Consider the following 207311-nt stretch of genomic DNA (forward strand, 5'->3'; position numbering starts at 1 on the left):
GCCGGCAGCTTGAAGTGCTCAATCTGGCTGGTCAGCTCTTTGGCAAGGTGGGTGACCTTGGTGGCCAAATCCGCCGAGTGCTGGGCGCCGGACTGCACCTCGGTCGCCAACGTAGCCATCTGGGCCACGCTGACATTGATACTGGAGATAAAGGTGCACTCATCTTCCATCTGCTGATTGGTGACACTGATCTGCTGGCTGATGCGGGCGCAGTTCTCGGCAATTAACCGAACGTTATCGCGCGAGAGGGTGATCTCGTTGACCACGCTATCCACCCGCCCCAGCTCGGTGGTCATCTCATTGACGGCGCGCTGACTGGTGCCCTGGATCTGGCTGATGATCGACGAGATCTCGCCGGTGGCATTACCGGTGCGCACCGCAAGCGAGCGCACCTCCTCGGCCACCACCGCAAAACCGCGCCCCTGCTCACCGGCGCGCGCCGCTTCAATCGCCGCATTTAAGGCCAGCAGGTTGGTCTGATCGGCGATACCGTGAATGGTCAGCGCCAGGGTAGAGATATTCTGGGACAACCCAGCCAGATCACTGATGGTGCCTGCCACATGGCGGATCCCCTCGGCCTGGGCACGAATGACCTGCTCGGCATTGATGATGGTGGTGTGGGTCTGACTGGCCTGCGCTTCCGATTCGCCGGTCAGTTGGCTGATCTGCAGCAACTCGTCACTGACCAGAGCGATCACCCGGTGCAGTTGCTCAATCACCTGCTCAATCTGCTGGGCGTGCTGCGCCTGCTCGCGGCTGCTACTGAGGTGCTGGGTCGAGGCCGCCATCATGGAGCCGGCCTGCGTATCGAGCGTATGGGCGCTGTTTTGTAAGGTGGTCACCAAACGCACCAGCTGATCGCGCATATTGCTGATGCGCCGGATCAGGGTGCCGATGGCATCCTGCCCCGGCTCTGGCAGGGTGAGGTCAAGATCACCGTTGGCAATGGCGGTCGCCGCTTGGCCTGCGCCCTGCAAGCGGCGCAGGGTCGGGCGATTAAGACGAATGGTAAACACCCCACCAATCAGGGCTGAGAGCAGCAACAAGCCATAGCAGAGGTTGGCGGTCTGATTGAGCGAGCTGAGCTGATTGGCCGCATAGGTCCGGCTCAGGGCCACTGTGCTGTCTACCCCGGCCCGGTGCGCCCGATAGATATCATAAAGCTGGCTGGCCACCTGATCGGCCTTCTGACGATCCCCCTGACGGATGGCCGGAATAAAGTCGCTATTGAGCAAACTCCAAAACCGCTGGGCCTGACTGTGCTGTTCACCGAGCAGACTGGCCTTGATGGGCGCATCGAGGGCGCTTTGCTGCCAGTGCCCGATGCGCATCTCATACTCTTTACTCAACCGCCCCAAATCGGCCAACAGTTGCCCCTGCTCGGCACTGTCACTTCGCAGCAGCTGATCAACAATCAGCTGTGATTCAATCAGATAGAGCGGAGGCGGCAGAATATCGGCCACCACATCCTTACCCTGCCCCATCCGATCCGCCGCCTGGCGCACCGAATAGAGTCCAAGCAAGGCAATGGTGGCCAGCAGGACAAAAATGGTTAAACCGAGCGCCTGACTAACGGCAAGGGAGCGCTGGCGAATGGCAGAGATCATGGGGCCTTCCTTGTGCAGCAATCATAGACAACAGGTCACAAAGCAAAGCGTAGTTGCCCAAGTGCCGGAACGGAAGTTGCTGATAAAAAACCCAATGATGGGCTAGGTGCTATGCCGCAGCAGGGCACTTGCAGATGATCCAGCTCAAAAAACGATAGATTTCTGACTGCTCAGTCACCATCAACACTCGCCCCGATCGCATCATCCGTTTACCATAGCCATACGGTGCCTATTAAGCAGTGATGGGTCACTGACCTGCTGGTTAATAGGAGCAATTTGGGGGCTGTAATCCACGGGCGGTAGCGTGTTTTTTACAAGTTACGCAGTGTGGAATGAATGAAGACCAACAAAAGCGAGTCATTCTCCCGCCTAGTAGTTACATATGGATATATACACTGGCTTACTAGATTCTCTGAAAACTTATCATGATAAGTGTTGGGCTTTAGCTTGTTTAGCACCAACCAAACTTTTTAGTCCAACACATGGGATTTTTTAAATCATTATGGCAACAAAAAATTTCTTCTTTGATTTCTATGAATGTGAAACAAACTCTTCACTCGCTAATGCGATACCACTGAACACAACTGATGTTTTTAGACAACTATTTGATCTATATCAAACAGGAAGAGCAGCAACTGTTAAAAACATTAAAAATCAGCTGGTAGAGCTTAGAGATATTCAAGCTACCAATTATGGATATAAAGGTGTTTTTGGAAAACATCGGAAAAATAATCTTCCACATGCAGCTATTGCAGGAGGTGCAGAAAGAGAGCTACCGCTGGCAGAAAATGAAAACTTATTAGAAAAGACCTATTTTGTTTACTACAGCGAGTACTCACTTCTTATTATTCAAAGAAATAGATTCTGTGTGAACTGGCAAGTTATTGGTGCATACCTTTCCCCAAACAATTACATAACCACACTAAACCCTATTATTGAACCTGCTAATTTAGCATGGCTTGCCAATGGGCATGTTCAAGTAAAATCAGCCCAAATAACAATTGCTCGTCCTAGAAACCCTGAATTACTTAGAAACATAGAGCATGACTTTAACAATTCAATAATAGCGGCATTAAACGGTACTCGTTCTGCAACAATGAACTTGGTTTTTAGAGGTGATGCTCGTTCTGATAATCCAGAGGAACGCTACTTAGACAATAGTTTTAAAAGAGCTTTGCGTGAGCTTCAAGCCACACTTGAAGTAAAAAAACTGAATTTAGTTACTGAACATCAGGAAACTAGAATAGAACACCCTATTGATTTAGTTTCAGATAGATTATCATACTATACTGCTGTAGAAATGAATGGTCGTTATCCTAATGCTCTAGAAATGTGGGGTAGCTTGGAAGCAGCTCGGCAAGCCAAAAACGATGAGTTAATAAATTTCTTTGGTCAGCCCAACAACCGATTGGCATAATATATGATTGATCATAAGGCTACGACAAAAGGGTTAAATGTAACATGTTTGGGCAACCTGTTTGTTTATCTTAGCACTTTATTCATCATGTATTTAACGTGGCCTATCATTAGTCAACTAAAAATGACCCATTTACAACCAATAGCGTCCACAATATCAACTTTTGCTGGAATACTTTTTGGTTTTTCTATGGGGTCTATAACGTTACTCACATCATCGTCTCATGTGTTGATTGAAAATACAAAAAAGACGGGATATTTAAAAAAACTAACGTCAAAACTACATTCTACAATGGGTTGGCTTTTGGCAGTTTGTATTGTTTTTCTCATTACAATGTTTATACCAGATTCATTGACATTTAAATATGATGACGCAGAATATTTATATGCTTGTATCTTTGCACAGTTTGGTGTTGGCATTCTTATTCTGGCATTTAAACACTTTTGTAGCACTTGGTGGGAATTTAAAAAGTTCTGCAACAACATTTGAATAATCTATTTTTAAATTACTTATGAATTCGTAACAGCAAAAATAACGGTGTTTAAAATAAAAAGGCGACCATCCGGTCGCCTTTTTATTTCTATCGCTTTCTAATCAGAAAATATTACCTTGCTGGTCGCTTGGCACCATTGCCTTTAGCCGCCGGCTTGCCACCTTGTGCTGCTGGTTTACCGGTACCAGCACGAGTCGGAGCTTTACCTTTATGAGCAGGCTTACCTTGCACGGCGGGCTTACCCTGAGCAGCACCCTGGCCGGTCGCTTTGCCGTGGGTGGCGGGCTTGCCTGATGCAGCCGGTTTGCCGCTGTCCTTCCCTACTTTGAGCTCGGTGCCCACCGGTTTGCCATTGCCCGGCTTGCTGCCGGGCTTGCCTTGGGCTGCACCCGCCCCTTTGCCTGCAGCTTTATTGCCAGCGCCATTAGCGCGTTGGTGGTTGATGTCACTGTGGCGAGTCAGCGCTGGCTTGGCGCCCTTGCCGGCTGCGAGAGCGGCGCGCTCGCCGCGGCCTTCGGCCGGCACCAGACACTCGGGGCCGTTGCCAATCAGGTGGCCCTTGCCCATGGCTTGCAGCGCTTCGCGGATGATCGGCCAACCGGCCGGATCGTGGTAGCGCAAAATAGCCTTGTGCAGACGGCGGCGGCGCTCGCCCTTGGCCACAAACACGTCTCCGCCGACCCGATGCACCTTGGAGAGCGGGTTTTTCTCGGTGTAATACATGGTGGTGGCGTTGGCGAGCGGCGACGGGTAGAAGTTTTGCACCTGATCGAGCTTAAAGCGGTTGGATTTAAGCCACAGCGCCAAATTCACCATGTCATCGTCGGTGGTGCCGGGGTGCGCCGCAATAAAGTAAGGGATCAGGTACTGCTCTTTGCCGGCTTCTTTCGAGAACTTGTCAAACAGCTCCTTGAACTTGTAATAGGTCCCCATGCCCGGCTTCATCATCATCGCCAGCGGCCCCTCTTCGGTGTGCTCGGGGGCGATTTTGAGATAGCCGCCAACGTGGTGTTTGGCCAGCTCGCGCACATAGCGCGGATCTTCCACCGCCAGGTCATAGCGCACGCCGGAGGCGATCAGGATCTTCTTGATGCCTTTGAGGTCGCGCGCCTTGCGATAGAGATTGATGGTCGGCGTGTGGTCGGTGTCCATGTGCGGGCAGATGGTTGGCCAGACGCACGAGGCGCGGCGGCAGGTCTGCTCGGCCTTGGGGTTCTTGCAGCGCAGTTTATACATGTTGGCGGTCGGGCCGCCGAGATCCGAGATGACGCCGGTAAAGCCCGGCACCTTATCCCGGATATCTTCAATTTCTTTTATGATCGACTCTTCCGAGCGGCTCTGGATGATACGCCCTTCGTGCTCGGTGATGGAGCAGAACGAGCAGCCGCCAAAGCAGCCGCGCATGATGTTGACCGAGGTCTTGATCATGTCGTAAGCGGGGATCTTCTCGTTGCCATAAACCGGGTGTGGCACCCGCTGATACGGCAGGCCAAATACCCCGTCCATCTCGTCGGTTTCGAGCGGGAAGGCGGGCGGGTTGACCCAGATGATGCGATCGCCGTGGGCCTGGGAGAGCGCCCGGGCGCAGCCGGGGTTGGTCTCGTGGTGCAAAATGCGCGAGGCGTGGGCATAGAGCACCTTGTCCTCTTTGACCCGCTCAAAGGCCGGCAACTTGACGTAGGTTTTCTCCCACGGTTTGGGCTTGGGCGGTTGCACCAGCACCGGCTTGGCCTGCTGAGCGGCAGGCGCATCGTCGCTGGCATCGTCCGAGCAGGGCGCCCCTTCCATATAGGGGTTGGGGATAGGATCGATGCGGCCAATCTGATCGAGCTTGCTCGAATCGACCCCACTCCAGCCCGGCAGCGGCTCGCGGCGGATCACGGCAGTGCCGCGAATATCCTGCATCGCGTCCATGGTTTCGCCTGCAGCGATGCGGTGCGCCACTTCAATGAGCGGACGCTCGGCGTTGCCGTAGATCAGGATATCGGCCTTGGCATCAAACAGGATGGAGCGGCGAATGGTCTCGGACCAGTAGTCATAGTGGGCGATGCGGCGCAGCGACGCCTCAATGCCGCCGATGACTACCGGCACCTCTTTGTACGCCTCTTTGCAGCGCTGGGTATAGACCAGCGTGGCGCGGTCGGGCCGTTTGCCAGCGACGTTACCGGGGGTGTAGGCATCGTCGTGGCGCAGCTTTTTATCCGAGGTGTAGCGGTTGATCATGGAGTCCATATTGCCCGCCGTCACCCCGAAAAACAGGTTGGGTTTGCCCAGACGCATAAAGTCATCCTTCGATGACCAGTCGGGCTGGGCGATGATACCGACCCGAAACCCTTGCGATTCGAGCATGCGGCCAATCACCGCCATACCAAAACTCGGGTGGTCCACATAGGCATCACCGGTCACCAGGATCACGTCACAGCTGTCCCAGCCGAGTTTGTCCATCTCTTTGCGCGACATGGGCAGGAAGGGCGCCGTGCCGTAGCACTCGGCCCAATAGCGGGGATAGGAGAAGATCGGGGTTACCGGTTGCATTTTGACCACCTGAACAATTCGGGTCGCGCATTATACCGGCTGGCACCGGCGGCGGCGATGGCTTTTTGTCCCCGCATATCACGCGGATTTGGCGGCGGTCTCGACCGTGTTTCGCACGAATTTGCTATTCGCACCGGGCGCGGCGACCCGGTGCGTTCGTCCCCATCAGCCCAGCGTGGCCAGATAGGCGCGCCAACCGCCGTGGGCGGTGATCTCCTCGGCCCCCTGCAAGGCGCAGGGCTCGCTGATAAAACCGCACACCCGCCGCCCGTCGGCCAGCTCGACCTTGCCGATACCGAGCGGCGCCGGAATGCCCGCCACAAACGAGCCAAAATGCGCGAGCGGCAGGCGCCAGATCTCCACCTCGATGCTGCGCCCCTCCCCGTGCTCATCGCGCACCAGCGCCGGCCTTAGCGGCGCGCCGCCGGCGATGCGATAGAAGCGATAACAAGGCGCCGTCACGGTCTGCTCCACCAGCACGGCGCCGCGCTCACGCAACTGGACATTGAGCGGCAAGCCGTCGAGGTGGGCGCCGCACACCAGCACATCGATACACTCCGAAGAGGCGTCAGGTTGCGGCAGATCGCGCGCCACAAACGGCAGACCGGTGGCGCCAAGGGGCAGCGCCTGCGCCCGTTGCCAACGCTCGCCGAGCGCCAGCAGGGCGTTATCGGCATAGCGCGGCGCAAACAGGGTGATGCCAAACGGTAACCCCGCCTTGGGGCCCTCGCCACGAAAACCGGCCGGCAGGGCGATGGCGCAGTAATCGAGCAGGTTCATAAAGTTGGTGTAATGGCCAAGGTTGCTGTTAAGGGCAATCGGCTCGGCCTCAAGCTCGGCAATGGTGTAGATGGTGCCGGTGGTGGGGGTGAGCACCAGTTCGACCTTGGCCAGCTCGGCATCGGCGCGGCGCTTGAGTGCCTGCAGCTGATAGAGAGCCTCGAACGAAGCCACCGCGCTGTGGCGCTCGGCGCCGCCGATGATGGTCTGGATCACCGGCAGGCAGCGGCTGGGGTCAGCCTTATAAAATGCCTTGATGGCGGCCAGCCGCTCGGCCACCCAGGGGCCTTCATAGAGCAATTTGGCCGCTTGCAAGAAGGGGGCAAAATCGATGGTGACCGCCACGCCGCCGAGCGCTTCGAGGGTCTGGCTCGCCTTGGCAAACAGCGCGGCCGCCGCGTCGTCACCAAAAAAGGCCAGCTGCTCGGCAGAGGGCACACCAAAGCGAAAACGGGCGCCCAATAAGGGGCCAGCTTGCGCCGGGCGGGCAAACGGGTCGGCCGGGTCAAACTCGGCAGCCACCGCCCAGACGCGGGCGGCATCGCTGGCGGTGAGGGCAAACAGGGTCACGCAATCGAGACTGCGGCAGGCAGGCACCACGCCGCTGCAGCTGATGCGACCGCGCGTGCCCTTGAGCCCCACCAGATTGTTAAAGGCAGCCGGCACCCGGCCCGAGCCTGCGGTGTCGGTGCCCAGCGAAAAACTTACCTGCCCGAGCGCCACCGCCACCGAGGAGCCGGCGCTGGAGCCGCCCGACACATAATCGGGGTTAAAGCTGTTGTGACACGCGCCATAAGGCGAGCGCACCCCGACCAATCCGGTGGCGAACTGATCGAGGTTGGTTTTGCCAAGGGGAATGGCGCCGGCGGCCAGCAGCTGCTCCACCACAAAGGCCGAGTGGTCGGGCTGATAGGCAAACTCGCGGCAGGCCGCCGTGGTCGGCAAGCCGGCCAGATCGATGTTGTCCTTGATGGCAAACGGAATGCCATAGAGCGGCATATCGGCCGGGCTGTGGCCATCGAGGCGCGCCAGCGCGGCGGTAAGCTGCTCATCAGAGATAAGGCTAATCCAGCTTTGGTGCCGATCGTCTCGCGCCTTGGCCAAACAATCGCGCAGCAACTCGCCCGGCGTCAGCTCACCGGCTTGATAGGCGCGATGAATCGCGCCAATGGTCATCTCTCTCATCCCTGTGTCTCCAATACCAGCAGACGCTGGCCGGCCCTGACTTGCTGGCCGGCGCCGCGCACAATCCCGACAACCCGGCCCGTGACCGGTGCCAGCACCTCAATTTCCATCTTCATCGATTCGATCACCATCAGAGGCTCGCCCTCGCGCACCTGTTGCCCTTCCACCACTTGCAGCTGCCAGACACTGCCCGAGACCAGGCTTTCGACGGCGCAGTGGTGATGAGGCAGCTCTTCTTCCTGCGCGGTTTCTTGCAGCACTTCATGGTCGGCGCTGAAGTTGGCTTGACCGCTCTCCTGCCAGCGCTGACGCTCGGCTTCAAAGGCGCGCTGCTGGCGCTCTTTGGCCGCCGTGATGGCCTCGCCGTGCTCACTGACCAGCTGGTTGTAATCGGCCAGCGAGAAGCGGGTCTCTTCGATGCGCAGCGGATAACGGCCACGGGGAAACTCGCGGCGGATACGCAGCAACTCGTCGGCATCGACCTCGTAAAACCGGATCTGATCGAAAAAGCGCAGCAGCCAGGGCTGGCTGAACTCGGCGGTGCGGCGATAGCGATTCCACATCTGCAACGTGCGACCCACAAACTGATAGCCCCCCGGCCCTTCCATGCCATAGACGCACAGATACGCGCCGCCGATGCCGACCGCGTTTTCCGGGGTCCAGGTGCGCGCCGGGTTGTACTTGGTGGTGACCAGACGGTGGCGCGGATCAATCGGGGTGGCGACCGGCGCACCGAGGTAGACATCCCCCAGCCCCATCACCAGATAGTGGGCGGAAAAGACAATCTCCCGCACCTGCTCAATGCTCTCGAGGCCATTGATGCGGCGGATAAATTCGATGTTGGAGGGGCACCAGGGCGCGTCTTTTCGCACCAGCTCGTCATATTTGCGGATCGCCAGCCGGGTGGCCTCGTCATCCCACGACAGAGGCAGATGAACGATGCGCGACGGGATGGTTATCTGGTCAATGTCGGTCAGCTCGCTTTCGGCCTGCTCAAGGCGCTCTAGCAAGGTGGCCAGCGGCAGGCGCAGGTTGTCGTAGTGGATCTGCAGCGAGCGAATGCCGGGGGTCAGCTCGAGCACGCCGCTAATGGCCGCTTGCTCCAGCCAGAGCATCAGGGCATGGGCGCGAAAACGCAGCCGGATATCGAGCACCTGAGGGCCATATTCCACCAGCAGATAATCATCACCGCTGGGGCGATACACCACCTGCTCGCCATAGCGCTCGGCAGGCAGGATTTTTAGCACCGGGGTGGCCGGGCGATGCACCGGCACCGACAGGGGCTGGGCTTGCAGCGACTCGAGCTCGGCCAATTTGGCGCGCTCGAGCCGCTCGGCATCGGCCAGCGAGACCGGCACAAAGCGTACCCGATCGCCGGCTTTAAGCTGCCCCATCTTCCACAGATCGGCCTTGATCAGGGTCGCCGGGCAGACAAAACCGCCCAGGCTCGGGCCATCGGGTCCCAGGATCACCGGCATGTCGCCGGTAAAATCGACGGTGCCGATGGCATAGGCGTTATCGTGCAGGTTTGAGGGGTGCAGACCGGCTTCACCGCCATCGCGGCGTGCCCAGCTCGGCTTGGGCCCAATCAGGCGCACGCCGGTGCGACTGGAGTTGTAGTGCACCTCGTAATCGCTGGCAAAGAGGGTATCGATATCCGCTTCGGTAAAGAAATCGGGCGCCCCGTGCGGGCCATAGATCACCCGCAACGTCCACTGCTGGCCAATGGTCGGGATCAACGCATCGGGCAGAGTCGCACTGGCGCTTGCACTGGATGCTGGCGGCAGATGCAGCACATCACCGGCTTGCAGCGCCCGCCCAGCATGGCCGCCAAACTGACCCAGGGTGAAGGTGGCGCGGCTGCCGAGATAGGTCGGGCAATCGATACCACCGGCCAGCAGCAGGTAGCTGCGGGCACCGGCGCCACTGACCTTTCCAAGGGTCAGGGTGGCGTTGGCGGGCACCATGACTACCTGCCAAAGCGGCAGCGGCTGACCGTCGAGACGCGCATCAATGGCAGCGCCGGTGATGACAATGTGACGGGCCACGTTAAAGCGCAGGGTAGGACCGGCCAGGGTGATCTCGAGTCCGGCGCACTCGGGGGCATTACCCAGCAGCCGGTTACCCAAGCGAAATGACCAGTCATCCATCGGCCCGGAGGGCGGCACACCGATGTGCCAGTAACCGGTGCGACCCGGTACATCCTGAATGGTGGTCTGGGTACCGCCACTCATCACATCGATGGTCTGCGGCTGATAGGCAAACTCATTGAGGCTGCGGGTCAACACCCGCCCCTCACGCACCAGTGAGCTTTGCAGCAGCGCCTGCAGATAGGCGCTGTTGGTCTCGATGCCGTAGACAGTGCTGCCTGCCAGCATGGCCGAGAGCTCGTCGAGGGCGGCGCTGCGCGATGCGCCCCAGCCGATCAGCTTGGCCAGCATGGGATCAAAGAAGGGGGGCACGTCGAGACCGGCATCAATCCAGTGATCGATGCGGCGCGCTTTGCGATCTTGCGCCACAAACTCGACCGCCGAGAGCAGACCGGCGCTCGGGCGAAACTGCTTGGCCGGATCTTCGGCATAGAGGCGCACCTGAATGGCGTGACCGCGCGCGGTCAACCCGGCTTGCAGCCCGGCCAGCGGGGCGAGCGTGCCGGCGCCAAGCTCAATCATCCAGCGCACCAGATCGATGCCATAAACCTGTTCGGTCACGCCGTGCTCAACCTGCAGCCGGGTGTTGACCTCAAGAAAATAGAAAGCGCCGCTGCTCTCGTCGTAGACATACTCCACGGTCCCGGCGCTGCGATAGCCAACCTGCCGCCCGAGGCGCACCGCAGTCTGTTGCAGCGCAAGGCGCACGTCGTCGGCCAGATGGGGCGCCGGGCACTCTTCAATCACCTTCTGGTTACGGCGCTGGGCCGAGCAGTCGCGCTCGCCGATGGCGATCACCTCCCCCTGCCCGTCCCCAAACAGCTGTACCTCGATATGGCGGGCCCGCTCGATAAATTTCTCCAAAAACAGGCCACCATTGCTGAAGTTGTTTTCAGACAGGCGCTTGACCGAGGCGTAAGCGGCGCGCAGCTCACCTTCATCGTGGCAGCGCTGCATCCCGATACCGCCGCCACCGGCGGTGCTCTTGAGCATCACCGGATAACCGATCTGCCCGGCCAGCACCACGGCTTGTTCCAGCGAGTCGAGCAGACCACTGCCCGGCAGCAGTGGCACGCCGGCGGCCTCGGCCAGCGCCCGCGCTTCGTGCTTGAGGCCAAAGGCCACCATCTGCTCAGGGGTGGGGCCCAGGAACACCAGACCGTGCGCCTCGCAGCGACGGGCAAAATCGGGGTTTTCACTGAGAAAGCCGTAGCCGGGGTGGATCGCCTCGGCGCCCGTCTGACGGGCGATGGCGAAGAGTTTGTCCTGATCCAGATAGGTGGCCGCCGCGGCCCCCTCGCCCAGCGACCAGGCTTCATCGGCTTCGAGCACATGACGGCTGTCGGCATCGGCTTCGCTGTAGACGGCGACGGATTGAACGCCCATCTCGCCCAGGGTGCGGATAATCCGGCAGGCGATGGCGCCACGGTTGGCAATCAGGACTTTACTGAACATCTTTGGGTCGTTGCGCATGGGTAAGACTCTGTTCATGCCAGACAGGAAATCCCTGCCTGTGTGCGGGTCGTCCCGCAAAAGGGTTCACGCCAGGCCGGTCGTCCGGGCCCGCGTCCGGTCTTACCGGTTCAATGCCAGACCAGCACCTCGACCGGGGTCGGGTTGTAGGCATTGCAGGGGTTGTTGAGCTGCGGGCAGTTGGAGATGAGCACAATCACGTCCATGTGCGCGGTCAGCTCCACGTATTTGCCCGGCGCGCTGATGCCGTCGGCAAAGCTGAGGCCGCCGTCGGCGGTAATCGGCACGTTCATAAAGAAGTTGATGTTGTGGGTGATGTCACGCTTGCTCATGGCAAATTCGGGATGCTCGCTCACCGCCAGCAACCAGCTGTCGCGGCAGGCGTGCATATGGTGCTTGCCAAGGTCATAGCGCACCTGATTGCTCTCGGTGGCACAGGCGCCGCCCAGCGTGTCATGGCGGCCACAGGTGTCAGCGACGATGGTCAGCATGGGGTTGCCTTCGTTACTCACCAGCTGGCTGCCGGTGGTCAGATAGACATTGCCCTGCTCGCGGATAGTATCGACGGCGCTGTAGCGCTCGGCCGGATTGGCGGCGCTGTAAAACAGGGTGTCGGCGGCCTGATTGCCCTCCAGATCGACAATGCGCAGGGTGTCACCGGCGCGCACCACCTTCATCCAGTAATCCCCGGCGGCGATGGTCTCGCGATAGGCCACATCGGCCGGATTGAGCAGACTTTCCTTGATCATGGGGCACTCCTCAGTGGCCAGCGCAGCAAACGTAACGGCGGGTGTTTTCAAAGCCGCGACCATTTTCCGGACGCGACAGGCGGCATGGGTCGTCCGCCGCGACCGGCTCGGCGCGATACAGGGCGTAGTGCACCGGTTTGCGCGGATAGTCAGTGGCCGGATTCATCGGGTGGGGACAGGTGTTAAACACCACCAGCGTCTCCATCTCAAAGCGCAGAGTGATGCGGCTGCCAGCCAGCGAGTGATGGGGCGCAAACTGCAGATTGCCCGCCTCGTCGGTAAACACCTTGCTAAACAGGTTGAGATTGGCGGCCAGATCGCGGGCGCCCAGCCCATATTTGGCCACCTCGACCAAAAAGCTGTCGTAGCCGTTTTGCTTCCACAAATTACGCTCGCGCTGGTAGTCACGCTCGCCCCAACGGGCTGCGACGGTCGCCTTGTTGGCAGTGCCCGCCACCGTGTCAATCCAGCCGGTATCGTCCTGCACGATCGAGCAGAAGATGCGACCCATGTCGGAGTAGAGGCAGTGCCCGGTGGTCAGCTTGAAGGTGTGCTGGCACTTGAGGGTATCGGGCGCGTTGTAGCGCTCAAGCAGGTTACGCGGGTTGTAAAACAACATGCCGACGTTGGCCCCCCCTTCCAGATCGGTCAGGCGCAGTTCAGTGCCAGCCGGCACCACCAGCGACCAGTGGCTGCCGCCGGGCAGCGTCTCTTCAAACAGCAATTCGTTCATGGTGTGACTCTCGGTGAGTTCTGGAGATAACCTGCTGCATCTGGGCCGACGCCGGGCGTCCTCCCTGCAGCGGGATGTCATAAGTGATGTGGGCGCCATAGCGCTGCGGCGCATGGGGATCGTGACGCGACTTGTCGAACACCCAGAGCCGGCTGCCAAGGGCAAAGCCCTCTTTGAGATCGTGCGTGACCATAAAAATGGTCAGCCCGTGCTGCAGCCAAAGCTCGTGAATCAATCCGTGCATGTCGCTGCGAATGCCCGGATCGAGCGCGCCGAACGGCTCGTCGAGCAGCAGGATGCGCGGGCGTTTCATCAGTGCCTGGGCAATCGCCAGTCGCTGCTGCATGCCGCCGGAGAGCTCGCTGGGATAGCGATGGCGGGCATGACCAAGGCCTACCCGCTCGAGCATAGCCTCGGCCCGCTCGCGCGCTGCGCGGCGCTCGGCACCCAACAACTTGCCCAACCAGCGCGACCCGGCCAGTTCATCGGCCAGCATCACGTTGCCAAGGGCGGTCAGATGGGGAAAGACCGAATACTTTTGGAACACGATGCCGCGCTGCTCGTCGGGCTCGCGAGAAATCGGCATGCCATCGAGTAGCAGCTCGCCACGGCTGGCCGCCTCGGTGCCCAGAATCAGTTTGAGAAAGGTGCTCTTGCCGCAACCCGACGCGCCCACCACGGTGATGAACTCGCCGGGATGAATGGCCACGTTGATACGCTCGAGCACGCAGACATCGCCGTACTCTTTCCAGAGGTTTTTGGCTTCAATAATCGGTTTCATCAGCCTTGTGCCTCCCCGTTACGGCCGAAATACCAGGGAAATGCCCGCCGCGCTGTCACCTTGAGCAGCCAGTCCATGACAAAGGCGAGCAGGGTGATCCAGACCACGTAGGGCAGGATGATCGACATGTCGAGGTAGCGGCGCACCAGGAAGATCCGGTAACCCAGCCCGTCAGTGGCGGCAATGGCCTCGGCGGCGATCAAAAACAGCCAGGCACTGCCCAGGGTCAGACGCACCGCTTCAAACAGGCGCGGTAACACCTGCGGCAGCATGACCCGCAGTATGATCTGCCAGCTCGAGCCGCCCAGCGTCTGCGCCTTGATCAATTGCTCCTCTGGCAGGCTCAGGGTTTTAAGCTGCAAATCGCGGATCAGGATGGGCGTGATGCCGATGACAATCAGCATCACCTTGGCCAGATCGCCGAGCCCGAAAGTGATAAAGAGGATCGGCAAAATGGCCATCGGCGGCACCAGCGACAGGGCGGTGACCAGCGGTGAGAGCGGCGCCCGAATCAAGGGAATGGCGCCGTTGGCCAGCCCCACCACCAGCGCAGTCAGGGCGCTGATGCCCACCCCCATCAGCAGCAGGCGCACGCTGGTGAGGGTGTCATTCCACAGCAGCAGCTCGCCGGTGCGACGACTGGGCTCAAACGCCATCCGCTTGATCGCATCGAGAATGGTCGGCAGGGAGGGCAGCAGCTTGTCGTTCGGGTTGATCTGCAGCCGCGCCTCCGATTGGATCAGATAGAGCAGCAACAGCACCACGAACGGCAGCAGCGCCAACAGCCAGCGACCGGTGCGCTCCGGCTGACGGTTGATTAAACGGGTCATCGCACTTCCTCTTCAGCCAGTTACAGCTTGTTGTCAGCCGCCATCTGCATATAGGCGGGGTCAAAACGCAGCTTGATGTTGTTGGCATCGCCATAGACGCCGCTTGGGGTCTCGACACCGACAAAACCGGCATTGGTGGCGCTGTCACCGAGCAGGCCGTGACGCAGGGAGAACTCGGCCACCTGGGCCATGGTCTCCTTGAGCTTGGGCGAGCGAGCCTGCGCCAGGGCATCGGCCGGTTTGGCAAAGAGGTAGGTGGCTTTAAGCTGGGCATCGTAGCCCGCCAGATCGGTGCCGGATGCCTTGGCCATGTAGGTACGGGCAGCCTGCGCCTCGGCACTGTCGCCCAACATCAGTTGCAGGGTTTCATACCAGGCGCCGGTCAGCGCCTTGCCAAGCTCGGGATGCGCCTTGAGCACGTCGCTCTTGACCACCATCAAATCGAGGATTTCACCGGGGATCTTGCTCGAATCAAACACCAGATGGCTGTCTGGCTGCGCGGCAATCTCGGAGAGCATGGGGTTCCAGGTCACGGTGGCGGTGACATCCGCCGTGGCATAGGCCGAGACAATATCGGCGTCGGAGGTATTGACCACCTTGACGTCTTTCTCGCTCATGCCGGCGGTTTCCAGCGCACGGGCCAGCAGATAGTGGGAGACACTCAGCTCAACCAGATTGACCGGTTGCCCCTTGATATCCGCCAGAGTGCTTTTGCCCTTGAGCACCACACCGTCGTTGCCGTTGGAGTAATCACCGATGATCAGCGCCGTGGAATCGACGCCACCGGCCGCCGGAATGGTCAGCGCATCCATGTTGGTCATCACGCAGCCATCAAAACCACCGGCGGTGTACTGGTTGATGGACTCGACATAGTCATTAACCTGCACCACATCGATGTCGATGCCGTACTTGTCGGCCCACTTTTTAATGATGCCGTGCGAGGCGGCATAGTCCCACGGCATCCAGCCGGCGTAGATGGTCCAGGCGATGCGAAAGCTATCCTTGGCAAACGCCGAGGGAGCGCCAAGCAGCAAGACGGGTAACAGGCTCAGACAGAGCCATTTGCGAAGCGAGGTACGAAAAGCGGATTGGTTCATGGTTCCCTCCCTGGGAGACGTGGTACAAGCACGGAGATCATGGCTGTGCGCCGCTGCTCTCCCGGGCTTTTGTCCCGCCGTGTAACCTTCAGGAAGGTCGGCCACTCTCGGACCAGTCACCCGGCATCGCCGGATCGGAACCCTAGTGACCCATTAACCAGATTGTGAGCACAGAAATCAGCGTGACAGTCACGCCATGATCACCACGTGCAATGTTGCAAGTAACACCGAAGGAAGCTTTGCAAGGGATGGGCCAGAATCCATTACGCAAGGAAAAGAGATAAATGAAATTCGATTGGCCCCTGAAATGGGGCAATGCGCCGGTTTTTTTGCTCTCATAACGGGGCACTGCACCACAACCAATCACAATCATGGTGCAGCGCCCGACATTTAGAGTGCGGGATCAGGGCTGCTCGCGCTCATCGGCTAGCTCGGTATCGACGGCGTCGCTGCGCTCACCGGCCACACCGGCGCGGCGCGCCACCAAGCCGTAAAGAGACGGCACCAGCAGCAGGGTGATCAGGGTTGCCAGTGTCAGGCCGAAGAAGACCACGGTCCCCACCGCCATGCGGCTCTCGTAGCCGGCGCCACGCGAGATCATCAGCGGCACCGCACCCATGATGGCGGTGAGCGAGGTCATCAGGATCGGCCGCAGCCGGCGCTGGGACGCCTCAATGATCGCCTCTTCATAGGCCAGACCACGGGCACGCAGCTGGTTGATAAACTCCACGATCAAAATGCCGTTTTTGGCCACGATACCGATGAGCAGAATCAGGCCGATCTGGCTGTAGATACTCATCTCCTGACCGGTAAGCCACAGACCGAGCAGGCCGCCGAAGATCCCAAGCGGCACCGTCACCATCACCACCGCCGGGGCAATCAGGCTTTCAAACTGGGCCACCAGCACCAGATAGACCACCAGCAGGGCCAGACCAAACACCATGCCCATCTCGCCCTGATTGTCGCGATAATCCTTCGACTCACCGCTGTAATCGACCGTCATGCCAAGAGGCAGATTGGCCTTGGCCCAGCCATCGAGAAAATCGAGCGCCTCTCCCAGACTGTGATCGGCCGCCGGGTCGGCGGTCAGGGTGATCGCCTTTTGCCGCTGGTAGTGGTTAAGACGCTGGGCGCTGGCTACCGTATCGACCTTGACCAGGGTGGCGAGGCTCACCATCTCGCCGCTGCTGGCTTTGAGATAGATCCGGCTCAGATCGCCCGGGCCGTTGAAATCACGCTGATCAGCGCGCAAGTACACGTCATACTCCTCGCCGCGATCCACATAGGTGGTCTTGCTGCTACCCCCAAGCAGGGTTTGCAGGCTCGAAGCGATGGTTGAGAGCGGAATGCCGAGTTGACCGGCACGCAGCCGGTCAACGCTGACCCGGATCTCCGGGGTCTTCTCGGCGTAATCGAGCTCGGGTGAGGTCATCAAGCCGCTTTGGCGGGCCGCCTGTTGCAACTTCTGGGCGGTGGCAAACAGGGTCGGATAGTCGCTGCCTTGCAGCACAAATTGCACGGCGGCGTCAGAGCCACGGCGAAAGCCAGGTTGGAAGGCGCGCACCGATACATCGGGGATTGAGCCAAGGCGACCGGTCAGGCTGCGGGTAAACTGGGTCGAGGTGATCGCGCGCGCGCCCCAGTCGGTGAGCTGAATAATGGCAAGACCGGTCTGATCGCCACCACGTCCGAATGCGGGGGTGCTGAAACTGACCGCCTGAACCACCCCTTTGCCAAGCATCGGCATCACCACCTGCTGCACCTGCTCCATGTTGCGCTTCATCCGCTCGATGCTGGTACCCTCGGCGCCGCGCACCATCACGTAAACCACGCCGCGATCTTCAGTCGGAGTCAGGCTGGTGGGAATGAGCTTAAACAGCGCGCCCATGGCGAGCAGCACCGACACAACAACCAATGGCGCCCAGCGCTGATGGTGCAAACTCCACGCCAGCGCGCTGCGATAGCGCAGCTCAAGCCAGCTCATGGCGCGGTCAAGCTGCGCCGTCAGCGGATTAACCCGGTCGCGCTGGCGCATCAGCCAGGAGCCCATGGCCGGTGTTAGGGTCAAGGCCACCAAGGATGAGAACAGCACCGCCAGTGAGAGCAGGATGGCAAACTCGGTAAACAGCCGCCCCACCATGCCATCCATAAAGGCGATCGGTACAAACACCATCACCAGCACGGCAGTGGTTGCCACCACCGCAAAACCCACCTCGCGGGTACCGTGCCAAGCCGCGAGCAACGGGGATTTTCCCTGCTGCAGATGGTGGTGAATATTCTCGACCACCACGATGGCATCATCGACCACCAGCCCGATGGCCAAAATCAGTGCCAGCAAGGTAATCAGGTTGATGGAAAAGCCGAGATACCAGGCGCCGATAAAGGCAGAGATCAGCGACACCGGCACAGTGATGGCCGGGATCAGGGTAGTGCGGCCCTGTCCAAGGAACAGATAGAGCACGACCACCACCAACGCGGCGCAGATGGCCAGCGTCTCATACACCTCATGGATGGCCTGCTTGATAAAGACAGTCGAGTCGTAATCGACCTCGAGCTTGGCACCCTCGGGCATAAAGCGCTGCATGTCGGTGAGCTTCTTCTCGATGCCCTCGGCCACCGCCAGCGGGTTGGCGGTTGATTGCGCCACGATGCCCAGCCCTAAACTCTCTTTACCGTTACGCTGATAGGCGCTGTCTTCGTTTTTGGCCCCCTCGTCTACCTCGGCAATGTCTCCGAGATAGATGGGGTGACCGTCCGCCCCGATACTTACCTGCAGGGCGCGAAAATCCTCAGGGGTGTGATAGAGGCGTTCGATTTGCACCGCCACCGTCATGCTGTTGTTGCGCACCTCGCCACCCGGCAGCTCGACGTTTTCACGGCTGAGGGCATTTTTCACGTCATCGACGCTGAGGCCACGCGCCGCCATCTCGGCCGCCTTGAGACGCACATACATCACTTTTTGCAGGTTGCCAGAGAGTTTTACCTCACTGACTCCATCCACCAGGCTTAAAGGGTCAACCAGCACCCGGTTGGCATAATCGGTCAGGGCGGTGCGATCCATCCGCTCGCTACTGAAGTTAAGCCAGATAGCCACATCGCCGTTGCCGCTGTCTTTGGTAACCAGCGGCTCGTCGGCATCATCGGGCAGTTTGGTGCGGGCGCGCGACAGGGCATCGCGCACGTCCGACACCCCCTCCACCATGTCCCAGCCGAGCTTGAACTCGACCGTGATCATCGAGCGCCCCTTGCGGGTCACCGAGTTGATGTTTTTGATGCCGCTGATGCCGGAGAGCTGATCTTCAATCGGCTTGGTGACCTGACTCTCCATCACCGAGGGCGATGCACCATCGTAGGTGGTGGTGATCGAGACCGACGGCGTCTGCACATCCGGCATCTCGCGCACGGTCAGCTTGGAAAAAGCCACCAGACCAAACACGCTGAGCAAACTGCACAGCACCACCGCCACCAGTGGGCGGCGAACCGAACTGTCAGAGAGCCACATCAGCCTTTCACCTCGGCCAGATCGCGCACCTGTGCGCCATCACGCAAATTGACCAGCCCTTCCACCACGATGCGATCGCCACGGCGCAAACCGGAGAGCACCCACACCTGCTCACCATGCTGCTCACCCAGCTCGACCGCAATGCGCTTGACCCGCCCCTCGTTGCCAAGCAGATAGACATAGCGCGCCTTACCGGCGTATTCGACCGCCTGGGTCGGGATCAGCGTCACCTCACGGGCTGGCAGCGCCAGCGAGACATCGAGCAACATGCCTGGGCGCAGACGACCATCGGCGTTATCGACCGTGACCCGCGCCTTGATGTTCTGGGTGCTGTCAGACACCCGGCTATCCAAGGCACTCACCACGCCGTGAAAGTGCTCACCCGGCCAGGCCGTGCTGCTGGCTTCGATATCCATGCCGTTTTGCAACAGCGCCAGATAACGCTCAGGAACCGCCAAATCGAGGCGCAAGTGACGCAGATCATCGAGGGTAAACAGGCTGGTGCCGCTGCTGACCAGCGCGCCGGCACTGGCATCAATCAGCCCCACGGTACCGGCAAACGGCGCGCGCAGGGTGCGCTGGCTCAGGGCGTAATCGGCTGCCTCAAGACGGGCCTTGGCCATGGCAACGGTCGCCTCCTGCCCTTCCCGATCGGACGCCGTCACCGCACCGCGCAGCGCGAGTTTTTGCATATCGCGCAGTTTGCGCTGCTCATTAGCGAGGTTTGCCGCCAGCTCTGCCCGCTCGGCCCGCTCCTTGTCGGCATCAAAGCGCACCAACTCGCTCCCCTCTGCCACCGTTTGTCCGGAACGAACCATGATGGACAGGATGCGCCCGGTCACCTCGGGGGCAATCACCACCGAGCGATGGGCAGCCAGTTTTCCGGAAAGCTGCAACCTGGGTTCGGCGCGCGCCTGCTCGACCAGTGCGGTGCGCACCGGAGTCTGCCGCTGTGGCGGTTGCTGGGTCTTCGCCGATTGGCCATACCACCAGAATCCTGCGGCGCCGGCCAACAGTACGAGAAGAGGAAACCAGAGTCGCAGCTTCATGAGATCACATCGTTAAATCGTGGAATGGAACAAAGGTTCACATTGTAGGGGCAAAGTATGCCCGAACTATGTAGAAGTGTGACAAAACGTGGCAGAGGCCTCATCTGCCGGCCTCCCCGCGTATGCGGTCTGGCTATGCCCGCTGGCTCACGCTACTCTGGCCCTCCTGATAGCGGGAGAGAACAAGGTGACAAGAAAAACCAAGCTGGGATTGGCGCTCGGCAGCGGCGCCGCGCGTGGTTGGGCCCACATCGGTATCTTGCGGGCATTACTGAGGATGGGGATCAAACCGGATCTGATAGCAGGCTGCTCAATCGGCAGCTTTGTCGGTGCAGCTTATGCTGCGGGCGAGCTCGACAAGCTGGAAGAGTGGGTGCGCGGTTTTACCCGCCTGCAGGTGGTGGGACTGCTCGATCCGGCGTTCTCCGGTGGTCTGTTTCGCGGTGACAAGGTGTTTGGCATGGCCGCCAACCATCTGGGCAATCCGGATGCCAGCGAACTGCCAATCCCGTTTGCCTGCGTAGCCACCGAGCTCGATACCGGCCGTGAGATCTGGTTACGCAAAGGGTCGCTGCGGCAGATTGTCCGGGCCTCGTGCGGCATGCCGGGTCTGTTGACACCCACACGGCACGATGATCGCTGGCTGGTCGATGGCGCGGTCGTCAATCCGGTGCCGGTATCGCTGGCCCGCGCTATGGGCGCCGAGGTGGTGATTGCTATCAATCTCAACGCCGACTCCCACCAGCCCTGGGCCGATGAGCCGGATGAGGTGCGCGGCATGGGGATGTTGGCCCAGTGGCTCGGCAAGGGGGGCGACAGCCCCGGCATGTGGAGCGTGATGAGCGGCAGCATCAACATCATGCAGGAACGTATCACCCGCGCCCGGATGGCCGGTGACCCGCCCGAGCTACAGATAGCGCCGCGCCTTGGCAACTTCTCCATTCTCGATTTTCATCGCGCCAGTGATGCCATTGACGAAGGGGAAGCCTGCGTCGAGCGTCAACGCCCACAGCTGGAAGAGGAGCTGCGGCGCCTCGGCGTGTTGGAATAACCGGCCGGATTGCCAGAGAGACAAACACAAAGAGCGCCGATTTGGCGCTCTTTGGTCATTCAGACGTAAAAAGAGAGCCGCTTAGAACAGCCCCAGCCCCTTGAGCATCACGATCAGGATCAGCAGCGGCGAGACGTAACGCAGCAGGAAAAACAGCGGACCGACAATGGCCAGCGGCAAGGTGCCGCCATTGGTCAACGCCTCTTCCAGCTTTTCGCGCCCCCACACCCAGCCAACAAACAGGCTGAGGCAGATACCACCCAACGGCAGCATGATGTTGGACGACAGATAGTCAAACAGATCGAAGAAGGTTTTGCCGGCAATCTTGAACTCGGCCAGCGAACTGTTGGAGAGGCCGCAGGTAGAGCCCACCAGACCGAGGACAACCAAAATGGTCACGGTGGCTTTCACCCGGCTCAAACCAAAGCGCTCGGAGACCACCGAGACCGGCACCTCCAGCAAGGAGAGCATGGCGCCGGTAGCAGCGATGGCCGACAGCACGAAGAACAGCACCATAAAAAAGTGGCCAAACGGAATGCTGGCAAACACCGCCGGAATGGTGATGAACAGCAGCGACGGCCCGGCGCTCGGCTCAAAACCAAAGGCGAACACCGCCGGGAAGATGGCGATACCTGCCAGCATCGAGACAAACAGGTCGGCGCACATCACGCGCAGCGCCGTGGCCGGGATGTTTTGATCAGCCCGGAAATAGCTGCCGTAGGTCATCATGCAGCCCATCCCGATGGAGAGCTTGAAGAACGCCAGTCCCATGGCGGTCAGCAGCACACCACCGGTTATCTTGGAAAAATCGGGCGAGAAGAGAAACGCCAGCCCCTCGCTGGCGCCCGGCAGTGTCAGACTGCGAATGCCGATAACCAGCAACAGGATAAACAGAAGCGGCATCAGCTTTTTGGTGATGGCTTCAATCCCGCGCGAAACGCCCAACAGCAAGATGCCGCCCATTAGGGCTAAGACCAGCCACTGCCAGAGCAGGCTCTGCAGGGGATTGCTTATCAACGCACCGAAGGCAGCACCGGTTACATTCGGATCGGTTGAAAGAATCGAACCATCCAGCGCCTTAAAGATGTAGGCAAAGACCCAGGCCGCGACCTCGGAATAAAAAGACATGATAAGAAACGCGGCTAACACGCCCATGACGGCAATCAGCCACCAGGGTTGTCCTTTGGGCGCCAGTTTCATCAGACCGCTGACGGCGTCTGATTTGGCCTTTCGGCCGAGGGTTATCTCAGCGATCATCACCGGCAGGCCCACCAGCAGGGTGGCAATCACGTATACCAGCAGAAAACTGGCACCGCCGTTTTCGCCTGTCAGATAGGGGAATTTCCATATATTGCCGAGACCGACGGCGGAACCGAGGGTGGCCGCCAGTACACCGAATGTGGAGGTGAAGCCGTCACGGGCTTGCGAAGAAGTTTGGCTCATCTTGACTCACTTTAGCTGCATCATGCATGGTCCCATTACAGGGCGCGCAGATTTTCTACGCTTCGCTTTGACATTGCAAAGGCCGGATGCCGAAAAGGTTAGACAAGCCAGAAAAAATCGATAAAAAATGCCGCTCGAAAGCGGCATTTTCAGGACTAAAGAGCTATCAGGCCTTGGCCAGATACTCCTCAGGGCCAATCTGACCGATCTCTGCCGACTTTTTGTCAGACAGCAGCCAGAGGGTGAACTGATGCAGTTCCGGGTGGTGCGCCAGGGCGACCAGGAAAGCACCGCCCACTTCACGATAGCCTAACTCGTAATTTTTGAGGGTTGTGGGAGGAACGCCCAGCAGTTCAGCAAACTTCGGACGGCTCAAGCCTACCGCTTCGCGGATTTGGCGGATCTTCTTCCCTACGGGAACGGTATTGAGACTCATAAGGTTCCATACTCCATGAGCGGTTAGACCGCTTTTATTTTTCGCGACGACTCGTATTCAAGTGTATACGTTGTTCCGGGACTCGTTGCTCGAGTCTCTCTTTATTGAACGCTTAAATAAGCGACAACCCTTCGAGGAAGAGGCATGTTAATGCCTCACCGGTTTCAGGTAAACACTCAGCGTGGTTTATTACCTGATTGAGGCTTGCGAGCAGGCAGATATAATTGCCAAATTAACCCTTTAGAGGAATATTTGATGCGTTTTCCCGGTGTTCTGTCCCGTTTACATTCCATAAACAACCCGGACAACCTCGCAGTTCAACTGCAGCAATGTGTAGCGATGCGCGCTGAAGCCATCCTGATCAATGAACATCCCTCGGTGGAAACGATTTCCCTACTGCAGACACGTGCGCCAACGCTGCCTCTTTATCAACTTGGCGACCAACAGGCTGACAAACTGTCGCTGCACACCCTTTCTCACAGCGATGTAGCCAGTGAACCGGGCATGGGATTGTGGGCACCAGAAACCGCCCTCCCCAATCTGGAAAGCTGGCTCAAGGCGGGTCATCAACATCTGATCGTTCCTGCTGCCGTGTTCCCGGTGGTGCGCTCACTCCTCAACATCTGGCCGCTGGACCCTCATCTGACCAGCCACTACCTGCGTGAGTTCTCCCCTCTGATAAGTGAGGCCAGCGAATCTGAGTTGACCGCGGTCTTCATGGCACGGGAAAACCAGGACTCACCCCGCTCCGACTGGGTTCAGCGCTATATGAAGCTGGAGCGCAAACTTTTTCGGGCCCATCTGGATCACTAATTTATTAATCAGTCAATGAGTTATGCCTGCGTCATGATCTGGCAAACAGAGCAAACGTGAGCTTGATCATGTTTCACAATAGGCATAAAGTGCGCTCCGTCATCCAAATGACATGGAATGCTCAGGTTAGATCTGCATTCCCATAACAAGGATGCCGGCCGGACTCCCCTCCAGGGCTGAGCCTGATGCTTGCATGAATCAACAAGTGAGATAACGACACCCTGTGCTATCTCCAAGAGGATTGAACAAAGATGAAAATGGCTCCTTCCATGATTGCCATTGCACTGGCAGCCATCACCGCAACTGCAGCGAATGCTTCTGACGATATCTACTTCGGTACTGGTGTCGGTGCAGCCCATTTCAACGGCCTGGACAACCAAGCAAAAGACGGTACTGAAGACGCAGCCGCCGCCAATGCCTTCGCTGGCTACAACTTCACCGACAACCTGGGCGCCGAATTCGGCTACCAATACGCTGGCCGCGGTAACACCGATGGCAAGCGTTACGAGAACCAGGGTGTCACCATGACTGGTATCGCTCGTATGCCGATCATGGGCGATGTCTCTGCCTTCGCTGAAGGTGGCGCTTACTGGGCTCACACCGATGGTTTCGGTGTTAGCGATACCAAGCTCTCCCCGCTGGCTGGCGTTGGCGTGACCTACAAGGTTAACGACGCGCTGGACCTGCAAGCCCGCTATCGTTACATGTGGGACGTCGCAGATCTGCACGGCACCACCAGCAACGGCGATGCACACTACAAGGCCAACCAGAGCGTCACCACTCTGGAAGCGGTATACCATCCGTTCCGCTCTTCCTACGTAGCCCCGACTGCGGCTCCGGTTGCTGAAGAAGCCCCGGCTCCGGTTGCTGCTCCGCAAATGGTTGAGAAGACCTTCGATCTGAGCTCCGACGTGCTGTTTGCCTTTGGCAAGTCCACTCTGAAGCCGGAAGGTCAACAAGCCCTGAACGGCCTGTACAAGGATCTGGTTGCTGCCAGCCCGAAAGATGGTAAGGCTGTCGTGATCGGTTATACCGACCGTATCGGTTCTGACAAGGCTAACCTGCGCCTGTCCGAAGCCCGTGCTCGCACCGTAGCTAACTACCTGGTCAGCAAGGGTCTGCCGGCTTCCAAGGTCTCCATCCAGGGTCGTGGCGAATCCAGCCCGGTCACTGGTACCCAGTGCAACGGCATCAAGGCCAAGGCCCAGCTGGTTGCCTGCCTGGCTCCGGATCGTCGCGTAGAGATCCGTGTGTCTGGCGTTCAGGACGTTCAACAGTAATCACTGTTTCAACTCCATAGAAAACGGGATGCGCAAGCATCCCGTTTTTTTATCTCCGGCAAATGCCACACCCTCTCTTCACTTGCAGCAAACTTGAACAATCTGACGACAGATCATACAGTAGGCTGTCCCAATCAGAGCCGCTCAATACCCCCCAAAAGGGTGAGATGCCGAGCGAGTAGCTCCAATCCAGTGCGACTCGGGATATATGATGCATGAGACCGCCTTGTCGGCTCGTGGGCAGCTCCTGGGCCCACCCATGATGCAACTGTGCAGTGCCGCACACGGCACGACAACGAGGAGAGATAAAGATGAATAAGAAAGTGGCACCATCCCTGATTGCCGTGGCTATTGCGGCCCTTGGCGCAACCGCGGCGCAGGCTGATGATTGGTATGGCGGTGTTGGCGCTGGCTGGTCCCAATTCCGTGATCTGTCCAAGGTTGATGGCAACGCAGACGAAAATGCAACAGCTGTCAGCCTGTTTGGCGGTTACAACTTTACTGAAAACTTTGGCGCTGAATTGGGTTACCTCTACGGTGGCCGTGCTGAAGCCGATGATCAAAGCTTCCGCTCCCAAGGTGCAACCCTGACCGGTATTGCCCGTCTGCCGATCAACGACATCTTCTCCGTCTTTGCTGAAGGTGGTGGCTATGGTTACCACGTCAACGGTAATGGCACCTCCGACAACGGGCTGGCCCCGCTGGCCGGTCTTGGTGTCACCGCCAAACTGACCGATCTGATTGATCTGCAAGCCCGCTATCGCTACATCTGGGATGTGGGCAATGAAGACAAGACCTTCAAGAGCGATCTGGGTGCTGCCACGCTGGAGCTGGTTTTCCACCCCTATCGTACTTCCTACGTCGCCCCAACTCCGGCACCGGCTGCACCGGAGCCTGCTCCCCAACCGCAAGTGGTCGACAAAGAGTTTTCTCTGAGCTCTGATGTGCTGTTTGCCTTTGGCAAGTCAACACTCAAACCGGAAGGGGTCAGCGCGCTCAATACCCTCTATCAGCAGATCTCTGATGCCCGTCCGACCGATGGCCAGGCCGTTGTTATCGGTTACACCGACTTTATCGGCTCCGACAAGGCTAACCAGCGCCTGTCTGAAGCCCGTGCCAAGACGGTTGCCGACTATCTGGTCAGCAAGGGCCTGCCAGCGTCCAAGGTCTCTATCGAAGGTCGTGGCGAAGCCAGCCCGGTCACCGGAACCACTTGCGTGAAGGTCAAGCCGAAGGCTAAGCAAATTGCCTGCTTGGCCCCGGATCGCCGTGTACAGGTTCACGTAACCGGTACTCAGCAAGTTCAAAACTGATCACTGCATCAGGTCAAAGCAAGGGAGCACCGCATGGTGCTCCCTTTGGTTTTAACCTTTAAGGTGCCGCGATCAGAACGAGGTTCGACGATAGCGACGGTACTCCGGCTGCCAGAAGTTGCCATCGATAGCAGCCTCAATCACCTCATCAGAGGTCTGTACCGCCTTACCCTGCAACATGGCCGTCTTGGCCACCCACTTGGCAATATGACGTGACACCTGCTGGATATCCGCCAGATCCGGCAGCAATGCAGTGCCGTTACCTTGCGCCAGTGGCGAACACTCTGCCAATGCCCGGCTGGCCGCCATCAGCATCGCTTCGGTCACCCGGCGCGCGCCGCTGGCGAGCACACCCAGGCCGATCCCCGGGAAAATATAGGAGTTGTTGCACTGGGCTATCGGATAGAGCGTGCCCTTGTGCTCAACCGGAGCAAACGGGCTGCCGGTTGCCACCAGTGCCTGGCCGTCGGTCCAGCGCAGAATATCGGCCGGAGTGGCTTCCACCCGCGAGGTGGGGTTGGAGAGCGGGAACACGATCGGACGCGGGCAGTGCTGATGCATGGTGCGGGTCACCGCCTCGGTAAACAGTCCTGGCTGACCGGAGACACCAATCAGGATATCCGGACGGGCGTGCTCCATCACTTCAAGCAGCGAGATATTGTCGCCTACCGGCCAGTCGGCTACCCGCTCCAGCGGCTGTGATAAGCGGCGCTGGAAATCAAGCTGGTTAGGGATCTTGTCGGTAATAAGACCAAAGCGATCCACCATAAAGACCCGTGCCCGCGCCTGCGCATCGCTCAAACCTTCGGCCTTCATCTGGGCCACAATCTGCTCGGCGATCCCGCACCCGGCACTGCCGGCGCCAAGGAAGGCAACCCGCTTCTCGGAGAGCTTGGCGCCAGACGCTTTACAGGCAGCAATCAGGCTACCCAGCGTCACGGCAGCCGTGCCCTGGATATCGTCGTTAAAACAGCAGAGCTCATCTTTATAGCGGTTGAGCAGCGGCATGGCATTGCCCTGGGCAAAGTCTTCAAACTGCAGCAGCACATCCGGCCAACGGCGTTTGACCGCCTGGATAAAGGCATCGACAAACTCGGCATACTCTTCACCGGTGATACGCGGGTTGTGCCAGCCCATATAGAAGGGGTCAGCGAGCAGTTGCTGGTTATTAGTGCCCACATCCAGCACCACCGGCAGGCAATATGCCGGTGAGATGCCACCGCAGGCGGTATACAGGGAGAGCTTACCGATCGGAATACCCATACCACCGATCCCTTGGTCACCCAGACCAAGGATCCGCTCCCCATCGGTTACGACGATCACCTTGACGTTCTGCTTGGTGGCGTTTTGCAGCAGATCATCGATCCGATCCCGGTCTGGATAGGAGATAAACAGACCACGAGCGCGGCGGTAGATGTTAGAGAACTCCTGGCAGGCCTGCCCCACGGTCGGGGTATAGATGATCGGCATGATCTCTTTGAGATGATTGCTGAGCAAACGATAAAACAACGTCTCGTTTGTATCTTGAATGTTACGCAAATAGATGTGCCGGTCCATGTCGTTACCAAACGCCTGATACTGGCGATAGGCACGCTCGGCTTGCTCATCGATGGTCTCGATATTGTGTGGCAGCAGCCCTTCAAGATTGAAGGAAGCACGCTCTTCTGCCGTGAAGGCACTGCCTTTGTTGAGTAGCGGCGTCTCCAGCAGAGCCGGGCCGGCATACGGAATATACAAAGGTCTCTTTTGATTATTGTCGTCGGTCATTATGTTCTACCTTGCTGTGTGATTGCCCGCTGATACTAGGGACTTCTGCGCTCGATTTCAAAAATTTAACAATCTGACGCAGTCATGCATGAAGCCGGCAGCTGCGCTATCATGGGCGCCTGCCTGATATGGAGGATGTATGAACAACCAAAAAGCGCAGATTAGCAGTGAAGAGCTGCTCACCATCGCCAACCGTATGATTCGCGAACACGAAGATTTCATTCATGGCATGCGTGCCGATGCCGTCGAGCAGCGTGGCGAGATCCTGATCTTCAAGGGCGAGTATTTTCTTGCCGATGACGGCACCCCAACCGGCAAGACCATGGCGGTGTTCAACATGTTCAAGCTGTTGGCCCAAGAACTCTCGGGCCGATATCAGCTCATCAAGTAGCCGCGCGCAGCGCCACGGCCTCATGGGGCGGTGGCGCCATCACCACGCAGTTGCGACCCAAGATTTTCGCCTGATAGAGTGCCTCATCCGCCCGGTTGAGCACCCCTTGCACGCTCTCCCCGGCATCGGCAATCACCACACCGATACTGACCGTCACATCAATGAGGGTATCGGCTGCCGGGCTTTTCACCTGACGCGCCTCCACTGACAATCGCAACCGCTCGGCCATCTGGCGCGCCTCTTCTCGATCACCACAGCGCGGCAGCACAATGGCAAACTCTTCACCGCCATAGCGACCCAGCTGATGATAGGACTCGAGTTGCTCGGCCAGCGTGGTGGCCACCGTGTGTAGCACCGCATCACCGGCCAGATGCCCGTAGGTGTCGTTAATCCGTTTGAAGCGATCCAGATCAAGCAGCAATACGGCAAATTGTTGGCCACGCTCGACCAACCCAAGGCGCACCGTCTCAAGCTGCTTCATCAGCAGTCGCCGGTTCATCATGCCGGTCAGCTCATCGGTAGTGGACTCGCGATAAAGGCGCAGCAGCATGTTGAGCTGACCGCACTGCACCCAGGCGGCTGCCAGGGTAAACAGCAGCATCAGCCAGAGCTGGGTCAATGTCTCCATACCAAGCAGCGGTTGCTCGAGCAAAAACCATCGACCAAACAACAACACCACAAAGATAAACAGCGACAGCCCAAGCCCCATCAGGAGCGGCACCGGGAATACCGCAAACAGACTGATCATCAGGTAGGGAAACACGCTGTATCCGGTCTGCAATCCTTCCACGTTGCCAAGATAGTTCATGCAGACCAGAGCAAAGATCAGCATCACTGACATCAGGTAAAAGAGCGCAAACCGCATGCGCAGCCGGCGATAGTGGATAAAAAACGAGAAGGGAACCAGCGGCGAGAGCGCCAGAAAAGTCGCCATGCGTGCCTTGAGCAAGAAGGCGTGCTGGCTGACATCCAGCGTCAGCCAATCGACCAGAGACCAGCCCGGAATACCGAGCAAAAGCAGCATCACCAGCCAGCGAAACCGCACAGTCATAAAGTCGATACGGGTGGTAGTAAAATCGTCCGAGTGCGCCGCTGCACTCCAGATTTCCGACAACTTCAACACGTCTTACTTCCCCTCCCGCTCAGAAGGCCCCATTCTACCCACGACGAACGTTACATTCATTTGCAACATGCCAAGGTTGTGCGCCATGTCCAGTTCATTGCCCGAAAGCCCGCCGCTTGCCCTCCCCTGTCTGACACACCAACAGGCGCATCTGATGGAGCAGCGACTACTGCAGCGCGCCATCACCAGCGGGCAAACGCAGTGGCAGATGTGGCGGCAACAGCAGGCCATCATTGTGACCCGCAAAGATGCCCACCTGGCTCACTTTGAGCAGGCCTGCCGCGTGCTCAACGCCGAAGGGTGGCCGGTCTTTGTACGCAACAGCGGCGGTACAGCCGTCCCGGCCGGCCCGGGTATTCTCAATCTCTCCCTGACGCTGCCCACCACAAGCGGCCTTGGCCCGGATGATTACTACCAACTGCTCGGCGCCCCGCTGCTTGCCTGCCTGAGACAACTTGGCCTTGAGGCAGGATATGGTCCGGTGCCCGGTTCATTTTGCGACGGTCGCTACAATCTGGTGGCGGCGGGTCGCAAGATCACCGGCACCGCCCAGCACTGGCGCGCAGCCGGAAGTACACAAGGTGGCGCCGTGCTAGCTCACGCCATGGTGATGGTGGCCGGAGACATGGAGCTCGGAACTCGACTCGCCAGCCGCTTTTATGAGCTAGCCGGCAGCGAGCTGCGCTTTGCGCCCAACACCTCCACCACCCTTGGTTCGCTGCTCGGCTGGCAGGGCAGTGACGATGAACAGGCCCTGCGCTTTGCCACCCTGCTGCAACCCTCTCTTACGTCACAGCAGGTCACGGACTAGGCCGTCTGGATCTCGCCCACCTCATCACGGCGCGCCGCAAAGAAGGCGCGGGTTTCGTCGATGATGACATGGCGCAGCCCAACCAGACCAATCAGGTTGGGAATCGCCATCAGACCGTTGACGATATCGGCCAGCAACCAGATGAGATCCAGATGCAGGAAAGCGCCTGCCGCCACCAGCACCAGATAGACAAGTCGATAGGGCAGGATGGCACGCACGCCAAACAGGTACTCGGTGCAGCGCTCACCGTAGTAGTTCCAGCCAAGGATGGTGGTAAAGGCGAAGAACAGCAGCCCAATGCTCACCAGATACTGGCCTATCTGCGGATTAAGCCCTTCGGAAAATGCCACACTGGTCATTGCTGCGCCGCTCAGATCACCGCTCCAGACACCGGTCACCACCAGTGTCAGGCCAGTCATGGTGCAGATGATGATGGTGTCAAAGAAGGTGCCAGTCATGGAGACCAGTCCTTGCTCCACACAGGAGTCGGTTCTGGCCGCTGCCGCTGCAATCGGCGCCGATCCCAAACCAGATTCGTTAGAGAAGACCCCACGCGCCACACCGGATTGAATGGCCAGCATCACCCCTGCCCCGACAAACCCGCCGGTAGCCGCATGACCAGTAAAGGCCGAGCTCACCACCAGCGCCACCGCCTGCGGCAGTTGTCCGGCATTGACCACCAGCACGGCCAGACAGGAGAGCACGTAGAAAATGGCCATAAAGGGGACCACCATGCTGGAGACCCGCGAGATGGACTGGATGCCACCCAACGTGACCATGGCCACGATCAGCGTCAGCACAGCGGCAGTCACTTCACGGGGCACCGAGAACGACAGGGTCATGGCATCACTGATAGCGTTAACTTGCGGGAAGGTGCCGATCCCAAAAAACGCCACCCCGATACCAAACAGGGCAAACAATTTAGCGAGCGGCTTCGAGCCAAGACCGCGCTCGAGATAGTACATAGGGCCACCGGCCATCTGACCATTGCTGTCAGTGACGCGATACTTCACCGCCAGCAGGCACTCGGCATACTTGGTGGTCATACCGAAAAAAGCGGCCATCCACATCCAGAACAAGGCGCCCGGACCACCGAGCTTGATGGCGGTGGCCACACCCACGATGTTGCCGGTGCCGATGGTGGCTGAGAGCGCCGTACACAGGGCGCCAAAGCTCGACACATCACCCTGCTTGCCTTCGCCCTGATCCCGGCCAAATACCAGCTTAAGAGCCAGCGGCAAACGCATGACCTGCAACAGTTGCAGACGCACAGTGAGATAGAGTCCGGTACCGACCAGCAGCACCAGCAAGGGGGGGCCCCAGATAAAATTATCGACGGCCAGCAAGGCCTGGTGAATTGATGACATGCATCCTCCTTAAAAAACAGCAACTTAAGGAGGAGAAGGATGATCTTCCCAATAGCGGGCACGAACACGCAGGGGTATTCGGAGCGGGCTTGCGCCCGGGTACAACCATCCTATCCCCTCTGTCCTTTTGCCTGAGAGTTTCCGGCTCCCTCGGGGGAACCTTGCTCCTTCGGCGCCCGATTTAACGGGTCTCTCCAGAGTATCGTCCAGTAGCAGTCCTCACCGGTTTCCCGGCACCTGAAAGATTCACTTCTTCGGTGGATGGTGACCCATCGCTCTCCTGCTACCTTCATCCGAACTATTTGGATTGGGCTGCATAATGGTACTCAAAAGGATGTGATCTGTCTCGCATCTTTGCGCCGCACGTCGCCATGCTCAGCCTTTGGACAGAATTCATCGCTTATTGTTTATTTCATAAGAGATTTCTCTTTCGTCTCGAATCGAAAATCTCAGCGATATAAACAGGCAAAATGATTGCACAAAACGTCGATGTGACAATAATCACGCTGCATAACTAAGCACTCATCACCTGCTTGGTTCGGGTCGCTCCTGACCCTTCGCCTGAACCGGCCGTCGCCGGTTCACTGTCACTGGACTGGGCTCCGGCCCCCTAAGGATGATCACACGACAATGAACGAGACCTCTCAGGCTCTGGATTACCGCCAACTGGTTGAACAACATGGCTCTCCCCTGCTGCTGCTCGATAAGAGCAAGGTGCGCCGGCAATACCGGGCACTGGCCGCTGCCCTGCCGGGCGTACGTCTGCACTATGCGCTTAAACCCCTGCCCCATGCGGCCGTGGTTGAAGCCCTGATGGAAGAGGGGGCCTGTTTCGATTTGGCCACCAACGGTGAAGTGGATCTGGTAAACAGCCTGGGCGTGCGTCCCGGTCGCTGCATCCATACCCATCCCATCAAGCGTGATGGCGATATTCGCCATGCCCTTGAATATGGTTGCACTGTGTTTGTCTATGACAATCCCTACGAGCTCGACAAGTTCCTGCCCTACAAGGATGAGGTGAAACTGCTGCTGCGCGTCAGCTTCCCCAATCCCGAGACCAAGGTCGATCTCTCCAAGAAGTTCGGTTGCACCCCGGAGCAGGCTCTGCCGCTGCTGCAATTGGCTCAGGCCAAGGGACTGAAGGTGATCGGCCTCTCCTTCCATGTCGGCTCTCAGGTGCCCAATGCCAAGCGCCACGTGCAAGCCATTGATGCCTGCCGCGACATCCTGGAGCAAGCCTGGGAGCTGGGGCTCAAACCCTGGATACTCGATATCGGCGGCGGCTTCCCGGTCGATTACGACGACGGCGAATTGGATATCGACAGCTTTTGCGCCCCTATTCGCGAGGCCCTCGACAAGCTGCCGGCCACGGTGCAGCGCATTGCCGAGCCGGGCCGCTTTATCAGCGCCCCGGCCATGACCTCGGTCGCCAGCGTCATGGGTAAAGCCCATCGCGCCGACAAGGTGTGGTACTACCTTGATGATGGTCTCTATGGCAGCTATAACGGCCAACTCTATGACCACGTCACCTATCCGGTCAGCACGCCTTATGCGGGCGGTGAGCTGCACCACAGCGTGCTGGCAGGCCCCACCTGTGACAGTGTGGATGTGATTCGTGACGATATCCTGCTGCCCGAGCTCGATATCGGTGAATTGGTGGTTGGCAAGGTCATGGGGGCCTACACCTGGGCCTCGGCCTCGACCTTCAACTTCTTCCCGAAGGCCAATATCCTGGTGGTCGATGAGTGCCAGCAAGAGCAAAAACTGGTGGCCGTTGCCTGATAGCGCGACCAGATGACAAGGGGAGCCAATGGCTCCCCTCACTTTTTCAATCTGCCTTTAAAACTGACTGATGAGCAACCAGCCGCTGTAGCCTGCAAATGCACAGAGCAGCAGCGCCCCTTCAACACGGTTGATGCGACCGGGACGGCCACGAAAGCCGTAACACATCACAAGTAGTGTCACCGTGAGCCCCATCAGCACACTCCAGTCACGTAAGAGTACCACTGGCTCGACGGCCAGCGGATGAATACCGGCGGCAATCCCCACCACGGCCAGCGTATTGAACAGGTTGGAGCCAAGCACATTACCCAGGGCCAGATCATGCTCGCGTTTTCGCACCGCGATGAGCGATGAGGCAAGCTCAGGCAGTGAGGTGCCGATGGCCACCACCGTCAGGCCAATAACCAGATCGCTGATCCCAAGCTGATGGGCCACGCTCACCGCGCCCCACACCAGCAGACGGGAAGCGCCAATCAGCAGCACCAGCCCAATCAGCAGCCATGTCAGCGCCCGCTTAAGACTCATCTCCTCACTGCTGATATCCTCAGCCACCTCTCTATCGAGGGCATCATGGCGCTCTTTGACCCCTTGGCGAATGGACCAGCCCATCAACACAGCAAACGCCCCCATCAGCAGCAAGGCATCCAACCGGTTGAGCTGCCCGTCGATCAGCACAGCGCCAGAGAGCAGGGTCACCAACAGCAATAGCGGAATCTCTTTGCGCACCACTTGCGAGGCGACCGCAATCGGGCTTATCAACGCTGTCAGTCCCAGGATCAAAGCGATATTGGTGATGTTGGAGCCATAGGCATTACCCAGCGCCAAACCGGGATTACCTTGCATGGCAGCCAGTGCCGAGACCACCATCTCCGGCGCCGAGGTGCCAAAACCGATGATCACCATACCGATCAACAAAGGCGGCATCCCCGCATAACGCGCGGTGGCCGCCGCCCCATCGACAAACTTATCGGCGCTCCAGAGCAGAAGCAGCAAACCGGCCAGCATAGCCAGCACAGGCAGGATCATGGTGTGCCTCCCGGGATGAAAAAGGCCTGCACATCGGCAGGCCGTCAGGGCGGGCAGTGTATACCGGTCAATGCTGAATTTACAGCAAGGCGAGCAGGCTCTCGGCGTCAGACACCTCGAACTTGCCGGGCGCTTCGACACGCAATGTCGTCACCACCCCATTGTCGGCGATCAGGGAAAATCGCTGGGAGCGCAGCCCACCAAACGCCCAGGTCTCTTTCGCCAGCCCCAGCTTGCTGACAAAACTCCCATCGCCGTCGGCCAGCATGGTGATGGCATCGGCATTCTGGTCGCGCTGCCAGGCGCGCATCACGTAAGCATCGTTGACCGACAGGCAATACACGCTCGCCCCTTTCTCCATAAAGCGATCTGCCAGCGTGACATAACCTGGCATATGCGCCTGGGAGCAGGTGGGGGTGAACGCGCCCGGCACGGCAAACAGCACCACTTTTTTCCCGGCAAACAGCTCATCACTGCTGCGCATTTGCTTGCCTTCGGCGGTGACAAAGGTGAACTCGTGGTATGGCAGCGACTCTCCAAGTGCGATCATAAAGCGGGCTCCTTAACGAAAAGACAAGGGGGCGCCACGAGCGATCAGCTGCTCGAGGGCAATCAGGGAATCGGGGGTAAATTCGCCGGCGCGGGCGCGTATCTCGGCGAGCGTCATCTCTTCGACGGCGGCCACCTCTTCGGCTTGCAAAACTAGCGGGCCATCATGAATGCAGTGATAGAGTGCGCCCCATACGCGGTAGAGTTCGCACTCGGAGTGAAAGGTCCCAAAGCCGTTGAGGGACGCCTGCTCGACACCGAGCTCTTCGGCCAGTTCGCGGCGGGCGCTTTCGTCATACTCTTCACCCGATGTGACCACTCCGCCACAACAGACATCGAGCATACCGGGACAGAAATCTTTGGTCAGGGTGCGGCGCTGGACCACGATCCGGCCACTGCTGCGCTGCACCAGGATATAGGTGGCACGATGCAACAGATTGCCCCGCCGCACTTCACTGCGCGGGGCAACCCGAACCACTTGGTCATCAGCATCGACCACATCGACCCATTCCATCACACCACTCCGCTGGTTTCGTCAAAGGGGTCAGTATAAAGGTCGATGCGGCAAACACCACTCCCCGATCAATGGGCCAGTATTTGTGACAGGAACGCGCGGGTACGCTCGGACTGGGGCGAGGTGAAGAACGCATTGGGCTCGTTCTCCTCCACAATCTGACCACGGTCCATAAAGATGACCCGATCCGCCACTTCCTTGGCAAAGCCCATTTCATGTGTCACGCAGAGCATGGTCATCCCCTCACGGGCCAGCTCAACCATGACATCGAGCACTTCACGCACCATCTCCGGGTCAAGCGCCGAGGTCGGTTCATCAAACAGCATCACATCAGGGTTCATGCACAAGCTACGGGCAATCGCGACCCGCTGCTGCTGACCACCGGAGAGCTGCCCCGGATACTTGAGCGCCTGATCGGGAATGCGCACCCGCTCGAGGTACTTCATGGCAATCGCCTCGGCCTCTTTGCGCGGACGTTGCTGAACCCAGATCGGAGCCAGGCAGCAGTTCTCCAGCACGGTGAGGTGCGGGAACAGATTGAAATGCTGGAACACCATGCCGACGCTACGGCGCACCTGCTCAATCTGCTTGAGATCCGAGGTCAGCGGCGTGCCCTTGACCACGATGTCACCACGCTGATGCTCTTCCAGTCGGTTGATACAGCGGATCATGGTCGACTTGCCGGAGCCGGAGGGACCGCAGATAACGATCTTCTCGCCCTTGTTGACCGTGAGGTTGATATTGCGCAGCACATGGAACTCGCCGTACCACTTGTTGACGTCTTTCAGTTCCACTACAACCTGATTTGCATCCATGTAAATCCGCTCCTAACGCTTATGCCCGGTATGCAGCTTGCCTTCCAGATAGATGGAGTAGCGCGACATGCCGAAACAGAAAATCCAGAACACCAGGCCGGCAAACAGATAGGCCTCGGTAGAGAATCCCAGCCAGGCCGGGTCAGCCAGTGCCACCTTAGTGATGGCCAGCAGGTCGAACAGACCAATGATGAGCACCAGGCTGGTATCCTTGAACAAAGAGATAAAGGTGTTGACGATCGAGGGGATCGAAATCTTGAGCGCCTGCGGCAGCACGATCAACGCCATCGATTTCCAGTAACTGAAACCGAGCGCCGCACCGGCCTCATATTGCCCCTTGGGCACCGCCTGCAGACCACCACGCACCACTTCTGCCATGTAGGCCGATTGGAACAGGATGATCCCGATCACCGCCCGCAGCAGCTTGTCTATTTCAACGCCCGAGGTGACAAACAGCGGCAGCATCACCGACGCCATGAACAGCACAGTGATAAGCGGCACCGCCCGCCAGAACTCGATATAGACCACCGAGAAGCTGGAGATGATCGGCATCTTGGAGCGGCGCCCGAGCGCCAGCAGGATGCCAAACGGCAGCGCAAACACCATGCCGGTCAGCGCCAGGGTCAGGGTCAGCATCAAGCCGCCCCACAGGTTGGTCGGCACCACTTCCAGTCCCAGCCCACCGTGCAGCAGCACAAAGGCGATCGGCGGGAACACAAACAGCGCAAACGCCCCCACCCACCCCTTGCGTGGAGTGCGCGGCAGAACCAGCCACAAGATCACAATAGCCAGCACTGCAAACACCAGATTGATGCGCCAATAGAGCGCTTCCGGGTAAAAGCCGTACATAAACTGGTTGAAGCGATAGCCAATAAAGGCCCAGCAGGCGCCATCCGCGCTACACGCGGCGCGGGTTTCCCCATGCCAGGTGGCGGAAATCAGCGTCCAGTTAATGACATGCCACAATGGCGGCACCAGCAGATAGAGCAGTGCCAGCGTCAGCAGGCTACTCCACCAGTTGGGAAACAGCCGGGTTCTCAGCCAACCGACCACACCGTGACGGCTGACGGGCGGCGGCAGCGCCGCCTGCATCTCGAAAGTTGCCATGGATACTCCTTATCGCTCCACCAGCGCCATCTTGCGGTTGTAGACATTCATCAGAATCGAGGTGGTGATACTGATGGTCAGGTACACCGCCATGGTCATGGCAATCACTTCCACGGCTTGCCCGGTCTGGTTGAGCGTGGTGCCCATAAAGACCGAGACCAGATCCGGGTAACCGATCGCCGTTGCCAGCGACGAGTTCTTGGTCAGGTTGAGATACTGACTGGTCAGCGGCGGCACAATGACGCGCATCGCCTGCGGAATGGTGACCAGTCGCAAGGTTTGCAGCGACGACAAGCCCAGCGCCTCGGCCGCTTCGGTCTGACCACGATGAATGGCCAGAATACCGGCACGCACGGTTTCGGCAATGAACGCCGCCGTATAGATAGTCAGCGCCACAAGCAAGGCCGCCAGCTCAGGCAGAACAGTGACGCCACCACGGAAGTTAAAGCCCTTGAGCTCAGGGATACTCCAGGTCAGCGGCATCCCGGTCAGTAGCGCCACCACACCGGGCAGTAGCACGATCAGGGCGATGCAGCTGACAAACAGCGGGAACGGCTTACCGGTCAGCGCCTGACGACGCCGAGCCCAGCGGGCCAGCCCCCAGCACAGTGCCAACGCCACCAGCAAGGCGATCCCCACCCAGCCGGCCCCCTCTTCCCACACCGGACTGGGCAGGTAGAGACCACGCACGTTGAGGAATAGCCAGTCTCCCAGCGATACGCTCTGGCGCGGCTGCGGCAGGGCGCGCAGCACCGAGAAGTACCAGAAGAAAATCTGCAGCAGCAGCGGGATATTACGAAACGTCTCGATATAGATGGCCGCCAACTTCGAGATCAGCCAGTGCTGCGACAAGCGCATGATACCGATGATAAAACCCAGCGTCGTGGCCAGCACAATCCCGAGAATGGAGACCAGCAGGGTATTGAGCAGACCGACCACAAAGGTGCGGCCGAAGGTATCGGTCTCACTATAGGGGATCAGGGTCTGCAGGATGCCGAAACCGGCCGTGTTGTGTAAAAACGCGAAGCCAGTGGTGATCCCGCGCGCTTCCATGTTGGAGAAGGCGTTGTGGATGATGTAAACAAAAAAGGCAACCACCCCCGCTACCGCCAGCAGCTGGAAGAACAGCGCCCGCCAGCGGGCATCGTTCCACCAGTGAACGGCAGAGTGGGAGGACGTGGTTCTTGAGGTCATTGAACCGACTCCGATAATCCGATAGCTATCAAATGATGACCGGGGAGCAAGCTCCCCGGTTCACACATCGCATCAGCGAATGGGCGGGGCGTACATGAAACCACCCTTGTTCCAAAGGGCGTTGATGCCACGCTCGATCTTGAGCGGAGAGCCGCTACCGACGTTGCGATCAAACACTTCGCCGTAGCTGCCTACCTGCTTGACGATGTTGTAGGCCCACTTGTCGTCCAGACCCAGCACGTTACCCTTGGGCTCTTCGAGACCCAGCAGGCGGCGCACATCCGGATTGTCTGACTTGAGCATGCTATCGACGTTAGCGGTGGTGAGGCCGGCTTCTTCGGCGTTGATCATGGCGAACATGGACCAGCGAACAATCTTGAACCACTGATCATCACCCTGACGCACCACCGGACCCAGCGGCTCCTTGGAGATGACTTCCGGCAGAACGACGGCATCATCCGGCTTGGAGAGCTTGATCTTCAGTGCATAGAGCTGGGATTGGTCAGAGGTCAGCACGTCGCAACGGCCGGACTCGAAGCCCTTAACGGTCTGGTCAGAGGTGTCGAACACCACCGGGGTATACTTCATGCCGCCATTGGCACGGAAGTAGTCAGCGACGTTCAGTTCGGTGGTGGTACCGGACTGGATACAGATGGCTGCGCCATCGAGCTCCTTGGCACTCTTCACACCCAGAGACTTGTTCACCAGGAAACCCTGGCCATCGTAGTAGTTGGTACCGGCAAAGGTCAGACCCAGCGAGGCATCACGGGTCAGCGTCCAGGTGGTATTACGGGAGAGGATATCTACTTCACCCGATTGCAGGGCGGTGAAACGCTCCTTGGCGGTCAGAGAGACATACTTGACCTTGGCAGCATCGCCGAACACGGCAGCGGCCACTGCGCGACAGACGTCTACATCCATGCCTTGCCAGACACCCTTGGCATCCGGGTTGGAGAAGCCCGGCAGGCCATCACTGACGCCACACTGAACGAACCCTTTCTTCTTGACGGCATCCAGCGTGCTGTCTGCAGCCATGGCCTTGTTGGCGCCAACCAAAGCCAACAGCGCCAGAACACCTACATTCCACATCCTTGTCATGTCATATTTCCCCAAAATAGTAGACGAAAATACTAACAGAACGACTTATGTCGCGCATTTGCACCATAACGAGGGGGTAAAAACCTGTCAATCGGTGCAAAATAGCACAACAACAGTGCAGCAGGAGAAAATCCTGCAACCAAAGGAAAGTGTAGTTGCACTTTTAGGAAATATGCCAATTTGACTCTAAGCTCACTAACTTAGCACAGAAAAGCACCATGATTTTTTTTTGTAACAAGTGCTCACTGCACCATGATGGTGCGAAAAATCGTCCTACTTTCTAGACTCTTGTCCAGATATTTAAGTGTAAGCCGCGTCAGATGGCGCCAGGGCACTGATTGAGCACTGCCGAATAAAGTAGGAACGATTGATGCTTGTTTATGCTCATTGCCAGGTTGTTCAGGCAGATTGTGATAGGGCTCGCGAATATGGGAATAATGAACATGAATGAAAATACCTGTTCATACTCCTGTCATGTGAGTCCTGTATAGTATGAGTCACCATGAACAAGCGGGAGGAACAGATGAAAGTTTTTAAACGCTTCTCGGCAATTCAAATCGCCCGTTATGTGAAAAGTTTTCACCGGGGCGCCTTTATGGTGGAGTCTGTAGGTGAGTTTCGTTTCGCCAATGGACTGGTGACCATCGAGAGCCAGCCTAGCCATCTGAAAACCCTGGCAGGTCAGGTGAACCAGCTGCTGCGCAGCCTGCGTTGTGATGAGTCGCTCTACGCCTGATGCCCTGATCCTGACGATAGCAGTGACTTGCCATCGCGCCTTGCTGTGACCCACCCCATCGGGCCATTTCCCCTTCTCAACCGCGCAAGCACACTCACGTCAGACAAAAGAAACGGCGGCCACTTGGGCCGCCGCGTTCATTTCTGACTGGCTATTACAGGATATCCAGCAGTTCCACTTCAAACACCAGCGCACTATACGGCGGGATGGAGCCAGCGCCACGGGCACCGTAGGCCAGATCCTGCGGAATGTAGAGCTTCCACTTGGAGCCAACCGGCATCAGCTGCAGCGCTTCAACCCAGCCCTTGATAACACCAGTCACCGGGAATTCGGCCGGTTGACCACGGCTGACAGAGCTGTCGAACACGCGGCCGTCGGTAAAGGTACCGTGGTAGTGAACGCGAACAGATTGACCTGCAACCGGCGTGGCGCCGTTACCGGCAGTGATCACTTCGTACTGCAGACCGGAATCGGTCACGCTCACGCCATCACGCTTGGCATTATCAGCCAGGAAGGCTTCGCCATCGGCTGCAGCCGCCTTGGCAACGGCCTCCTGCTCGGCTTGCATACGCTCGGTGATCACCTGGAAGGCATCGTTGATGTCATCGCGGCTAACGGCGAATTCGACACCGTTGAGGGCATCGGCCAGACCTTGCTGCAGGGCAGCGATATCCAGACCACTGAACGCCTGCTGTGCCAGCTGGTCACCCATGTTGCGACCAACGCCGTAGCTGGCCTTCTGTTCAATCGATTCGTATTGGGACATGTGTCTCTCGCTTGTCTCGCGCGGATAAATGAGCCGGGATGATACCAAATACCGTGGGCCCTGTCGTGCTACCCCAACCGTTGCCGTACAGCGGCCACCTTGTCGTGATCGGTCACGTTGACCCGACCATCGTCAGATGCGCCCATAGCGACACCGCTGGTCATGGCACTGCCGCGCCACCCCATGCCGGACATATGCACTTCACTGACCCCGATTGCCGCGACAATATGAGCCACATTACCGGCATTAACGCCAGCGCCGGGCATCAGGCTGGCACGATCTGCTAACTGCTCGCGCATCAGCACCAGGGTCTCAAGCCCCTGCTCGGCGGATGCAGCCTGTCCCGAGCTTAAAATCCGCTCACAACCGGCGGCCACGATGGTCTCCAGATCGGCGCGCCAGTCACTGGAGAGATCAATGGCGCGGTGAAAGGTGACGCCAAGAGGACCGGCCGCCACCATCAGGCGCTCAAGCGCAGCCTTGGGTACTCTGCCGTGCTCATCGAGCAGCCCCACCACCACCCCGTGCAAACCGGCCGCGCGGGCAGCAGCAATATCGAGCGCCATCAGCTCCAGCTCATCAGGCGAAAAACAGAAATCCCCGGCACGCGGGCGGATCATGGCGTAAACCGGAATACGTGCCATCCGCACCGCCTGCTGCATCAACCCAACTGACGGGGTCAAGCCGCCAAGCGCCAGTGCGCTGCACAGTTCAATACGATCAGCACCGGCATCCTGGGCAATCAACAGGGACTCCAGATTGTCGATACAAATTTCCAAGGTGGTCATGACAGTGAATCCTTCCCATTCATGGCAAGAGTGAGCAAGGCGGCGCCGCGAACGCCGGCATCGGCTCCGTGACGCGCGCCGCGTATGGCGGGCAGGGTCACGCCCGGCAGCAGATGACCGGGCAAGCGGCGTGGTAGCTCGTGATACAGCGGTTCAAAGCGGGCCAGCCCGCCCCCCAGCACCACCACATGGGGATCTAAGGTGGAAACCGCTGCGGCCAGCATGGCGGCCAGCACCTCCAGCCAGCGATCAATACACGCTTGTGCCCTGGGCTCTTTATCCTGATAGCGGGCCACGATCTGCTCGCCGCTCAACCGCTCACCGCCAAGATGCTGGTAAAGACGGGTTAGCCCCGAGCCAGAGGCCAAGGTCTCGCTACAGGCCAAACGACCGCAGCCACAACGCAGCATCGGCAAATCGGGGTATTTAAGCAGCAAGGTCACCGGCAGCGGCACATGACCTATTTCACCCGCCACCCCATTGGCGCCGCGATGCAGCGCGCCGCGACAGCAGACGGCACCACCGATACCGGTACCAATGGTGACACCAAAGGCACAGCTGGCGCCATCGGCCGCGCCGCCGTGCAATTCGGACCAGAGGAAGCAGTTGGCGTCATTATCGACCACGACCGGGCGCGTTAGTCGCTCTGTCAGATCCTGCGTCAGCAAACGCCCGTGAATGGCCGGCAGATTCGCGGCCACCACGCGCCCGGCCTCAGTGACAATGCCCGGGAAACCGAGCCCGAGCGAGCCACGCTGCCCAAAGCGCGTATCGGCGTCATTAACCAGTCGCGCCAACAGAGTGAGCAAGGCGTCGTAATCATTGGCCGGTGTCGGCAGTTGCTGGCGCTCACACGGCTGCCAGTCGGTATCATAGGCAGTAAAGAGCAGCTTGGTGCCGCCCAGGTCTACGCCATAGTGCATGGCTTATCCTTGGTGTCAGGTTATCACCGGCCCATTTTAGGCAAGGCAAGACGCCAAACCTTGATGGCCGGCGAAAAATCAGAGCGCACGCGCCAGTAAAAACTGCTGGCAGTCGCGGCCAAGGGAGTGCAGGGTACGCCGCTCACCCGCCGGCCGAAAGCCCTGCTTAAAATAGAATGCCGCCCCAACCCGGTTGCCATGCAGCAGCCAGAGCCGGGCCTCTTGGCAACCGGCGCGGCGCATCTGTTGGGAAACGGCCAGCCACAGCCGTTGTCCCAGCCCCTGTCGCCAGTGATCCGGATGCAGATAGAAGGCGCGCAGCCAGGCGATGTTATCTTCGCATTGCCAGTAAAGTAGTCCGACCGGCACGTCATCGAGGCAGACCAGCAGCGGGCGCTGGTCGCTTTGGGCAATGCGCGTCTGCCACACCTCGAGATGCTGCTGCTCGCTCATCTGTTCGAGCAGATCATCCCCGAGCACCGAGCCATAGGCGGCCAGCCAACTGGCGCGTTGCAAGGCAACCATGGCGGTCGCATCAGCAGCCTGGGAAAAACGCAAGGTTACAGACGGCACTGGGGATGCCTGCCTTGGGTGCGCGCTGCCTGATAGAGCGATTCAACCTGGGTCAGCTCGGCCTGCAAGGCCGCAATGCGCTGCTGGTCGCTCGGGTGAGTCGAAAGCAGTACCGGCGGTTTGTTGCCACCACTGCTGGCGCTCATGCGCTGCCACAGCGTCACCGCTTCTGCCGGGTTGAAACCGGCACGTGCCATCAACTCCAAACCAAGCTGATCGGCCTCGCTCTCTTGCGCGCGGCCATAGGGAAGCAGCACCCCGACCTGTACACCCAAACCCAACGCAGCCATGGTGGTACTGCCATACTCGCTCTGGCCCAAGGTGGCGTCAGCGGCGGCCATGCCAATGCCGGCCAGTTGGGTGCGGGAGAGGCGCTCGTTGGTGTGCTGCGCCAATACGTGGGTGATTTCGTGGCCGATAACGGTGGCCAGTTGGTCCTGATTATTGGCCACCTTGAGCAGACCGGTATAGACCCCAATCTTGCCGCCTGGCAGAGCGAAGGCGTTGATCTCTTTGGAATCAAACACCACCACCTCCCAGCTGTGAATGCCGTAACTGGCCGGAATCTCGGCCGTCACCGCCTTGGCCACGCACTGCACATAATGGTTAACCTTGGCATCCTTGCTGATTTTTTCCTGCTGCTTCATCTGGGTGAAGGATTGAGCCCCGAGCTGGCTCATCTGTTGCGGGGAGTAAAGCAACATCTGGCTGCGCCCGGTGGGCGACTCGGCACAACCGGCCAGCACAGCGCTTAACAGCAGCGGCAGGGCAATGCGACGAAACATGGGGACGATCCTTTTTTACGACGACTCGTTATATTGTCAAAAAAGGGTCAGGAGTGTGCAAGTTATCAAAACAACAAAACGCAAAACGGGCCCCGCAGGACCCGTCATGAGGCCATCACACTCAGTTAAGACCGAGTTTCTTCAGGTCGTTATCAATCACCTTGCCCGGCAGCGGGATGTAACCATCTTTGGCTACGATACTCTGACCGGTTTTGGAGAGGATCAGCTTGATAAACTCCTGCTCCATCGGCGACAGCGGCTTGTTCGGGTGCTTGTTGACATAAACGTAGAGGAAGCGCGACAGCGGATACTTGCCCGCCAGGGCGTTTTGCTCAGAGGCCTCCACGAAGGTTTTGCCATCTTTGGAGAGCGGCACGGCGCGCACGCCAGAGGTCACATAACCAATCCCGGAATAACCGATACCGTTAAGCGACGAGGAGACCGACTGCACCACAGAGGCAGAGCCCGGCTGCTCGTTCACACCGCTTCTGAAGTCACCCTTACACAGGGCGTGCTCCTTGAAATAACCATACGTACCCGATACCGAGTTGCGACCATACAGCTGGATGTCCTTGCCTGCCCAGTTGCCAGTCAGCCCCACATCCGCCCAACGCGCAGCCTGCTTGGCGCTACCGCACTTGAGGGTGCTCGAGAAGATGGCATCGACCTGCTCCATGGTCAGCCCCTTGACGGGGTTGTCCTTGTTGACGAACACAGCGAGCGCATCAACGGCTACCGGAATGCCGGTCGGCTTGTAGCCGTAGCGCTTCTCGAACGCTTCGATTTCGCCAGCCTTCATCTCGCGGCTCATCGGGCCAAACTGGGCTACCCCTTCGGTCAGCGCCGTCGGCGCCGTGGACGAACCGGCCGCCTGGATTTGCACGTTCACGTTCGGATACATGCGCTTAAACTCTTCAGCCCACAGAGTCATCATGTTGGCCAGGGTATCAGAGCCCACCGACGAGAGGTTGCCGGAGATACCGCTCACCGGCTGGTAATCCTTAAGGGAGGCATCCACGCCGGCCGCGATGCTAGCCGTGGAAAAAAGGGTTGCCAGACTAAGACCGACCACGCCTGCCAAGGTGTTGAGTTTCATCCAATCGCTCCAAAAGTCAGAAGGTACAGCTCAAAGGTGGCGCCAGGTTCTGGTGGGCCTGCGACAAAAATAGGCAACCAATATGACACTCATATGACATTCTGAACGCATGTGACAAAAAATGCCCCGACAGTGCGGGGCATTCAAAACGGAACAGACATCAGGCACTTTTGCGATGATTTCCGACCAGCAACTGCGCCGGGATCACGAAGCTAAAGCGGCTACCTTTACCAACCCGGCTCTCGATATCGAGATGCGAGTCGTGGTGGCTCAAGGCGTGCTTGACGATGGCCAACCCCAAACCAGAGCCACCGGTCTGGCGCGAGCGAGCCCGATCCACCCGATAGAAGCGCTCGGTCAGCCGTGACAGATGCTCTGGCGCAATGCCATCGCCCTCATCGCTGACGGAAAACAGCGCGCTTTGTCCCTGCTTGCGCCACTCCACCGTGATGCCACGTCCGGCCGGGGTGTAGTGCACTGCGTTGTAGACCAGATTCGACACGGCGCTACGCAGCAGATCCGGGTCGCCATAGATGTTCAGGCCCGGCTGGATAACAAACTCGATACGGTGCTGCTTATCGCCGGAGAGCGCATGAGCCTCCTGTTCGAGGATGGCCAGCATGGCGGGCATATCTACCACTCGGGTGAGATCCACATCGCTGGCTGCTTCGATACGCGACAAGGTGAGCAGCTGGTTAACCAGATTGTCCATGCGCACCGCCTGCTCGAACATCACCTTGTGCACCTTGCCCCAGGTGGCCGGAGTCGGCGGCTCCTCAATCATTTCGAGATAGCCTTTGAGCACTGTAAGCGGCGTGCGCAGCTCATGAGAGACGTTGGCGACGAAGTGCTTACGGGTCTTTTCAAGACTGCGCAGCCGGGTCACGTCCCGCGCAACCAGGATCACCTGCTCAAGGGCGTAGGGCATGATCCGAAACTCCAGCAACTTGTCCTCGTTGACCGGTGAGGGCAGCTCGAGCGGATCTTCGTAATCCCCTTTGCCAAGGTAAGCCGTAAACGCCGGCGCCCGAATGAGGTTACCGATATGCTGGCCGGCATCTTCAGGCCAGCGAAAACCGAGCATCTTCTCGGCCAGCCGGTTACACCAGAGAATGGAGCCATCTTCCCGATAGACCACGGCCGCATCGGGTAGCGCCTCGGCCCCTTCCCGAAAGCGGCGAATAAGGCTTGCCAGCTCGCGGCGACGAGAGCGTTGCCGCTGCTGCAAACGGTAAATACCGTTGAAGATATCTTCCCAGCTGCCGGTGCCGGTCGGCGGCACCAGACTGCGGTCGTGCCACAGCCAGTAGGCCAACCTGCGCTGCTGGCGATAGTGCCAGCCGATATGCAGCACCGCCGCCACCAGCAAGGCAGCCGCCGGGTGGTCAAGCAGCCAGCCCAGCAGGGCGAACGGGGCATAAAAGCCGGCGATTCTCCACGACTGCTGGCGCCAACTGTAAGGTCGCAACATGATGTGTCCTACAAGCGGGTGGAAAAGCGGTAACCGGCGCCTCTCACTGTCTGGATCAGACGGTCATGTCCCGTCTCTTCGATAGCCTTGCGCAGACGGCGGATATGCACATCCACGGTGCGGTCTTCCACATAGACGTTGGTACCCCACACATTGTTGAGCAGCTGTTCACGACTGTAAACCCGCTCCGGGTGGGTCATGAAAAAGTGCAACAGCTTGAATTCGGTAGGCCCCATGTCGAGGGCGCGCTCCTCGACACTGACCCGGTGCGACAGGGGATCAAGGCGCAGCCCCTGCACTTCAATGGCCTCTTCGATCGAGGTGGGCGATACCCGGCGCATCACTGCATGCAGGCGCGCAGTCAACTCTTTGGGGGAAAATGGCTTGGTGATGTAGTCGTCGGCACCGGCTTCGAGGCCGCGCACCTTATCCTCTTCCTCGCCACGGGCAGTGAGCATCACCACCGGGATCTGGCGAGTCACTTCATCGAGTTTCAGTTGCTTGATGAACTGGATACCGCTGCCGCCTGGCAACATCCAGTCCAGCACGATCAGCTCAGGGTAGGGCTCTTTCACCTTGGCCAGACCATCCTCAAAATCCTGGGCTTCGATGGCTTCATACCCCTTCTGCTCGAGCACAAAGCAGAGCATCTCGCGGATTGGGGCCTCATCCTCGACCACCAGAATTCGCTTTGCCATTTCGCTTAACTCCCGTATGAAGAAATGTGCGCCAATTATTGGAACTTTCTGTGACACTTTTATGACTTTACGCCGCAGCGCCGACGCGAGCCAGCGGACGGTTGCATTTGTGGCAACGGACGGTCACTCTATTTGCCCCGAATGGTTGGAACCCCAGCATGTCACGCTTCGTCCTTATCACCGGCTGCTCCAGCGGCATCGGCCTTGCCGCAGCCCACGGTCTTCGTCAGCACGGTTTTTCCGTTATTGCCTCCACCCGCAGCGAAGAGGACGCAGCCCGGCTACGCCGTGAGGGGTTTACGGCCATTCGTCTCGATCTCGCTGATCCAGCCAGCATTGATGCCGGCGTGGCTGAAGCTCTGTTTCTCGCAGGCGGCCGGCTGTATGGCCTGTTTAACAATGGCGCCTACGGCCAGCCGGGGGCGCTCGAAGATCTGCCAACCGAGGCGCTGCGCGAACAACTCGAAACCAACCTGATTGGCTGGCACCATCTGATCCGGCAGGTGCTGCCGGGCATGCTGGCCGCCGGTGAAGGGCGCATCATCCAGAACAGCTCAATTCTCGGGCTGGTTGCCATGCGTTTTCGCGGCGCTTACAACACCAGCAAATTCGCCATCGAAGGCTACAGCGATACTCTGCGCCTTGAGCTTGCCGGCACCGGTGTCCATGTCAGCCTGATTGAGCCCGGCCCCATCGACACCCGCTTTCGGGTCAATGCCCGTGACGCCTTCCTGCGCCACATTGACCCCAAAGAGAGCCGCCACAAAAAGGCATATCGCCAGACGCTCAAACGGCTGGAAAAAGAGGGGCCGAGCGGCCGCTTTACCCTGCCGCCGGAGTCCTGCCTGCCTCCCCTGCTCCATGCGCTTAACAGCCGCCGACCGCGTGCCCGCTACCCGGTCACCTTCCCGACCCGGCTGTTTGCGCTGCTGCGCCGGCTGCTGCCTACTTGCTGGCTGGACCGGCTACTGGTGAAATCAGCCTGAGACTAGAAGTGCTGACCATCGCTGTAGTAAGCGCTGCGCTCGAGGGGCTGGAAAATCACGGCCACCCGGCTCTGCTCACCACAGATGGTCTTGACCTGGGTGGTAATTAATTTGGCGGCCGCATCCTGGGTCGCCTGATCACGGGCAAACCAGGCCACCTCGATCATCGGGCTGGCCTGCACCGGCCAGCCGCCCGACACAAAGGTGCTCTCCACCCGCTCCAGCGTAAAATTGGCCGGATCACTGCCCAGCAGGGCTGCCAGATCATCGATCAGGGTAAGGCTCAAACGCTCCACATCCGGCTGGGACAGGGCGCGACAACGCACATGAGGCATGACAACTCCGTTTTGTCTGGTTCTTCGCGAAAGAGCAACGTCTTGCAGTGTGCAACATAAGTTAAGGATTTTCATGATCAAATTTCTGCGTTACTCACTTTGGCTACCTCTGCTGCTGGTGCCACGGCTGCTGTTGGCCGAGCCAGCCTTCTATGAGCTGAACAAAGAGGGACAGACGCTTTGGTTGATGGGCTCTATCCATGCCGGCACAGAGTCGCTCTATCCGTTGCCAGCGGTGATCACATCGTGCTGGCAACAGAGTCGCCAATTGGTGGTCGAGGTAGACTTAAACAGCGTCCCTCCGGACGAGATAGCCAGGATGGGCACGCTGACCCGCCTGCCCAGCGGGCAAACGCTCAAGAGCGTGTTAGACCCGGCGCTGTATCAGCGCACCCAAGAGGCAGCCGCCACGTGGCAAGTACCGATGCAGGCGCTCGATCAGCTCAAGCCCTGGTCGGTCGCTCTCACCCTGACCCAGGCCGCCATGGTCCGTAGCGGCTTTTCGCCAGACCTTGGCGTCGATAGCCACTTTCTGGCCTCGGCACACGAGCGCCAACTGCCCGTGGTGGGACTGGAAGGATTTAGTGAGCAACTCGGTTATCTTGCCAGCGTCGAGCCTTACCAAAGCGCCATGCTGCAGAGCACCCTGGATGAGCTGACCGATTTTCGCCAGAGCTTTAACGAGGTGATGAACGCCTGGCAAAACAATGACAGCAAACGACTGGCGGCACTGCTCAAAGAAGAGCTGGGCCCTCCCGAGTTACAAACCTGGCTGGAGCAAACCCTGCTCATTGAGCGCAACCAGCGCTGGTTGCAGAAGATTCCCACGCTGCCTGATCGCAGCTTTGTGGTCGTCGGCGCACTGCACCTGTATGGCCCGCACGGCCTGCTCAGTGCACTAAAACAGAAGGGCTATACACTGCATCTGCTGACGTCCGCGAGTAAGAGTGCTCACTGAGTGGCCATCCGATTCACGGCCTCTTGTCCTGCCAGCGGCAGATCGTATCATTGAGTCATCCTCATTGATGAAGTTCATATCGCCATGTCAGGAACTAACGCCGTGCCCACTGACGATCACCACGACGAGAACCAGCTGTTTATGCAGGAGATGAGCGGGGTTAAACCACTCACGACAGATCGCGTCCTGCTGCAACCGGGTCATCATGCACCGAGCGACGCCCAGCTGGCTCGCCGTGAGGCAGCCATGCGCGATAGCGGCGCGGCGCTCGATTACCTCACCATGGAGGCCATCGATATGCTGCGCCCCGACTCGCTGGTGGGCTTTAAGCGTGATGGGGTGCAGGAAGGGGTCTACAAGAAGCTGCGCCTTGGTAAATATGAGCTGCAAGCCAGCCTCGATCTGCACCAGCACACACTGCGCGAGGCGCGCATGGTGTTGCTGCAATTTGTGCGCGACTGTCTGGAGCGCGATATCCGCTCGGTGCTGATCCTGCACGGCAAGGGCGAGCGCAGCCAGCCGCAGGCGCTGCTGAAAAGTTATGTCAGCGCCTGGCTGCCGCATATCCCCGAGGTGATGGCCATCCACAGCGCAGAGCGGCGTCATGGCGGCAGTGGCGCTCTCTATGTGCTGCTAAGAAAAAGCGACCGCAAGAAAGCCGAGAACCGCGAACGCCATATGCGCCGTCTTGGCTGACCACTCACAAGGAACGTTCACCATGTCCTATCAGAAACTTCAGCAACACCAGCGCCGTATCTATCGGCTGCAACATCTGGCGGCGATCTGCGGCTGGGATCAGGCCACCATGATGCCTGCTGGCGGCAACGAAGCACGCGCTGAGGCGCTGGCCGAGCTCAAGCTGATGCTGCACGAGCGCCAGACTGCCCCCGAGCTGGCCAACTGGATTGCCGCGGCCGAGCAGGAGTCCCTCAACGCTGCAGAGCAAGCCAATCTGGTCGAAATCACCCGCCGTTGGCGCGATGCCACCTTGCTGCCGGGGGAGCTGGTCGAAGCGCTCTCGCTGGCCGGTAGCCGCTGCGAGCATGCCTGGCGCAGCCAGCGTCCGCGTAACGACTGGGCCGGTTTTGCCGAGAATTTTCGCGAGGTGGTGCGTCTGTCACGGGAGGTCGCCAACCGGCGCGGTGATGCGCTGGGGCTGCGCCCTTACGATGCCATGCTGGCGCTCTACGAGCCGGGCATGACGGTCGCTCGTCTGGACAACATTTTTGGCGAGCTGACCGGCTGGTTGCCGGGATTGATCCGCCAGGTCACCCAGCGCCAGCAAGGCAGCCAGCCGCAAGAACCGATTGGGCCGTTTTCGATTGCCAGCCAGGAAGCGCTCGGGCGTGAGGTGATGGGCCTGCTCGGCTTTGATTTCGAGCATGGTCGACTGGATGTGAGCACCCACCCCTTCTGCGGCGGTGTCCCGACCGATGTGCGCATGACCACCCGCTATAACGATGCGGAGTTTGTCTCTAGCCTGATGGGGATCGTGCACGAAACCGGCCATGGCCGTTACGAACAAGGCCTGCCGCGCCAGTGGCTCGATCAGCCGGTGGGCGAAGCGCGTTCAATGGGCGTACACGAGAGCCAGAGTCTGTTTTGTGAAATGCAGCTTGGTCACCACCCGGCATTTTTGTCACTGCTCACGTCGCGCATCCAGCACTATTTCGGCCAGCAACCGGCGCTGGAGACAGGCAACCTGACACGCCTGTATAACCGGGTACAGCCGGGCTACATCCGGGTCAATGCCGACGAAGTCACCTATCCGGCCCACATCATTTTGCGCTATGAGCTGGAGCGTGATCTGATGGAAGGTGTGATCGAGGTTGACGACATTCCGGCGCTGTGGGACGAGAAGATGCGCCACTGGCTGGGGCTCTCGACCGAAGGCAACTTCACCGATGGCTGCCTGCAGGATATTCACTGGACAGATGGCTCGTTCGGTTATTTCCCAAGCTATACGCTCGGCGCCATGATGGCGGCCCAACTGCGCTTTGCACTGGAGCGCGAACTGGGCCCCCTTGGCGAGCTGGTTTCAAGCGGCCGGCTGCCCGAGATCTTCAACTGGCTCGGCAAGCATGTCTGGTCACAGGCCAGCTTGCTGCCAACCGATACCCTGCTCGAGCGCGCCACCGGCGAAGCGCTGAACCCACATTGGCTACGCCGCCATCTGGAAAGTCGCTACCTCGGGTAATCATCTGAGGTCATCACAGGGCTGCCCGGGCAGCCCTGTGATCTATTCTGTCGATTCAGCGAGCCATTCGCGCAGCTGCAACACGTTCCCTTCCGGATCAAACCCGTTTCGCATGACAAAGCCCGGCCCGCTCCACTGCGCGGGTAATAATCCGCCGCCGAGATCGGCCGCCTTCACTTCTGCTTGCGCCAGACTGCTGACTGAGAAAAACAGCTTGATGGCACTCGTTTCACGGATCTGTGGCGGATTGTGCACCACCACCTTGTCTGCATAAGGCGCAGGGATGCTATGCAGCACCAGCTGGGTATCTGCGTTTTCCAGCACGGCGTAATCATCTGCGTGATGCAACACTTGCATCCCGAGCAGGGTTTGATAAAAGCGGATCTGCCGCGCGAGATCCGATACATAAATAAGTGCGCCAGCGCGCGCCGCTCCTGCCATGCTCACTCCTCCCTGTGTGGTGTCTCCTACCCTCGCACAGCAGCGCCGGTCTGGCGATGGCTTTTGTTTTAATTGCTGTCCGTTTTTGGCTAGTCTCTGCAGCGGCACGCCCCTATGCTGCAAGCTGAACTGCCATGGAGAGAGGCCATGTCCCCCTTGCCCCAACCCGATTTAAGCGATGCTCAGTGCCACGCCGCAAGGCTCGCACGCGATGCCCGGTTTGATGGCCGCTTTTTTACCGGCGTGCTCACTACCGGCATCTACTGCCGTCCGGTCTGCCCTGCCAGGCCGCCGCTTGAGCGCAATGTGCGCTACTTCTTTTCGGCGGCAGCGGCCGAGCAAGCGGGCCTGCGCCCATGTCTGCGTTGCCGGCCGGAGCTCGCCCCGGCGCAGTGGCGGGCATTACCCGGTACGCTTGGGGTAGCGCTTCGCGCTATGTCACGCGGTGAGTTAGCAGAGAGCTCGCTTGAACAACTTGCTGCACAAAGCGGCGTCACGGCGCGCACGCTGCGCCGGCAATGCGAGCAGTATCTGGGTGTCTCGCCGCTGCACATCGAGCAAACCCGCCGCTTGTTGCTGGCGAAGCAACTGCTCACTGACACTCCGCTTGCGATCACTGAGATCGCGTTCGCAGCCGGTTTTGGTAGCTTGCGCCGCTTTAATGATGCGTGGCTGAACGCTTACGGCATGGCGCCGAGTGCGATTCGCCGCACATTGCCAGCCATTGCTGCCGCTGACACGCTCACGCTGCGCCTGGCCTACCGTCCCCCGTACGATTGGCCCGCCATGCTATCGTTCTTTCGCGCCCGCGCCATCAAGGGCATTGAGGAGGTGAGCAGTCACTCCTATGTGCGCCATATTCACAGCAGCGAACAGGTAGTCACGCTCACCGTGCAAGCGGGCAAAGGGCACAATCTTGAGCTGACACTCGCCGGGGCGACGCCGGCTCAGCTGCCCGAGCTGATGTATCGGGTGCGCCATATGTGGGACCTTGATGCAGACCCGGCGCCCGTGCTGTCGCACCTTGCCGCCTGCCCGGCATTGGCTGCGCATCTGCACGCGACGCCTGGCCTGCGCCTGCCAGGTGGCTGGAATCGTCATGAGGTCATGCTGCGCGCCATTATCGGCCAGCAGATCTCGGTCAAGGGCGCGGTGACCATACTGGGGCGGCTGGTGGCTCGGCGCGCCGAGCAGTGTGGTGCGCCGGCACTGCCCACCGCATCTGAGCTGCAGTGCATGAATCTTGATGGGCTAGGGCTGCCCGGCAGTCGGGTTCGCACGCTCAAGGCGCTCGGTGCGGCCATCAGCAATGGTCTGGATCTGGACAGTGCCAGTGATGCCGAGTTGTTGGCGCTACCGGGGATCGGCCCGTGGACGGTTGCTTACTGGCGTCTTCGCTGCGGCGATCCCGATGCATTTCCCGCCAGCGATCTGGTGCTGCAAAAGGCGCTGGAGCCGGGCACGCGTCTGAGCGCGCAGGCACTTACCGAACGCGCCCACGCCTGGCGGCCCTGGCGCGCTTACGCCGCGAGCTGGCTTTGGCACAGCGCCACACACCCCAATTCAACAGGAGCTTCCCATGATCCGCTATGATCTGCTGCCCACCCCCTGCGGCCCGCTGCTGGTCGTTATCAACCGCCACGGCTTGTGCCGGGTAGAATTTCAAGATGGGCCACAGGCGTGCGCCATCGAGCCAGAGTGGCAGATTGACCCGCCTGCGCTGGCACCTTATCTTGCCGAGTTTTCAGCGTATTTCGCCGGTAGGCTACGCGCCTTTACGCTGCCCTGCGCCGCCCAGGGAACCGAGTTCCAGCAACGGGTCTGGCAGGCGCTGACCACCATTCCCTATGGCGAGACCCGCAGTTATGGTGAGCTGGCCGAGCTTATCGGCAAACCGACCGCCAGCCGCGCCGTGGGGGCAGCCAATGGCCGTAATCCATTGTCGGTGATCGTGCCGTGCCACCGAGTGATCGGTGCCAACGGCAGCCTGACCGGTTATGCGGGAGGATTGGCAATCAAACGGGCACTGTTAACGCTGGAAGGCATTGCCTGCGGGTAAAACCAGCGACAGGCCGGACCGGATGGGTAACGGCCGTGTTGAGGTACGAAGTTTGCGCGCCTTCGGCGCAACACGTACAATAATGCGTACAAAATTACCGGGGACTGCACATATGTACGCGATTAACTACAGCCAGGCGCGCCAACATTTGGCAGAGACAATGGACAGTGTCACCAATGATTGCGCACCAGTGATGATCACCCGACAGGGTGCCGAGCCAGTCATCATGATGAGTCTTGCCGAATATAATGCGCTGCAAGAGACAGCCCATCTGCTGCGCTCACCGAAAAATGCCGCACGTCTGATGCAGGGAATTGCCGAGCACAAGGCAGGAAATGCGATTGAGCGCGAACTACTGCAAGAATGAAGATTACCTTTGTATCAACCAGTTGGGATGATTACCTGTACTGGCAGCAGACTGATAAGAAGATGCTCAAACGTATCAACACGCTGCTTGAGGCCACCACGCGAACGCCGTTTGAAGGAATAGGTAAACCCGAGCCGCTCAAACTGACGCTATCCGGTTACTGGTCACGCCGGATCGATAGCGAACATCGCCTGGTCTATGCCGTTGACGCAGATGCTATCGTGGTGATTCAGTGCAGAGGACATTACGACGATTGACAGTGCCGCAACTAAGCCCCTTTTGCACATACACATCATAAAAAGATAAGGAGCCAAATTGGCTCCTTTTGTCTCTCTACTCATCAGCGCTTCAAGCTGCCCATCACCTGCATTTCGCAGCGCACACAGTCAAAGCGCAAGCGGAAGGTGTCTTTGCCCATTTTGAGCTCAAGCGGCTCAGGCTTAATCTCCGGGTGCTGCTTGTGGCACAGATTCTGGCTGTAGCGAATGCAGTGCTTGGTGATCATCAGCATCACTTCGCCTTCCTCTTGCTTGGCCTCAAAGGCGGGCGCGACACGACCAACCCCATGCTCCTGAAAGAAGGCCACGGCCGCCTGGTTAAGCGCATTACCGAGATAATTCAAGCGCTTGGCCGGATAGATCGCCTCTTTTAGCGCGATGCGTCGCTTAGGGCGCTTCCACTGCATCACCCGGGCTTGATCGAGTTGCTCGACCGCCTCGCGGCGCAGGCCATTGAGCACGCCTGCTGCAATAAAGCGCGGCGCATCCCAGATAAGCTCGATGGCTCGGGCGCTAAAGATGGTGTTGCCAAGCTTGGCAAGCTGCTCGCGGCACTGGGCGATGGCGCGCTCCGGATTATCGGCCAGCGCAAACTCGCCGGTCACGCTGCAGGTCACGCTCTTGCCCTGCTCGTCAGTCAATTGCAGTGACAAGCTGCTGTCACTTACCGTGAGCACCGCATCAAGGGCGATGCGCCGCTCACTGCTTTTTTTCTCAAGCAAACGGCTAAAGGCCTGATCATGGTTACGATAAACTTCGCTGCCCGCTTTGAGACCACGCAGCGGCTCGTTAAAGCGCAGCTCCCCCTGTTTGACTTCGTTCACCCGGGCACCGACCAGCTCACCTTTGGGATTAAAAAACGCCACCCCATCACCGTTGTTGATCTGCTCGCCGGAATCGAGCTCAATCCCGCTGCGGGTGACGCGTTTTACACGCCCCAGCGGCTCACCGAGGGATTTTGGCGTATCGGGTGAACCGATATCGATATGGCGCCCATGCAGGAAATAATCGGTGCTGCCACGGTTAAAGCTCTTTTGCACATTAGGAGTAAATGCGTAACTGCAGCGACCAGCCGAGGCGGGCGCCAGGTCACTGCGCCGGGTCAAAATCGCATCGAGCTTCTGGCGATACCAGGCGGTGACGTTTTTGACATAACCGAGCTCTTTAAGCCGCCCCTCTATCTTGAACGAGCGAATACCGGCATCGATCAGCGCCTCGAGATTGCGGCTCTGATCCATGTCTTTGAGTGATAAAAGATGCTTATCCGCCACCAGCACCTCCCCCCCCGGCGTCTGCAACGTGCAGGGCAGGCGGCACAACTGGGCGCACTCGCCACGGTTGGCACTGCGGCCGGTACGGGCATAACTGATGTTGCACTGGCCGCTGTATGAGACGCACAGGGCGCCGTGGATAAAGAACTCCAGCTGGACGTTGGTGGCGCCTCGAACGGCGCGAATCTGCTCAAGCGACAGCTCGCGGGCCAGCACCACTTGAGAGAAACCGACATCTTGCAAAAACTTCACCTTCTCGGGCGTGCGGTTGTCGGTCTGGGTGCTGGCATGCAGGGCAATTGGCGGCAGGTCACACTGCAACAGGCCAAGGTCCTGAATAATCAGGGCATCGGCACCGGCCTGATAGATCTCATGAGCCATGCGGCTGGCCGCCTCCAGCTCGTTATCAAACAACAAGGTGTTGCAGGCAACGAACACCTGGGCGCCATAACGGTGGGCATGACGGGAAAGCGCCTCGATATCGGCCACTGAATTACCGGCGGCGCTGCGCGCACCAAAGGCCGGACCGCCGATATAGACGGCATCGGCACCGTGATTGATGGCTTCAATGCCGTACTCCAGATTCTTGGCCGGAGCCAGCAGTTCAAGGCGTTCGCTGTGCATGAAAAAAAAGACGGGCTGGGAAAAATGGGGCGCAGTCTAGCCCCATCTTCGCCTGCCCGCCTTGATCCTGCGTAAGTTCACAGCACAAAGATGCTTTAAAAAAGCAGCTTTACAGCACCACTTTCAACGCCAGCCCCAGCAGCACCACACCGCTGGCCTTGTTAATGACACTCGCTTTACGCCCAAGCCAGGCCAGTACCGGCCCGTGAGAGAGCCCTAACGCCACCAGCACATACCAGATGGCATCAATGCCACCGGCCGTCATCATCATGATGCCGCCTTCACGCCAGCCGGTGTTCTGGTGCACAAACTGGCTGAACAGGGCGATAAAGAAGATGGCCAGCTGCGGGTTGAGAAACGCCACCATAAAGCCTTCCAACGCGCCGCGCCGTGAGCCGCTCTGGTGCTCACCGGGTGCAGCACCATCCGACTTGGCCAGCAAGGCGCGCACACCGAGCCAGGCCAGAAATGCGGCGCCGCCGTAGCGAATCACATCAAACAGCAGCGGCGTGCGGGTGATCAAAATGGCCAATCCCATGGCGGTGATCAGGGCATACAGCCCGACACCAAAACCGTGGCCCAGTGCGGTGGCCACACCATTGCCGCGTCCGCCACCGACCGTGTTGCGAATGATGAGCGCAAGGCTCGGACCGGGGCTGATGGCCCCCATGACACAGATGGCGGCTAATGGCAGCCAGCTACTGAACTCCATAATGCAAATACCTTGATACCAGACAGAGCCTCAGGGTAGATCGCGCCAAACCATGCACAAAATGAAAGTAAGTTATACGAGCCATACCCATTAGCTATACATATGACCGTCAGGCGCTCAGTATGCGACTGCTCTCGCGTACACCATCTTGCAGATGACCGCTCAGCAGCGGCCAGGCAAGTTCGCGCAGCCAGCGGTGCGCCGGGTCCTGATGATGGCGACGGTGCCACAGCAGATGATACTGCTGCGGCGCGGTGGCAAACGGCAGGTCGGTAAAGGTCAGTGCATGATCTCGTGCCAGCTGCCAGGCGATGTGAGCCGGGGTGGTCAGCAAGCAGTCGGTACGCAGTAAAATCTCCACCGCCGCCTGAAAGAAGGGTACATGGGCAAACCAGCGCCGCTCACGGCCAAGGGGGCCGAGCACCGCCAGGACCGGTGAATCCTTGTCACCACCACCACTGACCTGCAGATGCGGCCAGGCTAGATAGTCATCGAGTGACAGACGCTGCCCGGCGAGCGGATGGTGCGCCCCCATCAGCACCGCTAACCTGTCTTCCCCTTGGGCGCGGCCACAGATCTGCTCGGGCACCTCCTCGGTGATGGTCGAGACCAGATCGAGTTCAAGCTCCCACAGACGCGGCAACTGCTCTTTATCCCACAACTGATATGCGATGGCGGCACGCGGTGCCTGCGCGGCCAATGCGGCGCAGATCTCCGGCAGAATATGCTGGGCCACATAGTCCGACGAGGCCAGACGAAAGACCCGGGTGCACGCAGCCGGATCAAAGGCGGGCGGGTCATAGAGCCGCTCTAGGGAAGCCAGTGGCGTGGCCAGCTGTCCGGCGAGCAGCTCGGCACGCGGGGTCAGCAGCCAGCGCTGCCCTTCACGCACTAGCAGCGCATCGCCAAACTCCCGGCGCAGCTGCGCGAGCTGTTTGCTGATGGAGGGCTGACTCAGATGCAGCAACTCGGCCGCCCGGCTGACGTTGCGGGTTTCGAGCAACACCTTGAGCGTTGGCAGCAGGTTGAGATTGGGCATGATGGCTCCGATGCGGTGACACAAAAGAAGAGACTACCAGTTCGTGAGCTGGCTCTGAAGTCATGGTCCGGTTTATGACAGGTCATTCCGTTTTCGGCATAATCGCCCCACTTTCACCCCAGATCTGCCCAGTTTGTGCCTTGTCGCTCTGTGGTAGACCCTCAACCAAGCGGTGTTTCGATGACTTATGCCTCTATCACCGGCTGGGGCAAATGCCTGCCTCCTGCCGTTCTGACCAACGATGATCTTGCCACCATCATGGCCACCTCCGACGAGTGGATTTATCCACGCACCGGGATCAAGGCGCGCCGGGTTTCCCATGTGAGCACCTCGGATCTGGCCACCCTGGCCGCCCGCCGCGCACTGGCTTGTGCAGGGCTAAACGCCAGCGATCTCGATGGCATCATCCTTGCCACCGCGACCCCCGATACCCTGCTGCCGAGCGCCGCCTCGGCGGTGCAGAAAAAACTCGGCGCCGGCCGCGCCGCCGTGTTTGATCTCAATGCCGCCTGCAGTGGCTTTGTCTACGCCCTGTCGGTCGCTACCTCACTGATCCAGACCGGCATGATGAAAAAGGTGCTGGTGATCGGTGCCGAGCGTCTGACCTATCTGCTCGACTGGGCTCGCCGCGATACCGCCGTCCTGTTTGGTGATGGCGCCGGAGCCGTGGTGGTCGAAGCGAGCGAGCAGCCCAGCGGATTACTGGCCAGCAAACTGGGCTGTGATGGTGAGGCTCGCGAGATCCTGCATGTGCCGAACTTTGGCTCGGATCGGGTGCGCTTTGCCGATGTGGACGGGCTGTTTACCTTCAATTTTGAAGGTCAGGAGATCTTCAAGCGCGCCGTGCGCGGCATGGGTGAAGCGGCCGGTTGTGTGCTAGAGCAAGCCGGTATTGCGCCAGAGCAGATCGGTCTGATCGTGCCCCATCAAGCCAATATCCGCATTATCGAAACCCTGGCCAGACGGATGAATGCCGACATGGACAAGGTGATGGTCAACATTGAGCAGTATGGCAACACCTCGGCAGCCACCGTGCCCATCGCCCTGTGCGAAGCGCTCGAGCAGGGTCGGGTTGAGCCAAACAGCTACCTGCTCACCGCCGCCTTTGGTGCAGGCCTCACCTGGGGAGCCGCACTGCTCAAATGGGGCGAACGGGTCACGCCGCTTGGTCACTGTGACGATGAGCTGCCCCCTTGCCCGCACACCGCGTTGGAGCTTATCCGCACTGCGGTGGAAGGCTGCTATCAAGCGCACGGCGAGGCGCAGCCACAATAACCACAGAGGGCCCCGCAGTGGGGCCCTCTGTTTTGGAATACACAGTGTGGCTGGTCGCAACGCTTGCGATGCGCGTTCTCAGTGTTTTCGATGCCAGCGCGGAGAGCTGCTGCGCTCGCCCCAAGGGGTGGTGCAGGGCAGATGCGCCCCTTCAATCACCCGCTCGCTATGAGCAAGACGCTCGGCGATGCTCTGGTGCAGCGCGTTGAGGGCGCCTTTCGGAGTATCTTGGGCCAGAGCATTGCCGGCCGCAAAATAGTCAGCCGGATGGAGCGCCGAGAGCCGCTGCGCCAATTCGTAGGTATTGAAGCTCTCCGGCATGCGGTCAATCACGTCATCCACTTTGGCAAGCAGTGAATTCAGATCCAGAGTCATGGCCTATCTCCTTATAGGTATTTAGATGTGAAAAAGCTAATCCCGCCCGTGTCAGCTTCAAAGGGATTTATCACAAAACTGTGTGGGATCACACACTTCTTCCGCTCTTTATTGCGCATTTTGTGTCCAGCTTCGCCCCAGCACGCCCTGACGCTTTACAGTTGTTTAACCGGCGACTAACCTTTTAACCGACTAATCAGTCGGTTTTTGGCTGGAGCCCTCATGACCCAAGCCCCACACTTTACGACTCACACGTTAGAGTCCCTGTTTCAGGCACAGCGCAGCGCCTTTGATACCGCCCCCTTCCCTGATTTGCACCAGCGGCGCAGCGCACTGACGCGCCTTAAAACCCAGCTGTTGGCCAACCGGGATGCCCTGTGTCAGGCTCTGTCACAAGATTATGGTCAGCGCAGTTCGCAAGACTCGCTGATCGCCGATGTGCTCCCCTGCATTCAGCAGATCAACTACACCCACCGCCGTCTTGGCCGCTGGATGAAACAGAGCCGCCGCCACAGCGGGTTGCTGCTGGCGCCGGCCAGTCTCAGCGTTCACTACCAACCGCTTGGAGTGGTCGGCATCATGGTGCCGTGGAATTTCCCGGTGATGCTGAGCATCGGCCCGCTGATCACCGCTCTGGCGGCAGGCAACCGGGCCATGATCAAGCTGTCAGAATTTACCCCGCAAACCAATGCCGTGCTGCTCGCTCTGCTGGCCGACTGCTTTGCTCCCGACGAAGTAGCGGTGGTGGAAGGGGGGCCGGATGTGGCCGCCGCGTTCAGCGCCCTGCCGTTTGATCATCTGCTCTTTACCGGCTCCACCGCCGTCGGGCGTAAGGTGATGGAGGCAGCCAGCCGCAACCTGACGCCGGTCACGCTTGAGCTCGGTGGCAAATCACCCTGTCTGATTGCACCGGATATGCCACTGGCGCTGGCCATCGAGCGGCTTATCTATGGCAAGTGCCTCAATGCTGGCCAGATCTGCGTGGCGCCCGATTACATCCTGCTGCCACGCGGTCAGGAAGAGGCGTTTGTGGCAGCGTTTCAGCAGGCATTTGCACGCCGCTATCCCAAAGGGCTGGCAAGCCCCGACTACAGCTCGGTGGTGAGTGAGGCCCATTATCAGCGCCTATGTCGCTGGCTGACAGAGGCACAGGCGCTTGGCGCCAAGGTTGCCAGCGCGGCCGAGCCCGCCCGGGATGAGGCGAATCATCGTCTGCTACCACAACTGGTGTGGAACGTGCCCGAGCAGTGCGAGCTGATGCAGCAAGAGATCTTCGGGCCACTGCTGCCGCTGGTGCCCTATGACAGCATTGATGAGGCGATCGCTTATATCCGGGCGCGGCCGCGGCCGCTCGCCTGCTATCTGATGAGCTTCGAGCCGACCTTGCAGCAGCGAGTGATCCGCGAGGTACATGCCGGCGGTATGGCCATCAACGAGACCCTGTTCCAGGTCGCAGCCGACGATGTGCCGTTTGGTGGCATCGGCGCTTCAGGCATGGGCCACTACCACGGCCACGAGGGGTTTCTCACCTTCTCCAAGGCCAAGACGGTCCTGCTGCGCGGACGCTTCACCACCGGCTCGCTAATCCATCCGCCCTACGGCTGGGTGCAGCGACTGATGTTGTGGCTGTTCCTGCGCTAGGGTGGCCCATGCAAGACAAACGCAGCCAGATCTTAGATGCCGCCCTGACCCTGTGTGCCGAAGAGGGGACGGCGGGTGCAGCCACTGCACGCATCGCCAAGGCCGCAGGGGTTGCGACCGGTACCCTGTTTCACCACTTTGCCAGCAAAGAGCTGCTGATCCAGGCGCTCTATGAAGAGGTCAAGCAGCGTCTGGCATCGGCTCTGCCTGCGCCGGAAGAACAGGTGACGCTGTGTGATGCCGCCCGGCACTACTGGGATACCACGCTCGACTGGCTGCTGGCCCATCCGCGCGAGCTACGTTTTTTGCTCGGTTTTTTCCACTCGCCCGCCCTGCCGCTGGCCCTGCGCACCCGCATCATCGGTGAAACCTTGCCGTTTTTGCCGCGCCTGCTGGACCAAGGGGTGCGCCAAGGTTGCCTGACCGACTGCCCGCAGCCCCTGTTACTCGAAGTCTGTCAGGGGCAACTGCTCTCCTGCGCTGCCCTGTTTGTCGCCGAGCCCGAGCGAGCCAGCGATGACCAGTGGCGCAGCGCCGCCTTTACCCTGTTCTGGCATACCATCGCGAGGAGCCCAACATGAGCCGTCCCCTGCCCGTACCGCTCTACTCCCTGACCTGGCGCATCAAGCGACTGCTGCTCGCTGTCCTGCTATGGGGCGTTGGTCGCACGCTGGCGCGGGCCGCCCGCGTCGATCCGGTGGTGCACAGCGAACTGCGCCATCTGCCCGACGGGTTTTGCCTGCATTTGGGCACCCGGGGCCTGCGAAGTGGCCTGACCCTGGAAAAACAGGGAGAGCGCTGGCGCGCCAGCCGCGCCACCCCCACGCTCACGCTCACTTTCAAACACCCTGATGTGGCCTTGGCGGTGCTCGGTTTTCGCCTTGGTATCAACCAGAGCTTTTGCGAAGGCCGGGTCAGCGTGGAGGGGGATTTGACGGCTGCCATGCATCTGGTTCGCGCCCTTGAGACGCTCGAATCCTTACTGCTGCCTGCCTTTCTTGCTCGGCCGCTGCTGCGCCACTATCGCGCGCCCCAGCGCAAATTGCAGCGCGCTTCATCCATCTGTCTTGGCCTGCTGATCTCATAAGGAGACCGCCATGCGTCACAGTCGCTATTACGAGTTTTTCTGCCCGGTCAAATTGCTGGTCGGTGAGGCCGCCATCGAGCAGCTACCGGCAGCCATGGCCGCGCTCGGTGCCGAGCGACCACTGCTGGTGACCGACAAGGGGCTGCGCGCCACCGGTCTGGCCGAGCGGGTGTTTGATATTCTTGGTGCCGGCGCACTGGTGCCGCTCGCCATTGAGGATGATGTACCGCCCGACTCCTCCACCGATGTGGTGCAGCGCATCGCCGCCCGTTATCTGCGCCTCGGCTGTGATTCGCTGATTGCGTTAGGTGGCGGCTCGGTCATCGACACCGCCAAGGCGGTCAACATTTTGGTCTCTATGGATGAGCATCAGGACAATCTGCTGGCTTGGTCCGGCGCCGATCTGCTAACCCGGCCACTGCGCCCGCTGGCAGTACTGCCCACCACCGCCGGCACCGGTTCGGAAGTGACCCAGGTTGCCGTGATCCGCGATGAGCAGAGCGGTCGCAAGGTGCCGTTTACCTCACCCTTCCTGCTGCCTAATCTCGCCGTACTCGATCCGCGCCTGACCCTGTCTCTGCCGCTTGGGATCACTGCGGCAACCGCGATGGATGCCATGACCCACGCCATTGAGGCCCTGATGGGCAACAGCGCCAATCCGGTCAGCGAGGCGCTGGCGCTGATGGCGGTCGAAAAAATTGCCCATGCGCTACCGCCCATCCTCGATAACCCGACCGATGCCAGCTTGCGTCTTGAACTGGCCCAAGGCTCGACGCTGGCTGGCATGGCGTTTTCCAACTCCATGGTCGGGCTGGTGCATGCCCTCGGCCACAGTCTTGGCGCCCGCTGTCACCTGCCCCATGGCCTGTGCATGAACCTGTTTCTGCCCTGGGTGCTGGACTATAACCGCCCCGGTATTGACCCCGCTCTCGACCGTCTGCTACTGGCGCTCTCGGGTAGCGAGGTTTACGCCAAGTGCCCTGCCGAGCAGCGACCGGCCGCCGCCATCAAGGCCATTGAGGCACTTAGGGATCGGCTCTGGGAGCGGGTCAAGCTGCCGCGCACCTTGCGCGAAGCGGGCCTGACCGATCGCTCGCTACTAAGTGAAATCCGTGACCTTGCCATCAATGATGGGGCGCTGCTGTTTAACCGCAAAGATGCTGATCGGGACGAGCTATTGGCCCTGCTCGAGCGCTGCTGGTAGCTCGCAGGGTGGACTTGCCGCTGACATCGGGCCATTCTCTAGAGGTTTGCCTTTGTCTTTGCAGGAGTGACCATGAGCGAGATCGTGCATCAGCAAGAGCTGCGTCAGTTTGCTTGCCACATCAACGGCGAAGAGGCCAGATTGCGTTATCGCAGGGTGGATGGCACCACGGTTGAAGCGTTCAATACCTTTGTTCCGCCCGCCCTTCGCAGCATGGGGCTCGCTGACAAGCTAGCCCGCGCCTTCTATGAGTGGACCCAGGCCGAGGGGCTAACCATTATTCCCAGTTGCAGCTATATCGAGGTGTGGTTAAGCCGTCATGCCAACGCCTGAGCAGTTTGCGGCCCGTACCTGCGATCTGCTGCGGGCCTCTGCTCTGCACATGGCCTGCCTACAGGCCGCCCGCGAGCTGGCACTTCCTGACTGGTACCTGGCTGCCGGGTTTGTGCGCAATCTTATTTGGGATCATCTGCACGGTTATGCCAAGCCCACCGCATTAAACGATATAGACCTTATCTATCTCGACAGTGGCGATCCTGATGGCAGTGATGAGCCGCGCATCGAGATGACGGCGCGCAGTCTGCTCCCCTTACCTTGGGAAGTGCGCAATCAGGCACGCATGCACCTGCGCCAAGGCGTGGCCCCCTTTACTAGCTCAGCCGAGGCGTTTTCGCGCTGGGTCGAGTTGCCGACCTGTGTGGGTGTCCGGCTGCTCGATAACGATGAGCTTGAGCTCTGCGCGCCTTATGGACTGGCTCTCAACTGGTCACTGGCGGTTGCCCCCAATCCCCAATGTCTGCAACCTCCCGCCGTGTTCTGTGAGCGGGTAGAGCGCAAGCGCTGGCAGCAAATCTGGCCCAAACTGAAGGTGCACTGGCCGGCGCCGTAGCCGGCATCATTGCAATTGCATGACACTATTGGGCACACTGGGCGCTTCGTTGTATGAAACTCTCTTATGCGTGACTTCTTCTCTCTGACCCGTTGGTTTCCCGGCCTTGCGGCCTTGCTGAACTATCAGCGTCACTGGTTCGTCCCCGACGTGCGCGCCGGATTGTCGGTCGCGGCCGTCGCCCTGCCGGTGGCCATCGCCTATGCCGAGCTGGCCGGAGTCGGCGCCGTGGTCGGCCTTTACTCCTGCATCCTGCCCATGGTGGTCTATGCCCTGTTTGGCTCATCGCGCCAGCTGATCATCGGCCCGGATGCCGCCACCTGCGCCGTACTCTATGCCGTTGTGGCCCCGCTGGCGGCGGGCGATCCGGTCAAGCACTGGCAACTGGTGATGACCATGACCGCCATGACCGGTTTTTGGTGTTTAATCGCCAGTCGTTTTCATCTGGGGGTGCTGGCTGACTTTCTGTCACGTCCCATTCTGATGGGACTACTCAACGGTGTGGCCATCACCATCATGGTCGGCCAGCTGTCACGCATCATGGGGTTTACCTACAACGAGAAGTACTTGATTGAGCGGTTGCTGCACAGTCTCGACTACCTCACCCACACCCATCTGCCCACGCTGGTGATGAGCCTGCTGACCCTGCTGATCCTGCTGGTCTGCCGCCGGGTGCGCCCCAACTGGCCGGCGCCGCTGATGGCACTGGCGGCGGCGGCTTTGCTGGTGTGGGCCGGTCAGCTCAAGCGCATTGGTATCGAGACCATCGGGCCGGTGCCCACCGGGATCCCCGAGCTGCAGATTCCGCAATTTGCCCCCGGGTTATTGCGCGATCTGGTGCTGCCGGCGCTCAACCTGGCCATGGTGAGCTTCGTGTCGATGATGCTGACCGCCCGCAGCTTTGCCGCCAAAAATGGCTATGAGGTCGATGCCGATCAGGAGTTTCGGGCGCTCGGTCTGGCCAATCTGGCGGCGGCCGCCTCGCAGGGTTTTGCCATCAGTGGCGCCGATTCACGTACCGCGGTCAATGACGCCAGCGGTGGCAAGAGCCAGCTGGTCTCTATTATCGCCGCCGGCGCCATCGCGCTGGTGACCTTCACCCTCACCGCGCCGCTGGAATTTATTCCTACTGCCGCGCTTGGCGTTGTGCTGGTGATGGCCTCCCTGTCACTGACCGATTTTCGCAGCCTGTGGGCACTGCGCAAATCTGACCGCGCCGCTTTTGCGCTGGCGCTGATCACTTTTACCAGCGTACTGCTGATGGGGGTGATCCCAGGTATTACGCTGGCGGTACTGCTCGGCTTGTTCCAGTTCTTGCGCAACGTGATGCGCCCGACCGACCAGCTGCTCGGCATAGATGAAGAAGGGGTGGTGCGCACCCTGGGCAACAACGAGCATGTGCACAGCGTGCCAGGACTGCTGCTTTATCGCTTCAACTCGCCGCTCACCTATTTCAATGCCCCTTACTTCAAACGCCGGGTGCTGGCCCAGCTGGTTCAGGATCCGCACAACCCGCGCTGTCTGGTGATCGATGCCGTCTCCTGCTTTACCCATCAGGACATCAGCGTGATGAGCATGGTGGGTGAGCTGCACCGCGAGCTCAAACGCCGCGGCGTACACATGGTGATGGCCGGCCGTCACGGCCAGCTGACCCACTGGTTCCGTCAGGCCGGCGTCAAGGTCGGTGATGATGGCATCCTGCTCAGCCCCGATATTTATCAGGCGCTGCGCATGACTCGCTGCTACCGGGAAGAGGGGGCAGACGACTCGGCGGCATTTTCTTCATCAGAAACTGAGACGCCGTCCACAACAATTGCGTGAGCTGTTTCCTTGGTGTTAAATGGCGACCCGTGAGTGTCCCCTCTGGCCACTCGTTAGCCTTGGAATTTGCATGCAAACCCACTCAGCTCGTGGGCCAGGTTCACTGTTTTCGTTAACCTGGCCGCTGTTCATCGACCTTGCTCTGCACTTTCTGACCGGTGCGCTTAACACCTTCATGGTGGGACATGTCTCCTACCGTGCCGTGGCGTCGCTGGCTGTCGGCAACCAGGTATTTGATCTCGCCATTACCCTGTTTAGCTTTGTCAGCATCGGCACCAGCGTGGTGATCACCCAATATCTGGGTGCCGGCGACAAGGAAAAAGCGCGCGTGGTGATCCACACCGCCATCTTCTTCAATCTGCTGGTTGGGTTAGTGGCGGCCAGCGGCGTCGCCCTTGGCGCGGGCCCGATCCTCAATCTGATGAACCTGCCTGCCGAGTTGATGGACGATGGCCAGCTCTACCTGCACATCATCGGTCTGTGTCTGCTGCCCGAAGCCGCCTCGCTCTGTCTGGCCGCGACACTGCGTGCCCACGGCCGCACCCGTGAGGCGATGTACATCACCCTCGCGGTCAACCTCATCACCTGTGTCGGCAACATGCTGCTACTTTACGGCTGGTTTGGTCTGCCGCAGATGGGTGTGGCCGGGGTAGCCATCAGCACCGTGGTGGGGCGCTTGATTGGCGTGGTGCTGCTGGTCTGGCTGGTCGCTCGCAAAACCGGTATCAATCTGGTCCCCCGCGATATTATCAAGCCAAGCCGTGAGATGATCGGCAAGGTGCTGCACATCGGTCTGCCAGCCGCAGGTGAGAACCTCTCCTGGATGCTGCAGTTTATGGTAGTGACCGCCTTTGTCGGCCTGCTCGGTGACAAGGCGCTGGCGACCCAGTCTTACTTCTTTCAGATCTGCCTGTTTATCATGCTGTTTGGCCTCTCGATTGGCCTTGGCAACGAGATCATCATCGGCCATCTGGCGGGGGCCCGGCAGTTTGACAAAGCCTATGCCCAGCTGCTGCGCAGCCTCAAGATTGGCTTACTGCTGACCTGCCTGCTGGCGGTCGCTGCCGCCATCAACGGTCGCAGTATCATTAGCCTGTTTACCACAGACGCAGATATCATCGATCAGGTCGCCCAGCTGTTTTTGGTCAGCCTGCTGCTTGAACCGGGCCGCACCTTCAATCTGGTGGTGATCAACGCCCTGCGGGCAACCGGTGATGCCCGCTTCCCGCTGCTGATGGGCCTTATCTCGATGTGGGGAATTGCCGTTCCACTTTCCTATTTCCTCGGTATCATGCTGGGCTATGGACTGGTTGGCATCTGGCTGGCGCTTGCCTGCGATGAGTGGGTTCGCGGACTGGCCATGTACTGGCGCTGGCGCAGCCGCCGCTGGCAAAACAAAATCTTGGTGGAAACATGAAGCGAAACGCAATGAAATCCCTGTTTGGCATGCTGTTGCTGGGTCTGCTGGCCAGTCAACCGGCACTGGCGGTGACCTGGTATCTTGAGCCGATTCAGACTGCGCCGGGCGATGCCGCCCAGCAGGCTGTGACCAAGGAGTTCACCAACCTGCTGATCAAGGCAATCAAGATCAACGAATATCAGGTCGGCAAACCCTTGAGCAAAGAGGTCAAGGATGCCAAGTGGGTGGTGCGCAGCCGCATGATCCCGGCCAGTGATGCACCGCTGACGGGTAAAAAACACGAGCAGAATTTCACCTACGGTAACGGCGCCCCGACGCACGAGATCGTGGCTGAGGTGCTGCGTGATGGCGTGCTGGTGGCCCATATTGGTCAGGGCTGGCGTGAGCCTCAAGTTGCCGGCACGCCGATTGCGGACAAGATCACCGTCGTCACCTGGCGTTATGCCGTCGGCGCCGATGCCAAGCCCGCCGATCTCGAAGAGCTCGCGGCCATGATCTGTTTCGAAGCCGGCAAGGTGATTGCCCGTGATGGCAAGCCGATTCCTGAGCGCAAAAAGAAAGAGGATAAGAGTGCAGCAGCGGCTGCCGCACCGGATAGCAGTAGCGACAGCGACAAGCAGTAATCACTCTCAAACGGGGCCATCAGTGCCCCGTTTGTTATTCTTTTGTTCTTAAGTTTCTCTTAAGTCAGGCCTGCGACGATTCCCTCAACCCCAGTGAGAGGAGTCACGCATGTCGACTGCCATTGTGCCCCCCTACCGCCTTGTTTTGGCCAGCTCGACTGCCGAACAATTCGCTCTGCAAGACTATATTCAGCGCGCCTATCAGCGCGAATTTAACGCCGAGATCCCCCATTTTCTGCCGCTGCTGGTGGGTCTTGAGCGCGCCGATGGCTCCTTGGCTGGGGCGTGTGGCCTGACTCTCGCTGCCGACGCACCGCTTTATCTCGAAAACTACCTCGACCTGCCGGTCGAACTCTCTATCAGTGAGCGGCTCGCCCGCCCGGTGCTGCGCGAGCGGATTGTCGAGATTGGTAACTTCGCCTGCGCCGAAGCCGGCCACGCACGCATTATGTTTGCCGCGCTCTGTCGCTGGCTCAGTGAACAATCTTTTGACTACGTGGTGTTTACCGGCACCGCGAAGCTGCGCAACAGTTTTCATCGCCTGCATCTCAATCCGCTCGAGCTGGCCCCTGCCCTGCCCGAGCGAGTGGGCAAGGATGCCAACGCCTGGGGTCACTACTACCAGTGCCAACCCCGCGTGATGGTGGGTGATCTGGCCGAAGGACGCTCCATTTTAGCGAGCAACACCTTGCTGCTGGGGCTGTTTGACAGCATGCCCGCACTTTTTCCTCATGCCCGGAGGGCTCACCCATGACCCTGTTTGAATCCCTGCGCCGGGGAGCATCCCAGACGCCGGACAAGCTGGCCCTGCGCGATCGTCAGCAGGCGCTGAGTTACCGTGAACTGGCCGAGCGCGTCGATACCCTGGCGACCCGCCTGCAGGTGGCAGGCGTGCAGCGTCTGGCACTGGCCCTTGATAACGGAGTTCCCTGGGCGGTGCTCGATCTTGCCTGTGCCCGCGCCGGTATCGTGACCATCCCGGTTCCCGGATTTTTCTCCCGTGAGCAGCAGCAGTGGCTACTTGCCAGCAGCGGCGCCGACGCCCTGGTGATTGCCCCAGCCTTGGCTCCCCTCTGGCAAGCCGAAGGGAGTGAATGGCAACCCCAGCAACTGGAGGATTACCTGCTGCTGCGCCGTGAGGTGGTCAACCCAGCACCGCTGCCGGCCGGGACAGCAAAAATCACCTACACCTCGGGCACCACCGGGCAACCCAAAGGGGTGTGCCTGTCGCTGGCCCACCTGGAGGCGGTCTGCCATTCCCTGGCCCAGCGCGTGGCGCCGGCCAATATTCACCAGCATCTGACCCTGCTGCCGCTGACCACCCTGCTTGAAAACCTGACCGGGCTCTATGTGCCGCTTCTGACCGGAGCCAGCACAACCCTGCCCTCGTTGCAGGAGGTTGGATTCAGTGGCTCGAGCCAACTTGATCCGCAGAAACTTGCCCAGCTTTTGATGCGTGAAACGCCGCACAGTCTGGTTCTGGTTCCCGAGCTGCTGCGCCTGCTCTGCGCCCTGCTCGGGCTGTTGCCGGTGCTGGCGGATCACCTGCGCAATTCACTGCGCTTTGTCGCCGTCGGCGGCGGTAAAGTGGCGCCGGCCCTGTTGGCCCGCGCTCGCGCCCTGGGACTGCCGGTCCATGAAGGCTATGGCCTGTCCGAATGTGGCTCGGTGGTGGCACTCAATGCCCCCGATGACAGCCGCGCCGGCTGCGTGGGACGCCCGCTGCCTCACTGTCAGGTGGTGATTGCAGAGGATGGTGAGGTGCTGGTTGCTGGCAGTGCCATGCTCGGTTATCTGGGCGAGGCGGTGCAGGAAGGGCTGGTGGCGACCGGCGATCTGGGGCATCTCGATGATGACGGTTATCTGTGCATCACCGGCCGTAAGAAGAACGTCCAGATCACTGCCTTTGGCCGCAACTTCTCACCGGAGTGGATTGAGGCCGAAGCCGAGAGCGAGCCGGTGATAGCCCGCTGCGTTATCTTCGGTGACGGCTTGCCACGCAACGTCGCGCTGCTGCAACCCTTACCCGGCATGGATGCGGCGCTGCCCGCCCATATCGCCGCCCTCAACAGCCGTCTGCCGGACTATGCCCGCATCGGCCACTGGTTTATCGCCCCGCTGACGGTCGAATCGGGCCTGCTAACGCCCAATGGCCGTCCGCGTCGGGAGCGTATTTTCAACGCCTATCAACAACAAATTGAACAACTGCTTCAAGGAGAGACACTGTGAGCTTCTACCAAACCCTGCAAAACGACACCGCCAGCGCACGGGAATATCTGCTCAGTGCCCCCATTATCGCGGCGTGCCAGCGTGGCGAGATTGACCAGCAAACCTATATCGCCTTTCTGACCGAAGCCTTCTACCACGTGCGCCACACCGTGCCGTTGCTGATGGCCACTGGCGGTCGGCTCGGCCAGGAGTATGAGTGGGTGCGCGGCGCGCTGGCGGAATACATCGAAGAGGAGTATGGCCATCAGGAGTGGATCCTCAATGACATCCGCTTTTGTGGCGGTGATGCAGAGGCCGTGCGTCACGGCACACCGAGTCTGCCCATTGAGCTGATGGTGGCGTTCCTTTATGACCAGATCCAGCGCGGCAACCCGATGGGATTTTTTGGCATGGTGCAGGTGCTCGAAGGCACCAGTGTCGCCATCGCCCTGACCGTAGCGGATCAACTCAAGTCGGGTCTTGGCTTGCCGCCCCAAGCCATGAGCTATCTGAGCTCGCACGGGGCGCTCGATCAGGAGCATCTGAAGTTCTTCGCCTCCCTGATGGACAAGGTGACCTCGCCTGCCGATCAGGCTGCCATCGTGCACAGTGCCAACGTGGTCTACCGTCTTTATGGCGACATGCTGCGCACACTGGCTTAAGGAGAGCTCATGAATCTGGACGGTAAACGTATCCTGCTGACCGGTGCCAGCGGTGGTATCGGGGAAGCGCTAGCCCATGCACTGGCAAGCCACGGCGCAACCTTGCTGCTGCACGGGCGTAAAAGCGCAGCGCTCGAAGCACTGCGCCAGCAGCTTCCCAACCCGGAGCGGCACCACTGCCTGTGCGCCGATCTCTGCCATCCCCAGGAGCGGCGTCAGCTGGTCAACGCCCCCGTGCTGGCCGATGGGGTCGACATCTTGATCAACAATGCCGGCACCAACCAGTTTGCCTGGCTGGAAGATCAGACCGAAGAGCAGATCACCGCCCAGATCGAGCTCAACACGCTGGCTCCGATTCTGCTAACCCGGGCCCTGCTGCCCAAGCTGCGCACACCCGGTCTTATCATGAATATCGGCTCGAGCTTCGGTGCCATCGGTTATGCCGGCTACAGCGCCTATTGTGCCAGCAAGTTTGCCATGCGTGGCTTTAGTGAGGCGCTGGGGCGCGAGCTGGAAGGCAGCGGCATCAAGGTGCTGCACTTTGCGCCGCGCGCCACCCGCACCCATCTCAACTCACCGGATGTCTATGCCATGAACGTGGCGCTGGGTACCCAGACCGACAGTCCCGATGAGGTGGCGGAGTGGGCAGTGGCCAGTCTCGAACGCGAGCAGATCCGCACCTGGATCGGCTGGCCCGAGAAGTTGTTTGTTCGTCTCAATGCCCTGCTGCCGGGTCTGGTTGACCGGGCGCTGGCGAAACAGCACAGCATCATCTCCCGTTTTGCTCATCCGCTTGCTCACAAGGAAGGTTCGCAATGAAATCCACTCTGATGATCCTCACTGCCCTGATCGCCACGCCGGTGCTGGCTAACGATGTGTTGCCCGAGATCCAAAATGGCTGGGCGGTATGCCAGTACAAAACAGCGGAAAAGCAAAAAGAGTCGTGCCTGACCAGCCTGAGCCAACAGGCCGATCAGGCCAGCAGCAAAGAGGCGTTTCGCACCGACCTGCTGATTTGGTCGGCCATCGTCAAGAGCACGCTGGCTGGCGCCAAGGGCGGTCTCGGCGCCCTGTCACTGGTCAAAGATGCCAAGGTGCGCCTTGAACTGGCCATCAAACAAGACCCCAAAGCACTCGACGGCTCGGCCTACACCAGCTTGGGTTCGCTCTACTATCAGGTACCCGGCTGGCCGGTCGGCTTTGGCGATGACGAGAAGGCCGAGCAACTGCTCAAACAGGCGCTCACCATCAATCCAAACGGCATCGATCCGAACTACTTCTACGCTGATTTCCTGCTCGACCAAGGCCGTAAGGCCGACGCCAAGACCTACTTTGAAAAAGCGCTGGCTGCAGCGCCCAGAGCCGGGCGTGAACTGGCCGATGAAGGTCGCCGCAACGAAATCAAGGCCAAGCTCGCCGGACTGTAAGCGACTTGATCCTGCTATCAGTTTGCCGCCTTCCGCCTTTATCCCGATAGCGGATTGGCGGCATACTGGCAGGGTCCGATTGAGCGTCGAAAGGGAAGTGGAATGCGAATCTTGCTGGTGGAAGATGATGTCATGCTGGGTGAAGGCATGCAGGATGCCTTACGCGGTTCCGGTTTTACGGTGGATTGGCTGACGACCGGGTTGCCGGCACTGACCAGCCTCAAATGTGACGAATTTGCCGCCATGATCCTCGATCTCAACCTGCCCGACATTGACGGCATCACCCTGCTGCGCCGCCTGCGCCGTGACGGTTTTGCCGTGCCGGTGCTGATCCTCACCGCCCGTGATGCCCTCGATGATCGGGTGCAAGGGCTGGATGCCGGCGCCGATGATTACCTGACCAAGCCGTTTGCGCTGCCCGAGCTCGCCGCCCGCTTGCGCGCCTTGCTGCGCCGCAGCCAGGGCAACGCCCAGCCAACCTTAGTGCATGGCGATATTGTGCTCTATCCCGATGCCCAGCAGGTCACCTATCGCGGCAATCCAATCAAACTGACGCCACATGAATACAAGCTGCTACAAGAGCTGTTGTCCCAATCTGGCCGGGTGCTGAGCAAAGAGCAGCTGCACCAGCGCCTCTACGGGTGGGATGAGGGCGCCGAGAGCAACGCCGTCGAGGTACACATCCACCACCTGCGCAAGAAATTCTACTCAGATCTGATCCGCAATATCCGCGGCGTGGGCTACATCGCCCCCAGGCCGGAGCCGCAGGCATGAGTCGCCGCGTCCGCTCGATGCGCCGGACCCTGCTTACCGGCGTATTTCTGGTCGTCAGTAGCAGCATGGGTATCAGTGCCCTGCTCGGTTTTTTCTCGGCCAGCCATGAGATGGAGGAGCTGTTTGATGCCCGTCTCGCCCAGTCGGCGCGCATCACCGAACGCCTGCTGCTGCGCTATCTCGAGACACTGCCGACACAAAATACGCGCGGCGTTATCTATCAGGAGTGGGAGAGCGAGTACCCCAACGCCAAGCTCGATAGTAAGGGACTTGGCATGGATAACGATCGCCACCTCACCTCGTATGGCCATGAATTTGAGCGCAATCTTGCCTTTCAGTTAGTGGCTGACGATGGCACCTTGCTGCTGCGCTCCCCCAGTGCGCCGCCGCTACAGCAAGAAGATTTGCGTGCCGGGTTTGGCCAGATCCAGCAAAATCACCACACTTGGCGCACCTTCACACTGCATAACGAAGCCCGACGCTCCTGGCTGGTCGTGGCCGAGCGAGATGACGAGCGCCGTGAGCTGGCCGGCAAGATGTCGGCCGTGTCGATGTTGCCGCTCATCATCACCCTGCCCCTGCTGCTGGGGCTACTCTGGATCTTGGTCTCCCGCGCCGTGTCGCCGCTCAGTCAACTGGCGCGCGCCATCGCCGAGCGTCACCCGGCCAACCTGACGCCGCTGCAGATCCCCCAGCGCTCCAAAGAGGTGGGGCTGCTCATTGGCGAGCTCAATCGCCTGATGCACACAGTGCAAGACACGCTGGAGCGCGAGCGGCAATTTACCAACGAGGCGGCGCATGAGCTGCGCACCCCGCTGGCCGTGCTGCGTCTTTACAGCGAAACCGCCCGCTCGGCCGAGGATGAAGAGCAGCGCAATCAGGCGCTGGGGAAGATGCTCACGGCGCTCGATCGCAGCGATCGGCTGCTGCGTCAGTTACTCACTCAGGCACGACTTGATAACCAGCAACAGCTGGAAAGTCACCCGCTCGACCTGCGCGAAGTGCTGCGTGAAACCCTGGCCAACCTGGCACCGCTGGCGCTTAAAAAGGATCAACTTATCGGGCTGGAAGCTGAACTTCCACTGCAGATAAGTGGCCAATCGACCCTGCTGGATCTGCTGTTTACCAACCTTATCGACAACGCCATCCGCTATACCCCGGTTAAAGGGGAGATCACTGTCTCGCTACAGCAAGAGGGGCATCTGGCGATAGTGCGCATTGAAGACAACGGGCCAGGTGTGCCCACCGAACTACTACCACGCCTGAGCGAGCGCTTCTTTCGGGTTAACCCGCAGCTGGCCGATGGGGTGGGATTGGGCATGGCTATCGTGCAACGCATCGCCCTGCTGCACCATGCAAAGATTGAGATCCGCAACCGCCCGCAAGGGGGACTTGAGGTGAGCGTCTCACTACCGCTGTTATGACTGGTACTTGCCAGTGATGAATTGTCACTAAGGTGACAAAAATCACGTTCCGGGGCCTTTTTATGGAGTAGCGTGAACTCATACCCATAGTGAAAGGAGGCCCCATGTTTCCAGAGTTCCGCGATCTTATCTCCCGGCTGAAAACGACCGATGCCCACTTTCAGAGGAAATTTGACCTGCACAATCAGCTGGATGACGAGATCTCTCAACTGGAAAAAGAGTACGCTAGCGACAACCAGATTCGTGAACTGAAAAAGCAGAAACTCAAGCTCAAAGAAGAGCTCTTTGAGATGCTAAAAACCTATAGTACACGCGACATGTCACAGCAGTGACAACGACTCGCTCCAGAAAACACGACCCGGGACAGCCCCGGGTCGTTTCATTTGGGCGGTAAACTCGTTATCGTTCACTTCTTGCTTCCTAGGAGTTGCCCCGATGACCACCCTTGCCTCGATTCATCTCTACCCCATTAAATCCTGCGCGTCCCTCTCCCCTGCCGAGGCGTTGGTCACTGAGGAGGGGCTAGCGGGAGATCGACGCTTTATGGTCATCAAGCCCGATGGCACCTTTGTCACGGCGCGCACTCATCCCCGTCTGCAGCAGATTGTGGCGCACTATGACGCCGGTGCGCTGCAACTCGCCTATGCCGGGTTGCCGATGTTGCAACTCAATGAGTCCGACTTTGACCGCGCACCGCTCGATACCCAGGTTTGGAAAGACAGCTTCCCGGCGCTCACCACCACCGCCGCTGCGGATGCCTGGATAAGCCAGGTGCTCGGCGAGCTGGTACGACTGCTGTGGCTGGGTGAGCAATCGCCCCGCTACCGGGAAAAGACCGGCACCCGGGTCAGCTTCGCCGATGGCTACCCTTTACTCATCATCAGCCAGGCATCGCTCGAGGATCTCAATCTGCGCTCGGATGCTCTGCATACCATGAGCCAGTTTCGCCCCAATCTGGTGGTCACGGGCACCACGGCGTTTGCCGAAGATGGCTGGAAACGGATCCGCATCGGCGAGGTGGAGTTTCTGGTCGCCAAGCCCTGCAGTCGCTGCATCATGACCACGGTCGAGCCGGGCACCGAGCGCTTCAATGCCCTCAAAGAGCCGCTTGCCACCTTCACCCGCTATCGCCGTGGCGATGATGGCGAGGTCTATTTCGGGCAAAACCTGATTGCACTCAATGAGGGCACCATCCGGGCCGGCGATCCCATCGAGGTACTTGAGCGGCAGCGACCGCAGGTCTACCCCAATGCGGCTCCCGCCCGCCGCCGTCTGCGCTGCGTCGAGCGCGAACCGCTCGCTCGTGACATGGAAACCTTCTGGCTGGAGGCCGACGATGACCTGCCGCTGCCCGACTATCTGCCGGGTCAGCATCTGCCCATCGCCATTGACGTCAACGGCCAGCGGATTTTGCGCCGCTACACCTTAAGCTCCAGCCCGTCACGTCCCGAGCGACTGGCCATCAGCGTTAAGCGCATCGAAGGCGGCCTGCTCTCTCACTGGTTGCACCAACATCTTGAGCCCGGCAAAACCCTGCTGGCCCACACCCCGAGCGGCGGTTTTCATCTGGGTGGAAAACGCAAGTTGCTGCTGCTCTCGGCCGGCTCCGGCGTGACCCCCATGCTGTCGATGGCCCGTTATCTGGAAGATCAGGGCGCGCTGGAGCAGGTGTTGTTTCTGCATCTGTGCCGCAGCGAAGCGGATATTCCGGCCCGTGAAGAGTTGCTGGCTCTGCGGCTCGGTGGCATGCAGCTGCAACTGGTATTAAGCCGCCCTGATGCGCACTGGAATGGATTAAGTGGTCACCTGACTCGCGACATGCTGGCCGACATCACGGATCTCACCGAGCGCGATGTGTACCTCTGCGGCCCGAGCGGATTTATGCAGCTGGCGCTAGCGTGGTTGCGGGAGCTCGGCGTCCCTGCCGGGCAGCTGCACCATGAATCCTTCGGGGGTGGCATCATCGCCGTGGCCCGTGCGCACCGGGCAGTGCAGATTCGGATCGGCGAGCGCGAGTTTGCCGGTAACAATCAGGGCACCCTGCTTGATCAGGCAGCCAAGCAGGGCATCGACCTGCCCTGGTCCTGCCGCGCCGGCATCTGTGGCAGTTGCCGCTGCCGCCTTAGCAAGGGCGACGTCGATCACCCGGCTGCACCGGCACTGGACGACGCAGCCCGGGTTCGCGGCGAAATTCTGGCCTGCTGCGCGGTGCCTCTTAGTGACGTGGAGATTGAGCCGCTCTAATCGGCGCATATAGAAAAAGGGCTGGATCACTCCAGCCCTTTTGCATTTCAGGGATAACAGTTAGCTGCGCAGGGCGGCGATACGCTGCTCAATCGGCGGGTGGCTCATAAAGAGCTCACTCATGGAGCGCTTGCCGTTGATGCCAAATGCCATCATGGTGCCTTCCATCTGAGATTCCGGACCGCGCGACAGACGCTGCAGCGCAGCAATCATCTTGTCACGGCCAGCCAGTCTGGCGGCGCCTGCATCGGCGCGAAACTCGCGCTGACGGCTAAACCACATCACGATCATCGAGGCCAGGATGCCAAACAGCATCTCCAGCACAAACACGGTTGCCATGTAGGCCAATCCGCCGGTGCTGCTGCTCTCTTCATCGCTGTTGTTGTTACTAAAGAAGTTGCTGATCACTCCGGCCACGATGCGGGCAAAGAACATCACAAAGGTGTTCACCACCCCCTGGATCAGGGTCAAGGTCACCATGTCGCCGTTGGCTACGTGGCTGACTTCATGCGCCAGCACGGCTTCGGCCTCATCGCGGCTCATGCTGTAGAGCAGGCCGGAGGAGACAGCCACCAGCGAGTTGTCACGGCTGGCGCCGGTAGCAAACGCATTCATCTCGGCAGAGTTGTAAATCCCCACCTCTGGCATCTGGATACCGGCTTCGCGCGCCTGACGGGCCACGGTTGATACTAACCAATGCTCCATCTCGTTACGCGGTTGCTCGATGACCTGCACGCCATAGCTGCGCTTGGCCATCCACTTGGACATAAACAGGGAGATAAACGATCCCCCGAAGCCAAACACGGCACAGAACAGCAACAGACCACCGATACTGGAGCGGTTGATCCCAAGCACGCTAAACAGAATGTTGAGTACCACCCCCAGTACCAGCATCACGGCCAGGTTGGTCACCAGGAACAGCAAAATGCGCTTCATTTTGACTCCTCATTGAGCTACGCACCGTCACCCGGGTTCCTCCCCGGGTGGATTCGTTGATTAATATCGCAAAAATCAATGAATGATTGCTGAATGTCGTTGACTAGAGCAGCGGAGAGATATCCAGAAACCCTTGCGTCATCTCGCGCTGATTTTCCGAAAGCCAGGGCATCTCACCCAGGAACGGCGCAGGAAGCAGACCGCGCAGCGTATCGAGGTTTTGTTGATAGTGGCTCATGTCCGGGTGCAGGCGGTTCATGATCCAGCCCGCGACCGGCAAGCCTTCGCGGCGAATAGCATCAAAGGTGAGCAGGGCGTGGTTGAGGCAACCGAGCTTGGCGCCGACCACCAAAATGACCGGCAGGTTTTGCTGGCGTACCCAGTGGGAGAGCAGATGCTGCCGATCAAGCGGCAGGTGCCAACCACCGGCCCCTTCCACCAGCACAAAATCGGCCTCACTCGCTTCAAGGCGGCGCAGCCCCTGGGTAATCACATCGGTCTCGATGGGGCGACCGCTCTCCTCGGCCGCAATATGCGGTGCAATGGGCGGCTCATAAGCAATCGGGTTGATGGCCTCGTAAGGCAGATCGACGTTGCCGGCTTCTTGCAGCAGCATCGCATCGAGGTTGCGCAGCCCCTGTAGGGTATTGGCGCAGCCGGCCGACACCGGTTTGTAACCGACAGCCCGATAGCCCATGACCGTCCACTCACGCAGCAGCGCACACGCCACCAGTGTCTTGCCCACATCGGTATCGGTACCGGTAATAAAAAACGTTCTGGCCATAAGGCCGTCCTCCACAGCAGAAGCAGCTCACTGTGCCGCTTCAAGATTATAGTTATCGCCTCGTTTAGGCAGTGCGCCGCAACACGGCCAGACCCACCTGATAAGTCGCCGGCAATTTACCATCACAGCGCCTGCGCTCATAAGCCAAACCGAGTGCCTGCAGTCGGGCACGGCCGCCCAGGCCAGCAGTTCGACCATCATTGACCTGGCTGGCACCGATCCCCTTGAGATCACGCAAAAGCTCACTGACCTCACCGTATTCCAGGCGCCACGGCCGCACTTCCAGATGCGCTATGGTCAATCCGGCTGAGCAGATCGCCTGCTCCCACCTTGCTTGCTCGAGGAAGCGATTGACGTGTGCCCCCTCGTCCACGCTCTGCCAAGCCTGCTTGAGTTCACAAAGCGATCCTGCAAGCAGGGTTGAGCATACCAGCACACCACCGACGCGAAGCACCCGATAGAGCTCGGCAAACGCCTGCTCGGGGTGCTCGCACCACTGCAGGGCCAGACTGGAAAAGATCGTATCGACCGAGCCATTACCTAGCGGCAGCGCTTCGGCATCACCACACAAGAGCGCCGCGCCATGGGTGCGCAAACGCGCCTGGGCCAGCATTCCGGGGGCCAGATCCAGACCCAGTAGCTCGCTGCAACGCGTATCCAGTGCCGGTAAAAAATAGCCGGTGCCACAGCCAAGATCGAGCAGCCGCTCGCTATGCACCGGCAACCAATCGAGCAGGGCATGACCCACCTCACGCTGAAACGCTGCGTGACGATCATAGTGGTGCGCTGCCGCTCCAAAGCGGCGTGCCAGCGCCTGTTTATCGACCTTCTGAAATGGCTGCAGCTCACTCACGGCAGGCCTCCAGTGCACTGAGCAGCGTGTCGATATCCTGCTCGCTGTGGGCTGCGCTCAGCGTAATACGCAGGCGAGCCGTGCCGGCAGGCACGGTAGGCGGACGAATCGCCGTCACCCAGACGCCACGCGCTCGCAGTTGTTCGGCCAGTTGCAACGCCGCTGCACTGGCACCGACGATGATGGGTTGAATCGGGGTGCGACTCTCACCCAATTGCCACCCTTGCGCCAAGGCGCCGCCGCGAAAGCGGGCGATCAGCGAAGATAAATGGGCGCGCTGCGAGTCGGCCTGACGCACCCAGGTCAGCGCTGCCTGCACCGCATGGGCCTGGGCCGGTGGCATATGGGTGCTGTAAACATAGCTGCGGGCAAAGTTGGCCAGATAGTCGATAAGCTCGCGGCTACCACCGACAAAGGCCCCGGCAACGCCGAGCGCCTTGCCAAAGGTGCCCATATGAATGTTCACCCGCGAGGCAGCGATACCGTGCGCCGCCAAGGTGCCGCGCCCCTCGGGCCCGAGCACACCCAGACCGTGGGCATCGTCGATCATCAGCCAGTTACCGCTCTGCTCGGCCAGCGCACAGAGCCGCGGCCAATGGCCTTCGTCACCGTCCATGCTAAACACCCCTTCCGAGACAATCAGACCAGAATGAGGTTGCAGCTGGCGCTCGAGCGCCGCCATGTCGTTATGGGCAAAGCGCTTCATGCTGCAAGGCAGTTGGCTGCCCACCTCCTGCAATGAGGCGTGATTGAGCTTGTCTTGCCAGAGCAGATGCTGTTTACCAAGCAGCGCTTTGAGCACCGCCTGATTGGCCGAAAAGCCGCAGTTAAACAGCAGCACCGCCTCCAAACCGAGCCAATCGCAAAGGGACGCTTCGAGCCGATGATGCGCCTCGTGATAGCCGGTCACCAGCGGCGAGGCGCTACTGCCAACGCCATAGCGTTCAATACCTTCGGCAAAGGCCTGACGCAAAACTGGCGCATCGGCCAGCCCCAGATAGTCGTTAGCTGCCATATCGAGATAACGCAGGCCATCGACCAACAAGGTGCGCCCTTGACGAACCACCGCAGTGCGCCGGCGCAGCAGCGCGGCCGCCTCACGCTCTTGCAGTGCGCCCGCCAGATTGAACAAATCACTCATCGACGTGGTGCCGTGGCGTCGTAGAAGAGATCGCTCGCCGTCGGTGCCACCACCTGGCGCGCCAACGAACCGAGCAACTCCTCTTCCTGCATGGCGTCGGGCTTTTGCGCACGCTGCGCCGGGTGAATCCCCAGCCGCTTGAACAGCTGCATGTCGCTGTTTTCATCCGGGTTGGGCGTGGTCAGCAGCTTGCAGCCATAGAAGATCGAATTGGCGCCAGCCATAAAACAGAGCGCCTGCAGCTGATCGTTCATCTTTTCCCGCCCGGCCGAGAGGCGCACATGGGATTGCGGCATCATGATGCGTGCCACGGCGATGGTGCGCACAAATTCGAACGGATCGAGGTTTACCTCGTTTTCTAGCGGTGTGCCCTTGACCTTGACCAGCATGTTGATGGGCACGCTCTCGGGGTGGCGCGGCAAATTGGCCAGTGCCAGCAACAGACCGGCGCGATCGCTGGGCTGCTCCCCCATCCCGACGATGCCGCCGCTGCACACCTTCATACCGGCGCTACGTACATGCTCGAGGGTATCGAGCCGGTCCTGATAGGTGCGCGTCGAGATGATCTCGCCGTAAAACTCAGGGGAGGTGTCGAGGTTGTGGTTGTAGTAATCGAGTCCCGCGTCGGCCAACCGGTTGGCCTGATCGGCGCTGAGCATCCCGAGGGTCATGCAGGTTTCCATTCCCATCGAGCGCACCCCCTCGATCATCTGAATGAGATAAGGCATGTCACGCTCTTTGGGGTTGCGCCAGGCAGCGCCCATGCAAAAACGCGACGAGCCGTTATCACGCGCCTCGCGCGCCCGCTCCAGCACCTTCTCTACTTCCATCAGACGCTCGGCTTCCAGACCGGTCTGGTAGCGGGCACTTTGCGGGCAGTATTTGCAATCTTCCGGGCAGGCGCCGGTTTTGATCGACAGCAGCGTGCTGACCTGCACCTCGTTCGGGTCGAAGTAGGCGCGGTGCACGCCCTGGGCGCGAAACAGCAGATCGTTGAACGGAAGGGCGAAAAGGGCCTGCACCTCAGGCAAGGTCCAGTCGTGGCGCGGTTCTGTGCTCATTCAATGCTTCTCGTTGTAAGGCCTCACAGCCGTTAATGGTTGGCCAGTGTAGGGATTGCCGCTATCCTGTCAACACCAACCAGTTGCAACACATTTACATCGGATTATTTTGTGAGCGATTTTGACCTTCACCATATCTGGCATCCCTACACCTCCCTGACGCGTCCCCTGCCCTGCTACGAAGTGACCGAGGCCAGCGGCGTCCACCTTACTCTGGCCGACGGCCGTCGTCTGGTCGATGGAATGAGCTCCTGGTGGGCCTGCATCCACGGTTATCGCGTTCCCGAGCTAGACGCGGCGGCGCAGGATCAGCTCGGACGCATGTCCCACGTCATGTTTGGTGGCATCACCCACCAGCCGGCTATTCGTCTGTGCCAGAAGCTGGTCGAGATCACCCCACAGGGGCTGGATCGGGTGTTTCTGGCTGATTCCGGTTCGGTCGCGGTCGAAGTAGCGCTCAAGATGGCGCAGCAGTACTGGCACAGCAAAGGCACGCCGCGCAGCAAGTTTGTCTCGCTGCGCCGTGGCTACCACGGGGACACTTTTGGCGCCATGAGCGTGTGTGATCCGGATGGCGGCATGCACGAGCTCTATAAGGGCTTCTTGCCGGAGCACTATTTTGTCGACGCACCGGCCAGCCGCTTTCATGACCAGTGGGATGAACAGTGTGTGGTCGAGCTCGCCACCCTGATGGCTGATCACCATGAAAAGATCGCCGCCATCGTTCTTGAACCCATAGTGCAAGGCGCCGGCGGCATGCGGTTTTACCATCCGCGCTACCTGCAGTGGGTGCGCGCCCTGTGCGATGAGTTTGGTGTGCTGCTGATTGCCGACGAGATTGCCACCGGTTTTGGTCGCACCGGCCAGCTGTTTGCCTGCGACTGGGCCGGCATCCGCCCCGACATCATGTGCCTTGGCAAGGCCATCACCGGCGGCTACCTCACCCTGTCAGCCACGCTCACCACCGAGCAGGTGTCTCGCACCATCTGTGACGGCAAAGCGGGCGTCTTTATGCACGGACCGACCTTTATGGGGAATCCGCTGGCCTGCGCCGTGGCCTGCGCCTCCATCGACTTGCTGCTCGCCTCACCATGGCAAGCGCGAGTGAGCCGCATCGAGGCCCAACTGCGCGATGCATTGCTGCCACTGGCGGCCCATGATGCGGTCGCAGAGGTGCGGGTGCTCGGCGCCATCGGTGTGGTTGAGCTCACAGAGCCGGTCGATGTGGCGATCATCCAGCGCCGCTTTGTGGAGCTGGGCGCCTGGATCCGTCCGTTTGGCAAACTGATCTATCTGATGCCACCGTTCGTGATTACCCCGGACGAGCTGAGCGTGCTGACCGGGGCGATCGCCACCGTATTGCAAGAGGGAAGCTGGCGCGCGCCACCGGCAGCATAGCGTCTTTGTGAGCCGGCAATCGGACAGGCGGGGCAAAAGCGGGTACGATGGACAGGTTTACCCAGTTGCTGCGGATCGCTTATGCGCCTCTCGATTGCCGCCAAACTTAACTTCTTTTTGCTCTTCATCTTCTCGATGGTGCTGGTCTTTTCTGCCTCTTATCAGGCGGTGCGCGAGCGCGCCTTGATCCTGGAGCTTATCAAAGAGCAGAGCGCCGAGCAGACCGAGGCCTATTTTGACAGCCTCAACATGCTGATGCTGACCAACAACATGATGGCGCGCGACACCCTGCGCACCAAGTTCCTCAATCACAGCCATGTGCAGGATGCCCGGGTGATCCGGGGCCCGGCCGTCAATCAGCAGTACGGTCCGGGTAAAGCGACTGAAGCCCCGCGCGATCATTTTGATGAGCTGGCGCTAGCCGGCCAGAGCTCGTTTGACGTCATTCAAGTGGGTAATCGCAACCGGCTGGTCGCGACCCTGCCCCTGCTGGCCAGTAAAAACTACCGCGGCACCGACTGCACCGCCTGCCATCAGGTGAGCGAAGGAACCGTGCTCGGCGCCATCCGTTTTGACTACTCGCTCGATTCCCTGTTTGCCCAGGTCGAGCGCAGCATCCTGGGTTCAACGCTGATGCTGACCGTCCTGTTCGGGCTTGGCCTGCTGCTGACCTTGTGGGTATTGCGCACCTGGGTGGTCCAGCCGCTCAATCAACTGACCCGCGCCATGGAAGAGGCCACCGACATGCACGATTTTGGTCATCGCCTCGATTACGAGGATATCGACGAAATCGGTCGGGTGGCAGTGGCCTACAACCAGATGCTCGACAGTGTCGAACAACAGCTGGCCATGCAGCGCGCTATCGGCTCGCAACCATCGTCCAGCCCACACGCCAAGCCGTTTGACACAACCTCAACAAACAGTAGCAAAAGCCGTAAAAACAGCGGCGAAACGACGGAATAACCCCCCATCTTTTGCTTGTTTATCAAGACGACGCGGGTAAGATGTTGCATTCGGCCGGCGCAGTGCGCCGTGACCGCCAAGCTTTGCAGATTGAAGCGTTGCCAGAACAAGTTGGAGAACATATTTCGATGACGCACGCATCCGTAGTTGATGTGCTGACCGGTAAGTATGCGGTCGGCGCCACCCTGACTGTTAAAGGGTGGATCCGGACCCGCCGTGATTCCAAGGCGGGTATCTCGTTTTTGGCCGTGTCCGACGGCTCCTGCTTCCATCCGGTGCAGGCTGTTGTGCCCAATTCCCTGGCCAATTACGAGAATGAAGTGCTGCGTCTGACCACCGCCTGCTCCGTTGAAGTGACCGGCAACGTTGTCGAGTCTCAGGGCAGCGGCCAAGCTTTTGAGCTGCAGGCCACCGAGGTCAAGGTCGTCGGCTGGGTCGAAGATCCGGACACCTATCCCATGTCCGCCAAGCGCCACAGCATTGAGTACCTGCGCGAGCAGGGCCACCTGCGTGCCCGTACCAATATCGTCGGCGCCGTTACCCGGGTGCGTAACTGCCTGGCCCAGGCCATCCACCGTTTCTTCCATGAGCAAGGCTTCATCTGGGTTGCTACTCCGCTGATCACTGCCTCTGACTGTGAAGGTGCCGGTGAGATGTTCCGTGTCTCTACGCTGGATCTGGAAAACCTGCCGCGCACCGATGCCGGCAAGGTGGACTACAGCCAGGACTTCTTTGGCAAGGAAGCGTTTTTGACCGTATCCGGTCAGCTCAACGCCGAAACCTATGCCTGCGCCCTGTCCAAGGTGTACACCTTCGGCCCGACCTTCCGCGCCGAAAACTCCAACACCAGCCGCCACTTGGCCGAGTTCTGGATGGTTGAGCCGGAAGTGGCGTTCAACGATCTGGCTGCCAACGCGGCACTGGCCGAAGCCATGCTCAAGTATGTCTTCAACGCCGTACTGACCGAGCGTCGTGACGATCTGGAGTTCTTCACCCAGCATGTGGACAAGGACGTACTGACTCGCCTCGAGCAGTTTGTCTCCTCTGACTTTGCCCAGGTGGATTACACCGACGCCATCACCATCCTCGAGAACTGCGGCAAGACCTTCGAGTTCCCGGTCTCCTGGGGTATCGATCTCTCCTCCGAGCACGAGCGCTATCTGGCGGAAGAGCACTTCAAGGCTCCGGTGGTGGTGAAGAACTATCCGAAGGACATCAAGGCGTTCTATATGCGTCTTAACGACGACGGCAAGACCGTTGCCGCCATGGACGTGCTGGCTCCGGGGATCGGCGAGATCATCGGCGGCTCCCAGCGGGAAGAGCGTCTCGAGGTGCTGGATCAGCGTCTGGCCGAGATGGGTCTGAACAAGGAAGACTACTGGTGGTACCGCGACCTGCGTCGTTACGGCACCGTTCCGCACGCCGGTTTTGGCCTCGGTTTCGAGCGCCTGGTGGTCTATGTGACCGGCATGGGCAACGTGCGCGACGTGATTCCGTTCCCGCGCACTCCGCGTACCGCCGAGTTCTGATAACCCGTTATCAGCACGTTCCGACAAGCCGCCCACCGGGCGGCTTTCTTATTTCCGAGCGGCTGTTTTTATGAGGAGCGCACTACATTGCGCGTCTTTTGAAGCCCGTCATGTTTCCAATAGGGCATGCTGTGAAAAGCTTCAAACAACTCCTTGAAAATATTATTGATAATACACACCGCATCGTGGTTTTTAAGTTCTTATTGAACCACTTCAAATTTTTCAACTACCCCTGTTGAGATAATCCACCTAACCCTTTCGGGCTATCTAAAATAATTGACGGTGCGGTGAACTAACAGGCGGTTTTCTCCCCCCTCATGAGAACGTATTTCAATAAATGGAGGTAAGTGGCAATGATCTTTATGGAATTTCTGGTGGTGCTGGGCTGTCTACTGCTCGGTACCCGCTTCGGAGGGATGGGACTGGGCCTTATCAGTGGTATAGGTCTGTTCATCCTGAGCTTCATCTTCGGTCTCACTCCGGGTGAGCCGCCGGTACAGGTCATGTTGACCATCCTGGCGGTGATCGGTTGTGCCGCCACCTTGCAAACTGCCGGTGGCCTGAACCTGATGATGCAGATTGCCGAGCGTCTGCTGCGCCGTCATCCGCAATACATCACCATTCTGGCTCCGCTCACTACCTGGACTCTGACCTTCCTGTGCGGTACCGGCCACGTGGTGTATACCATGTTCCCGATCATTTCCGACATCGCGCTGCAAAAGAACATCCGTCCGGAGCGTCCGATGGCAGTGGCATCGGTTGCCTCGCAGATGGCCATCTGCTCCTCGCCGGTATCGGTCGCGGTAGTCTCTCTGGTCTCGATTCTGGCGGCCAAGGCCGGCGTGGGCCATGCCTATACCCTGCTCGAAATCCTGATGGTCTCCATTCCGGCATCCCTGTGCGGCGTGCTGACGGCTGCGCTGTGGAGCCTGCGCCGTGGTAAGGATCTGGACCAGGACGAAGAGTTTCAGGCCAAGATCAAGGACCCGGAACAGCGCGCCTTCATCTATGGCGGTAGCGAAACTCTGCTGAATCAGAAGTTCCCCAAAGAAGCCTACTGGTCGACCTGGATCTTCTTTGCAGCCATCGCAGCCGTGGTGGTACTCGGTGCTGACGCCAGCCTGCGTCCGGTGTTCACCATGGCAGGCAAGACCGGTCCGCTTAACATGAACCTGGTCATCCAGATGATGATGCTGATTGCCGGCGCCATCATTCTGATGCGCTGCAAGGTCAAGGCCAGCGAAATCTCCCAAGGCCCGGTGTTCAAGGCCGGCATGGTCGCCATCTTCTCGGTGTTTGGCGTGGCCTGGATGAGTGATACCTTCTTCACCAGCCACATGAGCGAGCTCAAAGAAGCCCTCTCCCACGTAGTACAGGCTCACCCCTGGACCTACGCGCTGGTGCTGTTCCTTATCTCCAAGCTGGTAAACAGCCAGGCTGCAGCCCTGACCGCCATCGCGCCGATGGGGCTGGCACTGGGTGTGGAACCGAAGATGCTGATCGCCTTCCTGCCGGCCAGCTATGGTTACTTCGTACTGCCGACCTACCCAAGCGATCTCGCCTGTATCGGTTTCGACCGCACCGGCACCACCCGCATCGGTAAGTACATCATCAACCACAGCTTCATCATCCCGGGCCTTATCGGGGTGGGCATGGCCAGTACCGTCGGCTATCTGCTGACCTCTGTCCTGCTCTAATCCGGTTGACCTTCAGGCAGCCCCGTCAGGGGCTGCCATCACACGACAGTCCCCGTCACCTCGCGGCTACCTGCGCTCATGGCCCTTGTGCCAGATCAAGACCTCTCCTCGCCAATGCGCCCACACTGCCTGCGATATCGTCATTCGGAGACGTTACATGTCGTTTACCCCCACCCAACCGCAACTGGCTGAGTCCGAGTTGTGGCGCATTCTGACCCGCCTTGCCCATGCGCGAGAAACCATCCGCTATAGCAAACTGGCCAAGCTGACCGGCTTTGCCGAGCATCAGGATGAGCTGCGCACCTTGCTGCAGCGCATTCGCATGGTTTGCACCGAGCATCAGCTGCCGATCCTCTCGGCACTGGTGGTCGATGATGTCGGCCGCTATCAGGGGCTCACTTCCGCACAGCCCGATGCGGCCTGGGAGCGAGCTCGGATTTTTGAGTTCGACTGGTCCACCGCTGTGCACGCCGGTGCATAACAAAACCCCCGCAAAGGCGATCCTCTGCGGGGGTTTTACTTATGAAAACTGCCAGTCCCAATCAGGGCATCAGCAATCCGGCAATGGTGCGCATCCCAACCGTGGTCGCGCCCGGCGCCCATTGGCTGTCACCGTTATCGCTAAAGCACGCCGAGAGATCGACGTGCAACCAGCCAGCGCCATCGTTGGGCACAAAACGTGACAGAAAACCGGCCGCATTGGAGGCACCACCGGCACCACCACCCTTAACGGGACGGCTGTTGGCGGTATCAGCATAGTGGGAGGGGCAGAGGGTACGGTGCCAGCGTTCCAGTGGCAGCGGCCACACCGGCTCACACTCCTGCTCGGCCACTTGCTGAGCCCGCGCCACCAGCGCCTTGTCCAGACCAAACAGGGCGTTGTAGCGGCCACCCAGCGCCATCACGGCAGCACCGGTCAAGGTAGCGGCATCGATAATCAGCGGCGCACCCGACTCACCTGCCAGTTGCAGACCATCGGCCAGCACCAGACGCCCTTCCGCATCGGTATTGACGATCTCGACCGTGGTGCCGTTCTTGTAAGTGAGGATGTCGCCAAGCTTGTAGGCATGACCCGACACCAGGTTCTCGGCGCAGCAGAGGATAAGCTTCACCCGCTGCTTGAGACCGCGCAGAATAGCCAGCCCCAGCGCACCAGTCACGATGGCGGCACCACCCATGTCGCACTTCATGGTCAGCATCCCTTCGGAGCTCTTCATGGAGTAGCCACCGGAGTCAAAGGTGATCCCCTTGCCCACCAGCGCAGCGGCAACCGGCGCCTTGCTGTCACGGGTCGGGTTGAAATCAAGTTCCAGCAGCACCGGTTCACGCTCACTGCCACGCCCCACTGACCAGATCCCGATCCAGCCCGCCTGATGCAGCGCATCCCCTTTGAGGATGCGATGGCTGACGCTTTCAGGGGCAAGCTCGGTGATAAAGGCAGCCGCTTCGACCGCCAGCTCCAGCGGGCCAAGTTGCTCCGGGGTGGCATTGGTCATCTCGCGCACCCAGCTACCGCACAGCCAGCGTGCTTCCAGCTCACGGCGCTGCGCCTCTTCACATGTGGCCCATTCGAGCTGCACTTCAACCTTGGGGGTTTGGAAGCCTTGGGCAAACGCCCACTGCTCTTCCAACTGCCAGGCTCCGGCCAGTTCGGCGTGATAGATGCCCTGCGAGCAGAGGCGGCGTGCGGCTTGCTGGATATCACCCAACCGGTCGTTGAGCGGATGCAGCAAGATGCCCTCTGCCGACCAGGAGAGCAGAGCGCGCTCACCCCACTCGGGGCCAGCAGCCTGATTAGATAGCCAAATTTTCATGCGCACACCTCCATGAGCCACGCCGCGATAGTCCGCAGTCCATGCCCCTTGGCACCGACTGCCCACAGATCATTGCCCGATTTCTGGTAAGAGGCCGAGAGATCGATGTGCACCCAACCGGCGCCGTTATCACGCACAAAGCGCGACAGGAAGGCAGCGGCGGTAGTGGCACCGGCTGTGCCTTCGGCCGTGGCGACGTTGCTCATGTCCGCAAACGATGAACCGAGCTGGCCCTGATGCCAAGATTCGAGCGGCAGTGGCCAGGCCTTCTCATTTTCGCGGCGAGCCGCGCCCAGTACCCGTGACGATTCGCTCTCATCCAGCGCAAACACGGCGTTGTAATCACGACCGAGCGCCGTCTTGGCCGCACCGGTTAGGGTCGCAGCATCCAGAATAAACGGCGCACCGCTCTCGACGGCACTAAGCAGACCATCGGCCAGCACCAGACGCCCTTCTGCATCCGTATTTTGAATCTCGACCGACAGGCCGTTGCGATAGGTCAGGATGTCGCCGAGCTTGAAGGCATTACCCGATACCAGGTTTTCGGCGCAGCAGAGGTAGAGTTTGACCCGCTGGTTCAGCCCGCGACTGATGGCCAGCGCCAGCGCGCCAGTGACCATGGCGGCGCCACCCATGTCGGATTTCATCGGCAGCATGTTGTCAGAGGACTTCATGGAGTAGCCACCGGAATCGAAAGTAATGCCCTTACCCACCAAGGCGGCGGCGACGGGAGCATCCGCCTTGCCGGTCGGGTTGTAATCAAGCTCGAGCAGCACCGGCTCGTGCTCGCTGCCGCGTCCTACCGACCAGATACCGACATGGCCAGCCTCTTTGAGCGCCTCACCGGCGGTGAGATGGGCGGTAACCTTGTCACCGGCCAGGCCACGCACCAGCAGCAGAGCCGACTCCGCCAGACTCATGGGGTAGATTTCGTCGGGGCAAGCGTTGGTGACATCGCGCACCCACTGGGTGGCTTTGAGCAGAGCACCGAGCTCACGCGCCTCGGTTTCGCTCTGCTCGCCAAAATCGAGCTCGCGGTTTCCCTTGGCGGCATAGAAGCCTTGGGCAAACGCAAAGCGGCGCTCGAGATCCCAGCCTTCACCGCTCAGACGCACCTGACGGATACCGGAGGACTCCAGGCGACGCGCCCCCTTCTGGATGGCGCGCAGCGCATCGCCTTCCAGATGCAGGCGGGCAGTGGTGCCATCGAAGCTGACCAGAGCGCTCTCGCCCCAGATCGCAGGAGCACGCTCGGTGGTGAGCACTACATTCATCAAATCGGCCATGTTGATTGCTTCCTTTTTCTTTTGACCGGTCAGGATATGACCAGCGGCATGGCAATAAAAAAGCCGCTGCACACAGGCAACGGCTTTCCACATTATCACTACTGCGAATTCACTGCAGCCTTCTGTCAGTGCCGCTCAGAGGCGAGATTGACAGTGTATTTGGGGAATTCGACCACCAGATCTTCCTGTTCCACCCTTGCCTGGCAGCTAAGGCGCGACTCGGGCTCAAGACCCCACGCCTTATCCAGCATGTCATCTTCCAGCTCGTCACTTGGCTCGAGCGAATCAAACCCTTCCCGCACTACGCAGTGGCAGGTCGTGCAGGCACACGATTTCTCGCAAGCATGCTCTACGTCGATGCCGTTACGCAGCGCCACGTCGAGGATGGTCTCCCCTTCGTGAGCCTCGAGAACGGCGCCATCAGGGCAGAGTTCGCTGTGCGGCAATACAACAATTTTCGGCATATTACACCTTATCTACTTTCTGTCCGGTCAGCACCTTGCGGATGGAGGCGTCCATCCGGCGGGCGGCAAAATCAGCACTGGCGGCATCGGTTGCCTCAATGGCGGCCTTGATCTCGTCACTGTTGCCTTGCTGACGCACAACCACCAGATGCGCCACCTGAGCGCGCAGCGCAGCCAGTTCATCCTGGCTCAGTAACGCGTCGCCATCTGCCGCCAATGCAGCGTTAAGGCTCTCAACAACCCGATCCGCTTCAACCTGCTGCTCGGCAAGCATGCGGGCATTCATGTCGTCACTGGCATGCTCAATGGAAGATTGCAGCATGGAGAGGATGTCTTGCTCACCCAGCCCGTAAGAGGGTTTGACCTGTATCTCGGCCTGCACACCGGAGGATTTTTCCATGGCAGTGACCGAGAGCAAACCGTCAGCATCGACCTGGAACGTGACCCGAATATGGGCAGCCCCTGCCGCCATCGGCGGAATGCCGGTCAGGGTGAAGCGTGCCAGCGAACGGCAATCGGCCACCAGCTCCCGTTCCCCCTGCACCACATGAATCATCATGGCGGTCTGACCGTCCTTGAAGGTGGTGAACTCCTGCGCGCGCGCCACCGGAATGGTGGTGTTACGCGGGATCACCTTCTCGGCCAGGCCGCCCATGGTCTCAAGACCCAGCGACAGCGGGATCACGTCCAGCAGCAGCATCTCGGAGCCAGGCTTGTTACCCACCAGAATATCGGCCTGAATGGCGGCGCCGATGGCTACCACCTTGTCCGGATCGATGCTGGTCAATGGCATACGGCCAAAGAACTCACCCACCTTTTCCCGCACCAGCGGAACACGGGTCGAGCCCCCCACCATCACCACTTCACGCACCTCATCAGCCTCGACACCGGCATCCTTGAGAGCGCGGCGGCAAGCCAGCAGCGTGCGCTTGACCAGCGGCAGGGTCAGTACGTTAAAGCACTCACGGGTCACTTCACCCTGCCAGCCGGCAAAGGCGATGGTCACCGCATCACTGTCGGTCAGGCGCTGCTTGGTATCGCAAGCCAAATCCAGCAAAGTGCGCTGCTCACTGCTGTTGAGTGCCGGGGAGCCCGCTTGCTCACAGATCCAGTCCGCCAGCAGATGGTCAAAATCATCACCACCGAGGGCTGAGTCGCCACCGGTTGCCATCACTTCAAACACACCTCGATTGAGGCGCAGGATGGAGATATCGAAGGTGCCACCACCGAGGTCATAGACCGCGATCACCCCTTCCTGGCCGGAATCCAGGCCATAGGCAATCGCCGCCGCAGTGGGCTCGTTGAGCAGTCGCAGCACATGCAGACCGGCCAGGCGGGCCGCATCTTTGGTGCCCTGACGCTGGGCATCATCGAAGTAGGCAGGCACAGTGATGACGACGCCATCAAGGTCACCTGCCAACGCCTCGGCGCCGCGCAGTGCCAGCACGTTGAGAATTTCGGCAGAGACCTGCACCGGATTGACTGGCCCTTGGCGGGTCAGAATATGCGGCACCGCCACACCGTCGGCAAAGCGATACGGCATGCGGGCGGTGTCTACATCCGACAGAGCCTTGCCCATCAGTCGCTTGACCGAGACGATGGTGTTTTCGGGGTCTTGCGCCGCTTCGGTGCGAGCCTCATGGCCGACCCGAATGGCATCAGCCTGATAGTGCACCACGGAAGGGAGCAGGGGGCGGCCGAGCGAGTCCGGCAGGGTTTGCGCTTCGCCACTGCGCACAGTGGCCACCAGCGAATTGGTGGTACCAAGGTCAATCCCGACCGCTCGCTTTTGTTGATGAGGCGCAGCGCTCTGGCCCGGCTCGGCAATTTGCAGTAGTGCCATGGATAATTAGAGTTCCAGCAAGGAATCCTCGAGGCGTTCGATTTCCTCGAGCATCTTTTCAATAAACTTGAGCTTGCGCACCGTGTCGGCGGCCAGCTCCCACGACTGTTGGTCGAGCTGGCTTTGCACATGTTGCATCTGCTGCTGATGCTCGTCCTTGATCTCGCGCCGCAATGCATCGATTGCCGCATCTACATCGCTGGCCGTACGCACCTCGTCGAGTTGCTCGCGCCACTCCATCTGCTGCATCAAGAATGCGCGATCCTGCAGCGTGCGGGTCTCTCCACGCAGATCATGTCCGTTTAAGGAGAGCAGATATTCAGCGCGGCGAACTGGCGCTTTTAAAATGGCATAGGCTTCATTGATCTGGGCTGCCCGTGAAACGGCAACAAGCCGCTCCCCTTGCGGGGCAGCGGCAAAGCGATCGGGGTGAAACTTGGCCTGCAGCAGGCGATAGGTTTCAGCCAGCGCACTGGCATCCAGTTCAAACCGAGGCGTCAGACCAAACAGCTCAAAATGGTTCATCAATGAGCTCCAATCAGACGCTAAAGCTCTCGCCACAACCACATTCGCCCTTGGCGTTGGGGTTGTTGAACTTGAAGCCTTCGTTGAGCCCTTCTTTGACGAAATCGAGCTCGGTGCCGTCAAGGTGGGGAAGACTCTTGCCGTCGACGATGATCTTCACGCCCTTCTGCTCGAATACCTGATCCTCATTGCCAAGTTCATCAACGAACTCGAGCACATAGGCCAGACCGGAGCAACCGGTGGTCTTGACGCCGAGGCGCAGGCCAATGCCTTTGCCCCGGTTGGTCATGAAGGAAGCGACGCGAGCGGCGGCGGCATCGGTCATGGTGATAGCCATACGATACCCCTTAGGCGAGACCTTTCTTCTGCTTGTAGTCGGCGATGGCCGCCTTGATGGCATCTTCCGCCAGAATGGAGCAGTGGATCTTCACCGGCGGCAGGGCCAGCTCTTCGGCGATGTCGGTGTTCTTGATGGCAGCCGCTTCGTCGAGGGTCTTGCCCTTGACCCACTCGGTCACCAGCGAACTGGAAGCGATGGCAGAGCCACAGCCGTAGGTCTTGAACTTGGCATCTTCGATGACGCCGTCGTCACTGATCTTCAGTTGCAGCTTCATCACGTCGCCGCAGGCCGGTGCGCCGACCATGCCGGTCGCGACGCTCGGATCGTTCTTGTCAAAACCGCCCACGTTGCGCGGATTTTCGTAATGGTCAATGACCTTTTCGCTGTATGCCATATCGTCAAACTCCTGATTCCGTCAAACCGCTGCTTAGTGGTGAGCCCACTCTACCGTGTTCAGATCCACGCCATCTTTGAACATGTCCCACAGGGGCGACATGTCACGCAGACGACCGATGGAGTCACGGATCAGCCTAACGGCATAATCAATTTCTTCCTCGGTGGTGAAACGACCAATCGAGAAACGGATGGAACTGTGTGCCAGTTCGTCACTCATGCCCAGTGCACGCAGCACATAGGAGGGCTCCAGGCTGGCAGAGGTACAAGCCGAGCCGGACGAAACAGCCAGATCCTTGAGGGACATGATGAGTGATTCGCCTTCTACGTAGGCAAAGCTGACGTTGAGGTTGCTTGCCACGCGCTGATGCAGGTCGCCGTTGACATACACCTCTTCGATATCCTTGAGGCCGTTCCACAGGCGGTCACGCAGACGCTGGATGCGGGCCATTTCATCCGCCATCTCTTCTTTGGCGATACGGAAGGCTTCGCCCATCCCGACGATCTGGTGAGTCGGCAGGGTACCGGAACGCATGCCGCGCTCATGACCACCGCCGTGCATCTGGGCTTCAATACGGATACGCGGTTTGCGGCGAACGTAGAGCGCACCGATGCCCTTGGGGCCATAGATCTTGTGTGCTGACAGGGAGAGCAGATCGATCTTCATCGCTTCGACGTCGAGTTCAACCTTGCCGGCACTTTGCGCGGCATCCACATGGAACACCACCTTGCGCGAGCGGCACAGGGCGCCGATAGCGGCGATATCCTGAATAACGCCAATCTCGTTGTTAACGTGCATGATGCTGAGCAGGATGGTGTCATCACGCATCGCGTTTTCAATCATGTCGAGCGGAAACAAACCGTTGGGCAGCGGCTCGAGATAGGTCACTTCGAAGCCTTCACGCTCGAGTTGACGGCAGGTATCGAGCACGGCTTTGTGCTCGGTCTTGGCAGTGATGATGTGCTTGCCCTTGCCGGAATAGAAGTGGGCGGCACCCTTGATGGCCAGGTTATCGGATTCGGTCGCCCCGGAGGTGAAGACGATTTCGCGGGGGTCGGCACCGATCAGCTCTGCCACTTGATTACGCGCCAGATCGACCGCCTCTTCCGCCTGCCACCCGAAACGGTGAGAGCGGGAAGCCGGGTTGCCAAACAGGCCGTCCATCGTCAGGCATTGCATCATTTTTTCAGCAACACGCGGATCGACCGGACAGGTCGCCGAATAATCAAGATAGATTGGCAGTTTCATGTTTTTCTCCGTCACAACCGGGACCTCACTGGTCATGGGTTGTAGAAAGCACGCTTATAATTGGACTTTAAGGCTCATATTGCTATTGCTGTGTTCGACTCGGTCGCCCAGAGTCAAAACACGATTCAGATGGTGGTCTTGCTTGTCGGCAACATGTCGAACTTCAGCTTGGCGCACCAGTTCAGCCAAGGTAATGTCGCCAAGGAAGCTCGAGATGCGCTCGCTCAGATCACGCCACAAGGAGTGGGTGAGGCACTGGGTACCGCCATTGCAGCCGCCCTTGCCAAGGCATTTGGTCGCATCGACCGATTCATCCACAGCGGAGATCACCTGGGCCACAGAGATCTCGGCAGCATTCATCCCGAGGCGATATCCACCACCGGGACCACGTACGCTCTGCACCAGACCGTGCTTGCGCAGACGGGCAAACAGCTGCTCCAGATAGGAGAGGGAAATACCCTGCCGCTCGGAAATATCAGCCAGTGGAACCGGCCCGGTCTCGGTATGTAATGCAACATCCAGCATGGCTGTTACTGCATAACGTCCTTTAGAAGTCAGTCTCATGGTGCGTTACCGTCTCGCATAAATCGATAGGGCAAATGCTCACATACCTGACTAAATTAGTCAACAATAATACCTGAGTCATTTGCCGGGGATTATCGCGGGGGATGCGGTTTCTGCACCGAGGTCAGAATGCCACGCAAAATGTTGAGCTCGACCGCTTCGGGTCGGGCCCGATTGAACAACCGGCGCAGTTTGCTCATCACCTGACCCGGATGGCCTTCGCTGATAAAACCGGTCTGCAGCAGCGTCTGCTCCAGATGTTGATAAAACCCCTCCTGCGCCGCAGCGCTCGGATATTCCACAACATCATCCTGCTCGTCAACGCTGCCGTCCTGGTGTTCCAGCCAATGCATGCGTACTTCATAGCACAGCGTCTGCACCGCCATCGCCACATTCAGCGAGCTGTATTCAGGATTGGCCGGGATAGCAACGTGGTAGTGACAAGCCTGCAGTTCATCGTTGGTCAAACCGGTTCGCTCACGGCCGAACACCAGCGCGACGGGGTGCTTGGCCCCTTCGCTCACCAGCTTGGCGCCCGCTTCGCGCGGCCCCAGCATGGGCCAGCTCAAGGTGCGCGAACGGGCACTGGTGCCAATCACCAGCGCGCAGTCGGCAATCGCCTCTTGCAACGTGGGAACAATTCGGGCGCTCGCCAAAATATCACTGGCTCCAGCGGCCAGGGCGTTAGCATTGCCATCGGGCAGCGCTTGCGGGTCCACCAACACCAGATTGCTCAGCCCCATGGTCTTCATGGCACGAGCGGCCGATCCCATGTTGCCGGTGTGGGAGGTGTTCACCAATACAATTCGAACCTGATCCAGCATGACCTGTCAGTCTTGTCTCAAAAACAGCGCGCAATTGTAGCATGGAGAAGGTGAATTTGGGGACTGTAAAGCGGGGATACGACCGATCCTGGTCACACTTGGCGGCTATCAGAAACTCAATAAGGGCGGGGAGCACTGGCCACCCCGCCATTTCGTTCGATTTATCTCTAACTTAGCGTCATTAATTCTAAGCGTCAGGCAAGCTGGCCACTCTGCGCTGCGGTAACTGGCGCAGTGCGGACCCGGCTGACCATCTCGGCCAAATCCATCAGCGGATATTTGATAAGGGCCGGCAGCGCCTGCATGTCGAGGCTGTCGAGCAGGTTTTTCACCTCAAGGCCAAGCTCGGTATCCCCTTCAATGCGAAGGCGGCGCTGGAAAAACAGGGCGTCGGGATCCTCCTTGCGACCGGCAATCAGCACCAGATCGTTGGCATCACCGCTAAAGCTCACATCTACCTTGTCGCACTGCCCGGTGACTTGCAGCCCTTGCTCGCTGCGGGTGATGTACCAGCACAGGCCAAGATCGGTCACCGCAACTTTGAGCCAGCGGCCTTTGAGGAAGTCGAAATCGCCATCAGCGAGGGCCTCTTGGAACACGGTGCCGAGCAGGCGCTCCATGGCATGCTTCTGAAAAGAGAACGGCACCAGCTTGAGAGGATGGCGCAGCAATTGAGGGCCTTGTTCAACCAGGCGACGTTGTAGCTCGAGCAACACGGTATTCTCCTTTTGACTTTGTGCTATTCAAACACAGGCCAAAAATGTGGAACCTGTTGAAAATCAAACTTCTGACCGCTATTGATGTGTCACAAAGCACGCCAAAACTGCCTCAAGTCAAAATCTTGTCCCCTGCCCCTGCCTACAATCGCTCCACTTTTATCATCAGGGAGCCCTTTGATGGAACTACTCTGCCCGGCGGGGAGCCTGCCGGCCCTGAAAACAGCCGTCGATAATGGCGCCGATGCCGTCTATATCGGTTTCAAGGATGACACCAATGCCCGCCACTTTGCCGGCCTCAACTTCGATGGTGGCAAGCTGGAAAAAGCGGTCCAGTATGTTCATGACTACGGCCGCAAACTGCATGTAGCCATCAACACCTTTGCCCATCCCGGCGCCGATGCGCGCTGGAAGCAAGCGGTCGACAAAGCGGCTGCGCTGGGTGCCGATGCGCTGATCATCGCCGATCTCGCGGTGCTCGATTATGCCAGCCAGCGCTATCCCGAGCTGGAGCTGCACGTGTCGGTGCAGGCGTCCGCCACCAACTCGGCGGCCATCCGTTTCTATCAGCAGGCTTTTAACGTCAAACGGGTGGTGCTGCCACGAGTCTTGTCGATGCATCAGGTCAAACAGCTGGCGCGCGAGACTGATATCGGACTCGAAGTGTTTGCCTTTGGCAGCCTCTGCATCATGGCCGAAGGGCGTTGTTACCTCTCTTCTTACCTCACTGGCGAGAGCCCGAATACGGTGGGAGCCTGCTCGCCGGCCAAGTACGTGCGCTGGGAAGAGACCCCGGCCGGTCTCGAATCACGCCTGAACGACGTGCTGATCGACCGCTACGGTCCCGGTGAAAATGCCGGTTACCCAACCCTGTGCAAAGGGCGCTTTGAAGTAGACGGCCAGCTTTATCACGCGCTGGAAGAGCCAACCAGCCTCAACACCCTGAGCTTGCTACCCGAGCTGTTTGCCACCGGTATCCAGTCGGTCAAGATTGAAGGGCGCCAGCGCAGCCCGGCCTATGTGGAGCAAGTGACCCGAGTCTGGCGCGCCGCCATCGACGCCTATCAGGCCGATCCGGCCCGCTATCAGGTCAAACCGGAGTGGGATGCCCAGCTGGCTCGGGTGTCCGAAGGCAGCCAGACCACGCTCGGCGCCTACCATCGTCAGTGGCAATAAGGAGGCCATATGAAATATTCTCTCGGGCCCCTGCTCTTCTACTGGCCCAAAGATGAGGTGCAAGCCTTTTATACCAAGGCCGCCAGCAGTGACGCTGATGTGATCTATCTGGGTGAAACCGTCTGCTCCAAACGCCGTGAGCTAAAAGCCGATGACTGGTTTTCCATCGCTCACCAGCTGAGCGACGCCGGTAAAGAGGTGGTGCTCTCGACGCTTGCCTTGATCTCTGCCCCCTCCGAACTCAAGGAGGTCAAGCGCATGGTTGAGAACGGTCACTGGAAAGTCGAGGCCAACGATCTTGGCGCCGTGCAGCTTGCCGCCGAAGCCGGCGTGCCGTTTGTCTGTGGCCCGGCCATCAATGCCTATAATGCCGATGTGCTGCGTATGCTGCTTAGCAAAGGGATGCAGCGCTGGGTGATGCCGGTAGAGCTCTCACGCAGCTGGCTGCAAACCCTCAGCGAAGAGTGTGGTGATCTGCGCCAGCGCATGGAGATTGAGGTGTTTGCCTACGGCTATCTGCCGCTCGCCTACTCTGCCCGCTGCTTTACTGCCCGCTCGCTAGACCGACCCAAGGATCAGTGCGAACTGGCCTGCATCGACTATCCGGTCGGACGCCAGGCACTCAGTCGGGAAGGACAACCAGTGTTCAACCTCAACGGCATCCAGACCCAATCCGGTTACTGCTACAACCTGGTCAATGATTTGCCGTCGATGGACGGTCTGGTGGACGTGGTGCGTCTCAGCCCGCAGGGGGAGGAAACGCTCGCGTGGCTGACCCGTTTTCGGGCCAATCAGCAAGGCGCCGCGCCGCAGCCGCTGCAAGGTCGCCATGACTGTAACGGTTATTGGCGCCAGATCCCCGGTATGCAGTTAGTCGAGTAACATCGGTGATCCGCGGATAAAAAAACAGGCCTCAAATTGAGGCCTGATTTTTTACTGTTGCGTCGCCGCCAGCCTGGCGTTTGCGCGCCATAATCTCAAGCTCCAGTAGCGAGTAGCGGTGCTCGATAAAGTCATAGACGTTATTGGCCAGCGCCAGCTTGAAGTAGGCGATGGCTTCCTTACGGTTACCCTTCATCAGCTCCAGCTTGCCCAGGTAGAAGTAGGTCTCGCACAGCCGTTCGGCCAGCTCGCGGTTCTCCTTCACGCCCTTGACCACATTGCCCATCAGCTGGGTGGAGGTCAGCTCGCCCAGATAGAGGCGCACCAGATCCCAGTTCCAATTGCTGTCGTGGTACTTGTCAAAGCGTTGGCGCATGTTAACCAGCGCCTTACCACCATCCAGTTTGGACTCGGCGATATAGAGCCACAGCACCCGGTAGGGATCTTCCGGCTGGGCCTCAAAGAAACGTTTGATATCGGCCGCGGCCAGATCGGGACGATTGCCGTAATAGAGGGCGATGCCACGGTTGAGGTAGGCGTAATCATAATCGGGCGCCAACTCAAGCGCCGAGTCAAACGCCTCGTAGGCTTCGTCGTAGTTCTGCTGCTGAACCAGATAGACACCGATGAAATTGTACGCTTCGGCAAAATCCGGCTTCTCGCGCAGGGCACGAGTAAAATCAAGGCGCGCCAGAGAGCGCAGGCCTACCCGATCAAACACAACGGCACGCTCGTAAAACAGCTCGGCGCGCTGCTCCTTGGTCAGTTCCATCTCGCTTAGCATCTGACCAAGACGAGCCAAGGCCAGCTCGCTCTGGTATGAGACCTGCAAAGGCGTAGCCAGAATAAGAGAGGTGGGTTCCGGCTTGGGAGGCTGCTTGGGGGCGTCGACTTCACGGGTACTGCTGCATCCCATGATGGGCAGCACCAACAGGATACCCAGAAGGTACCTGATTCCTTTCCAGTTGCTCAACGAAAACTCCAGCACATTTGCTTTACCCGCTTATGGTAAAGGGCCGCTTCGGGTTTGTCATGTGGCTGGCTCAGCCCAATGCAAATAAAATCAGGCTTCGATGGGATAACCAGCCTCACTCCAGCCACGGTAACCCCCATCCACACTGACCACCTTGGTGTAGCCCATCTTCTGCAAGGTGTCGGCAGCCAGCACCGAACGAAAACCACCGCCACAATAGAGATAAAGCTCAGTATCGGGATCGGGGAAACGCGTTTCTATATCCCGCTCAATCACACCACGGCCGAGATAAACGGCTCCCGGAATATGCCCTCTGGCCCATTCACTCTCTTCACGAACATCAACCAGATTGAAGTGGCGCCCTTGGTCTAACCACTGCTTGATCTGATGCACGTCGGTTTCGTTAACGCCTTGACGAATCTCGGTGACCAGAGCCAGAAAACGTGGTGAATGTTGCATGATGGACTCCCTGTCAGGATGGTTGCAGAAAAGAGAAGAGCGCCCAGATGGGCGCTCCGAATCATCAGGGCAGCAGATCTTTCTGATCGGCCCCTTCTTTCTCCACCTGAGTCGGCAGCATGTGTTCACGCTTGACGCCCAGATACATGGCCAGGGCACTGGCGACGTAGATGGAGGAGTAGGTACCAAAACCAACCCCGATCAGCATGGCGGTCGAGAAGCCGTGGATCAGCGGGCCGCCCTTGAAGAACAGCGCCACCACAACCACGAAGGTCAGACCGGATGTGATGATGGTCCGGCTCAGCGTCTCGGTCATCGAGATATCGAGGACGCTCGGCGTGTCTTCACGACGCAATTTGCGGAAGTTCTCCCGCAAACGGTCGAACACCACGATGGTATCGTTCAGCGAGTAACCGATCACCGTCATCAGGGCCGCCACCACGGTCAGATCAAATTCGATCTGGAACCAGGAGAAGACACCTAGTGTGATGACGATATCGTGTACCAGCGAGGCGATACCACCGAGCGCCAGACGCCACTCGAAGCGAAACGCCACGTAGACCAGGATACAGATGATTGATGCCAGCATGGCCAGCGCACCATCCGTTGCCAACTCTTGACCGACCGACGGACCGACGAACTCCACCCGCTTGAGCACAGTACCGGCATCGAGCTTCTGGGCAGCAGCCAGCACCATACGGCCTTGATCTTCCACCTTAACCCCCTCTTTCGGGGTCAGGCGGATCAGCACGTCCTGGCTGGAGCCGAAGTGTTGCAGGGTCGCCCCTTCAATCTGGTTACCCTCGAGGGTGTCGCGCACCTTGTCGAGTTCAACCGATTGGGTAAAGCCCACTTCGATGATGGTGCCACCGGTAAAATCCAGACCCCAGTTGAAGCCACGCTGGAAGATACACACCAGCGAGATCAGCACCAGAGCGGCGGAGAAGATCATCCCCGCCTTGGCAAACTTCATAAAGGGGATCGGCTTGTCGTAATGCAAAATCTGAAACATTGCTATTCCCCTCAGATAGGCAGCTTGTCGATACGCCGCCCACCCCACGCCAAGTTAATGATGGCGCGCGAGACGGTGATGGCCGTGAACATGGAGATGGTCAGGCCGATACCCAGAGTCAGGGCAAAGCCCTTGATCGGGCCAGTACCGATACCAAACAGGATCACTGCCGTAATCAGCGAGGTCACGTTGGAGTCGGCGATGGTGGCAAACGCACGGTCAAAGCCCAAGTGAATGGCTTGCTGCACGCCGCGGCCATGACGCAACTCTTCCCGGATACGCTCGTAGATAAGCACGTTGGCGTCGATCGCCATACCGAGGGTAAGCACGATACCGGCGATCCCCGGCAACGTCATGGTCGCCCCCGGAATCATCGACATCACACCGACAATCAGCACCAGATTAAGCGACAGCGCCAGGTTCGCTACCCAGCCGAAGGTACGGTAGTAGATGCCCATAAACAGGACGATCACCACCATACTCCAGATCATCGCCTGGATACCGCTGTCGATGTTCTGCTGACCGAGGCTCGGGCCGATGGTGCGCTCTTCCACGATCTGGATCGGCGCAATCAGGGCACCGGCACGCAGCAGCAGCGCCAGGTTGTGGGCTTCGTTGACATTGTCGATACCGGTGATACGGAACTGGCTGCCAAGACGCGATTGAATGGTGGCGACGTTGATCACCTCTTCATTCTTGCGGAACTTGCGCTTGCCATCCGGACCCGGCTCGCCGACCGGCTTGTACTCGATAAAGACGGTCGCCATCCCCTTACCAACGTTGTCCTTGGTAAAGGTGGCCATCTTGTTACCACCCTGGCTGTCGAGCTTGATGTTCACCTGCGGACGGCTGTACTCGTCAAAGCCGGACTGGGCACCCACGATGTGGTCACCGGTCAGGATCACCCGTTTTTGCAGGGCGACCGGACGGCCGTTGCGGTCGGTGTAGATCTTCGAGCTCGGCGACGCGCGGCCGGACTGTGCATCAGCCGTCTCATCCACCATGTGGAATTCCAGCGTCGCCGTCGCGCCCAGGATCTCCTTGGCACGAGCGGTATCCTGAATACCCGGCAGTTCGACCACGATCCGCTCAGCGCCTTGCTGCTGCACCAGCGGCTCGGCGACACCCAGCTCGTTGACCCGGTTACGGATGATGGTGATGTTCTGCTCGAGGGCGTAGCTACGCACTTCCTTGAGCTTCTGTTCACTCATGCCGGCACGCAGTACGAACTGACCGTTGGAAGAATCAGTGGTGAAGGTGAGATCGCGATAGAGACGACGCAGGTGGGTGACGGCCTGCTCGAGGCTGTCGCTGTCACGGAAGTTGACCAGCACCTGGTTGCCCGAGCGGTTAACACCAGCGTAGCGGATCTTCTCGTTGCGCAGCTCGGAGCGGAAATCCTGCACCATCTGTTCTTGCTGTTTGGAGATAGCCTCATCCATGTCCACTTCCATCAGGAAGTGCACACCGCCACGCAGGTCAAGACCGAGCTTGAGCGGAGCGGCGCCAACGCTTTCCAGCCAGGACGGCGTCGACGGCGCCAAGTTTAGGGCAACGACAAAGTTGTCACCCAGATCCTTGGCCACTAGATCGCGAGCCTTGAGCTGTTGTTCGGTGTTGGTGAAGCGGATCAGAATCTGGCCGTGTTCGAAGGCGGCGTGCTTGACCGGGATACCGGCACCATCAAGGATGCCTTTGACCTGGTCCAGCGTGCTCAGTTGCACTTCGGCACCACGGCTGGCAGAGACCTGGAGAGCCGGGTCTTCACCATAGAGGTTGGGGGCTGCATAAAGAAAACCGATGGCGACCAAAATGATCACCATCAGGTTCTTCCACAGCGGGAAGCGGTTTAACACGCTGTGCTCCTTGGGAGATTACAGGGACTGGATAGAGCCCTTGGGCAGAACAGCAGTGATGAAGTCACGCTTAATGGTGACGGTATTCTGCTCGTTCAGTGCCAGCACGATATAGTCGTTGCCTTCGGTGATCTTGGCAATCTTGCCAACCAGACCACCGGAGGTGAGCACTTCATCACCCTTGGAGAGGGAGCCCATCAGATTCTTGTGCTCCTTCACACGCTTGGCTTGCGGACGGTAGATCATGAAATAGAAGATCAGGCCAAAGACAGCCAGCATGATGATCATTTCAATCCCGCCACCCTGAGGAGCGACGGCACCGGCATCAGCATAAGCCTTGGAGATAATGCTCATTTAAAAAACCTCTTGCTAAGTAATAATTCCATGAGTTCACAACAGTGGAGTGGCCGTTACTCGGCGACCTCTCCAGCCAGGGGAGGAACAGGCTTCCCTTGCCGACGGTAAAACTCGCTAACAAAGTCGTCTAATTTACCCTGCTCGATCGCGTCCCGCAAACCTTGCATGAGACGCTGGTAATAACGCAGGTTATGAATGGTGTTCAGACGCGCGCCGAGGATTTCATTACACTTGTCGAGGTGATGCAAGTAGCTACGGCTATAGTTTTGACAAGTGTAACAATCACATTCGGCTTCCAACGGGCTGGTGTCCTCGCGATGCTTGGCATTACGGATTTTAATGACACCATCAGCGGTGAAAAGGTGACCATTTCGGGCATTTCGGGTCGGCATCACGCAGTCGAACATGTCGATGCCGCGGCGCACACCTTCAACCAGATCTTCCGGCTTACCCACCCCCATCAGATAACGCGGCTTGTCGGCCGGAATCTTCGGACAGACGTGCTCGAGGATGCGGTGCATATCCTCTTTCGGCTCACCCACAGCCAGACCACCCACGGCATAGCCGTCAAAACCAATCTCGAGCAGGCCGTCGAGAGAAACATCGCGCAGCGGCTCATACACCGAGCCCTGGATGATACCAAACAGGGCATTCTTGTTGCCGAGCTCATTAAAGCGATCCCGTGAACGCTTGGCCCAGCGCAAAGACATCTCCATCGACTTGCGCGCTTCCTCGTACGTCGCCGGATACGGAGTGCACTCGTCGAAGATCATCACGATGTCGGAGCCGAGATCGTATTGAATCTCCATCGATTTTTCCGGCGAGAGGAAGATCTTGCCGCCGTTGATCGGATGACGGAAAGTTACGCCCTCTTCGGTGATCTTGCGGATATCCCCCAGGCTGAATACCTGGAAACCACCGGAGTCGGTCAGAATTGGGCCATGCCAGTTCATAAAATCATGCAGGTCACCGTGGGCACGCATGACCTCCTGCCCCGGGCGCAGCCACAGGTGGAAGGTGTTACCAAGCAGGATCTGGGCGCCGGTTTCACGCACCTCTTCCGGGGTCATCCCCTTGACGGTGCCGTAGGTGCCCACCGGCATAAACGCCGGGGTCTGTACGGTGCCGCGCTCAAACACCAGTTGGCCGCGACGAGCACGCCCGTCAGTGGTTTTCAGTTCAAATTTCATGCATTACCTCTTCGGGTCAGAGAAACAGTCTGACTGAGTGGGCTTGCGCCCGTGTGACAGCCGCCGAACGATTCAGCGGTTGCGGCGACGGGTGACGAACATGGCGTCCCCGTAGCTAAAAAAGCGATAGTGATGCGCAACGGCCTCGCTATAGGCCGCCATCACGTGATCATAACCGGCAAACGCGCTCACCAGCATGATCAGGGTCGACTCGGGCAGGTGGAAGTTGGTGATCATGGCATCGACCAACTGAAACTCATAACCCGGGTAGATAAAGATATCGGTGTCGCTGAAAAACGGCGCCAGCGGCTGGCCCTTGGCCAGCGTCATCCGCGCAGCACTTTCCAGCGAGCGAACCGAGGTCGTCCCAACGGCAATCACCCGCCCGCCACGTGCGCGGGTGGCAGCAATGGCATCGACCACCTCTTGCGACACTTCGGCATATTCCGAGTGCATGTGGTGATCTTCAATCTTGTCGACCCGCACCGGCTGGAACGTACCTGCCCCGACGTGCAGGGTAACAAAGGCAGTCTCCACCCCTTTGGCGCGGATCTGCTCGAGCAGCGCTTGGTCAAAATGCAGGCCGGCCGTCGGCGCAGCCACCGCACCCGGCTTGGCGTTATAGACCGTCTGATAGCGCTCTTTATCAGCATCTTCGTCCGGGCGATCGATATAAGGCGGCAGCGGCATATGGCCGATAGCATCGAGAATGGTCAACACCGGACGCGGGTCGAGGAAGTGGATCTCGAACAGGGCATCGTGGCGTGCACGCATCTCGGCTTCAACCCCGCCATCCATAATGAGGCGAGTGCCAGGCTTGGGCGCCTTGGAGGCACGCACATGCGCCAGCACGCTGTGCTCATCGAGAATGCGCTCAACCAGCACTTCGAGCTTGCCACCGCTGGCCTTCTGGCCAAACATGCGGGCCGGAATCACGCGGGTATTGTTAAATACCAGCAGATCGCCGGGATTGAGCAACCCCAGCACATCGACAAACTGGCCATGGTGCAGGGCGCCACTTTCGCCATCAAGTTGCAGCAAACGGCTGGCAGTACGCACCGCCGTCGGGTAACGGGCGATCAGCTCATCAGGCAGATCAAAATGAAAATCGGAAACTTGCATCACACACCTCGGGGAATCGGCGGCTAGTCTAGTTATCCCCTCTGCGACTGGCAACCCAAAATGGTCGCCAACCAGCGACAATCCTGACAACTCTTGGTTGCCCATTTTGTGAAGCTCAGTCAGTTAATTAATGATTAACAAACTGTTTTGACCCTGATCAAATTCTCCTCGTCCCCCGCGAGTAATGTGGAGGTTACAGGCTTGCAGCGCGAGGAGGCCGCATGATCACCCTGTCAGAAATCATGACCGAACAGCCCTTTACGCTGGGCCCGGACAACAGTCTCAAACAGGCTATCGACCTGATGAATCAGGAACGCATTCGCCACATCCCCATCGTTAACGACGAGCAACACCTGCTGGGCCTGGTCACCTTAAGCGATGTGCTGGCCGCCCGGGAATCAAAGTTGGTACTGGGCAGTCAGGAGCGGGAAGAGGAGTTCACCGATAACGTACAGCTGGCCGAGTTGATGACGCGCAATGTGGCCTGCGTCGATCCTCACGCCGGCATCAAGGAGGCGGCACTCTATCTGCAACGTCACAAATATGGCTGCCTGCCGGTGGTGGAGCGGGGTCGTCTGATCGGCATTGTCACCGATAGCGATTTTATCGGCGTGGCCATCAATCTGCTGGAAGTGATGGAAGAGCGCGAGCCATTTGATGACCAATGATCTAAAAATTACGTAATTAAATTACAAAATGACTCGTTTTTGCTGTTATAAAAACCCTATCAATTGAAAGTGTTTCATTTTAGAAAATAATTACAACAATACATTGATTTGTGATCACGCGCACACTATGATCTATCTCGCAAGATTGCTGTGGGTGGGATGACCAACTGTGCACTGGTTATCCGGCCCCGATGTTTGCAAGTTTGCAATCACCCCATATGTATCTCTTCGCTGCACTAGTAGCGTTTTAATGCCATTCCTTGTTGATCCCCCGGTCCCATGACCGGGTTTTTTTTGCCTTTCTTTTGTCACTTGGTTAGCCTGCCGACTCGCCCTGCACGAGCCTGTACCATGAATTTTCTCGCCCATCTGCATCTGGCCGATCACTCCATGACCTCGCCGCTTGGCAATCTGCTCGGCGATTTTGTCAAAGGCCCGCTGTCAGATGATCTGGATGCTGACCTGCGCCTTGGCATCTTGCTGCACCGGGCTATCGACCGCTTCACCGACAGCCATGAACAACACCGGGCCGCAGTTGCCCTGTTTATGCCACCCTGGCGGCGCTATGGCCCCATCCTGGTCGACCTTATCTACGATCACTTTCTCTGCCTGCACTGGGCCCACTTTTGCGCTGATCCCCAGCCAGAGTGGCTAGAGCGCCATTACCGGGCATTACTGCGGGCCCAGCCCTATCATCCGCATCATCTTGCGCACGGCATGCCGCTGGCGCTGCGCCGCATGGCAGAGCAAGACTGGCTGGGAAGTTATATCGATAAACACGCGCTGGCCGCCGCGCTCGATGGTATCGGCCGACGGTTACGCCGCCCACAACCGCTATCCCGGGCACTGACAACACTCACCGCATCGGATTGGGGTGAGATGGAGAGAGGATTTTTGCGCTTTTATCCGCAGTTGATGGCCTTTGCCGGTCAGGAAGCCATTCGGCTAGGCGCCGCCTTCACTGAGCGCGATCTTTTTTGATGCCAAGGCCCAGCTCACGGCCACGCAGCCGCGCATAGAAGGTGCACCCGATAAAGGCTAACGTGGTGAGTATCAGCTCAACCAGCGCCAATCCCCGCTCCCCTTCATCGGTGGTCAGCAGGGTCAATGAGTGCAGAAAATAGAACATCAAGATGAAGTTGGCCCAGGCGTGGGTGTAGGGTCGGCCACGCAAGATGCCTGACAAAGGTAATAGCAACGGCGTCACCCAAACCAGCGGCAGCAGCCAGGGTAAAAGCTCGGGGTGGGGTGATAGCCACAGGTGCCACAGCACAACCCACCCCAGCAGCCCGAGATAGCCAGACAGCGCCAGCCTACGGGCCTGCGTGCTGGTCAATCCAGAATCTCCAGCACCTGCTCAGGCGGCCGACCCAGCCGGGCGCGGCCATTACAGATGACGATCGGTCGCTCGATAAGCTTGGGGTGCGCCACCATGGCCTTGATCAGTGCATCGCCCTGTTGCGCAGCGAGCCCCAACTCACGATAGAGATCCTCTTTGGTACGCATCAGCTGACGGGGATCGTTAAAGCCAAGTTGACCCAGCAGTTCGCGGATCTCATCTTCGCTCGGTGCCTGCTCCAGATAGAGCGTGACTGCCGGCTCAATCCCCTGACTTTCCAGCAAAGCCAGCGTCTCACGACTCTTGGAACAGCGCGGATTGTGATAAATTCGAACCTGACTCATGCGAACTCCCGATACGGCGTAAACAGTGGCGCCATTGTAGGGGAAAGACGAGGAGATACATAACGAAATGAAACGACTTTGTTGGGGAGTTGTGGTGAGTTTGCTGTTATCCGGCTGCGGCAAACTGGTGGATTTTGAGACTGCCGCAGGTGACCCGGTCGCCCTGACCCAGTTCTACGGCCGCCCCGTGCTGGTGAGCTATTACGCCCCCTGGTGCGCGCCGTGCCAGCGTGAATTACCGCTGTTGCAGCAGATGGTGCGCCAGGAGGGGGTACAGGTCCTGCTGGTGAGTTATGACCCGCTCAGCAGCAGTGAACATGCCAAGCTGCAGGCAACGCTGGACCCTGATTTACCCCTGCTGCGCACCAGTGATCGCGCCCGTCTTCCCTTCCCTCGCCCCGATGCGCTGCCCACCAGTTATCTGCTCAATGCCAGCGGCAAACTGACTCGCACCCTGCGCGGTGAGTTATCAGCGCCGCAGACGGCAGAACTGGTCGCAGAGATGAAAAAACCGCTGCCCAAACCCCAACCCTGGGTGCTCTTCACATCGGCCAACAACTAGCCGTTCCCCATGCAAAACGGCCTCCCGAGGGAGGCCGTTTTATCATCTGACGTTTAGCGCTTGAGGGTTTCCAGCTCTTTTTGCGCCCGCTCCATTTCGGCAATGCGCGCTTCAATGCGCGCCAGCGTCATCTTGTCACTGGTGGTGCCACGCCCCACGATCAGCTCATCCATGGCCGCCTGATAATCACCACGCAGGGCTAACAACTCGGCACGCGCTTGGTGCAACTCGGTCAGCTTGCCCTGTTTACGATAAGCATCCGAGAGCATGTCCCAGGCCAGATTGTTCTCGTTGTGCTGACGCAAGTACGGGTCGAGCAGTGCGATAGAGCGATTGGCCTGACCGCTTTCCAGATAGGCGTTGGCCAGGTTCACCACCACCACTTCATTATCCGGCATCCGGTCGAGGAAGCGCTTGAGGCGGCTAATCGCCTGGGCACTACGCCCCTTGCCCATGTCGATGTCGGTCTGGGTATCGAGCACAAACAGATCGTCCGGATACCTGCTCACCAGATCCTTCATCAGAGCCTCGGCGTCGTCATAACGCTTGAGTTGCAACAGCGCCAACGCCTTACCGTAAATGGCGGCGTCCTTGAGGCCATAGTCGCCCTTGGCAATGCGCGCATCGAAATAGGTCAGCATCGCCTCAGGACTTTCGTTGCTATAGCGCACCTGGATCCGCGCCTTGGCCATCAGGAAATCCAGACTGGGCTTGAGATGACGCGCCGGGTAGTTGGCAGCCCGCGCCCGCGCTTCCGAGATCCGGGTCTCCGGCAGCGGGTGAGTCAGCAGCATCTCGGGCAACTTGGTGGAATAGCGGTATTCAGCAGCCAGTTTCTGGAAGAAAGTAGCCATCGCCATCGGATCAAACCCAGAGTCAAACAGGGTCTTCATACCGATACGGTCAGCTTCGTACTCGTTGTCACGGGTATAGTTGATGGCCGATTGCATCGACACGCCAAGCGTCGTGTTCAGCGCGGCAACGCCAGCGGTGGGGTTGATGACCGCCAGCGCAATCGAGCCCACCAGCCCGGCCAGCGTCATGGCCGAGGTGCTGGCCTGCGCTTCCATATAACGGGCGATGTGGCGCTGAGTCACGTGAGAGATTTCGTGAGCCAGTACAGAGGCGAGCTCACTTTCACTGTCGGCATAGAGGAACAGGCCGGTGTGCACCTTAACTCGCCCGCCGAGAAACGCCGCCGCGTTGATGCTGGTGTCATTGATCAGGAAAAAGGTAAACGGAAAGCGGACACTATCGGCATTGCTCACCAGCCGCTGACCGAGGTCATCAAGGTACTGGTTGAGCACAGGGTCGTCGATGATCGGCAGCCCAGCACGGGCGAAGCGCATGAAGGCGTCACCGTAGCGCACCTCCTGCTCGATAGGCAGAGCCATGACACCGGCTGTCCCGATATCGGGTAACTGGTTATTGGCCGCCACCGGCATGGCGGTGCCACACAGAGCCGCCAACAACAGGGGAAGGCTGGCAACGGCGTGTTTGAATCTGGCCACGATCTTTCTCTCCTTGCGATGGGCCCCGGCAGCATACCCTTGCCACATGAGCCTCTCAAGCGTTGTTTATCATCCACTTAGACGCGATAATAACCGCCAGTTACAGGGGAATGGGATGAACGAACTGGATCTTCGGGGATTACGCTGCCCCGAGCCCCTTATCCGGGTCAAATTATGGCTGCAACAGGCGCCACCAAACGCTGAAACGATGCTGCTGCTCGATGATCCGGGCTCCCGTCATGATGTTCCCCGCTACCTGACCCGTCAGGGTCATCACTGTGTGGTGCACACTGCCTCGCCCGAGCATCTGCTGCTGTGGGTTCGTCTGTGCCAGAAGGAAACAAAGCTGCATGTTTGATGTCATCCGGCGCTGGTATAAATCCCGCTTCTCCGACCCCGACGCGGTCACCCTCTTCATGCTGCTGGTGTTTGTCTTCGCCCTGCTGTGGATGTTCGGTGGACTGGTCGGCCCCTTCCTGGTGGCGCTGGTGCTCTCCTACTTGCTGGAGTGGCCGGTACATCGCCTGCAACAACTGGGGTTATCGCGCACCCTTTCCACCACGCTGATCGTGCTGCTGTTTATCGCCTGTATGGGGATGCTGCTGTTTGGTCTGATGCCAACCCTGGTGGTGCAGGGGATCAATCTGGCCAAGGAGGCACCCAACATGCTCTCCCACGCCCAGGACTTTGTGCGCACCCTGCCGGAAAAATACCCGGACCTTATCGATATCACGCTGGTAGAGAGCATCATCGACACCATTCGCCAGCGTATTCTGGCGCTCGGCGAAACCCTGGTGGCCGCCTCGCTCAGCTCGCTGGTCAGCATCGTCACCCTGCTTATTTATCTGATTTTGGTACCGCTACTGATCTTCTTCATGCTCAAGGATAAAAAAGAGCTGCTCAGAACCCTGCAGCGCTTTCTGCCGCGCAACCGGGCGCTGGTCAAGCAGGTGTGGGTAGAGATGAATGCCCAGATCATCAACTACATCCGTGGCAAGGTGATGGAGATTGTGGTGGTCGGTGTAGCCACCTACATCCCCTTTGCGATTCTGGGGCTGCACTACGCCGTGCTGCTGGCTGTGGCGGTCGGCTTTTCGGTCCTGATCCCCTACATCGGGGCCGTGGTGGTGACCGTCCCGGTCACTATGGTGGCCCTGTTCCAGTGGGGCGTGACCCCGGAGTTTGCCTGGCTGATGGTGCTCTATCTGGTTATTCAGGGGCTCGATGGCAACCTGTTGGTGCCCATCTTGTTCTCGGAGGCGGTCAACCTGCATCCGGTCGCAATCATCGTCGCCGTCCTGTTTTTTGGCGGGCTGTGGGGATTTTGGGGCGTCTTCTTTGCCATTCCGCTGGCCACGCTGGTCAAAGCCGTACTCAACGCCTGGCCACGGCGCGATGATGGCGCGGCCAGCATGAATATGTAAAAAGCAGGGAGCCGATGGCTCCCTGTTTGCTTACCAGCCACACTGCCGTAAAAAACCGGTGAGCGCCGCGTTGACCCGCTCTGGCTGCTCGAGGGTCGAGATATGGCCGGCTCCCGCTATCTCTATCAGGGCGATGCCGAGTGTATCGGCCATCAGATAGCCTTCCAGCACCGGCCTTGCCCGATCCTCACAACCGGTGATGACCTGCGCCGGACAGGTCAGGGTTTCCAGCCACTCCATGCGGTCGGCCCGGGTCACAAAGCTGCGCCCCACCGCCACCAGCGCGTCGATCTTCTCGGCCGGCCAATGGGTCAAGCGTTCGATGAAGGCGCTTAACATCGCCTCATCGGGTTGCTGGCGGAAAAACAGCGGCGCAACTTGCCTGGCGATCGCGTCTGGCACCTGCCGCGCCGCTTCAATAGCGCCGAGCATCCCTAAATAGCGCTCGCAGGTGATCTGCGGCTCCAGCCCGACAAAGGTATCCATCAATACCAGCCCCTTGAGGCGCGAGCCAGCCAGCTGCGAGAGCTCAATGCCCCACATGCCGCCAATGGAGAGGCCCACTAGCACAAATTGGTCGATACCAAGGGTATCGAGCAGAGCCAGATGCTGACGCGCCAGCGTTTCCAGCGTCAAATGCCCCGCCGGCAGTGCGTCGGAATCACCGTGGCCCCATAACTCGGGCACGATGCAGCGATAGTGCTCCTTGAGCGCATTGACCTGCGGCGCCCACATAGCGCTGTCCCACAGATAGCTGTGACCAAACACAATCACCGGTCCGTTACCCTCATCCAGATAGGCCAGCCGGCGTCCTTCAAGCTCGATAAACTGTTTCATTACACACCCTGCATCACCATTTGCGGTCGCAGTCTACCACAGCCGCACTGGCTGCCATGGCCTCTCTTGAGGCATGCTCTGGGGGTGCCCTCCAAGGAGAACGGTCATGGCCAAGCAGAAAGAGAAGTGTGTCGATAAAAAGAGTTACGAAAAGAAACTGGAAACCCTGCACGAAGAGCTGGTGAAGTTGCAAGAGTGGGTCAAGCAGGAAGGGCTCAAGGTGGTGGTGCTGTTTGAAGGCCGCGATGCAGCGGGCAAAGGCGGCGTTATCAAGGCGCTGACCGCGCCGCTCAACCCGCGGGTCTGCCGGGTCGTCGCGCTGCCCGCCCCCTCTGATAGGGAACGCACCCAGTGGTATTTCCAGCGCTACGCCGCCCATCTGCCTGCTGCCGGAGAGATGGTGCTGTTTGACCGCTCTTGGTATAACCGCGCCGGCGTTGAGCGGGTGATGGGATTTTGCAGCGATGACGAGTACCGCGAGTTTCTGCGCGCCTGCCCCGAGTTCGAGCGGATGCTGCTACGCGCTGGCATTATCCTGATCAAATACTGGTTCTCGGTCTCGGACGAGGAGCAGGAGAAACGCTTTAAAGAGCGCATCAACACCCCGATCAAACGTTGGAAGTTCAGCCCCATGGACTTGCAATCACGCACCCGCTGGGCCGAATACTCCAAAGCCAAAGATGACATGTTCACCTATACCGACACCCAGGACAGTCCGTGGCATGTGGTGGAGGCCGATGACAAGCGGCGCGCCCGTATCAACTGCATAACTCACCTGCTGGCCCAGATCCCCTATCAGGAGATCAAATACGACAAGGTCAAACTCCCCCCCATCAACAAGGAAGGGTATGAACGCCCGCCCATCAGTAACCAGCATTTCGTGCCGGATGTGTGTGCCGAGCTACTCAAATAGCAGATACAAAAAAGCCGGCCCGCAGGCCGGCAAGTAAAACAAACATAACGGCATTGGATATCCGCTCCCGGCCCGGCGCCGGAAGCGGGATCAGGTGCGCACGTAACGAGCCGTGCGCGGGAACGCTTGCTCCTTGTCATCAAACAGGTAGCAGGCCTGGGTCGGAATACCGACCTTGAAGGCTTGACCGGTCTCTACCTCGACATCCGCATTGGCCTTGACGGTGAAGTCATGGCCGTCCACATCCATGTAGACAAACGACTCAGCCCCCAGGTGCTCGGCCACTTGCACCGTGCCACTGACAAGGCTGTGCGCATGAGGGTGATCGACCGGGACCAGATGCTCGGGGCGAATACCCAGCTCAACGGCATCGCCAATCTTGCCACTGCGAGCATCAACGCAGGCCCGAACCCGCTCGCCACCGCTTAAGGTCACCACGCACTCTTGCTCGCCAATTTCGGTGAGCACGCCCGAGAGGAAGTTCATCTTGGGCGAGCCGATAAAGCCGGCCACGAACTTGTTGTCCGGGTTGTGGTAGAGCTCAAGCGGAGTGCCAAATTGCTCCAGGTTGCTCTCGGCCCCGCCCTTGAGCGGGCTGAGCACCACAATACGATTGGCCAGCGTCATCGCCTCCACCTGATCGTGGGTGACGTAGATGATGGTGGAGTTGAGCTCCTTGTGCAGCTTGGCAATCTCGATGCGCATCTTGACCCGCAGGGCCGCATCGAGGTTGGAGAGCGGCTCGTCAAACAGGAACACCTGGGGCTGCTGCACGATAGAGCGACCGATAGCGACCCGCTGGCGCTGACCGCCGGAGAGCGCCTTGGGCTTGCGCTCGAGCAGCGGCTCCAGACCGAGGATCTCGGCAGCGCGCATCACCCGCTTGTGAATGGTCTCCTTGTCCATCTTCTTGAGCTTCAGACCAAAGGCCATGTTCTCGTAGATGTTCATGTGCGGATAGAGCGCATAAGACTGGAACACCATGCCTACGTTGCGCTCGACCGGCGGCACCTCGTTCATGATGCGACCGCCGATGCTAAGCTCACCGCTGGTGATATCTTCCAGACCGGCAATCATCCGCAGTAGGGTGGATTTACCACAACCGGACGGACCGACGAAGACGATGAACTCCCCTTCCTTGATGGCCAGATTGATATTGCGCAGGGTGTCCTTGTGGACAGCCGGGTCGTAATTTTTGCGAACGCTTTTAAGTACTACTTCTGCCATGACAGGCTCCGCTTACAATTCGTTGTTGCTTGCCGGCGGGCAGCTTCCCGCCGGGTTATCACATCAGATCAGCCCTTGACGCCACCGGCCGTCAGACCGCCGACCAGCCAGCGCTGGGCCAGCAGGAACACCACTGTGATGGGGAAACCGGAGAGCACAGCGGCTGCGGCAAAATCACCCCACAGGTAGTTCTGCGGATAGAGGTACTGCTGGGCGCCGACCGCCAGCGTCAGGCTATTCACATCCGACAGCAAAATGGAGGCCATCGGCACTTCGGTAATCGAGCTGATAAACGCCAGGATGAACACCACCGCCAGGATCGGCACCGACAACGGCAGCAGTATCAGGCGAAACGCCTGCCACGGCGTGGCGCCATCAATGGCCGCAGCTTCTTCCAGCGACGAGTCGATGGTCTCGAAGTAGCCCTTGATGGTCCACACGTGAAGCGCAATCCCCCCCATGTAAGCCAGGATCAGGCCGCCATGGGTGTTAAGTCCCAGCCAGGGGATGTAGTCACCAATCTTGTTAAACAGGGCATAAATAGCCACCAGCGCCAGCACGGCCGGGAACATCTGGAATACCAGCATGCCCTTGAGAATGGTGGCCTTGCCACGAAAACGCAGACGGGCAAAGGCGTAAGCACAGGTGGTAGAGAGCACCACGATCAGCAGCGCCGTCAGCCCCGCCACCTTGATGGAGTTCCACAGCCAGGTCAGCACCGGGAACGGCGGCGGTGTCACGCTGCCATCGGCATTGGTGACCGACATGCCAAGTGCCAGACGCCAGTGGTCCAGCGTCGGGTTGCTCGGAATGATCTCACCGACCGCGAAGTTGCCGTTTCGAAACGAAATGGCGATAACCATGACGAGCGGGAAGATGATCAGGGCAAGAAAGCCCCACATCAGCGCGTGGGTAGCCCAGACCCGATACTTCACCGACTTGGGTTGAACGATAGCCATGATCTCTCCTTAGAACTTGTCCGCTTTGGTCAGCTTCAGATTGAGCAGTGCCAGGGCACCGACAATCAGGAAGATGGCAGTCGCGATGGCGCTGGCCAGACCGTAATCCTGCCCACCGGTGCCCTGGAAGGCGATGCGGTAGGTGTAGCTCACCAAGAGGTCCGTGGTCCCGGCTGGGGTGCTGGCGCCGATGATGTCGGGCGCCCCGTTGGTGAGTAGCTGGATCAGCACGAAGTTATTGAAGTTGAAGGCAAACGACGCGATCAACAGCGGGGTCAGCGGCTTCATCAACAGCGGTACGGTGATCTTGAAGAAGTTCTGCAAGGGACCGGCACCGTCCATGGCCGAAGCCTCATAGAGATCCTCGGGGATCGCCTTGAGCAGACCCATGCACAGAATCATCATATAGGGGTAGCCGAGCCAGGTATTGACGATCAGGATCATCACCTTGGCGAGGAACGGATTGGTGTACCAGTCCGGCTTGATGCCAAACGCCGCCTCGAGGAACATGTTGATCTCCCCGAAGTTTTGGTTAAACAGCCCCTTGAAGACCAGAATCGAGATAAAGGCCGGGATGGCGTAGGGCAGGATCAGCATGACCCGGTAGAACCCACGCCCCTTGAGCGACTCCCACTGCACCAGGCAGGCCAGCACCATACCGATGGCCAGGGTAAACGCCACCGAGCAGGTCGAGAAGATAACGGTCCAGATAAAAATCTGCACAAACGGCGCCTGGATGCCCGGATCGGTGATGACCCGCACAAAGTTCTTCCAACCGACGTTGACCACAAAGCCCGGCGCCACACTCTTGCCAACAAACTGGCCCTGCTCATCGATGTATTGATAGAAGCCGGTCTCGGTATTGGGACGCATCAATTGACCGCTCTGGTTATCACGCAGCAGATTGCTGTCTTTGATCACCACGCCCGATTGCAGCACCGCACCATCTGGCAGACGCGCATAGAGCGGCTTTTGCGCGGCAAACTTGCGCAGGCTGCTCATGGTCAGACGAAGATCTCCCGGCAACACCACTTCCAGGCGTGACAGGGCGCTGCGACGATTGACGATATCGCGGATCGGCGCGGCGTCGACCACCTCACCGGCAGCTTGCGGCTGCAGCACCACCTCGCTTGCGCCCGCCTTGATGGCTCCCAGACGCACCTCTTCATCGAAGCGCTTGTTATCAAGCAGCTCCAGCGGATGGCTGACGAACGCTTGCGCACCTTGAGTCAATACCAGACGGAACTGGCCATTATCGGCCTTGGCCAGGGTAAAGGCGTATTCGCCGCCCTGAACCTGAAAATGCTTTTTAAGATGAAACTCGCGGGCCTGATCCAGCGACAGCAGGTTAGCGCCCGAGTAGTTGGTAAATGCGATGCCGATTGTATAAGCCAGCGGAAACAGGATGAACACCACCATACCGGCCACACCGGGGAAGATGTAGCGATGGGCGTAGGTCTTCTTGTTCATGAAGACATACAGACCCACACAGACCACCACCAGATCGAGCAGGGCAAACACCCACTCGCCACTGGCATACATCATGACCGCAGCATAGCCGTTGAGCACGGCGATCAGCGCCGCTACGGTCCACTTCAGCCAGACATACTTGTCTTTCTTTGCCCCGGCATAGGATTCGAGAGAGGGAACAACTTCCATGCCAAAAAACCTTTGTAACACCAAGAGAGGGTAGTAAGAGCGGGAGGCCGATAGCCTCCCGCAAAGGGGGGATTACTGCACGATACGCTTGGCAGCGGTATCGAGCGCTTCATCCACACCCTGGCGACCGGAGGTCACGTTCTTCAGAGCGGTCTCGAAAGAGGACCAGAAGCGGCTCATTTCCGGTACCGACGGCATCGGCTCACCCGCTTGGGCGTTCGCCATGGTGGCCTTGATGCGAACGTCAGACTCGAGCGTCTTCTGGAAGCTCTTGAGCGCCACTGCGCCCAGCGGCTTGTCGGCGTTCATCGGCGCCAGACCAGCATCGGTCAGCAGGTAGTTTTCGAGGAACTCGATGGCCAGATCCTTGTTCGGGCTGGCCGCGTTGATGGTTGCCCCCAGGACACCGACAAAGGCCTTGGCCGGCTTGCCGCTGAGGGTCGGCAGCGGAGCCACGCCATACTTCAGGCCGCTCTTGTCAAGGTTGCTCCAAGCCCAGGGGCCGTTGATCATCATGGCCACTTCACCCTTGTTGAACTTGGCATCCATCACACCGTAATCGATGCCCTTCTCCAGGTGACCGCCCTTGATCATGTCAGCGATATACTTCACGCCCGCCTTGGCGCCGGCATTGGCCACACCGGTATCCTTCACGTCATAACCGGTAGCGGTCTTCTTGAAGGCGTAGCCACCGTTAGCTGCGACCAGCGGATAGCTGAAATAGGGGGTGTCATAGGCCCACATGATGGCGCGCTTGCCATTTTTCTTGAGGCCTTCGTCAATCTTGGCGATCTCTTCGAAGGTCTTCGGCGGCTCAGGCAGCAGATCCTTGTTATAAATCAGGCTCACCGCTTCCACGGCAACCGGATAGCCGTAGACCTTGCCATCGACTGTCATCGCATCCCAGGCAAAGCTCTCAAACTTGGCTTTTTCTGCATCGCTCGGGGTGACCGGAACTAACAGGCCAGATTTGACCCACTCACCGAAACGGTCGTGTGCCCAGAAGAAAATATCCGGACCATTACCGGTAGAGGCAGCCTGCTGGAATTTCACTTCCACTTGATCCGGGTGCGCCACGGTCACTTTAACGCCGGTTTCGGCCTCAAATTTCTTACCGATTTCGGCCAGACCGTTATAACCCTTGTCACCGTTGATCCAGATGGTCAGCTGACCTTCTTCAATGGCAGCAGAAGCAGAACAGGCAACACCCAGGGTGGCCAGCGCAATCAGGGATGACAGCAATTTCTTTTTCATGAGCCTTTCCTTGTCGTTTATTTCGGCCCCCTCAGTAAGGAGCCATGAAACATGTGTGTGCGGGGCTCATAGTATCCGATGGGCTATTGGGCGCACATGACATATATCGCATTTTTTGAAATGCAATTACGTACTTTTTTCCACCATCCAGTGAAAACATTTTCAATAAATTACAATTAGCGTGATGAGTGTAACATTTAATGATTAAAACAAAGAAAGCCAAGCACGAAACCGTAATTTAATTACCAGAAAGAAAAGGTTTTCAAGGGAATGAAAACCCTTTCACCTCGCTTTTCATGGCTTTTTTGTTACTAAAAGCACCTGATGAATTTCCAGCCACGGTTCATGCCTATGAAAAAAGCCCCACGCAGGGGCTTTTGTCGAATTCGTGATCAGGCTCACTGTGACTTAATGGTGGCGCAGCAGCTGGTCTTTCAGATTGGGCGGCACACCCTTGATGGTGAGGGTGTCGGTATCGGGATCATAGTGGATACGACTCCCCAATAATTTCTGATCAAAGCTCAGCGTCAAGCCACCGCCCGAGCCGACAAATTTGGTCAATCCACGCAGGGTACTGCGATCGGCCGGAAAGCGCTCTTCCAGCTGATATTCATCGCCCACGAAGCTATAAAAATCGAGATCACTGGAGCCAGGTAATTCTGCCGAGAGCTCTTTAACCTCTATTTCTTCACCAGCACTGGCTTGCTCGGTGCAATATTTAAATACCTGCTTCTTGATTTCATTGCGCTGCTCGGGCTCCATTTCCCGGCTTTCGCAATAATCCTCGACCGCCAGCAGTAATCCTTTGTTTTGCAGCTTGGGATCCATCCCTTCACGAATACCAAACAGATCGATAAAGAGATCACCCAATTTACGGCCGACCCGTCCCTTGCTGAAGGTGACATAACGGCGTGACTCCGGTTGGGTTTGCCATTCCGTCAAATCAACCCGGGCCACCAGATTCATCTTGCCGATATCGAGATACTGGATGTGGCGCAGCTCCAGCGTATCGCTGACCGTGACGCTCTCTTTGCTATCCAGCAGGGCCAACAGCAGGTAATCGGCACCGATATACCGGTAGCGAGTGACCAACAATACCCCTTGTTCGTCAAGCTCATGGCGCTGCAGGGTCTCGGCCAGCTGGCCAGCCAGCTCGACCGAGAAGGGAACAAACTCCAGCTCGCCTTGGCGAAGGGCGTTCAGCGCCTCACGAAAACGCGGGTTGAGCGGGGATTCCCCCTCGTCGCCCGCCTCGGCGAAATAGCCAAATCCCTTGCCGCCCTTGCCGTTGTAAAGACGATGGATCTCCGCCATCAGCCCCTGCACAGCCTCATCGTGGGCCAGCAGTTGATTACGTGTATCCGCCTGGGGCTTGCCTTCTGCATCCTGCCGCAGGGAGTGGAGGATGATCTTGTCGATATCGAGACTCATGTCACAAAGCCATAGTGTTAGCCAAGAGGGTGGAGTATTATAAGACGCTTTGAATTAAGATGAATCCAAGATTATGCCCATCGTATCAAAGTACAAAAACGAGCAGTTTGACGCCCTGATGAACGACCTCATCACCGTGCTGGAACAGCACAAGGCGCCGGTGGATCTCAGCCTTATGGTGCTGGGTAACCTGACCACCAACATCATCAATGGGCAACTGGCCCCGGCCCAGCGCCAGGCTATCGCCGAGAAGTTTGTGCAGGCGCTGACCGCCTCCATCGATACCGGTCGCCAAGCCCACTGATTCTCGGGTTTCTTCCCCTTTTTCTGAACCAGACGGATGAGTATGGTCGAAACCGGCAATCCCTATCGTGATAATGTCTCTCGCCTGATCACTTGGGGACATTGGTTCTGCTTCTTCAATATCCTGCTGGCCATGTTGATCGCCACCCGTTATCTGGGCGCCATCACCTGGCCGGATACGACCCTTGGGGTCGCCTATCTGGTGGTCAGCTGGGTGGGTCATTTCTCGTTCATGGGATTTATGACCTATTTGCTGACGATTTTCCCGTTAAGCTTTGTCATCACCCGTGAAAAGGCACTGCGTTTTCTCTCGGTTGCCGTGGCCTCGGTCGGCCAGTTACTGCTGCTGATCGATACCCAGGTATTCAACCTGTTCAAGTTCCACCTCAATGGCCAGATGTGGTCACTGCTGCTGGAGCAGGTTCAGAGCGAAGAGGGAACCTCCTGGAGCATTCTGTTTATCGCCGTGCCCTTGCTGGTACTGGTTCAGTTGCTTCTCTCTGCCTACACCTGGCGCAAAATCAACAAGCGTAAACGCCGCCAATACGGCAATTTTGTCGGACTGCTGCTGCTGGGTTCCTTTGTGCTGACTCACCTGGTCAACAGCTGGGCCGATGCGGTGCTCTATCAGCCGATCACCATGCAGCGCTCCAACTTCCCGCTCTCCTACCCCATGACTGCCCGCAGCTTCCTGGCCAAGCATGGCTGGCTGGATCTGGAGCAATACGAGAAGCAGGCTGCCGAGCAAGACAGCGCCGCCCCCAATGAACGACTGCGTTATCCGCTGCGCACCCTCGCGGTAGAGCCACAAGAAGAGCGCCGTAACTTGCTGGTCGTGGTGGTGGATGCGCTGCGTTTTGACATGCTCAACAACATCAACATGCCCAACCTGCAGCGCTTCGCCGATCAGCACCAGCAGTTCCAGTCGCACCTATCGGGTGGCAACGGTGACATGACCGGCATGTTCAGCCTGTTCTATGGACTGCCCGGCCACTACCTGGCTGACATCAGCCGGGAGAAACGCCCACCGCTGCTGTTTGATGAGTTGCTGCGCCAGGATTATCAGTTTGGTCTGTTCGGTCCGCTGCACGGGGTGCGCGAATATCGTAAGACCCTGCTCGCGGGGCTGCGCAAGCAGGTCTTTATCTCTGACGAGAGTGACGATGCCCAGCTGCTTGATCGCTGGCAAGGCTGGCTCAATCAGCGTAGTAGCAGCGATCGCCCCTGGTTCTCTCTGCTCTATCTCTCGTCGGTCGGGCACTTCGCAACGCCGGAGGGCTTTGCCGGGCCGTTCCAGCCCGAGTTGACCCAGTTCAACCCGGCCACGGCCTATCGCAAGGACAACCAGACCAAGCTGGAAAATCGCTACAAGAATGCGGTGTTCTACACCGACCAGTTGATTGAGCAGATCACCCGTCAGCTCGAATCACAAGGTCTGCTTGAGAAGACGGTGGTCGTCATCACCTCGGATCACGGTCAGGAGTTCAACGACACCGGCCACAATAACTGGGGGTATGGCAACAACTTCTCCCGCTATCAGGTGCAGGTTCCCATGGTGATCAGCTGGCCGGGTAAGCAGGCCGAAGTGGTGAGCCGCGATACCAGCCATCTGGATCTGGTGCCAACCCTGATGCAAGGGATGCTCGGCGTGCGTAATGCACCGCGCGATTATTCCAGTGGCCAGAATCTGTTCCAGCCTGATGGACGCAGCTGGGTGCTCAGCGGTGATGGCCGTGAATTTGCCATCTATCAGAAAGAGACCATCACTCACTTCGACAAGCAGGGCGATTTTGATCTGCTACGACGCAGCGACTATGCCCCGCTCAAGCACGTCAATCCTGACATGGGCGTGCTGGTCCAGGTGATGAACGAGCTCAACCGCTTCTATCGCAATCAGTAAGTGATAAGCAGCAGGTAGTAAAAAGCCCGGCGACCATGCCGGGCTTTTGGTTTTCTGGTGTTCACTTTCACCGTGATCTTAAGCGCGATAGCCATTTGGGTTGTGGCTTTGCCAGCGCCAGGTATCGGCCATCATCTGGTCAATTCCCCGCTCGGCCTGCCAGCCCAGCTCGTCACGGGCCAGCGCCGGATCGGCCCAGCACTCGGCAATGTCACCGGGGCGGCGTGGCTTGATCTGATACGGGATCGGACGACCGCTGGCCTGTTCAAACGCCTTGACCATCTGCAGCACCGAATAGCCCTGGCCAGTCCCGAGGTTGTAGGTAAACACGCCCGTGTCACTGGCAATCCGGTTCAGTGCCTTGAGGTGACCGATAGCCAAATCCACCACATGGATATAGTCACGCACGCCGGTGCCATCCACCGTCGGGTAGTCGTTACCAAATACCCCGAGCTCTTTGAGCTTGCCGACCCCGACCTGGCTGATATAGGGCAGCAGATTGTTGGGAATACCGTTGGGATCTTCTCCGATAAGACCGCTCTCATGGGCACCGACCGGGTTGAAGTAACGCAGCAGCACGATGGCCCAGCGCGGGTCAGAGGCGCTGACATCGCGCAGCATCTCTTCGACAATCAACTTGGAGCGGCCATAGGGGTTGGTAGCGCCGGTCGGGAAGTGTTCGCGGATCGGCACCGAGGCCGGATCGCCATACACGGTGGCCGACGAGCTGAACACCAGCCGAAAGACGCCGGCACGGGCCATCTCTTCACACAGCACCAGCGTGCCGCTGACGTTGTTCTGGTAATAGGTGAGCGGAATGCGGGTTGACTCCCCCACCGCTTTTAAACCGGCGAAGTGAATGACAGATTCGATGTGGTGCTCGGCAAACAGACGCTGCAGGCAAGCCCGGTCGCGCACGTCCCCTTCCACAAAGGTGACCGGCTTGCCGGTGATCTGCTCAACCCGCTTGAGCGACTCGGGCGAGGCGTTACTGAGGTTATCGAGGACCACCACCTGCTGGCCATCGCGAAGCAGCTCTACCAGAGTATGGGAGCCGATATAACCGGCTCCCCCCGTTACCAGAATGGTCATGTGCTTATCCCGTTTTCGAGTGAAACTGTCGCCAGTGTAGCGCTAGCCCGAGGCAGGAAAAAGCACGAAACGGTTACAGCTCGGCGCGAATGTCGCTGCGGGCAGTGCAGGCGCAGGCCAGCACCACGCCAGCGGCGATCTCAGCGCTGGTCAGTGACACCGTGCTCTGACACTCCACCTCACCAAATACGGTCACCTTGCAGGCGCCGCATACGCCGACACGACAGGCGAACGGTATGCTCTCGCCCGCCGCTTCGGCCGCAGCAAGCAGGGTCTGACCGGGCAGGATCTTGACCCGTTTACCCCGCTTGGCCAGATCAAACCAAAAATGCGCCTCACTACTGACTTCTGCTGCAGGCTCTGGCTGACCGAACGATTCGAGCAGCAGTTGCTCGGCTGGCAGCCCCAACTCGGCCAGCATGGCTGCAACCGCCGCCATATAAGGCGCCGGGCCGCACAGATAGACATCCCGTGACAGCAGATCGGGAGCCAGCTCGCGCAGCATTCCGGCACTCAAGCGCCCCTGCCAGGGGTGCTCCGGGGCGGATTGCTCAAGCACCGTCACCAGACGAAATCCCGGATGCTGCAGGGCCAACTCACTAAGATCACGAGCAAAAATCACATCCTGCTCGCTACGGGCAGAGTGAATAAAACGGATATCGGCGTTGGCATCTTGCGCCAGCGCCGTGCGGGCCATCGCCCACATGGGAGTGATGCCGGAGCCCGCAGAGAGTAGCAGCGGCGCTCTACCTTGGCGCGCCACAAATTCACCAAACGGGCCATTGACCGTCAGGCTATCGCCGACCTGCAGATGCTGACGCAGATGAGCCGAGACGCGCCCCACCTCCTTGATGGTGATCTGCCAATAGGGATCTTGGGGCGCAGAAGAGAGGGTATAGGCGCGGCTGACGGGTTCACCGTCGAGCTCGCAATGCACCGTGATGCACTGGCCGGCTTGAACCGGCGGTAAGGTGGCGCCAGCGGCAGGCAACAGGCGCCAACTGGTCACGTCATGAGTCTCTTCCAGGCGTTCGCCTACAGTCAGGATCAGGGAAGACATGCTTGCACTCCGAGAGAAAGAGGGAAAAAAGGCGGGCCAAAGGCCCGCCAACTGCTTACGGCAACCGGATCCTCAGGCCGCCAGTATTTCTGCCAAATCGGCCTCTGCCGTGGTGGTACCACGCATACCAAACTGCTCTTCCAGCACCTTAAGCAGGTTCGGGGTGAGGAAGGCCGGAGCGGTCGGGCCGGTACGAATATTCTTCACGCCCAGCGCCAGCAGGGTGAGCAGGATGACGATGGCTTTTTGCTCAAACCAGGAGAGCACCAGAGTCAGCGGTAACTCGTTCACGCCACAACCGAAGGCTTCGGAGAGCGCCAGCGCCAGCTGGATGGCCGAGTAGGCATCGTTGCACTGTCCGACGTCGAGCAGGCGCGGAATACCGCCGATATCACCGAACTCGAGCTTGTTGAACTTGTACTTGCCGCAGCCCAGCGTCAGCAGCAGGCTATCTTGCGGCACCGCACGGGCAAATTCGGTGTAGTAGGCACGCTCGGCCCGGTCACCGTCACAGCCACCGACCAGGAAGAAGTGCTTGATATCACCCGCCTTGACCTTCTCAATCACAGCCGGCGCCGCCTGCATCAATGCATTACGGGCAAAACCGATGGTGATGAAGTGTTCGAGCTCTTCGTGGGCAAAGCCCGGCAGGGATTGAGCCTTGGCGACCACGGCAGAGAAGTCTTCCCCTTCCAGATGGGTCACTCCCGGCCAGCCGACGATGGAGCGGGTGAAGATGCGATCGCTGTAGTTACCAACGTTCGGATCAATGATGCAGTTGGAGGTCATGACCACCGCGCCCGGGAAGTTGGCAAACTCTTTTTGCTGGTTCTGCCAGGCCGAACCGTAGTTACCGACCAGATGCGGATACTGCTTGAAGAAGGGATACGCCAGTGCCGGCAGCATTTCGCCGTGGGTATAGACGTTGATGCCGGTATCCTTGGTCTGCTCGAGGATCAGCTTGAGATCGACCATGTCGTGGCCAGAGACCAGAATGCATTTTCCCGGTACCGGGGTGACACGGACACGGGTCGGCTCCGGGTGACCGAAAGCGCCGGTTTCGCCGCGATCGAGCATCTCCATGACCTTGAAGTTGAGCATGCCGATGGCCATGGCGCACTCAAGCAGGGCCGGCACTTCGCTCGGATCGGTCGAAAGCCACGCCATGATGCGGTGAAATTCGGTGCCAATCTCATCTTCCTGCTGACCGAGCACACGGGCGTGCTCCATATAAGCAGCAGCGCCTTTGAGGCCATACAGACAGAGCAGACGCAGGCCCAGTACATCCTCGCTCACCAGCTCTTTGCCGCGATTAACGGCAGTTTGCGAAGCTTGAGCCAGCTGGGACGATTTGTCGTCACCCAGTTCAAAATAGGCGGAGGCCGGCAGGTCGGTCAGATTGACCGCCAGCTGACCGAGTTTGTCAGCCAGTTGGGCACGATAGGCAATCGCTTCATGGGCATAGGCCATGATGCGGTCAGAGTCGAAGTTGACGTTAGTCAAGGTTGCGAAAAAGGCCTGCGGAACAAAGGCATCGATGGTGCGATCGACGATGCCGTGTTGACGGGCCAGCGAAGCCCAGGCACTCAATCCCTGCAGAGCAAAGATCAGTACATCTTGCAGATCGGACGTTTCAGCGGTCTTGCCACACATGCCCTGGGCATAGGCACAACCATTGCCGGCAGGGGTACGGATAGTTTGTTCACATTGCACACAAAACATGATGTCACTCCTAATTGACATTTCATTTGTCGTTTTGTGAGCATCCTATTCCTCTCCCCTGAATCAGAATAGACATTTAATTTGTTGTTTTAAGTTTGCTTGATCTGGATCAAGCCCGCCACGTGGGTCAAACCGGAAAAAACAGAGCCGCCCACGAGGGGCGGCATAGACGGATGGCAAGCTGAGAATGGAGGGGCAACTGAGACTTAGTCCAGGTAGGCTCGCAGCATCCAAACCAGCTTTTCCTGCTGCTGGATATAGTCCGACAAAATCGACGCGGTCCCTTCATCACCCGCCTCGCCGGCCTTGGCCGAAATGGCGCGCTGAGCCACCAGCAATTCACGAAAACCGGCTAACAGCGACTCGATGCAGGCACGACCATCGTGCACGCCCTGCACCTCACTCACGCTCGACAGGGTGAGGTAGCGGCTAAAACTGTGCTCCGGCACGGCACCCAACGTCAGGATCCGCTCGGCCAGTTCGTCAACTTTCAGCAACAAATCGTTGTAGATCTCTTCAAATTTCAGATGCAGTTCGAAGAATTGATGACCACGGATATTCCAGTGAAATCCGCGCACATTCATATAAAGGATCTGATAGGTAGAGAGCAGCTTGTTGAGCTCGGCAGCCAGCGCTTCAGACTTTGCGGTATCAAGACCGATTGCATTTTTCATGAGTCACCTCCAAATCTTGGGAACAGGCTCAGAATATGCCCACACAAACACAAAGGAAAATAGCTGTTCCTTATTTGTTTGATTGGCTTTGACTATCAAGCTTCTCTATGTAGAGCAGCACCTCGCCAACCCGGATGCCCCATTTGCTGATCTCGGCACGGTTGATAAGGCGATTGGGATCAAGCAGATACATTCCATCATCAAAATCGACCCGCACCACATCGCCATCTGGCAGGCGCAGATCCAGGGTATAACGCCAGTTAAGGGCAAACCCGTTGGTTTCGCCGCGCGCTTCCCCGACCACGTCCGATGCGGTGCCACGCCAGTGACCGTCCGTAGCCTGCTCCAGCCACCAGGTGCGCGTCTCTTTGCGACCATCATCAAAATAGAACTGCTCGAACAAACGCCCTTTACCCTGCTGCCACTCCCCCTTCATCTCGACGCGAAAACGGCTGGTCACCTGGCCCTGCCGATTCATCACCAGACCGTGCGCAGCCAAAGGGCCATTGAAAAAGGTGGGCAGATTCCACTGGGGAGCCTGGTTACGGTAAGTGGACGTATCGACCCCGCAACCAGTCAGCAGCAGCGACCACAGCAGTAACACGATTACTTTCACGATTCCCCCTTGAGGCGGCGACCGAGCGCCGGGTCGCGGCTGCGTTCATCGAGCCAGATGGCGAGAAATGCCGGGGCAAAGGCAGGATCAGACAATTGCCCCAACTTCCGATTACCCAGCCAAAAGTGACTCTGGCCGGCAACGTCAACCACCAGTGTCAGCTCGTCACCTTCACGTACATCTGGCCAGAGAGCTGCTAGTTGCGTTAACCAGCGCTGCTCCTTCGCAGGCTCTGCCAAATGAAGGCGCAGCCACTCGCTGCGGGTTGCTTCCAGCAAATCTGTGCGCTCAATCGCGCGGGCATAGCGCAATGTCAGCGCCAACGGTCTGGCATCGGGGTGATAACGCCCATCATGGCTATAGAGCGTCGCGTCATAGAGCTTGAACCAAAGCCAGTGCATCTCGCCCTGCCCAACCGCTCTGAGCGCAGCCACAGGGGATGCCTGCGCGCTCAGCGCCAGCAGTAACAAGCTAGCGCCAGCCAGCAAACCAGTGCTGCGACTCCTCAAGCTCATGGCAATCGACCTCCTGCTCGCTCAGGTCTTCAATGTCTTGCAATGTCACTTTGGCCAGATCGCCTGCGCCATTGCGCTCACACGCCACCACCAGAAAGTAGTGGGTATCATCAGCACCGGCCACACGGGTCCATTTGGTAAACAGTAACGTATCGGATGGGTACATCTCACAACCTCCCACGCCTTGGCACTGCGTGAATCAATACGGGCAGTAACAGCGACCAGATCAGTGCCAATACGCAGAGTGTTGGCACCGTCCCCAGAGGTAAGTGTATGTCACCCAGACGGGCACCCATCAGATAAGCAAAAGGACCAAAACATGCTCCCATCGCAGCCTGCCAGAGCGGACGCCAGGCCAGCAGCCATGAGAGTCCGTGAGGCAAGCTCCAAATAAAGCCAATCCAGAGGAAAAGCAGCCACCACGGCCAGCTGGCAAAGCCAAATACGCCGACACGCCAGAGCAACAGGTCCAGCACAAAGCCGCCGATCGCCAGCGGGATCAGCGCCACATCGCGCCGCCGACTGGGGGAAAAGACCAGGTGCAGCAACAGCAATCCCGCCAGCCAGGGCAGCGGCGCACCGGTGACTGCCAGCGTCCAGAGCAGGTTAAAACCGAGCAGTTGTCCCCAGCGCCACCGCTTGCTCACGCACCGCTCCAGCTCCCGCTACCGGGTTTGGCTGCCTCGAAATGCACCAGACTGATGGTGCGCTCAAGAAAACCGCCCTCGCAGTAAGCAAAATAGAAGTGCCACAGGCGGATAAAGTCCTCGCTATACCCCTGACGCAGCAGCTCCGGCTTCATGGCCAGGAAGCGCTGGCACCATTCGCGCAGCGTTTTGGCGTAGTGCACACCATGGTCATGCAAGCGCACCAGCGTCATGTCGGTGTGGCGGGTCAGCAGCTCGGTCATGTGTGACACGCTCGGCAGGCAGCCACCGGGGAAGATATAGCGCTGGATAAAATCGACCCCCTTGAGATAGGAGTCAAAGCGTTGATCGGCGATGGTAATGGCTTGCAGTAGCATGCGTCCACCGGGGCGCAGCAAGCGCGAAAGTTGCTGAAAATAGCCCGGTAAGAATGCATGGCCCACCGCTTCAATCATCTCGATGGAGACCAGCTTGTCGAACTGCCCTTCCAGTTGGCGGTAATCTTGCAGCAGCAATGTAATGCGATCTGACAACCCTTCCCGCTCAATCCAGGCGCGAGCGTAATCGTGCTGGGCCTGCGAGATAGTGGTAGTGGTCACTTTGCAGCCATAGTGGCGGGCAGCGTGAATGGCCAACCCACCCCAGCCGGTACCGATCTCGAGCAGATGATCCTCTGGGCTTAACTCAAGCCGCCGGCAGATAAGATCCAGCTTATGCGCCTGCGCCTCATCCAGGGTGGCCTGCTCGCTCGGGTAGACGGCCGAGGAGTATTGCATGTGCTGATCCAAAAAGCCCTGATACATGGCATTGCCCAGATCGTAGTGGGCGGCGATATTGGCGCGCGAACCGGTCAGGGTATTGCGATTTTTAAGGTGACGCAGCCGATTCAACGGAAAGGTCAGCCAGCTCAAGCGGCGCTCAAGCCGATCGAGCAGCGGCAAGTTACGCGCCAGCAACTGCACCACCTGCGCCAACTCACTGCTCTCCCACATGCCCTCCACCCAGGTTTCACCGGCCGCGATGCTGCCACCGAGCAATAACCGGCGCCAAAAACGGGCATCACACACCCGCACACTGGCAACAATGCCGCTTTGGGCACCGCAGCGCCACTGGCGCGCCGGTTGCTCGCTCTCGTCGATAATGGTGAGCTCACCGCCTTGCAAATGGGACAAGAGACCCAGCAGGGTGGTGCGTGCCAACCGGTCGAGCCGGCCGAGCGGTCGGGAAGAGATGACAAGTTCCATTCAGCGAGTCTCCGGATGGGAATAAAAAGGGGTACGTTTGAGCCAAAGTCGCAGCGCATGCCAATAGATACCAAGCAGCACGGTGAGCGTCATGCTTGGCCAGCGCCACAGCACTCGGCGCAGCACTGCCGCCGTCAGTGGCTGGGGTTTTAGCGCAAGGGTGGCATCAAAGATCTTCTCACCGTCTTGGCGATGGTTTTCGATATGCACGCTGAGTTCGCCGCCAGCCTGCGCCGGGGCACGCACTTTCCAGTGATAATTCATCGCCAAATCCATAAAAGGTGAGACGTGAAATGCCTTGGGCGTCACGACGGGCGCGCTCAGATCGATAAGGTAATGAAAGCGCTCGTTCCACGGCGTATTAGAGACCTCGGCCAGCAGCCAGCGCGGCGTCTCGCCGACAAAACAGAAGTAGAAGTTGACCGGACTGAAATAGAGGCCAAGACAGCGCCCCTGCCCCACCAGCAGCACCCGTCCCGGCGCCTCAACCTTTCCACCTAGCTCACTGACCCGTTGCCACACGGCCTCACGCAGCGGCTGCGCCGAATCGCCCAGATAATCGCGGCGACGAAACGAGAGCAGCGCCGGGCGCTCGACGCCAAACAGCCAGCCGCCACGATCGAGCGTGGTCAGCTCATCGGGATCGAGCCCCAGCATGAACAGACCATAGGAGAAGTGATGCGGGCGCGGCGCGAAGCGGCGGTGGCGCACACTGCCTTCAAACAGGGCGCTGTTCACAGGCTGCCCCCAAAGCGCTCGGCCACATCAAGGGCACTGCGCACCCCATCTTCGTGAAAGCCGTTGTACCAGTAAGCACCGCAAAAATGGGTGTTATTGACTCCGCAGATGTCGCTGCGTCGCTGCTGCGCCGCCAGTGACGCCTGATTGAAAACCGGATGGTCATAGACAAAGCGGCGCAGCACCTTGCTCTCGTCCACCTCGTGGCCAGGGTTAAGTGTCACGCAGAAGGTGTGCGGCGCATCGAGCCCCTGCAGGATATTCATGTTGTAAGTGACCAGCGGCCGCGCGGTCTCATCTTCCCCGAGCTTGTAGTTCCAGCTGGCCCAGGCTTTACGGCGCGTCGGCAGCAAGCGGGTATCGGTGTGCAGCCACACCTGATTGGATTGATAAGCCATTGCCGAGAGAATGGCGTGCTCATCACGGGTGGCGTCGGTGAGCAGCGCCAGCGCCTGATCGCTGTGACAGGCCAGTACCACCTCATCAAAGTGCTCTTCACCGTGGCGACTGGTTATTACTACGCCACGCTCGACCCGGCGAATCGATTGCACCGGACTATCGAGCCGAATGGCCTCGCGCCACCCGTCAGTCAGCGGCGCGATGTACTCGCGGGAGCCGCCGGGGATCACATACCACTGCGGGCGATGGGTCACATCCAGCAGGCCGTGGTTTTCAAAAAAGCGCAGGAAAAACTCGAGCGGAAAGGCCCGCATGTCAGCCAGGGTCGATGACCAGATGGCGGCGCCCATCGGCAAAATGTAGTGGCGGGCAAACTCGTCACTAAAGCCTTCCAGCGTAAGAAACGCGCCCAGCGTCAGTTGACCGGCTTTTCCTTCATGCAAGGTGGCACGGCTGCGCTGGTTAAAACGCAAAATATCGGCCACCAGTCGCCAAAAGCGCGGGCGAAACAGGTTACTGCGCTGGGCAAACAGGGTGTCGAGGTTGTGGCCGTTATACTCCAATCCCTGCCGGGTTGAGACCGAAAAGCTCATCTCGGTCGGTTGCGCGGCAAGCCCCGTGCGTGCCAGCAACCGCTGAAAGCGCGGATAGGTGCGATCGTTAAAGACGATAAAGCCGGTATCGATGGCGTAGTCGCGCCCATCCAGGGTCACGTCGATGGTGGCGGTGTGGCCGCCCAGCACTGGCGCCGCTTCAAACAGAGTCACGCCGTGCTGGCGGTGCAGCAGATGACCCACGGTGAGACCGGAGATACCGGAGCCAACAATCGCAATCTTTTTCATGCACTCACATCCTTGGGTCGGGTGAGAAAACGGGAAAGGCGCAGCCACCAGCCGGTGGGCAGCGCGCCTAACAATCGCAACCCCCAGACCAGACGACGGGGAAATGCGACCGTGTGCTGGCCACGGGCCAGACCATGGCGAATGGCGTACGATGCCTGCTCGGGCGTGAGCAGGGCCGGCATCGGAAAATCGTTGCGAGCAGTCAGCGGTGTGGCGACAAACCCGGGCTTGACCAGCGACACATGAATATCGCGACTAGCCAAATCGACGCGCAAACTGGCCGCCAGATAATCGAGCGCCGCTTTCGAGGCGCCGTAGGCTTCGGCGCGCGGCAGCGCCAACCAGGTGACCGATGAGCTGACCAGCGCCAATCGCCCACCACGGCGCAAACGCGGCAAAAACGCCGCCAACGCATGGCCGGTAGCCACTAGGTTAGTTTCCATCACGCGGGCAAACAGCAGGCTGTCAAAGTGCTGTGCATCGTCGATGTATTCGCAGCTGCCGGCATTGAGGATCAACAGATCCAGCTCGCCCGCTGTGTCGGCGGCGCGCTGGCAATCGGCCAGCACCCGACTGTCGAACGTCAGGGTCTCAATATTCGCCGCTGCCAACTCAGCCAAGCGGGTTTCATCACGGCCGCAGGCTGTGACCTGCCAACCATCGGCCTGATAATCAAGAGCCAGCTGGCGACCAATGCCTGAGCTCGCGCCGGTGATCAGCACCCGTTTCATTGACCCAGCCTCCCCTTGATGCTGCGGATCAGCGCCCCTAATAGCGGCAGCTGTTCATACAGCATGGCACCCAGATCGAAGTAATCCCGGTGGTAGCGCACTTTACCCTCGGTATCGAACTCGAGCCGGGTCACCCCCTCCACCACCACCGGATTCCCCTTGGCCAGCCGCGGGTGCAGCAGTGTCATGGTCCATGCCAGCCAGCCGTTATCGCCATCACTCATCCCTTCGTGCATCTCAAAGTGGATATCGGTGACATGGGCATAGAGCGCGACAAAGTAGCGGGCCAGTGCGTCGAGCCCATCAAGGCGGTGGGCCGGGTCTTCAAACACCACCTCGCTGGCATAGATCTCCCCCAACCGGTGCAGCTGATGGCGATCCAGCATCTGGTAAAAGCTGGCAATGCGTTGCAGGCGCGGGTCACCGGTCAGGGTCATGGTTCAGGGCTCCAGTTGCTTGAACATGGCGATGGCGTATTGACGCGCCAGCGCGTGATCCACGATGGGTGCCGGGTAGTCGTGACGCCCCTTAAGGCGCAACCAGTCATGCGGCTCGTGGATATAAGCGGCCGGTACATCGGCCAGCTCAGTTACCCATGTACGGATGAAATCGCCTTGTGGATCAAACTTTTGTCCCTGCGTGGTCGGATTGAAGACCCGAAAGTAGGGGGCCGCATCGGCGCCGGTTCCCGCCGACCACTGCCAGCCGCCGTTGTTAGCCGCCAGATCGCCGTCAATCAGCCGGCTCATGAAATAGTCCTCACCCAGGCGCCAGGAGATGTGCAGATCCTTGGTCAGAAAGCTCGCCACAATCATGCGCAGCCGGTTGTGCATCCAGCCCGTCTGATTAAGACAGCGCATGGCCGCATCGACCACCGGAAAGCCGGTGCGCCCCTCACACCAGGCGCTAAATGCCTGCTCATCAAAGCGCCAGGCCAGCTGGCGGGTGTGGCGCTGAAATGGCTGGTCCATGGACAGGCGCGGCTCAAGCACCAACAGGTGGCGATAAAACTCGCGCCACACCAGTTCGTTGAGCCAGACAAAACCGGGCTGGCCGCGCTCCAGCGGCAAGGCACCCAACTGCTGATGCAGCGCCGCCAAGCACTGCCGCGGACTGAGTATGCCGGCGGCCAGATAGGCCGACAGACGCGACGTACCAGCTTGGGCTGGCAGATCGCGCAGCTCGCCATACTCGGCCAGATCGCCACTGATAAACTCACCGAGCCGCGCTTCGCCGGCCCCTTCGCTGACTGGCCAATCGGCCAGCGCCGCCGCCTCAGCCTCATTCAGAGGCGCGAGCACCAAGGGGTTCCAAGCAACCGGCTCACCCACGGCAGCAGGCGCTCGATGCAGAGAAAATCCTTCGCTCGACAGCCGCTTGGTCCAAGCCCGGCAAAACGGGGTAAACACTTTGAACGGCTCGCCTTTGCCGGTGAGGATGCTGCCGGGCGCAAACACGCAGCAGCCGGGCACAAAATGGCAGCTAATCGGCAAGGTCGCGGCGACTGCCTCATCACGGCGCCGCTCATCAATTTCAATGGCGTTGATAGCGTGTAATGCTGTGGCGCCGCGCGATATAACCAGTTGATGCAGCGCAGCTGGAATGTCGGTAAACCAGGGCACTTCAAGGAGATGTAGCCGGATCCCAAGGCGCGCCAACTCGCCCCCCAGCACATTGACCCGCTCCAGCCAGAAACGCTCACGCAGCGGCGCCATGTGGTGTTTTTGCCACTGGGCGCGGCTGATGATAAACACCGCTTCAACGGGTTCTCCGCTGTGCTTGGCCTCATGGCAGGCTCGGCGCAGCGCAGGATGATCGATAAGCCGTAGATCTTGCCTAAACCAGACCAGCTGCATCCTGCGCCTCCCGCATCCAATCGCTGAAGCTTGGCTGCACCGGCGCGGCCAGCTTCTCGTCGCCGTAGAGCCTGGTGAGCTCGCCCAGTAGCACCGTCCCCTCTGGCCACTCATGGCCAAGATCGCTGCTTGCAAGACCGGCACCGACCCGCACCAGAAGCGGCCCGGCGAACCGTGGTGCCAGCAGCTTGGCCTCGCGGGGCGTCAAGGTTGGCAGCATGGTGACGGTGAACCCTGACTGGGTGGCCTCGATGGCATCGAGCAGCAGCTCAAGCGGTGGTAGCCGCCCCCAACTGGCCAATACCAGCGGTTTGCCCTTGTCTTGCTCTATCAGCCGGCGTGAGAAGAAGGCCTCGAGCCAATAAACGGCAAAATCATGCAGCGCCTGCCCGTCGGCGCGGTTCAGGTGCAAGGTCAGGCGCGCCAGCCAAGGGGTCAGCACCTGGCGGCGCAGCAGGGGGAGCGGATAGTTGGCGGTCAGCTCGGCGAGCTGGGTCTCCAGTTTGCGCTGCGACAAGGCAAACAGCGCCTCGTCGAGCTTGTCGAGCAGCGGCTGCCAGTGATCCCCCGCTTGCGGCGTTGCATCACCCGGCGCCTCCAGTAGCTGGCGCACCTGACCAATACTCACCCCAAGCTCTAGCCAAGCCAGGATTTGGCGGATCTGCTCAATATCCTGCTCGCTATAGAGGCGATGGCCTTTCTCGGTGCGCTGCGGCTCCACCAGCCCATAACGGCGCTGCCAGGCGCGCAGGGTGACCGGGTTGATGCCGGTCAGCCGGGCAACGTCGCGAATGGGGTAGAGGGTTTCTGTGGTCATAGACTGTATCTCAGTTTGAGCGTCTCAGGATGGGGCTCAAGGTAAACCTGCTGCGCCAAGTAAGGATTGGGAAATTGGCGCAGGTAGTGGCGGATCAAGGTGAGCGGAACCAGCAGCGGCAAGAGCCCAACCCGATATTTGTGGATCACTTCGGCCAGCTCTTCGCGCTGCCCGGTGCTGAGTTGACGCTTGAAATAGCCCTGCAGGTGCTGCAGCACATTGGTGTGTCCCTTGCGATTGGCGCGCAGGGTCAAGGCCTGCATCAGGCCGCTGATATACTCCTTGGCCACCTCAGCCAGGTCGCGTCCCTTGAGGGAGCCCAAAAGTTTGCCCAGCGCGCGATAGGCCTTGGGGGCATGGGCCAGCACCAGATATTTGTAGCGCGAGTGAAAGGCAATCAGGCGCGCGGCGGTCAGTGGTGATTGGCTCAGCACCTGCCAGTCATGATAGGCAAAGACCCGGGTGACAAAATTTTCCCGCAAAATGGGATCGTTGAGCCGCCCCTCCTCTTCTACCGGCAACAGCGGATGCGCCTGCATCAAGGCCTGGGCAAACAGTCCAACGCCCTCTTTGGCCGCCCCTTGGGCACCGCCGTACACCTTGACCCGCTCCATGCCGCAGCTCGGCGATTTGGCGCAGAGGATGTAGCCAGAGATGAAGTCGAGCTCACGCACCTTCTGCTCGCTAAACGCGATGAGTTGATCGGTCACATCAAAGCTGCCGTTGCTCGCTTCGGCGCGGACCTCCCCCTGCCGTTTGACCAGCCGGATGGTCGGGCGCGGTGTACCAAGACCAATCGCCATCTCGGGGCAGACCGGGTGATATTCAAAGAATTCGGCAAGCTCGCGCTCGCAAAAAGGGGAACGCTTGTGGCCACCGTCGTAACGTACTGGAGCGCCGAGCAGGCAGGCGCTGATCCCGACTTTAATCTTGTACATGGCGAGGCTCCTTGTATAACCTTGTAGTGAGTTATAGCACTTATACAAGAAAATGAAAGTTGTATAAGTTTCTGTTTCACTCTCTACGGGTTCCAGAGCTGGGCTGGATCATGCCCTCCAAAAAAAAGACAAAAAAAAAAGCCCGCGACGATGCGCGGGCTGTTTTCACTGGCCACAGGTCAGCGGAAGTTAACCTCGTCAATCTCAACTCGCACCAAGGGTTTGCCCTGCAAGCCAGCCGGACGCGGCAGCTCGATGGTGCGCGCCGCACGAGCTTCACCCTTGCGCAGATAGGTCTCGGGCATCCGGGTTTCGGCAACCCAGAAGCGAGCGGGTTCACGCACTAACTGGCGGCCATCTTCGGCAAACAGGGTGACAAAACCGCTCACCAGAATGGCATTCTTGCTGCCTTGGTTGGTGGCCTTGAATTCCAGCGTCAAGGGATCAGCATCAGAGACCGACACCAGTTCGATGCGGATACCATCGCGCGTAGCCTGGCTCAGTAATTCTGGGTGCGCCTTGGCCTGCTCCGTCAGCACCGGCGCGGCCACCACCGCTGTGGGGGCAGATGCGGTAGCGCCGGCTTTCACAGCTACCGGCGCGACCTCGGCCGGTTTGACCACCAGATAGTCCCAGGTATGGTCATCATTGAGCTGGATCTGGGTGCCATCGGGCAAGGTTACCTGGGTAAGCGGGGCTGCCAGGGCCAGCGTCGGGGCCAACAGCAGACTGAGCATCAGCTTCTTCATTACGGGGTCACTCTGATGGAAAGCAGGAGCCGGCAGTATAAACAAGGCAATCCAGCTTGCCTACGCCACCTTTCACTCCGTTAACCGACGCCACCGACCTCGCTGCAATCATTGACCCGATGCAAATCGAGCGTGACCAGATCAAACCCGCAAGACTGCAAGGCGGCGAGCACCTCAGACTGCCGGTCAAACGCCATCGCCCGCTCGCTGTCATTGAGTCGCACCCGGCACAGGGTGGTTTCGCCATCAGAGAGATAGTGGAAAAAGACCCGGGCACTGGGCAGCCCCAGATCGGCCAGCATCTGCTCGGCCATGTCTACCCGACGCAGATTGTCGCTGTCGATGTCCCGTTCGCTGGAAAAGCGCAGGCTCAGGCAACCGGTCTCATTACTGCCCCACACCGCCAACTGGCGGTGATGAAAACCGTAGCGCAGATCGCGGGTGGTCATGCCGGCATCGGCAAAAGGCCAGAGTGTATTGGGCGGGGGCTCACCAAAGCGTTCCCGGTAGATATCCCGATCTTCCACCGAAGCCGCCACCAGCAGCGGAATGGAGGCAAGGCCGGGGTGAGCATCGCGAAAACGCACAATCCAGCGCACCGGATCCGGCGTCTGGGCGTTAAGGCCATCGTGATTGAAAAAGACCATCTCGTCGCTCTTGATGAGCACCTGATCGACTCGGTAGTGCTGACAATATTTGCGGGTGCGCGCCACGTCGCGCCTGCTACGGGTGGGATTGTCGATGGTGAAAGCCCGCACTTGCACCCCGGCCGCCCGGCACAGATCCATGGCATAGCAGGACTCCATCCTGCCGGAGAAAGAGACCAACAGCTGCGGATACTGCCCCAGCGCGTCAACAAGCTGCTGCTCGCGCTGCATAAAGGCGCGATCGCGGTCGGCATGCAGCGTCACGACCTTGTTTGGCATGATAAGGCTCAGAGCAGACCGAGCGCCGCCAGATCGCGGCGACACTGATCATGGGAGGTAAACACGATGCCACGGATGCCCACCTGCTCGGCCGCTGCAACATTCGCCGGGCTGTCGTCGATAAAGGTGCAATCCGCCGCTTTCAGATCCTGCGCCACCAGCAGGTAGCGATAGATTTCGGCCTCCGGCTTCATCATCCGCACCCGGGCGGAGACCACCTTGCCACGGAAGTATTGCCAGAACGCGCAGTGGCGCTCGAGATAATCGATGCTGGCGTGGCCCATGTTGGAGAGTGCATAAAGCGCTGCACCGCGAGCATGCAGCTCGGCTAACAACTCGACCATCTGCGGGTCTGGTACCAGAGAAGGGGGCACCGCTTCGAGCACTGCCAGAATGTCGGCGGCAGTCAGTCCGGTACGCGCTTCGGCCCGGCGCGCCATGGTATGCAATGAGAGGGTACCGCGATCGACCTCCAGCCAGTCGGGATGTTCAAATAAGGTCGCCGCCAGCTCTGCCGCCCCTTGTGGACCGCGCACGCGACTAACGATACCCACCGGATCCCAACTGACAATGACCCGTCCCAGATCAAAAATGAGCGCCATGACCATTCCCCCTGGCCGCTATGTCTGTGCTCATGATGCCGCTGCCCCTAAACAAGAGCCAGCCCTATCGAAATTCACGTATCCAGATGGCACTTTCCACTTATTTTACTTGCAACCACAGACCAAATCCCTTAATGGTTAAGGCTCTTTCGATTCAGGATCAGCATCATGCACCGCGTATTCTTCTTTGGTTTCTTCTCGTTTATCCGGCCCGATTGAGGGTGGCGCGGATCGTTCTTGTACGAGACTAAAGACGAATCGAGCCTCCCCTGCGGAGGCTCTCTTTTTATCGATAACACTAAAATGACGAACGCAGGTGACCATCTGCCACGACGGCCACCGCCAGACAGGGACACAACATGGCAACGCTTGAGCACATCAGAGAAGAGATAACCCAACTGGACACAGATCTGTTGGCCCTGCTGGCCCGCCGCAAGAGCCTCAGCATCGAGGTCGCCAAGGCCAAGCAAGCCAACCCGCGCCCGATTCGCGATCACCAGCGCGAGCAGGAGTTGCTGGTTGCCCTGATCCAGAAAGGGCGCCCGCTCGGGCTCGACGCTCACTACATCACCCGTATCTATCACACCATCATCGAAGACTCGGTGCTCTCCCAGCAGGCCTATCTGCAAGGATTGCTCAACCCGACCCAGCAAGAGCCGATGACCAGCGTGGCCTATCTGGGCCCACGCGGTTCTTATTCCAGCCTGGCTGCACGCAAGTATCTGGCGCGCTTTAAAGATCAGGTGATGGAAGTGAACTGCCACAACTTCCGCGAAGTGATCGACGCGGTCGAATCGGGTCAGGCCGCCTATGGCGTCTTGCCCATCGAGAACACCAGCTCGGGCTCGATCAACGAAGTGTATGACGTGATGCAGCACACCAATTTGTCGATCGTGGGCGAGCTGACCTACCCCATCGAGCACTGCATCCTGTCGGCGGTGCCCACTGACTTGTCGACCATCAAGGTGCTCTACGCCCATCCCCAGGTGTTCCAGCAGTGCTCCCACTATCTGGGCAAGCTGGAAGGGGTGCGCCACGAGATCTGTGACTCCTCCTCCAGCGCCATGATGAAGGTGCGCGAGCTGGCCAGCCCCGACGCCGCAGCCATCGGTAGTGCCGCAGGCGGCGAGCTATACGGTCTGGATGTGGTGGCCACCAACATGGCCAACCAGAAAGAGAACTACAGCCGCTTTATCGTGGTCGCGCGCAAACCCATCGATGTGGCGCCGCAGATCCCGGCCAAGACTACCCTGATCATGTCCACCTCCCAGCAAGCGGGTTCACTGGTCGAGGCGCTGCTGGTGCTGCGCAGCCACCACATCAACATGACCAAGCTTGAGTCGCGCCCGGTGCAGGGCAATCCGTGGGAAGAGATGTTTTATCTGGATGTGTCGGCCAACTTGCAAAGCGCCGATATGCAGGCAGCACTGATGGAGCTGACCCGCATCACCCGCCATATCAAGGTACTGGGTTGCTACCCGAGTGAAGACGTCAAACCGACCGATGTTCCGCCGGTGCTGATGGGCGAATAAACCAAACCAGCGAGGCGGGAATCATCCCGCCTCGCTGTTGTTGGACTCTTTTAAGCGACCGCTCTGCACTCAGTGGCCATACGCCAGCTGATTGATGTTGTAGAGATCGCGGGTATCGAGCTCCATCTCGGTGGCGTAGGTATTGCCGTTCGGGTAGCTGCGCACCACCCGGGCTCCGCGCACAATCCCCTCCACCGACACATCCAGCGCGTTGGAGACCTGACGCAAATCCTGATAGCGGGAGTGCGCCACCACCTGCTGACCGTTGAGCGATTCAGCCAGCTCGCGATAGGCATCCATCTTGGATGCGCGAATCGCCTGCAGCATCTTCTCGTCACGGGTCGGCCCCGGCTGGATGCTGATCACCGCATAACCCACCGCCCGGATCACCGGAAAATCATCCGGCTTCTGATTGGTGTAATCGATGATGCGATTGCCGTTGCAACCGGCCAGCAGCAGTGTCAGCAGCACGCTCCACAACAGTTTCATCATCCTCTCCTTACTGCGTCGTGACCAGGCGACCACTCGGGCCGACGATGGCGCTGCGGTAGATATAGCCACGGTTGATCGAGGCGCGGCCAAACGAGTTGTTTGCACCGGTCAGGTATTGCTGCGGCACCAGCGATTGCGCCGAGGTCTCGACCATCTTGGTACGCATGTCGATGATGCGGGCATTCACCAACACCCCCTTCTTGTTGCGGCTAAAAGTGCCGACCAGAATGCGGGCAATCGGCAGGCGCGACTCCAGATCGCGGTAGTTGCGGCTCATCACGAAATCCCCCTGCAGGGTCACCTTGATGGCGCCAGTCAGCTTGAAGTCGACCACCACCTCACCACGGCGGTTCAGCTCGTAGATAAAGCTCTCCTGGATCTGCTGCCCCATCCAGTTGGTGTCCTGCAACGTGTCGAGATCGACAAAGGAGGCCACCGCGATCGGCTCGCTCAAGGTGGAGGGCGAGCGTTTCTCCATCAGCTGATCGGCCATACGGGCCACCAGCCAGTTCAGCTCCATCCCCTGGACGGCCTGACGCGGGTCACCCACATCGCGATCGATGTGGTCAGAGGTACAGCTGATGAGGCCCAGCGCGATCAGGGCCGCAAGCATCACACGTTTCATGAAATCCATCCTGTAGAGGCGCATGCCTCGTTATCGGAATCGCCCCGAATTTCTTGAGTCCTTTACATCACACTGACAGGCACAACTTTTGCAGCCTGCGGGATAACGTCAGGATTCTGCCACCGGCATGGATCCAGTATGGTGTGTCTGACAAAGGGTTTTGCGATGAAATGTTCTCTGCTTCTGATCCTCTTGCTTGCCCTGCCGAGCCAGGCGGCCTGGTATCAAGCCAAAGGCAGCGCCGCCATCATCAATGGCGACGACGCCTATGCCCGTGAGCAGGCCACCCGCGATGCCCTGCGCCAGGCGCTACTCGACAGCGGCGCCTCGGTCTCCAGCCTGCAACAACTGGAAAATGGCAGCGTCACCCAGGATCGTTTCCAGATCCGCTCGGGCGGTGAGATCCATCAATATCAGTTACTGCGTGAAGAGGTGCGCAATAACCGCCTCTATATCACCCTGCGCGCCGACATTCGTGCCGAACGCCAGCTCTGCCCCTCCCAGCGCTACGCCAAGGATCTGACGCTGGTACGCCTGCGCCTGCGTAACCCCGAGCAAACCAGCTATGGCGGCCTTGATGACCTGCCGCCCTCGGTGTCACGCCGCCTGTTTGAGAAAATTGCCAGCCACGACCAGCAGTTTGTGGCGCGGCGCTGGATTGACGAAAACCTGCGGATCGACCCGCTCTATATGCAGCAGGGCGATCGCAACGACATGGAAGAGATCAAGGCGCTCAGTCAACGCACCGGCAGCCAGTATGTGGTGCTTGGCAGCATTGATGACGTGTCGTTAGAGCCACAGGGAAACCAGCTCACCAGCTGGCTGCAAGACCCGCTGCGCCACTTTACTATGCAGCTCTATCTGTTTGATGGCGTCAACGGCGCACTGGTCAGCCGCCACGAATATCAAGGCGGCGCACTGTGGTCGTTTGGTAAGCGCGACCGGGTCGGCACCACCAATAGCCTGTTCTGGGAGTCCGGTTACGGTCAGGAGGTCGACCATCAGCTCGATCGCGCCGTGCAGGATCTGGCCGGCGAACTGGCCTGCGCCCAGGTCACCGCCCGGGTCATCGCCCAGAACGAACGAGGCCCCCATATCAACCTGGGTCGGCGCAATGGCGTCAAACTCGGTGATCAGTTCCGTATCCAACATCGCGCCGACTTTGTCGACGCCTTTGGCGATACCCGCAGCATGCGCAATCCGGCCAGCGGCCTGTTCGAGGTGGTACAGGTGCTGGAAGATGGCGCCATCCTGCGCACCCAGAATCGTTATGAGCCACTGAACATCCAGATTGGCGACCTTGCCATATTGGAATAGGAATCAAGGCTTTAAATGCGGGCTGCATCTTGTATAATGCCGACCGCACTCCGCTCCCGTAGCTCAGTAGGATAGAGCGGTCCCCTCCTAAGGGACAGGCCACTGGTTCGACTCCAGTCGGGAGCGCCATATACAACAAGGGGTTAGCATCGTCACGGTGCTAACCCCTTGGTCGTTTTTGGCCTGGGGTACGGTAATCCCCCCATTGTTAGGAGCGCTCAAAAGTAGAGGTCATGCGGCCTGTACTAGACGCTGTGTCGGCGTGTAGCCGCCCAGCGCCATATTCGGCAGCTCTTGGTGGTTAAATACCAGATCCCAGCACTTCCCAACGTCCGCTTTTACGCGGGCCGACAAAACGGAGCTGTCCGGCCTTGACCAACACCGCGACTGCTCGCTCCACCGTACTGGTCGATTTACCTATCCGCGCCGCGACCTCTTTGAGCGTTAACGTCGGTTCTGTCGCCAGCAGTGCCAAGATTTTCTTCGCTGTCTTCACCTGCCGCTCTGCGGGTATTTCTACCCGCGTTTCTACCTTCATTTCTACCTGCAATGCTGGTGATGTTTGAATGGCTAGCGTCAGTGCATCCCTTAACGTCTCCAGCAGGAACAAGATGAACCCAGTGCAGTCACTGCTGCTGCACTGCAGTTCGCTTCGCCGCAAGTTAACTGAATCTCAAACGTTTTTTTAGGCGCCCTCACATACCACCACAGAAACGTGACTCATCTCTGGGTATTTGCATACCCAATTAGAGATATTCATGACGTCAATCGTGAGGTCGTCATGGATATCTTTGTCTCAAAAAAAATGCGCAATTTCATCTTGTTGGCGCAAACCAACAACATTGCCCGGGCGGCGGAGAAAATCCATATGACCGCCTCCCCGTTTGGCAAGAGCATTGCGGCACTGGAAGAGCAGATTGGTTATGAGCTGTTTACCCGCAAGGATAACAGCATCAGTCTCAACAAGGCGGGGCAGGAGCTGTATCAGAAGCTGTTTCCCATCTATCAGCGGTTATCGGTGATAGATAACGAGATCCACAACTCGTCGCTGGGGTCGCGCAATATCGTGATCGGCATCGACAACACCTACCCGACCATTATCTTTGATCAGCTCATCAGTCTGGGTGACAAATATGACGGGGTGACCGCGCAGGCGGTGGAGTTTAGTGAAAACGGCGTCATCGACAATCTGTTTGATCATCAGCTCGACTTTATCATCTCGCCGCAGCAGGTGTCGGCCAGAGTGCAGGGGCTGGAATACCTCGCCATCACCGAGTTACCGCCGCTGCGCCTCGGTTTTCTGGTCTCGCGCCGCTATGAAGAGCGTCAGCCGCAAGAGCTGTTGCAAGAGCTCCCCTGGTTGCAGATGCGGTTTCAAAATCGCGCCAACTTTGAATCGGTGCTGGATGCCTATATGCGTCCGTGCGGCATTAACCCCACCATTATCTATCGCCCCTACAGCTTTATGGCCAAAATCAGCGCCGTCGAGCGCGGCCAGTTTTTAACCGTGATCCCCCATTTTGCCTGGCGCTTGGTCAATCCGGCCAAGCTCAAATATTTCGATGCACCGCACACGCCGATGTATATGCAGGAGTTTCTCTATTCGCTCAAACACCACCGATATACTGCCGCGATGCTCCAGCATATTGCCGAAGATCGCGGCAGTTTGGTCGAGTGATCACCCCAGCATCGAACCGGTTTGCAGCAAGTTAAGGTGCAGGTCGAACGCATGGCTCAAATCATGGTGAATGTGCCCACCGGGCGCACTCTCCAGATAGTGATGCAGATACTCCCGATAGAGCGGGTGCGCGCAGTTTTCAATAATGCAGTGCGCCCGCTGCAGCGGTGACAACCCGCGCAGATCGGCAATGCCCTGCTCGGTGATGATCACCTTCACGCTGTGCTCGCTGTGATCCACATGGCTGCACATGGGGACGATGGTCGAGACCTTGCCACCCTTGGCAATCGAGGGAGCCATAAAGATCGAGAGGTAGGCATTGCGCTCAAAATCCCCGCTGCCGCCGATCCCGTTCATCAGGTTCACCCCGGTGACGTGTGTCGAGTTGGCATGACCGTAGATATCAAACTCCAGCCCGACGTTGAGGGCGATCACCCCAAGGCGGCGGATAATTTCCGGGTTGTTCGAGATCTCCTGCGGCCTTAACACGATGCGGCTCGCAAAGTAATCCATGTTGTCATAGATCTTTTTGAGCGAATCGGCCGACACGGTCAGGCTTGAGGCGCTGGCCCCGGAAACCTTGCCGGTCTCCAGCAGATGCACCACCGACTCCTGCAGCACCTCCGAGTACATCATAAAGGCGGGAATATCCGGGTTTTCACCAAGGCGCGCCATCACGGCATTATTGATGTTGCCCACCCCGCTTTGCAGGGGCAGAAATTCCCGTGGAATGCGGCCATGGGCCATCTCGTTGAGCAAGAAGGTCACCACGTTGTCGGCAATCTGCTGACAGATGGGGCTCTCCTTGTCGAGCGCATTACCGGCATCGGGCAGCTCGGTATCCACCACCGCCACAATCTTGTGCGGATCGACCTGCACAAACTGGCTGCCAACGCGATCCATGGCGTGGAAGATGGGCACACTGTTGCGCCGTGGTGGCGCCCCCGGCAGCATGATATCGGCCAGCTCGGCCACCCGCGGATTGTGGTAGTGGTTGAGCTCGATAATCACCTTCTTGGCACGCATCAGCCAGGTCGGTGCGTTACCGATACCGCTTGAGAGCCACACCCGTCCGTCGGCGGCGATGGCTGAGGCTTCAATCACCGCCACATCAATCTCGCCGAAGAAGCCGTAGTTGACCATCTGCGCCACTTCGCTCAAGTGCAGATCGACAAAGTTCACCTGCCCCTGATTGATCTTCTCCCGCAATCCCGACGCTGTCTGATACGGGGCGCGCCAGGCCACCGCATCGGCCTCTGACAGCGCATCGTCAGCGGCAGCGCTGATCGATGCGCCGGTCAGCAGGCGGATCTGGAAGGGGAGATTGTCCTGATGCAGCATTTTGGCGCGTTTGGCGATCGCCGCCGGCAGCGCCTTGGGCGAACCGGCCGGCGTAAAACCACTGAACGCCACCATGTCGTTATGTCCAATCAGCTCGGCGGCGTCATCCGCACTGAGCCGGGTCCAGGGATCTTTCATCATGACCTCCTTGCATCACGACGGAATTAACGGCCCAGGAAATTGGGTTTGCGCTTTTCCATAAAGGCGCTCATGCCTTCCTGATAGTCTTGGCTGTCATAGACGGCGCGGCGCATCCCCTGGATACGTTCAAACTCGTCGGAGTTCATGGTGTGGGCTTCGCCCAGCACCCGCAGCTCTTCCTTGATCACGGCAATCGCCAGCGGCGCTTTTTCCGAGATGTGGTGCGCCATCTGCAAGGTGAAATCTTCCAGCTCCGAGGCCTCGACCACGTGGTTGAGGATCCCGACCGCCAACGCGCGTTGGGCGGTGATCGGCGAGGCGGTGAAGATCAGCTCCTTGACGATGTGAAAACCGGCGTCGCGGGTGAGGTTGTGAATGCCGACCAGGTTATAGGGCACCCCCAGGTTGACCGGGGTCATCGAGAAGGTTGACGTGCTGGCGGCGATGATCAGATCCGAGCTCATGATCATCTCGAACGCGCCGCCCCAAACGCTCCCCTCCACCATGGAAATCACCGGCTTGGGATACTTCTGGATCATCCGGGTGATTTGGCGCAGCGGATCGTCATAAGAGAGCGGATCGCGTCGGCCGCTTGGCAGCTCGTGAATATCGTGACCGGCCGAGAAGACCTTGGCGCCGCTCGGGGCACGCAAGATGACGCAGCGAATTTCATCGGTATTAAGGTCGGTAAGCGCCTGGAGCAAGTCATCGATAAAGACCTTGCTCAGAGCGTTGAGTTTGCGCGAGTAGTTGAACTCGATGATGGCGACCCTGCGAATGAGCACCACATTAACGTACTGATAAGCCATAAATAATCCCTTATATAAAATAATGATGTTGTAAAAATTCGCTGAGTTGCCGCAGGCCGGTGCGGGGAGAGAGTTGGTTATCCCTGACCTCCTGCAGCGTCTGATGGAAGTAGTGGTCAAAATCCGGACGGGCGAAGAGCTGGTGCAACGCCTCCTCTTCGGTCTGCCGCTGCAGCCACTCGATAGCCTGCTGCTGGCGAACCTCACGCAACCGGCCGGTCGCGCTCAGGGCGTTGCGAAAGTCATTGATGGCCTGCCAGATCTGCGCCATGCCACGCTTTTCCAGCGCGCTGCAGGTGAGCACTTGTGGCTGCCACTCGTCATATTTACGCCGCAAGATGTGCAGGGCGCTTTCATACATATGACGGGTGATGGCCACATTCTGGCGGTTATCGCCATCGTCCTTGTTGATGATGATGAGGTCAGCCATCTCCATGATCCCCTTCTTGATCCCCTGCAGCTCATCACCGCCACCGGCGATCTGCAGCGAGATAAAGCAATCGACCATGCGGGCCACCTCGGTTTCGGACTGTCCGACACCGACGGTCTCCACCAGCACCACGTCATAGCCGGCAGCTTCACAGAGCAGCATCAGCTCGCGGGCGCGTTGGCTGGCTCCGCCCAGATGACCACTGGAGGGCACCGGGCGGATAAAGGCTGACTCGGCGCGCGAAAGTTCGGTCATCCGGGTCTTGTCCCCCAGGATGCTGCCGCCGCTGACCGGGCTGCTCGGGTCCACCGCAATCACGGCCACCTTTAACCCCTGATGGATCAGCAACATCCCGAATGCTTCCAGAAAAGTGCTCTTCCCTGCCCCCGGCGTTCCGGTCACCCCGAGTCGCAGCGCATTGCCGGTATAGGGCATGATGCTGTCGAGCAGGCGGGTGCTCAGGGCCTGATGGTTGGGATGCACACTTTCCACCAGCGTCATGGCCTGGGCGAGCGCAACCCGCTCGCCCGAGCGCAGCCGACGGATGTAGTCATCCAGGTTGCTGTCGTTAAGCATGATGATCACTGATCCGGGTCAGGACATCGCGCACGCTCTCGAGCATGGGAGTACCGGGGCCATAGATGGCCGCCACGCCGTGCTCATGCAAGAAGGCATAATCTTGCGGCGGAATGACGCCACCGGCCACCACGCAAATATCGTCACGACCGGCGGCTTTGAGCGCGCTCACCAGCTCGGGGATCAGGGTCTTGTGGCCCGCAGCCAGCGAAGAGGCCCCCACCACATGCACATCGTTCTCGACCGCCAGACGGCAGATCTCTTCCGGGGTGGAGAACATGGGGCTGAGATCGACGTCAAAGCCCAGATCGGAGTAAGCACTGGCAATCACCTTGGCACCGCGGTCGTGACCATCCTGCCCCATCTTGGCAATCAGGATGCGTGGACGGCGGCCGTTGTCGGCAAGAAACTGCTTGGTCTTTGCGAGAATCGCTTCAAACTCGCCAGCGGCTTTCTCGGATTGACGATAGCTCTGTGCAATCACGCCGGTAACGCACTGACTCGGCACCAGATAACGGTCAAACGCCGCTTCCAGCGCATCGGAAATTTCACCCAACGTAGCGCGCAGACGGGCCGCATTGACGGCCGCAGCCAACAGGTTTTCATTGTGCATGGCGGCATGGGTGAGTGCTTTGAGCGCCGCCTTGACGGCCGCATTGTCGCGGCTGGCACGAATACGTTCGAGCGAGGCGATCTGTTCGCTGCGCACCTTGACGTTATCGATCTCCAGCACCGGGGTTTCGTCTTCTTTGGCCAACTTGTATTTGTTAACGCCAACGATGACCCGCTTGCCCTGGTCGATCAGCGACTGCTCGCGGGCCGATGCCTCTTCGATCATCCGCTTCGGCAAACCAGCTTCGATGGCCTTGGCCATCCCGCCCACTTCATCAATCTGCCGGATGATAGCGCGCGCCTGCTTGACGATTTGATCGGTCAGCGACTCCACGTAATAAGAGCCCGCCAGCGGATCGACGGTGCGGCAGATCTCGGACTCTTCCTGGATGATGATCTGGGTGTTACGGGCAATCCGGGCCGAGAAATCGGTCGGCAGTCCCAGCGCTTCGTCATAGGCGTTGGTGTGCAGTGACTGGGTGCCGCCCAAGGTGGCGCCCAGTGCTTCGATGGTCGTGCGGATGATGTTGTTGTAGGGATCCTGCTCGGTCAGACTCCAGCCTGAGGTCTGGCAGTGGGTGCGCAGGGCCAGCGATTTCGGATTGGTCGCGCCAAAGCTGCTGACCGCTTCACTCCACAGATAACGGGCAGCGCGCAGCATGGCCACGTTCATAAACAGATCCATGCCGATGCCAAAGAAGAACGACAGGCGCGGCGCAAAATCATCAATTTTCAGCCCAGCCGCTATTGCAGCCTTGATGTATTCAATCCCGTCGGCCAGGGTAAACGCCACTTGCTGCACACAGTTGGCGCCTGCTTCCCCCATGTGATAGCCACTGATACTGATGGTATTAAAACGTGGCATATTGCTGGAACACCAGGCAATAATATCGGAAATAATCCGCATCGAGGGTTTTGGCGGATAAATATAGGTGTTACGGCACAGGTACTCTTTTAATATATCGTTCTGAATGGTCCCGGTCAGTAATTCCGGTGCAACCCCTTGCTCTTCGGCAGCGACAATATAAAACGCCATCACCGGCAATACAGCGCCATTCATGGTCATCGACACAGACATTTTATCGAGCGGGATCTGATCAAACAGCACCTTCATATCTTCAACGGTATCGATGGCGACACCGGCTTTACCGACATCCCCCGCCACGCGCGGATTGTCCGAGTCATAACCGCGGTGGGTAGCCAGATCAAACGCCACCGACAACCCCTTTTGTCCGGCCGCCAGATTGCGCCGATAAAAGGCGTTGGACTCTTTGGCCGTCGAGAAGCCGGCATATTGCCGAATGGTCCAGGGCTGAGCGGTATACATGGTGGCACGCGCCCCACGAACGTAGGGAGCCAGACCTGGCAGCGTGTCAGTGACCTCCAGCCCGTCCGTGTCGGCACGGGTATAGAGTGGCTTGATGGCAATCCCTTCGGCGGTTTGCCGCTCCAGTGATTCCACTGTCTTGTCGAGCCGGATTAATTCCTTGTTGGCCAGCTTTTGCCAATCCTGCAACGTTGCCATTTAATAACTCCCTTATTCGCAATGATTAATTTAATGAACTGAATTCATGAAGAAATTGCGAATACGGTGAGCCTTTTTAACTTTCCTGTCGCCAGCAAAAAACAGCAAATAGCCCGTCATTTTCTGCCGCCTGTGCGTCGTTATTTTCGTGATTCACTTCAAAGAATTTATGATAAATAAATGCGGGATAACGACGATGAAACGAATCACGCGCTAATCAAACAAGTAGTTAAATCATTTAGTTAACAACCAGTCGCAGCATGATTCACATCCTTACAACATGCCGGCCTAGCTCACGCTGTCGTGATACAACGCATCTTGCTTAAACATGTCAGAAATAATTAACCACTATTAATCAAGGCGGCCGAGAGACAGTGATATAAATGACCGCTTTTTAATTAATGGCACGCACACTTCACGTGACAAGAAAACGCGAGGAATACTCATCCATATATACCGCATCAAGCAGCACTGTTCTGACTGACTCTATCGCCATTAAATTAATGCGATTGCCAACATAAAGGCTATCTACGATACTAATAGGCCATTCCACAGTCAGATTCATTTATGTCTGTAAAATCTGAATCCACCCATCACACCAGCAAAACTCTGGCCGCGCTGGGTGTCGTGTATGGTGATATCGGGACCAGTCCACTCTATTCTCTCAAAGAGAGTTTCTCCCATCACACCGGGTTAATCCCTACCGACGCAAACGTACTGGCCGTCATCTCCATGTTTTTCTGGACCATGATTATGGTGGTCTCGATCAAGTATGTTTTGCTGGTGCTGCGAGCCGATGATAAAGGCGAAGGCGGCATCCTCACCCTCACCACACTGGCCACCAAAAAGCTCAGCCCTAAAGGCAAGAGCATCGTCACGGTTTTGGGTCTGGCGGGCGTTGGGCTGTTTCTCGGCGATGCGGTGATTACCCCGGCGGTGTCGGTGCTCTCCGCAGTCGAAGGTCTGCAATTTGTCGGGCCACAGTTTTCCCCCTATATCTTTCCGGGCGCCCTGATCGTGCTGGTGATGCTGTTTGGCATCCAGCATTACGGCACCGCCGGTATTGGCAAGTGGTTCAGTCCGGTGATGCTGCTCTGGTTTGCCACGCTCGCCATCCTCGGCCTGCTTGAGGTGCTCCGCACCCCGGCCGTGCTTAGCGCCATCAACCCGCAATACGCCTTTCACCTGATTGCCAGCAGCCCCAAACTGGCATTTATCACCCTGGGTGCGGTCATCTTGTGCGTCACCGGGGCCGAGGCGCTCTACGCCGATATGGGCCATTTTGGGCGCAAACCGATTCAAAATGCCTGGCTGATGATCGTGCTGCCGGCACTGCTGCTCAACTATTTCGGCCAAGGGGCGCTGCTGCTGCGTGATCCCTCTGCCATCACTAACCCTTTCTATATGCTTGCCCCCTCCTGGATGATCCTGCCGCTGATTGCGCTGGCAACGCTGGCGACGGTGATCGCCTCACAGGCCGTGATTTCCGGCACCTATTCGGTGATTCGCCAGGCCATTTTGCTCGGCTTTCTGCCGCGCCAGGAGATCCGGCACACCTCGGAAGAGGAGATTGGTCAGATCTATCTGCCACTGGCCAACTGGCTGCTGCTGGCCTGCGTGATACTGGTGGTGGTGATTTTCCAGGACTCCAGTCGCCTGGCCGCCGCATACGGCATTGCCGTCACCGCCACCATGCTGCTGACCACCCTGCTGCTGGCGGTAGTGGCCCATCACCGTTGGGGATTTTCCTGGTTTTGGGTGGCGCTGGTGGGCTTGCCGCTGCTGGTCATCGATCTCAGTTTCTTTGCCTCCAACATCTCGAAAGTATTCTCGGGCGGCTGGCTGCCGCTACTGTTTGCCCTGCTCTCGATTGTGGTGATGACCACCTGGAAGCGAGGGCGTGAAGTGGTGCAAAACCGGCTGGATGACCATGTGATGGCCCTCAACCACTTCATCACCAGCATGAAGCGTCACCCGCCGATCCGCGTCCCCGGCACGGCCATGTTTCTCTCTCGCGTGACCAACGGTGTCCCCTACGCCATGCTGCATAACCTCAAACACAACAAGGTGTTGCACGACCGGGTGGTGTTTCTCACCATCATGACGCTGGAGGAGCCGCGTGTTGAGCCGGTGGATCGGGTCTATCTGCTCGATATGGGCGATGGTTTTTGGCAAGTCACCGCATTTTATGGCTTTAAAGAGTCCCCCAGCATGGTCGATATATGCCGGGCCTGCTCGCTACAGGGGCTTCCCATCAGCCTGTCGATGACCTCGTTCTTCCTCTCCCGCGAGGTGCTCATCAGCACCGATGAGCCGAGCATGCCGCGCTGGCGTGAGGGGTTGTTTATGTGGATGAACAAGAACGCCTTGAAGGCCACCGACTTCTTCCATATCCCAAGTAACCGGGTGGTTGAGCTCGGGGTACAGATAGAGCTTTAACCCAAGCCAGCGCGATTGCGCTGAGTGACACCCCGGGTAAAGGGCTTCAATTGCAGCCCTTTTGTTATTCTTAGCGTCGACCACCAGCCTCTGCGGCCACATTTTTACGCCGTTTTTACGCCCCCGCATTGCGCCTTTATGGCGACTTTACGCCCTTGCCGCCTAGCATTTCGCTCATCATTCCTACCCCGGAGTCGTTATGAGTTGGCTTTATCTATTACTGGTGATTGCCCTGCTGGTTTACCTCGTCCGTGCCTTGGCACACGCCCATGAGTGAGGCTCCCATGCTGCAACCCATTCTCTATTGCGCTGTTTTTTTGCTGCTGGTGCTGTTGCCGGCACCGCTGCTGGGGCGCTATTTCTACGCTGTCTTTGAAGGCCACTGCCGCACTCTGGCACCACTGGAGAGACTCACCCTGTCGGCCTGTGGCAGTGATGGCCGCGAACAGGACTGGAAGAGCTATGCCACCAGCCTGATGGCCTTTCATCTGGCCGGGTTTGTCCTACTGTTTGTCATCCTGATGGCGCAAGGCATGTTGCCGCTTAATCCGCAGCATCTGCCCGGTTTGAGCTGGCAACTGGCGTTCAACACGGCCGTCAGCTTTGTAACCAACACCAACTGGCAAGCCTATTCCGGCGAGTCGTCACTCTCCTACTTCAGTCAGATGATTGGCCTGACGACCCAGAACTTTGTGTCGGCAGCGACCGGCGCCGCCGTCGCCGTGGTGCTGTTTCGCGGTATCGCCCGCCAGCAAACCACTTCGCTCGGTAACTTCTGGGTCGATCTGGTGCGCTTTTGCCTCTATGTGCTGCTGCCCATGTCGTTGGTGATGGCCATGCTGCTGGTCTGGCAGGGCGTTCCCCAATCCTTTAGCCACTACCTGCCCTTTACCGGTCTGCAAGGTCAGCAGCAGGTGCTGCCACTCGGGCCGGCCGCCTCCCAGATTGCCATCAAGCAACTGGGCTCAAACGGCGGCGGTTTTTTCGGGATCAACTCGGCCCATCCATTTGAAAACCCCACCGCTCTGAGTAACTGGCTGGAGATGGTGACGTTGCTCTCCCTTGCCGCCGGCATGATTTTCACCCTCGGCCACTATGTCAAAGACCATGCCCACAGCCGGGCGCTGGCGATCACCATGACGCTGCTGCTGGTGATGGGACTGGGTGTGACCGTCTATCAGGAGCTGGCCGCCGATCCCAATCTCAGTGCCCTGACCGATCAACTCGGAAACTGGGAAGGCAAAGAGAGCCGCTTTGGCCCGGTGCTCTCGAGCATCTGGGCCGTGGCCACCACGGCAGCCTCCAATGGCTCGGTCAATGCCATGCATGACAGCCTGACGCCGCTTGGTGGTCTGATCGCCTTGGCCAACATGCTGCTCGGTGAGGTGATCTTTGGCGGCGTGGGCGCAGGTATCTACGGCATGTTGCTGTTTGTGCTGCTCACCGTGTTCCTGTGCGGTTTGATGGTCGGCCGCACGCCGACCTACCTTGGCAAGCGACTCGGGATCACCGAGATGAAGTGGGTGGTTGCCACCATGCTGGTGATGCCGGTAGGGGTGCTGGTGCTGGGCGGGATCACCCTGCTGCTGCCGGACGCGGCCACTATCATCGGTCACAGCGGCCCCCACGGTCTGACCCGGCTCATCTACGCCTACGCCTCCGGCGCTGGCAACAATGGTTCGGCCTTCGCTGGCTTCGCGGCGGGCGATAACTGGCAGTGCATCGCCATTGGCGTGGCCATGCTGCTCGGCCGCTTTGGCTACATCCTGCCGGTGCTGGTTATCGCCGGTCGCCTGGCTCGTGGTCCACGCCAGGAGGCCAGTGACAGCGATTTTCCGGTGCGCGGCCCGCTGTTTGTCACCCTGCTGGTTATCACCATCTTGCTGATGGGCGGACTCTCCTTCCTGCCGGTGGTTGCGCTGGGCCCGATTGCCGAACAACTGATCTCTGGAGCATTCTGATCATGAGTACCTTGACCCAACACGCGCCGGCCAAGCGCAAGCACTCTTTGCTGCTGATTGCCGCCATTGAAGCCGTGCGACGCTTTCATCCCGCTTCATTGTGGAACAGTCCGATCCTGCTGACCCTGTGGCTGAGCGCCCTGATGGCCACCGTGGAATCTCTGCTCGGACAACCCGTATCGGGCGTACCGGCCACGCTGGCCTGGCAACTGACCGGCTGGCTCTGGCTGACCCTGTGGTTTGCCAACTTTGCCGAAACCCTGGCCGAAGGGCGCGGCAAGGCGCGCGCCGACAGCCTCAAGGCAGGCATGAGCGAGCTGCAGGCCCGCAAAGTGGCGGCGCTCGATGATCAGCACGGCGAGTGGGTGGCCGCAACCTTGCTGCGCAAAGGCGATCTGGTGCTGGTGAAAGCTGGCGAGATGATCCCGGCCGATGGCGAGGTGGTGAAGGGCATCGCGTCCGTCAACGAAGCCGCCATCACCGGGGAGTCAGCGCCGGTGATCCGCGAATCAGGCACCGATAAGAGCGGGGTGACCGGCAACACCCAGGTCGTCTCGGATTATATCTGGGTGCGGGTGACCGCTAATCCGGGCGAGAGCACGCTGGATCGGATGATTGCACTGGTTGAAGGGGCCAAGCGGCAGAAGACCCCCAATGAGCAGGCGCTGACCGCCCTATTGGTCGGGCTGACCCTGATCTTCCTGCTGGTGGTGGCAACCCTGCCTCTGTTTCTAGGCTACAACCAGAGCACGGTGCCGCGTCTCTACCTGATTGCGCTGTTTATCACGCTGATCCCGACCACCATCGGTGGTCTGCTCTCGGCCATCGGCATTGCCGGCATGGATCGGTTGGTCAAACTCAATGTGATCGCCAAATCCGGCCGTGCGGTGGAGGCCGCGGGTGACGTGCGTACCCTGCTGCTCGATAAAACCGGCACCATCACCTTCGGTAACCGCATGGCGGACGAGCTAATTGCCGCCCCCGGTATCGAGCAATCCCTGCTCTGCCAAGCCGCTATGCTGGCCTCGGCCGGTGACAACACGCCGGAAGGCAAATCCATCCTGGCTCTTGGCAGTAAACAGCAACCGGTGCCTACGGCCCTGCCCGGCGATCGCATTATTGCGTTTAGCGCCGAAACCCGCCTAAGCGGTCTGGATCGCGGCGAGCTGCAATATCGTAAAGGCGCGGTGGATGCGGTGCTGGCCTTTTTACACCTCACCCGCGCCCAGATGCCCGAGCCCCTCACGCTTGCTGTTGAGCGTATTGCTCGCCAAGGGGGCACGCCGCTGCTGGTCTGCAGCCGCGATCAACTGCTTGGCGCCGTGCATCTGAAAGACATCATCAAACCCGGTATCAAGGCCCGCTTCCAGATGTTGCGTCACTTAGGCATCCGCACCGTGATGATCACCGGGGATAACCCGCTCACTGCTGCTGCCATTGCCGCCGAGGCCGGGGTGGATGACTTTATTGCCGAAGCCACGCCGGAGAAAAAACTGGCCTATATCCGGCAAGAGCAAGCCGGCGGACGACTGGTTGCCATGTGCGGGGATGGCGCCAACGATGCCCCGGCGCTGGCTCAGGCCGATGTGGGGCTTGCTATGAACGAGGGAACACAGGCCGCTAAAGAGGCTGGCAATCTGGTGGACCTTGATTCTAACCCGACCAAGCTGCTGGATGTGGTGCACGTTGGCAAACAGCTGCTGGTCACCCGTGGCGCCCTGACCACCTTCTCGATTGCCAACGATCTGGCCAAGTACTTTGCCATTTTGCCGGCGCTGTTTGTTGCCGCTTACCCGGGCCTTGGCGTGCTGAATCTGATGCAACTGCACTCGCCCGCCAGCGCCATCTTGTCAGCCATCATCTTTAACGCGTTGATCATCGTGGCCTTGGTGCCGCTGGCGCTCAGTGGTGTCAGCCTCACAGGGAGCGCCGCCGAGCTGCTGCGGCGTAACCTGCTTATCTACGGGCTGGGTGGACTGGTGGTCCCCTTTATCGGCATCAAGGTGATCGATCTGGTGATCACCGGCTTTGGTCTGGTTTAAGGAGTTTTTATGATTGCAATTCGTACCCTGCTGACCCTGACCTTACTGCTCGGCGCAGGTTATCCGCTGCTGGTCACAGTGCTGGCCCAGTGGCTGTTTCCCTGGCAGGCCAACGGCAGCCAGCTGTATGACCAGCAGCACCGTTTGATTGGCAGCGCGCTGCTGGCGCAACCCTTTCATGATGCCCGCTATTTTACCTCGCGCCCCTCTGCCAGCGATTTTGCCTCGCTCGGGGGCAGCGCCAGTAATCTGGGTATGAGTGCCGAGGCGCGCCGCACCTTTGCCAAGCAGCAAGTAGAGGCCGGTTATCACGATGCCACGTTACTGACCCGCTCGGCATCGGGGCTGGATCCGCACCTGCCGCTGGAAGCGGTGCTTGAACAGGTCGAGCGGGTGGCTCAGGCGCGTCAGATTGACCCGGCGGCGCTGACCAAACTGGTCCGGTCGCGGCAGGAAGCTGGTATTCTTGGTCCGACCGTAGTGAACGTGCTGGAGCTCAACCTGCTCCTTGATAAGGATCACCATGCGTGATGATGTGCGGGCCGACGCCCTGCTGGCGAGTCTGGACAATGAGCAACGTGGCAAGCTCAAGGTGTTTTTGGGCGCCGCCCCCGGCGTAGGCAAGACCTACGCCATGCTCAAAGCTGCCCAAGAGCAGGCCCGGGAAGGTATCGACCTGCTGATCGGCGTGGTGGAAACCCATGGCCGGCGTGAAACGCTGGCCCTGCTCGATAAGTTACCGATGTTGCCGCGCCAAGCGGTTTACCACCGTCATCAACGTCTGGAAGAGATGGATCTCGATGCGTTGCTGGCGCGCAAACCGGCGCTGGCGGTGGTCGATGAGCTGGCCCACTCCAACGCGCCGGGCTGCCGCCATGAAAAGCGCTGGCAAGATGTAGAGGAGCTGCTGGCCGCCGGCATCGATGTGTATACCACGCTTAATGTGCAGCATCTGGAAAGCCTCAACGATCTGGTGTGGCAGCTGACCGGCGTGCGGGTGCGCGAGACCCTGCCGGATCAGATCCTGCTTGATGCCGACAGTCTGGTGCTCATTGACTTACCCCCCAAGGAGCTGCTGGATCGGCTGCGTGAGGGCAAGGTGTATGTGCCGCAGCAGGCGCGCGCTGCCTTGCAATCGTTCTTTTCATTAAACAATCTCACGGCACTGCGCGAACTGGCGATGCAAACCGCCGCCAGCCACGTCGAAGGTGACCTGCAACTGCAATGGCAGGCGGCTGGCAAAACCACCCTGCCGCTACGTGGCAAACTGATGGTCTGCCTGGGTGATGAACAGGGCGCGGCGCTGGTGCGCCACGGCCACCGCTTTGCCCAGCGCCGGCAGCTGCCCTGGCTGGTGGTGCATGTGGACACCAAGGGCGAGCGCTCGACCGACACCGAACACGCGCTGGCACTGGCTGCGCAGCTGGGGGCGCGGGTGTTAACCCTGTCGAGCCCGACGGTGGCCGACACGCTACTGGAGACCGCCGAGCAGCAACAGGTTTCGCAGCTTTTACTCGGCAAACCGCACACGATTCCCTGGCGTCCCTCGCTGGTTCAGCATTTGATTCGCGCGGCGCACGGTCTTGAGGTGACGCTGGTCGATCTGGATCAGCACACAGTGCGTCTGAAACGCCCGTCACTGGGCGAGGGCAAGGCGCACGAATACCTGCTGTCGCTCTGCATCATGGGGATCACGGCGGGAGCGGCTTGGCTGCTCTCCGATTGGCTGCCGGCAAGTTCGATGCCGCTGCTGTTTGTGCTGGGGGTGATGACCACGGCCCTGTGCAGCAGCCAGTTTCCTGCAACGCTGGCCGCGCTGCTTGGCTTTGTCGCCCACAACCTGCTGTTTGTCGAGCCACTCTATTCGCTGACCGTCTATCACCATAGCGATCTGCTGACGCTGCTGGTTCTGCTGCTGGTCGGGATTGCCGCTGGACGTCTTGCCTCACGCCAGCGCCAGCAGCTGGTAAGCCTGCGTGAAAGCCAGCAACTGGGCAATGCCTTGCTCGCGCTCAGCCAGGCACTGACCACGGCCAGCAACCGCGAAGAGGTATTGAGGCTTGGCAGCGGCGCCATTGCACGCGCACTCGATTGCCAGATCCGGGTGCTCGATGAGGATTATCAGGAGCACAGCGGCCAGGGGCATGCGGCGCCCGGACAGACCGACCGGGCCGCCATCGACTGGTGCCTGGCGCAAAAGCAGAGCGCCGGGGCACACACCGCCACCCTCAATGCCGCCGACGCCCAATACCACCCGCTAAGCGATCAGCTGGTGCTGGGAATCGTGCTCGGTAAACCCCTCTCTGCCGGTGCCGAGCATCAACTGCAAGCGCTGCTGGCTGACATGCGCGCCGCGCTGGCGCGAGTCGATCTCGACGAGCGATTGGCTGACAGCCAGCTGCAGGCAGAGACTGACCGGATGCGCGCCGCCTTGCTCTCGTCGGTTTCCCACGATCTGAAAACCCCGCTCGCCACCATCATGGGGGCCGGCAGCACGCTGATGGCCTACCGGGATCGGATTGCCGAGAGTGAGCAAACCGAGCTACTGCAGTCGATTCAGGACGAAGCATCACGGCTGCACGGCTATGTGCAGAATCTGCTCGACATGACCCGTATCGGCTCGCCCGATTTTCAGCTCAAGCGCGACTGGATAGCCATCGCTGAGGTGGTCGATGGCGCTCGCCACCGACTGGAAGCAGCTTGGCGTCAGCACAAACTGCAGGTGAACATCGATCAGCATGTACCAATGCTCTACATCCATGGCGCCCTGATTGAACAGGTGCTGGTCAATATTCTCGATAACGCCTCACGCTACTCGCCAGCCGGTACGCCGATCGATCTCAACGTGATTCTGGCCGGCCCAGACCTCATCATTGATATCATCGATATCGGCATCGGGATTGCAGAGTCGGATCGGGATAAAATCTTCAACCTCTTCTACACCCAGCCGGTAGGAGATAGTGGCAGTCGCGGCACGGGCCTCGGGCTTGCCATTTCGCGTGCCATGGTGGAAGCCCATGGCGGCCGGATCTGGGCCTTCCCCGGACCAAACCGGATCGGCACCTGTATGCGCATCTCCCTGCCGCTGGCCCTCAACTCACCGGAGAGATAATGGCTCATATCCTTGTCATCGATGACGAGCAGGCAATTCGCCGCTTTTTGCGCATCAGTCTGAGCGCAGAGGGCCATCAGGTCAGTGAAGCGGTCTCGGTGAACGAAGGGCTCACTGCCTATCGCCACACACATCCTGATCTGGTGATTCTCGATTTGGGTCTGCCCGATGGGGATGGGATGGCGGTGCTGCAGGCGATTCGCGAGCACCATCAGCTGCCGGTACTGGTGCTATCGGCCCGCGATGGTGAACAGGAGAAGGTTCGCCTGCTCGATGCCGGGGCCAATGATTACATGAGCAAGCCGTTTGGCATTCAGGAGATGATGGCCCGGATCCGGGTGCTGCTACGTCAGCGGGTAGGATTGATACAAAGCGACAGCCGCCATTTTGACGGCTGTGGACTAAGTATTGATGCCACCAATCATACGGTGACGCTCAAGGGCGACGAGGTGGGCTTGTCGCGCAAAGAGTTTGCGCTGTTGCAGGCGCTGGTCAGCCATCCGGGCAAGCTGGTGCTGCAAAGCCAGCTGCTCAATGACATCTGGGGCCCGAGCCACAAAGAAGATACCCACTATTTGCGGATCGTGGTGGCCAGCCTGCGCCGCAAGCTGGGTGACAATCCCCAGGCGCCGCACCTGATCGTCACCGAGCCTGGGATTGGCTATCGCTTTATTGGCAACTGACAGACACGGCGTTATTCCGGCTGCGCGTCGCTGTCACGGGAAGCCCTTGCTTTGCCCTTGAGAGCCATGATAAACGCGCCCAAATGCGGGTGCAGCTCACTAAATGGCGCTTCGCGGCGATGGTTCATGGCGACTTCGCCAAGCAGCTTCAACCCGGTCAGCATGGCCGCTGACTCATCGGCGGTCAGCGGTGCGCGAGTGCCGACCCGCTCCAGCAGCCCGAGCAGCTCATCGTGGCAGGTGGCTGTAAACGTGCGGGCTGGCGGAGCATCATCGGCCAGCGCCTCGATAGTAATGCGATATTGATGTCCTCTCATGGACTCTCCTATTTGATTCGTCCGATTTCCAGCGCCGCCTTGTCGATCGCTTCGGCCATGGCCTGCAGGATCTCTTCGGCCGGCTCGCCATCACGAAAACGCAGTTGCAGCGCCATCTTCAGGTTGTTCATGGCCCGCTCGACATGCGGGTTATTGCGCGCCTTGGCGATACGGGAGGCCTGGGCCAGGCGGTCCATGATCTCGTCCATCACTTCGCCCTGCGCCGCGATAAAGGTTTGTCCCTCTTCGCTCAGCGCATAACGACGGCGGCCGTTTTCTGCATCGGAGGCGGTGATCATGCCGCTGCCTTCAAGCTGGGCCAGGGTTGGGTAGATGACGCCTGAGCTCGGGCTATAATCACCGCCAGCCAGCGCTTCGATACCCTTGATCAGTTCATAACCGTGCTGGGGGCCGTTTTGCAGCAGGTGCAACACCACCAGGCGCAAATCGCCGTGACCAAACAGACGACCGCGACCACGGCCGTGACCGCTGCGCATGCCACCCTTGCCCGGATGGCCTTCACCTTTGTGACGACCGCCCTCGCGGCCTTCGTGTCGCTCTTCACCAGAACGACGACCTTCATGTCGCCCGCCTTCGGGTCGACCGTGATGATGACCTTCGTGGTCTTTACGCATCACATTGCTCCTTTCTCTCTTTGAATGCAAAAAAGATATATCTAAACACTATCGAAATCAAGTTTATTGCAGCAAATTTATTCACCCGACCCACATCTATCGGGTAACCCTCTGCGACATAAGGAGATCATTGCGAGTAATAGCGGCACAAGCCAGCCCCGATGTGCCACCCATTCCTACCAAGCCGGCCTAGCGTGCTGACACAGACACAGTCTGTCCAACGCCTTTTTGCTCGCCATGGCGCTGGCGCCATTCGCGCGGCGTCATGCCCATCTCACGGGTAAAGACCACCGAGAAGTAGTTGCTGTCTTCGAAACCGCAGCGAATGGCGATATCGCTGACCAGCAGTTCGCTGTGGCAGAGCAGATAACGGGCCTGACACAGACGCAGCTGACGCAAGTAGTGATGGATGGTCATACCGGTATGCTGACGAAACAGCTGGCGCAAGGAGCGCTCGCTCACCCGCTCGCTGGCGCAGAACTGCTGAACATCAAACGGGTTTTCCAGGCTCTGGGCAAGGGTCACCATCAGCTTGTCGAGCAGCGCGCCATCCGTCGGCAGTGCAGAGGCGAGGGGTTGATAGCGATGGCGGTGCAAGGTGATCGCCAATTGCAAAAACAGGCTCTCGCACAAACTGGCAGAGAGTGGGTCATCGTCATGGCTCTCTTCATCCAGCTGGCGGATCAGCGAGCGGGCGCTATTCAGACCATGCTCGCTTAAGCGCCAGCGCCGATCGCCACTGATAGGGGGGTTGAGCAGGGAGTGCCAATCGGCAGCAAAACAGAGCCGCTCCGGACAATAGATAACGTTGTGCAGCAACAACTCCTGCACCGATTCATAGCTGTGTACATCATCGGCACGAATATAAAACAGATCGCCACAAGTAATTCGATAGGGGCGACCATTAAGTACCTGTAACCCATTACCGCGCCAGACCATCACCAGCTCGCAAAATTCATGGCTGTGCTCGGCGAAAATATGCTGCGGATAACGGTCTGCCACGGCCACCGCTTGGGTTGCCGAGCTAAAAAAATCCTCCTTTCGCAATAACAGGCGCTGACTCACGGCGCACTCCGAGATAGGTTCAAAGGCGCGATGCTGTCAGATTATTAAAGGCAAAAGTTTGATTATTCTCGCGTTCCTGGAAATATCCCCTATTGCAATACCCCATCTCGGCCTAGCCGAATATCCCTTGGGGAATAGGTGAACTCCTTTTTGAACAAGGTGGAGAAGTGGTTGCTGTCACCAAATCCACACTGGAACGCGATATCAGTGACACTCCCCTCGCTATAACGGAGTAATTGGCGCGCTTTGAGCAAACGCAGCCGATTGAGGTAACGCTGCGGAGTCAGGCCGGTTTTTTGCTTGAGTTGACGGTGCAAGGTGCGCAGCGACAGCGAGAACTGCTCGGCCAGCGGCTCCCAATTCACCTCTTCAGCAAAGTGGTGATCGAGCCAGGCCATGACCAGATCGAGCTGGTTGCCGTGCGTGGTTGCTTCGGCGCACAGACAGTGACGATGCAGCAATAACAGAAGCTGCATAAACAGCGCTTCGCGGGTCGCGCAGTGGGTCAGACTGCCGCTCTCGCCGCAGGCCTCCATCTGGCGCACCACCGATTCGGCCTGCAGCAACGCCTCCTGACTAAGCCGCCAGTGAGAGGGATAGAGACCGTCGCGCTCTTCTGGCAGCAAGCGGGCAATATTGGTAAGAAAGGTAAATTGATCCGGCGCGCGATACAGCACATTGGTCAAACAGAGATGGTCGGTCTGTTCATAGAGGTGGTGATCCCGGTCGCGAATAAAACAGACCGATCCCCGGCTCAATGTATGGGGTTGACCGTTAAACACATGGATTCCCGTTCCTTGGGAAACCACCACGATTTCATAAAAATCATGATGATGCTCGGGGAAGGCTATTTGCGGCGAGCGCGGTTCAATAGCTACCGAATCATGACTGGAATGAAAGAAATCTGCGCCGTGTAATTGACCCATTTTCGTTCACCTTTCTGTCCCTGATGGCGAGATAGTAATGAAGGGGAGGCCAATAAACCTTGATTTTTCGGTAACGAAGTTGTTAATCCCGACCTTGATTTAAAGAATGGTCCGACGCATTGAAAATTTGTGGGGAGTATCACATTCCCCTTCCCTCGCCCCTCTTTCATAGCAATTTGTGAAGCCGCTCACGAGTACCTTTATTTCTTTGCCAGTGTGCCGCGTTTCGATGGCATTGAAACGAAGGAGCCTAGCCTGCTGCGTTTTTACACTGGCGACTATCAACTTGGATATGTCAGCAAGGATAGCGCCATGACCCTTCGTCACTGCATTGCCGTGGATCTGGGCGCCTCGAGCGGCCGCGTCATGCTGGGCCGTTTTGATGGCGAGCAGCGCCAGCTCTCTCTTTTGCAACTGCACCGCTTTACCAATCATCTGGTCAACCGGGGTGAACAAGTCTGCTGGGATGTCGAAGCGCTTGAGCACGAAATTCGCCACGGACTGCAGCTGGCTTGCCAGCGCGGCATCACTATCGACAGCATCGGCATCGACACCTGGGGGGTGGATTATGTGCTGATCGACGGCGACGGAACGCGGGTTGCTCAAGCAGTGGCCTACCGCGACGGGCGAACCGACGGGGTGATGGCCAAGGCGCAGGAGCAACTCGGTGCGGCCGAGATCTACCGGCGCACCGGCATCCAGTTTCTGCCGTTTAACACCCTTTACCAGTTGCGCGCCCAGAGCCTGTTGGCGGATGAGTTAAGCGATCAGGTCGCGCACGCCCTGATGATTCCCGACTACCTGCACTATCGCCTGACCGGCCAGCTCAACTGGGAATACACCAACGCCACCACCACCCAACTGCTCAATATCGACAGCGGCGAGTGGGACGATCACTTGCTGGCATGGAGCGGTGCGCCGCGCCACTGGTTTGGCAAGCTGACCCAGCCCGGCACCGTGATTGGCCACTGGCAAAGCCCGCAAGGACAAACCATTGCGGTGATCTGCGTGGCGACCCACGACACCGCCAGCGCCGTATTGGCCACCCCACTGCAAGAGCCGGACAGCGCCTATCTCTCATCGGGCACCTGGTCGTTGATGGGCTTTGAGAGCCTTACCCCTTACCGGGGCGCTGACGCGCTGGCGGCCAACATCACCAATGAGGGCGGCGCCGAGGGGCGCTTTCGGGTGCTCAAAAACATCATGGGACTGTGGCTGCTGCAACGGGTTTGCAGCGAGCGCGCCATCACCGATCTGCCCGCGCTGATTGAACAGGCGCGCCAACTGCCTGCGGCCACTTTCGTCATCAATCCCAACGACAGCCGCTTTATCAACCCGCCCAGCATGTGCGCCGCCATTCAGGAGGCCTGCCGCCAAAGCGGACAACCCCTACCACAGAGCAATGCCGAGCTGGCCCGCTGCATCTTTGACAGTCTGGCGCTGCTCTATGCCGAGGTGCTCGCTGAATTGGCCAAGCTGCGCGGCCGCCCCTTCTCGCACCTGCATGTGGTGGGCGGCGGCAGCCAGAACCATTTTCTTAACCAGTTGTGCGCCGATGCCTGCGCCATTGCGGTGGTTGCCGGCCCCATCGAAGCATCGACCTTGGGCAATATCGGCTGCCAGCTGATCGCTCTCGGCGAGCTGGCCGATGTCAGTGCCGTGCGCCGACTGATAGCCCAGAGCCAACCCCTGCTCACTTTCGAGCCCCAATCCCGCAGCGAGCTGGCCCGCCTCGGCGCCCGTTATCGCCACCACGAACATCTCGATAAGGAGACGTGTGCATGACCACCCATATCCATCAATCCTGGGAGCTGGCCAAGGCCCGCTTTGCCGCCATTGGCGTCGATGCCGAGGAGGCGCTGCGTCTACTCGACACCCTGCCCGTCTCGATGCACTGTTGGCAGGGCGACGACGTGAGCGGCTTTGAAAATCCAGAGGGTTCCCTGACAGGCGGAATTCAGGCTACCGGTAACTATCCAGGCAAGGCCCGTAATGCCGCCGAACTGCGCGCCGATCTGGAGCAGGCGATGCGCCTGATCCCCGGCCCCAAGCGTCTCAATCTGCACGCTATTTATCTGGAAGCCGACGGCAAGGTAGAGCGTAACGACATTCAGCCCGAGCACTTTGCCGGCTGGGTGGCCTGGGCCAAAGCGCACAAGATGGGGCTCGATTTTAACCCCTCCTGCTTCTCCCACCCGCTCAGTGCCGATGGTTTTACCCTGTCGCACTCCAACCCGGACATCCGCCGCTTCTGGATTGAGCACTGCCAGGCCAGTCGCCGCGTGTCGGCCTATTTCGGCCGTGAACTTGGTACCGCCTCGGTCATGAACATCTGGATCCCGGATGGCATGAAAGATCAACCGGTAGATCGGCTGGCACCGCGCGAGCGGCTGCTCAGTGCCCTTGATGAGGTGATTGCCGAGAAGTTTGACCAAAAGCACCACATCGATGCGGTAGAGAGCAAGCTGTTTGGCATCGGCGCCGAGAGCTACACCGTCGGCTCCAACGAGTTCTACATGGGCTATGCCACCAGCCGCCAGACTGCACTGTGTCTCGATGCCGGCCACTTCCACCCGACCGAGGTCATCTCGGACAAGATTGCCAGCGCCATGCTCTATGTGCCGCGCCTGCTGCTGCACGTCAGCCGTCCGGTGCGCTGGGACAGCGACCACGTGGTGCTGCTCGATGACGAAACCCAGGCCATTGCCTGCGAGATTGTGCGTCATCGTCTGTTTGATCGGGTGCACATCGGGCTCGACTTCTTTGACGCATCGATCAACCGCATCGCCGCCTGGGTCATCGGTACCCGCAACATGAAAAAAGCGCTGCTGCGCGCCCTGCTCGAGCCCACCGGGCAGCTGCGTCAACTCGAACTGGAAGGGGATTACACCGCCCGTCTGGCACTGCTGGAAGAGCAAAAATCCCTGCCCTGGCAGGCGGTGTGGGAGATGTATTGCCTGCGCCACGACACCCCGGCTGATGCGGCCTGGCTGGGTGATGTGCGCCACTACGAGCAGCACACCCTGCGCCTTCGCACCTAAATCCGGACGCTGCCATCACCGGCGGCGCACCCGGTAGCGCAAGCGCAGCGGCGCATCTGCTCGCAGCGCTTGCGCTTAAGCCTCACGCTCTCTTGGCTATCTGGCCGGGGGGCGAAGAGATAACCCTGTTCCCTGCACACTGAGTCATTAAAGGTGGAGTACACACAATGAAATTAACAAAAATCGCCTGTTGTACCTTCGCCCTGGCCACTCTGGCGTTTTCCGGCACTGCGCTTGCCGAGGTCAAGATCGCCCTGGTTGCGAAATCATTAGGTAACGGCTTTTTCGAGGCGGCCAACGTCGGCGCCCAGGAGGCTGCCAAGGAGATAGGTGACGTCAAGGTCATCTATACCGGCCCGACCACGACCACGGCCGAAGCCCAGATTGAAGTGCTCAATGGTCTGATTGCCCAGGGCGTGGATGCCATTGCCATCTCCGCCAATGACCCGGATGCCGTGGTGCCAGTGCTCAAAAAAGCCATGCAGCGCGGCATCAAGGTGGTGTCTTGGGATTCTGGCGTGGCCAAGCCGGGTCGCCAGATCCACCTCAACCCCTCCAACAACGCCCTGATCGGCGAAACCAACGTCAAGCTGGCTGCCGACGCGCTCAAGGCACTGAAAGTCGACAAGGGTGATGTGGCTATCCTCAGCGCCACTCCCACCTCCACCAACCAGAACATCTGGATTGGCGAGATGAAAAAAGTGCTGCCCAAGTATCCGTCGGTCAACCTGGTCACCGTCGCTTACGGCGATGACCTCTCCGACAAGAGCTACCGGGAAGCAGTTGGTCTGCTCAAGTCTTACCCGGATTTGAAGGTCATCGTCTCGCCCTCCTCGGTCGGTATCGTGGCCGCTGCGCAAGCGGTCAAAGATCAGGGCAAGATTGGCAAGGTGTTTGTCACCGGGCTGGGCCTGCCTTCCGAGATGGCCGGAGCCATCAAGTCGGGCGCCTCGCTCAATTTCGCCATCTGGAATCCGATCGATCTGGGCTACGCCGCGACTTATCTGGCGGACGATCTGGTCAAGGGCTCAGCGACCAAGACCGAAGCGAGCATGGGCAAACTGGGTAAGGTGCAGCTCGACGCTGACGGCGCCGGCGCCATGGCCGAGCCGTTTGTCTACGACGCTAGCAATATCGACAAGTTCTCGAAAATCTTCTGATTGGGCCTCCCCTCTCCCGGCTCGGGAGAGGGGTTTGCAGGAGCATGATCATGACGGCATCCACACCGCTGCTCTCTCTCAAAGGCATCACCAAGATTTTCCCTGGTGTCCGCGCTCTCGAGAACGTGCAGCTCGATCTCTGGCCCGGCCAAGTCACCGCCTTGATTGGTGAGAACGGTGCGGGCAAGTCCACCCTGGTCAAGGTCATGACCGGTATCTACCAGCCTGACGAGGGTGAACTGCTCTATAAAGATATTCCCATCACTCTGCCAACCCCGGAGTCGGCTCACAAGATGGGGATCACCGCCATTCATCAGGAGACCGTGCTGTTTGATGAGCTGTCGGTCACCGAGAACATTTTTGTCGGCCAGTACATCCACAAGGGGTGGCTCAAGAAGCTCGACTGGCCAGCCATGCATCAGAAAGCACGCGAGATTCTGGATCGTCTCGAGGTGCAGATTGATCCGCGCGCCATTTTAAAAACCCTGAGTATCGCCCAGCGTCATATGGTGGCGATTGCCCGCGCCCTCTCGTTTGAGGCGCAGGTGGTCATCCTTGACGAGCCAACCGCCGCCCTCTCGCAGCACGAGATTCTCGAGTTCTATCAAATCGTCGAGCGGCTCAAGCAGGAGGGCAAGGCCATCCTGTTTATCTCCCACAAGTTCGACGAGATCTTCGAGCTGGCGGACCACTACACCATACTGCGCGATGGCGCCTATATCGGCTCCGGCGCCATGAGTGACATCACCGAAGAGAAAATGGTGGCCATGATGGTCGGTCGCGCCATCACCCAGACCTACCCCAAGGTGGCCTGCGAGTGGGGCGAAACCGTGCTGGAGGTGCGCGATCTCTGCCACCCCACCGAGTTTGCCCACATCAACTTTGCCCTGAAAAAGGGGGAGATCCTCGGCTTCTACGGTCTGGTCGGTGCCGGCCGCACCGAGCTAATGCAGGCGCTCTCGGGAGTGTCACAGCCCTCATCCGGGCAGATCATCCTGTGCGGCAAACCGGTCCACTTTCACCAGCCGGCCGATGCCATTGGCGCCGGGATCGTCTGCGTACCGGAAGAGCGGCAAAAGCAGGGCGCCATCATCGAGCTGCCGATTGCCCAGAACATCAGTCTGCCCCAACTCGACCGGCTCAATCCAAACGGCGTGCTGCACGACGATCTGGAGTGGGCGCTGGCCGACGAGTTCGCCAAGCGGTTACAGGTCAAGGCCTTCAGCTGGCAACAACCGGTCGAAACCCTCTCTGGCGGCAATCAGCAGAAGGTGGTGATCAGTAAATGGCTCGCCACCCACCCCACTGTCATCATCCTCGACGAGCCGACCAAGGGGATCGACATCGGCTCCAAGGCGGCGGTGCATCAGTTTATGTCCGAGCTGGTGGCGCAGGGGTTGGCGGTGATCATGGTCTCCTCCGAGCTGCCGGAGGTGATGGGCATGGCCGATCGCATTCTGGTCATGCACGAAGGGCTGATGGTCGCCGAGTATCAGGCTGGCGAGGCCACGGCAGAAACCATCGTGAGCGCCGCCAGTGGCGCCGGTAAGGAGGCCGCATGATGTGGCAACAACTGCTTAAGAACCGCGAGGCGCTGCTGGCCGGCGTGATCCTGCTGATGGTGGCAGCCATTGGCAGTCGCGTTCCCTCGTTTGTGGCGCCCGGTAATCTGGTGGAGATCTTCAATGACACCTCCATCCTTATCATTCTGGCGCTTGGCCAGATGATGGTATTGCTGACCAAGGGCATCGACCTGTCGATGGCGGCCAATCTGGCGCTGACCGGCATGATAGTGGCCCTGCTGAACTTCCATCACCCCGAGATCCCGGTGTGGGCCCTGCTGCTGCTCGCCACCCTGCTGGGCCTGCTGATGGGCGCCATCAACGGCCTGCTGGTGTGGAAGCTCGGCATTCCGGCCATCGTGGTGACGCTCGGCACCATGAGCATCTATCGCGGCATCATCTTTCTGCTCTCGGACGGTGGCTGGATCAATGCCCACCAGATGAGTGCCGATTTTCTCGGCTTACCGCGCAGCGTGCTGCTCGGCTTGCCGCTGCTGAGCTGGTGCGCCATCGCAGTGCTGCTGGTCGTGGGGTATTTCCTGCGCTACAGCCGTACCGGCCGGGCGCTCTACACCGCCGGTGGGAACGCCACCGCGGCCTACTACACCGGGATCAACGCCGGCAAGATGCAGTTTGTCAGCTTCTGCCTCTCCGGCGCGCTGGCGGGATTTTGCGGTTATCTGTGGATATCCCGTTTTGCGGTTGCCTATGTTGACGTGGCTAACGGTTTTGAGCTGCAGGTAGTGGCAGCCTGTGTGATTGGCAGCGTCAGTACCACGGGCGGAACCGGTCGGGTGCTTGGCTGCCTGTGCGGTGCGCTGTTTCTGGGTGTCATCAACAACGCCCTGCCGGTGATCGGCATCTCTCCCTTCTGGCAGATGGCCATCTCCGGCACCGTGATTGTGATTGCAGTTCTGCTCAATGAGCGGGGCAACCAGCGCAAGGGACGCCTCATCCTGCGTGATGCGGCGCTGGCCCACCAGCAACAGGGGGTGAGATCATGACTGCCGCGATGAATACCGGGCCGCTGACTCAGGCGCCAACTCATACACCGCTGCTCAAACGCCTGCTGTGCTGGGAGGGATTCCTGCTGACCGTGACGCTGGTGGTGTTTGCCATCAATGCCATGGCCTCGCCCTACTTCCTGAACATCTGGAACCTGTCGGACGCCACCTTCAACTTCACCGAGAAGGCGATCATCGTGCTGCCCATGGCCATGCTGATCATCGCCCGCGAAATTGATCTGTCGGTGGCTTCGACCATCGCCCTGAGCTCCACGGCGATGGGCTTTTGCGCCGCTGCCGGGGTCGATACACCGCTGCTGGTGTGCGTAGGACTGGGCGTTGGGCTACTGTGCGGTCTACTCAACGGGATATTGGTGACCCGCTTTAACCTCTCGTCGATCGTTATCACCATCGGCACCATGAGCCTCTATCGTGGCATCACCTATATCCTGCTCGGCGATCAGGCCCTTAACCAGTACCCGGAGCACTTCGCCTGGTTTGGTCAGGGCTATGTGTGGGGCGCGCTGTCGTTTGAGTTCGCCCTGTTTTTGGTGCTGGCCGCAGCGTTTACCTTCCTGCTGCATCGCACCAACTTTGGCCGGCGCACTTACGCCATTGGTAACAACCCGACCGGCGCCTGGTACTCCGGTATCAATGTGCGCCGCCACAACCTGATCCTGTTTGCCCTGGTCGGATTGATGTCCGGACTGGCCGCCATTTTGCTCACCTCACGCCTCGGCAGCACTCGCCCGACCATCGCGCTCGGCTGGGAGTTGTCGGTGGTGACCATGGCGGTGCTGGGCGGCGTCAATATCCTCGGCGGCTCCGGCAGCATGGTGGGCGTCATCATCGCCGCCTTCCTGATGGGACTGGTGACCTTTGGCCTGAGCCTGCTCAACGTGCCGGGCATTGTCATGTCGATCATCGTCGGATTGATGCTGATCGTGGTGATTTCGCTGCCCATCATCACCCGCCGCATCCTGGCACGCAGACAGCGCTGATTTGTTTTAGCAAGACGGAGGGCGGCTGGGTGTCGCCCAAAAACCACAGTAAGTTTAAGGAGATAACCATGAGCTTCATGTTGGCATTACCCAAGATCAGCTTTCACGGTGCCGGTGCAATCGGCGACATGGTCAAGCAGCTCGCCGGCAAGAAGTGGGGCAAGGCGCTGATCGTGACCGATGGACAACTGGTCAAGCTAGGGCTGCTCGACAGCCTGTTCAGTGCACTGGATGCCCACCAGCTACCTTATGCGCTGTTTGACAAGGTCTTCCCCAACCCGACCGAGCCGCTGGTGCAAGAGGGGCTGGCATTTTACAAAGCATCCCAGTGTGATTACCTGATTGCCTTCGGCGGTGGTAGCCCGATTGATACCGCGAAAGCGATCAAGATCCTGACCGCCAATCCCGGCTGCTCCACCGACTATTCCGGTGTGTGCAAGGTCACCCATGCCGGGGTGCCGCTGATTGCCATCAACACCACGGCCGGCACTGCCGCCGAGATGACCAGTAACGCCGTCATCATCAATGTGGATCGCAAGGTCAAAGAGGTCATCATCGACCCGAACATCATCCCCGATATTGCCGTGGATGATGCCAGCGTCATGCTCGATATTCCGCCGAGTGTCACCGCCGCCACCGGGATGGATGCCCTGACCCACGCCGTCGAGGCGTATGTGTCGGTCGCCGCCCACCCGCTGACCGACGCCAACGCGCTGGAAGCCATCCGCCTTATCAACCTCTGGCTGCCAACGGCGGTTGCCGACGGACACCATCTGGAAGCACGGGAAATGATGGCCTACGGCCAGTATCTGGCCGGCATGGCGTTCAATAGCGCCGGACTTGGTCTGGTGCATGCCCTCGCCCACCAACCGGGTGCCACCCACAACCTGCCGCACGGAGTGTGCAACGCCATCTTGTTGCCGGTCATTGAAGCCTTCAACCGTCCGCGCGCCGTGGCCCGCTTTGCCCGCATCGCCATGGCCATGGGGGTTGATACCGGCAAGATGAGTGAAGAAGAGGCCAGTTTGGCGGCGATTCAAGCCATCCGTGCGCTCTCCGAGAAGGTGGGCATTCCGGAAGGGTTCAGCAAGCTTGGCATCACCGAAGCTGACATCGAAGGCTGGCTCGACAAGGCCCTGGCCGACCCCTGCGCACCGTGCAACCCGCGCAGCGCCAGTCGTGACGAGGTACGCGAGCTCTACCTGGAGGCGTTATGATCCGCAAGGCCTTCGTGATGCAGGTCAATCCGGACAAACATGAAGAGTACCAGCGCCGCCACAATCCCATCTGGCCTGAGCTGGAAGCGGTGCTCAAATCCCATGGCGCCCACCACTACGCCATCTATCTCGATGCAACGCGCCATCTGCTGTTTGCGACCGTCGAGGTGGAGTCAGAAGCGCGCTGGGATGCCATCGCCAGCACCCCGGAATGTCAGCGCTGGTGGCAATACATGGGTGATGTGATGCCAAGCAACCCGGATAACAGTCCGGTGAGCTCGCCACTGCATGAGGTGTTCTATCTCGACTAAATGACGCTCTCTGCATCATGTAAAAAGGGGTGACATCAGTCACCCCTTCGTTATGTATCATAACTCGCATTAACGGGAGAGATTGACCACCGTCGCCGACACATGCTCGGCGCCATGACGGATCTCGTCCATCACCTGCACCACCTCACCTAACTGCCGCTGACCAAGCTCGGCACTGGATGAGGCCTCGGCCATCTGGGCAGTGACCTGACCGGTCAAGTCACGGTTTTTGCGCACCACGTTGGCAATCTCGCCGGTGGACTGGGAGGTGCGCGCCGCCAGTTGCCGAACCTCGTCAGCCACCACAGCAAACCCGCGCCCCTGCTCGCCGGCTCGGGCCGCTTCAATGGCCGCATTGAGTGCCAGCAGGTTGGTCTGATCGGCAATGCCACTGATGGTGGAAACAATCGCCTCAATACTCTGGGACTGATTGTTGAGCTGCTCCATCAGGGTGCTGGCCTCCTGCATCTGATGGGAAATCGAGCCAGAGGTGCGCACTGTCTCCTCCAGCATGCCATTGGCTCGCAGAGCGGCTTGTTCGGTCATGGTCGAGGTTTCATGGGCCAGTTGGGCCGCCTCTTGCACCTTTTTGGCATGCTGGATATTGGCCGTGATATTGGAGGCAAACTTGATCACCTTGAGCACGTCGCCGCTGGGGGAGCGCACTGCATTGTAGGTAGCCTCCAGCCACACCTCGTCACCCTGGCGATTAAAGCGCTGAAAATGGCCCGATTTGAAACCGCCAGCCGCCAGATCGCGCCAGAAGTCCGGGTTGCTGCGATAGAACTCATCGTCACAGAACATGCGGTGGTGGCGCCCTTTTATCTCCTCCAGCCGATAACCCATGGTGTCGAGGAAGTTCTGGTTGGCGGTCAGGATCTCGCCACCCGGGGTAAATTCAATCACCGCCAGCGAACGGTTGAGCGCTTCCCACACCGCCTTCTGGGTAACCAGCTCATCGTGCTGCCTAGTCACATCGGCCGCAATCTTGATGACCTTGGTCACCCGCCCCTGCTCACGTACCGGGAAGTAGGTCGCCTCGAGCCAAATCGGTTGTCTCTGGCGGTTAAAGCGGCGAAAAGCACCGCGTTGTTCCTGACCCGCGCCCAGCTGACGCCAGAACTCTTTGTAGCTGCCCTGACGGGCCTCCTGCTCATCGCAGAACATGGCGTGATGTTTACCTACTATTTCATCAAGCGAATAGCCCACTACCTGCAAGAACAGTTTACTGGCGTAGAGAATGGTGCCATCGGGGGAAAATTCAATCATTGGCAGATGAGTTCGCACACTCTCTATCGCCGCCTGACTACGCGACAGCTGCTCCTGGGCGGAGGCCAGCTCCTGCTTTATTTTGCTATTAAACATGGACATGTCCCTTACAACGAACAACACAACCACTTGTATGAGCGTCGATAACTGAAAACTTCTGTGGCTCAGGATAGTATGGAGAATGTTATAAAAATTTGCCTATAAGATACGACTTGGTGAGCACCGTGTTTGGCAAATAGGGACGTTGTACGCTGCTTATAATGCAAAAAGCCGCCCGAAGGCGGCTTTTTGCTGGCTGATAACCCGAAATCAGGCAAGCAGCTTGTAGAGGATACCGGACATGGCAATCAGGCCAATCAGGGTCACGAACAGGTTGCTCGGGCTACCGGCATACTTGCGCATGGCCGGGATCTTGGCAATGGCGTACATCGGCATCAGGAACAGAATCATCGCGATGATCGGGCCACCCAGATCTTCGATCATGCCGAGGATGCTCGGGTTGATGGTGGCAACGGCCCAGGTGGTCAGGATCATGAAGATGGCAGTGACCTTGTCCAGTTGCTTCACATCGACCGACTTGCCCTGCTCACGCAGATGCTTGGCCATCAGACCGTTCAGACCTTCCTTGGCACCCAGATAGTGGCCGAGGAACGACTTGCTGATAGCAACGATGGCGATGATCGGTGCCACAGTGGCGATGAACGGGTTGTCAAAGTGGTTAGCCAGATAGGACAGGATACTGATGTTCTGCTCCTTGGCAGCCATCAGGTCAGCCGGGGAGAGGCTCAATACGCAGCTGAACACGAAGAACATCACGGTCAGCACCATCATGGTGTGAGCGCCCAGCAGGATGCGGTTGCTCTTCTTCTCGGCGTTCTGACCGTAGCGACCTTTGTTGTCAACGGCGAAGGAGGAGATGATCGGCGAGTGGTTGAAGGCAAACACCATGACCGGGATAGCCAGCCACAGGGTCTTCACAAAACCGCCATTGAAGGCATCGGACAGTGCCGGCGCTTCGGTGATCATGGTACCGGTCCAGTGCGGGATCAGGTACAGAGCCAGACCCATCAGAGTGACCACAAACGGGAACACCAGGACGCTCATCGCCTTGACGATGAACTGGCCACCCAGACGTACCACGGTCATCAGGCCCAGGATCAATACTAGGGAGAGAATTGCACGGGGCGGCGGAGTAATCCCGAGCTGGTGGATCAGCAGGCTTTCAACCGTGTTGGTGATAGCGACCGAATACATCAGCAGGATCGGGTAGATAGCGAAGAAGTAGAGCAGGGTAATCAGCTTACCGGCAGCCTTGCCGAAGTGCTCTTCAACCACTTCGGTGATATCGCTGTCACGGCCAGAGCCGGAGAGCACGAAGCGGGTCAGACCACGGTGAGCAAAGTAGGTGAGCGGCAGCGCCAGCAGAGCCATGGCTACCAGCGGCCAAAGTCCGCCAACACCGGCGTTGATCGGCAGAAACAGAACACCAGCACCGATTGCAGTGCCATACAGACCCAGCATCCAGACCAGGTCCACCTTTTGCCAGCCGGAAGCACTCGCTTCTTGCTGGTTTACGACGCCTTGGGCGGCAATATTCATGTCAGACATCTGTCATTCCTGTCGAATTTATTGTGTGGTGCCGACCGGGGTTTCCCGCAAGGGCTCATCCTGAGCCGATTCGTCTGCCTGACATGCCTGCGGGAAACGGCTGCTGTGCCAGCCTCTCCCCGGGCTTCAGGATGCACCCCTGCGCTACAACATCTTCTTAACGCGCTCATCCTGACTGATGCTGACTCTAGTAAAACCACTTGATGAACGATAGTGATTTTTTAATTTTTCAACAGAAGTTTGATTGAAGTCGATTTTTGACTGATAAAGATCACGCTGAAATTTCCAAAAAAACACAAATTATAAACAACATTTGATTAATTAAACTTTCATGGCTGGCCACTTGTTATCAATTTGCTAATCCAGTTTTTGACCAACTTTTCATTGTTTTCATAGAGTTACCTATCACTCCATCGTGGTGGCCACATTGGAACCCATCTGAAAGCTCCACTCGGAGCACAGCAAAATCCGCTGCCGCGCTTTCAACAACTGTGATAACCGACTACACCATTGTTGACAAAAAAGACAAAAGCCATCTTCGAATTGCACAAAAACAAAAGCCCCCGCAAAGCGGGGGCCAGAAGATCACAACCTGTGAGCTTGGCTATCAGCAGTAGCCGTAGCTCATCAAACGCTGATAGCGCTGCTCAAGCAGTTGTTCGCTATCCAGCGGACGCAGGGCGTCGAGATCCTGCTTGATACGCGCCTTGAGCAACCCACCCATCTTCTCGATATCACGGTGAGCGCCACCAAGTGGCTCATTCACGATATGGTCGATGAGTTTCAGCTCTTTAAGGCGCTGGGCAGTGATGCCCATCGCTTCGGCAGCAACCGAGGCCTTGTCAGCACTCTTCCACAGAATAGAAGCGCACCCTTCCGGCGAGATGACCGAATAGGTGGAGTATTGCAGCATGTTGACGCGATCCCCCACGCCAATGGCCAGCGCACCGCCTGAGCCGCCTTCACCAATCACGGTGCACACCACCGGCACCGTCAGACCCGCCATCTCTTTGAGGTTGCGAGCAATGGCTTCAGACTGACCGCGCTCTTCAGCGCCCACGCCAGGATAGGCACCCGGTGTGTCGATAAAGGTGATGATCGGCATCTTGAAACGCTCGGCCATCTTCATCAGACGCAGGGCCTTGCGATACCCTTCCGGGCGCGGCATGCCGAAGTTGCGCTTGATCTTCTCTTTCGTCTCGCGACCCTTCTGATGGCCAATCACCATCACCGGCTCGCCATCGAGACGGGCAATACCACCCACGATCGCCTTGTCGTCGGCATAGGCACGGTCACCGGCCAGCTCGTCGAAATCGGTGAAGATTTGGGCGATGTAGTCGAGGGTATAGGGACGTTGCGGATGCCGCGCCATCTGGGATACCTGCCAGGCACCGAGATCGGCGAAGATCTTCCTGGTCAGCTCCTCGTTTTTCTTCTCCAGCCGGCGGATCTCCTCATTGAGGTCGACGGCGCTATTGTGCTCGCTCACATGCTTGAGTTCGTCAATCTGCGCCTGCAGCTCGGCGATCGGCTGTTCAAAATCCAGAAAAAGACTCATAAGGCCTATAACCTCTATTCAAAAACCAATTCCACCCGGTCCCGACCAAGCAGAACGCGTAACTCGTCCAGCAACTGGTCTGTGGGGGTAACCCGCCACTCGGTGCCAAGCGTCAATCGTCCCCGGGCGCCCGGGCGACGGTAGTGTACCTGAAGCGGACAGACTCCGGCACGGGCAGGTTGTAAAATCTCGGTAAAACGCTGGAAAAAGCGCTCATCGATCCGCGATTCGTCAAGATAAACACGGATTGCACGAACAAATCGTTCACGCGCTTCGTCAATGTTCAGCACTTCGCGGGCCGACATTTTAAGGCCACCGGAGAAGTCATCAAAGCTGACCTGTCCAGAAACCACCAAAATCCGGTCTTTTTCCAGCAAAGATTCGTAGCGATCCAGCGCTTCGCTAAACAAGGTGACATCCAGCCGACCGGATTTGTCGTCCAGCGTCATGATGCCCATCTTGTTGCCGCGCTTGGTGATGATAGTGCGCGCCGCAATCACCAAACCGGCCGCGGTCGTCACCTTGTCACGGTCAGTCGGATGCAGATCGCTGAGTCGCCCCGAGGTATAACGGCGCAGCTCACTGCTGTACTGATTGATGGGGTGACCGGTGAGATAGAGCCCAAGGGTCTCGCGCTCCCCTTCCAGCCACACTTTATCCGGCCAGTGCGGCACGTTGGCGAAAGCCTTTTTGACGTCATCCACCTCTTCGGTGAGCACGCCGAACATATCGCCCTGCCCTTGTGCCTGGGCGCGCGCATGCTGGTCGGCCGCCCGCATCGCATCATCAAGGGTGGCCATCAGCGCCGCACGGTGCGGCCCGAGCCGGTCCATCGCGCCGGAGTAAATCAGCTTCTCCAGCACCCGCTTGTTGAGCTTTTTGATGTCAACCCGGTTGCAGAAATCAAACAGATCGCGAAACGGGCCGTCCTTGTCACGGGCTTCAAGGATTGCCTCAATCGGCCCTTCCCCCACCCCTTTCACCGCGCCGATGCCATAGACGATATGGCCATCATCATTGACGGTGAAGCGGTAACGACCGGTGTTCACATCCGGCGGGATCACGGTGAGTTTCATGCGGTTGCACTCATCCACCAGGGTGACGATCTTGTCGGTGTTGTCCATATCCGCGGTCATAACCGCCGCCATGAACTCCGCCGGGAAGTGCATCTTAAGCCAGAGCGTTTGGTACGACACCAGCGCGTAGGCGGCAGAGTGCGACTTGTTGAAGCCGTATCCGGCGAATTTCTCCACCAGATCGAAGATCTTCATCGCCAGTTCGCCGTCGACCCCGTTATTGACTGCACCTTGTTCAAAACCGGCACGCTGCTTGGCCATCTCCTCGGGCTTTTTCTTACCCATGGCCCGACGCAACATGTCCGCACCGCCAAGGGTATAGCCCGCCAGGGTCTGGGCAATCTGCATCACCTGCTCCTGATAGAGGATGATGCCGTAGGTGGGGTCGAGAATCGGCTTGAGGCTTTCGTGCTGCCAGGTTGCATCGGGGTAAGAGATCGCCTCTTTCCCGTGCTTACGGTCGATAAAGTTATCCACCATGCCTGACTGAAGCGGCCCCGGACGGAACAGGGCCACCAGCGCGATCATGTCTTCAAAGCAGTCCGGTTGCAGACGCTTGATAAGATCCTTCATGCCGCGCGATTCAAGCTGGAACACCGCTGTGGTTTCAAAGCGCTTGAGCATGGCAAACGACGGCGCGTCATCGAGCGGAATGGCGGCGATATCCACCGGCGCCTTGCCCTCTTTGGCCATGCGCGGGTTGATCATGCCGAGCGCCCAATCGATGATGGTGAGGGTACGCAGCCCCAGGAAGTCAAACTTCACCAGCCCGGCGTATTCCACATCGTTCTTGTCGAACTGGGTGACCGGGTGATTGCCTTCATCATCACAATAGAGCGGCGCAAAGTCGGTGATCTTGGTCGGCGCAATCACCACGCCACCGGCGTGCTTACCGGCGTTACGCACCACCCCTTCTAAGCGGCGCGCCATGTCGATGAGGTCTTTAACCTCCTCATCCTGCTCATAGAGCTCGGGCAGCTTGGGCTCGGCCTCAAAGGCCTTGGCCAGCGTCATGCCGGGATCAGGCGGAATGAGCTTGGAGATACGATCGACAAAGCCGTAGGGGTGACCCAGCACCCGGCCCACATCACGCACTACCGCCTTGGCGGCCATGCTACCGAAGGTGATGATCTGCGACACCGCATCACGGCCATACATGTCGGCCACGTGCTCAATCACCTGATCGCGCCGGTCCATGCAAAAGTCGACGTCAAAGTCGGGCATGGAGACCCGTTCCGGGTTGAGGAAACGTTCGAACAGCAGGTCAAACTCGAGCGGGTCCAAGTCGGTAATCTTGAGCGCGTAAGCTACCAAGGAGCCCGCCCCCGAGCCCCGGCCCGGTCCGACCGGAATACCGTTATCCTTGGACCACTGGATAAACTCCATCACGATGAGGAAGTAACCCGGGAAGCCCATCTGGTTAATCACCTGAAGCTCGATGTCGAGGCGTTCGTCATACTCGGGGCGACGCTCGGCACGCACCGCCGGATCCGGGAACAGGAATGCGAGACGCTCTTCCAGACCCTCTTTGGATTTCTTAACCAGAAAATCCTCGGTGGTCATGTCACCGGTCGGGAAGTTGGGCAGGAAGTATTCACCCAGACGGACTGTGACGTTACAGCGCTTGGCGATCTCGACCGTGTTTTCCACCGCTTCCGGGATGTCGGCAAACAGATCCAGCATCGCCTGCTGACTCTTGAAGTACTGCTGGCGGCTGTAGCGGCGCGGACGGCGCTTGTCAGAGAGCGTATAACCATCGTGAATGGCCACCCGGATCTCGTGCGCGTCAAAATCCTCTTCGGTGAGAAACACCACCTCGTTGGTCGCCACTACCGGCAGATCACACTCGTTGGCCAGATCCACTGCCATGTGCAGATAGACCTCTTCGTCGGCCCGCTCGGTACGCAACAGTTCAAGGTAGTAAGCGTCGGGGAAGTGCTCCTGATAAAACGCCAGAGCGCGCTCGGTCATCAGGCGGTTGCCCTTGAGCAGGAACTTGCCCACATCCCCTTCGCGGCCACCGGAGAGCACAATGACCCCCTTGGCGTGCTCGGCCAGCCAGGCCTTGTCTATCACCGGCCGCCCCTGCACATGACCACGCAGATAGCCGCGTGAAATCAGCAAGGTGATGTTCTGATAACCCTCATTGTCCATGGCAAGCAGGGTAAGCCGAAACTGCTCTTCACCCAGCTCTTCGCTCTGCACCCAAAAATCGGCACCGACCAGAGGCTTGATCCCCTTACTATGGGCACTGCCGTAAAAACGCACCAGACCACACATGTTCATCTGGTCGGTCAGGGCCATGGCGGCCATGCCATCAGCCGCCGCGGCGCCGATGATAGGACCGATCTTCTGCAGTCCATCTACCATGGAGAAATCGGAGTGGATGCGCAGGTGCACAAAACGTGGCTCAGCCATGCGCCCTCCTTAGGATTCGAGGCCCAGTGCGCGGCGCACCGGTTTGAAGCTCTGACGATATTCGGGCAGCGGACCGCGCTCGGCCAATACGGCCAGATGTTCGGCAGTCGGATACCCCTTGTGGCGGGCAAAACCATATTCCGGATGACGCAGGTCCAGCTCACTCATCTCGGCATCACGGGTTACTTTGGCCAGAATCGAGGCGGCACTGATGGCGGGCACCAGGCTGTCCCCCTTAACCACGGCGCGCGCCTGCATCGGCAATGCCGGGCAGCGGTTGCCATCGATAAAAACCTGCTCGGGCGTGATGGCTAAACCAGCCACAGCGCGCTGCATCGCCAGCATGGTGGCGTGCAGGATATTGAGCTCGTCAATCTCGCGCGGGGAAGCGCGGCCAATAGCAAACGCCAGCGCCTTGTCGCGAATTTCGTCAAACAGCGCCAGACGTTTTTTCTCGGAGAGCTTCTTGGAGTCATTGAGCCCGACAATAGGGCGCGCCGGGTCGAGGATCACCGCAGCGGTCACCACGTCGCCAACCAGCGGGCCACGGCCCACTTCGTCAACGCCGGCAACAATCAGATGGGTCGGAATATCGATGCTCATGCGTATACCTTGCAACAGGGGCCACAGCCGGCCCGCTGTATTATCGGGCGATCAGCGCTGCCACGGCATCGGCAGCCTGCTGGTCGGCATTGCAACGGATCAGCTGGTGCAGCTCGGTGAAGGTGTTAACCAGGGTGGTGTTGTCATGTTCAAAGAACTTGCTCACCTCGTTCACCAGATTGTCAGCGGTGCACTCGTGCTGAATCAGTTCGGGCACCAGCATGCGACCGGCCAGCAGGTTTGGCAGGGAGACAAACTCGGTCTTCACCAGCCGCTGGGCCAGCCAATAGCTGAAGGGTTTGAGCTTGTAGCCCACCACCATGGGTTTTTTCACCAGCATGGCTTCGAGCGCAGCAGTGCCGGAAGCCAGCATGGCCACATCGGCGGCAATCAGGGCTTCGCGGCCTTGACCGTCGAGCAGCACCATATCGAGATCGGGCGCGATGCTCTCTTTAATGGCCTGAAACTGCTCGCGGCGCTTGCCATTGACCAGCGGCACGATAAAGCCCAGGTCGGGATAGCGCACTGTCAGATGCTTGCACGCCTCAAGAAACAGCGGGCTCATAAAGCCCACTTCGGCATGACGGCTGCCGGGCAGCACCGCCAGCCAGCGCCGGTTGGCATCAATGCCGAGGGCGCGGCGCACTGCGGCTTGATCAGGCACCAGGGGAATGGCATCGGCCATGGTGTGACCGACAAAGCGACACGGTGCATCGAAGCGGTCGTAGAACGCTTTCTCAAAAGGCAAAAATGCGAGCACCAGATCGGTGGCAGCTTTGATCTTGTGAATGCGGCCCTGCCGCCAGGCCCATACCGAAGGGCTGACATAGTGGACCGTCTTGATACCGGCGCGGCGCAGTTTTAGCTCAACGCCGATATTGAAATCGGGGGCATCCACACCGACGAAAATATCGGGCGGATTATCGATAAAATGGCGCAGCAGTTGGCGACGAACCGACAGGATACGGGGCAGACGCCCGAGCACCTCGGAGATCCCCATCACCGCCAGTTCATCCATCTCGAACAGGGCCTTGACCCCAAGCGCCTGCATGCGCGGACCGGCAATGCCTTCGAACTCGGCATCCGGGTAACGAACTTGCAGCTCGCGCACCAGACCGGCCGCAAGGATGTCGCCGGAGACCTCTCCGGCGACGATACCGATGCGCAGTGGCTTAGGCACGGATGATCCCGCGCTCGTTGCTCTTGAGGAAATCCACATAGAGCTGAACGGCCGGCTCGGCTTGGGCCATCTCTTCGAGGGCGGGCAGCACCTCTTCGATGGTCTTGCCAGAGCGGTAGATCTCTTTATAACCACGCTTGACCGCCAGAATGGCTGCGTCCGAGAAGCCACGACGACGCAGCCCTTCGGAGTTGACGCCAAACGGCTTGGCATAGTTGCCGGCTGCCATGACGTAGGGCGGCACGTCTTTGTTGAGGGCGGCGCAGCCACCGACAAAGGCGTGGGAGCCCACACGACCAAACTGGTGAATGGCAGAGAGACCGCCGAAAATCACGAAATCACCGATGTGCACATGGCCGGCCAGGGTGGCGTTATTGGCGAAGATGCAGTTATCACCGATGATGCAGTCGTGGGCCACGTGAACGTTGACCATCAGCAGGTTGCCACTGCCAATCTTGGTCAGGCTCTGATCTTGCGCAGTACCACGGTGGATGGAGCAGTTTTCACGGATGACGTTGTTATCGCCAATCTCGAGGAAGGTGCGCTCACCGGCATACTTCTTGTCCTGGCAATCCTCACCGATGGAGGCGTGCTGGAAGATCTTGTTGCCGCAGCCAATTTTGGTCGGTCCCTTGATGAGAACATGAGAACCCACCCAGGTGTTGTCACCAATCTCGACCTCTGCACCAATCACGGTGTAAGGGCCGATTTCGACCCCTTTACCGATCACGGCAGACTCATGGATGATGGCAGTTTCGTGAATGCTGGCAGTCTGATCGATCACGTTTAAACCTCGCGTTTGGCGCACATCAACTCGGCAGTACAGACCACCTCACCGTCGACGGTGGCGACGCCGGTGAACTTGGCAATACCGCGACGCTCTTTCAAAAACTCCACGTCCAGCACCAGTCGGTCACCGGGGCCGACGGGGCGCTTGAAGCGGGCGTTATCAATAGAAGCGAAGTAATAGAGTTCATTGGGGGACGGCTTGCCCACCATGGTGAAGGCCAGGATACCGGTGGCTTGCGCCATGGCTTCCAGAATCAGCACGCCGGGGAAAACCGGCTTGGCCGGGAAGTGGCCCTGGAAAATGGGTTCATTGAACGAGATGTTCTTGATAGCGCGCAGAGTCTTGCGCTCCTCGGTGATCTCGTAGTCTTCCACCCGATCAACCATCAGGAACGGATAACGGTGCGGCAGCAGCCCCATGATTTCCTGGATATCCAGGCGCTTAGCTTCTTGTGTCAAAGGAGTAACCCTATACCAATCGATTATTGTTCGTCGCTTTCCAGCTTCTTCTCAAGCTTGGTGAGCCGCTTGTGCATCTCCTCGATGCGCATCACCCGGGCGGCGGTCTTGCGCCACTCTTTATTGGTTTGCAGAGGGATGCCGGAGGAGTAGATGCCAGGCTCGGTGATGGGACGCATGACCATGGCCATACCGGTAATGGTGGCCTGATCGCAGATCTCCATGTGCCCGTTGAAAACGGACGCGCCGCCAATGATACAGTATTTGCCGACCTTGAGACTACCGGCCATCACTGTGGAACCGGCCACGGCGGTGCCGTAACCGATTTCGACGTTGTGGGCGATCTGGCACTGGTTATCGATAATGACGTTGTCTGCGATACGGGTATCTTCCAGAGCGCCACGGTCGATGGTGGTGCAGGCACCAATCTCGACCCGGTTACCAATGGTCACGCCGCCCAGTTGCGGAATCTTGATCCATTCGCCACGCTCGTTGGCGTAGCCAAACCCGTCGGCACCAATCACGGTCCCCGACTGAACCAGACAATCTGTGCCCATGCTTACGTTGTGATAGAGGGTCACGTTGGCCCACAGGCGGGAGCGATCGCCCAGACGACTGTGTTTACCGACAAAACAACCCGGGCCAATGCGGACATCATTACCCAGCACGACGCCGGATTCGATCACCGCATTGGCGCCGATAGAGACTCTCTCGCCCAACTGAACATCGGCAGCGATCACGGCAGAGGGGTGGATATCCTCAGCCGGCTGCGGAGTGGTGTCCAGCAACTGGGCAACGCGGGCGAAACCGACGTAAGGATCCTTGAGCACCAGCGCGTTGCTCGGGCAGTAAGGCAGCTCAGCCTCGGTGATAAGCACCGCGGCGGCCTTGGTCTGCTCGAGAAAGTGGCGGTACTTCTTGTTGGAGAGGAAGGTGATCTCCCCTTCCCCGGCCTTTTCCAGTGTCGCGACCTTGCGAATTTCGAGATCCCCGTTTCCGTGGACCTCAGCCCCCAATTTCTGGGCCAGTTGTGCGAGAGTGAATGCCATTAATCAGATGCTCTTACTTGCTAGCCTTGGAGATAACCTGGGAAGTGATATCCAGCTTGCTGGAGAAATAGGGCGTCGCGTTGTTTTCCAGAATGATATCGAAATCATCGCTTTGGGCGATCTGGTCGATAGCCGCCTTCACGTCACGCAGGATCTTGGCACGCTCTTCACCTTGACGGCGGGCGTTATCTTGCTCGAAAGCCTGACGCTTCTGGTTGAACTGGATTTGCAGCTGAGCCAGCTTGTCCTGGTTCTGCTTCTTCTGATCCTTGCTCATGAAGGACTCATCCTTCTTGAACTTCTCGACCAGCTGCTGGCCTTGTTGCTCAAGTTGCTGCAGCTCGCGAACGCGCGGTTCAAATTCGCGCTTGAGCTGGGCAGAGACCTTTTCACGCTGCGGCAGACTCTGGAACACCTTCTCCATATCGACCACACCGATCTTGGTGTCAGCCATTGCAGAACCCATGCCGATGGTCATCAGGGCCAGGGTCAAACCAGCAGACTTCAGTACTTTATTCACACTAACTCCTCATTCCCTGTGTACAGGGTGACTGACAAACCAACTGTCGTACTTGGCGCAGTGCGCCTTGTTATCGGGGACGGCATCCGCCGTCCCCCGGACTCACACTGATTTAGAAGGTGCGGCCGATATTGAAGGAGAAGAACTCGGTTCTGTCCCCGTCATATTTCTTGATGGGCTGGGCCAGTGAGAAGACCAGCGGCCCCATCGGAGAGAGCCATTGCAGCGAGACACCGGCAGACATGCGGATATTATTCGGACTGGAGTAGTCCTGGCTGGTGTAGTCACAATTTTCGCTGGTATCGCACTCGTAAGAGCCATTGTCGAAATGGGTATCCCATACGGTACCGGCATCAACAAAGGCGGTAGTGCGGATCTGCGACTTATAGGTTTCCGAGACAAACGGGGTCGGGAAAACCAGTTCGAATGAGGCGACAGCCAGAGCATTACCACCCACAGCAGTACTGGATCCCTCATACTTACCGGTCTTGGTGGGATCACACGTGGCTGTGGTGCACTCGTTATAGGTGGCATAGATAGCCTTCGGACCTACCGAGTTGCTCTTAAAGCCACGCAGAGTGTCGGAGCCACCGGCATAGTAGTGTTCGAAGAACGGCAACACCTGCTTCTCGCCACTGCTGGTAGTGCCATAACCATCACCGTAAGAGACACGGGCCTTACCCACAATCACCCAGCTGTGATCAGCATCCAGTGGCAAGTAGTGGGTATCATCAAACGAGAGCTTGTAATACTGCAGCTCCATACCCGGAACAGTGACCTTGGCATTGAAACGCTGGCGGTTACCATCAGTTGGGAACATCCCCTTGTTCAGGGTGGAGCGGGTCCAACCGGCGGTCACGTCCACCGTCCAGAAGTCCATGGAGCTTCCATCACCGGAGTACGCATCCCAAAACTCATCCATCTGCACCGATTGACGGCTGTCGAGGAACTCATCCCAGCAATCAGAGACGCTGTCATCATCCACACAATCCTGGAACTGGGAAGTACGGAACGAAGGACGGCTCAAACGCGTATTTTCAATACCCGAGCTGAAATCAAGGCGGTTGTCTTCGTTAACCGGGAAGCCGCTGGAGAGACGGAAACCCAATGTTTCGTTTTCATAGTCAACGATGTCCGCGTCTGCTGCCTTGTAGTCGGTGTAGTAAAGTCGGCCACCCAGACTGACACCGTCTACGGTGAAATACGGGTCGGTATAGCTCAGATCGACACTCTTGGAGTAGTCGTTGGTACTGACGCTGATACCCGCCTTGTTACCCGTACCGAGGAAGTTATCCTGCTGGATACCGCCCTGCAGACTGAGGCCCGAATCGGTACCGTAGCCCACACCCGCGGTGATCGACCCCGCCGGCTGCTCCTTGACCTTCACATCCAGATCGACCTGGTCATCGCTGCCCGGCACCCGCTTGGTTTCCACTTCGGCATTTTCGAAGTAGCCCAGACGGTTAAGACGAGTTTTGGACTGCTCAACGTTATCCGAGGAGAGCGAGGTGCCTTCCATCTGACGCATTTCACGGCGCAGCACTTCGTCCTTGGTCGAGACGTTACCGCTGAAGTTGATGTTACGCACATAGACACGCGGACCCGGCTCCACATTGATAATCAGGTCCACTTCCTTGGTCTTGTCGTTGATCTGCGGGAAGGTCACCACCTTGGGATAGGCGTAGCCATAACGACCGAGGAACTTGGAGAGCACCTCTTCGGTGTGGGTGACTTGGCTGGCAGAGTAAGTGGTGCCCTTTTCAATCGGGATCAGGCCACGCATCTCGCCACCACGGTCAATCAGGTTGCCCTTGAGCTGGACACCGGAGACCTTGTACTGATCCCCTTCCTTGATATTGAGGGTGATGTAGACACCCTTCTTGTCCGGGGTCATCGACACCTGGGTCGACTGCTGCTGGAAGCGCACATACCCGCGGTCCATGTAGTAGGAACGCAGGGTTTCAATGTCGCCAGAGAGCTTTTGCTTTTGATAGCGCTGGTCTGCGGTGAAGTTCCACCACGGCACATCGTCACGCAAGGAGAGTTGTGCCAACAGCTTCTCTTCCGGGAAGACGTGGTTGCCAACGATGTTGATCTGCTGGATCTTGGCCGCTTGCCCTTCGGCAAAGGTGAATTTGAGATCGACCCGGTTACGTGGCAGCGGGGTCACAATAGCTTTGACCTTGGCCGAATATTTACCCACGCCGTAATAGAAATCTTCCAGCCCCTTCTCAAGGGAGGTCAGCATGGTGCGATCGAGCGGTTCGCCAACCCGGATATTGGAGGACTCGAGCGTCTGCTTGAGCTGCTCTTCCTTGATATCCTTGTTGCCGGAAAATTCGACGCTGGCGATAGTCGGACGCTCTTTGACCTGCACCTGCAATACATTGCCGTCACGATAGACCTGCACATCCTCGAAGTTGCCGGTGGCATAGAGCTTCTTGATTGCCGCTGCCAGCGATTGGGGATCGACCTGATCACCGACCCGAATCGGCAGATTCAGCAGGGCCGCGCCCAGAGTCACCCGCTGCAACCCTTCAACCTGAATATCCTGAACAGTGAAGGAGGATGGCGCCGCCTGGATGGCCAGCGAGACCCCCAGTAGGCAGCTCAATACCAAAGCATTTTTGACGGCCATTTGTTCTTATGTGTCCTTGTTGATACCCATCGCTCAAAGACGGGCGAAGTCGTTAAACAGCGCAATACCCATGAGTAACACCAGAATGGCTGCACCAATCCGAAAACCCACTTCCTGAATCTTCTCCGATACCGGCCGCCCGCGCAGCGCCTCAATCAGGAAGTAGACCAGGTGGCCACCATCGAGTACCGGCAGGGGAAACAGGTTGATAATCCCCAGGTTGACACTGATGAGAGCCAAGAATCCAAGAAAATAGACCAATCCATAATCAGCACTGCTGCCGGCCCCTTTGGCAATCGAAATGGGGCCGCTCAAATTGTCGAGCGAAACGATACCACCGATCAACTTGCCAATCATGGAGAAGGTGAGACCGATCAGATCCCAGGTCTTCTGCATGCCATGCCACAGCGACTGCAGAGGGCCATACTGTAACAGAATTCGATATTCATCCGGTAATGGCAGCACACGCGGCGCGACACCGACATAGCCGGTCTCGACACCGTTGACCTTGCGCTGATCCGGCGTCAAGCTCAGGGTGTGCAACTCACCACTGCGCCGCACCGTCAAAGAGAGGGTTTGACCCGGCGCACCTTGCACCGCTTTGGCAAACGACTCCCAGCCATCCAGCGTCACGTCATCTACGGCGACCAGTTCATCCCCCACCTGTACCCCGGCGCGCTCGGCGGCGCCTTTGGCAACCACCGTTGCCACTTCGGGCAGCACCTTGGCACTGAGGGGCTGAATACCCAAACTGGTGATAGGCGACTCTTTGTCCGGATCAAACTGCCAGTTTTCGATGTCCAGCTCGCGGCTGACATCGTACTGGGTATCAGCCTGCTGCAGCTGCAGCGTCATGCTCGCAGAGCCTAGATGGGCGAGCATGGCATAGGTCACCGCTTCCCAATCCTGGGTCGGCGTATCTTCAATGCCCTTGATCACCATGCCGGGCTCCAGCTGGGCGGCCGCGGCAATCGAGCCAGGGCGCACCTCGCCCACCACCGGCTTGACGCCGGGGATCCCGATCATAAACATCAGCCAGAAGGCAAACAGGGCAAACAGGAAGTTGGCAAACGGACCGGCAGCCACAATGGCCATGCGGGCCCACACCGGCTTGTGATTAAAGGCAAAGGGGGTGTCTTGCGGCGTCAACGTATCAACCCGGCCATCGAGCATCTTGACGTAACCACCAAGCGGGATCATGGCCAGCACGTATTCAGTGCCATCCTTGCCACGACGACGCCAGATTGGTCTGCCAAACCCGATAGAGAAGCGCTCAACCCGCACCCCGCAGCGACGCGCCACCCAGAAGTGACCAAACTCGTGTACCGCGACCAGAATCCCGAGCGCAACAACGAAGGCACCAATATTCCACAAGACTCCGCCCATTAGCCCTCCAGCCATGCTTCTACCTGACGACGCACCTCGTTATCGAGCGCCAGCAGCGCCTCGATGTCACTCACCACCGCGCCGGTAAAGCGGGCACATGCACGCTCTACCACGCCGGCAATCGACATGTATCCCAACCGCCCGGCCAAGAACGCGGCGACGGCCACTTCATTGGCCGCATTAAGGGCGGTCGTCGCAGCTTGTCCGGCGGCGCAGGCCTCAATGGCCAACTGCAGACAGGGATAGCGCTGCATGTCGGGACGAATGAAACTGAACTCTCCGACACTGAAAAAGTCCAGAGGTTCCACACCTGATGCAATCCGCTGTGGATAGCCCATGGCATGCGCAATCGGTGTACACATGTCAGGTCGCCCGAGTTGGGCCATGACGGAGCCATCTTTGTACTGCACCATGGAGTGAATCACCGACTGGGGATGGATGATCACCTGCAACTGCTCGGGCGCGGCGTTAAACAACCAACGCGCCTCGATGTACTCCAGCCCCTTATTCATCATGGTGGCCGAATCGACCGAGATTTTCGGCCCCATCGACCAGTTGGGATGGGCAATTGCCTCGGCGACCGTCACGTCAGCCAGCGTCGCCACATCACGGTAGCGAAACGGGCCGCCCGAGCCGGTGAGCAAAATCTTGCTGATGCCGGCGGCCGCCAGATCGCAACATCCCAGTTGGGACTGAATGGGTGCTGGCAGACACTGGAAAATTGCGTTGTGTTCGCTGTCGATCGGCAGCAAGGTGGCGCCATGCTCACGTACTGCCGCCATAAACAGGGCGCCGGACATCACCAGCGACTCCTTGTTGGCCAGCAGAACCCGCTTGCCGGCGCGCACGGCGGCCAACGTCGCCGGCAGACCGGCGGCCCCGACGATGGCCGCCATCACGGTATCGGTCTCGGGGTGAGCGGCCACCTCGCACAAACCAGCAGCGCCACTGAGTACACGGGTGGCGCTGCCGTGGCTATGCAGCCTTGCCGAGAGCGCTTTGGCCGCGGCGGCATCACTCATCACGGCAAACACCGGGGAAAACGCCAGGCAATCGCGCAACATGGCCTCGACGCTGCGAGCTGCAGTCAGCGCAAACACGCGCCAGCGATCAGGCTGCTGACGCACCACCTTGAGGGTGCTCTGACCGATGGAGCCGGAGGCTCCCAGAATCACCAGGTTTTCCATCCGGGGTCTCCTAGACCAGCAACAGGTAGCTGAGCAAAAAGATCGGCAGGGCTGCTGTCAGACTGTCGATACGGTCAAGAATGCCACCATGACCAGGCAGCAGGGTGCCGGAGTCTTTCAGACCGGCTTCGCGTTTGAACATGCTCTCGCCCAGATCGCCGAGGATGGAGGCGAGCACGGCGATCAGGGAGCTGACCAGCACCACCAGCGTAGTGTGCGCATCGGCCCCAACAAAATAGGTCACCACACCAGCCAACACGGCAGCAGCCAGCAGGCCACCTATCATGCCTTCGATGGTTTTGCCGGGACTGACCGCCGGGGCCAGCTTGTGTTTGCCAAACGCCTTACCAAAGAAATAGGCGCCCGAATCGGCGGCCCACACCAGCGCCATCACAAACAGCAGCAACCAGGCTCCGGTCGAACTGTCGTGCCAGAGATTGACGCTACGCAATGAGAGCAGCGCCCAGTAAAACGGCAACAGGGTAGCGACACCAAACAGGGTCTTGAGCCAGACCGAGCTGCGCCACAAGGCGGCACTGGCCGGATAGCGCAGCACCAGCACCAACGCCAGCAGCCACCAAGAGCCAGAGAGATAGAGCATGGCATTGGGCAAGCCGGCCAAGGTCGGTTGCCACAGCAAGCTAACTGGCTGCCACAGCAGCGTCAGCGTCAGTAATACACAGAGCACCAGAGCAACAGGACGACGCAAACGCGCGTCAACAAAACTACCCCACTCCAGACTGGCCAGCACAAAGACCCCGGCTGCCAACCAGACAAACCAGGTAATAGGCGCCAGAAACAGCGCGGCAAACACCAGTGGAATGAGCAGTACGGCTGTAATAATTCGTTGTTTTAGCAAAAGAGGTCCTCTCTTAAGGAATCCATTACTCAGACTGCTGCCCGGCAATCAGGGTACGGATTTGTTCACCGGTGCAGCCAAAACGGCGCTCACGGCTGACAAATGAGGCAAGCGCATCACTAAAGTGCTGCTCGTCAAAATCAGGCCACAGGACGGGGGTGAAATAGAGCTCGGCATAGGCCAGCTGCCAGAGCACAAAATTGCTGATGCGGTGATCGCCACCGGTACGGATCAGCAGATCCACCGCAGGCAGGTCCGCCATACAAACAAAATCGGAGAAGGTGGCTTCGCTGATCTGCTCGGGTGCCATCCGTCCGGCGGCAACCTCCCCGGCAATCTGCTGCGCGGCCCGCACGATATCCCACTGGCCGCCATAGTTGGCCGCGATATTGAGGGTCATGCCGGTGTTGCCTGCCGTCAGCGCTTCGGCTTTGGCAATCTTCTCCTGCAGACGGTCGCTAAAGCGTGCGATATCACCAATGACCCGCAAGCGGATACCGTTCTGGTGCAATTTGTCGACTTCACGACCCAGCACCATCATGAACAGCTCCATCAGGGCATTGACCTCCCCTTCCGGGCGGCGCCAGTTTTCACTGGAAAATGCAAACAGAGTCAACGCCTGCATGCCTGCCCGTGCAGCAAAGGAGACCGCTTCGCGTACTGACTTGACGCCGGCCTTGTGTCCCTGCACCCGGATCTTGCCCCGTTGCTGGGCCCAACGACCGTTACCGTCCATGATAATGGCCACGTGACGAGGCAGACTCTGGTTGGCGGTCTCACCGACCACAGCCGAAAGCGACATGCATATCTCCCACAAACAGAAAAGCGCCGTGCAGGGATACTACACGGCGCTCGTAATATACCTTTCGGAGCCTTAGATTTCCATTAGCTCCTTTTCCTTCGCAGCCAGGGTCTCATCGACCAGCTTGACGTAGGAATCGGTCAGCTTCTGGATCTCTTCCTGGGAACGACGGTCGTCGTCTTCGGTGATCTCCTTGTCTTTGAGCAGCGCCTTCAGATCGGCGTTGGCATCACGACGGATATTACGCACAGCAACACGAGCGCCTTCGGCTTCACCACGTACCACCTTGATGAGGTCCTTACGACGCTCTTCGGTCAGCGGCGGCAACGGAATACGCATGGTGGTACCGGACGTGGCCGGGTTCAGGCCCAGGTCGGAGCTGATAATGGCCTTTTCTACGGCCTGGATCATGGTGCGATCAAACACGGTCACGGCCAGAGTACGGGCATCTTCCGCCACGACGTTAGCCAGCTGCTTGAGCGGAGTGGCCGAGCCATAATACTCCACCTGAATGCCATCGAGCAGGCTCGGATGGGCACGGCCGGTACGGATCTTGTTCATCTGGGACTTCAGGGAATCCAGACTCTTTTGCATGCGCTCTTTGGCGTCGTTCTTAATCTCGTTGATCACGGTGGATTTTCCTTGTCATTCGTCTGCAGTGAAAGCGCAACGACCTTACTGGTTCAGGTGATAGATCAGGGTGCCTTCCGGCTCGCCCATCACTACGCGACGCAGTGCGCCCGGCTTGTTCATGTTGAACACGCGGATCGGCAGATCATGATCGCGGGCCAGGGTGAAGGCTGCCAGGTCCATGACCTTCAGTTCACGATCCAGCACTTCGTTATAGCTCAGCTCATGATACAACACGGCGTCAGGATTCTTAACCGGATCATCACTGTAGACACCATCAACCTTGGTTGCCTTGAGCACAACATCGGCTTCGATTTCGATGCCGCGCAGGCAGGCTGCAGAATCAGTGGTAAAGAAGGGGTTGCCGGTACCGGCGGAGAAGATCACAACCTTACCGGCGCGCAGATGGCTGATCGCCTCGGCCCAGGTGTAAGAGTCGCAAATCCCCTGCAGCGAGATGGCTGACATCAGACGAGCATTCACATAAGCACGATGCAGGGCATCACGCATGGCCAGACCGTTCATGACAGTAGCCAGCATCCCCATATGGTCACCCACCACACGGTTCATTCCTGCCTTGGCAAGGCCGGCACCACGGAACAGGTTGCCGCCACCGATGACCAGACCGACCTGAACACCGAGCTCGACCAGCTCTTTGATCTCCTGGGCCATACGGTCCAGCACGGCCGGATCGATACCGAAACCTTCAGCCCCTTGCAGGGCTTCACCGCTCAACTTGAGAAGAACACGTCTGTATGCAGGCTTGGGATTGGTACTCATGTGACTGATTCCTGGTCATATAAAGACCGCGACAGATGTCGCGGTCCAGGGGAAACGGTAAAACCGGTTCGATTAGGCCTTTTGAGCGGCCGCGATCTGGGCAGCAACTTCGGCAGCGAAGTCGGTTTCCTGCTTCTCGATGCCTTCGCCTACTTCGTAGCGAGTAAAGGAGACCACGTCAGCGCCTTCCTTCTTCAGCAGATCAGCAACGAGGACAGCCGGATCCTTAACGAACGGTTGACCGGTCAGGGAGATTTCGCCGGTGAACTTCTTCATACGGCCTTCAACCATCTTCTCGGCGATGTCTTTCGGCTTGCCAGAGTTGATAGCGATTTCTACCTGAATTTCGCGCTCTTTGGCAACGACTTCGGCAGACACGTCTTCCGGCTTGACGAACTGCGGGTTGTTCGCAGCAACGTGCATGGCCAGGTCTTTAGCCAGTTCGGCAGAGCCGCCAACCAGCTTGGTGATAACACCGATACGGGAACCGTGAACGTAGGTACCCAGGTTGTCACCTTCAACCAGCACCACACGGCGCAGGTTCATGTTCTCACCGATCTTGGCGATCAGGTTGGTGATGGTCAGCTCGACGGTCTCACCGGTGCCGAAGTCTTCTGCCTTCAGGGCGTCAACGTCAGCGATCTTCTTGGTCACGGCGATCTCGGCGATCTTCTCACCCATGGCGCGGAAGCTGGCGTCCTTGGAAACGAAGTCGGTTTCGCAGTTCAGCTCAACCAGAACAGCGGTGTTGCCTTCGGTACGGGCGAAGATCACGCCTTCGGCAGCGATACGACCGGCCTTCTTAGCAGCCTTGGCTTGGCCAGACTTACGCATGTTCTCGATAGCCAGCTCGATATCACCAGCGGCTTCTTCCAGGGCCTTCTTACAATCCATCATGCCAGCGCCGGTGCGCTCGCGCAGTTCTTTAACCAGGGCGGCAGAAATGTTTGCCATGTCCAGTATCCTCGGTCTCAAATTGACAAGAAACAGGGGCCATAAGGGCCCCTGCCAACCAATGTGTTCAGCTTGGTTAATAAGGGCTTTGCAGACCTTATTGATTACTCGGCTTCAACAAAGCCATCTTGTTCGGCTTGAACCACGATGTCCTGTTCGCGAGCTTCCAGTACGGTGTCAGCAGCAGCGTTCAGGTACAGCTGTACGGCACGGATAGCATCGTCGTTACCCGGGATGATGTAATCAACGCCGTCCGGGTTGGAGTTGGTATCAACCACGGAAATTACCGGGATACCCAGGTTGTTGGCTTCCTTGATGGCGATGTGCTCGTGCTCGGCATCGATCACGAACAGAGCATCCGGCAGGCCGCCCATGTCCTTGATACCGCCCAGGCTCTTCTCCAGCTTTTCCATTTCGCGAGTACGCATCAGCGCCTCTTTCTTGGTCAGCTTGTCGAAGGTGCCGTCTTGGGTCTGGGTTTCCAGATCCTTCAGACGCTTGATGGACTGACGAACGGTCTTCCAGTTGGTCAGCATACCGCCCAGCCAGCGGTGGTTCACATAGAACTGGTCGCAACGGGTTGCGGCTTCTTTAACGGCTTCAGAGGCGGCACGCTTGGTACCAACGAACAGTACCTTGCCCTTCTTGGCAGCGGTGGAGCTCAGGAAGTTCATGGCGTCGTCGAACATCGGAACAGTCTTTTCCAGGTTGACGATATGAACACCGTTGCGAGCGCCGAAGATGTAGGACTTCATCTTCGGGTTCCAGTAACGGGTCTGGTGACCGAAGTGAACGCCGGCTTGCAGCATGTCGCGCATAGAAACTTTAGCCATTTTATACCTCGTATGGGGTTAGGCCTCCACGTATCCCATGATGCCGACCCAAAGGGCACCCCGGCATATGTGTCGATACGTGTGTGTTGTTGAGTAAGGGTGTATGGACCCAGCATTCCGAGTCCGGCGCGCTTTATATCACATCCACGAATTAAACACCACATTGCGAAGTGGATTGGCGCCATCAAACCTGCTCACTACCGCCAGTCTGGCGGCCAATTATCTCGCTGTGATGACAATCACGCTGGAAGTCACCCGGGGTTACAGATAAAATTTCGCTTCGATTGCAAACGCATATAATTTTCAGTTGTCAGCCCGGCGCCCCGGGCGCCGCAGAGAAACGACATGACCGTCAAGATCAAGACACCCGAAGAGATTGAAAAGATGCGCGTCGCCGGCCGTCTGGCTGCCGAGGTGCTGGAGATGATCGCCCCCCATATCAAGGCTGGCGTCACCACCGACGAGATCAATACCCTGTGCCACGACCACATCGTCAACGTGCAGCAGGCTATTCCGGCTCCGCTCAACTATCACGGCTTCCCCAAGTCCATCTGCACCTCGATTAACGATGTGGTGTGCCATGGCATCCCCAACCACAAGAAGTTGCGCGAAGGGGACATCATCAACCTCGATATTACCGTCATCAAGGACGGCTATCATGGCGACACCTCCGCCATGTTCATCATCGGCCAGACCACCCCGCTGCGTCGTCAGCTGTGCAAGGTGGCGCAAGAAAGCATGTATGCCGCCATCAAGGCGGTGCGTCCCGGCATGTGCATCACCGAGATTGGCGCCATCATCCAGCCGATCGCCGAGAAGGCCGGTTTCTCCGTGGTGCGTGATTACTGTGGCCACGGTATCGGCAGCGAGTTCCACGAAGAGCCGCAGATCCTGCACTATCGCAACAGCGCGCGCCTCGAGCTCAAACCCGGCATGGTGTTTACCATCGAGCCGATGATCAACACCAAGAAGCACCACTGCAAGATTAACCCCAAGGATGGCTGGACCGTGACCACCAAAGATGGCGGTGACTCGGCCCAGTGGGAGCACACCATCGTGGTGACGGAAGACGGCTGCGAGGTGCTCACCTTGCGTGAAGGCGAAGACCTCGACCGCTTCATCAAACACGGATAACATCAAACCCCGGCCCCATGCCGGGGTTTGACGTTTTATCGACCGTATGAGGCAACATGGACGCCACCCTCTCTCTCCCCCCGCTTGATCAACCCCTGGACCGCGAGGCCTACCGGGCCCTGCTCGCTGACGAGATGAGCCGTCAGCAAACCCGCTTCGAGGCGGGTGAAGAGATCATGACGCTGGTCACCGACCGCGCCAGCTTTATGGACACCCTGCTGACTCGCTTGTGGCAGCAATTTGGCTTTCACAAGGTGCCCGGTCTGACCCTGATCGCCGTGGGTGGCTATGGCCGTGGCGAGTTGCACCCCCACTCCGACATCGATCTGTTGATCCTCTATGAAGATGAGCCGGACGAAGTGCTGGGGCTGCGCATCGGTGATTTCATCGCCTTTTTGTGGGATCTGCGTCTGGAAGTTGGCCAGTCGGTGCGCAACGTTGCTGAATGCGTGGCGCAGGGGCAAGCTGATATCACCGTGGCCACCAACCTGATTGAAGCGCGCTATATCACCGGCCATCATCCCGGCTTTGCTGCGCTGCAAGCTGCCACCACGCCGGAGCACTTCTGGTCAAGCGAGGCGTTCTTTCGGGCCAAGCGCCAGGAGCAGCAAGACCGCCATAAACAGTTTTTAGGCACCGCCTACAATCTTGAGCCGGATATCAAGAGCAACTTGGGCGGCATGCGTGATATCCAGACCCTGGCCTGGGTCGCCCGTCGCCACTTTGGCGCCACCACCCTGTTCGAGATGACCAGCCACGGTTTTCTCAATCAGGCGGAGTATCGCGAGCTGGAAGATTGCCAAAACTTTCTGTGGAAGGTGCGCTTTGCCCTGCACATGGTGATCAACAAGGGCGATAACCGCTTATTGTTTGATCGCCAGCGCACGGTGGCCCAACTGCTCGGTTTTAAAGGGGAAGGTAACGCCCCGGTCGAGCAGATGATGAAGCGTTTTTATCAGACCGCCCGCCGGGTGGCCGAGCTCAACGAGATGCTGTTGCAGCTGTTCGATGAGGCCATTCTGGGCAACAGTGCCATGGATGTGCGCCGCATCAGTGACGAGTTCCAGCTGCGCGGTCGCCTGATTGATGCCGTCGAGCCCGATCTCTTTATGCGCGAGCCGGCCGCCATCCTGCGTCTGTTTTATCAAATTGCACAGCACAGCCAGGTGACCGGCATTCACTCCGCCACCTTGCGTCAGCTGCGTGAAGCACGCCGCAAGCTCGGCTGCTGGCTGCAAGATATTCCCGAGTGCCGCCGCCTCTTTATGGCGCTGCTGCGCCACCCGGGTGGCATTGGACTGCCGCTCAGTCTGATGCACAAATACAGCATCCTGTCGGCCTATTTGCCCCAGTGGAACCTGATTGTCGGCCAGATGCAGTTCGACATGTTCCATGCCTACACAGTGGATGAACACACTCATCGCCTGTTCCGCCATTTTGGCTATTTTGCCGACCCGCAGAGCCGCAAATGTCACCCGCTCTGCCACGAGCTGTTCAATCAACTGCGTAAACCCGAGCTGCTTTATGTGGCGGCCCTGTTTCATGACATAGCCAAAGGACGCAAGGGCGATCACTCGGAGCTGGGCGCGGTCGATGCCCTCGAATTCTGCCAACTGCACGGGTTTGATCGCTACGAAAGCCGTTTGGTGGCCTGGCTGGTACGCCATCACCTGTTGATGTCAGTCACCGCCCAGCGCCGTGATATTTACGATCCCGACGTGATCACCGATTTCGCCCAGAAGGTGCGCGACGAACTGCATCTGGAGCTGCTTTGCTGCCTGACGGTGGCCGATATCTGCGCCACCAACGACAACCTGTGGAACGACTGGAAAGGCACCCTGCTGCGCGAGCTGTTCTTTGCCACACAAAAGGCGCTGCGTCTGGGCCTTGAGAACCCGCCCGACATGCGCCTCAAGATCCGCGAGAACCAGCGTCAGGCCAAGCAGGTGCTGGCTCAGGACAACTTCGACGAGCTCACCATCAACAACCTGTGGGGCGACTTCAAGGCAGACTACTTCCTGCGCCACAGCCCGGAGCAGATTGCCTGGCACACCCGTCACATTCTCGAGCGCGAGCATCCCGAGCAGCCACTGGTGCTGTTTGGCAAGCAGCCTACCCGTGGCGGCAGCGAGCTGTTTATCTACTGCCGTGACATGCCCAACCTGTTTGCCACTGTGGCCTCGGCGCTGGATCAAAAGAACCTCAACATCCACGATGCCCAGATCATGAGCTCGCGCAGCGGCTATGTGCTCGATACCTTTATGGTGCTGGAGCCAAGCGGTCAACCGGTCAGCCCTAACCGCATTCCCCCCATCAAGGCTGCGCTGGAAAAAGCCCTGCAAGCGCCCGGCAAACTGGTGCTGCGCAGTAAACCCATGTCGCGCCGCCACCGTCAGTTTAATGTGCCAACCCGCGTCACCTTCCTGCCGCATAAGGGCGAAGTGCGCCATACCCTGGTCGAACTGATTGCGCTTGATGCCCCCGGCTTGCTGGCCCGTATCGGCGCCGTATTCCAGCTCTGCGGTCTGGCGCTGCATGCGGCCAAAATCACCACTATCGGTGAGCGGGTCGAGGACTTTTTCAGCCTGACCACTCTTGATGGGGAGCCGCTCACGCCAGAGCAACAGCAGATCCTGGAAGAGCGGTTAATTCAGCAACTGGCCGAGCTGACCGAGGCTTAACACCTTCTGTACATTCGGTTACATACCGTCACCACATCACCACTGAACCGATAACGGGCAGGACCTAGCATGGGTCCTGCCAATCATAAGAATCCGGTTCCTTGTCATGATCCCAGTTTCTCTGTCGATGCCGGCCCACCCCCATGCAGGTTGGCCGGAATGTTTGCCGTGGCTTCACGAGCAGGAAAGGAGGTCCGCGTGAAGCATCACTGGCGCCGCTGGATAACCCCTCTGTGTAGCCTGCTCTTACTTGGCTTGGCACTGACCCTGCTTTACCACCTGACTCACGAGTGGCGCTGGAAGGATGTACGCCATGCCCTCGGCAGCAGCTCGCCACGCTCGTTGCTCAACGCCCTGCTGATGACCCTCGTCAGCTATGGCTGTCTGTGTCTTTATGATCTGCTGGCGGTGCGACTGGCCGGAGCCCGGCTGCCCTGGCTCAAGGTGGTGCAGACCTCGTTTGTTGCTTACACCTTCTCCAACACCCTCGGCTTTGCCCTGCTGACCGGCACCTCGGTGCGCTACCGAGCCTACTCGGCAGCCGGGCTCTCAACCGGCGCTATCGCCCGCATCATCCTGTTTTGCAGTACCACCTTCTTTTTGGGGCTGGCCGCGCTCGGCGGGATGGCGTTAATTGGCGGCCAGAGCGACTGGCTGCAACCGCTCTGGCCACACTGGATAGCCAAGCTGCTGGACGTTGCCGGTTGGGCTCTGCTGCTGCTGGTTGCGGCGTACCTTATCTGGCCCAAACGCTGGAGTGGCCGTCACGCCGACGCGCTGCCCGGCCAAGGAGCCCGCCTAGCCCAGTTGACGGTAGCCCTGCTCGACTGGATGGCGGCAGCCGCCGTGCTCTATGCCTTGCTGCCTGCGGGGAGTGTCAGCTATCCCATGCTACTCTCTGCCTTCGTGCTGGCCGCCCTGCTGGGTGTGCTGGCGCATGTGCCAGGCGGTCTCGGGGTGTTTGAGGCGGCGATGACCCTGCTACTGGGCCATCACATCCAGGCTAACCAGCTGCTGGCTGCCTTGCTGCTTTACCGTATTGTCTATTATCTGGTGCCGTTTACCCTGGCGCTGATCCTGCTTGCCATCGAGGAGCTACGCCAGAATCGCCATTTGCGCAGTGGCGTGCGTTACCTGCGCAACCTGCTGCCGGCCTTTATCAGCCTGGGCACTTTTGCCGCCGGCACCCTGCTCTTGTGCAGTAGCGTATTGCCGACCCTGCATTCGCGCATTGATGCCATGTTGGCACTGTGGCCCCTCCCGCTGCTGGAGCTGGCCCATGTGCTCGGCGGCGTCAGCGGCATTTTGCTGCTATTGCTGGCTCGCGGCCTCTATCGCCGGTTGGATGCAGCGTTCCACCTTGCCCAGCTGCTGCTAGCGGTCGGCATGCTCTTTTCCCTGTTGAAAGGGGACTGGGAAGCCTCCCTGTTTCTCTTTGTGTTTCTCAGCATCATCAGCCCCTGCCGTGCGCTGTTTCACCGTAAAGGCAGCCTGCTGCACACCCCGCTGACCCCCGCCAACCTGCTGGCGATCGGGGCCGTGTTGCTCGGTACACTGTGGCTGCTGCTGTTTTCCTATCGCCATGTGCCGTATGACCCATCGCTGTGGCTCACCTTCACCCCGACCGCCAGCGCCGCCCGCGGCCTGCGTGCTATGGGGGCGGTGATGGCGGTCATGTTGATGGCGGGGGTGGCGCAGCTACTCTCCCCGCTGCGTCAGGCGGCCGAGCCTCCGACCGCCGACGAGTTGCAGCGAGCACGCTCGCTTATCAGTGGCGATGGCGATATCCATGGTGCACTGGCGCAACTGGGCGATAAATCACTGCTGTTTCACCCAAGCGGCGACGCTTTTTTAATGTATGGCTGCGAAGGAACCAGCTGGATTGTGATGGGCGACCCCATCGGACAACCCCATGCCATTGAGGAGCTACTCTGGCAGTTTGCCGAGCTGTGCGACGCTCACGATGTCACCCCCATCATCTATCAGGCCTCGCCGCGTTATCTGCCTTGTTACCTTGAGCTGGGGCTGATCCCCTTTAAGCTGGGCGAAGAGGCCATCATCGATTTGAACCAATTTGAACTCTCGGGTGGCAAGCTGCGCAACGTGCGCCAAAGCCACAGCCGCGGTAAGCGCGATGGCCTGAGCTTTGAGGTGATTCCGGCCTGCGAGGTGCAGCACTATCTGCCGATGCTGCGAACCATCTCTGATGCCTGGCTGTCGAAAAAGCAGGGCCGCGAAAAGGGATTCTCGGTCGGATTTTTTGATGAGCACTACCTTTGCAGCAACCCGCTGGCACTGGTCAGAAAAACCGATACCGAGCGCAATGAGTCGCGGCTGGTCGGCTTTGCCAACCTGTGGACCGGGGTATCGCTCCACTGTCTGTCGGTCGACCTGATGCGCTACCACCCGGATGTGGATCACGGGCCCATCATGGATTTTCTGTTTGTCGAACTGCTGCTGTGGGGCAAGGCGCAAGGCTATCAGCATTTCAATCTCGGTATGGCACCCATGTCGGGGCTGAATGCGCCGCCGCTCGGCAGTTTTTGGGCCCGGCTCGGCAATACCCTCTATCGCAGGGGCAACCGTTTTTACAATTTTCAGGGACTGCGTCGCTACAAGGAGAAGTATGCGCCCGAGTGGCAGCCACGCTATCTGCTGTGCAGCAGCAAGTTGGCATTGCCACGCACGCTAACCCATCTCATCGGGTTAATCAGTCGTGGACCGCTGGCGTTAGGCAAATCCTAGGAGTTGAACATGAGAACCCTGTTTATTCTGCTGTTGGCATTGCTGGTGATGCCCGTTCAGGCCACCACGCTGGAAAAAGAGTTGGGGCTGACTGTGCTGCCCACCCAAACCCATCCTGAGCAGCCTATGGTGGTGTTTTTAAGTGGCGATGGCGGCTGGGCTGCGCTCGACAAAGGGCTAAGCCGCGAGTTGCAGCTGCGCGGGATGCCGGTGGTGGGATGGAGCTCTTTGCACTACTACTGGCATGCCAAAACCCCAGACCAGGCAGCGCAGGATCTGTCGCGTCTGCTGGAAAGCTACCAAGCCCGCTGGCACCGCCAAACGTGGCTGTTGGTGGGCTTTTCGTTTGGTGCCGAGATCGTCCCTTTCGTCATCCATCGCCTGCCGGCCGAGCAGCAAGCGTCACTGGTCGGGGCCGTCATGCTCTCACCCTCGACGGCGTCCGATTTCGAGATCCACGTCAGTGACATAGTGAGCAGCAGCAAAAGCAGCCGCTATCTGACTCAGCCCGAAGTCACCGCTATCAGCAAGGTGCCGATGCTCTGCATGCAGGGACGTGACGACGACGATGACGACAGACTCTGCCCACTACTGGCTCAACCCAATGTCAGCACCATCACGCTCGATGGTGGCCACCATTTTGTCGATGACTATCCACTGCTGGCCAACCAGATAGTCAAAGGGTTGCATCTGTAATTGAGTCATTTGGCAGTGATGGACGCGCAGTCGACAGCGTGGAAAAGGTTTTTGCCACAGAGCGACAAGATGGCTGAACAGGGCCACAAAAGTGTGATACAACAGGCAGAATTTTATGAAAGGGAACTGTCATGACCGAGTTGCAACAGATCATTGAAGCGGCGTTTGAGCGTCGCGATACCATCACTCCGGGCTCTGTGGATGCCGCCACCAAGGCTGCCATCCTGCAAGTTATCGAGATGCTCGATAAAGGCCAGGCTCGGGTTGCCGAGAAAATTGCCGGCGAGTGGGTGGTTCATCAATGGCTGAAAAAAGCCGTGCTGCTCTATTTCCGTATCAACGATAACGCCATCATCAAGGGTGATGACGCGCAGTACTACGACAAGGTACCGCTCAAGTTCTCCGATTACAGCGCGGAAGAGTTCAAGGCTGCCGGTGTGCGCGTCGTACCGCCGGCAACGGCACGTAAAGGCGCGTTTATTGCCCCTAACACCGTGCTGATGCCCTCCTATGTCAACATCGGTGCTTTTGTTGACGAAGGCACCATGGTTGATACGTGGGCGACCGTGGGCTCCTGCGCCCAGATCGGCAAGAACGTCCACCTCTCCGGTGGTGTTGGTATCGGTGGCGTCCTCGAGCCGCTGCAGGCCAATCCGACCATCATCGAAGACAACTGCTTTATCGGTGCCCGCTCCGAAGTCGTGGAAGGGGTTATCGTCGAGGAGGGTTCGGTCATCTCCATGGGCGTCTTCATCGGCCAATCGACCCGTATCTATGATCGCGAGACCGGCGAAATCCATTACGGCCGCGTACCGGCTGGCTCCGTAGTGGTTTCCGGCTCCCTGCCCTCCAAGTGCGGCAAGTACAGCCTTTATTGCGCCGTCATCGTTAAGAAGGTCGACGCCAAGACCCGCGCCAAGGTCGGCATCAACGCGCTGCTGCGTTCGATTGACGAATAAGTGACACAGGTTACAAAAGGCGCCCGATTGGCGCCTTTTTTTTTACCTGATGATCACAGGCTGCCCAGCGCAGCTGGATTAATATAGACTGCAAGAGCTTTGTTCAGCCGAGGAAGAACGATGTACGACAATCTGAAAAGCCTCGGGATCCAGGATCCCGATACTATTGAGAGCTACACCCTGCGCCAGGAAGCCAATCACGACATTCTGAAGATCTACTTCAAGAAACAGAAGGGCGAGTTCTTTGCAAAGAGTGTCAAGTTCAAGTACCCGCGCCAGCGCAAGACCATCCTGATCGACTCCGGGACTCACGAATACAAGGACGTCACCGAGATCAATGCCAATCTCAAGTATGTGGTGGATGAGCTTGATGCCCTGACCCAGCCGGTGGCGCCGGCCAGCACGCAGGAGAATGCCGATATCAAGGAGAAGATTCTGCGCGATCTGCGCCATCTTGAGAAAGTGGTGCAAAACAAGATACGGGAAATCGAGCAGGATCTGGAAAAGCTCTGACCCACTCTTGATGACAACCAAGGCGCCCATGTGGCGCCTTTTTGCTATGCAGTCTGTGCCCTAGTCAGGCAGAGCAAAAACAAAAAGGAGGCCGTAGCCTCCCTTTTACTTGAAACCGTCAGGATCAGTTGCTCTTGATCCACTGGTCCATATCAGTCTTCAGGTTGTCAGACTTGGTACCGAAGATGGCTTGTACACCCGTACCGGCAACCACGACACCCGCAGCGCCCAGCTTCTTCAGACCAGCTTGGTCAACCTTGGCAACATCCTTCACACCAACACGCAGACGGGTGATGCACGCGTCCAGAGAGGCGATGTTGTCCTTACCACCGAAGGCGGTAACCAGAGAGGCAGCCATTTCGTTCTTGCCACCGGTAACCACTTCATCAGCAGACTCTTCTTCACGACCCGGGGTCTTCAGATCCATGGCCTTGATAACAACGCGGAAGATGGAGTAGTAGATGGCGGCGTAAACCAGACCTACCAGCGGGAACAGGACCAGGTTGCTACCCTTGTTACCCAGTACGCTCAGCACCAGGAAGTCGATCAGACCGTGCGAGAAGCTGGTACCGGCACTCATGTTCAGCAGGATACAGATAACGAACGCTGCACCAGCCAGAACTGCGTGGATCGCATACAGGATCGGAGCCACGAACAGGAAGGAGAACTCGATCGGCTCGGTGATACCGGTCAGGAACGAGGTCAGGGCGGCGGAGATCATGATACCACCAACCTTGGCACGGTTTTCCGGCTTAGCGGAGTGCCAAATGGCGATAGCAGCAGCAGGCAGACCGTACATCTTGAACAGGAAGCCACCAGCCAGCTTACCGGCAGTCGGGTCACCAGCGATGAAGCGCGGGATGTCGCCGTGGAATACTTGGCCAGCTGCGTTGGTGAATTCACCGACTTGCATTTGGAACGGCACGTTCCAGATGTGGTGCAGACCGAACGGAACCAGAGCACGCTCAACCACGCCATAGATACCGAACGCCATGGCCGGGTTCTGGTAGGCAGCCCATTGAGAGAAGTGACCGATAGCGGTACCAATCGGGGGCCAAATGAAGCAAAGCACGACGCCAAAGAAGATCGCAGCCAGACCAGAAACGATCGGCACGAAGCGCTTACCGGCGAAGAAGCCAAGGTATTCCGGCAGTTGGATGCGGAAGAAGCGGTTGAACATATAAGCCGCAATCGCACCTGCGATGATACCACCGAGAACACCGGTATCAGCCAAGTGCTGCGCCTCAACCACTGCGGGGTCCAGACCCAGCATGGCCGGTGCAACGACCGCCATGGTCTTGGTCATGATGCCGTAGGCAACAACCGCAGCCAGTGCAGAAACACCATCGTTATTGGTAAAGCCAAGTGCCACACCGATTGCGAAAATCAGCGGCATTTGACCGAAAACAGACCCACCGGCCTGTGCCATAACGTGAGAGACAATCTCAGGCAACCAGCTAAAGTTGGCGGAGCCGACACCCAGCAGAATACCTGCTACGGGCAGAACGGACACCGGCAACATCAGCGATTTACCGACCTTTTGCAGGTTGGAAAATGCATTTTTGAACATCGTGTGTGCTCCTGATGTAGATTAAATCCCTTAGGGTCAACTGAAGCCTGACAACAGCATATTCGGCCATGAATATAACTACGGGCTGAATTGACCTGGGCGTGTATTGTTGGACAGGCTAAATATAACCGTTCAGAAGATAACTTTCTGTATTAACCGTGAATGGAAAAACAAATTTGGAGGCGAGATCACAAGAAATGAGCGGAGAGGAAAATATTGATTTTTCATGGACATAAAAGCCCAAAATAACCTTACCAGATCGAAATATTAATTATCGTCACCAAATGTATTTGCTTGTCGAAGTTATATTTCCAATGACTACCAAATGTAACTCAATGTAACCAACTAAGCTTCCCTATTACTATGCACAAAATAAAAACTCCTGCGCAAGCAGGAGTTTTTCGAATCCAAACTGGTCGAACCTTATTTCTGACTGCGCTTGACCGCCTCGACAAAGGTGGTCTTGGCCTTGGTCGAGCCAGCCCGCTCAGCTTCATCCACCAGTTTCATCGCCTTG

The 207311-nt window shown here is 58.8% G+C and carries 193 protein-coding genes, 1 tRNA gene and 2 riboswitches; of the genes, 75 read left to right on the forward strand and 119 right to left on the reverse strand.

Features of this window, described 5'->3' with window-relative positions; genetic code table 11:
• Window positions 1-1607 (reverse strand): methyl-accepting chemotaxis protein (locus tag BW958_RS09915; RefSeq protein WP_076575578.1); only part of this gene is annotated, 1607 nt, incomplete at its 3' end.
• 502 nt (window positions 1608-2109) lie between these two features.
• Between BW958_RS09915 and BW958_RS09920 the strand changes: the two genes are divergently transcribed.
• Window positions 2110-3024, forward strand: coding sequence for a DUF6731 family protein (locus BW958_RS09920; RefSeq protein WP_076575579.1), 915 nt, complete (start codon window positions 2110-2112; stop codon window positions 3022-3024).
• A 604-nt stretch (window positions 3025-3628) separates the two neighbouring features.
• Here the strand turns inward: BW958_RS09920 and BW958_RS09925 are convergent.
• The 10 genes from BW958_RS09925 to BW958_RS09970 form a co-directional block, all read right to left on the reverse strand.
• Window positions 3629-6052 (reverse strand): YgiQ family radical SAM protein, encoded by a 2424-nt coding sequence (locus BW958_RS09925; RefSeq protein ID WP_076575580.1) that lies wholly within the window; start codon window positions 6050-6052, stop codon window positions 3629-3631.
• A gap of 165 nt (window positions 6053-6217) precedes the next feature.
• Window positions 6218-8017, reverse strand: a complete 1800-nt coding sequence (atzF, locus tag BW958_RS09930; protein ID WP_076575581.1) for an allophanate hydrolase — start codon at window positions 8015-8017, stop codon at window positions 6218-6220.
• Window positions 8014-11622: an urea carboxylase gene (gene uca / locus BW958_RS09935; RefSeq protein ID WP_076575758.1), complete on the reverse strand. Its 3609-nt coding sequence runs from the start codon at window positions 11620-11622 to the stop codon at window positions 8014-8016. Before uca ends, atzF begins: the two co-directional genes overlap by 4 nt.
• Window positions 11623-11750: 128 nt before the next feature.
• Window positions 11751-12389: an urea amidolyase associated protein UAAP2 gene (locus tag BW958_RS09940; RefSeq protein WP_076575582.1), complete on the reverse strand. Its 639-nt coding sequence runs from the start codon at window positions 12387-12389 to the stop codon at window positions 11751-11753.
• A gap of 10 nt (window positions 12390-12399) precedes the next feature.
• Entirely contained in the window at window positions 12400-13122 is a 723-nt protein-coding gene (locus tag BW958_RS09945; RefSeq protein WP_076575583.1) for an urea amidolyase associated protein UAAP1, read from the reverse strand.
• A complete protein-coding gene (locus BW958_RS09950) occupies window positions 13103-13903 on the reverse strand; it encodes an ATP-binding cassette domain-containing protein (RefSeq protein WP_076575584.1) in 801 nt (266 codons plus the stop codon). The genes BW958_RS09945 and BW958_RS09950 overlap by 20 nt, the downstream gene beginning before the upstream one ends.
• A complete protein-coding gene (locus BW958_RS09955) occupies window positions 13903-14733 on the reverse strand; it encodes an ABC transporter permease (protein ID WP_076575585.1) in 831 nt (276 codons plus the stop codon). Before BW958_RS09955 ends, BW958_RS09950 begins: the two co-directional genes overlap by 1 nt.
• 20 nt (window positions 14734-14753) lie before the next feature.
• Window positions 14754-15830 carry a putative urea ABC transporter substrate-binding protein gene (locus tag BW958_RS09960; protein ID WP_076575586.1) on the reverse strand — a complete coding sequence of 359 codons (1077 nt, stop codon included), beginning with the start codon at window positions 15828-15830 and terminating at the stop codon, window positions 14754-14756.
• 56 nt (window positions 15831-15886) lie between these two features.
• A riboswitch (guanidine-I (ykkC/yxkD leader) is annotated at window positions 15887-15987 on the reverse strand.
• 246 nt (window positions 15988-16233) lie between these two features.
• Complete coding sequence (locus BW958_RS09965; RefSeq protein WP_076575587.1) at window positions 16234-19332, reverse strand: efflux RND transporter permease subunit; 3099 nt, start codon at window positions 19330-19332, stop codon at window positions 16234-16236.
• Window positions 19332-20381 (reverse strand): efflux RND transporter periplasmic adaptor subunit, encoded by a 1050-nt coding sequence (locus BW958_RS09970; protein WP_076575588.1) that lies wholly within the window; start codon window positions 20379-20381, stop codon window positions 19332-19334. Before BW958_RS09970 ends, BW958_RS09965 begins: the two co-directional genes overlap by 1 nt.
• 187 nt (window positions 20382-20568) lie before the next feature.
• Here BW958_RS09970 and BW958_RS09975 point away from each other — a divergent pair, with 187 nt between their 5' ends.
• Complete coding sequence (locus BW958_RS09975; RefSeq protein WP_076575589.1) at window positions 20569-21432, forward strand: patatin-like phospholipase family protein; 864 nt, start codon at window positions 20569-20571, stop codon at window positions 21430-21432.
• 81 nt (window positions 21433-21513) lie between these two features.
• On the opposite strand, the gene BW958_RS09980 is transcribed toward BW958_RS09975, so the two are convergent.
• Entirely contained in the window at window positions 21514-22875 is a 1362-nt protein-coding gene (locus BW958_RS09980) for a sodium-dependent transporter (protein WP_076575590.1), read from the reverse strand.
• A gap of 166 nt (window positions 22876-23041) precedes the next feature.
• Window positions 23042-23311, reverse strand: a complete 270-nt coding sequence (locus BW958_RS09985) for a helix-turn-helix domain-containing protein (RefSeq protein ID WP_076575591.1) — start codon at window positions 23309-23311, stop codon at window positions 23042-23044.
• 255 nt (window positions 23312-23566) lie between these two features.
• Between BW958_RS09985 and BW958_RS09990 the strand changes: the two genes are divergently transcribed.
• From BW958_RS09990 to ompA, 3 genes are all read left to right on the forward strand, one after another.
• A complete protein-coding gene (locus BW958_RS09990) occupies window positions 23567-24124 on the forward strand; it encodes a hypothetical protein (RefSeq protein WP_076575592.1) in 558 nt (185 codons plus the stop codon).
• Between the two features lie 251 nt (window positions 24125-24375).
• Window positions 24376-25404: a porin OmpA gene (locus BW958_RS09995; RefSeq protein ID WP_076575593.1), complete on the forward strand. Its 1029-nt coding sequence runs from the start codon at window positions 24376-24378 to the stop codon at window positions 25402-25404.
• A 311-nt stretch (window positions 25405-25715) separates the two neighbouring features.
• Entirely contained in the window at window positions 25716-26717 is a 1002-nt protein-coding gene (ompA, locus tag BW958_RS10000; protein ID WP_076575594.1) for a porin OmpA, read from the forward strand.
• A 72-nt stretch (window positions 26718-26789) separates the two neighbouring features.
• Here ompA and BW958_RS10005 read toward each other — a convergent pair whose 3' ends face one another.
• Window positions 26790-28484, reverse strand: a complete 1695-nt coding sequence (locus BW958_RS10005; RefSeq protein WP_076575595.1) for an NAD-dependent malic enzyme — start codon at window positions 28482-28484, stop codon at window positions 26790-26792.
• A gap of 139 nt (window positions 28485-28623) precedes the next feature.
• On the opposite strand from BW958_RS10005, the gene BW958_RS10010 reads away from it, so the two are divergent.
• Window positions 28624-28875, forward strand: a complete 252-nt coding sequence (locus BW958_RS10010) for a DUF2498 family protein (RefSeq protein WP_076575596.1) — start codon at window positions 28624-28626, stop codon at window positions 28873-28875.
• Here the strand turns inward: BW958_RS10010 and BW958_RS10015 are convergent.
• On the reverse strand, window positions 28868-29998 hold the full coding sequence (locus tag BW958_RS10015) for a GGDEF domain-containing protein (protein ID WP_083687308.1): 1131 nt from the start codon (window positions 29996-29998) through the stop codon (window positions 28868-28870). The two genes, BW958_RS10010 and BW958_RS10015, sit on opposite strands and share 8 nt — an antisense overlap.
• 85 nt (window positions 29999-30083) lie before the next feature.
• On the opposite strand from BW958_RS10015, the gene BW958_RS10020 reads away from it, so the two are divergent.
• Complete coding sequence (locus tag BW958_RS10020; RefSeq protein WP_372629485.1) at window positions 30084-30809, forward strand: lipoyl protein ligase domain-containing protein; 726 nt, start codon at window positions 30084-30086, stop codon at window positions 30807-30809.
• On the opposite strand, the gene BW958_RS10025 is transcribed toward BW958_RS10020, so the two are convergent.
• Complete coding sequence (locus tag BW958_RS10025) at window positions 30806-32176, reverse strand: alanine/glycine:cation symporter family protein (RefSeq protein WP_076575598.1); 1371 nt, start codon at window positions 32174-32176, stop codon at window positions 30806-30808. The genes BW958_RS10020 and BW958_RS10025 overlap by 4 nt on opposite strands.
• 109 nt (window positions 32177-32285) lie before the next feature.
• A riboswitch (glycine riboswitch) is annotated at window positions 32286-32384 on the reverse strand.
• A 422-nt stretch (window positions 32385-32806) separates the two neighbouring features.
• Between BW958_RS10025 and BW958_RS10030 the strand changes: the two genes are divergently transcribed.
• On the forward strand, window positions 32807-33958 hold the full coding sequence (locus tag BW958_RS10030) for a type III PLP-dependent enzyme (protein ID WP_076575599.1): 1152 nt from the start codon (window positions 32807-32809) through the stop codon (window positions 33956-33958).
• A gap of 57 nt (window positions 33959-34015) precedes the next feature.
• On the opposite strand, the gene BW958_RS10035 is transcribed toward BW958_RS10030, so the two are convergent.
• The 7 genes from BW958_RS10035 to BW958_RS10065 form a co-directional block, all read right to left on the reverse strand.
• The gene (locus tag BW958_RS10035) at window positions 34016-34984 is read right to left on the reverse strand and encodes a calcium/sodium antiporter (RefSeq protein WP_076575600.1); all 969 of its coding nucleotides are present in this window, start codon (window positions 34982-34984) and stop codon (window positions 34016-34018) included.
• Between the two features lie 79 nt (window positions 34985-35063).
• A complete protein-coding gene (locus BW958_RS10040) occupies window positions 35064-35534 on the reverse strand; it encodes a peroxiredoxin (RefSeq protein WP_076575601.1) in 471 nt (156 codons plus the stop codon).
• Between the two features lie 12 nt (window positions 35535-35546).
• Entirely contained in the window at window positions 35547-36050 is a 504-nt protein-coding gene (gene yfcD, locus BW958_RS10045) for an NUDIX hydrolase YfcD (protein WP_306169661.1), read from the reverse strand.
• A 65-nt stretch (window positions 36051-36115) separates the two neighbouring features.
• On the reverse strand, window positions 36116-36862 hold the full coding sequence (locus tag BW958_RS10050) for an amino acid ABC transporter ATP-binding protein (protein WP_076575603.1): 747 nt from the start codon (window positions 36860-36862) through the stop codon (window positions 36116-36118).
• A gap of 12 nt (window positions 36863-36874) precedes the next feature.
• Window positions 36875-37969 carry an amino acid ABC transporter permease gene (locus BW958_RS10055; RefSeq protein ID WP_076575604.1) on the reverse strand — a complete coding sequence of 365 codons (1095 nt, stop codon included), beginning with the start codon at window positions 37967-37969 and terminating at the stop codon, window positions 36875-36877.
• 9 nt (window positions 37970-37978) lie between these two features.
• On the reverse strand, window positions 37979-39163 hold the full coding sequence (locus BW958_RS10060; protein ID WP_076575605.1) for an amino acid ABC transporter permease: 1185 nt from the start codon (window positions 39161-39163) through the stop codon (window positions 37979-37981).
• 72 nt (window positions 39164-39235) lie between these two features.
• Window positions 39236-40252, reverse strand: a complete 1017-nt coding sequence (locus BW958_RS10065; protein WP_372629560.1) for an amino acid ABC transporter substrate-binding protein — start codon at window positions 40250-40252, stop codon at window positions 39236-39238.
• Window positions 40253-40784: 532 nt separating this feature from the next.
• Here BW958_RS10065 and BW958_RS10070 point away from each other — a divergent pair.
• The gene (locus BW958_RS10070) at window positions 40785-40997 is read left to right on the forward strand and encodes a DUF1107 family protein (protein ID WP_076575760.1); all 213 of its coding nucleotides are present in this window, start codon (window positions 40785-40787) and stop codon (window positions 40995-40997) included.
• A 154-nt stretch (window positions 40998-41151) separates the two neighbouring features.
• Here the strand turns inward: BW958_RS10070 and BW958_RS10075 are convergent, their stop codons facing one another.
• The 8 genes from BW958_RS10075 to phoB form a co-directional block, all read right to left on the reverse strand.
• Window positions 41152-41763: a BamJ family beta-barrel-assembly machinery protein gene (locus tag BW958_RS10075; protein WP_076575607.1), complete on the reverse strand. Its 612-nt coding sequence runs from the start codon at window positions 41761-41763 to the stop codon at window positions 41152-41154.
• A gap of 68 nt (window positions 41764-41831) precedes the next feature.
• Window positions 41832-42551 (reverse strand): copper homeostasis protein CutC, encoded by a 720-nt coding sequence (locus BW958_RS10080; protein WP_076575608.1) that lies wholly within the window; start codon window positions 42549-42551, stop codon window positions 41832-41834.
• Window positions 42548-43474 carry an ROK family protein gene (locus tag BW958_RS10085; RefSeq protein ID WP_076575609.1) on the reverse strand — a complete coding sequence of 309 codons (927 nt, stop codon included), beginning with the start codon at window positions 43472-43474 and terminating at the stop codon, window positions 42548-42550. The genes BW958_RS10080 and BW958_RS10085 overlap by 4 nt, the downstream gene beginning before the upstream one ends.
• A gap of 78 nt (window positions 43475-43552) precedes the next feature.
• Window positions 43553-44047, reverse strand: coding sequence for a GNAT family N-acetyltransferase (locus tag BW958_RS10090; protein ID WP_143233065.1), 495 nt, complete (start codon window positions 44045-44047; stop codon window positions 43553-43555).
• A complete protein-coding gene (locus BW958_RS10095) occupies window positions 44035-44832 on the reverse strand; it encodes a M48 family metallopeptidase (protein WP_076575610.1) in 798 nt (265 codons plus the stop codon). Before BW958_RS10095 ends, BW958_RS10090 begins: the two co-directional genes overlap by 13 nt.
• Window positions 44833-44953: 121 nt before the next feature.
• Window positions 44954-45928, reverse strand: a complete 975-nt coding sequence (locus tag BW958_RS10100; protein WP_076575611.1) for a PstS family phosphate ABC transporter substrate-binding protein — start codon at window positions 45926-45928, stop codon at window positions 44954-44956.
• Between the two features lie 160 nt (window positions 45929-46088).
• The gene (gene phoR, locus BW958_RS10105) at window positions 46089-47399 is read right to left on the reverse strand and encodes a phosphate regulon sensor histidine kinase PhoR (protein ID WP_076575612.1); all 1311 of its coding nucleotides are present in this window, start codon (window positions 47397-47399) and stop codon (window positions 46089-46091) included.
• Window positions 47400-47407: 8 nt separating this feature from the next.
• Entirely contained in the window at window positions 47408-48097 is a 690-nt protein-coding gene (gene phoB / locus BW958_RS10110; protein WP_076575613.1) for a phosphate regulon transcriptional regulator PhoB, read from the reverse strand.
• Window positions 48098-48255: 158 nt separating this feature from the next.
• Here phoB and BW958_RS10115 point away from each other — a divergent pair, with 158 nt between their 5' ends.
• Window positions 48256-49083, forward strand: coding sequence for an SDR family oxidoreductase (locus BW958_RS10115; protein WP_076575614.1), 828 nt, complete (start codon window positions 48256-48258; stop codon window positions 49081-49083).
• Between the two features lie 2 nt (window positions 49084-49085).
• Here BW958_RS10115 and BW958_RS10120 read toward each other — a convergent pair whose 3' ends face one another.
• Window positions 49086-49418, reverse strand: coding sequence for a DUF1904 family protein (locus BW958_RS10120; RefSeq protein WP_076575615.1), 333 nt, complete (start codon window positions 49416-49418; stop codon window positions 49086-49088).
• Between the two features lie 73 nt (window positions 49419-49491).
• Here BW958_RS10120 and BW958_RS10125 point away from each other — a divergent pair, with 73 nt between their 5' ends.
• The 3 genes from BW958_RS10125 to BW958_RS10135 all read left to right on the forward strand — a co-directional run bounded on the left by BW958_RS10125 (window position 49492) and on the right by BW958_RS10135 (window position 52573).
• The gene (locus BW958_RS10125; protein WP_076575616.1) at window positions 49492-50376 is read left to right on the forward strand and encodes a TraB/GumN family protein; all 885 of its coding nucleotides are present in this window, start codon (window positions 49492-49494) and stop codon (window positions 50374-50376) included.
• Between the two features lie 84 nt (window positions 50377-50460).
• Window positions 50461-51072, forward strand: coding sequence for a DNA endonuclease SmrA (gene smrA / locus BW958_RS10130; protein WP_076575617.1), 612 nt, complete (start codon window positions 50461-50463; stop codon window positions 51070-51072).
• Window positions 51073-51094: 22 nt separating this feature from the next.
• Window positions 51095-52573, forward strand: coding sequence for a carboxypeptidase M32 (locus BW958_RS10135; protein WP_076575618.1), 1479 nt, complete (start codon window positions 51095-51097; stop codon window positions 52571-52573).
• 42 nt (window positions 52574-52615) lie between these two features.
• Here BW958_RS10135 and BW958_RS10140 read toward each other — a convergent pair whose 3' ends face one another.
• The gene (locus BW958_RS10140; protein ID WP_076575619.1) at window positions 52616-53014 is read right to left on the reverse strand and encodes a VOC family protein; all 399 of its coding nucleotides are present in this window, start codon (window positions 53012-53014) and stop codon (window positions 52616-52618) included.
• 147 nt (window positions 53015-53161) lie between these two features.
• Between BW958_RS10140 and BW958_RS10145 the strand changes: the two genes are divergently transcribed.
• The 4 genes from BW958_RS10145 to BW958_RS10160 all read left to right on the forward strand — a co-directional run bounded on the left by BW958_RS10145 (window position 53162) and on the right by BW958_RS10160 (window position 55697).
• Entirely contained in the window at window positions 53162-54607 is a 1446-nt protein-coding gene (locus tag BW958_RS10145; protein WP_076575620.1) for an AlkA N-terminal domain-containing protein, read from the forward strand.
• Complete coding sequence (locus BW958_RS10150) at window positions 54594-55073, forward strand: methylated-DNA--[protein]-cysteine S-methyltransferase (RefSeq protein WP_076575621.1); 480 nt, start codon at window positions 54594-54596, stop codon at window positions 55071-55073. Before BW958_RS10145 ends, BW958_RS10150 begins: the two co-directional genes overlap by 14 nt.
• Window positions 55074-55185: 112 nt before the next feature.
• Window positions 55186-55440 (forward strand): type II toxin-antitoxin system Phd/YefM family antitoxin, encoded by a 255-nt coding sequence (locus BW958_RS10155; RefSeq protein WP_076575622.1) that lies wholly within the window; start codon window positions 55186-55188, stop codon window positions 55438-55440.
• Window positions 55437-55697 (forward strand): Txe/YoeB family addiction module toxin, encoded by a 261-nt coding sequence (locus tag BW958_RS10160; protein WP_076575623.1) that lies wholly within the window; start codon window positions 55437-55439, stop codon window positions 55695-55697. The genes BW958_RS10155 and BW958_RS10160 overlap by 4 nt, the downstream gene beginning before the upstream one ends.
• Window positions 55698-55780: 83 nt before the next feature.
• On the opposite strand, the gene BW958_RS10165 is transcribed toward BW958_RS10160, so the two are convergent.
• The 3 genes from BW958_RS10165 to BW958_RS10175 form a co-directional block, all read right to left on the reverse strand.
• The gene (locus tag BW958_RS10165; protein WP_076575624.1) at window positions 55781-57613 is read right to left on the reverse strand and encodes a peptidase U32 family protein; all 1833 of its coding nucleotides are present in this window, start codon (window positions 57611-57613) and stop codon (window positions 55781-55783) included.
• Window positions 57614-57722: 109 nt separating this feature from the next.
• A complete protein-coding gene (locus BW958_RS10170) occupies window positions 57723-58325 on the reverse strand; it encodes a LysE family translocator (protein WP_076575625.1) in 603 nt (200 codons plus the stop codon).
• Between the two features lie 109 nt (window positions 58326-58434).
• The gene (locus BW958_RS10175) at window positions 58435-59364 is read right to left on the reverse strand and encodes a LysR family transcriptional regulator (RefSeq protein WP_076575626.1); all 930 of its coding nucleotides are present in this window, start codon (window positions 59362-59364) and stop codon (window positions 58435-58437) included.
• A 180-nt stretch (window positions 59365-59544) separates the two neighbouring features.
• Here BW958_RS10175 and BW958_RS10180 point away from each other — a divergent pair, with 180 nt between their 5' ends.
• On the forward strand, window positions 59545-60639 hold the full coding sequence (locus BW958_RS10180) for a ketoacyl-ACP synthase III (RefSeq protein WP_076575627.1): 1095 nt from the start codon (window positions 59545-59547) through the stop codon (window positions 60637-60639).
• A gap of 78 nt (window positions 60640-60717) precedes the next feature.
• Here the strand turns inward: BW958_RS10180 and BW958_RS10185 are convergent, their stop codons facing one another.
• Window positions 60718-61014, reverse strand: a complete 297-nt coding sequence (locus BW958_RS10185) for a hypothetical protein (protein WP_076575628.1) — start codon at window positions 61012-61014, stop codon at window positions 60718-60720.
• Between the two features lie 222 nt (window positions 61015-61236).
• Here BW958_RS10185 and BW958_RS10190 point away from each other — a divergent pair, with 222 nt between their 5' ends.
• The 18 genes from BW958_RS10190 to BW958_RS10275 all read left to right on the forward strand — a co-directional run bounded on the left by BW958_RS10190 (window position 61237) and on the right by BW958_RS10275 (window position 78438).
• Window positions 61237-62655, forward strand: coding sequence for a coniferyl aldehyde dehydrogenase (locus tag BW958_RS10190; RefSeq protein WP_076575629.1), 1419 nt, complete (start codon window positions 61237-61239; stop codon window positions 62653-62655).
• An 8-nt stretch (window positions 62656-62663) separates the two neighbouring features.
• Window positions 62664-63236 carry a TetR/AcrR family transcriptional regulator gene (locus BW958_RS10195; protein ID WP_076575630.1) on the forward strand — a complete coding sequence of 191 codons (573 nt, stop codon included), beginning with the start codon at window positions 62664-62666 and terminating at the stop codon, window positions 63234-63236.
• On the forward strand, window positions 63233-63742 hold the full coding sequence (locus tag BW958_RS10200) for a hypothetical protein (protein ID WP_076575631.1): 510 nt from the start codon (window positions 63233-63235) through the stop codon (window positions 63740-63742). Before BW958_RS10195 ends, BW958_RS10200 begins: the two co-directional genes overlap by 4 nt.
• Before the next feature lie 10 nt (window positions 63743-63752).
• The gene (locus BW958_RS10205; RefSeq protein ID WP_076575632.1) at window positions 63753-64946 is read left to right on the forward strand and encodes an iron-containing alcohol dehydrogenase; all 1194 of its coding nucleotides are present in this window, start codon (window positions 63753-63755) and stop codon (window positions 64944-64946) included.
• 72 nt (window positions 64947-65018) lie between these two features.
• Window positions 65019-65279, forward strand: a complete 261-nt coding sequence (locus tag BW958_RS10210; protein ID WP_076575633.1) for a GNAT family N-acetyltransferase — start codon at window positions 65019-65021, stop codon at window positions 65277-65279.
• Window positions 65266-65835, forward strand: a complete 570-nt coding sequence (locus BW958_RS10215) for a nucleotidyltransferase family protein (protein ID WP_076575634.1) — start codon at window positions 65266-65268, stop codon at window positions 65833-65835. Before BW958_RS10210 ends, BW958_RS10215 begins: the two co-directional genes overlap by 14 nt.
• 66 nt (window positions 65836-65901) lie before the next feature.
• Entirely contained in the window at window positions 65902-67656 is a 1755-nt protein-coding gene (locus BW958_RS10220; RefSeq protein WP_076575635.1) for a SulP family inorganic anion transporter, read from the forward strand.
• A gap of 70 nt (window positions 67657-67726) precedes the next feature.
• Window positions 67727-69073, forward strand: a complete 1347-nt coding sequence (locus BW958_RS10225) for an MATE family efflux transporter (protein ID WP_076575636.1) — start codon at window positions 67727-67729, stop codon at window positions 69071-69073.
• Between the two features lie 11 nt (window positions 69074-69084).
• Window positions 69085-69699 (forward strand): hypothetical protein, encoded by a 615-nt coding sequence (locus tag BW958_RS10230; RefSeq protein ID WP_076575637.1) that lies wholly within the window; start codon window positions 69085-69087, stop codon window positions 69697-69699.
• 109 nt (window positions 69700-69808) lie between these two features.
• On the forward strand, window positions 69809-70453 hold the full coding sequence (locus BW958_RS10235) for a thermostable hemolysin (protein ID WP_076575638.1): 645 nt from the start codon (window positions 69809-69811) through the stop codon (window positions 70451-70453).
• A complete protein-coding gene (locus BW958_RS10240; protein ID WP_076575639.1) occupies window positions 70450-71928 on the forward strand; it encodes an AMP-binding protein in 1479 nt (492 codons plus the stop codon). The genes BW958_RS10235 and BW958_RS10240 overlap by 4 nt, the downstream gene beginning before the upstream one ends.
• Window positions 71925-72569 (forward strand): iron-containing redox enzyme family protein, encoded by a 645-nt coding sequence (locus BW958_RS10245; RefSeq protein WP_076575640.1) that lies wholly within the window; start codon window positions 71925-71927, stop codon window positions 72567-72569. Before BW958_RS10240 ends, BW958_RS10245 begins: the two co-directional genes overlap by 4 nt.
• 9 nt (window positions 72570-72578) lie before the next feature.
• The gene (locus tag BW958_RS10250) at window positions 72579-73388 is read left to right on the forward strand and encodes an SDR family oxidoreductase (RefSeq protein WP_076575641.1); all 810 of its coding nucleotides are present in this window, start codon (window positions 72579-72581) and stop codon (window positions 73386-73388) included.
• The gene (locus BW958_RS10255) at window positions 73385-73996 is read left to right on the forward strand and encodes a tetratricopeptide repeat protein (protein WP_083687310.1); all 612 of its coding nucleotides are present in this window, start codon (window positions 73385-73387) and stop codon (window positions 73994-73996) included. Before BW958_RS10250 ends, BW958_RS10255 begins: the two co-directional genes overlap by 4 nt.
• 102 nt (window positions 73997-74098) lie before the next feature.
• Entirely contained in the window at window positions 74099-74770 is a 672-nt protein-coding gene (locus BW958_RS10260; protein ID WP_076575642.1) for a response regulator, read from the forward strand.
• Window positions 74767-76194 (forward strand): ATP-binding protein, encoded by a 1428-nt coding sequence (locus tag BW958_RS10265; protein WP_076575643.1) that lies wholly within the window; start codon window positions 74767-74769, stop codon window positions 76192-76194. Before BW958_RS10260 ends, BW958_RS10265 begins: the two co-directional genes overlap by 4 nt.
• 104 nt (window positions 76195-76298) lie before the next feature.
• Window positions 76299-76526 (forward strand): HP1242/YdcH family protein, encoded by a 228-nt coding sequence (locus BW958_RS10270; protein ID WP_076575644.1) that lies wholly within the window; start codon window positions 76299-76301, stop codon window positions 76524-76526.
• Window positions 76527-76629: 103 nt separating this feature from the next.
• On the forward strand, window positions 76630-78438 hold the full coding sequence (locus tag BW958_RS10275) for a hybrid-cluster NAD(P)-dependent oxidoreductase (protein WP_076575645.1): 1809 nt from the start codon (window positions 76630-76632) through the stop codon (window positions 78436-78438).
• A gap of 60 nt (window positions 78439-78498) precedes the next feature.
• Here the strand turns inward: BW958_RS10275 and htpX are convergent, their stop codons facing one another.
• The 5 genes from htpX to bioB all read right to left on the reverse strand — a co-directional run bounded on the left by htpX (window position 78499) and on the right by bioB (window position 83213).
• Complete coding sequence (gene htpX, locus BW958_RS10280) at window positions 78499-79374, reverse strand: protease HtpX (RefSeq protein WP_076575646.1); 876 nt, start codon at window positions 79372-79374, stop codon at window positions 78499-78501.
• Window positions 79375-79477: 103 nt separating this feature from the next.
• Entirely contained in the window at window positions 79478-80158 is a 681-nt protein-coding gene (gene bioD / locus BW958_RS10285) for a dethiobiotin synthase (RefSeq protein WP_076575647.1), read from the reverse strand.
• A 64-nt stretch (window positions 80159-80222) separates the two neighbouring features.
• Window positions 80223-81011, reverse strand: coding sequence for a malonyl-ACP O-methyltransferase BioC (bioC, locus tag BW958_RS10290; protein WP_083687311.1), 789 nt, complete (start codon window positions 81009-81011; stop codon window positions 80223-80225).
• On the reverse strand, window positions 81004-82152 hold the full coding sequence (gene bioF, locus BW958_RS10295; protein ID WP_076575648.1) for an 8-amino-7-oxononanoate synthase: 1149 nt from the start codon (window positions 82150-82152) through the stop codon (window positions 81004-81006). The genes bioC and bioF overlap by 8 nt, the downstream gene beginning before the upstream one ends.
• Window positions 82149-83213: a biotin synthase BioB gene (gene bioB / locus BW958_RS10300; RefSeq protein WP_076575649.1), complete on the reverse strand. Its 1065-nt coding sequence runs from the start codon at window positions 83211-83213 to the stop codon at window positions 82149-82151. The genes bioF and bioB overlap by 4 nt, the downstream gene beginning before the upstream one ends.
• A 63-nt stretch (window positions 83214-83276) precedes the next feature.
• Between bioB and bioA the strand changes: the two genes are divergently transcribed.
• The 5 genes from bioA (at window position 83277) to BW958_RS10325 (ending at window position 89281) form a co-directional block, all read left to right on the forward strand.
• Window positions 83277-84611 (forward strand): adenosylmethionine--8-amino-7-oxononanoate transaminase, encoded by a 1335-nt coding sequence (bioA, locus tag BW958_RS10305; RefSeq protein WP_372629563.1) that lies wholly within the window; start codon window positions 83277-83279, stop codon window positions 84609-84611.
• 81 nt (window positions 84612-84692) lie between these two features.
• Window positions 84693-85574 (forward strand): HAMP domain-containing protein, encoded by an 882-nt coding sequence (locus BW958_RS10310; RefSeq protein ID WP_076575651.1) that lies wholly within the window; start codon window positions 84693-84695, stop codon window positions 85572-85574.
• Between the two features lie 128 nt (window positions 85575-85702).
• A complete protein-coding gene (gene asnS, locus BW958_RS10315; protein ID WP_076575764.1) occupies window positions 85703-87103 on the forward strand; it encodes an asparagine--tRNA ligase in 1401 nt (466 codons plus the stop codon).
• Window positions 87104-87456: 353 nt separating this feature from the next.
• Window positions 87457-88800: an anaerobic C4-dicarboxylate transporter gene (locus BW958_RS10320; RefSeq protein WP_076575652.1), complete on the forward strand. Its 1344-nt coding sequence runs from the start codon at window positions 87457-87459 to the stop codon at window positions 88798-88800.
• Window positions 88801-88957: 157 nt separating this feature from the next.
• Window positions 88958-89281 (forward strand): hypothetical protein, encoded by a 324-nt coding sequence (locus tag BW958_RS10325; protein ID WP_076575653.1) that lies wholly within the window; start codon window positions 88958-88960, stop codon window positions 89279-89281.
• A gap of 61 nt (window positions 89282-89342) precedes the next feature.
• On the opposite strand, the gene pepB (BW958_RS10330) is transcribed toward BW958_RS10325, so the two are convergent.
• The 11 genes from pepB (BW958_RS10330) to BW958_RS10380 form a co-directional block, all read right to left on the reverse strand.
• Window positions 89343-90614 carry an aminopeptidase PepB gene (gene pepB / locus BW958_RS10330; RefSeq protein WP_076575654.1) on the reverse strand — a complete coding sequence of 424 codons (1272 nt, stop codon included), beginning with the start codon at window positions 90612-90614 and terminating at the stop codon, window positions 89343-89345.
• The gene (pepB, locus tag BW958_RS10335; RefSeq protein ID WP_076575765.1) at window positions 90611-91900 is read right to left on the reverse strand and encodes an aminopeptidase PepB; all 1290 of its coding nucleotides are present in this window, start codon (window positions 91898-91900) and stop codon (window positions 90611-90613) included. Before pepB (BW958_RS10335) ends, pepB (BW958_RS10330) begins: the two co-directional genes overlap by 4 nt.
• A gap of 125 nt (window positions 91901-92025) precedes the next feature.
• Window positions 92026-92364, reverse strand: coding sequence for an ISC system 2Fe-2S type ferredoxin (fdx, locus tag BW958_RS10340; protein WP_076575655.1), 339 nt, complete (start codon window positions 92362-92364; stop codon window positions 92026-92028).
• A 1-nt stretch (window position 92365) separates the two neighbouring features.
• On the reverse strand, window positions 92366-94207 hold the full coding sequence (hscA, locus tag BW958_RS10345; protein ID WP_076575656.1) for a Fe-S protein assembly chaperone HscA: 1842 nt from the start codon (window positions 94205-94207) through the stop codon (window positions 92366-92368).
• 6 nt (window positions 94208-94213) lie between these two features.
• The gene (hscB, locus tag BW958_RS10350; protein ID WP_076575657.1) at window positions 94214-94732 is read right to left on the reverse strand and encodes a co-chaperone HscB; all 519 of its coding nucleotides are present in this window, start codon (window positions 94730-94732) and stop codon (window positions 94214-94216) included.
• Between the two features lie 13 nt (window positions 94733-94745).
• Entirely contained in the window at window positions 94746-95069 is a 324-nt protein-coding gene (gene iscA / locus BW958_RS10355) for an iron-sulfur cluster assembly protein IscA (protein WP_076575658.1), read from the reverse strand.
• A gap of 10 nt (window positions 95070-95079) precedes the next feature.
• Window positions 95080-95466 (reverse strand): Fe-S cluster assembly scaffold IscU, encoded by a 387-nt coding sequence (iscU, locus tag BW958_RS10360; RefSeq protein WP_076575659.1) that lies wholly within the window; start codon window positions 95464-95466, stop codon window positions 95080-95082.
• A 33-nt stretch (window positions 95467-95499) separates the two neighbouring features.
• Complete coding sequence (locus tag BW958_RS10365; RefSeq protein WP_076575660.1) at window positions 95500-96714, reverse strand: IscS subfamily cysteine desulfurase; 1215 nt, start codon at window positions 96712-96714, stop codon at window positions 95500-95502.
• Between the two features lie 54 nt (window positions 96715-96768).
• Complete coding sequence (iscR, locus tag BW958_RS10370; protein WP_076575661.1) at window positions 96769-97278, reverse strand: Fe-S cluster assembly transcriptional regulator IscR; 510 nt, start codon at window positions 97276-97278, stop codon at window positions 96769-96771.
• 92 nt (window positions 97279-97370) lie between these two features.
• Window positions 97371-98102, reverse strand: coding sequence for a tRNA (cytosine(32)/uridine(32)-2'-O)-methyltransferase TrmJ (gene trmJ, locus BW958_RS10375; protein WP_076575662.1), 732 nt, complete (start codon window positions 98100-98102; stop codon window positions 97371-97373).
• A 194-nt stretch (window positions 98103-98296) separates the two neighbouring features.
• Complete coding sequence (locus tag BW958_RS10380; RefSeq protein WP_076575663.1) at window positions 98297-98818, reverse strand: ubiquinone anaerobic biosynthesis accessory factor UbiT; 522 nt, start codon at window positions 98816-98818, stop codon at window positions 98297-98299.
• A gap of 180 nt (window positions 98819-98998) precedes the next feature.
• On the opposite strand from BW958_RS10380, the gene BW958_RS10385 reads away from it, so the two are divergent.
• Window positions 98999-99994: a ubiquinone anaerobic biosynthesis protein UbiU gene (locus BW958_RS10385; protein ID WP_076575664.1), complete on the forward strand. Its 996-nt coding sequence runs from the start codon at window positions 98999-99001 to the stop codon at window positions 99992-99994.
• Between the two features lie 9 nt (window positions 99995-100003).
• Window positions 100004-100876, forward strand: a complete 873-nt coding sequence (locus BW958_RS10390; protein WP_076575665.1) for a U32 family peptidase — start codon at window positions 100004-100006, stop codon at window positions 100874-100876.
• A 31-nt stretch (window positions 100877-100907) separates the two neighbouring features.
• Here the strand turns inward: BW958_RS10390 and nlpI are convergent, their stop codons facing one another.
• The 7 genes from nlpI to queA all read right to left on the reverse strand — a co-directional run bounded on the left by nlpI (window position 100908) and on the right by queA (window position 107845).
• Window positions 100908-101849, reverse strand: a complete 942-nt coding sequence (nlpI, locus tag BW958_RS10395; protein ID WP_306169662.1) for a lipoprotein NlpI — start codon at window positions 101847-101849, stop codon at window positions 100908-100910.
• 90 nt (window positions 101850-101939) lie between these two features.
• The gene (locus BW958_RS10400; RefSeq protein ID WP_076575666.1) at window positions 101940-102308 is read right to left on the reverse strand and encodes a rhodanese-like domain-containing protein; all 369 of its coding nucleotides are present in this window, start codon (window positions 102306-102308) and stop codon (window positions 101940-101942) included.
• Window positions 102309-102372: 64 nt separating this feature from the next.
• Window positions 102373-103320: a protein translocase subunit SecF gene (secF, locus tag BW958_RS10405; RefSeq protein ID WP_076575667.1), complete on the reverse strand. Its 948-nt coding sequence runs from the start codon at window positions 103318-103320 to the stop codon at window positions 102373-102375.
• Between the two features lie 11 nt (window positions 103321-103331).
• A complete protein-coding gene (secD, locus tag BW958_RS10410; protein ID WP_076575668.1) occupies window positions 103332-105176 on the reverse strand; it encodes a protein translocase subunit SecD in 1845 nt (614 codons plus the stop codon).
• Between the two features lie 18 nt (window positions 105177-105194).
• Window positions 105195-105530 carry a preprotein translocase subunit YajC gene (gene yajC, locus BW958_RS10415; protein ID WP_076575669.1) on the reverse strand — a complete coding sequence of 112 codons (336 nt, stop codon included), beginning with the start codon at window positions 105528-105530 and terminating at the stop codon, window positions 105195-105197.
• 56 nt (window positions 105531-105586) lie between these two features.
• A complete protein-coding gene (gene tgt, locus BW958_RS10420; protein WP_076575670.1) occupies window positions 105587-106723 on the reverse strand; it encodes a tRNA guanosine(34) transglycosylase Tgt in 1137 nt (378 codons plus the stop codon).
• Window positions 106724-106795: 72 nt separating this feature from the next.
• A complete protein-coding gene (gene queA, locus BW958_RS10425; RefSeq protein ID WP_076575671.1) occupies window positions 106796-107845 on the reverse strand; it encodes a tRNA preQ1(34) S-adenosylmethionine ribosyltransferase-isomerase QueA in 1050 nt (349 codons plus the stop codon).
• A gap of 221 nt (window positions 107846-108066) precedes the next feature.
• Here queA and BW958_RS10430 point away from each other — a divergent pair, with 221 nt between their 5' ends.
• On the forward strand, window positions 108067-108513 hold the full coding sequence (locus BW958_RS10430; RefSeq protein WP_076575672.1) for a CBS domain-containing protein: 447 nt from the start codon (window positions 108067-108069) through the stop codon (window positions 108511-108513).
• A gap of 351 nt (window positions 108514-108864) precedes the next feature.
• On the forward strand, window positions 108865-109494 hold the full coding sequence (locus BW958_RS10435) for an acyl carrier protein phosphodiesterase (protein ID WP_076575673.1): 630 nt from the start codon (window positions 108865-108867) through the stop codon (window positions 109492-109494).
• On the opposite strand, the gene BW958_RS10440 is transcribed toward BW958_RS10435, so the two are convergent.
• Both BW958_RS10440 and arsC read right to left on the reverse strand, forming a co-directional pair.
• A complete protein-coding gene (locus BW958_RS10440; RefSeq protein ID WP_076575674.1) occupies window positions 109472-109849 on the reverse strand; it encodes a DUF2069 domain-containing protein in 378 nt (125 codons plus the stop codon). The genes BW958_RS10435 and BW958_RS10440 overlap by 23 nt on opposite strands.
• A complete protein-coding gene (arsC, locus tag BW958_RS10445; protein WP_076575675.1) occupies window positions 109846-110196 on the reverse strand; it encodes an arsenate reductase (glutaredoxin) in 351 nt (116 codons plus the stop codon). Before arsC ends, BW958_RS10440 begins: the two co-directional genes overlap by 4 nt.
• A gap of 94 nt (window positions 110197-110290) precedes the next feature.
• Between arsC and BW958_RS10450 the strand changes: the two genes are divergently transcribed.
• A complete protein-coding gene (locus BW958_RS10450) occupies window positions 110291-110758 on the forward strand; it encodes a TlpA family protein disulfide reductase (RefSeq protein WP_256701966.1) in 468 nt (155 codons plus the stop codon).
• 53 nt (window positions 110759-110811) lie between these two features.
• Here BW958_RS10450 and BW958_RS10455 read toward each other — a convergent pair whose 3' ends face one another.
• On the reverse strand, window positions 110812-112269 hold the full coding sequence (locus tag BW958_RS10455; RefSeq protein ID WP_076575767.1) for a beta-barrel assembly-enhancing protease: 1458 nt from the start codon (window positions 112267-112269) through the stop codon (window positions 110812-110814).
• A 115-nt stretch (window positions 112270-112384) separates the two neighbouring features.
• On the opposite strand from BW958_RS10455, the gene BW958_RS10460 reads away from it, so the two are divergent.
• Window positions 112385-112627: a sulfurtransferase TusA family protein gene (locus BW958_RS10460; RefSeq protein ID WP_076575677.1), complete on the forward strand. Its 243-nt coding sequence runs from the start codon at window positions 112385-112387 to the stop codon at window positions 112625-112627.
• Window positions 112620-113693, forward strand: a complete 1074-nt coding sequence (locus BW958_RS10465) for an AI-2E family transporter (RefSeq protein ID WP_076575678.1) — start codon at window positions 112620-112622, stop codon at window positions 113691-113693. The genes BW958_RS10460 and BW958_RS10465 overlap by 8 nt, the downstream gene beginning before the upstream one ends.
• Before the next feature lie 30 nt (window positions 113694-113723).
• Here BW958_RS10465 and BW958_RS10470 read toward each other — a convergent pair whose 3' ends face one another.
• Window positions 113724-114530 carry an alpha/beta fold hydrolase gene (locus BW958_RS10470; protein WP_076575679.1) on the reverse strand — a complete coding sequence of 269 codons (807 nt, stop codon included), beginning with the start codon at window positions 114528-114530 and terminating at the stop codon, window positions 113724-113726.
• Window positions 114531-114636: 106 nt separating this feature from the next.
• Between BW958_RS10470 and ppk2 the strand changes: the two genes are divergently transcribed.
• Complete coding sequence (gene ppk2, locus BW958_RS10475; RefSeq protein ID WP_076575680.1) at window positions 114637-115443, forward strand: polyphosphate kinase 2; 807 nt, start codon at window positions 114637-114639, stop codon at window positions 115441-115443.
• Window positions 115444-115533: 90 nt separating this feature from the next.
• Here ppk2 and BW958_RS10480 read toward each other — a convergent pair whose 3' ends face one another.
• From BW958_RS10480 to yejK, 5 genes are all read right to left on the reverse strand, one after another.
• A complete protein-coding gene (locus tag BW958_RS10480; RefSeq protein WP_076575681.1) occupies window positions 115534-116670 on the reverse strand; it encodes an ABC transporter ATP-binding protein in 1137 nt (378 codons plus the stop codon).
• Between the two features lie 68 nt (window positions 116671-116738).
• Window positions 116739-117629 carry a maltose ABC transporter permease MalG gene (malG, locus tag BW958_RS10485; RefSeq protein ID WP_076575682.1) on the reverse strand — a complete coding sequence of 297 codons (891 nt, stop codon included), beginning with the start codon at window positions 117627-117629 and terminating at the stop codon, window positions 116739-116741.
• Window positions 117630-117638: 9 nt separating this feature from the next.
• A complete protein-coding gene (gene malF, locus BW958_RS10490) occupies window positions 117639-119288 on the reverse strand; it encodes a maltose ABC transporter permease MalF (protein WP_076575683.1) in 1650 nt (549 codons plus the stop codon).
• Window positions 119289-119360: 72 nt separating this feature from the next.
• Window positions 119361-120542, reverse strand: coding sequence for a maltose/maltodextrin ABC transporter substrate-binding protein MalE (malE, locus tag BW958_RS10495; protein WP_076575684.1), 1182 nt, complete (start codon window positions 120540-120542; stop codon window positions 119361-119363).
• Window positions 120543-120950: 408 nt separating this feature from the next.
• Window positions 120951-121973 carry a nucleoid-associated protein YejK gene (yejK, locus tag BW958_RS10500; RefSeq protein WP_076575685.1) on the reverse strand — a complete coding sequence of 341 codons (1023 nt, stop codon included), beginning with the start codon at window positions 121971-121973 and terminating at the stop codon, window positions 120951-120953.
• Window positions 121974-122046: 73 nt separating this feature from the next.
• Between yejK and BW958_RS10505 the strand changes: the two genes are divergently transcribed.
• Together BW958_RS10505 and BW958_RS10510 are read left to right on the forward strand one after the other, a co-directional pair.
• The gene (locus tag BW958_RS10505) at window positions 122047-122277 is read left to right on the forward strand and encodes a YejL family protein (RefSeq protein WP_076575686.1); all 231 of its coding nucleotides are present in this window, start codon (window positions 122047-122049) and stop codon (window positions 122275-122277) included.
• Window positions 122278-122319: 42 nt separating this feature from the next.
• Window positions 122320-124176: a DUF3413 domain-containing protein gene (locus BW958_RS10510; RefSeq protein WP_076575687.1), complete on the forward strand. Its 1857-nt coding sequence runs from the start codon at window positions 122320-122322 to the stop codon at window positions 124174-124176.
• Between the two features lie 78 nt (window positions 124177-124254).
• On the opposite strand, the gene galE is transcribed toward BW958_RS10510, so the two are convergent.
• The 19 genes from galE to BW958_RS10605 all read right to left on the reverse strand — a co-directional run bounded on the left by galE (window position 124255) and on the right by BW958_RS10605 (window position 140344).
• A complete protein-coding gene (gene galE, locus BW958_RS10515; protein WP_076575688.1) occupies window positions 124255-125268 on the reverse strand; it encodes a UDP-glucose 4-epimerase GalE in 1014 nt (337 codons plus the stop codon).
• A gap of 73 nt (window positions 125269-125341) precedes the next feature.
• Window positions 125342-126328, reverse strand: a complete 987-nt coding sequence (locus BW958_RS10520) for an FAD-binding oxidoreductase (RefSeq protein WP_076575689.1) — start codon at window positions 126326-126328, stop codon at window positions 125342-125344.
• Between the two features lie 72 nt (window positions 126329-126400).
• Entirely contained in the window at window positions 126401-128050 is a 1650-nt protein-coding gene (hcp, locus tag BW958_RS10525) for a hydroxylamine reductase (protein WP_076575690.1), read from the reverse strand.
• A 206-nt stretch (window positions 128051-128256) separates the two neighbouring features.
• On the reverse strand, window positions 128257-128724 hold the full coding sequence (locus BW958_RS10530; protein ID WP_076575691.1) for a Dps family protein: 468 nt from the start codon (window positions 128722-128724) through the stop codon (window positions 128257-128259).
• 70 nt (window positions 128725-128794) lie between these two features.
• Complete coding sequence (locus tag BW958_RS10535) at window positions 128795-129340, reverse strand: DUF3833 domain-containing protein (RefSeq protein ID WP_256701969.1); 546 nt, start codon at window positions 129338-129340, stop codon at window positions 128795-128797.
• Complete coding sequence (locus BW958_RS10540) at window positions 129337-129855, reverse strand: chalcone isomerase family protein (protein ID WP_076575693.1); 519 nt, start codon at window positions 129853-129855, stop codon at window positions 129337-129339. The genes BW958_RS10535 and BW958_RS10540 overlap by 4 nt, the downstream gene beginning before the upstream one ends.
• Window positions 129812-130021 (reverse strand): TIGR02450 family Trp-rich protein, encoded by a 210-nt coding sequence (locus BW958_RS10545; RefSeq protein ID WP_076575694.1) that lies wholly within the window; start codon window positions 130019-130021, stop codon window positions 129812-129814. The genes BW958_RS10540 and BW958_RS10545 overlap by 44 nt, the downstream gene beginning before the upstream one ends.
• 1 nt (window position 130022) lies before the next feature.
• The gene (locus BW958_RS10550) at window positions 130023-130502 is read right to left on the reverse strand and encodes a DUF2878 domain-containing protein (protein ID WP_076575695.1); all 480 of its coding nucleotides are present in this window, start codon (window positions 130500-130502) and stop codon (window positions 130023-130025) included.
• Window positions 130499-131746 (reverse strand): SAM-dependent methyltransferase, encoded by a 1248-nt coding sequence (locus tag BW958_RS10555; protein ID WP_076575696.1) that lies wholly within the window; start codon window positions 131744-131746, stop codon window positions 130499-130501. Before BW958_RS10555 ends, BW958_RS10550 begins: the two co-directional genes overlap by 4 nt.
• Window positions 131747-132484 carry a DUF1365 domain-containing protein gene (locus tag BW958_RS10560; RefSeq protein WP_076575697.1) on the reverse strand — a complete coding sequence of 246 codons (738 nt, stop codon included), beginning with the start codon at window positions 132482-132484 and terminating at the stop codon, window positions 131747-131749.
• Complete coding sequence (locus tag BW958_RS10565) at window positions 132481-133725, reverse strand: NAD(P)/FAD-dependent oxidoreductase (protein ID WP_076575698.1); 1245 nt, start codon at window positions 133723-133725, stop codon at window positions 132481-132483. The genes BW958_RS10560 and BW958_RS10565 overlap by 4 nt, the downstream gene beginning before the upstream one ends.
• Window positions 133722-134456, reverse strand: coding sequence for an SDR family NAD(P)-dependent oxidoreductase (locus tag BW958_RS10570; RefSeq protein WP_076575699.1), 735 nt, complete (start codon window positions 134454-134456; stop codon window positions 133722-133724). Before BW958_RS10570 ends, BW958_RS10565 begins: the two co-directional genes overlap by 4 nt.
• Window positions 134453-134893, reverse strand: a complete 441-nt coding sequence (locus tag BW958_RS10575) for a nuclear transport factor 2 family protein (RefSeq protein ID WP_076575700.1) — start codon at window positions 134891-134893, stop codon at window positions 134453-134455. The genes BW958_RS10570 and BW958_RS10575 overlap by 4 nt, the downstream gene beginning before the upstream one ends.
• A gap of 3 nt (window positions 134894-134896) precedes the next feature.
• On the reverse strand, window positions 134897-136312 hold the full coding sequence (gene phrB / locus BW958_RS10580) for a deoxyribodipyrimidine photo-lyase (RefSeq protein WP_076575701.1): 1416 nt from the start codon (window positions 136310-136312) through the stop codon (window positions 134897-134899).
• Window positions 136293-137129: a MerR family transcriptional regulator gene (locus tag BW958_RS10585; RefSeq protein WP_076575702.1), complete on the reverse strand. Its 837-nt coding sequence runs from the start codon at window positions 137127-137129 to the stop codon at window positions 136293-136295. Before BW958_RS10585 ends, phrB begins: the two co-directional genes overlap by 20 nt.
• Window positions 137126-138067: a YbgA family protein gene (locus tag BW958_RS10590; RefSeq protein WP_076575703.1), complete on the reverse strand. Its 942-nt coding sequence runs from the start codon at window positions 138065-138067 to the stop codon at window positions 137126-137128. The genes BW958_RS10585 and BW958_RS10590 overlap by 4 nt, the downstream gene beginning before the upstream one ends.
• 179 nt (window positions 138068-138246) lie before the next feature.
• Window positions 138247-138816, reverse strand: a complete 570-nt coding sequence (locus BW958_RS10595; RefSeq protein WP_076575704.1) for a DUF3157 family protein — start codon at window positions 138814-138816, stop codon at window positions 138247-138249.
• An 80-nt stretch (window positions 138817-138896) separates the two neighbouring features.
• Window positions 138897-139742 (reverse strand): adenine nucleotide alpha-hydrolase family protein, encoded by an 846-nt coding sequence (locus BW958_RS10600; RefSeq protein WP_076575705.1) that lies wholly within the window; start codon window positions 139740-139742, stop codon window positions 138897-138899.
• An 8-nt stretch (window positions 139743-139750) separates the two neighbouring features.
• Entirely contained in the window at window positions 139751-140344 is a 594-nt protein-coding gene (locus BW958_RS10605) for an HAD family hydrolase (RefSeq protein ID WP_076575768.1), read from the reverse strand.
• A 359-nt stretch (window positions 140345-140703) separates the two neighbouring features.
• On the opposite strand from BW958_RS10605, the gene pheA reads away from it, so the two are divergent.
• Window positions 140704-141876, forward strand: a complete 1173-nt coding sequence (gene pheA / locus BW958_RS10610; protein ID WP_076575706.1) for a prephenate dehydratase — start codon at window positions 140704-140706, stop codon at window positions 141874-141876.
• 69 nt (window positions 141877-141945) lie between these two features.
• Here the strand turns inward: pheA and BW958_RS10615 are convergent, their stop codons facing one another.
• Together BW958_RS10615 and BW958_RS10620 are read right to left on the reverse strand one after the other, a co-directional pair.
• Complete coding sequence (locus tag BW958_RS10615; protein WP_076575707.1) at window positions 141946-142365, reverse strand: LPP20 family lipoprotein; 420 nt, start codon at window positions 142363-142365, stop codon at window positions 141946-141948.
• A gap of 10 nt (window positions 142366-142375) precedes the next feature.
• A complete protein-coding gene (locus tag BW958_RS10620) occupies window positions 142376-142993 on the reverse strand; it encodes a FlgO family outer membrane protein (protein WP_076575708.1) in 618 nt (205 codons plus the stop codon).
• 165 nt (window positions 142994-143158) lie between these two features.
• Between BW958_RS10620 and BW958_RS10625 the strand changes: the two genes are divergently transcribed.
• Window positions 143159-144310 carry a flagella assembly protein FlgT gene (locus tag BW958_RS10625; RefSeq protein WP_076575769.1) on the forward strand — a complete coding sequence of 384 codons (1152 nt, stop codon included), beginning with the start codon at window positions 143159-143161 and terminating at the stop codon, window positions 144308-144310.
• 52 nt (window positions 144311-144362) lie between these two features.
• Window positions 144363-144439: transfer RNA gene (locus BW958_RS10630), tRNA-Arg, on the forward strand.
• Between the two features lie 172 nt (window positions 144440-144611).
• On the opposite strand, the gene BW958_RS10635 is transcribed toward BW958_RS10630, so the two are convergent.
• Entirely contained in the window at window positions 144612-144848 is a 237-nt protein-coding gene (locus tag BW958_RS10635) for a winged helix-turn-helix transcriptional regulator (RefSeq protein WP_256701975.1), read from the reverse strand.
• Between the two features lie 243 nt (window positions 144849-145091).
• Here BW958_RS10635 and BW958_RS10640 point away from each other — a divergent pair, with 243 nt between their 5' ends.
• On the forward strand, window positions 145092-145988 hold the full coding sequence (locus BW958_RS10640; RefSeq protein WP_076575710.1) for a LysR family transcriptional regulator SrsR: 897 nt from the start codon (window positions 145092-145094) through the stop codon (window positions 145986-145988).
• On the opposite strand, the gene BW958_RS10645 is transcribed toward BW958_RS10640, so the two are convergent.
• From BW958_RS10645 to scpA, 4 genes are read right to left on the reverse strand one after another with little or no spacing between them, the layout of a single operon-like run.
• Window positions 145989-147467 (reverse strand): succinyl-CoA:acetate CoA-transferase ScpC, encoded by a 1479-nt coding sequence (locus tag BW958_RS10645; RefSeq protein WP_076575711.1) that lies wholly within the window; start codon window positions 147465-147467, stop codon window positions 145989-145991. It lies immediately after the preceding gene.
• Between the two features lie 26 nt (window positions 147468-147493).
• On the reverse strand, window positions 147494-148279 hold the full coding sequence (gene scpB / locus BW958_RS10650; RefSeq protein WP_076575712.1) for a methylmalonyl-CoA decarboxylase: 786 nt from the start codon (window positions 148277-148279) through the stop codon (window positions 147494-147496).
• 10 nt (window positions 148280-148289) lie between these two features.
• Window positions 148290-149285, reverse strand: a complete 996-nt coding sequence (meaB, locus tag BW958_RS10655) for a methylmalonyl Co-A mutase-associated GTPase MeaB (RefSeq protein WP_076575713.1) — start codon at window positions 149283-149285, stop codon at window positions 148290-148292.
• On the reverse strand, window positions 149278-151422 hold the full coding sequence (scpA, locus tag BW958_RS10660; RefSeq protein ID WP_076575714.1) for a methylmalonyl-CoA mutase: 2145 nt from the start codon (window positions 151420-151422) through the stop codon (window positions 149278-149280). Before scpA ends, meaB begins: the two co-directional genes overlap by 8 nt.
• A 567-nt stretch (window positions 151423-151989) precedes the next feature.
• On the opposite strand from scpA, the gene BW958_RS10665 reads away from it, so the two are divergent.
• From BW958_RS10665 to BW958_RS10690, 6 genes are all read left to right on the forward strand, one after another.
• Window positions 151990-153861: a potassium transporter Kup gene (locus tag BW958_RS10665; protein WP_076575715.1), complete on the forward strand. Its 1872-nt coding sequence runs from the start codon at window positions 151990-151992 to the stop codon at window positions 153859-153861.
• 284 nt (window positions 153862-154145) lie between these two features.
• On the forward strand, window positions 154146-155822 hold the full coding sequence (kdpA, locus tag BW958_RS10670; RefSeq protein ID WP_076575716.1) for a potassium-transporting ATPase subunit KdpA: 1677 nt from the start codon (window positions 154146-154148) through the stop codon (window positions 155820-155822).
• Window positions 155823-155824: 2 nt separating this feature from the next.
• The gene (gene kdpB / locus BW958_RS10675; protein ID WP_076575717.1) at window positions 155825-157864 is read left to right on the forward strand and encodes a potassium-transporting ATPase subunit KdpB; all 2040 of its coding nucleotides are present in this window, start codon (window positions 155825-155827) and stop codon (window positions 157862-157864) included.
• A 9-nt stretch (window positions 157865-157873) separates the two neighbouring features.
• Window positions 157874-158395 carry a potassium-transporting ATPase subunit C gene (locus tag BW958_RS10680; RefSeq protein ID WP_076575718.1) on the forward strand — a complete coding sequence of 174 codons (522 nt, stop codon included), beginning with the start codon at window positions 157874-157876 and terminating at the stop codon, window positions 158393-158395.
• Entirely contained in the window at window positions 158388-160976 is a 2589-nt protein-coding gene (locus BW958_RS10685) for a sensor histidine kinase (RefSeq protein WP_076575719.1), read from the forward strand. The genes BW958_RS10680 and BW958_RS10685 overlap by 8 nt, the downstream gene beginning before the upstream one ends.
• Entirely contained in the window at window positions 160976-161659 is a 684-nt protein-coding gene (locus BW958_RS10690) for a response regulator (protein ID WP_076575720.1), read from the forward strand. Before BW958_RS10685 ends, BW958_RS10690 begins: the two co-directional genes overlap by 1 nt.
• 11 nt (window positions 161660-161670) lie before the next feature.
• On the opposite strand, the gene BW958_RS10695 is transcribed toward BW958_RS10690, so the two are convergent.
• The 4 genes from BW958_RS10695 to rhaS (BW958_RS10710) all read right to left on the reverse strand — a co-directional run bounded on the left by BW958_RS10695 (window position 161671) and on the right by rhaS (BW958_RS10710) (window position 164602).
• On the reverse strand, window positions 161671-161976 hold the full coding sequence (locus tag BW958_RS10695; RefSeq protein ID WP_076575721.1) for a DUF3861 domain-containing protein: 306 nt from the start codon (window positions 161974-161976) through the stop codon (window positions 161671-161673).
• Between the two features lie 8 nt (window positions 161977-161984).
• Window positions 161985-162611, reverse strand: coding sequence for a PadR family transcriptional regulator (locus BW958_RS10700; RefSeq protein ID WP_076575722.1), 627 nt, complete (start codon window positions 162609-162611; stop codon window positions 161985-161987).
• A 189-nt stretch (window positions 162612-162800) separates the two neighbouring features.
• Window positions 162801-163676, reverse strand: a complete 876-nt coding sequence (gene rhaR, locus BW958_RS10705) for an HTH-type transcriptional activator RhaR (RefSeq protein WP_076575723.1) — start codon at window positions 163674-163676, stop codon at window positions 162801-162803.
• 89 nt (window positions 163677-163765) lie between these two features.
• Window positions 163766-164602: an HTH-type transcriptional activator RhaS gene (gene rhaS, locus BW958_RS10710; protein WP_076575724.1), complete on the reverse strand. Its 837-nt coding sequence runs from the start codon at window positions 164600-164602 to the stop codon at window positions 163766-163768.
• Window positions 164603-164914: 312 nt separating this feature from the next.
• On the opposite strand from rhaS (BW958_RS10710), the gene rhaB reads away from it, so the two are divergent.
• The 8 genes from rhaB (at window position 164915) to rhaM (ending at window position 173898) form a co-directional block, all read left to right on the forward strand.
• A complete protein-coding gene (rhaB, locus tag BW958_RS10715; RefSeq protein WP_076575725.1) occupies window positions 164915-166387 on the forward strand; it encodes a rhamnulokinase in 1473 nt (490 codons plus the stop codon).
• On the forward strand, window positions 166384-167643 hold the full coding sequence (locus tag BW958_RS10720) for an L-rhamnose isomerase (protein ID WP_076575726.1): 1260 nt from the start codon (window positions 166384-166386) through the stop codon (window positions 167641-167643). The genes rhaB and BW958_RS10720 overlap by 4 nt, the downstream gene beginning before the upstream one ends.
• A 167-nt stretch (window positions 167644-167810) precedes the next feature.
• Entirely contained in the window at window positions 167811-168803 is a 993-nt protein-coding gene (rhaS, locus tag BW958_RS10725) for a rhamnose ABC transporter substrate-binding protein (RefSeq protein WP_076575727.1), read from the forward strand.
• A 50-nt stretch (window positions 168804-168853) separates the two neighbouring features.
• Window positions 168854-170365, forward strand: coding sequence for a sugar ABC transporter ATP-binding protein (locus BW958_RS10730; RefSeq protein WP_076575728.1), 1512 nt, complete (start codon window positions 168854-168856; stop codon window positions 170363-170365).
• Window positions 170362-171369, forward strand: coding sequence for an ABC transporter permease (locus tag BW958_RS10735; protein WP_218641758.1), 1008 nt, complete (start codon window positions 170362-170364; stop codon window positions 171367-171369). The genes BW958_RS10730 and BW958_RS10735 overlap by 4 nt, the downstream gene beginning before the upstream one ends.
• Window positions 171366-172370, forward strand: coding sequence for an ABC transporter permease (locus tag BW958_RS10740; RefSeq protein WP_076575729.1), 1005 nt, complete (start codon window positions 171366-171368; stop codon window positions 172368-172370). The genes BW958_RS10735 and BW958_RS10740 overlap by 4 nt, the downstream gene beginning before the upstream one ends.
• A gap of 68 nt (window positions 172371-172438) precedes the next feature.
• Entirely contained in the window at window positions 172439-173587 is a 1149-nt protein-coding gene (fucO, locus tag BW958_RS10745) for a lactaldehyde reductase (RefSeq protein WP_076575730.1), read from the forward strand.
• Window positions 173584-173898 (forward strand): L-rhamnose mutarotase, encoded by a 315-nt coding sequence (rhaM, locus tag BW958_RS10750; protein WP_076575731.1) that lies wholly within the window; start codon window positions 173584-173586, stop codon window positions 173896-173898. Before fucO ends, rhaM begins: the two co-directional genes overlap by 4 nt.
• Window positions 173899-173967: 69 nt before the next feature.
• Here the strand turns inward: rhaM and BW958_RS20740 are convergent, their stop codons facing one another.
• The 19 genes from BW958_RS20740 to rpsB form a co-directional block, all read right to left on the reverse strand.
• On the reverse strand, window positions 173968-175263 hold the full coding sequence (locus tag BW958_RS20740; RefSeq protein ID WP_076575732.1) for a methyl-accepting chemotaxis protein: 1296 nt from the start codon (window positions 175261-175263) through the stop codon (window positions 173968-173970).
• Between the two features lie 213 nt (window positions 175264-175476).
• Window positions 175477-176775 carry an HAAAP family serine/threonine permease gene (locus BW958_RS10760; RefSeq protein WP_076575733.1) on the reverse strand — a complete coding sequence of 433 codons (1299 nt, stop codon included), beginning with the start codon at window positions 176773-176775 and terminating at the stop codon, window positions 175477-175479.
• Window positions 176776-177382: 607 nt separating this feature from the next.
• Complete coding sequence (accA, locus tag BW958_RS10765; protein ID WP_076575734.1) at window positions 177383-178333, reverse strand: acetyl-CoA carboxylase carboxyl transferase subunit alpha; 951 nt, start codon at window positions 178331-178333, stop codon at window positions 177383-177385.
• A 14-nt stretch (window positions 178334-178347) separates the two neighbouring features.
• On the reverse strand, window positions 178348-181827 hold the full coding sequence (gene dnaE / locus BW958_RS10770) for a DNA polymerase III subunit alpha (RefSeq protein WP_076575735.1): 3480 nt from the start codon (window positions 181825-181827) through the stop codon (window positions 178348-178350).
• A gap of 9 nt (window positions 181828-181836) precedes the next feature.
• Complete coding sequence (gene rnhB / locus BW958_RS10775; RefSeq protein ID WP_076575736.1) at window positions 181837-182430, reverse strand: ribonuclease HII; 594 nt, start codon at window positions 182428-182430, stop codon at window positions 181837-181839.
• A 40-nt stretch (window positions 182431-182470) separates the two neighbouring features.
• Complete coding sequence (gene lpxB / locus BW958_RS10780) at window positions 182471-183610, reverse strand: lipid-A-disaccharide synthase (protein ID WP_076575737.1); 1140 nt, start codon at window positions 183608-183610, stop codon at window positions 182471-182473.
• Entirely contained in the window at window positions 183603-184394 is a 792-nt protein-coding gene (lpxA, locus tag BW958_RS10785) for an acyl-ACP--UDP-N-acetylglucosamine O-acyltransferase (protein WP_076575738.1), read from the reverse strand. The genes lpxB and lpxA overlap by 8 nt, the downstream gene beginning before the upstream one ends.
• 2 nt (window positions 184395-184396) lie before the next feature.
• Window positions 184397-184858, reverse strand: a complete 462-nt coding sequence (gene fabZ / locus BW958_RS10790; RefSeq protein ID WP_076575739.1) for a 3-hydroxyacyl-ACP dehydratase FabZ — start codon at window positions 184856-184858, stop codon at window positions 184397-184399.
• A gap of 23 nt (window positions 184859-184881) precedes the next feature.
• Window positions 184882-185907, reverse strand: coding sequence for a UDP-3-O-(3-hydroxymyristoyl)glucosamine N-acyltransferase (gene lpxD / locus BW958_RS10795; RefSeq protein ID WP_076575740.1), 1026 nt, complete (start codon window positions 185905-185907; stop codon window positions 184882-184884).
• A gap of 13 nt (window positions 185908-185920) precedes the next feature.
• A complete protein-coding gene (locus BW958_RS10800; RefSeq protein ID WP_076575741.1) occupies window positions 185921-186427 on the reverse strand; it encodes an OmpH/Skp family outer membrane protein in 507 nt (168 codons plus the stop codon).
• Window positions 186428-186539: 112 nt separating this feature from the next.
• A complete protein-coding gene (gene bamA / locus BW958_RS10805; protein WP_076575742.1) occupies window positions 186540-189065 on the reverse strand; it encodes an outer membrane protein assembly factor BamA in 2526 nt (841 codons plus the stop codon).
• Between the two features lie 33 nt (window positions 189066-189098).
• Window positions 189099-190451 carry a sigma E protease regulator RseP gene (gene rseP / locus BW958_RS10810; protein ID WP_076575743.1) on the reverse strand — a complete coding sequence of 451 codons (1353 nt, stop codon included), beginning with the start codon at window positions 190449-190451 and terminating at the stop codon, window positions 189099-189101.
• On the reverse strand, window positions 190451-191638 hold the full coding sequence (gene ispC, locus BW958_RS10815) for a 1-deoxy-D-xylulose-5-phosphate reductoisomerase (protein WP_076575744.1): 1188 nt from the start codon (window positions 191636-191638) through the stop codon (window positions 190451-190453). Before ispC ends, rseP begins: the two co-directional genes overlap by 1 nt.
• Window positions 191639-191648: 10 nt before the next feature.
• Window positions 191649-192497 (reverse strand): phosphatidate cytidylyltransferase, encoded by an 849-nt coding sequence (locus tag BW958_RS10820; protein ID WP_076575745.1) that lies wholly within the window; start codon window positions 192495-192497, stop codon window positions 191649-191651.
• 25 nt (window positions 192498-192522) lie between these two features.
• The gene (uppS, locus tag BW958_RS10825; protein ID WP_076575746.1) at window positions 192523-193299 is read right to left on the reverse strand and encodes a polyprenyl diphosphate synthase; all 777 of its coding nucleotides are present in this window, start codon (window positions 193297-193299) and stop codon (window positions 192523-192525) included.
• Between the two features lie 72 nt (window positions 193300-193371).
• Window positions 193372-193929, reverse strand: a complete 558-nt coding sequence (frr, locus tag BW958_RS10830; RefSeq protein WP_076575747.1) for a ribosome recycling factor — start codon at window positions 193927-193929, stop codon at window positions 193372-193374.
• Window positions 193930-193974: 45 nt separating this feature from the next.
• Window positions 193975-194709, reverse strand: coding sequence for a UMP kinase (pyrH, locus tag BW958_RS10835; protein WP_076575748.1), 735 nt, complete (start codon window positions 194707-194709; stop codon window positions 193975-193977).
• Window positions 194710-194781: 72 nt separating this feature from the next.
• Complete coding sequence (tsf, locus tag BW958_RS10840) at window positions 194782-195663, reverse strand: translation elongation factor Ts (RefSeq protein WP_076575749.1); 882 nt, start codon at window positions 195661-195663, stop codon at window positions 194782-194784.
• Between the two features lie 104 nt (window positions 195664-195767).
• The gene (rpsB, locus tag BW958_RS10845) at window positions 195768-196496 is read right to left on the reverse strand and encodes a 30S ribosomal protein S2 (RefSeq protein WP_076575750.1); all 729 of its coding nucleotides are present in this window, start codon (window positions 196494-196496) and stop codon (window positions 195768-195770) included.
• Window positions 196497-196841: 345 nt separating this feature from the next.
• On the opposite strand from rpsB, the gene map reads away from it, so the two are divergent.
• The 6 genes from map to BW958_RS10875 all read left to right on the forward strand — a co-directional run bounded on the left by map (window position 196842) and on the right by BW958_RS10875 (window position 205224).
• Window positions 196842-197630: a type I methionyl aminopeptidase gene (gene map, locus BW958_RS10850; RefSeq protein WP_076575751.1), complete on the forward strand. Its 789-nt coding sequence runs from the start codon at window positions 196842-196844 to the stop codon at window positions 197628-197630.
• A gap of 56 nt (window positions 197631-197686) precedes the next feature.
• Window positions 197687-200311: a bifunctional uridylyltransferase/uridylyl-removing protein GlnD gene (glnD, locus tag BW958_RS10855; protein ID WP_076575752.1), complete on the forward strand. Its 2625-nt coding sequence runs from the start codon at window positions 197687-197689 to the stop codon at window positions 200309-200311.
• A gap of 198 nt (window positions 200312-200509) precedes the next feature.
• The gene (gene mprF, locus BW958_RS10860) at window positions 200510-203056 is read left to right on the forward strand and encodes a bifunctional lysylphosphatidylglycerol flippase/synthetase MprF (RefSeq protein WP_076575753.1); all 2547 of its coding nucleotides are present in this window, start codon (window positions 200510-200512) and stop codon (window positions 203054-203056) included.
• Between the two features lie 9 nt (window positions 203057-203065).
• Window positions 203066-203752, forward strand: a complete 687-nt coding sequence (locus BW958_RS10865) for an AcvB/VirJ family lysyl-phosphatidylglycerol hydrolase (protein WP_076575754.1) — start codon at window positions 203066-203068, stop codon at window positions 203750-203752.
• Window positions 203753-203883: 131 nt separating this feature from the next.
• Window positions 203884-204711, forward strand: coding sequence for a 2,3,4,5-tetrahydropyridine-2,6-dicarboxylate N-succinyltransferase (dapD, locus tag BW958_RS10870; protein ID WP_076575755.1), 828 nt, complete (start codon window positions 203884-203886; stop codon window positions 204709-204711).
• A gap of 120 nt (window positions 204712-204831) precedes the next feature.
• Window positions 204832-205224, forward strand: coding sequence for a DUF3461 family protein (locus BW958_RS10875; RefSeq protein ID WP_076575756.1), 393 nt, complete (start codon window positions 204832-204834; stop codon window positions 205222-205224).
• Window positions 205225-205348: 124 nt separating this feature from the next.
• On the opposite strand, the gene ptsG is transcribed toward BW958_RS10875, so the two are convergent.
• The gene (ptsG, locus tag BW958_RS10880) at window positions 205349-206794 is read right to left on the reverse strand and encodes a PTS glucose transporter subunit IIBC (protein WP_076575757.1); all 1446 of its coding nucleotides are present in this window, start codon (window positions 206792-206794) and stop codon (window positions 205349-205351) included.
• Window positions 206795-207311 lie beyond the last annotated feature (517 nt).

Origin of the sequence: Aeromonas sp. RU39B (assembly GCF_900156095.1) — a bacterium.
In the GTDB taxonomy this organism is placed as follows: Bacteria; Pseudomonadota; Gammaproteobacteria; order Enterobacterales; family Aeromonadaceae; genus Aeromonas.

Coding starts and splice junctions, on each gene's coding strand:
- accA (WP_076575734.1), bottom strand. CDS start 178,333: ATGAGTCTTTTTCTGGATTTTGAACAGCCGATCGCCGAGCTGCAGGCG.
- BW958_RS10025 (WP_076575598.1), bottom strand. CDS start 32,176: ATGTCATCAATTCACCAGGCCTTGCTGGCCGTCGATAATTTTATCTGG.
- BW958_RS10505 (WP_076575686.1), top strand. CDS start 122,047: ATGCCCATCGTATCAAAGTACAAAAACGAGCAGTTTGACGCCCTGATG.
- BW958_RS10235 (WP_076575638.1), top strand. CDS start 69,809: ATGTCGACTGCCATTGTGCCCCCCTACCGCCTTGTTTTGGCCAGCTCG.
- BW958_RS10600 (WP_076575705.1), bottom strand. CDS start 139,742: ATGCCAAACAAGGTCGTGACGCTGCATGCCGACCGCGATCGCGCCTTT.
- BW958_RS10430 (WP_076575672.1), top strand. CDS start 108,067: ATGATCACCCTGTCAGAAATCATGACCGAACAGCCCTTTACGCTGGGC.
- iscR (WP_076575661.1), bottom strand. CDS start 97,278: ATGAGACTGACTTCTAAAGGACGTTATGCAGTAACAGCCATGCTGGAT.
- BW958_RS10190 (WP_076575629.1), top strand. CDS start 61,237: ATGACCCAAGCCCCACACTTTACGACTCACACGTTAGAGTCCCTGTTT.
- htpX (WP_076575646.1), bottom strand. CDS start 79,374: ATGAAGCGCATTTTGCTGTTCCTGGTGACCAACCTGGCCGTGATGCTG.
- BW958_RS10555 (WP_076575696.1), bottom strand. CDS start 131,746: ATGGAACTTGTCATCTCTTCCCGACCGCTCGGCCGGCTCGACCGGTTG.
- BW958_RS10385 (WP_076575664.1), top strand. CDS start 98,999: ATGGAACTACTCTGCCCGGCGGGGAGCCTGCCGGCCCTGAAAACAGCC.
- BW958_RS10180 (WP_076575627.1), top strand. CDS start 59,545: ATGACTTATGCCTCTATCACCGGCTGGGGCAAATGCCTGCCTCCTGCC.
- kdpB (WP_076575717.1), top strand. CDS start 155,825: ATGAGTACCTTGACCCAACACGCGCCGGCCAAGCGCAAGCACTCTTTG.
- map (WP_076575751.1), top strand. CDS start 196,842: ATGACCGTCAAGATCAAGACACCCGAAGAGATTGAAAAGATGCGCGTC.
- rnhB (WP_076575736.1), bottom strand. CDS start 182,430: ATGAGCATCGATATTCCGACCCATCTGATTGTTGCCGGCGTTGACGAA.
- bioD (WP_076575647.1), bottom strand. CDS start 80,158: ATGGCCAGAACGTTTTTTATTACCGGTACCGATACCGATGTGGGCAAG.
- BW958_RS09960 (WP_076575586.1), bottom strand. CDS start 15,830: ATGAACCAATCCGCTTTTCGTACCTCGCTTCGCAAATGGCTCTGTCTG.
- BW958_RS10140 (WP_076575619.1), bottom strand. CDS start 53,014: ATGGCAGGAGCGGCGCGCGCTGGCGCACTTATTTATGTATCGGATCTC.
- BW958_RS10100 (WP_076575611.1), bottom strand. CDS start 45,928: ATGAAACTCAACACCTTGGCAGGCGTGGTCGGTCTTAGTCTGGCAACC.
- BW958_RS10055 (WP_076575604.1), bottom strand. CDS start 37,969: ATGGCAACTTTCGAGATGCAGGCGGCGCTGCCGCCGCCCGTCAGCCGT.
- BW958_RS10225 (WP_076575636.1), top strand. CDS start 67,727: ATGCAAACCCACTCAGCTCGTGGGCCAGGTTCACTGTTTTCGTTAACC.
- BW958_RS10680 (WP_076575718.1), top strand. CDS start 157,874: ATGATTGCAATTCGTACCCTGCTGACCCTGACCTTACTGCTCGGCGCA.
- BW958_RS10740 (WP_076575729.1), top strand. CDS start 171,366: ATGACTGCCGCGATGAATACCGGGCCGCTGACTCAGGCGCCAACTCAT.
- BW958_RS10175 (WP_076575626.1), bottom strand. CDS start 59,364: ATGCCCAATCTCAACCTGCTGCCAACGCTCAAGGTGTTGCTCGAAACC.
- BW958_RS10270 (WP_076575644.1), top strand. CDS start 76,299: ATGTTTCCAGAGTTCCGCGATCTTATCTCCCGGCTGAAAACGACCGAT.
- BW958_RS09965 (WP_076575587.1), bottom strand. CDS start 19,332: ATGTGGCTCTCTGACAGTTCGGTTCGCCGCCCACTGGTGGCGGTGGTG.
- BW958_RS10080 (WP_076575608.1), bottom strand. CDS start 42,551: ATGACCACCTTGGAAATTTGTATCGACAATCTGGAGTCCCTGTTGATT.
- BW958_RS09950 (WP_076575584.1), bottom strand. CDS start 13,903: ATGAAACCGATTATTGAAGCCAAAAACCTCTGGAAAGAGTACGGCGAT.
- trmJ (WP_076575662.1), bottom strand. CDS start 98,102: ATGCTGGATCAGGTTCGAATTGTATTGGTGAACACCTCCCACACCGGC.
- BW958_RS10465 (WP_076575678.1), top strand. CDS start 112,620: ATGTTTGATGTCATCCGGCGCTGGTATAAATCCCGCTTCTCCGACCCC.
- BW958_RS10065 (WP_372629560.1), bottom strand. CDS start 40,252: ATGTGGAATGTAGGTGTTCTGGCGCTGTTGGCTTTGGTTGGCGCCAAC.
- BW958_RS10735 (WP_218641758.1), top strand. CDS start 170,362: ATGATGTGGCAACAACTGCTTAAGAACCGCGAGGCGCTGCTGGCCGGC.
- glnD (WP_076575752.1), top strand. CDS start 197,687: ATGGACGCCACCCTCTCTCTCCCCCCGCTTGATCAACCCCTGGACCGC.
- BW958_RS10590 (WP_076575703.1), bottom strand. CDS start 138,067: ATGTACAAGATTAAAGTCGGGATCAGCGCCTGCCTGCTCGGCGCTCCA.
- BW958_RS10310 (WP_076575651.1), top strand. CDS start 84,693: ATGCGCCTCTCGATTGCCGCCAAACTTAACTTCTTTTTGCTCTTCATC.
- BW958_RS10575 (WP_076575700.1), bottom strand. CDS start 134,893: ATGACCCTGACCGGTGACCCGCGCCTGCAACGCATTGCCAGCTTTTAC.
- hcp (WP_076575690.1), bottom strand. CDS start 128,050: ATGTTTTGTGTGCAATGTGAACAAACTATCCGTACCCCTGCCGGCAAT.
- BW958_RS10665 (WP_076575715.1), top strand. CDS start 151,990: ATGTCTGTAAAATCTGAATCCACCCATCACACCAGCAAAACTCTGGCC.
- BW958_RS10135 (WP_076575618.1), top strand. CDS start 51,095: ATGTCCTATCAGAAACTTCAGCAACACCAGCGCCGTATCTATCGGCTG.
- BW958_RS10010 (WP_076575596.1), top strand. CDS start 28,624: ATGAACAACCAAAAAGCGCAGATTAGCAGTGAAGAGCTGCTCACCATC.
- BW958_RS10200 (WP_076575631.1), top strand. CDS start 63,233: ATGAGCCGTCCCCTGCCCGTACCGCTCTACTCCCTGACCTGGCGCATC.
- BW958_RS10400 (WP_076575666.1), bottom strand. CDS start 102,308: ATGCAACATTCACCACGTTTTCTGGCTCTGGTCACCGAGATTCGTCAA.
- BW958_RS10865 (WP_076575754.1), top strand. CDS start 203,066: ATGAGAACCCTGTTTATTCTGCTGTTGGCATTGCTGGTGATGCCCGTT.
- BW958_RS10325 (WP_076575653.1), top strand. CDS start 88,958: ATGTCGTTTACCCCCACCCAACCGCAACTGGCTGAGTCCGAGTTGTGG.
- BW958_RS10145 (WP_076575620.1), top strand. CDS start 53,162: ATGTCCCCCTTGCCCCAACCCGATTTAAGCGATGCTCAGTGCCACGCC.
- BW958_RS10620 (WP_076575708.1), bottom strand. CDS start 142,993: ATGAAACGTGTGATGCTTGCGGCCCTGATCGCGCTGGGCCTCATCAGC.
- uca (WP_076575758.1), bottom strand. CDS start 11,622: ATGTTCAGTAAAGTCCTGATTGCCAACCGTGGCGCCATCGCCTGCCGG.
- BW958_RS10185 (WP_076575628.1), bottom strand. CDS start 61,014: ATGACTCTGGATCTGAATTCACTGCTTGCCAAAGTGGATGACGTGATT.
- lpxD (WP_076575740.1), bottom strand. CDS start 185,907: ATGGCATTCACTCTCGCACAACTGGCCCAGAAATTGGGGGCTGAGGTC.
- BW958_RS10250 (WP_076575641.1), top strand. CDS start 72,579: ATGAATCTGGACGGTAAACGTATCCTGCTGACCGGTGCCAGCGGTGGT.
- malG (WP_076575682.1), bottom strand. CDS start 117,629: ATGGCTATCGTTCAACCCAAGTCGGTGAAGTATCGGGTCTGGGCTACC.
- pheA (WP_076575706.1), top strand. CDS start 140,704: ATGGCAACGCTTGAGCACATCAGAGAAGAGATAACCCAACTGGACACA.
- BW958_RS09980 (WP_076575590.1), bottom strand. CDS start 22,875: ATGAGCCAAACTTCTTCGCAAGCCCGTGACGGCTTCACCTCCACATTC.
- malE (WP_076575684.1), bottom strand. CDS start 120,542: ATGAAAAAGAAATTGCTGTCATCCCTGATTGCGCTGGCCACCCTGGGT.
- rhaB (WP_076575725.1), top strand. CDS start 164,915: ATGACCCTTCGTCACTGCATTGCCGTGGATCTGGGCGCCTCGAGCGGC.
- BW958_RS10520 (WP_076575689.1), bottom strand. CDS start 126,328: ATGTCTTCCCTGATCCTGACTGTAGGCGAACGCCTGGAAGAGACTCAT.
- uppS (WP_076575746.1), bottom strand. CDS start 193,299: ATGTCGCTTTCGGCTGTGGTCGGTGAGACCGCCAACCAGAGTCTGCCT.
- BW958_RS10075 (WP_076575607.1), bottom strand. CDS start 41,763: ATGTCCCAATACGAATCGATTGAACAGAAGGCCAGCTACGGCGTTGGT.
- secF (WP_076575667.1), bottom strand. CDS start 103,320: ATGTTTCAGATTTTGCATTACGACAAGCCGATCCCCTTTATGAAGTTT.
- BW958_RS10320 (WP_076575652.1), top strand. CDS start 87,457: ATGATCTTTATGGAATTTCTGGTGGTGCTGGGCTGTCTACTGCTCGGT.
- BW958_RS09985 (WP_076575591.1), bottom strand. CDS start 23,311: ATGAGTCTCAATACCGTTCCCGTAGGGAAGAAGATCCGCCAAATCCGC.
- BW958_RS10545 (WP_076575694.1), bottom strand. CDS start 130,021: ATGTACCCATCCGATACGTTACTGTTTACCAAATGGACCCGTGTGGCC.
- BW958_RS10060 (WP_076575605.1), bottom strand. CDS start 39,163: ATGACCTCAAGAACCACGTCCTCCCACTCTGCCGTTCACTGGTGGAAC.
- bioF (WP_076575648.1), bottom strand. CDS start 82,152: ATGAGTGATTTGTTCAATCTGGCGGGCGCACTGCAAGAGCGTGAGGCG.
- BW958_RS10635 (WP_256701975.1), bottom strand. CDS start 144,848: ATGAAGGTAGAAACGCGGGTAGAAATACCCGCAGAGCGGCAGGTGAAG.
- BW958_RS10230 (WP_076575637.1), top strand. CDS start 69,085: ATGAAATCCCTGTTTGGCATGCTGTTGCTGGGTCTGCTGGCCAGTCAA.
- BW958_RS10205 (WP_076575632.1), top strand. CDS start 63,753: ATGCGTCACAGTCGCTATTACGAGTTTTTCTGCCCGGTCAAATTGCTG.
- yejK (WP_076575685.1), bottom strand. CDS start 121,973: ATGAGTCTCGATATCGACAAGATCATCCTCCACTCCCTGCGGCAGGAT.
- malF (WP_076575683.1), bottom strand. CDS start 119,288: ATGGAAGTTGTTCCCTCTCTCGAATCCTATGCCGGGGCAAAGAAAGAC.
- BW958_RS10275 (WP_076575645.1), top strand. CDS start 76,630: ATGACCACCCTTGCCTCGATTCATCTCTACCCCATTAAATCCTGCGCG.
- BW958_RS10530 (WP_076575691.1), bottom strand. CDS start 128,724: ATGAAAAATGCAATCGGTCTTGATACCGCAAAGTCTGAAGCGCTGGCT.
- BW958_RS10155 (WP_076575622.1), top strand. CDS start 55,186: ATGTACGCGATTAACTACAGCCAGGCGCGCCAACATTTGGCAGAGACA.
- BW958_RS10365 (WP_076575660.1), bottom strand. CDS start 96,714: ATGAAACTGCCAATCTATCTTGATTATTCGGCGACCTGTCCGGTCGAT.
- BW958_RS09925 (WP_076575580.1), bottom strand. CDS start 6,052: ATGCAACCGGTAACCCCGATCTTCTCCTATCCCCGCTATTGGGCCGAG.
- BW958_RS10265 (WP_076575643.1), top strand. CDS start 74,767: ATGAGTCGCCGCGTCCGCTCGATGCGCCGGACCCTGCTTACCGGCGTA.
- BW958_RS10685 (WP_076575719.1), top strand. CDS start 158,388: ATGCGTGATGATGTGCGGGCCGACGCCCTGCTGGCGAGTCTGGACAAT.
- ompA (WP_076575594.1), top strand. CDS start 25,716: ATGAATAAGAAAGTGGCACCATCCCTGATTGCCGTGGCTATTGCGGCC.
- BW958_RS09990 (WP_076575592.1), top strand. CDS start 23,567: ATGCGTTTTCCCGGTGTTCTGTCCCGTTTACATTCCATAAACAACCCG.
- pyrH (WP_076575748.1), bottom strand. CDS start 194,709: ATGAGTACCAATCCCAAGCCTGCATACAGACGTGTTCTTCTCAAGTTG.
- BW958_RS10170 (WP_076575625.1), bottom strand. CDS start 58,325: ATGGAGTTCAGTAGCTGGCTGCCATTAGCCGCCATCTGTGTCATGGGG.
- queA (WP_076575671.1), bottom strand. CDS start 107,845: ATGCAAGTTTCCGATTTTCATTTTGATCTGCCTGATGAGCTGATCGCC.
- ispC (WP_076575744.1), bottom strand. CDS start 191,638: ATGGAAAACCTGGTGATTCTGGGAGCCTCCGGCTCCATCGGTCAGAGC.
- asnS (WP_076575764.1), top strand. CDS start 85,703: ATGACGCACGCATCCGTAGTTGATGTGCTGACCGGTAAGTATGCGGTC.
- rseP (WP_076575743.1), bottom strand. CDS start 190,451: ATGGGCGGAGTCTTGTGGAATATTGGTGCCTTCGTTGTTGCGCTCGGG.
- pepB (WP_076575765.1), bottom strand. CDS start 91,900: ATGGCCGATTTGATGAATGTAGTGCTCACCACCGAGCGTGCTCCTGCG.
- scpB (WP_076575712.1), bottom strand. CDS start 148,279: ATGGCTTATCAGTACGTTAATGTGGTGCTCATTCGCAGGGTCGCCATC.
- BW958_RS10390 (WP_076575665.1), top strand. CDS start 100,004: ATGAAATATTCTCTCGGGCCCCTGCTCTTCTACTGGCCCAAAGATGAG.
- BW958_RS10220 (WP_076575635.1), top strand. CDS start 65,902: ATGCGTGACTTCTTCTCTCTGACCCGTTGGTTTCCCGGCCTTGCGGCC.
- BW958_RS10095 (WP_076575610.1), bottom strand. CDS start 44,832: ATGTTTCGTCGCATTGCCCTGCCGCTGCTGTTAAGCGCTGTGCTGGCC.
- BW958_RS10570 (WP_076575699.1), bottom strand. CDS start 134,456: ATGAAACGGGTGCTGATCACCGGCGCGAGCTCAGGCATTGGTCGCCAG.
- bioB (WP_076575649.1), bottom strand. CDS start 83,213: ATGAGCACAGAACCGCGCCACGACTGGACCTTGCCTGAGGTGCAGGCC.
- BW958_RS10760 (WP_076575733.1), bottom strand. CDS start 176,775: ATGTCTGACATGAATATTGCCGCCCAAGGCGTCGTAAACCAGCAAGAA.
- rpsB (WP_076575750.1), bottom strand. CDS start 196,496: ATGGCTAAAGTTTCTATGCGCGACATGCTGCAAGCCGGCGTTCACTTC.
- tsf (WP_076575749.1), bottom strand. CDS start 195,663: ATGGCAAACATTTCTGCCGCCCTGGTTAAAGAACTGCGCGAGCGCACC.
- BW958_RS10050 (WP_076575603.1), bottom strand. CDS start 36,862: ATGGATGCAAATCAGGTTGTAGTGGAACTGAAAGACGTCAACAAGTGG.
- meaB (WP_076575713.1), bottom strand. CDS start 149,285: ATGCTTAACGACAGCAACCTGGATGACTACATCCGTCGGCTGCGCTCG.
- BW958_RS10115 (WP_076575614.1), top strand. CDS start 48,256: ATGTCACGCTTCGTCCTTATCACCGGCTGCTCCAGCGGCATCGGCCTT.
- rhaM (WP_076575731.1), top strand. CDS start 173,584: ATGATCCGCAAGGCCTTCGTGATGCAGGTCAATCCGGACAAACATGAA.
- phoB (WP_076575613.1), bottom strand. CDS start 48,097: ATGGCAAAGCGAATTCTGGTGGTCGAGGATGAGGCCCCAATCCGCGAG.
- dnaE (WP_076575735.1), bottom strand. CDS start 181,827: ATGGCTGAGCCACGTTTTGTGCACCTGCGCATCCACTCCGATTTCTCC.
- hscB (WP_076575657.1), bottom strand. CDS start 94,732: ATGAACCATTTTGAGCTGTTTGGTCTGACGCCTCGGTTTGAACTGGAT.
- BW958_RS10260 (WP_076575642.1), top strand. CDS start 74,099: ATGCGAATCTTGCTGGTGGAAGATGATGTCATGCTGGGTGAAGGCATG.
- BW958_RS10125 (WP_076575616.1), top strand. CDS start 49,492: ATGATCAAATTTCTGCGTTACTCACTTTGGCTACCTCTGCTGCTGGTG.
- BW958_RS10020 (WP_372629485.1), top strand. CDS start 30,084: ATGTCCAGTTCATTGCCCGAAAGCCCGCCGCTTGCCCTCCCCTGTCTG.
- arsC (WP_076575675.1), bottom strand. CDS start 110,196: ATGAGTCAGGTTCGAATTTATCACAATCCGCGCTGTTCCAAGAGTCGT.
- dapD (WP_076575755.1), top strand. CDS start 203,884: ATGACCGAGTTGCAACAGATCATTGAAGCGGCGTTTGAGCGTCGCGAT.
- fucO (WP_076575730.1), top strand. CDS start 172,439: ATGAGCTTCATGTTGGCATTACCCAAGATCAGCTTTCACGGTGCCGGT.
- BW958_RS10605 (WP_076575768.1), bottom strand. CDS start 140,344: ATGGCGCTCATTTTTGATCTGGGACGGGTCATTGTCAGTTGGGATCCG.
- BW958_RS10160 (WP_076575623.1), top strand. CDS start 55,437: ATGAAGATTACCTTTGTATCAACCAGTTGGGATGATTACCTGTACTGG.
- tgt (WP_076575670.1), bottom strand. CDS start 106,723: ATGAAATTTGAACTGAAAACCACTGACGGGCGTGCTCGTCGCGGCCAA.
- ptsG (WP_076575757.1), bottom strand. CDS start 206,794: ATGTTCAAAAATGCATTTTCCAACCTGCAAAAGGTCGGTAAATCGCTG.
- BW958_RS09920 (WP_076575579.1), top strand. CDS start 2,110: ATGGCAACAAAAAATTTCTTCTTTGATTTCTATGAATGTGAAACAAAC.
- BW958_RS10085 (WP_076575609.1), bottom strand. CDS start 43,474: ATGCACTATGGCGTAGACCTGGGCGGCACCAAGCTGCTCTTTACTGCC.
- BW958_RS10640 (WP_076575710.1), top strand. CDS start 145,092: ATGGATATCTTTGTCTCAAAAAAAATGCGCAATTTCATCTTGTTGGCG.
- BW958_RS09995 (WP_076575593.1), top strand. CDS start 24,376: ATGAAAATGGCTCCTTCCATGATTGCCATTGCACTGGCAGCCATCACC.
- rhaS (WP_076575727.1), top strand. CDS start 167,811: ATGAAATTAACAAAAATCGCCTGTTGTACCTTCGCCCTGGCCACTCTG.
- BW958_RS10625 (WP_076575769.1), top strand. CDS start 143,159: ATGAAATGTTCTCTGCTTCTGATCCTCTTGCTTGCCCTGCCGAGCCAG.
- phoR (WP_076575612.1), bottom strand. CDS start 47,399: ATGTTGCGACCTTACAGTTGGCGCCAGCAGTCGTGGAGAATCGCCGGC.
- BW958_RS10040 (WP_076575601.1), bottom strand. CDS start 35,534: ATGATCGCACTTGGAGAGTCGCTGCCATACCACGAGTTCACCTTTGTC.
- BW958_RS10470 (WP_076575679.1), bottom strand. CDS start 114,530: ATGAAACAGTTTATCGAGCTTGAAGGACGCCGGCTGGCCTATCTGGAT.
- BW958_RS10700 (WP_076575722.1), bottom strand. CDS start 162,611: ATGCGTAAAGACCACGAAGGTCATCATCACGGTCGACCCGAAGGCGGG.
- iscU (WP_076575659.1), bottom strand. CDS start 95,466: ATGGCATACAGCGAAAAGGTCATTGACCATTACGAAAATCCGCGCAAC.
- BW958_RS10585 (WP_076575702.1), bottom strand. CDS start 137,129: ATGACCACAGAAACCCTCTACCCCATTCGCGACGTTGCCCGGCTGACC.
- BW958_RS10150 (WP_076575621.1), top strand. CDS start 54,594: ATGATCCGCTATGATCTGCTGCCCACCCCCTGCGGCCCGCTGCTGGTC.
- iscA (WP_076575658.1), bottom strand. CDS start 95,069: ATGGCTATCACCATGACCGATGCCGCCGCCGCTCGCGTCGCTTCCTTC.
- pepB (WP_076575654.1), bottom strand. CDS start 90,614: ATGAAAATTTGGCTATCTAATCAGGCTGCTGGCCCCGAGTGGGGTGAG.
- BW958_RS10030 (WP_076575599.1), top strand. CDS start 32,807: ATGAACGAGACCTCTCAGGCTCTGGATTACCGCCAACTGGTTGAACAA.
- BW958_RS10460 (WP_076575677.1), top strand. CDS start 112,385: ATGAACGAACTGGATCTTCGGGGATTACGCTGCCCCGAGCCCCTTATC.
- yajC (WP_076575669.1), bottom strand. CDS start 105,530: ATGAGCATTATCTCCAAGGCTTATGCTGATGCCGGTGCCGTCGCTCCT.
- galE (WP_076575688.1), bottom strand. CDS start 125,268: ATGACCATTCTGGTAACGGGGGGAGCCGGTTATATCGGCTCCCATACT.
- BW958_RS10120 (WP_076575615.1), bottom strand. CDS start 49,418: ATGCCTCATGTGCGTTGTCGCGCCCTGTCCCAGCCGGATGTGGAGCGT.
- BW958_RS09955 (WP_076575585.1), bottom strand. CDS start 14,733: ATGACCCGTTTAATCAACCGTCAGCCGGAGCGCACCGGTCGCTGGCTG.
- fdx (WP_076575655.1), bottom strand. CDS start 92,364: ATGCCGAAAATTGTTGTATTGCCGCACAGCGAACTCTGCCCTGATGGC.
- BW958_RS10210 (WP_076575633.1), top strand. CDS start 65,019: ATGAGCGAGATCGTGCATCAGCAAGAGCTGCGTCAGTTTGCTTGCCAC.
- BW958_RS10215 (WP_076575634.1), top strand. CDS start 65,266: ATGCCAACGCCTGAGCAGTTTGCGGCCCGTACCTGCGATCTGCTGCGG.
- ppk2 (WP_076575680.1), top strand. CDS start 114,637: ATGGCCAAGCAGAAAGAGAAGTGTGTCGATAAAAAGAGTTACGAAAAG.
- atzF (WP_076575581.1), bottom strand. CDS start 8,017: ATGAGAGAGATGACCATTGGCGCGATTCATCGCGCCTATCAAGCCGGT.
- BW958_RS10070 (WP_076575760.1), top strand. CDS start 40,785: ATGAAAGTTTTTAAACGCTTCTCGGCAATTCAAATCGCCCGTTATGTG.
- BW958_RS10645 (WP_076575711.1), bottom strand. CDS start 147,467: ATGAAAGATCCCTGGACCCGGCTCAGTGCGGATGACGCCGCCGAGCTG.
- BW958_RS10595 (WP_076575704.1), bottom strand. CDS start 138,816: ATGAAGAAGCTGATGCTCAGTCTGCTGTTGGCCCCGACGCTGGCCCTG.
- BW958_RS10240 (WP_076575639.1), top strand. CDS start 70,450: ATGACCCTGTTTGAATCCCTGCGCCGGGGAGCATCCCAGACGCCGGAC.
- BW958_RS20740 (WP_076575732.1), bottom strand. CDS start 175,263: ATGTTTAATAGCAAAATAAAGCAGGAGCTGGCCTCCGCCCAGGAGCAG.
- BW958_RS10510 (WP_076575687.1), top strand. CDS start 122,320: ATGGTCGAAACCGGCAATCCCTATCGTGATAATGTCTCTCGCCTGATC.
- BW958_RS10480 (WP_076575681.1), bottom strand. CDS start 116,670: ATGGCAGAAGTAGTACTTAAAAGCGTTCGCAAAAATTACGACCCGGCT.
- BW958_RS10875 (WP_076575756.1), top strand. CDS start 204,832: ATGTACGACAATCTGAAAAGCCTCGGGATCCAGGATCCCGATACTATT.
- phrB (WP_076575701.1), bottom strand. CDS start 136,312: ATGCAGCTGGTCTGGTTTAGGCAAGATCTACGGCTTATCGATCATCCT.
- smrA (WP_076575617.1), top strand. CDS start 50,461: ATGTCAGGAACTAACGCCGTGCCCACTGACGATCACCACGACGAGAAC.
- BW958_RS10195 (WP_076575630.1), top strand. CDS start 62,664: ATGCAAGACAAACGCAGCCAGATCTTAGATGCCGCCCTGACCCTGTGT.
- BW958_RS10035 (WP_076575600.1), bottom strand. CDS start 34,984: ATGATCCTGCCTGTGCTGGCTATGCTGGCCGGTTTGCTGCTTCTGCTC.
- hscA (WP_076575656.1), bottom strand. CDS start 94,207: ATGGCACTACTGCAAATTGCCGAGCCGGGCCAGAGCGCTGCGCCTCAT.
- BW958_RS10005 (WP_076575595.1), bottom strand. CDS start 28,484: ATGACCGACGACAATAATCAAAAGAGACCTTTGTATATTCCGTATGCC.
- BW958_RS10165 (WP_076575624.1), bottom strand. CDS start 57,613: ATGCACAGCGAACGCCTTGAACTGCTGGCTCCGGCCAAGAATCTGGAG.
- BW958_RS10720 (WP_076575726.1), top strand. CDS start 166,384: ATGACCACCCATATCCATCAATCCTGGGAGCTGGCCAAGGCCCGCTTT.
- BW958_RS10695 (WP_076575721.1), bottom strand. CDS start 161,976: ATGAGAGGACATCAATATCGCATTACTATCGAGGCGCTGGCCGATGAT.
- BW958_RS10690 (WP_076575720.1), top strand. CDS start 160,976: ATGGCTCATATCCTTGTCATCGATGACGAGCAGGCAATTCGCCGCTTT.
- BW958_RS10615 (WP_076575707.1), bottom strand. CDS start 142,365: ATGAAACTGTTGTGGAGCGTGCTGCTGACACTGCTGCTGGCCGGTTGC.
- BW958_RS09945 (WP_076575583.1), bottom strand. CDS start 13,122: ATGAACGAATTGCTGTTTGAAGAGACGCTGCCCGGCGGCAGCCACTGG.
- BW958_RS10540 (WP_076575693.1), bottom strand. CDS start 129,855: ATGAGCTTGAGGAGTCGCAGCACTGGTTTGCTGGCTGGCGCTAGCTTG.
- BW958_RS09970 (WP_076575588.1), bottom strand. CDS start 20,381: ATGAAGCTGCGACTCTGGTTTCCTCTTCTCGTACTGTTGGCCGGCGCC.
- BW958_RS10565 (WP_076575698.1), bottom strand. CDS start 133,725: ATGAAAAAGATTGCGATTGTTGGCTCCGGTATCTCCGGTCTCACCGTG.
- BW958_RS10255 (WP_083687310.1), top strand. CDS start 73,385: ATGAAATCCACTCTGATGATCCTCACTGCCCTGATCGCCACGCCGGTG.
- rhaS (WP_076575724.1), bottom strand. CDS start 164,602: ATGGGTCAATTACACGGCGCAGATTTCTTTCATTCCAGTCATGATTCG.
- BW958_RS10435 (WP_076575673.1), top strand. CDS start 108,865: ATGAATTTTCTCGCCCATCTGCATCTGGCCGATCACTCCATGACCTCG.
- scpA (WP_076575714.1), bottom strand. CDS start 151,422: ATGGCAACGTTGCAGGATTGGCAAAAGCTGGCCAACAAGGAATTAATC.
- BW958_RS09940 (WP_076575582.1), bottom strand. CDS start 12,389: ATGATCAAGGAAAGTCTGCTCAATCCGGCCGATGTGGCCTATCGCGAG.
- kdpA (WP_076575716.1), top strand. CDS start 154,146: ATGCTGCAACCCATTCTCTATTGCGCTGTTTTTTTGCTGCTGGTGCTG.
- bamA (WP_076575742.1), bottom strand. CDS start 189,065: ATGGCCGTCAAAAATGCTTTGGTATTGAGCTGCCTACTGGGGGTCTCG.
- BW958_RS10730 (WP_076575728.1), top strand. CDS start 168,854: ATGACGGCATCCACACCGCTGCTCTCTCTCAAAGGCATCACCAAGATT.